Raw genomic sequence first — 178,736 nt, forward strand, 5'->3', positions numbered from 1 at the left:
GATCCCGGCCTCCCTCCTGCGCGGAGCGGGCCAGGGCAGCTACGTGATCGACCGCGTCGTCGAGGAGGGCGGGCTCGGCCACGCGGAGGTAGCTGTCGACGGTCTCGTCGCCGCGGGGCGACCAGGAGATCACGAGCAGGCCGCCCTCCTCGACGACGCGGTCGATCACGTAGCTGCCCTGGCCCGCTCCGCGCAGGAGGGAGGCCGGGATCACCGTCTCGCGCTCGCCGACGGGGGCGATCACGACGCCGCGCTCGTGGAGGCGCAGCACAGCGTTGCCGCGGAAGCCGAGCCCCGGCAGCACGACGCGCTCGAGCGGCTGCTCGAAGCGGGTCGTGGCCACGTACGGGAGGTCGACGCGCTCGACCTCGGCGCCCAGCGAGGACGCGGGCACGGGCTCCGGCGCGAGGGCGGCCGAGCGGCGGCGCCGCGCGCGCCAGGAGAGCAGCATGCCGACGAAGACGAGGACGACGACCGCGGCGATGACGATCGTGATCGCGGCCCTATCCACGGGAGGCCTTCGCGGAGGCGGCGACGACCGCCGCGTCGACGAGCTCGCCGTCCAGCACGGTCGGGAAGCCCCGGTGGAGGGTGGCGACGACGCGGCCCGGCAGCTCGCGACCGAGGTACGGGGAGTTGCCGCTGCGGCCGCGCAGGTCCTCGACGGAGAAGCGGCGTCGCGCCTCCGGGTCGTAGAGCACGACGTTCGCGGCGGCCCCGACGGCGAGGCCGCGGTCGTAGCCGTCGAGCCGGCCGATGCGGGCGGGGGCGGAGGAGAGCACGCGCGCGACGTCGGACCAGCTCATCCGCCCGTCCTCGACGACGGCGGCGTGCACCACGCTCAGCGCGCTCTCGAGGCCGACCATGCCGAACGCCGCGGCGTCCCACTCGCAGTCCTTCGCCTCGACCGGGTGCGGCGCGTGGTCGGTGGCGACGATGTCGATGGTGCCGTCGGCGAGGGCCTCGCGGAGGGCGAGCACGTCCTCGTCGCGGCGCAGCGGCGGGTTCACCTTGAAGCGGGCGTCGTAGCTCGGCCCGTCCTGGCCGGCGACGGCCTGCTCGGTGAGGAGCAGGTGGTGGGGGGTGACCTCGGCGGTCACGTCGATCCCCCGGGCCTTCGCCCAGCGGATGACGTCGACCGAGCCCGCGGTCGAGACGTGGCAGACGTGCAGGCGGGAGCCCACGTGCTCGGCGAGGAGCACGTCGCGGGCGATGATCGCCTCCTCGGCCACGGCGGGCCAGCCCTGCAGGCCGAGGGCGCTGGAGACGGCGCCCTCGTTCATCTGCGCGCCCACGGTGAGCCGCGGCTCCTGCGCGTGCTGGGCGACGACTCCGTCGAACGCCTTGACGTACTCGAGAGCGCGGCGCATCAGCAGCGCGTCCGAGACGCACTTCCCGTCGTCCGAGAAGACCCGCACGGCCGCGCGGCTGCGGGCCATCGCGCCGAGCTCGGCGAGCGACTCCCCCGCCAGACCCACGGTCACCGCGCCGATCGGGCGGACCGTCGCGTAGCCGGCGTCCTCGCCCAGGCTCTGCACCTGCTCGACCACGCCCGCGGTGTCCTGCACCGGCGAGGTGTTCGCCATCGCGAAGACGGCGGTGAAGCCTCCGGCGGCCGCAGCTCGCGTGCCGGTGAGGATCGTCTCGCTCTGCTCGAACCCCGGCTCGCGCAGGTGGGTGTGCAGGTCGACCAGGCCGGGCAGCGCCAGCAGGCCGTCGGCGTCGATCACGCGGGCCCCGCGCGAGTCGAGGTCGGCGCCGATCTCGACGATCACGCCCCCGTCGATCAGCAGGTCGGCGGTCGACTCGTCGGCGAGCGTCGCTCCCGAGATCAGGATCCGCTCCGGCGCCGTGCTCTGAAGCGGCTGGGCAGTGCTCATCAGTGGACCTCCCGTTCGCCGGACAGCAGCAGGTAGAGCGCGGCCATCCGGACGGACACTCCGTTCGTGACCTGTTCGAGCACCGTGGAGCGGCTCGAATCGGCGGCCGCCGAGGAGATCTCGACGCCCCTGTTCATGGGTCCGGGGTGCATGACGATGGTATCGGGACCCAGCCGGGCGAGCCGCTCGTCGTCGAGGCCCCAGATCCGCGCGTACTCCCGGCCGTTGGGGAAGAACCCGCTCGACATCCGCTCGAGCTGGATGCGCAGGAGCATCACGACGTCGGGGAGCCCGGTGTCGATCGCCTCGTCCAGATCGAAGCGGATGGTCGCGGGCCAGTCGCGCGTGTCGACCGGCACGAGGGTCGGCGGTGCGACCAGCGTCACCTCGGCGCCCAGCGCCGTCAGCAGCCAGACGTTCGAGCGCGCCACCCGCGAGTGCAGGACGTCGCCCACGATCGTGACCGCGACGCCGTCGAGGCTCTTGCCGCGGGACGCGGAGGCGCCGTGCAGGCGCCGGCGGATGGTGAACGCATCCAGGAGCGCCTGGGTCGGGTGCTCGTGGGTCCCGTCGCCGGCGTTGAGGATCGACGCGTCGATCCAGCCGCTCGCCGCCAGAACCGCGGGGGCTCCGGAGGCGCTGTGGCGGATGACCACGCCGTCGGCGCCCATCGCGGCGAGCGTCTGCGCGGTGTCCTTCAGGCTCTCGCCCTTGGAGACGCTGGAGCCCTTCGCGCTGAAGTTGATGACGTCGGCCGAGAGCCGCTTCGCCGCCGCCTCGAACGAGATCCGCGTGCGGGTGGAGTCCTCGAAGAAGAGATTGACCACGGTCTTCCCGCGCAGGGTCGGCAGCTTCTTGACCTCGCGGTTCTGCACGTCCGCCATGTCCTCGGCGATGTCGAGGAGTGCGATCGCGCTCGCGCGGTCGAGGTCCCGGGTCGAGAGCAGGTGCTTCACGGAGCCGTCTCCTCGCCGGTGGCCTGCGACTCGATCGCGACCAGGTCCTCACCATCCGTCTCGACGAGCCGGACGTTGATCCGCTCGCTCAGGCTGCTCGGCAGGTTCTTGCCGACGAAGTCCGCCCGGATCGGGAGCTCGCGGTGTCCGCGGTCGACCAGCGCGGCCAGCCGCACGGCTCGCGGACGGCCGATGTCGCTGAGGGCGTCCAGGGCGGCGCGGATGGTGCGGCCCGAGAAGAGGACGTCGTCGACGAGGACCACGGTTCGGCCGTCGATGCTCGCGGGGACGGCGGTGCGCGCGGGGGTGCGGACCGGGTGCCGGGAGAGGTCGTCGCGGTACATCGTCACGTCGAGGGAGCCGGCGAAGACGGGGGGCCCGTCCGGCTCGATCCGCGCGATCGTCTCGGCGATGCGCCTCGCGAGGGCGACGCCGCGCGTCGGGATGCCGAGGACGACCAGCGACTCGGGGCCGCGGTTCGACTCGAGGATCTCGTGGGCGATGCGCGTGAGCGCTCGCGTGATGTCAGCGCCGTTGAGCACGATTCGTGCCGTCACACCGACCTCCTTCCCCGCCTCACAGGACGGCTGTTAAAGGAAAAGCCGTGACGAGTATAGGGGCCGTCGCGCGGCCCGCCGGACGGGCAGCCCGGGAACGACCTCGGCCCGCCCGATCACGGGGATCCGGCGGGCCGAGCAGGTCTCCGGGGCGGGTCAGGCCGTCGTGCGGGACTCCGCGACGGAGGCGAGGAGCCCGTTGATGAAGCCCGCCGAGTCGTCGGTCGACAGCGACGTGGCGGCCTCGACGGCCTCCGAGATGGCGACGCCGTCGGGCACCGCGTCGTTGTGCAGGATCTCCCACACCCCGATCCGGAGGATCGCGCGGTCGACCAGCGGCATGCGCGAGAGTGTCCAGCCCTGGGCGAGCCGGGCGATCAGCTCGTCGATCTCGTCAGCGTGGTCGATGACCCCGTCGACGATCTCGCGGGCGTAGAGCCACGAGGCCTCACGGGCCGGCTCGTTCGCCGCTCGCTCGGCCTCGGCGCGCAGCGACTGGGCGAAGCTGATCTGCCGGACGTCGGCGTTGTAGAGGATGTCGAGGGCGCGCTTGCGCGCCTTCGTGCGAGCACTCACGGGAGGCCCGGCTCAGCTGACGCGGCCGAGGTAGTCGCCCGTGCGGGTGTCGACCTTGACCTTCGTGCCCTGCTCGAGGAAGAGCGGGACCTGGATCTGGTAGCCGGTCTCGACCGTCGCGGGCTTGGTGCCGCCGGTCGAGCGGTCGCCCTGGAGGCCCGGCTCCGTGTACGTGATCTCGAGGACGACCGAGGCGGGGAGGTCGATGTAGAGCGGGTCGCCGTCGTGCAGGGCGAGGGTCACGTTCTGGTTCTCGAGCATGAAGTTCGCCGCGTCGCCGACGACCGCCTCGGGGACGGTGATCTGGTCGTAGTCGCTGGTGTCCATGAACACGAAGTCCGCGCCGTCGCGGTAGAGGTACTGGAAGTCGCGGCGGTCGACGTTGGCCGTGTCGATCTTGGCGCCCGCGTTGAAGGTCTTGTCGACGACCTTGCCCGTGAGGACGTTCTTCATCTTGGTGCGGACGAAGGCGCCGCCCTTGCCCGGCTTGACGTGCTGGAAGTCGATGACGTTCCAGAGCTGGCCGTCGATGCTGAGGACGGTGCCGTTCTTGATGTCGGTGGTAGAGGCCATGCGAAGGGGGATCCGTTTCAGTGGAAGTCTGCGCCGGCGAGCCCGGTACGCGGGCGCGGCGATATCGGCCGGTCCGGCTGACCCGTCGAGTGTAGTCGACGCGGCCCCGTCGGCAGAGGAGTCTGGACGCCGCGTGCGAATCGCCCCAACGGCGCCGCCCGGGCTCAGCCGAGTCGGACCTACGATCCGATCTCCTGGTACGCCGCGAACAGCAGCGACGTCTCCGGCCCCTGCAGGATGCTCGGGCGGGCGATGTCGTCGAGGACCACGAAGCGGAGCATGCCCGCACGGGTCTTCTTGTCGCGCTGCATCGCGGCGAGGAGCGTCTCCCACCGTCCGAGCGGGTAGCTCGTCGGCAGGGTCAGCGACTCGAGGACCCGGCGCTGGCGGTCCACGACCGCGTCGCTGAGCGATCCGGTCAGGCGCGAGAGCTCGGCCGCGAACATCATCCCGACGGAGACGGCCGCGCCGTGGCGCCACTGGTAGCGCTCGGCGTGCTCGACCGCGTGCCCGAGGGTGTGCCCGTAGTTCAGGATCTCGCGCAGGCCCTTCTCGGTGAAGTCCTCGCCGACGACCCGCGCCTTGATCCCGATCGACAGTTCGACCAGGCTGCGGAACTCCTCCGACGTCGGGTCCGTGGCCAGGTCGATGTCGGACTCGATGATGTCGAGGATGCGCGGCTCGGCGATCATCCCGTACTTCACGATCTCGCCGAAGCCGGCCAGGATCTCGTTGCGCGGGAGGCTGGTCAGCACGTCGAGGTCGGCGACGACCGCCCGCGGCGCGTGGAAGGCGCCGACGAGGTTCTTGCCCTCGGCCGTGTTGATGCCGGTCTTCCCCCCGACGGCCGCGTCGACCATCCCGAGCACGGTGGTCGGCACCTGCACCAGGTCGACCCCGCGGAGCCAGGTGGCGGCGACGAAGCCGGCCAGGTCGGTGATCGCGCCGCCGCCGAAGCCGACGACCACATCCGTGCGGGTGAAGTCCGACTGCCCCATCACCTGCCAGCAGAAGGCCGCCACCTCCACGCGCTTCGCGGCCTCGGCGTCCGGGACCTCGGCGAGCAGCACCTCGTAGCGCTCGAGCAGGCTCTCGCGGATCTCGGCGGCGAGGACCGCGAGGGTCGGCGGGTGCACGATGAGCACCTTCGCGGCCCGGGGGCCGATCGCGTCGGCGAGGCCGTCGAGGAGTCCGCGCCCGACGTGGATGTCGTAGCCGTTCTCTCCGGCGACGGGGATGGCGGTGGTGCCGTCGTTCATGACTGTCTTCCGCTCGGGCGGCTCGTGGCCGCCGGGTCCGATGGTGCAGGGGTGGCGGAGGGGCGCTGCGCGCGCACCCACTCCGCGATCTCGGCGGCGATCAGGGTGATCGGCCGCCGGGAGGTGTCGACCACGGTGTCCGCGAGGGACTCGTAGACCGGGCGCCGCTCGTCGAAGATGCGGACCCAGTCGCCGACCCCGCCGCGCACCAGCGGGCGGGAGCCGGAGCCGAGCCGGTCGCGGACGGCCTCGGCCGTGGTGGTGAGGAGCACGACGGGCACGTCCGCGAGGTCGGCGCGCGTCGCGGGATCGAGCACCGCTCCCCCGCCGAGGCTCAGCACCACGTCGCGACGGACGGCGCGCTCGACGACACGGCGCTCCTCCCGGCGGAAGGCCGGCTCGCCGTGGGCGTCGAAGTAGGGGGCGATCGGGCCGTGGGTGCGCACGAACTCCGCGTCGGAGTCGACGAACCCGGCGCTCAGCGCCTTCGCGACCCGCTTGCCGATCGTCGTCTTGCCGGCGCCCATCGGGCCGATCAGGACGAGGCGGGCGCGGGCCGCGCCGATATCGTGACCCGCCATCAGCGGGCCGCCGAGGACGCGGCCATCAGGCGAGCCCGAGACCCGGGTCGCTCGCGGCGGCCGTGCGGAGCTCGTCGGGGATGGCGGCGAGGTAGCCCTGCAGGTTGCGGCGGGTCTCGGTGACGCTGTCGCCGCCGAACTTCTCGAGCACGGCGTTCGCGAGCACCAGGGCGACCATCGCCTCCGCGACGACACCGGACGCCGGCACCGCGCAGACGTCGGAGCGCTGGTGGTGAGCGCCGGCTGCCTCGCCGGTGGCGACGTCGACGGTGCGCAGCGCGTGCGGCACGGTCGCGATCGGCTTCATGCCGGCGCGGACCCGCAGCACGGTCCCCGTGCTCATCCCGCCCTCGGTGCCGCCGGCCCGGTCGCTGGACCGGGAGATGCCGGCGGCGGACTGGAAGAGCTCGTCGTGCGCCTCCGAGCCGCGGCGGGTGGTGGTGAGGAAGCCGTCGCCGACCTCGACGCCCTTGATCGCCTGGATCCCCATCAGGGCCGCCGCGAGCTGGGAGTCGAGACGACGGTCCCAGTGCACGTAGGACCCGAGTCCGGGCGGGAGACCGTACGCGAGGACCTCGACCACGCCGCCGAGAGTGTCGCCGTCGTCGTGGGCGCGGTCCACCTCGGCGACCATGAGGGCGCTGGTCGCGGCGTCGTGGCAGCGCAGCGGATCCGCGTCCAGGGCGGCGACGTCGGCCGGGCCGGGCAGCGGCGAGCCCTCGGGCACGCGGACCGGCCCGATGGCGAGGGTGTGGCTGACGAGCGAGACGCCGAGCTCGCCGAGGAAGCGGCGGGCGACGGCGCCGAGGGCGACGCGGGCCGCGGTCTCGCGGGCGGAGGCGCGCTCGAGCACGTTGCGGGACTCGGGGAAGCCGTACTTCTGCATCCCGACGAGGTCGGCGTGGCCCGGGCGGGGCCGTGTGAGCGCGGCGCCGCGGCCCTTGGGCAGGCTCTCGGGGTCACGGGGCTCCGCCGACATGACGTCGACCCAGCGCGGCCACTCCGTGTTGCCGATGCGCAGGGCGATGGGGCTGCCCATCGTCGCTCCGTGCCGGACGCCGGAGGAGATCGTCAGCTCGTCCTGCTCGAAGTTCATCCGGGCTCCGCGGCCGTAGCCGAGCTTCCGGCGCGCCAGATCGGCGCGGATGTCGTCGAGGGAGACGGGGACGCCCGCCGGCAGTCCTTCGAGGACGGCGACGAGTTCGGGACCGTGGGATTCCCCGGCCGTGAGCCAACGGAGCATCCTCCGATTCTGGCACACGAGGTCAGTGCGCCGGACCCGCCGAGACGGCTCGGCGCATCGCCGCGAGCACCTCGTCCTCGCGATCGAGAGGCAGGACCGGGTCGCCGCCGACGAAGATCCGCACCTGCACGAGTGCCTGGTGGAGCAGCATCCCGAGCCCGGAGACGACCGGGGAGCCGCCCTGCTCCCAGCGCCGGGCGAGCGCGCTCGGCCACGGGGAGTACGCCACGTCGAACAGGGTCGAGCCCGCGACCGCCGCGTCGGGCACGTCGAGGCCGTCCGCCGCCCCGCCGGGGAGCGTCGAGATCACCAGTGGCGCTCCGGTGGACCAGTCGGCGAAGGAGCGGACCGAGAGCGGGACGCCGAGCGACTCCGCGAGCGGAGCGAGCTCGACGGCCCTCGACGCCGTCCGCAGGACGAGGTCGACCCGCGCCGCGCCGAGCTCGGCGGCGGCGGCCAGGGCGGAGGCGGCGGTCGCTCCCCCGCCGAGCACCTGGACGCGCTCCGCCGAGACGACGCCCGCCTCGGCGAGGGCGCGCACGATGCCCGCGACGTCGGTGTTGAACCCGCGGAGGCGGGGTGCCGGGCCGGAGCGGTCGACCAGCACGGTGTTGACCGCGCCGGTGACCCGGGCGACCGCGTCCTCCTCCGCCAGCAGCGGTCGCACCGCGTGCTTGAGCGGCATGGTCAGCGACAGTCCGTGCCAGGGCTCACCGGACACGACCTCGGAGAGGGTCACCTCCGTCGTCTCGACGGCGCGGTAGCTCCAGTCGAGTCCGAGCACCCGGTAGGCGGCCGCGTGCAGCGCGGGCGACTTCGAGTGCGCGATCGGCGCGCCGAGGACCGCGAGGCGGTACCCGGCGGCCGTCACTGGTACTCCGGGTGGTCCCGCATCCAGGCCTGCCACTGGTCGACGGCCGCGTTGTGCTCGGCGTCGGTGGTGGAGTAGACCGTCTCGCCCGTCTCGAGGTTCACCGTGACGAAGTACATCCAGGTGCCGTCCGCGGGGTGCATGACCGCGTCGATCGCCACGTCGCCCGGGTTCGAGATCGGCGCGGGCGGCAGGCCGTCGCGCTGGTAGGTGTTGTAGACGTTGCCGGCGTCGTTCCGCTCGGCGTCCGTGGTCGAGACGCGGTCGGTCGCGCCGGTGCCGTACGCCACGGTCGCGTCCGACTGCAGGCGCCACCCCTGGTCGAGGCGGTTCTGGAACACGCGCGCGACCTTGGGGAAGTCCTCGGCGACGCGGGCCTCGCGCTGCACGAGGGACGCGAACACCACGACGCGGTAGCGGTCGTCCGCCGGCACGCCGGCCTGGTCGAGCGACTGGTACATCCGGTCGACCAGGGTCTTCAGGATGTCGTGCGCCGGCGTCGACGGGTCGATGTCGTAGGTCGCGGGGAACAGGAACCCCTCGAGGCTCGTCGCCCCGGCCGGGAGCCCGAACGAGCCCCAGTCGGCGGCGGCCGCCTCGAGGTCCGTCAGCGCGACCCCGGTGCCGTCCGCGATGAGCGGCAGCGCCTCCTTGAGCGCCGTCCCCTCGGGGATGACGAAGGTGTTCGCGAGGCGCGTCGACTCGGAGTCGAGCAGCGCCGACAGTGCGGCCTTGGCGCTCATCTCGGCCTTGAGCGAGTACGCGCCGGGCTGGAAGACGGGCTCCGGGCTCTGAGCGAGGAGCAGGTCGTAGAAGGGGTCGTACGACTTGATGACCCCGTCCGAGACGAGGTTGTTGGCGATGTCGCTGCCGCCGTCGCCCTGGTGGATCGTGAACAGCACCTCGCTCGAGCCGGTGCCGGTGAAGTCGGTCGGCTCGGGCTCGGCGAACAGGCCGCGCACGGGCTCGAGGAAGATCGTCACGGCGATGGCGACGAGCGCGGCGAAGACGCCGAAGGCCAGAAGCCCGCCGATGAGCCCGCGGCGGCTGCGGCGCTTCTTCGCGCCGCCCGTCGCGGGAGCCGCGCGGCGCCGCTTCGGGCGCGCGTCCGGGTCGAACGCGGCCGCGTCGTCGCGGCCGCGGGGCTCGGGCACGTCGGGCCCGGTGAAGAGGCGGCCCAGCGGATCGTGCGCCTCAGTCGGCGCGGGCTGCTGCTCCGGAGTCGGGTCGGGCGGAGTCGGCTGCGCCTGCTCGGCGGCGCGGGCGTCGCGGCGGCTCGGGGGGACGTCGGTCACGGGGAGGTCCTTCGTTCGGTTCGAGCAGGACTCCGGCCGGGGTGCCGGCCGAGCGCTCGGAATCGATGGCGTGCTGCAGGATCACCACGGCGGCGACCTGGTCGATCACGGTTCGGGAGCCGCGGGTGGTGCGTCCGGAGCGGTGCAGGGCGCTCTGAGCGGTGACCGTCGACAGCCGCTCGTCGACGAGCCGCACCGGAGCGGTGGGCACCGCCTCGGCGAGCAGTCGAGCGAATCCGCGCGCGTCCTCCGTCGAGGCCGTCTCGGCCCCCGACAGCGACAACGGCAGTCCGACGATGATCGCCTGGGCATCGTACTCGGCGGCGAGGTGCGCGATCCGGGAGACGTCCGAGGATCCGCCGTCAGTGCCCGCCCGCGCGACCGTCTCGACGGGCACCGCGAGCAGGCCGTCGGCGTCGCAGCGGGCGACCCCGATGCGGGCGCGGCCCACATCGATGCCGAGCCGGACGCCGAACCGGCCCATTCAGCTGGTCGCTTCCTGCACCACGGCCTCGAGCGCCGCGCCGATGGCGGAGACGTCGGAGCCGCCGCCCTGGGCGAGGTCGTCCTTGCCGCCTCCGCCGCCCCCGAGGATCCCGGCGGCGCGCCTGGCGAGCGCACCCGCGCGGCGGCCCTGGTCGCGGGCGGCCTGGTTGGTGGCGACGATCACCGCGGGCTTGCCCGAGACGTCGGCGGCCAGCGCGACGACGGCCGGCTCCTGGCCGAGCCGCTCACGGACGGAGGTCACGAGGGAGCGCAGCTCGTCGGTCGATCCCGCGGTGCCGATGCTCTCGGCGACGACGGTCGTGCCGCCCACCGTGCGACGGGTCGCGGCGAGGGCGGGCACCCGGTCGGCGAGGGCCTTGGCCTCGAACGCGGCGATCCGCTTCTCGGCGGCCTTGAGGCTCGCGACGAGCTCGCCGATCCGCTCGGGCAGCTGCTCGCGCGGGGTCTTCAGCGAGGACGAGATCGTGCTGACGAGGGCGCGCTCGGCGGCGAGCTCCTGGAAGGCCTCGCGGCCCACGAGCGACTCGACGCGGCGGTTGGTCGATCCGACCGAGGACTCGCTGACCAGGCTGATCACGCCGACCTCCGACGAGCGCCCGACGTGGGTGCCCGCGCAGAGCTCGCGCGACCAGGGCCCGCCGATGTCGACCACGCGGACGACGTCGCCGTACTTCTCGCCGAAGAGGGCCATCGCGCCGAGCGCCTTCGCCTCGTCGATCGGGAGCTCGCGCGTGACCACCTCGAGGTTGTCCCGGATCGCCGTGTTGGCGATCTCCTCGATCTCGCTGCGGGTCTCGAGCGAGAGGGCCTGGTTCCACGAGAAGTCCAGGCGCAGGTAGCCCGCCTTGTTGTAGGAGCCGGACTGGTGCGCCTGCGGGCCGAGCACCTGGCGCAGCGCGGCGTGGATGAGATGGGTGCCCGAGTGCGCCTGCGTGGCGCCCCGGCGCCAGTCGCGGTCGACGACGGAGGTGGCGGCGTCGCCCACTCCGACCTCGCCGCTGGCGACCTGGACCTTGTGGCTGATGAGACCCTTGACGGGCTTCTGCACGTCGAGGACCTCGAGAGCGAAGCCGGAGCCGACGATGCGGCCGGCGTCGGCCTCCTGGCCGCCCGACTCCGCGTAGAGGCTGGTCGCCTCGAGGATCACCTCGGCGATGTCGCCCGCGACCGCCTTCGTGACGGAGTGCCCGCCGACGATGAGGCCGAGGATGCGCGTCTCGGTGTCGAGCACGTCGTAGCCGGTGAACAGCGTCTCGCCGTGGGCGCGGAAGTCGGCGTAGACCGAGAGATCGGCCAGCGCCGACTTCTTCGATTTCGCGTCGGCCTTCGCACGCGTGCGCTGCGCGGTCATGAGGGAGTCGAACGCCTCGCGGTCGACCGTCAGACCCGACTCCTCGGCGATCTCGAGGGTGAGGTCGATCGGGAACCCGAAGGTGTCGTGCAGGAGGAACGCGGTGTCGCCCGGCAGCGTCGGCGACTCGGCCTTCTTCGTCTTCAGGACCGCGAGGTCGAGGATCTCGGTGCCGGCCGCGAGGGTGCGCAGGAACGCCTCCTCCTCGCCGTAGGCGCTGGTCGAGAGGCGCTCGAACTCCGTGGACACCCCGGGGTAGGCCGACGCCATCGCGTCGCGCGAGGCGGCGAAGAGCTCGGGGAACGTCGCGGTGTCCACTCCGAGCAGGCGCATGGCGCGCACCGTGCGGCGCATCAGGCGGCGGAGGATGTAGCCGCGCCCCTCGTTGGACGGCGTCACGCCGTCCGACAGCAGCATCAGCGAGGAGCGCACGTGGTCGGCGATGACGCGCATGCGGACGTCGTCCTCGTGGACGGCTCCGTAGCGGCGGCCCGAGAGCTCGGCGGCGCGATCGAGGACCGGACGGACCTGGTCGATCTCGTACATGTTCTCGACGCCCTGCTTGAGGAAGGCGACGCGCTCGAGGCCCATGCCGGTGTCGATGTTCTTGCGCGGCAGCTCGCCGAGGATGTCGAAGTCGACCTTGCTCGTGCCCTCGCCGCGGAGGTACTGCATGAAGACGAGGTTCCAGATCTCGACGTAGCGGTCGTCGTCCGTCGCCGGGCCGCCGTCGATCCCGTAGGCGGGTCCACGGTCGAAGAAGATCTCGGAGCAGGGGCCCGCGGGGCCGGGCTGGCCGGTCGACCAGTAGTTGGTGTCCTTGTCCAGGCGCTGGATGCGCTCGTCCGGCAGTCCCGCGATCGTCTTCCAGAGCGCGATCGCCTCGTCGTCGTCCTTGTAGACGGTGACCCAGAGGTCCTTCTCGTCGAAGCCCAGTCCCCCGTCGCTCTCGGCGCGGGTGAGCAGCTCCCAGGCGTAGCCGATCGCCCCCTCCTTGAAGTAGTCGCCGAAGGAGAAGTTGCCGTTCATCTGGAAGAAGGTGCCGTGACGAGGCGTCTTGCCGACCTCCTCGATGTCGTTGGTGCGGATGCACTTCTGCACGCTGGTGGCACGCGGGTAGGGCGCGGGGACCACTCCGGTGAGGTAGGGCACGAACGGCACCATGCCGGCGACGGTGAAGAGGAGGCTCGGGTCCTCGCTCACGAGGGAGGCGGAGGGGACCACGGTGTGGCCGCGGCTCCCGAAGAAGTCGAGCCAGCGGTTGCGGATGTCTGCGGTCTGCATGGGTTCCGTTACGGTTCGGTCGGTGACGACGCGGATGTCGGGCGGCGGGGCGTCAGCCCTCGCCGATGGCGGCCTTCAGTTCGGCCTCGCGCTGGTGGTAGCCCTCGGAGACGGCCTCGCCGAGCTCCTTCGCGGTGCGGTTGATGTCGGCGAAGAGCCGGGCGCCCGCCTCGGTGCGCGAGACCTGGTGGGCGACCGCGAATCCGAGGCCGATCCCGATGACGATCAGGAGGATGTTCTTCACGGGGTGTCCTTCCACAGCGGCGGGGCGGGCGCGACGGCGCGACGACCCGTTCGATTCTAGGGCGCGGGCGCGGCGCTACTTCGAGCGCGGGCGCTTCGTGCGCTTCGCGGCGGAGCGGCCGACCGCGGCTCCGGCCTTGTCGGCCGTCCGTCCGGCGACGAGCACGGCGCGGACTCCGGCGGTGAAGCCGGCGAGCTTGATGAGCGGACCGCCGACGGTCGCGGCCGTGAGAGCGACGAGCGCGTTGACGTTGCCGGTGACCTCGGCGACGTCCTTGGTGATCGTGTCCACCCGCGCGAGCTGGTGGTTGGCCTCGCGGAGGGTGGAGGCCGACTCGTCGAGGATCGGCGTCAGGCCGTCGCTGGCCTGCTTGATGGCCTCGCTCGTGCTGTCGAAGACGCGCCCGAGCTTCCAGAGCGGGACGGCGGTGATCGCCACCAGGATCGCGAACACCCCCGCGGCGATGAGCCCTGCGATGTCTCCACCGGTCACGGTGACCTCCGTTCGATGCCGCCCAGCGCGGCACTCCAGCCTACCGACGGCCCGCGAGAGGGTCGGACGCGGGGACGGGCGCTCGGCTCGGGCGCGACGGCCGGATCGGGCGCAGCGCGGGACTCTCGGAGCGCGGCGGGCACTCCGGATCGCGACCCCGGGAACGGGAAAGGCCCCGGTGCGCACACCGGGGCCTTTCTCTGCGGGGCTGGACTCAGCGGGCCGCGTAGTACTCGACGACGAGCTGCACTTCGCAGGTCACGGGGACCTCGGCGCGCTTCGGGCGGCGCAGGAGCGTCGCCTGCAGCTTGTCGATCTCGACCTCGAGGTAGCCCGGGGTCTTGGGGAGGACGTCGACGTGTCCACCGGCGGCGGCGACCTGGAAGGGCTCGGTGCCCTCGGAGCGGGTCTTGACGTGGATGACCTGGCCCGGCTTCACGCGGAAGGAGGGGCGGTCGACCGTCTTGCCGTCCACCATGATGTGGCGGTGGGTGACGAACTGGCGGGCCTGCGCGGTGGTACGGGCGAAGCCCGAGCGCAGGACGAGGGCGTCGAGGCGCATCTCGAGGAGCTCGACCAGGTTCTCACCGGTCAGGCCCTGGGTGCGGCGCGCCTCCTGGAAGGCGATGCGGAGCTGCTTCTCGCGGATGCCGTACTGGGCGCGCAGACGCTGCTTCTCACGCAGGCGGACCGCGTAGTCGGAGTCGGCCTTGCGCTTCGAGCGGCCGTGCTCGCCGGGCGCGTAGGGACGCTTCTCGAGGTAGCGGGCGGCCTTCGGGGTCAGGGGGATGCCGAGGGCGCGCGAGAGGCGCGTCTTCGAGCGGGTACGGGACGTGGTCGACACAGTGGTCCTTCCAAGGTCTGAGAGGTTCGGTCGCAGCTCTCGACCGCCGGCTCCGGGAGGAGGGCGGACGCCGCGGTCGTGTCCTCCGCGGGTGCGGGGGAAGGGTGACCGCAGTGGCGGGCTGCGCGATTCAGAGGGATGCGCTGCTCCGCTCGGCTACAGAGCGGTGGGCAACCTCGCAAGACTATCAGGCCACGGCCTCCCGTGCGGGTCGCGCGAGCTCGCGGTCGGCGCGGTCAGCCCCGGTCGCCGCGGATGATGCGCAGGAGCTTCGCCAGTCGTGCGGAGACGTCGCGCTCGTTGCCGTGCTCGGTGGGCCGGTAGTACCGCGCGCCCTGGAGCGGGTCCGGGAGGTACTGCTGCTCGAGGACGCCGAGGTCGGCGTCGTGCGGGTACCGGTAGCCCTTCCCGTGGCCGAGCTTCTTGGCGCCGGGGTAGTGCGCGTCGCGCAGGTGCGCCGGCACCCGGCCCGCGCGGCCAGCGCGCACGTCCGCGATGGCCGCGTCGATGGCGGAGTAGGACGCGTTCGACTTCGGGGCGGTCGCCAGGTGCACGACCGCCTGGGCGAGCGGGATGCGCCCCTCCGGCATGCCGATGAACTGCACGGCGTCGGCCGCGGCGATCGCGACGACGAGCGCCTGCGGGTCGGCCATGCCGATGTCCTCGGACGCGGAGACGATGATGCGGCGGGCGATGAACCGCGGATCCTCCCCCGCCTCGATCATCCGGGCCAGGTAGTGCAGCGCCGCGTCGACGTCCGAGCCCCGGATGGACTTGATGAAGGCGCTGATGACGTCGTAGTGCTCGTCGCCGTTGCGGTCGTAGCGCAGCAGGGCTCGGTCGACGGCGCGCGCGACGACCTCGGTCGTGATCACGGGGAGCGCGGGCTCCTCGGCGGCGGCCTCGACGGGAGCGCCCTCGTCGTCCTCGTCCTCCTCGTCCGGGTCCTCCGCGGCGGCGGCGCGGGCGGCCCGGTCGGCCTCGCGGGCCTCCGAGCGGGCGGAGGTGGCGGCGGCCTCGAGCGCGGTCAGCGCCCGCCGGGCGTCTCCGGAGGCGAGCCGCACGATGCTCGCCCGGGCCTCCTCCTCCAGCGTCACCGAGTCGCGCAGACCCCGCTCGTCGTGCAGGGCGCGGTCGACCAGGACGCCCAGGTCGTCGTCGCTGAGCGGCTCGAGGGTCAGCAGGAGCGAGCGCGAGAGCAGCGGCGCGATCACCGAGAACGAGGGGTTCTCGGTCGTGGCCGCGATGAGGATGACCCACCCGTTCTCGACCCCGGGCAGCAGTGCGTCCTGCTGCGCCTTGGTGAAGCGGTGGATCTCGTCGAGGAAGAGCACGGTGGACGTGCCGTAGAGGTCGCGGGTGGAGAGCGCCTCCTCCATCACCTGCCGCACGTCCTTCACGCCCGCCGTGACGGCGGAGAGCTCGACGAAGCGGCGGCCGCTGGAGTGGGCCACCGCCTGCGCGAGCGTGGTCTTGCCCGTGCCGGGAGGGCCCCAGAGGATCACGGACACCGCTCCCCGCTCCCCCGTCGTGTCGGCGGCGAGGGCGACCAGGGGCGAGCCGGGCGTCAGGAGGTGGCGCTGGCCGGCGACCTCCTCGAGGCTGCGCGGCCGCATCCGCACGGCGAGCGGAGTCGCCCCGGAGCGGAGTCCGGCCTGCTGCATGGTCATGCCCCCAGCGTAACGACGGCCTCCGACAGAGCCCCGGCCCGACTGCCCGGCGCGACGGAGCGGCGTTTGTCGCGCCTCCGGCGGTTCTCGTAGGCTCGACGCGGCCTGCGTGCGCGGGCCGCCGCGCCGAAGCCGCGCGGACGAGGACGTCGGAGGAACACGTGGCCCAGGGCAAGTCGAACGACCGCGAGGCGCGCACCCGGCTCCGGGCCTACCAGGCCCGTCAGAGCCTCCACCGCTCGAGGCAGAAGCGGCGCGTGCGCGACAACGTGATCGCGGCGATCGCCGCCGTCGTCGTGATCGGGCTCGCGGTCGTCGCCCAGATCCTCTACTTCTCCGGCGGCCCCGGCACCCCGGTCGCCGAGCCGACCTCCTCCTCCTCCGCGACCCCGACGCCCGAGGCGACGGGGGCGAACACCGGCGACGTCCCCTCCTCCGACATCGCCGAGGGCCGCGACTGGACGGGCACGCTCACGATCGGCGAGGACCCGCTGGGCATCACGCTCGCCGGCGCCGCTGCCCCGCAGGCGGTGTCCTCCTTCATCTCGCTGACGCAGTCCGGCTTCTACGACGGCGTCTCCTGCCACCGCCTCACCACGGAGGGCCTCTACGTCCTCCAGTGCGGCGACCCGGACGGCGACGGCACCGGCGGCCCCGGCTACAGCTACGGTCCCGTCGAGAACGCGCCCGAGGACGGCGTCTACCCGGCCGGGACCATCGCGATGGCCCGCCAGGGCGGCAACGGCTACAGCCAGGGAAGCCAGTTCTTCGTCGTCTACCAGGACACGACCCTGCCCGCCGACGCGGCCGGCGGGTACACCGTGCTCGGGCAGGTCACCTCGGGACTCGACGCCCTCGTCAGCGACGTCGTGTCGAAGGGCACGGCCGACGGATCGGGTGACGGCGCCCCCGCCGAGCCCGTGACCATCACCTCCGTCTCCGTCCAGTAGCCGCACCCGCGGCGTCGTCACGGTCCGCCCGCGCGGGGAGTGCAATAGGCTTGTCGTCACTGCCCGTTCGCGGCCGAGCGCGGTCTTCGGCCCTCCGGCCGTCGAGCCCCACCGGCCGACGACGCGACGGGCACCGAGAAGCACGACATCGAACAGCAAGGTGAGGCTCCGAGCGATGAGTGACCAGCAGCCGTGGGGACGGGTCGGCGACGACGGGACGGTCTACGTCCGCGTCGGCGACGGGGAGCGAGAGGTCGGCCAGTACCCCGATGCGACTCCCGAGGAGGCGCTCGCCTACTACGAGCGCAAGTACACGGAGCTCGCCGGGCAGGTCTCCCTGCTCGAGCAGCGCGCCAAGCGGGGCGCGCCCGCCGGAGACGTCGCCCGCACGGTGCAGTCGCTGTCCGCGGCCATCGCGCAGGCGAACGCCGTCGGCGACCTCGAGTCGCTGCAGACCCGGGTCGACGCGCTGAGCGGCTCCGTCGAGGATCTGACCGAGCAGCAGGCGGCCGAGTCGAAGGCCGCGCTGTCCGAGGCCCTCGCCCACCGCGAGGCCATCGTCGCCGAGGCCGAGGCCCTGGCGGCGGTCGACCCGGCGAAGACGCAGTGGAAGCAGGCCAGCGCCGCGATCGACGACCTCTTCGCCCGCTGGCAGAACCACCAGCAGCAGGGCCCGCGCCTTCCCAAGAACGACGCGAACGAGCTGTGGCGCCGGTTCCGCGGAGCGCGCACCACGATCGAGCAGAACCGCAAGGCGTTCTTCGCCGACCTCGACTCCGCGCACCGCGAGGCCAAGCAGGCCAAGCAGGCGCTCATCGACCAGGCCGAGGCGCTGGTGCCGCAGGGCGCCGACGCCATCCCGGACTACCGCGCGCTCCTGGAGCGCTGGCGGGTCGCAGGCCGCGCAGGCAAGCGGTTCGACGACGCGCTCTGGGCGCGCTTCAAGGCCGCCGGCGACGCGATCTACGGCGCCAAGGCCGAGATCGTCGCGCAGGAGAGCGTCGAGTACACCGAGAACCTCGACCTCAAGCTCGCCCTCCTCGAGGAGGCGGAGCCGCTCCTGCAGGAGCAGGACCGCGAGAAGGCCAAGCGGGTGCTGCTCTCGATCCAGGAGCGCTGGGACGCCGTCGGCCGCGTGCCGCGCGAGCAGGTGCGCACCGTCGAGGACCGCCTCCGCAAGGTCGAGGCGCACGTCCGCAAGCTCGACGAGGAGCACTGGAACCGCAGCAACCCGGAGCGCAAGGCCCGCTCCGAGGGTCTCGCCTCGCAGCTGACCGCCGCGATCCAGAAGCTCCAGGACGAGCTCGACGAGGCGAAGGCGCGCGGCGACCGCGACGCGATCGCCCAGGCTCAGGAGGCGCTCGACGCCCGCAAGGTCTGGCTCGACGCGATCGGCTAGACCCGCGCCGGCGGATCCCTCCACAGATCCGCTCGCGACGCTCCGGAGGGGAGGCGCATCGGCCAGCATGGCCGGATGCGCCTCCCCTCCGTGCTCCTCCCCGGGCACCTCCCTCTCGCGGAGCTGTGCGCCGCCCGCCTCGACGGCGAGCTGGTCGCGCTCGACGAGGGCTTCCTCGTCGCGGACCTGCCCCTGGGGGCGTCCGAGCGGGCCGCCTCCCTGCGCTCGTTGCTCCCCCGCGGCGCCGTCGCCGATCGTCTTTCCGCGGCATGGGTGCACGGGGCGACGCACGGCCCGCCGCCGGTGCACAGCGCCTCGATCGACCGGCGGAAGCGCCGACAGGCGCCGTCGAACCCCCGCCTGCGCTGCCACGAGGTCCTGCTCGACGAGGACGACGTCGTCCTCCTCGGCGGCGCGCCGGTCACGTCGCCTGCTCGCACGCTGATCGACCTCGCCCGGACGGAGGACGCGGGCGCGATCCTCCGGGCGCTCTCTCGGAGCACCCGGACCGGCCTCGACGCCGTCCTCGCGAGGCTGGAGGAGGGCAGCGCCGTCGCCGGACGGAGGATCGTCGGACGACGGCTGCGGGCGGCGCTCGGCGAGGCGCCGCCCGGGGATCAGCCCGCGTTCACCCGGTAGACGTCGTAGACGGCGTCGATCCGGCGCACGGCGTTCAGCACGCGGTCCAGGTGGGTGGTGTCGCCCATCTCGAAGACGAACCGGCTGATCGCCAGCCGGTCGCTCGAGGTCGAGACCGTCGCCGAGAGGATGTTGACGTGGTGCTCCGAGAGCACGCGCGTCACGTCGCTCAGCAGGCCCGAGCGGTCCAGCGCCTCGACCTGGATCTGCACGAGGAAGATGCTCTTGGAGGACGGCGCCCACTCGACGTCGACGATCCGCTCCGGTTCCTTCAGCAGCTCCTGCACGTTGTGGCAGTTCGCCTGGTGCACGGAGACGCCGGCTCCCCGCGTCACGAATCCGACGATCTGATCGCCCGGAACCGGAGTGCAGCACTTCGCGAGCTTCACGAGGATGTCCGGCGCGCCCTTCACGAGGACGCCCGACTCGCTGCTCCGGCTCCGCGGCCGGGGCGAGCGCGGGAGGGTGACCTCGTTCTCGTCCGACTCCGGATCGCCCTGGATGGAGGAGACGACCTTCTCGAGCACCGACTGGGTCGAGACGTGGCCCTCGCCGACGGCCGCGTAGAGCGCCTCGACGTCGTTGTAGCGCAGCTGGCTGGCCACCTCGGTGAAGGTGTCCTGGCTCATCAGCTTCTGCAGCGGCAGGTTCTGCTTCCGCATCGCCCGGGCGATGGAGTCCTTGCCCTGCTCGATCGCCTCGTCGCGCCGCTCCTTGGTGAACCACTGCCGGATCTTGTTGCGGGCCCGGGGGCTCTGCACGAAGTGGAGCCAGTCCTGACTCGGTCCCGAGTCGGGGTTCTTCGAGGTGAAGACCTCGACCACGTCGCCCGTCGTCAGAGCCGACTCCAGCGGCACGAGGCGCCCGTTGACCTTGGCGCCCATCGTCCGATGCCCGACCTCGGTGTGCACCGCGTAGGCGAAGTCGACCGGGGTCGCACCGGTCGGCAGGCCGATCACGCGTCCCTTCGGGGTGAAGACGTAGACCTCCTTGGCGCCGATCTCGAAGCGGAGGGAGTCGAGGAACTCGTTCGGGTCTGTGGTCTCCGACTGCCAGTCCGAGAGGTGCGCGAGCCAGGCGAGGTCGGTGTCGTTCGATCCGGAGGTGGGCACCTTGCCGGTGGCCATCTGCTCCTTGTACTTCCAGTGCGCCGCGATGCCGAACTCCGCGTGCTGGTGCATCTCGTTGGTGCGGATCTGGATCTCGACCGCACGCCCCTTCGGCCCGACGACCGTCGTGTGCAGCGACTGGTAGAGGTTGAACTTCGGAGTGGCGATGTAGTCCTTGAACCGGCCCGGCATCGGCGTCCAGCGGGCGTGGATCGAGCCGAGCACGGCGTAGCAGTCGCGCACCGAGTTCACGAGGACGCGGATGCCGACCAGGTCGTAGATCTCGTCGAACTCGCGACCGCGGACGACCATCTTCTGGTAGATCGAGTAGTACTGCTTCGGCCGGCCGACGACGCGACCGCGGATCCGCCCGGCCCGCAGGTCCTCGCTGATCAGGTCGATGACGTTCTGCACGAACTCCTCGCGCTGCGGCGTCCGCCGCTTCACCAGGCTCTCGATCTCGTTGTAGATCTTGGGGTAAAGCACCGCGAAGGACAGGTCCTCGAGCTCCCACTTGATGGCCTGGATGCCGAGGCGGTGCGCCAGCGGCGCGTAGATCTCGAGGGTCTCGGTGGCCTTGCGGGCCGCGGACTCGGCGGGGACGAAGCCCCAGGTCCGCGCGTTGTGAAGGCGGTCGGCGAGCTTGATGATCAGGACGCGGATGTCCTTCGACATCGCCACGATCATCTTGCGGACGGTCTCGGCCTGCGCGCTGTCGCCGTACTTGACCTTGTCGAGCTTGGTGACGCCGTCGACGAGCATCGCGACCTCGTCGCCGAAGTCCGCGCGGAGCTCGTCGAGCTGGTAGTCGGTGTCCTCGACGGTGTCGTGCAGCAGCGCGGCGGCGATCGTCTTCGAGCCGATGCCGAGGTCGGCGAGGATCTGCGCGACGGCCAGCGGATGCGTGATGTAGGGCTCGCCGCTGCGGCGCTTCTGGTTCGCGTGCGCCCGCTCCGCGACCGAGTACGCGCGCTCGATGAGCGCGATGTCGCTCTTGGGGTGGTGCATCCGGACGGTGCGGACGAGGGTGTCGACAGCACCGGAGGGCTGCGCGCGCGAGAAGATCCGCGGGACCAGTCTGCGCAGGGCAGCGGTCGAGGACGTCGTCGTCGTTTCCGTCACGCGAGGATCTCCATCGCCCCATTATCGCCCGTGCGGACGGCGCCGATGACCGTTCCGCCCGGGGCGGACGGCGCCGGCGTCAGCCGATGCGTCCCGGGCGCCCCTCGCCGTCGACCACGTCGCCGCCCGCCGCGGCCCAGGCGGTCATGCCGGCGTCGACGTTGGCGACCTCGTAGCCGGCGCCGTCGAGGGCCTGCGTCACCATCGCGGAGCGGACTCCGGAGTGGCAGACCACCAGGATCGCCGTGTCGGCCGGGAGCTCGTCCTGCCGGGCGCCGATCTCCCCCATCGGGATGTGGTGGGCGGCCGGAGCATGCCCCGCCGCCCACTCGTGCGGCTCCCGGACGTCGAGCAGCCAGACCTCGTCGCGCTCGACGAGTCCGACGGCGTCGGCCGCCGTGACCTGTGCGTAGTCGGCCACGGCTCAGCCCTGCACGGCCGGCGCGGCCGGAGCGGTCGCCTTCGCCCGGGCCGACTCCACGCGCTTGTCGTGCTTGGAGATCTCGGGCTCCCGGCTGCGCAGCTGGGCGTACAGCGGCGCAGCGACGAAGATCGTCGAGTACGTGCCGACGATGATGCCGATCAGCAGGGCGAGCGAGATGTCGCGGAGCGTGCCCGCGCCGAGGACGAACGCGCCGATCACGAGGATCGCGGCCACCGGGAGGGCGGCGACGATCGAGGTGTTGATGGAGCGCACGAGAGTCTGGTTCTCGGCCAGGTTCACCGTCTCGGAGAAGGTGCGGGTCGTGCTGCCGAGCGCCTCCACGGTGTTCTCGCGGATCTTGTCGAAGACCACGACCGTGTCGTAGAGCGAGTAGCCGAGGATCGTCAGCAGTCCGATCACCGCCGCCGGCGACACCTCGGTGCCGGTGATGCCGTAGACGCCCGCCACGATCACGAGGTCGTGCAGGAGCGCGACGATCGCCGCGAGCGACATCTTCCAGGTGCGGAAGTACGCCCACATGGCCAGGGCCGCGAGGACCACGAAGATCACCAGGCCGCGCAGGGCCTGCTGGGTCACGTCGTTGCCCCACGCCGCTCCGATGAAGGAGGAGGCGACCTGGTCGGTGGGCACGTCGTAGGCCTCCGACAGGGCGTTCCGCACCGCGGTCGACTCGTCGGTCGAGAGCTGGCCGGTCTGCACGCGGATGGAGTCGTCGCCGACGATGGACACGCGCGGCACGGTCTCCGGAGCGACCGAGGTCACCGCGTCCGTCGCCGTCGCCTGCTCGAGGCTCGACGGCGAGGACACCGTGAACTGCGAGCCGCCGGTGAACTCGATGCCGAAGTTGAAGCCGCCGCGGGCGACCGTCCCGAGCAGCGTGATCAGGATCAGGGCGAGCGAGACGAGGTACCACGTGCGGCGCCGGCCGACGAAGTCGATCGATCGCGCACCGGTGTAGAGGTCGTTTCCGAACTGCGAGAAGCTGGCCATCACGCGTCCTTCCCGTTCGAGTCGTTGGAGTCGCGCAGGCCGGCCGCCTCGGCGGCCTTCCGCTCGGCGATGGTCTGGCGCTTGGCCGCCTCACGAGACGCGGAGGCGCGCTTGCCGGCGACCACCTGGTCCTGCGGACGGAAGGCGGCACGGCCGCGGTAGACGGCCCCGAGCGCCCGGGGATCCAGGCCCGACGCCTTGTGCCCCTCGGCGAAGAACGGTCTCGTGGCCATCAGCTGCAGGATCGGGTGGGTGAACAGCGCCACCACGATCAGGTCGATGATCGTCGTGATCCCGAGGGTGAGCGCGAAGCCGCGGACACTGCCGACGGCGAGGAGGAAGAGGACCACCGCGGCGAGCAGGTTCACCATGTCGGACGCGAAGATCGTGCGCAGCGCGCGCCGCCAGCCGGACTCGACGGCGGACTCGAGGCCGCGTCCGTCGCGGAGCTCGTCGCGGATGCGCTCGAAGTACACGATGAACGAGTCGGCCGTGATGCCGATCGCGACGATGAGACCCGCGACTCCTGCGAGCGAGAGGCGCAGTCCCTCCCGCCAGGACAGCAGCGTGACGACGAGGTAGGTGACGATCGCCGCGACGAGCAGCGAGGCGATCGTGACGGCTCCGAGCACGCGGTACTGCGCGATGGAGTAGACGATGACGAGGATCAGGCCGATGAGGCCGGCGAGCAGGCCGCTGGCGAGCTGGGCGGAGCCGAGCGTCGCCGAGATGCTGTCCGAGCTCTGGACCTGGAAGCCGATCGGCAGCGCGCCGTACTTGAGCTGGTCGGCGAGCGTCTTCGACGACTCCTGGGTGAAGGAGCCCGAGATCTGCGCGTTGCCGTCGGTGATGGCGGCGTTCGTCGACGGGGCCGAGATGACCCGGCCGTCGAGGACGATCGCGAACTGGTTCTGCGCACCCTGCAGCGCCACGAGGCGCGAGGTCACGTCGCCGAAGGCCTGCGTGCCCTGGTCGTCGAACGAGAGGTTGACGGCCCAGGTGCCGGTGCTGGCGCCGGAGGAGGTCGTCATCAGGCCGTTCGAGGCGTCCGAGATGTCCTCGCCGGTGATCTCCACCGGGCCGAGGACGTACTTCACCGTCCCGCTGTCGTCGCAGGTGATGAGCGGCTGGTCGGCCGGGGCGAGGTTCGGGTCCTGGCCGTTGAGGAACGCGCAGTCGAACGAGGTGTACTGGGCCTCGAGCGCCGGCGTGAGGTAGGCGAGGTCGCTCGCGTTCGTCGGCGAGGCGGTCGGCTCCGTCGCGAGCGACGGGTCGACGGGCGTCGGCGTGGGCGAGGACGTCGCGTCGCCGCCGACCGAGCTGTTGGTGGCCTGGCTCGCGACGAGGACCGGGCGGAAGTCGAGCTTCGCCGAGGCCTCGATGCGCTGGAGCGTCTCGTCGTCGGGCGTGCCCGGGATCGAGACGACGATGTTGCTCGAGCCCTGGGTCGTGATCTCGGCCTCGGAGACGCCGGACGCGTCGATGCGCTGGCGGATGATCGAGACGGCCTGCGTCAGCTGCTCCGACGAGACGGTGTCGCCGTCGTTCAGCTGCGGCTGCAGGACGATCTGCGTGCCGCCCTCGAGGTCGAGGGCGAGCTTCGGCGTCCAGGAGCCGCCGCCCCAGAGGACGGCCGCCGTGTTGAGTCCGACGAGAGCGAGGATCAGGACACCGAGCCAGCTCAGGGAGCGGCGGGCCTTCCGGACGGGGGTTGATGCGGCCACCCAGGGCTCAGCTTTCTCTTCGGTCGACGGTGATCGGCCCGGGGTCGCCCGGGCGTGGAGAAGGGCGGGCGGGCGCCGATGCGCCCGGCCCGACCAGGAGACTACTGCGCGTCGGGGCGGCGGTCGCGCTCGACCGGGTCCACCAGCGGGTCGCGGTGCGCGGAGTCGCGCTCGCCGAACTCGGGCGAGCCGGTCGCGGTCAGCGGGTCGGCCTCGTCCTCGGTGTCGACGGCGACGGCGTTCTCGCTCGGGTCGATGAGGCGGGCGATCGCCTGACGGTGGATGGTCAGCAGCGTGCCGGGGGTCGACTCGATGACGATCTTGTTCGCCTCGTCGTCGATCGACACGACGGTGCCGAAGAGGCCGGAGCCGGTCATGAGCTCCACCCCCGGCTGGAGGTTGTTCTTCATACTCTCCGCGTCGCGCTGGCGCTTCTTGTTGTTGCGGAACATGAAGATGATCATCACGGCGAGCAGCAGGACGAGCAGGATGATCGTCGGATCCATGGGTGGGCCTTCCGGAGTGGATGGGCGATCCGCCGCGCGGCCTCAGGTCGAGGCGGAGCGGATCGAGCGGCCCGTCGGGCCTAGAGAATCATAGATCATCGGGGAACAGGGGCGGCTGAGCCGCCGTCCCCCGGGGGTCGATGCCGAAGTGGCGGTAGGCGGCGGGGGTCGCCACGCGGCCGCGCGGCGTCCGGGTCAGCAATCCGATCCGCACGAGGAACGGCTCGACGACGGCCTCGACCGTCTCCGCCTCCTCCCCCACCGACACGGCGAGGGTGTTCAGGCCGACCGGCCCGCCGTCGAAGCGGGTCAGCACGATCTCCATCACCGCGCGGTCGAGCCGGTCGAGTCCGAGCGCGTCGACGTCGTAGAGCTCCAGCGCCGCGCGGACGGCGGTCACGTCGGCCCGTCCGCCGTGGACCAGGGCGAAGTCCCGCACCCGCCGGAGCAGGCGGTTGGCGATGCGCGGGGTGCCTCGGCAGCGGCCGGCGATCTCGGCGATCGCGTCCGCGTCGATGTCGAGCTCGAGCAGCCGTGCCGCCCGGGCGAGCACCTGCCGCAGCTCGTCCTCCGCGTAGAACTCGAGGTGCGCGGTGAAGCCGAAGCGGTCGCGGAGCGGATTGGGCAGCAGGCCGGAGCGGGTCGTGGCGCCGACGAGCGTGAACGGGGCGAGATCCAGCGGGACGGACGTCGCTCCCGCCCCCTTGCCGACCATGATGTCGATCCGGAAGTCCTCCATCGCGAGGTAGAGCATCTCCTCCGCGGAGCGCGCCATGCGGTGGATCTCGTCGATGAAGAGGATCTCGCCGGGCAGCAGCGAGGAGAGGACGGCGGCGAGGTCGCCCGCGTGCTGGATCGCGGGGCCGCTGGAGAGCCGCAGGGGCGAGGAGCTCTCCTCCGCCACGATCATCGCGAGGGTCGTCTTGCCGAGACCGGGCGGGCCCGCCAGGAGGATGTGGTCCGGGGTCCGGCCCTGCATGGCCGCGGCCTTGAGCAGCAGCTCGAGCTGGCCGCGCACCTTGCGCTGGCCGACGAACTCGCTGAGGTTCCTGGGCCGCAGGGCGCCCTCGAAGGCGACCTCGGCCTCCGATGCGACCTCGGCGCCCAGCACCTCGTCGCTCACGAGCGGGCCGCCGGACCGAGGCGGGCGAGGGCGAGCCGGAGCAGCGCCTGCACGTTCGCGGCGTCGGAGGCCTGCGCGTCGAGCAGGATCTCGTCGACCACATCGGCCGCGGTGCGCTCGGGCCAGCCCAGGCCGACGAGCGCCGCGAGCACGTTCTGCGCGGCGGTGGCGGCGGGACCGGAGCCGCGGGCGGCGCGCGGACGGACGGTCACCTTGCCGGCGAGCGACAGGATGATCAGCTTGGCCGTCTTCGGGCCGATGCCGCTGACCTTCCGGAACACCCCGTCGTCCTCGTCGGCGACCGCCTGCGCGATCCGGTCCGGCTCGACCGCGCCGAGCACGCCGAGCGCGGACTTCGGGCCGACGCCGGTCACGCCGATCAGCAGCTCGAAGATCTCGAGCTGCTCCTCGTCGGGGAAGCCGTAGAGGGTGAGCGAGTCCTCGCGGACGACGAGCACGGTGCTGACCGTGGTCTCGTCGCCGACGCGCATCTCGAGCGCGTGCTGCGGGGTCACGTTCACCGCGTAGCCGACGCCGTGGACGTCGAGGACGGCGAGACTCCCGCGGGCGGAGAGGACGGTGCCGCGGAGGGAGGAGATCACCGCGTCAGTCTAGATGCTCGAACAGGCGTTCGACTCGCGGCCTCGGCGGCGCGCCACGCCCGCTGCGCTGCTGTGCCGCCCGCCGCTCCGTCGGCACCGGCTCCCGCCGACCCGGAGGACCGCGCGAGAGGCGCCCGCCAGGCGTGGCAGACGGCCAGGGCGAGGGCGTCGGCCGCGTCGGCCGGCCGCGGCGGGGCGTCGAGCCGGAGGACGCGCTGGATCATCGCGGTGACCTGGCGCTTGTCCGCGGCTCCGTAGCCGGTGACGGCGGCCTTCACCTCGCTCGGCGTGTGCATCCCGACCGGGAGCCCGCGCCGGGCCGCCGCGACGAGGGCTACGCCGCTGATCTGCGCGATGCCCATCACGGTGCTGACGTTGTTCTGCGCGAAGACCCGCTCGATCGCGACGGCGTCGGGGCGGTGCTCGTCGAGCAGCGCCTCGAGCCCGTCGCCCAGGGCCAGCAGGCGGCGCTCCAGCGCGTCGTCGGGCGGTGTCCGGAGGACCGTCACGTGCACGAGGGTCGCGCGGCGGTCGCGCGAGACGTCGACGATGCCGACGCCGCAGCGGGTGAGCCCGGGGTCGATCCCGAGGACGCGCATCAGGCCGCCCTCCAGGATCGGGCCGGGCTCACCGCGTCACTCCTCGTTCTCGAGCTCGGCGCGCACCTCGGCCGTGATGTCGAGGTTGGTGTAGACGTTCTGCACGTCGTCCGAGTCCTCGAGCGCGTCGATCAGGCGGAAGACCTTGCGGGCCGTCTCGGCGTCGGCCTCGACCTGGAGGGAGGCGACGAACTCGATGTCGGCGGAGTCGTAGTCGATGCCCGCCTCCTGCAGGGCCGAGCGGGCCGGGACGAGCTCGCTCGGCTCGACGCGGACCTCGAAGCTCTCGCCGTGGTCGAGCACGTCGTCGACACCGAAGTCGAGGACCGCGCCGAGCACGTCGTCCTCGGTGACGCTCTCTCCGTGGGGCACGGAGATGACGCCCTTGCGCGCGAAGTTGTACGCGACGCTGCCCGGGTCGGCCATGGTGCCGCCGTTGCGGGTCATCGCGGTGCGGACGTCCGCCGCGGCGCGGTTCTTGTTGTCGGTGAGGCACTCGACGAGCAGGGCGATGCCGTTGGGGCCGTAGGCCTCGTACATGATCGTCGTGTAGTCGATGACCTCGCCGGTGAGGCCGGCGCCGCGCTTGATCGCGCGGTCGATGTTGTCGTTCGGCACCGAGGTCTTCTTCGCCTTCTGCACGGCGTCGACGAGCGTCGGGTTGCCGGAGAGGTCGGCGCCGCCGATCTTGGCGGCCACCTCGATGTTCTTGATCAGCTTGGCGAAGGACTTCGCGCGGCGCGAGTCCTTGATCGCCTTCTGGTGCTTGGTCGTGGCCCACTTGGAATGCCCGGACACGGTGCTCCCTCGGAAATCTCGTTGCGTGCGGCCCCCGAGGGCGCCGCTGATGGCAGGGGCCAGTCTATTCGAGAGCCGGTCCGCGCCCGTCTCGCCGGCGACGAGCCGCCCTCCCGGCGCGCCCCCGCACCGCCGAACCAGTGATCCGCGTACCAGCGGATCGCTGTAGGCGAACGCGACCCGCTCCACCCACCCAGCCACCCCCGAGAGCCGACCGCGGCGAGCCGGGCAGGGACCGGCTCGCCACAAGCACCGCCGAACCAGTGATCCGCGTACCAGCGGATCGCTGTAGGCGGACGCGACCCGCTCCACCCGCCCCGCCATCTCCGGAAGCCGACCGCGGCGAGCCGGGCAGGGACCGGCTCGCCACAAGCACCGCCGAACCAGTGATCCGCGTGCCAGCGGATCGCTGTAGGCGGACGCGACCCGCTCCACCCACCCAGCCACCCCCGAGAGCCGACCGCGGCGAGCCGGGCAGGGACCGGCTCGCTATCTGATCAGCCGCGACAGCAGCCGGTCGGCGAGGATCCTCCCGTCGGTCTGGCAGGTGGGGCAGTACTGGAGCGTGGAGTCGTGGAAGACCACCTGGCGGATCGTGTCGCCGCAGACGGGGCACGCCTCTCCTGTGCGGCCGTGGACGCGCATGCCGAGCTTCTTCTCGCGCTTGAGGTCGGCCGCGTGCAGGCCCTCGGCGCGGGCGAGCGCCTCCTCGAGTGTGTAGCGGAGGGCCGCATAGAGGCGGTCCAGCTCGTCGGCGGTGAGCGCGGCGGGCTTGAAGGGCGAAATGCGCGCCACGTGGAGGATCTCGTCGGAGTAGGCGTTGCCGATGCCGGCGATGCGGGACTGGTCGCGGAGGACGCCCTTCACCTGCGCCCTGCCCGCCGTGGCGAGGATCGCGCCGAGGATCTCCTCGGTGAACTCCGGGTCCAGCGGATCGGGACCCAGCCGGGCGACGCCCGGGACGTCGTGCGGATCGGCGACGATCGAGAGCGCGAGGCTCTTCTTGGTGCCGGCCTCCGTCACGTCGAACCCCGACCCGTCGTCGAGGACGAGCCGCGCGGCGAGCGGTCCCCGGCCGGGCTTCGCCGGCGCCGTCGGCCGCTCGGGCCGCCAGCGGACCCAGCCGGCGCGGGCGAGGTGCAGGAGGACGTGGGCTTCGCCGACTGCGATGTCGAGGAACTTGCCGTGCCGCGATACTCCGTGGACGGTCTCGCCGGACAGAGCCGACGGCGGGATGGCGACGGTCTTAAGCGCGGAGATCGCGAACACGTCGAGCCGCTTGAGGACGCGTCCGCCCAGGCGCGCGTCGAGATCGAGGGCGAGGGCCTGGACCTCGGGGAGTTCGGGCATGCGACCACCCTGGCCCGCGGGTCCCGCACCGTCCACCCCTGGCGGAGGGGACGGCAGCGGGTCAGTCGCCGAAGCGCGTCGCCGCGACCTTCCGCAGGAACAGCTCGTGGAACCGGTAGTCGCCGGTGATCTCGGGATGGAACGCCGTCCCGAGGAGGTTGCCCTGCTCGACCGCGACCACCCGCCCGTCGGCGACACTGGCGAGCGCGGTCGCCCGCTCGCCCAGCTCCTCCACGACCGGTGCGCGGATGAAGACCGCGTGCACCGGCGGATCGCCGATGGCCGGCACGTCGAGATCGGTCTCGAAGGAGTCGAGCTGGTTGCCGAACGCGTTCCTCCGGACCGACACGTCCAGGCCGCCGAAGCTGCTCTGGCCGTCGATGCGGTCGAGGACCCGGTCGGCGAGCATGATCAGCCCGGCGCAGGTCCCGTAGACGGGCATCCCCGCACTGATCGCCTCGACGACCGGCTCCGCGAGGCCGAAGAGGCGCGACAGCTTGTCCATCACCGTGGACTCGCCGCCCGGGATGACCAGCCCCGCGACGGTGGCGAGCTCCTCCGGGCGTCGCACCAGCACCACCTCGGCGCCCAGCTCGCGCAGGACGTGCGCGTGCTCGCGGAAGTCGCCCTGCAGCGCGAGGACCCCGACGCGGAGCCCCTCGAGGGACTCCCGCGTCGATCCTGCGCCGGCGAGCGGCGCGTCGGCGCTACCAGCCACGCTCGGCGAGGCGGTGCGGCGCGGGCACGTCGGCCACGTTGATGCCGACCATCGCCTCGCCCAGGCCGCGCGAGGCCTCCGCGACGACCTTCGCGTCGTCGAAGAAGGTGGTCGCCTTCACGATCGCGGCCGCGCGCTTGGCGGGCTCGCCCGACTTGAAGACGCCGGAGCCGACGAACACGCCGTCGGCGCCCAGCTGCATCATCAGCGCCGCGTCGGCCGGGGTCGCGACCCCGCCGGCGGTGAAGAGGACGACGGGGAGCTTGCCGGTCCGGGCGATCTCGTCGACCAGGTCGTAGGGGGCCTGCAGCTCCTTCGCGGCGACGTAGAGCTCGTCCTTGGTCATCGCCTTCAGGCGGTTGACCTCGCCGGAGATCGTGCGGATGTGCTTGGTCGCCTCGGAGACGTCGCCGGTGCCGGCCTCGCCCTTCGAGCGGATCATCGCTGCGCCCTCGGTGATGCGGCGCAGCGCCTCGCCCAGGTTGGTCGCTCCGCAGACGAAGGGGACGGTGAAGTTCCACTTGTCGATGTGGTTCACGTAGTCGGCGGGCGAGAGGACCTCGGACTCGTCGATGTAGTCGACGCCGAGCTCCTGCAGGATCTGCGCCTCGACGAAGTGGCCGATGCGCGCCTTCGCCATGACGGGGATCGACACGGCGGAGACGATGCCGTCGATCAGGTCGGGGTCGCTCATGCGTGCGACGCCGCCCTGCGAGCGGATGTCGGCGGGGACGCGCTCGAGCGCCATGACGGCGACCGCGCCGGCGTCCTCCGCGATGCGGGCCTGATCGGCGTCGACGACGTCCATGATGACGCCGCCCTTGAGCATCTCGGCGAGACCGCGCTTGACGCGGCTCGAGCCGAACTGCTCGGGAGCGGACGAGGACGGAGTGGTGGTGTCGGTCATGTTCGCGAGTCCTGTTCTGTGCGGCGACTTCCGCCGACGGCAGCTCCGAGTCTACGAGACGGCGCCCGCCGTCCGCGGCGCTGGACAGGGGGCCGGGCGGCGGTCTAGAGGCTCGGCCAGGCCGCCGCGAGGCTCGCTCGCACGTCGCCGAGCAGCTGCGGGAGCGCCTTCGTGCGGGCGATGATCGGGAAGAAGTTCGCGTCGGTCGCCCAGCGCGGAACCACGTGCTGGTGCAGGTGCGCGGCGATCCCCGCTCCCGCGACCGCGCCCTGGTTCATCCCGAGGTTGAAGCCGTCGTTGTTCGAGACCGAGCGGACGACGCGCATCGCCGTCTGCGTGAGCGCTCCGATCTCGGCCACTTCCTCGGGAGTGGCCTCGTCGTAGAGCGGGATGTGCCGGTACGGGCAGACCAGGAGGTGGCCGGAGTTGTACGGGAACAGGTTCAGCAGGACGTAGGCGTGCTCCCCGCGGGCGACGATGAGGGCCTCCTCGTCGCTCAGCGTCGGCGCCACGCAGAAGGGGCAGTCGTCGGCTCCGGGCTGCCCCTTCTGGATGTAGACCATCCGGTGCGGCGTCCACAGGCGCTGGAACTCGTCGGGAACCCCGGCGAGGTGCGCCGAGCCCTCCGCTCCCTCGGGCACGCAGCCGTCGCTCACGCTCAGACCTGCGCCTTCGAGGCGACGGCCTCGCGGATGCGCGCGACGGCATCGGCGACCGGGATCCCGTTCTCCTGCGTGCCGTCGCGGAACCGGAAGCTGACGGCTCCGGCGTCGCGGTCCTTCTCCCCCACGATCATCTGGAAGGGCACCTTCTGCAGCGTGGCGTTGCGGATCTTCTTCTGCATCCGGTCGCTGGAGTAGTCGATCTCGGCGCGGATGCCCGACCGCTTGAGCTCGCCGACGACCTCTTCGAGGTAGGGCAGGTACTCGTCGGCGATCGGGATGCCCACGACCTGGACCGGCGACAGCCAGACCGGGAACGCCCCGGCGTAGTGCTCGGTGAGGATCGCGAAGAAGCGCTCGATGGAGCCGAAGAGCGCGCGGTGGATCATCACGGGCCGCTTCTTCGAGCCGTCCGAGGCCGTGTACTCGAGCTCGAAGCGCTCGGGCTGGTTGAAGTCGAGCTGGATGGTCGACATCTGCCAGGTGCGGCCGATGGCGTCGCGCGCCTGCACCGAGATCTTCGGACCGTAGAACGCCGCTCCTCCCGGATCCGGAACCAGCTCGAGACCGGAGGCGACGGCGACCGCGCGCAGCGACTCGATCGCCTCCTCCCACTGCTCGGGCGCACCGACGAACTTCGGGTTGCCCTCCTCGTTCGTGGACAGCTCGAGGTAGAAGTCGTCGAGGCCGTAGTCGCGCAGCACCTGCAGCACGAACTCGAGGTTGCGGGTCAGCTCGGCCGACACGTCCTCCTGCGCGACGTAGATGTGGGCGTCGTCCTGGGTCAGGCCGCGCACGCGGGTGAGGCCCTGCAGGGTGCCGCTCTTCTCGTAGCGGTACACGGTGCCGAACTCGGCCAGGCGCAGCGGGAGCTCGCGGTAGCTGCGGCCGCGCGAGCGGAAGATCAGGTTGTGGAACGGGCAGTTCATGGGCTTGAGGTAGTAGTCCTGGCCCTGGCGGGTGACGTTGCCGTCCTCGTCCTGCAGCTCGTCGAGGTGCATCGGGGGGAACATCCCCTCGGAGTACCACTGCAGGTGCCCGCTCGTGAGGAACAGGTCGCCCTTGGTGATGTGCGGCGTGTAGACGAGCTCGTAGTCGTGGGCGAGCAGCTGCTCGCGCATGTACTGCTCGATCTCGTAGCGGATGATCCCGCCCTTGGGGTGGAAGACCGCGAGGCCGGAGCCGATCTCGTCCGGGAAGGAGAACAGGTCGAGCTCGTGGCCGAGCTTGCGGTGGTCGCGGCGCGCCGCCTCCTCGAGGCGGGCCTGGTGCTCGCGCAGCTGGTCCTTCGTGGGCCACGCGGTGCCGTAGACGCGCTGCAGCTGCGGGTTCTTCTCCGAGCCGCGCCAGTAGGCGGCAGCGTTGCGGGTCAGGGCGTAGCCGTTGCCGATCATGCGGGTGTTGGGCAGATGCGGGCCGCGGCAGAGGTCCTTCCAGACCGTCTCGCCGGAACGCGGGTCGACGTTGTCGTAGATGGTGAGCTCGGCGCCGCCGACCTCGACGCTCTCGTCCTCGGCTCCCCCGCCCTTGATCCCGATCAGTTCGAGCTTGTAGGGCTCGCCGGCGAGCTCGGCGCGCGCCTCCTCCTCGGAGACGACGCGGCGCACGAACCGCTGGCCCTGGCGGACGATGCGGTCCATCGCCTTCTCGAGCGCCTTCATCGCCTCGGGCGTGAAGGGCTCCTCGACGTCGAAGTCGTAGTAGAAGCCGTCGGTGACGGGCGGGCCGATGCCCAGCTTCGCCTCCGGGTTGATCTGCTGCACCGCCTGCGCGAGCACGTGGGCCGCGGAGTGGCGGAGGATGTTCAGCCCGTCCGGCGAGGAGATGAGCACCGGCTCGATGCGGTCGCCCGGCACGACGTCGGCGGCGAGGTCCTTGAGCTCCCCGTTGACGCGGATCGCGACCACGGCCCGGTCGGTGAAGTGCGTGAATCCCGTGCCCGCCTCGGTGACGACCGAGTGGGACTCGTTCTCTGCGGGATTCGACGGTTCGTTCGACACGTGCGGGCACTCCTCGGGCTCGGTTGACCCCTCGACTGTAGTCGGCGGCGGCCTCTACCCGAGCGCGTCGCGCACGCGGACGCCGAGCGCGCGCAGAGCGGAGGCGAGCTCGTCCCGGTCGGCGCCGGGGAGCACGAGCGAGCTGCGCTCGAGCTGGTGCAGGAGGACCTCCTCCAGGCCGGGCGGCAGGGAGTCCACGGCGAGCGCCCCCTCGAGTGCGGCGAGCACGGCGACGACGGCCACCGCGTCGCGTGCCGCGAGTCTGCGTGCGCTGATCTCCATGCGTCTCCGTCCGTGTCGTCCGACCCCGTCACCCTGCCGACAGGACGTGCCCCGGAGAGGGGCGCGGGGGCGACCGGTGCGCAATCCGTCCAGGTGGCATCCTGGTCCGATGGGTGCCGGTCCTGCGCTGCAGCGCTTCACGCGCTCCGGGGCCGACCTGGAGGAGGCGCGGCGCTTCTACTCGGACGGCTACGGCGGGTCGGGATTCCGGACGGAACCGGTCGAGCGGCCCTTCTCCTTCCGCTACGACGTCTCCGGGAGCGAGGGCGTGAGCCTGCGGACGTCGGTGTTCCGGGGCTCCGTGTCCGGGGGGCTGCGTCCGGCGGGCGAGTACGTCGTCTCGTGGTTCCTCTCCGGCACGAGCGTGGTGGACCCGGAGGGCGATCGGATCGTCCACCTGCCGGGGCGGCCGGTCGTGTTCCCCAGCGCGCGTCCGTTCGAGTTCGTCAGCCGCGACTTCCAGCAGCGGCTCGTGCACGTGGCCGCCGGCCTCCTCGAGCAGGTCGCGTCCGAGGCCGGCGACGGCGTGCCGCTGCCGCTCGTCTTCGACCACCGCTCGATCGCCTCCGCGTCGGCACTCCCGGGCTGGTGGCGGGCGGTCGACGACTTCGCGGGCGTCCTCCGGTCGGGCCGCGAGGCGACAGCGCTGCAGCTCGTGGCGGCCGAGCGCGGCGTCGCTCTGCACCTGCTCGCGACCTTCGCGCACCGGCCGGTCGTCGTTCCGGCGCAGGTGCTGCGGCCGGGGCTCGAGCACCTGCTGCGTGCCGCCGAGTTCCTGCACGCGTTCGCCGCGTCGCCCGTCACCGTGTCCGACATCGCGACAGCGGCGGGGCTCACTCCGCGGGCGCTGCAGGCCGCGTTCCGGAGGCACTTCGGCGACACTCCGCTCGGCTACCTGCGCGGCGTGCGTCTCGACCGGGCGCGCGTCGAGCTGCGCGAGGGCGCTCCGGGCGAGGAGACCGTGCGCGCCGTCTCCGCGCGCTGGGGCTTCCTCAACCAGGGCCGCTTCTCGGGGGCGTACCACCGCCGCTTCGGCGAGTACCCGGTGGAGACCCTGCGCCGCTGACGCTCAGGCGCCGGGAGCGAGATCGCGGGCGTAGCAGACCGAGTGCTCGGACCCGATGTAGGCGCCGAACGGCGGGATGGCGTGGTAGCCCTCCCGGAGGTAGAACCGCATCGCGTCGGGCTGGAGCGTCCCGGTCTCCAGCACCAGGCGCGTCGTGCCCAGAGCGGCCGCCCGCGCCTCGAGCGCGCGCAGGACGGCCGTGGCCGCTCCGGTGCCGCGGGCGGCGCGGTCGGCGAACATCCGCTTCACCTCGATCGCCCCCGGTCCGAGGACGTCGTCGTCGAGAGGCCGCAGTCCGCCGCAGGCCACCGCCGTGCCGCTCGCGTCGCGGGCGACGAGGAAGACGGGCACGTCGTCGGCCGAGGGCGGCGTGCCGGGCTCGTGGTCGTCGTTGCCGTAGCGCTCGTCGAGCTCGCACCGCTGCGCGTCGCGCAGACGCTCGGCGTCCGGGTGGGTCCACGCCACCTCGTCGATGGTCCAGCTCATGAGGGCTCCTCCCGGCCGCGCGGCGGGCACGGCCGAGGCCATTCTGCCGCGCCAGCCCCCTCCGGCCGGCCCGGTGGCAACCCCTTCCGCGCCGGACCGCAGCGGGCGTCGACTGGAGGCCCACCGACGAAAGGACTCACCGTGCTCTCCGACTCCCCCATCGGCCCCGTTCTGCTCTCCCGCGACCTCGCCGCCTCCCGCGCCTTCTACGCCGGCTCCCTGGGACTGAAGGTCCTCGAGGAGAGCGAGTCGGCGATCGCCTACTCCTGCGGCGGCACGCGGCTCACCGTCACCGCCAGCACCACGGGCTCGAAGGACGAGCAGACCAAGGCCGCCTGGCGGGTGGCCGACCTGCGCGCCGAGCTGGACGCGCTGGCGGCTCGGGGCGTGGCTCCGGAGGACTACGACAGCGACGAGCTGCGCACCGAGAACGGCGTGGCCGACCGCGGCAGCGTCTGGGCGTCCTGGATCCTCGATCCCGACGGGAACGCGCTCGGCATCGAGCAGCCCAAGAGCTGATCGGCGCCGCTCTAGACTCGCCCCATGCCCGACGACTCCGCTCCGCTGCCCGCGCCCGGGTGGTACCCGCATCCGGCCGACCTCGGCTCGGAGCTCTACTGGGACGGCGCGGCGTGGACGGACCGGTCCCGCCCGTCCTCCTCGGCGCCCGCTCCCGCCTACGGCACGCCCCCGGGCGCTCCGGAGCAGGAGCTGTACGCCTATCCGTCCGCCCCGTCCTCCGCGGCGGGCCGCAACCCCATGGCGATCGCGAGCCTCGTGCTCGGCGTCCTGAGCCTGCTGATCAATCCGCTGCTGATCCCCTCGATCCTCGCCATCGTCTTCTCGGCGAAGGGCCGGGCGGCCGCACCGCTCGTCGGAGGCGGTCGCGGGCTCGCGACGGCCGGACTCGTCACCGGGATCCTCGGTCTGGTGTCGGGCGTCTTCACCATCGTCGGCAACCTCTCGGCCGGGGTCCCCGGCCTGACCGGCTGACCGGGGTGCCGCGGCCCTCGACGCCCCGATGACCGCGCGCCGGAGCGCTCCCTGGCTCCTCGTCGTGGCGGTCGCCCTGGTCGCGCTGGTCCTGCGCGGTCCGATCGTCGCCGTCGCGCCCATCATCGACGCGGTGCGCGAGGACCTCGCGCTGTCCGCGGGCCAGGCGGGGATCCTCACCAGCATCCCCGTGCTCTGCTTCGCCCTGGCGACTCCGCTCGCCCTCCTGGTGATCCGCCGCGCGGGACCCGACGCCGCCGTGACCGTCACGGTGATCGGCGTCGCGCTCGGCACGATCGTCCGCTCGATCGGCGACGTGGGACCGGCCGTGGCGGGCACCGTCCTGATCGGCGTCTCCATCACGATCGGCAACGTCGTCCTCCCCGTCGTGATCCGGCGGGACGTCGCTCCCGAGCGCGTCGACCTCACGACGGGCGTCTACACCGCGGCCCTCAACATCGGCTCGACGATCACCTCGCTCGGCACCGCTCCGCTCGCTCTAACCCTCGGCTGGCGAGGCGCCCTGCTCGTCTGGCTCGCCCTCAACGCCCTCGCTCTGGCCGGCTGGCTCGTGGCCGTGGGGCCTCGGGCGGCCCTGCGTCCGACTCCCCGCCCGTCCCGCGCCGACCGCGCACCGGCCGCACCGGCTCCGCGGATCTTCCGCAGCGCGACCGTGCTGGCGCTCGCGCTCTGCTTCTCGAGCCAGGCGTTCTCGTACTACGGAGTGACGGCGTGGCTCCCCTCGCTGCTCGTCGACCGCAACGGCTTCTCGATCGCGACCGCGGGCGCGAGCGCCTCGGTGTTCCAGCTCGCCGCGGTCGCCGGCGCCCTCGGCGTCCCGCTCCTGGTCCGGAGGCTCGGACCCCTGGGGAGCATCGTGCTCGTCGGCCTCCTCTGGTGCACGGTGCCGGCGGGGCTGCTGCTCGCCCCGCAGCTCTGGGCGCTCTGGTGCGTGCTGGGCGGCGCGGCCCAGGGCGGAGGATTCACGGTGGTCTTCGTGCTCGTCGTGCGGCTCTCCCGCTCCGACGCCCACGCGTCGCGGCTCTCGGCCACGGTGCAGGGGATCGGCTACGCCGTGGCCGCCACCGCCCCGACCGTCATCGGGTTCGCGCACGACGCGAGCGGCGGCTGGGAGGCTCCGCTGCTGACCGTCCTCGCCGCGACCTGCTCCTTCCTCCTCTTCGGCACCCTCGCCGCTGCGCGCCAGCGCCGGGCCTGACCCGCGACACGACCGGCTACGCCGTCAAGGGGGCCGTCCGACGACTGTCGGCCCCGTAGCGTGTCCGCATGGCCGAGCAGAGCACGACCCGCGAGAAGACAGCGCCCGATCCCGACGATTCCCGGAAGCCCGACGACGTCACCGACATCACCAAGCGCTCCTGGTTCTACGTCCTCAAGAAGACGGCCCGCGAGTTCGGCGCGGACCAGTGCACCGACCTCGCCGCCGCGCTCACCTACTACGCCGTGCTCGCGCTCTTCCCCGCCCTGCTCGCGATCGTGTCGGTGCTGGGGCTCTTCGGCCAGGCGCAGGCCACCACTGATCTGGTGCTCGACCTGATCGGGAACCTCGCGTCGAGCGAGGTCGTCGACCTGCTGCGCGACCCGATCCAGGCGCTGACCAGCTCCTCCGCCGCGGGTCTCGCCTTCGTGACCGGTGTCGTCGGAGCGATCTGGTCCGCCTCCGGCTACGTCGGCGCCTTCGGCCGCGCGATGAACCGCGTCTACCAGATCGACGAGGGGCGCCCCTTCTGGAAGCTCCGCCCGACGATGCTCGGCGTGACCGTGGTGACGGTCGTCCTGATCGTGATCGCGGCGCTCATCCTCGTGCTCAGCGGACCGGTCGCGACCGCCGTCGGCGACGTCGTGGGCCTCGGCCCCGCCGCCCTCACCGTGTGGAACATCGCGAAATGGCCGGTGCTCGTGGTCATCGCGATCGTGATCGTCGCGACCCTGTACTACTGGGCGCCCAACATCCGCCAGCCGAAGTTCCGCTGGATCAGCATCGGATCGATCGTCGCCCTGGCGATCTGGCTGATCGCCTCGACCGGCTTCGCGTTCTACGTGGCCAACTTCTCCAACTACAACAAGACCTACGGCTCGCTCGGCGCGGTGATCGTCTTCCTCCTCTGGATCTGGATCACCAACATCGCCCTGCTCTTCGGCGCGGAGTTCGACGCCGAGCTCGAGCGCGGACGCGAGCTGCAGGCGGGCATCGAGGCGGAGGAGACCATCCAGCTCCCCCCGCGCGACACCGCCGCGAGCGACAAGAAGGCGGCCGTGCACGAGAAGGACGTCCGCGACGGACGCTGGCTGCGCCTGGCGAGCGAGAACCGCAGCGACGAGGGCGCGGCCCAGGACGACGAGGCCGCGAAGAAGAAATGACTCAGGACTCGGACGACCAGAGCGCGCGGTAGTAGGCCGCGCGCTCGTCGTCCGGATCCGCTCCGTACTCCGCGAGGAGCAGCGGGGTGTGGCCGGGGCCGTAGTTCCAGCCGAGGCTGACCGCGGCGACCGCCAGATCCGCCCAGCGGTCGCCCACGCCCAGGTCGCCGACGTCGACCGTGCCGCTCCAGCGTCCGTCGTCGTCGACCAGCGTGTTCGGAGCGCACGCGTCGCCGTGCACCACGACGGGGTCCACGAGCTCCGGAGCCGCGCCGAGCGCCGACGGCCGGCGCGCGAACCAGGAGTCGCCGCGCAGCTCCTCGGGCACCGCGTCGACGGGGAGCGCGTGGACCGCCCGCAGGCCGGCCGCGATCGCGCGGACGGCCTCCTCCGGCCGGGCTGTCCACTTCGGATCGACGGCGCTCTGCCCGGGCAGCGGTGCGGTGAGGAGCCACTGCCCCTCCTCGTCCTCGCCCGCCTCCAGGATCCGGGGCGCGTCGATCCGCCCCTCCAGCCAGCGCAGACGCGCGATCTCGCGACGGAGGTCGACGCCCGTGGACCGGGGATTCCACTTCAGGTACCCGGCGTCCACGCGGAAGGTCAGCCCATCGAGCTCGTTGCGCCAGACGAGCGCCGGATCGGTGCCGCCGTTCAGGCGCCTCGCTGGCGACGGGATCCGGACGCCCTCGAGCGAGGACTGCCGTGCGAGGTCGGGACCGCTCATGCCCTGAGGGTAGGCGCTTCGATCCTGAGAGGATCCGCATGCCGCGGACCCGCGCCACCCGCCTCCTCCGAGCAGAGCGCCTTTACCCTGACGGGCGTGCCGGAGCAGCCGCCCGGCGCGATCCGGTGACGAGGGAGCCCCCGTGACGCAGAGCGACGACGACCGCGGGCACGCGCAGCCCGACTTCTCGAAGGAGCAGGAGGGCTACCGTCCCGGGCTCAAGCCCCGGCAGCTGCAGATGATCGCCATCGGCGGCGCGATCGGCACCGGCCTCTTCCTCGGCGCGGGCGGGCGACTCGCCACCGCCGGTCCCTCGCTCGTCGTCGTGTACGCGGTCTGCGGCGTCTTCGCCTACCTGATCCTCCGCGCGCTCGGCGAGCTGGTCCTGCACCGGCCGAGCTCGGGCTCCTTCATCTCCTACGCCCGCGAGTTCCTGGGCGAGAAGGCCGCCTTCGTCGCCGGATGGATGTACTTCCTGAACTGGGCGATGACCGCGATCGCCGACGTCACCGCGGTGGCCCTGTACGTGAAGTACTGGTCGCTCTTCTCCTCCGTGCCCCAGTGGCTCCTCGCACTCATCGCCCTGGTCGTCGTGCTCTCGCTGAACCTCGTCTCGGTCAAGGTCTTCGGGGAGCTGGAGTTCTGGTTCGCGCTCATCAAGGTCACGGCGCTGGTGGTCTTCCTGGTGATCGGCGTCGTCGTGCTCGCCGCGGGCTGGCCGCTGCAGTCCGGCGGCGTCTCCGTGGACCCCGGGATCAGCCTCTGGAACGACAACGGCGGCATCCTGCCCGGCGGCCTGATCGCCAGCGTCCTGGTCGTCCAGGGCGTGGTGTTCGCCTACTCCGGAGTCGAGCTTGTCGGCACAGCGGCGGGCGAGACCGCGGAGCCGGCGAAGGTCATCCCGCGCGCCATCAACTCGGTCATCCTGCGCATCGCCGTCTTCTACGTCGGCTCGGTGCTGCTGCTGACGCTGCTGCTGCCCTACACGGCCTACTCGAAGGGCGAGAGCCCGTTCGTCACGTTCTTCAGCTCGCTGGGCGACGGCTCCTCGGGCGAGATCGCCGGATCGATCATGAACTTCGTCGTGCTGACGGCCGCGCTCTCCAGCATCAACGCCGGGCTCTACTCGACCGGCCGCATCCTCCGCTCCATGGCGCTCAACGGCTCCGCCCCCGCCTTCACCGGCCGGATGAACAAGCAGGGCGTCCCCTACGGCGGCATCCTGCTCACGGCGAGCATCACCCTGATCGGGATCGTGCTGAACCTCTTCGTGCCGTCCGAGGCCTTCGAGATCGTCCTCAACGTCTCGGCGCTGGGCATCGTCACGGGCTGGGGCATGATCGTCCTCTGCCAGATGCAGCTGCAGCGCTGGGCGGCCCAGGGGCGCCTGGAGCGCCCGTCCTTCCGGATGCCCGGCGCCCCGGTGACCTCGTGGCTCACCCTGGCGTTCCTGGTGATCGTGGTGGTCCTCATCGCCGTCGACTTCCCGACCGGCACCTGGACCGTGGGGATCGTCGCGGTGGTCGGCGTGCCCGCCCTGATCGTGGGCTGGCACGTCGCGAAGCCGCGCATCCTGGCGATCGCGTCCGCCCGTGACGGCTTCACCGGCGCCCACCCCGTGATCGCCGCCCGTCCGGCCTCCGAGGCCAAGCGCGACGGGAACGAGCGGCGCCGCGAGTAGGGCGGGTCAGCGCCGGCAAAGGTAGCGCAGGAGCAGCGTGTCGCCGGCGCTGAGCACGTGCGCCAGGTGCTGCGGGCGCGGTCCGGGGACGTCGCCGCGGGCGAGCCTCCCGGAGTCGCCTGCCTCGAGCGTCGGAGCGACGGTCAGGCAGAGCTCGTCGACGGCGTCCGCGGCGAGCAGGGTCCCGAGCAGCGACGGACCGCCCTCGCAGTGGATCCTGCCGAGCCCCCGCTCCGCGAGCTGCGCCCGCATCCGCGTCGCGTCGAGCTCTGCGTCGCCGCAGACGAGCACATCGGCGACCTCGGCGAGCTCCGCGCGGCGGCGGGCCGGCGAGGAGCCGGTGGTCACGACGATCGGGCGCACCGGCGCCTCGGTGAAGATCCGCGAGGCGGGATCGAGGTCGAGCGACCCCGAGACGATCGCGAAGACGGGCTGCGGGGCGCGCCCGGTGCCGAGCCGCGCCCGCACGGACTCGTCGCTCAGCACCATCGGACCGTAGCCCTCGGTCCGCACCGTGCCGGCCGCGACGAGCACGACGTCGGCGAGCCGGCGGAGCAGGTCGAACACGCGCAGGTCCGCCGCTCCCCCGAGATCGCCCGAGACGCCGTCGCGGGTGACCGCTCCGTCGACGCTCGCGACGAAGTTGACCCGGAGCCACTGCTCGCCCGCCCCGTCCGCGTAGAGGGCCAGCAGAGCCTCGTCGGACAGGTCCTGCCCGGCCGGCGACAGGCCGTCGATGCGGGCGCTCACGCCGCCGGCTCCACGTTGTGGCGAAGGAAGACGGGCGCTCGCCAGCCCAGCACCGCCTCCGTCATCCGCACGGCGTCCACCGCCTGGCGCACGTCGTGCATGCGCACGATCCGCGCACCGTTCAGGATGCAGATCACCGCGGCGGCGAGGGAGCCCTCGAGCCGCTCCCCCTGCGGCCGGTCCAGCGCCTCGCCGATGAAGTCCTTGTTGGACACCGCGGCGAGCACCGGGAAGCCGAGCGCGGCCACCTCGCCCAGCCGGCGGGTGAGCTCGAGCGTGTGCAGGGTGTTCTTGTTCAGGTCGTGACCCGGATCGACGATGATCCTCCCGGCAGGCACTCCACCCGAGAGCGCGCGATCGACGCGGCTCCGCAGATGGTCGACCACGGTCGCCACGACGTCGTCGTACTCGGGTCTCTCCGGCTCGCTGCGGGGGGCGCCCACGCTGTGGGTGATGACGAGCTGGGCGGAGGAGGAGGCGACGACCTCGAGCATCCGGGGGTCGTGCAGCCCGCTCGTGTCGTTGATGACGGAGGCGCCCGCGGCGATGCTCGCGCGCGCGACCTCGGCGCTCGTCGTGTCCACCGAGACGACCACGTCGCTCCGCTCCGCGATGCCCGCCACGACGGGGACGACCCGGTCGAGCTCCTCCTGGAGCGTGACGGCGGGGCCGCGGCCGAACGGCACTCCGCCGATGTCGACCCAGTCGGCGCCGAGCTCCGCGGCGCGCACGGCGGCCGCGATGGCGCTGTCCAGGGCGAAGGTGGAGCCCTTGTCGTAGAAGGAGTCGGGCGTGCGGTTCACGACCGCCATCACGGCCACCTGCCGCTCGAAGTCGAACTCTCGTCCGCCGATGTGCCGCGTGGTCATGGGCGCGTCCCTCCCGCTCGGAGCGCCGGGAGAAGGCCGGCGCCGCTCACCCTAGACGAGCGGAGTCGGCGGAGGCTGGAGCGGGCCGCCCTCGAGCAGCGCCTGGAAGAGGACGTGGTCCTGCCACTCCCCGGCGATCCGCAGGTAGCGCCGCGCGACGCCGATCCGCTCGAAGCCGTTGCGCTGCAGCACGGTCTGCGATCCGACGTTGTGGAGGAGCGTCCCGGCCTGCACGCGGTGCAGCCCCAGATCCTCCCGCGCGGTGCGCAGGACGGCTCCGACCGCGCGGGTCATCACGCCGCGGCCCTGCAGACCGCTGTCGAGCCAGTAGCCGAGATCGCCGCTGTCGAAGGCGCCGCGGACGATGTTCGCGAGAGTCAGCCGACCGACGATCACGCCGCCCGCGTCGAGGACGAGCGGGAGGACGCTGCCGGCCCGGTGCGCGGCGAGCGCGTCCGCGACGGCGTCGGTCTGGCCCCCCGCCTCGAAGAAGCGGGTCGAGCGCGTCGGCTCCCAGGGCGCGAGGTGCCGGCGGTTGCGCCGGTATGCGGCGGCGAGGGCCGGTCCGTCGTCCCGCGAGACGAGCCGCAGGAGGGTGCCCTGGTCGTCGACGGGGATCGGGGCGGGCATCCTGCGAGGGTAGCGCCGGAGCCGGGAACGACAGAACCCCCGGCCAGGGGCCGGGGGTTCTCGTGGTGGGCGATACTGGGATCGAACCAGTGACCTCTTCCGTGTCAGGGAAGCGCGCTACCGCTGCGCCAATCGCCCGTTGCTCCGTGCGGAGCGCCTCGTTCGGTGAACGATCGAGGTGGATACGGGATTCGAACCCGTGTATACGGCTTTGCAGGCCGCTGCCTCGCCTCTCGGCCAATCCACCGTGTACGGGATTCGGTGTCGGCGGCCCGAGGGCCGACCAGGTGGGAGGCACCCGAGGGTGCCGTCCCGATGACGCCGGTCCGAGGACCGGTGTTCGAGCGGATGACGAGATTCGAACTCGCGACCCTCACCTTGGCAAGGTGATGCGCTACCGCTGCGCCACATCCGCATGTAGGTCGTACTGGTGTTGCCGTTTTTCGTGTCGTGCTGTCTTGCTGTCTGTCCGGCGCTTTCGCTGCCCGGCTCGACCTAGAAGAATGTATACGACAGCGGCGCCGGAATCCAAATCGAGCGGACGCCGATCCCGCCGCTCGGAGTCCGATCCGCGTCTTTCCGCGCGAAACCGGCTCGTCGCCGTCCGTTCACCCGGGCGTGGCGGGCGTCGGCGGTGCATCCGGGCCCCGCGGATCCGCTACGATCGTCTCTCGGGTCGTCCAGCACGTCCCCCTGGGCGATTGGCGCAGTTGGTAGCGCGCTTCCTTCACACGGAAGAGGTCATCGGTTCGAGTCCGGTATCGCCCACCCTCACCCCCGGTCTGTGCTCACGCACTCGGCCGGGGGTTCTCTCGTCCCGCCGCGGCCGTCCTCCGGCCTCGCAGCGCCCAGTCGAAGGAGCCGACCCGCGATGATGGGCCGCTCGCACGCCGTCTCCGGTGCGCTCGCCTGGGCCGTCGCCGCCTCCGTGCCCGCCGTCGCCGGGCCCGTCGGCCTCGCGGGTCTCCCGCTCGACCTCCGGCTGGTCGGCCTCGGAGTCGCCGCCGGCTGGGCCCTGGTGCCCGACGCGGACCACGCGAGCGCGACCGTCTCCCGCTCGGCGCCGGGCGCCTCCCTGCTCACCGCGACCGCGGGCCGGATCAGCGGAGGGCACCGGCACGGGATGCACTCGCTGCTCGCGGTCGCCGTCGTCTGGTACCTGGTGCCGGTGCTCACGGCGCTGCGCTTCCCGGTGCCGATCGTCGGCCCCGTCGCCGTGGCCGCCGTGCTCACGCTGCCCGCCCTCGCGTTCGCCGCGAAGGCCGTCCGGGCCGCCCCCTCCTGGCGCATCGCCTGGGCCGGGGCGACGGTCGTCACGGTCCTGCTCGTCGCGCTCGCCGACGGCACCTGGGCGTGGCTCCGGGTCGCCGCGACGCTGGGCTACCTCGTGCACGTGGCCGGCGACGCCCTCACGACCGGCGGGATCAACTGGCTGTGGCCGCTGCGCGTGCGCCTGCCGCGGCGCCTGCGCCGGACACCGCTGCGCCACGTCTGGACCACCGGAGGCTACGCCGCGCTGCCCGTCCTGGGCTCCTCCGGGTCCTGGCGCGAGACGGTCCTCTACTGGCTCATGTCCGCGGCGACGATCGTGCTCACCGCCTCGATGATCACGGCCGAGCTGCGGTAGCCCGGGGCGCCCTCCTCAGAAGACCTTCCCCGGGTTCATGATCCCCAGCGGGTCGAACACGGCCTTGATCCCGCGCTGGAGCGCCAGCGAGTCCTCGCCCAGCTCCTCCGCCAGCCAGCGCTGCTTGAGCAGTCCCACGCCGTGCTCGCCCGTGAGCGTGCCGCCGAGGGCCAGGGCCGTGCGGAAGAGCTCCGCGGCGGCGTCCCAGACGTCCTCCCCCACGGGTCCGTCCCCCGCGGGCAGCACGAAGTTCGGGTGGAGGTTCCCGTCCCCCGCGTGGGCGACGGTGGGGATGCTGAGCCCCGTCCGCTCCTCGATGCCGCGGATCGCCGCGAACATCGCCGGCAGCGCGGAGCGGGGCACGCAGACGTCCTCGATCAGCACGCGGCCCTCCGCCTCGAGCGCCGGGTGGAAGGCCCGGCGGACGGCCAGCAGAGCCTCACCCTCGGCCGGGTCCTCGGTCGCCTCGGCGGCGCCCCCGGAGGCGGTCACGATCTCGAGGACGCGCTGCGACTCCTCCGCCGCTCCTCCGCCGTCCGTCTGGACGAGGAGGTAGGCGGCACCGCGGTCCAGCATCGCTCCGGTGTAGCGCGAGATCGCGGCGAGCGCCGCCTCGTCCATCAGCTCCATCACCGCGGGACGGAGCCGCGCGGCGGTGATCGCGGCGGAGGCGGCGGCCGCGGCGACGACGCTCGGGAAGTACGCGCCGACCGTGACCACGCGCCCGGTCGGGATCGGGCGGAGCTTCACGGTGGCCTCCACGATGACGCCCAGCGTCCCCTCGGAGCCGGTCAGGAGCGCGGTGAGGTCGTACCCGGTGACTCCCTTCACGCTGCGGCGGCCGGTGCGGAGCAGTCGCCCGTCGGGGAGGACGACCGTCAACCCGAGCACCGCCTCCCGGGTCACGCCGTACTTGGCGCACAGCAGCCCCCCGGCGTTCGTCGAGATGTTGCCGCCGATGCTCGAGATCGCGCGGCTCGCGGGGTCGGGCGAGAACACGAGGCCGTGCGGAGCGACAGCGTCCGACAGCGCCTGATTGATGACCCCGGGCTCGACGACCGCGAGCTCGTCCTCGAGCGACACCTCGAGGATGCGGTCCATCGCGGCGGTCGAGAGGACGAGCGCTCCCTCGCTCGCCACTCCCCCGGCAGCGAGGCCCGTTCCCGCTCCGCGCGGCACGACCGGGAGCCGGTGCTCCGTCGCTATGCGCAGCGCCGCCTGCACGTCCTCGACCGAGCGGGCAGCGACGAGCGCGAGCGCGCGACCCGGTGCGGAGAAGCCCGACTTGTCGGTGTGCACGGCCTCGAACCCGGGGCCCTCGGTCAGGACCGCGTCTCCGAGCGCGTCGCGCAGCTGTCGGAGGATCTCGTGGTCGTGCATGGTTCACTCCGTGCGGTCGCGGGCGGGTCCTGCCGATCCTTCCACGGGCGCGGGGCAGGATGGCGGGATGACCGGAGAGACGCGATGGCCGCGGTGACAAGCGCGGGGATCCTGCTGCACCGCGAGGGCCCCTCCGGCACCGAGGTGTTCCTCGGGCGGATGGGCGGCCCCTTCTGGACCCGGCGCCCCCGCGCGTGGACGATCCCGAAGGGCGTGCACACGGGCGACGAGACGCCGTTGGACGCCGCGCGCCGCGAGTTCGAGGAGGAGACCGGCGCTCCTCCGCCCGTCGGGGAGCTGACCCTCCTCGGCGCGTTCCGGCAGAGCGCGGCCAAGACCGTCACGGTCTTCGCCGGGCGCGGACACGCGGACACCGCCTTCGTCGCGAGCAACACCTTCGAGCTGGAGTGGCCGCGGGGCTCCGGCGTGCTGCGCAGCTTCCCCGAGCTGGAGGACGCCCGGTGGCACCCGCTCGACGAGGCCCGCTCGCTGGTGGTGGCCGGGCAGGTCGCCGCCCTCGACGCGCTGGCCGAACTGCTGGCGGATCCGGACGGCGGGGACCGGGCCGGCACCGCCCCCTAGTCCGCGGTCGCGTAGACCCGCAGGCCCAGCGGCACGATCCGCACCACGGCCTCGTCGAATCCGTCGCGGGAGCCGTCGAAGCGCTCGGTCTCGCCGTCGTGCGCCCACTCGGGGTCGTCCCCCGCGGGTCGGCGCGCGCCGACGGTGATCTCCGGCGTCGAGAACGACTCCACCACCGGTGCCCGCCAGCCGGGCACACGGCCGACCACCGGGGTCGCCGTACGGCCGAGCAGGAGCGAGAACGCTCCCCGGGTGCGAGGAGTCCGTCCTGAGTGCAGGATGCGCACGTCGAGGTGGCCGTCGTCGAGCCGACGCCGGGCGAGCGGGGCGGCCGTGCGCGGGTGCTCCTGGTTCACCCCGACGAAGTACGACCAGACGAGCTGCGTGCGCCCGTCGCGCCGGAGCTCGAACGGATCGGTGCGCCGCACGACCGAGAGGGCCGCGATCACGGCGGCGAGCGGCTTCCCGATCCGCTTCTCGCGCTTCTCGCGGGCCGCGACGAACTCCGGGTAGACGCCGATCGAGACCGTGTTGAGCACCGTGACCGGGTCTCCCCCGTCCGCGACGACCTCGGCCACGTCGACGTCGCGGCGCTCGCCGATCGTCGCCGCGTCGAGCGCGTCCTGGACGGTGAGCAGCCCCAGCGCCTTCGCGAAGTGGTTCATGGTCCCGCCCGGCAGCACGAGCAGCGTCATCCCCTCGGCGCGGGCGAGAGCGGCACCGACCGACATGGTCCCGTCCCCGCCGTAGATCCCGAGCACCCGGGGCGGAGAGTCCCCCGAGCGCGCCTCGCGCACCACGTCGGCGAGGTCCTCCCCCTCGGTCAGCCGGTGCACGCGCGCCTTCGGGAACCGGGCTCGGACCAGCGGCTCGGGATCGGGGCGGTGCGAGTCCCGGCCCGCGCCGGGGTTGAGGACCACGAGGAGGGCGGCGCCGTCCCCCAGCGGGCTGCGGTCGACGGGGGGCCGGGTCGCGCGCTCCGAGACGGGCACGTGGCGCGGCTCGGCCGGCAGGACGGCTCGGCCGACGACCGCGACCGCCGCGCCGAGCGCCGCGCCGCCGAGGACGTCCGAGAGCCAGTGGACGCCGACGTGCAGGCGGGAGAAGGCCACGGCGGCGGCGAGCGGGGCGACCGCCGCCCCCACTCGGGGCGACTCGAGCGCGACCCCGGCGGCGAAGGCAGCGGCGCTCGCCGCGTGCCCCGAGGGGAAGGACGCCGACGTCGGCACCGTCGCCAGGCGCCGGCCGACCGGGACGTCGACGAGGAGCGGCCGGTCGCCGCCGAACACGCGCTTGCCGACCAGGTTCGCGAGCGCGCTGGCCGCGGCGAGCGAGGCGGTCCCCCGCAGAGCCTCGCGGGGACGGCCCGCCAGGAGCAGCAGGACGCCGACGCCGGCCCAGAGGACTCCGTGGTCCGCGGCCCGGGAGAGCCCCACGAGCGCCCCGTCGACGACGGGCGACGGGCGACGGGCGTTCAGCCGCCGGGCCGCACGAGCGTCCGCCCGGCGCACGACGCGCGGGACGGTGACGAGTCGGCGGAGCAGGACAGACGGGGGTCGGGTTCCGCGGAGGGCCATGCGCTCAGCGTAGGAGGAGGCGCCTCCGCGGTCCCTGGACCGGTCGACGGCGCGCTACACCTCGCCGAAGCCCGACTCGACCAGATCGCCGAGCCGGCCGACCGCCTCGTGGGCCTGCGGCCCCGACGCCGAGAGGACGACCTCGTCCCCGCGGTCGAGCCCCAGCGACATCACGCCGAGCAGGCTCGTGGCGTCCTTGCCGTTCGCGTCGATCCGGGCGTCGAAGGTGGCGGCGAGCGTGACGAAGTCGGCCGCGGGACGGGCGTGCAGGCCGTTCGGGTTGATGAGGCGGACGCGGCGCTGCACGCGCTCGTCACCGGGCGAGGCCTCCTCGGCGGGAGCAGCGAGCGCCTCGCCCCGGGCCGACTCCGCGGCGGCGAGCACCTCGTCCAGCGATGCCCCCGTGCCCGCGGCGACGGCGGCCGCGACCGCCCCCTCCACCAGCGGGGCGTCGGCGATCCGGACCCGGGCGCGCGCGTCGTCGTCGAGGAACTCGACCGCGGTCTCCGCCGTCATGATCGCCGAGCCGAGGTCGCAGAGGACGACGACCCCCTCGCCGGAGTCCGCTTCCGCCAGGGCCGCCGTGATGCGGTCGAAGCTGGTGCCGATGCCGCCGTCGTCCGTCCCGCCCGCGGCGACCAGCGCGACCGAGGCCGCCATCTGCTCCGCGAGCTCGACCAGCCCCTCCGCCAGCTGCGCGCTGTGCGAGACCAGGACCAGCCCGACGCTCACGCCGCCGCCTCGGCTGCTGCGCGGAGCAGGAGAACGGTCGACACGCTGCCGGGATCACGGTGCCCGATGGCGCGCTCGCCGAGGTAGCTGGCGCGTCCCTTGCGGGCGACCAGCGGGTCCGTCGACTCCGCTCCGCTCTGCGCCGCCTCCGCCGCCGCGGCGAGGACGTCGGCCGGAGCCGCTCCCTCCTCGGCGGCGGCCGCGGCCGCGTCGACCGCCGGCGTCCATGCGTCCACCATCGTCTTGTCGCCCACCTCGGCCTTGCCGCGGAGCACGATGCCGTCCCTCGCCGCGGCCAGGAGCGCTGCGACGTCCGCGCCCTCGAGCGCGACCTCGCCCGCGACCGCGGCGGAGGCCTTCAGGAACGCCGTGCCGAACAGCGGGCCCGAGGCGCCGCCGACGGTGGAGATGAGCGTCGTCGCGACCAGCTTGAGCACGTCCGCCGGGACCCCCTGCTCCGGCGCCGCGTCCAGCTTCGCGACCACGGCCTGGAAGCCGCGGTCCATGTTCTCGCCGTGGTCCCCGTCGCCGATCGCCCGGTCGAGCGTGATCAGCTCGACCCGGTGCTCCGCGATCGACTCGGCGGCGCGGCGGATCCACGCCGTCGCCCACGCCGCGTCGAGCCCGGCTCCCTGTGCGTCCTGCATGGTCGTCTCCTCCTCGTGGGCCGCTCCTGCGGCTGTCGTTCCGGTCATGGTGTGCGCGCGGGCGCTCAGCGTCCCCACCGCAGCGCCGCGGTCTGCACCGGGGAGTCCCACAGCTCGGTCAGGGCGTCGTCGAGCTTGAGGACGGTGAGCGAGAAGCCCTGCATCTCGAGCGACGTCGTGTAGTTGCCGACGAGGCTGCGTGCGACGGTGATCCCCTTCTCGGCCAGCGCCTCGGCTGCGCGGCGGTAGGCGAGGTACAGCTCGATCTGCGGCGTGCCGCCCATGCCGTTCACCAGGAGCAGCACCTCGTCCCCGGAGGAGAACGGCAGGTCCTCCAGGATCGGGCCGAGGATCCGGTCGACGATGCGGTCGGCCGGCTCCAGCGCGATCTTCTCCCGGCCGGGCTCGCCGTGGATGCCGATGCCGATCTCGATCTCGTCCTCGCCCAGCTCGAAGCTCGGCTCGCCCGCGTGCGGGACGATGCACGGCGTGAGGGCGACGCCCATCGAGCGCACGTTGGCGATCACCGTCTCGGCGATCGTCGCGACCTCGTCGAGGGAGTCGCCCCGCTCGGCCGCCGCGCCCGCGATCCGCTCGACCAGCACGGTGCCGGCCACGCCGCGGCGGCCCGCGGTGTAGAGCGAGTCCTTCACCGCGACGTCGTCGTCGACGATCACGCTGCGCACCTCGATCCCCTCGGCGCCGGCGAGGTCGGCCGCGGTCTCGAAGTTCAGGACGTCGCCCGTGTAGTTCTTCACGATGTGCAGCACACCCGCGCCGCCGTCGACGGCCTGCGTGGCCGCGACGATCGGATCGGGCGTGGGCGAGGTGAAGACGGGACCGGGGACGGCGGCGTCCAGCATCCCGAATCCGACGAAGCCCGCGTGCAGCGGCTCGTGCCCGCTGCCGCCACCGCTGACGATGCCCACCTTGCCCGAGCGGGGCGCGTCGGCCCGCACCACGAACAGGGGATCCGACACCACCCGGACCAGGTCGGCGTGCGCCAGGCCGAAGCCGGCCACCGACTCCGTGACGACGTTCTTCGGGTCGTTGATGAGCTTCTTCATCGAGGTCTCCTCCAGGATCGGGCCACCACTCGGGCGTCCCGTGACCTGCGGGCGATCCGGCGCGTGGTGGATCGCCGCCCGCACCGTCGCGGACAGCATCCCCACGTTACGCCCTGCGCTCGCGCCTACGGCAGCGGGACGACGGCGCGCTGCGTCTCGCGGACCCACTCCTCGAGCTTGGCCGTGGCGGCCCCGGAGTCGACGGCCTCCGCCGCGCGGTCCATCGACGTCCGCAGGCGCTCCAGGACGGGCGTGCGCACCAGGTCCGGGTCGCGCGCCAGGTCGAACGCCGCGAGGCCTGCGGCCGCGTTCAGAAGGACGATGTCGCGGACGGGGCCGCCGTCTCCCGCGAGCACCGAGCGCACCACGCTCGCGTTGTAGGCGGCGTCGCGGCCGCGCAGGTCGTCGATCCGCGCGCGGGGCAGGCCCAGGTCGCGCGGGTCGAGGTCGTGCTCGACCACGGAGCCGCGCGACACCTCCCAGATGTGGCTGTGACCCGTGGTCGTGAGCTCGTCGAGGCCGTCGTCCCCGCGGAACACCAGAGCCGTCGCCCCGCGCGTCCGGAACACGCCGACGACCAGCGGCACCCGGTCGAGGTGCGCCACTCCAACCGCCGAGGCCTCGGGACGCGCCGGATTGCAGAGCGGGCCGAGGAAGTTGAACACCGTCGGCACGCCCAGCTCGGCGCGCACCGGACCGGCGTGCCGGAAGCCGGGGTGGAAGAGGGACGCGAAGACGAAGGCGATCCCCGTCCGCCGGAACACCTCGGCCACCCGCTCGGGAGAGAGGGAGAGGTCGACCCCGAGTGCCGCGAGCACGTCGGAGGAGCCGGAGGAGGAGGACGCGGCCTTGTTCCCGTGCTTCACGACGGGCGTGCCGGCGGCGGCCGCGATGATCGACGCGGTGGAGGAGATGTTGACGGTCCCGAAGCGGTCCCCGCCCGTCCCGACGATGTCCAGGGCCATCGGGTCCACGTCCAGCGGCACCGCGTGGTCGAGGATCGCGTCGCGGAAGCCGACGATCTCGTCGACGGTCTCGCCCTTCGCCCGGAGGGCCACCAGCAGTCCGGCGAGCTGCGCCGGAGTCGCCGCGCCCTCCATCACCTGCTCCATGGCCCACGTCGCCTCGGAGACGCTCAGATCGGAGGACTCGAGGAGTGCGCTGAGAACGTGCGGCCAGGACAGGGTTTCCGACATGGCTCCCAGATTATGCGACGAGGATCGCCTCCCGGCTAGTGCGACTTCCCTCCCCTGCCATCGGCCATAATGGTCTGTGTGACGAGCACCTCTCTCTCCCCCACGGCCACCGCGCCCGTAGTGAACCGACCCAACCCGGTCGCGGTCGGAACGATCGTCTGGCTGGGCAGCGAGGTCATGTTCTTCGCGGGCCTGTTCGCGATCTACTTCACCCTGCGGAGCACCTCCCCCGAGCTCTGGGGCGCCGAGACCCAGATCCTCAACGTCCCCTACGCGGGCGTGAACACGGTGATCCTCGTGGCCTCGTCGTTCAGCTGCCAGTTCGGCGTGTTCGCCGCCGAGCGCCTGCAGCCGCGCGCGACGGGCCTCAGCCCGTTCAAGTGGGGCATGGTCGAGTGGTTCTTCCTCACCTACGCCCTGGGCGCGGTCTTCGTCTCCGGCCAGGTGCTCGAGTACGCGACCCTCGTCTCCGAGGGCGTCACGCTCTCCAGCAACGCCTACGGCTCCGCCTTCTACCTGACGACCGGCTTCCACGCCCTGCACGTCACCGGCGGCCTCATCGCGTTCCTCCTCGTCATCGGCCGCGGCTTCGCGGTCAAGAACTTCGGCCACAAGGAGGCGACGAGCGCCATCGTCGTCTCGTACTACTGGCACTTCGTCGACGTCGTCTGGGTCGGCCTGTTCGCCGTCATCTACTTCCTCAAGTGACGCGCCCGCCGATGCCCCACTCCACTCCCGACCCCCGCAGGAAGGACGCCTCGATGGCCTCCCCGAAGACGAAGAGCCGAGCCAAGAAGGGTCGCCGCCACCCGCTCGCCACCCTGGCCCTGATCGCCATCGGCCTCGGGCTCACCGGCGGGACCTACGCCGCGGTCGGCGTCGCGACGTCCGCCTCGGCGGAGACGTCGTCCACCAGCCAGCAGACGATCGACGAGGGCTCGAAGCTCTTCGCCGCGAACTGCGCCACCTGCCACGGCCTCGACGCCGCGGGCACCGACAACGCTCCCTCCCTCATCGGAGTGGGCGCGGCGTCGGTCGACTTCCAGGTCGGCACCGGCCGCATGCCGATGCAGATGCACGGCCCCCAGGCGCTCGAGAAGCCGGTGCAGTTCACCGACGAGCAGGTCGGCGAGCTCGCCGCCTACGTCGCGTCGCTGGCCCCCGGCCCCGCGATCCCCGAGGGCGAGGTCCTCGACGGACAGGGCGACGCGGCGAACGGCGCCGAGCTGTTCCGCATCAACTGCGCCATGTGCCACAACGTCGCCGGAGCCGGCGGCGCGCTCACCGAGGGCAAGTTCGCTCCCCCGCTGGGCGGCGTGACCGAGGCGCACATCTACGAGGCGATGGTCACCGGCCCGCAGAACATGCCGGTCTTCAACGACCTGAACATCTCGCCCGAGGACAAGCGCGACATCATCTCGTACCTCAAGTACATCGAGGCCAACCCGTCCCCGGGCGGATTCGCGCTCGGCTCCCTCGGGCCGGTCGCAGAGGGCCTGTTCCTCTGGATCTTCGGCCTCGGCGCGATCGTGGCCCTGACGGTGTGGATCACCGCCCGATCCAACTAGACGACTGCAGCGCCCTGACGGGCGCGACTGACCCACGGCACCGACTGGTGCCGACACGGCGTGAAAAGGAGAACCATGGCAGAGCACGATGAGGGTGGCACGGACCTCGCCACCTCGTCGGCCACCGGGCACGGAACGGCTCCGGCCGGCACCGCGGTCGTGACGCGGGACCGCGTCCAGGACCCGGGCCTCCCGCCGCACCGCCCCCGGATGACCGACCTCGACCCCAAGGTCGAGAAGCGTGCCGAGCGCACGGTGTACACGCTCTTCTACCTCTCCTTCGCGGGCTCGATCTTCGCGGTCGCCGCCTACATGGCGTTCCCGATCACCGAGGACGTCGCGTCGGTCCGGCTGAACACGCTGTTCATCGGCCTGGGCATGTCCCTCGCGCTCCTGGGCATCGGCATCGCCGCCGTCCACTGGGGCAAGCAGCTGATGTCGGACCACGAGGGCATCGACATCCGCCACCCCGTCCGCAGCGCGGAGCCCACCCGCGCCCGTGCGCTCGAGATCTTCGACCAGTCCGACAAGGAGTCCGGCTTCGGCCGCCGCTCCCTCGTCCGGAACAGCCTGATCGCCTCCCTCGTCGTGTTCCCCCTGCCCGCCGTGATCCTGTTCCGGGGCCTCGGCCCGCAGGACCAGAACCCCGTCGCCCTCCTCAAGACCACCCTGTGGGAAGAGGGCACGAGGCTCACCCTGGACCCGTCGGGAGCGCCGATCCTCGCATCGGACGTCACCCTCGGATCCGCCTTCCACGTCATCCCCGAGGGCCTCAACGACGCCGAGGGCAAGCTGGAGGAGAAGGCCAAGGCCGCCGTCCTCCTGATGCGCCTGAAGCCGGAGGACCTCATCGTCAGTGAGGGTCGCGAGACCTGGAACTACGACGGAATCGTCGCCTACTCCAAGATCTGCACGCACGTCGGCTGCCCTGTGGCGCTGTACGAGCAGCAGACCCACCACCTGCTGTGCCCGTGCCACCAGTCGCAATTCGACATCACGCGCGAGGCCGCCGTCATCTTCGGCCCGGCGAAGCGTCCGCTTCCGCAGCTCCCCATCACCGTCGACGCCGAGGGTTACCTGGTCGCCAGAAGCGACTTCACGGAGCCCGTCGGACCGTCCTTCTGGGAGCGATGACTCACATGTCCACCACCACCCCCTCACGCCCCTCCAGCTCCCCCGCGGAGCCCGAGGACGGCGTCATCCTCGGATCCGGCAAGTTCCAGAAGGGGTACGTCGGAGCGGCGTCGAACTACATCGACGAGCGCACGAGCATCTCCGCGGTCGTCAAGGAGTTCGGTCGCAAGATCTTCCCCGACCACTGGTCCTTCCTCCTCGGCGAGGTCGCGCTCTACAGCTTCGTCATCATCCTGCTGTCGGGCACCTTCCTCACCTTCTTCTTCCAGGCCTCGATGGTCGAGACGCACTACGAGGGCAGCTACCTGCCCCTCAAGGGCATCGAGATGTCGGCGGCGATGTCGTCCTCGCTCGACATCTCCTTCGACATCCGCGGCGGCCTGCTGATGCGGCAGATCCACCACTGGGCGGCACTGCTGTTCGTGGCCTCGATCGGCCTGCACATGCTGCGTATCTTCTTCACCGGTGCGTTCCGCAAGCCCCGCGAACTCAACTGGGTCATCGGCTTCGTCCTCTTCATCCTCGCGATGGCCGAGGGCTTCACCGGCTACTCGCTCCCCGACGACCTGCTCTCGGGCAACGGCCTCCGCATCATCGACGGCATGGTCAAGGGCATCCCGATCGTCGGCACCTGGATCTCGTTCCTGCTCTTCGGCGGCGAGTTCCCGGGCACCGACATCGTCGGCCGCCTCTACACGCTGCACATCCTGCTGCTGCCGGCGCTGGTGCTCGCATTCATCGCCCTGCACCTCGTGTTCGTGGTCGTCCACAAGCACACCCAGTTCCCCGGTGCGGGCAAGACCGAGCAGAACGTCGTCGGCTACCCGGTGCTGCCGGTCTACGCCGCGAAGGCCGGTGGATTCTTCTTCATCGTCTTCGGCGTCGTCGTCCTCATCGCCTCGCTGTTCACGATCAACCCGATCTGGAACTACGGCCCGTACGACCCCTCGCCCGTCTCCGCGGGAACCCAGCCCGACTGGTACATCGGCTTCGCCGACGGCGCCCTGCGCCTCGTCCCGCCGGGACTCGAGTGGGCCATCCCGGGCATCGGAACCCTGTCGTTCAACATCCTGATCCCGCTCGTCGGTCTCGGACTGTTCATCGCCGTGGTCATGCTCTACCCGTTCCTCGAGGCGTGGATCACCGGTGACAAGCGCGAGCACCACCTGCTCGATCGCCCGCGCAACGCCGCGACCCGCACCGCGATCGGCGCCGCCGGAGTCAGCTTCTACGCCGTCCTCTGGGCCGCCGCCTCGTCCGACCTCATCGCGACGCACTTCCACCTCACGATGGAGGGCGTGATCCACAGCCTGCAGTTCCTGCTCATCGCGGGTCCGTTCATCGCGTACTTCATCACCAAGCGCATCTGCCTGGCGCTGCAGAAGAAGGACCGCGAGATCGCGCTGCACGGCTTCGAGTCGGGCCGCATCGTCCGCCTCCCCGGCGGCGAGTTCATCGAGGTGCACCAGCAGCTCGACGAGTACGAGCGCTGGAAGCTCGTCGGTCAGGACGAGTACGAGCCCCTGATGATCCGTCCGGACTCGCGTGGCCGCATCACCGCCCCGCAGCGCGTCCGCGCCGGCCTCTCCCGCTGGTTCTTCGAGGACCGGATCACCCCCGTCACCCAGAAGGAGCTCGAGAGCTCGCACAGCGAGCACTGATCCTCCCCCCGAAGGGCCCGGACGTTCATTCGTCCGGGCCCTTCGTCGTTCCTGCAGCGGGGCAGCGCCTGTCCTCCGGCGCGGTGGAGGTCGGCGGTGGACCGAGAGCCGGTGAGACCGGATCACAGCGCCTCGACGGCGACAAGCCGGCAGGAACGTGGGGCGATACTCCGGACCTCGAGACCTCCGCTCCTTGAATCACGAGACGCCGTCTCACCGCCGAGCTGGAGACGTCCGCCGCCATCCGATCATGGAGTGAGCCAGCCCCTCTGCGTGCTCGCAGTGTGGTCGTCCGGTGAGGTCCCCGGTCCCCGTACACGTCGAGACGCTCCGGATCGGTTCGAGGGTACCCATTCCCAGCAGGCCTATCAGGACTGCCCTCCCCCACTCACGGTCGAACCCTCTGTGATCGGCGACGGCGACGCTCGCCGGTGAGACCGAGGAGGCGACCTCCGACATCGACGACCGTCGCTGCAGCGGCGTCTCAGGCTCCCTGTCCTCGCGCCGACCGGCACGACCGGCTAGCCGTACCGAGGAGCTCCGAGAGCCGCAGGGGCGCGCGCGGTTCCGCCGGGGTGCGGGCTCCGCTGGGTTCGGAACGGTGTGCAGACGTCCGCAGGGCGGCGCAGGCGCCAGAACAGGCGCAGCAGGCCCACTACAGCCGCAGGCGCAGCAGTATCCGCGATCCGTAGCGCGCCACCGCCGTCGGCACACCCATAGGCGCACAGGAGAGCCGCCACAGGCGTAGCCCGCTCACCCCTGACCGGAGCAGGAGCCGTCGCAGCGCAGCCCCGTAGGGGTGATGACGCGGGCCGACGCTCCTGCTCGGCGCCGCCCGCTGCACTGCCCTGCGAGCTTCCACGTCGCGGGCCGTCGGGAGGTGCCCAGACGAGTTCCTCCGCGCAGGACGCCTCGGTGTCCCGCCAGCAGGACACCGCGAGAGATCCAGCTCACCTCCTCATCCCTCACTGAGCGATCCCGGCCCTCACCGGGAGGCCCCGGCCTTCACCGGGAGGCCCCGGCCCTCACCGGGAGGTCCCGGCTCTCACCGGGAGGCTCGATCCGCCACCGATCGGCGAATGACGCCCCTGCACGCAGCCGAACGGCCGAGCCGACCGGGCCCCGACCGCGCATCGCTTCCTCCTGGATAAGCGAAAAGGCCGGGTGCACGGAGCCGAAGCCCTCGTGCACCCGGCCCTCGGCCGTGCGATGCGCCCTAGCGGGCGAAGTACCCGCGGTAGTACTCGTACACCCAGCCGGCGATGGCGACTAGGAAGAGTCCGACGGCGATGTAGGTGATCCAGAACCCCACGGCCAGGCCGAGGAATCCGAGGGCCGCGGAACCGCCCAGGATCAGCGGCCACCAGCTCCACGGGCTGAAGAAGCCCAGCTCGGGGTCTCCGTCATCGATGTCCGCATCGAGGCGGTCCTCGGGGAGCTCGGCACCCTGCGCCTTGTGGACGCGGCCGACGTAGAACGCGATGAACGCGCCCAGCACGGCCGAGAGGCCGATGCCGACGGTGCCGACCCACTCCACCTGGCCCGTGTCGAGCAGCGACCACACGATGTACGTGATGTCGGCGAGGAGGAAGAAGCCCGCGAGGAGCCAGAAGAGATTGACGTTGGCGCGCATGGCCCTACTTCACCGTGCCTTCGGACTTGTCGTACGTGGGGGCGTCCGGAGCGTCCTTCGCCGGACCGATTCCGACGGGGATGCCGGCCTCGGGGTGGTTGAGGTCGAACGCCGGGGCCTCGCTGCGGATGCGCGGGATCGAGGTGAAGTTGTGGCGGGGCGGCGGGCACGAGGTGGCCCACTCGAGCGACCGGGAGAAGCCCCACGGGTCGTTCACCGTCACCTTGGGCGCCTTGCGGGCCGTGATGTACACGTTCAGGAAGAACGGGATCAGCGACACCGCGAGGATCATCGCTCCGACCGTCGACACCTGGTTCATCCAGGTGAAGCCGTCCTCGGGCAGGTAGCTGGCGTAGCGGCGCGGCATGCCGACGACGCCCAGCCAGTGCTGGATGAGGAAGGTGGTGTGGAAGCCGATGAACAGCAGCCAGAAGTGCCACTTGCCCAGCGTCTCGTTCAGCATCTTGCCGGTCCACTTGGGCCACCAGAAGTAGAAGCCCGAGAACATCGCGAAGACGACGGTTCCGAACACGACGTAGTGGAAGTGCGCCACCACGAAGTACGAGTCCGAGACGTGGAAGTCGAGCGGGGGCGACGCGAGGATCACGCCGGTGAGTCCACCGAAGGTGAAGGTGATCAGGAAGCCGATCGCCCAGATCATCGGGGTCTCGAAGGTCACCGATCCGCGCCACATGGTGCCGACCCAGTTGAAGATCTTCACGCCGGTCGGAACCGCGATGAGCATGGTCATCAGCGAGAAGAACGGCAGCAGGACCGATCCGGTGACGTACATGTGGTGCGCCCACACCGTCACGGAGAGGGCGGCGATCGCGATGGTCGCGTAGATCAGCGTCTTGTAGCCGAAGATCGGCTTGCGGCTGAAGACCGGGAATACCTCGGACACGATGCCGAAGAACGGCAGCGCGATGATGTACACCTCGGGGTGGCCGAAGAACCAGAACAGGTGCTGCCAGAGCAGGACACCGCCGTTGGCCGCATCGTAGATGTGGGCGTCGAACACCCGGTCGGCGCCGAGGGCGAACATCGCGGCGGCGAGCACCGGGAACGCGAGCAGCACGAGGATCGACGTCACCAGGATGTTCCAGGTGAAGATCGGCATCCGGAACATCGTCATGCCGGGGGCGCGCATCGTGATGATCGTCGTGATGAAGTTCACCGCGCCGAGGATCGTGCCGAAGCCCGAGAGCGCGAGGCCGAAGACCCAGAGATTGCCGCCGAGCCCTGGTGAGAACGTCGTGCTCGACAGTGGCGCGTACGCGAACCAGCCGAAGGACGCCGCACCCTGCGGGGTGACGAATCCGGCGACCGCGATGAGCGAGCCGAAGCTGTAGAGCCAGTACGCGAAGGCGTTGAGGCGGGGGAACGCGACGTCGGGGGCGCCGATCTGCAGCGGCATCAGGACGTTGGCGAACCCGGCGAAGAGCGGCGTCGCGAACATCAGCAGCATGATCGTGCCGTGCATCGTGAACAGCTGGTTGTACTGCTCGCGCGTCTCGACCACGTTCAGGCCGGGCTCGAACAGCTGGGCGCGGATGACGAGTGCCATCACGCCGGCGATGCAGAAGTAGATGAACGACGTGATCAGGTACATGTACCCGATGACCTTGTGGTCGGTCGACGTCATCCAGCGGACGAGGACGTTCGCCTTGCGCTGGACCGGCGGAGTGCCGGCGGTGCGCGTCGGGCGGGGTGCCGTGGCGGTGCTCATGCTCCCTTACTCCTCGTTCTCGCGGGCCGGCGCGCCGGTTCCGGGAAGGTTCGAATTGCGGTTGTACTCGGCTCCGAGCTGGCCGGTCTGGCCCGCGTCGCGCAGCGACTGGATGTAGTCGTCGTACTCGCCCTGCGAGACGACCTTGACGTTGAAGAGCATCGCGGAGTGGTACTCGCCGCAGAGCTCGGCGCACTTGCCGGCGTAGGTCCCCTCCTTGAGCGGCGTGACGTACATGTAGTTCGTCTTGCCGGGGATCATGTCCTTCTTGTAGAGGAAGTCGACGACCCAGAAGGAGTGGATCACGTCGCGCGCGTCGAGCTGGATCTTGATCTTCTGTCCGACGGGCAGGTAGAGCGTGGGGATCTCGGACTCGACGAGCGAGCCGGCGGCGTCCCCGCCCTCCTGGTACTGGCCCTGGATGCCGGCGGAGTAGACGTCCTCGTCGACGTAGTTGAAGTCCCACGCCCACTGCTTGCCGTACACCTGGATGGTCTCGTCCGGGTCGTCGTAGGGCTGCTCGATCGCGGCCTGGTCGCGCGCGGTGAAGGCGAAGAAGCCGATCACGAGGATCAGCGGCACGATCGTGTAGAAGATCTCGATCGGCATGTTGTAGCGCAGCTGGACCGGCAGGCCGGTCTGCCCCTTGCGACGGCGGTAGACGACCACCGCCCAGATGGTGAGACCCCACGTGACGACGCCGACGGCGAGCAGGACGATCCAGGAGGTGACCCAGAGTCCGATGACGCGGTCGACGTGGTTCGTCGTGCCGGGTTCAGTGGGGAGCCAGCCCTGGAGCTGCTCTTGCGTGCAGCCCGCGAGGACGAGGGCGAGGGCTCCTGCGACGGGGGCAGCGACCCATCTGCGGATTCGGCGATTGAAGCGCACCGGTGACCTTTCGGAAGACTGGGGACCAGTTCACACGAAACTGTATTAGACCGGCTCCAGCCTACCCTTCCGCTCCGGCGGCCCGGTGCACGACGACCCGCTCTTGACGTCCCGGCCGAGTGGTGCAGTCATGACGAACGGCGCCCGACGGGCCACCGGAGTGGACTGTCGGACGCCGTTCGGAGGCGCTGCGGCCCGGGGCCGCGCGGCGTCAGTGGAAGCTGTCGCCGCAGGCGCAGCTGCCGCCCGCGTTGGGGTTGTCGATGGTGAAGCCCTGCTTCTGGATGGTGTCCTCGAAGTCGATCGAGGCGCCGTCGAGGTAGGGGACGCTCATCTTGTCGACGACGAGGCCGACGCCCTCGAACTCCACCGCGGCGTCGCCGTCGAGGGTGCGCTCGTCGAAGTAGAGCTGGTAGATGAGGCCGGAGCAGCCGCCGGGCTGCACGGCGACGCGCAGGCGCAGGTCGTCGCGGCCCTCCTGCTCGAGCAGGCTCTTGACCTTGGCGGCGGCGGTCGGGGTCATCGAGACGCCGTGGGCCGCGCTGGGCGGGGTGGCGAGGGGGGTCGCCGTCTGGTCGGTCAGTGTGTCTGACATGTCACTCCTCAGGGGACGGGCGGAACGGTCGTCGTGCCTTCCGGGATTCTACGGCTGCAACCCGGGTGGTCACCCGGGTATTCCACGACCGGTGGTCAGTCGCGGTGAGCGGCGGCGCGAAGCAGGAACAGCGCCTCGGTCTGCGCGGCGCGCTTGAAGACGCCCAGGTGCAGCGACTCGTTGGGGCTGTGCGCGCGCGAGTCGGGGTCCTCGACACCGGTGACGAGGATCTGAGCCTCGGGGAACTCGCGCACGAGGTCGGCGATGAACGGGATGCTCCCGCCGATCCCGGTCTCGAGGGGCTCGCGTCCCCACGCGTCCGCCATCGCGCCCTTCACCAGGTCCACGGCCCAGCCGGTCGCGTCGACCAGGAAGGGGCTGCCGGTGTCGACGTCCTCGATCGCGAGCTGAGCGCCGAACGGGGAATTCGCCCGCAGGTGGCTCTCGATGGCGGCGAAGGCCTCCTCCGCGTCCTGGCCGAGGGCGATGCGGGCGCTGATCTTCACGCGCACGGACGGGACCAGGGTGTTGGAGGCGTCGACGACGCTGGGCGCGTCGATCCCGGTGACCGTGACGGCCGGCTTCGACCACAGGCGCGAGAGGATCGCGCCGGTGCCGATCGGCGAGACCCCGTCGAGCAGCCCGGAGTCGCGGCGGAGGTCCTCCTCGGTCGTCTCGGGCACCGCTCCGTCGTGCTCGGTGAGGCCGGCGACGGCGACCGAGCCGTCCTCGTTCCAGAGCGTCGCGAGCAGGCGGACCGCCGCAAGCATCGCGTCCGGGACCGCTCCGCCGAGCATGCCCGAGTGCGAGGCGTGCGCGAGAGTGCTGACGGTGAGGGTGAAGGTGACGTTGCCGCGCAGGCCCACCGTCAGCGCGGGGGTGTCGACGTCCCAGTTGTCGCTGTCGGCGACGATGATCGCATCCGCGCGGAGGGCGTCGTGGTGCTCGCGGAGGAAGGTGGGGAACGAGCGCGACCCGAACTCCTCCTCCCCCTCGATGAAGAGGACGAGCCCGAGGTCGTGGTCCTCGCCCGCGACCTCGCGGAGTGCGCGCACCGCGGCGAGGTGGGACACGACTCCCGCCTTGTCGTCGGCGGCACCGCGCCCGTACAGGCGGTCGCCGCGCACGGTCGGCTCGAACGGAGGCGTCTCCCACGCCGACTCGGCGCCCTGCGGCTGAACGTCGTGGTGGGCGTAGAGGAGGACGGTCGGCGCTCCGTTGCGGGCGGCGCGGGTGGCCAGGACGGCAGGCTGGCCGAGCACGTCGGTGCCGTCGATCGTGGCGCTGTGGATCGCGACGTCGTCGAAGACGCCCGTCTCGCGCGCGAGCTCGGCGATCGCCTCGGCGCTGGCGGCCACGCGGGTGGCGTCGAAGCCGTCCCACGAGACGGACGGGATCCGCACGAGCTGCCCGAGCTGGGCGAGCGAGCGCGGCAGATCGTCGCGGACGGCGGCGAGGACGGCCTCCTCGTCGGAGGAGAGTGCGGGCGGAGTCGGAGCGTCGTGAGCCATGGAGGTAATCTTAAGAGACCCCCGATTCCAAGGACGTTCCCCGTGGCCAAGCACCCGATCGCAACCGACACGCCCGACGACGCCGGCTCGCCCGGCTCCGGGAAGGGCCGGCCGACGCCGACCCGGCGCGAGCAGGAGCTGGCCCGCAAGCGTCCGCTGGTCGTCACCGACCGCAAGCAGGCCGCCCGCGACGCCCGCGAGAAGGCCGCCGTGTCACGCGAGCAGGCCCGCATCGGCCTGGCCGCCGGTGACCAGCGCTACCTGCCGCTGCGCGACAAGGGTCCTCAGCGCAAGTTCGTGCGCGACTGGGTCGACGCGCGCTTCAGCCTCGGCGAGTTCCTCATCCCGGTGATGGTCGTCGTCCTGCTGCTGAGCTTCTTCCCGCAGCCGGAGCTGCAGTACGCGACGCTCGTCATCCTCTGGGTGTTCTTCCTCCTCGCGGTGATCGACTGCATCCTCCTCGGCATGCGGATGCGCCGGAAGCTCGCCGAGCGCTACGGCGCCGACAAGGTCGAGAAGGGCATCCGCTGGTACGCCGCGATGCGCGCCCTCCAGCTGCGCGTCATGCGACTGCCGAAGCCCCAGGTCAAGCGCCGCGCCTTCCCCGAGTAGTCGGACGGCGGACCACGAAGGGCCCCTGCGGTCGCGCCTCGCGCGGCTCCGGGGGCCCTTCGTGGTGCACGGCGGGTCAGGAGGCGCGGGCCAGTCCCCGGTTGATGTCCCGAGCCCACAGGGGCCCGCGGTAGATGAAGGCGGTGTAGCCCTGGACGAGGGTGGCGCCCGCGTCGAGGCGCTCGCGCACGTCCTCGGCCGTCTCGACTCCTCCGACGGAGATCACGCAGAAGGCCGCGGGGACGACGCCGCGGATCACGCGGAGCACCTCGAGCGAGCGCGCGGCCAGCGGGGCACCGGAGAGGCCGCCGGCGCCGGCCGCCTCGACCACGGCGCGGTCGGTCGAGAGGCCCTCCCGGGAGAGTGTGGTGTTGGTCGCGATGATCCCGTCCAGACCCAGGCGGACGGCGAGCTCGGCGACCCGGCCGACCTCGTCGTCGGAGAGGTCCGGGGCGATCTTGACCAGCAGGGGCGTCGTGTCGGCGGCGTCCTTGACGGCCGCGAGGAGCGGCTCGAGGCGGTCGATCTCCTGCAGGCCGCGGAGCCCGGGGGTGTTCGGCGAGCTGACGTTCACGACGAGGTAGTCGGCGAGCGGCGCGAGCAGGCGCGTGCTGATCAGGTAGTCCTCGATCGCGTCGTCCACCTCGACCACCCGGCTCTTGCCGATGTTCACGCCGATCACGGGGCGGCGGCGCGCGCTGCGCAGCCGGATCAGCCGTTGCGCCGCGGCCTCGGCGCCGTGATTGTTGAAGCCCATCCTGTTGACGACGGCGCGGTCCGCGATCAGCCGGAAGAGGCGCGGCCGGTCGTTGCCCGGCTGCGCCCGAGCGGTCAGGGTCCCGACCTCGACGTGTCCGAAGCCGAGCGCGCCGAAGCCCAGGACCGCGGTGGCGTCCTTGTCGAAGCCGGCCGCGACGCCGAACGGGGTCTCGAAGCGGAGGCCGAGCGTCTCGACCGCGGGCGTTCCGCGCGGGACGGTGGTCCGGCGCAGGACCGGAGCGAGGGCTCCGAGGGCCCGGATCACCGGGAAGCTCAGGTGGTGCGCCCGCTCCGGGTCGAGGCGGCGCAGGACGGTGCGGAACAGGAGCGGGTACACCCGGGCCTCAGATCTCGTCGGCGCTGTGGGGCACGGAGGTGCGCTCGGCGCGGAGCAGGGTGATCGCAGACTCGAAGTCGTCCAGCGAGTCGAACGCCTGGTAGACGCTCGCGAAGCGGAGGTAGGCGACCTCGTCGAGCTCGCGCAGCGGCGGCAGGATGGCGAGGCCGATGTCGTTCGCGTCGATCTGCGACGCGCCCGTGGAGCGGATGCTCTCCTCCACCCGCTGCGCGAGGACGGCGAGATCGGTGTCGGTGACGGGCCGGCCCTGGCAGGCCTTCCGGACGCCGCTGACGATCTTCTCGCGGCTGAACGGCTCCACGACTCCGCTGCGCTTGATCACGACGAGGCTCGCGGTCTCGGTCGTCGAGAAGCGCCGGCCGCACGACGGGCACTGCCGGCGGCGGCGGATCGAGAGGCCGTCGTCGCTCGTGCGCGAGTCGATCACTCGGGAGTCGGGGTGCCGGCAGAAGGGGCAGAACATCGAGGGCCTCTCGGTCTCAGGCGAAGCGGGCGTCGACGGCGTCGCCGTGGGCGGGCAGCGCCTCGGCGTCGCTGAGAGCGCGGATGTGCGGGGCGACGCGCTCGAGCGCACCGCGGTCGTACGAGATCAGCTGCTGCGGCCGGAGGAAGGTGTAGGCGCCGAGCCCGGAGGAGAAGCGCGCCTGCCCGAGGGTCGGGAGCACGTGGTTGGAGCCGGCGAGGTAGTCGCCCAGGCTCACCGGGGTGGTCGGACCGAGGAAGATCGCGCCGGCGTCGTGGATCCGCTCGGCCGTCGCGACGGGGTCGGCCGTGTGCAGCTCGAGGTGCTCGGGGCCGTAGGCGTCGCTGAACGCGCAGGCGAGCTCGAGGTCGTCGACGATCACGAGCGCGGACTGCGGGCCGTCGAGTGCGATGGCCACGCGCTCCGCGTGGTGGGTGGCAGCGGCCTGGGCGGCGACCTCGCGCTCGACGGCGGCGGCGAGCTCGGCGCTGTCGGTGACCAGGACCGCGGAGGCGGCCTCGTCGTGCTCGGCCTGGCTGACCAGGTCGGCGGCGACAAGGCGCGGGTCGGCGGAGTCGTCGGCGATCACGAGGATCTCGGTCGGGCCCGCCTCGGAGTCGATGCCGACCTGGCCGAGCACCTGGCGCTTCGCGGTGGTGACCCAGACGTTGCCCGGCCCGGTGATGATGCTGACGGGATCCAGCCCGATCGAGTCGACGCCGTAGGCCAGTGCGGCGACGGCTCCGGCGCCCCCGACCGCGTAGACCTCGTCGATGCCGAGCAGAGCGGCCGCCGCGAGGATCGTGGGGTGGACGGAGCCGCCGAACGCCTTCTGCGGCGGCGAGACCAGGGCGATGGAGGCGACTCCGGCGGCCTGCGCGGGCACGGCGTTCATGACGACGCTCGACGGGTAGACCGCCTTGCCGCCGGGGACGTACAGCCCGGCGCGGGCGACGGGCTGCCAGCGCTGGGTGACCGTGGCGCCGTCGTCGAGCTCGGTGGTGCGGGGCGGGGGGATCTGTGCGGCGCTGGCGCGGCGGACGCGCGCGATCGCCTCCTCGAGTGCGCTGCGGATGGCCGGGTCGAGGCGGTCGAGCGCCTCGGCGATCTGCTCGGCGGGCACGCGGAGGTGCGGGGGGCGCACGCCGTCCAGCCGCTCCGCCTGGTCGAGGAGCGCCTCCGCGCCGCGTTCTCGGACGTCGGCGATCAGCTCGGCGACGACGGGCCCGACGGAGGCGGACGTGCCCGGATTGCGGGGCACGAGGGCGAGGAGCTCGGCGGAGGAGGGACGACGGCCGCGGAGGTCGAGAGTCTGGATCATGGCCGCCCCAGTCTACGCGCCGCCCTCCCCCGCTCCCTCGCCGCGCGCTCCCCCGCCCGAACCCCGTCCCGCCCGGCCCTCGCCCGGTCTCGATCCGCCGCTCCGCGGCTACTCGACCAGCATCTACGGGCGCTCGCCCGGTCTCGATACGCCGCCGCGCGGCTACTCGACCACCAGGAGGACACCGGCGGCCGCAGGCTCGCCCTCCGATCCGCCACCCTCTCGCCGCACCCTCCGAGGCGAACCGGCGATCCGCGTGTCAGCGGATCGTCGTAGCCGGACGCACGACGCTCTCACGAACCCGGCCACCCTCCCCAGCCGACCGCGCCGAGCCGGTCGGGGACCGGCTCGGAATTCAATACAGACAGTTCGGCCCCAGCAGGCTCTTCAGCTCGCCGAAGAGGTCCGGGGTGATGCGCACGGGGAACGGCACCTCGAACACGCGGGCCGTGTCGCCCTTGATGAGCTTCAGGCGCACCTCGGTCTGGCCGGAGTGGCGGATGAGCACGTCGCTGAGCTGCGAGACCGTGTCGGTGGTCGCGCGCGACTCGGGCATCGAGACGGTGAGCGGTCCCGAGTCGCCGTCCTGGCTCATCTCGGGGGCGAACAGGCTGAACGCGTGCAGATTCATCCCGTCGTCGCGCATGCTGACGCGGCCTCTGACGACGACGATGGAGTCGTTCGTGAGCGCCGGGGCGAACTCCTGGTACGCCTTCCCCATGAACATGCAGGTGATCTCGCCGCCGAAGTCCTCGACCTGGATCATCCCGTACTGGTTGCCGGAGGCCTTGGCCATGCGGTGCTGGACGCTCGTGACGAGGCCCGCGACGACCACGGTCTCGCCGTCGGCGATCGTCTCCGAGATCAGCAGGTCGGCGATCGTGGTGCTGTAGTGCTTGGCGAGCTCGGTCTCGAGTCCGGCGAGCGGATGGTCGGACACGTAGAGCCCGAGCATGTCGCGCTCAAAGGCGAGCTTGTCGCGCTTGGCCCATTCGGGCCGCTCGGGCACCTGGATCGCGGCCTGCGGCTCGTCCCAGAGGCTGTCGAAGTCGAAGCCGACCTGGCCGTTCGCCTCGTTGCGCTTCTCCCCCACCGCCGCCTCGACGGCGTCCTCGTGCACCTCGACCAGGGCGCGGCGGGTCGAGCCGAGCGAGTCGAAGGCGCCGGCCTTGATGAGCGACTCGATGGTGCGCTTGTTGGTCACCTGCAGCGGCACCTTGCGGAGGAAGTCGTGGAACGTCTCGAAGCGCCCCTTCTCCTCGCGGGCGGCCCGGATGCCCTCGACGACGTTCATGCCGACGTTGCGGACGGCGCCGAGGCCGAAGCGGATGTCGGTGCCGACTGCGGTGAAGAAGCCGATCGACTCGTTGACGTCCGGCGGGAGCACCTTGATCCCCATCCGCCGGCACTCGTTGAGGTAGGCGGCCATCTTGTCCTTGGAGTCGCCGACGCTGGTGAGCAGCGCGGCCATGTACTCCGCGGGGTAGTGCGCCTTGAGGTACGCCGTCCAGTAGGAGACGACGCCGTACGCCGCCGAGTGCGCCTTGTTGAAGGCGTAGTCGGAGAAGGGCAGCAGGATGTCCCAGAGGGTCTTGACGGCCTCCATCGAGTAGCCGTTGGCGATCATGCCGCCCGAGAAGCCCTCGAACTGCTTGTCCAGCTCGGACTTCTTCTTCTTGCCCATCGCGCGCCGCAGCAGGTCGGCCTGCGCGAGCGTGAAGCCCGCTAGCTTCTGCGCGATCGACATGACCTGCTCCTGGTACACGATCAGGCCGTAGGTCCCTCCGAGCACCTCCGAGAGCGGCTCCTCGAGCTCCGGGTGGATCGGGGTGATCTCCTGCACGCCGTTCTTCCGCAGCGCGTAGTTGGTGTGGGAGTCGGCGCCCATCGGGCCCGGCCGGTAGAGCGCGAGGACTGCGGAGATGTCCTCGAAGTTGTCGGGCTTCATCAGTCGGAGAAGGCCGCGCATCGGGCCGCCGTCGAGCTGGAACACGCCGAGCGTGTCGCCGCGGGCGAGGAGGTCGTAGGCGGCCTGGTCGTCGAGCTCGAGGTCCTCGAGCACGAGGTCCTGTCCGCGGTTGGCGCGGATGTTGTCGAGGGCGTCGTCGATGATCGTGAGGTTCCGCAGCCCCAGGAAGTCCATCTTGATCAGCCCGAGCGACTCGCACGCGGGGTAGTCGAACTGCGTGACGATCTGGCCGTCCTGCTCCCGCTTCATGATCGGGATGATGTCCAGCAGCGGATCGCTGGACATGATGACGCCGGCCGCGTGCACGCCCCACTGGCGCTTGAGGTTCTCGAGCCCGAGCGCGGTGTCGAAGACCAGCTTGGCCTGCGGGTCCTCGGCGATGACGTTGCGCACGTCGAGCGCTTCCTTGTAGCGCGCGTGGGCGGGGTCGTTGATGCCGCTGAGCGGGATGTCCTTGCCCATGATCGCGGGCGGCATGGCCTTCGTCAGCTTCTCGCCCATCCCGAACGGGAAGCCGAGGACGCGCGAGGCGTCCTTGAGAGCCTGCTTCGCCTTGATGGTGCCGTAGGTGACGATCTGCGCGACGCGCTCGTCGCCGTACTTCTCGGTGACGTAGCGGATGACCTCGCCGCGGCGACGGTCGTCGAAGTCGACGTCGAAGTCGGGCATGGACACGCGGTCGGGGTTGAGGAAGCGCTCGAAGATCAGGCCGTGGCGCAGCGGATCGAGGTCGGTGATCTTCATCGCGTAGGCCGCCATCGAGCCGGCACCGGAGCCGCGGCCGGGACCGACCCGGATCCCGTTGCGCTTGGACCAGTTGATGAAGTCGGCGACGACGAGGAAGTAGCCGGGGAAGCCCATCTGCAGGATGACGCGGGTCTCGTAGTCCGCCCGGTCGCGCACTTCCTGGGAGATGCCGTCCGGGTAGCGCTCGCGCAGTCCGGCCTCGACCTCCTTCACGAACCAGGTGTCCTCGGTCTCGCCCTCCGGCACCGGGAAGCGCGGCATGTAGTTCGCCGAGGTGTCGAACTGGACGTCGCAGCGCTCCGCGATGAGGAGCGTGTTGTCGCAGGCCTCGGGGTGGTCGCGGAAGACCTGGCGCATCTCGCGCGGCGACTTGAGGTAGAACTCGTCCGCGTCGAACTTGAAGCGCTTGGGGTCGTCGAGGGTGGTCCCGGACTGCACGCAGAGCAGCGCCGCGTGCGAGGTCGCGTCGTGCGCGTGCGTGTAGTGCAGGTCGTTGGTGGCGACCAGCGGGAGGTCGAGGTCCTTCGCGAGCCGGATGACGTCGCCGATCACCCGCCGCTCGATGTCGAGGCCGTGATCCATGATCTCGGCGAAGAAGTTCTCCTTGCCGAAGATGTCGCGGTAGTCGGCGGCCGCCTGGCGGGCCTCCTTGTACTGGCCGAGGCGCAGGCGCGTCTGGACCTCGCCGCTCGGGCAGCCCGTGGTGCCGATCAGGCCCTCGGAGTACTGCGAGAGGATCTCGCGGTCCATGCGCGGCTTGAAGTAGTAGCCCTCGATCGACGCGCGCGAGGAGAGGCGGAAGAGGTTGTGCATGCCCGTCGTGGTCGAGCTGAGCAGCGTCATGTGGGTGTACGCGCCGGAGCCGGACACGTCGTCCCCTCCGCCGTCACCCCAGCGGATGCGGGTCTTGTCGGAGCGGTGCGTCCCCGGGGTGAGGTAGGCCTCGGTGCCGATGATCGGCTTGATCCCCGCCGCCGTCGCGGTGCGCCAGAAGTCGAAGGCGCCGAACACGTTCCCGTGGTCGGTCACGGCGATGGCCGGCATGCCCTCCTCGACCGCCGCGTCGATCAGCGGCTTCACCCGCGCTGCACCGTCGAGCATCGAGTACTCGCTGTGCACGTGGAGGTGGACGAAGGAATCGTTACTCGGCAAGGATGCGCCTCCGGCGGACTGCGGGCAGGGGAGGGATGGCCGGCGACCCGGGAGGGCCCGTGGACACGGCGGGAAGAAGTCTAACCGCGCCGGACGCGGGTCCGGCCGGGAGAGCGCGGATCACTCCCCGCGCAGCACCTCGAGGGCGTGCACCAGGTCGTCGGGGTAGGACGCCTCGAACTGCACCCACTCCCCCGAGCCCGGGTGGGTGAAGCCGAGCCGGACCGCGTCGAGCCACTGGCGGGTGAGGCCGAGCCGCTTCGAGAGGGTCGGATCGGCGCCGTACATGGCGTCGCCGACGCACGGGTGGCGCTGGGCGGCCATGTGCACGCGGATCTGGTGGGTGCGGCCGGTCTCGAGGTGGATCTCGAGGAGGGAGGCGAACGGGAAGGCCTCGATCGTCTCGTAGTGGGTCACCGAGGGCTTGCCGTCGGCGCGGACCGCGAACTTCCAGTCCGAGGACGGGTGGCGGCCGAGCGGGGCGTCGATCGTCCCGGCGAGCGGGTCGGGGTGGCCCTGCACGACCGCGTGGTAGACCTTCTCGACCGTGCGGTCGTGGAACGCGCGCTTGAGGTGCGTGTAGGCGCGCTCGGACTTCGCGACGACCATGAGGCCGCTCGTGCCGGCGTCGAGCCGGTGCACGATGCCCGCGCGCTCGGCCGCACCGGAGGTCGACACGGTGAAGCCCGCGGCGGCGAGGGCGCCGAGCACCGTCGGTCCCTCCCAGCCCACGGCGGGGTGCGCGGCCACTCCGACGGGCTTGTCGATCACCACGATGTCGTCGTCGTCGTGCACGATGCCGAGGCCGGGGACCGCCATCGGCACGATCCGCGGCTCCTCGCGCGGGCTCCACTCGACGCTCAGCCAGGTGCCGGCGCGCACGCGGTCGCTCTTGTCGAGGACCCGTCCGTCGGCGCTCACTCCGCCCGCCTCGGCGACCTCGGCCGCGAAGGTGCGCGAGAAGCCGAGCAGCTTCGCGACGGCCGCGTCCACGCGGAGGCCGTCGAGCCCGTCCGGGACCGGCAGCTCTCGGGACTGCGCCATCAGCGTCCGCCGGGGCGGTCGGCGTCGCGGGCCGCCTCCTCGACGGAGGAGGCCGCTGCGGGGGCGCCCGCTCCGGGGGCGGCGGGAGCGCCGTCCTCGGAGACGACCTGCTCCTGCTCGTCGCGGCCCGCGCGCTCGCGGGTGCCGTCGAGGCCGACACCCCGCACGCTCAGGAGGACGAACAGCGCCATCGCCGTGCAGATCGCGATGTCGGCGACGTTGTAGATCGCCGGGAGCAGCCACGGCGTGAAGAGGAAGTCGACGACGTGTCCGAGCCCGAAGGAGGGCTCTCGGAACACCCGGTCGAAGAGGTTGCCGAGGGTGCCGCCGAGCAGCAGGCCGAAGAAGACGCCCCACGCGGTGGAGCGGATCCGGCGCGAGAACCAGATCACGGCGACGACGACGCACGCCGCGATGATCGAGAAGATCCAGGTCGACCCGCTCGCGAGGGAGAAGGCGGCACCCGGGTTCTTCACGTAGTGCAGGATCAGGACGTCGCCGAGGACGTGGACGTCCTCGCCCAGGGTCAGGTTCGTCGTGACCAGGAACTTCGCGGTCTGATCGATCGCGAAGACCGCGAGCGCGACGAGGCCGAGGGTGACGAGCACCCTCGGCCTGACGTCCGCTGCGGCGGGACTACGCCCCAAAGCCCGACAGCGAGGACTCCGTCGACGCCGGCTGGGTGTCGAGGTCGCGGAGCTGGCCCTCGATGTAGCTCTTCAGCTTCTGGCGGTACTCGCGCTCGAAGGTGCGGAGCTCGTCGATGCGGTGCTCGACCGTCGCGCGCTCCTCCTCGAGCTTCGCGACCTGCTGGCGCTGCTTGGCCTCGGCCTCGGCGACGATGCGGGCGGCCGTGGCACGGCCCTCGGCGACGAGAGCGTCGCGCTTCTCGGCACCCTCGCGCACGTGCTCCTCGTGGAGGCGGCGGGCGAGCTGCAGGAGTCCGCTGGAGCTCTCGGCCTCGTCGACCGGAGCCGACTGCGAGGAGCTGACGGGAGCGACGACCGGTGCGGGAGCCGGGGTGGGCTCGGGCTCGGGCTGCGGCTCCGGCTCGGGTGCCTCGTCGACCACCGGGGCGGGAGCAGGAGTGCTCTCGCGCGGGGCGTCGGAGACTCGGGCGTCCGAGGGGCGGCTGTCGCCGGAGGAGAGGCGCTGACGAAGCTCCTCGTTCTCCTGGTTCAGGCGGCGGAGCTCCACGACGACCTCGTCGAGGAAGTCGTCGACCTCGTCCTGGTCGTATCCCTCACGGAACTTGGTCGGCTGGAACCGCTTGTTGACAACGTCTTCGGGAGTGAGCGCCATGGCTTTCCACCTTCGATTTCAAGTAGGTACACGTTTAACAACGCGCGACTAAAGCTAGCAACTTCAGGCGCACGGCGCAGTGCTGACACCGCGGGGAACGTCCGGACGTGCCAACGATACAGGGACGGTCAGGCGCGCTGGAGCCACGTGGCGATGTACATGCCCACGATGACGCAGAGCATGGTGAGGCTCCAGCCGAAATCGAGCGCGATCGGACCGATCGAGACCGGCTTGATCAGGCGTCGGAAGAAGCCGATCGGCGGGTCCGTGACGGTGTAGACGCCCTCCGCGGCGACGAGGCCGGCACCGCGGGGGCGCCAGTCGCGTCGGATCACGCGGACGAGGTCGAGCACGAACCGCGCCCACATCGCGAAGAAGTAGAGCAGCAGCACGAAGTACAGGACGCTCCCGAGGAGCGAGACGACGGAGGTCACCGGGGGCCAGGGCTCCCCGGGATCAGGACTTCGCGAAGAACGACGCGTCGGCGTCGCTCTCGGCGGAGGCGGAGTCGCCGGCGACGGTGATGTGCGACGGCGAGAGCAGGAAGACCTTGCTCGTCACGCGCTCGATGCGGCCGTAGAGGCCCTGCGAGAGTCCGCTCGCGAAGTCGATGAGGCGGCGGGCGTCCGCATCGCTCATCTGCGAGAGGTTGATGATCACGGGGATGCCGTCGCGGAAGTTCTCCGCGATGACCTGCGCGTCGCGGTACTGCTTCGGGTGGACGGTGAGGATCTCGTTCATCTCGGCGGGTGCCGTCGCCTTCGGGGTCTGGGGGGTGGGCTTGCGGAGCGGGGTGACCGTCGCGCGGGGCTGCTGCACCGGCTCGACGGGAGGGACGGGCTGCACCGGGGAGACCGGTGCGCGGTGGGCCGTCGCCGGGGCCGCCTCGACGGGCTCTGCGCGCTCGTACTCGACCTCTTCGTCGGCGAGTCCGAGGTAGACCATCGTCTTCTTCAGCGGGTTGGCCATGGGGTGTCCTCCGTGTCGTGTGTGCTCCCACAGGTGGGTCACCACGAGGTTAGGTGCGGGCGGGGCGTTCTCCGGTGATTGCCGATCCGATTCGCAGGTGTGTCGCACCCTCCGCGATCGCCTCGGCGAAGTCGTTCGACATGCCCGCCGAGATCGCCGTGGCGGAGGGCTCGACGGCGCGCACGCGGTCGGAGATCGACCGGAGCCGGGCGAAAGCCGGACGGGGCTCCTCGTCCAGCGGAGCGACCGCCATCACGCCGCGCAGCGTGAGGCCGGGCGCCCCGGCGAGAGCCTCGGCGAGGGGCTCGACGTCGGCGGGCGACGCTCCCCCGCGGTCGGGATCCTCGGTGAGGTTGACCTGCAGGAACACGTCGAGCGGCTCCTCCCCCGCCTCCAGCAGCGGGACGAGCGCGAGCCGGTCGACGGAGTGGACCGCGTCGGCGTAGCGGCGCACCTGGCGCGCCTTCTTGCTCTGGAGCTGCCCGATGAAGTGCCAGCGCGCAGCGGTCCCCGCCAGCTCGGCCGACTTCTCCTGCGCCTCCTGGTGCCGGTTCTCGCCGAAGTCGACGACGCCCAGCTCGAGGAGGTCGCGGAGCAGCGACACGGGGTGGAACTTGGTCACCACGATGGTCGTGACCGAGGACGCCTCGCGACCGGCCGAGCGGGTCGCGTCGGCGACCCGCTCGGAGACCTCGGCCCAGCGCGCGGCCAGCTCCGGATCCGGCACGACTACTTGAGGAAGTCGGGGATGTCCAGGTCGCTGTCGTCGTCGTCGAAGGACGGGTCGGCGACAGGGGCCGGGGCGGCGACGGGGGTGCTCGACCAGATCGAGCCGGCCGCAGGGGCGGCGGCGGGAGCCGGGACGGGCTCGGCGGCCGACTCGCTCGCCGAGCTCTGCTGCTGGCGCGGCTGGGCGATCGCGGCCTGAGCGGTCCCGCCCGGCTCTCCGCCGTCGAAGCCCGCGGCGATGACGGTGACGCGCACCTCGTCGCCGAGCGTGTCGTCGATCACGGCACCGAAGATGATGTTCGCCTCGGCGTGCACCGCCTCCTGGACGAGGCGCGCCGCGTCGTTGATCTCGAAGATCCCGAGGTTCGAGCCGCCCTGGATCGAGAGGAGCACGCCGTGCGCGCCGTCGATGCTGGCCTCGAGCAGCGGTGAGGCGACGGCCAGCTCGGCCGCCTTGATCGCGCGATCGGCGCCGCGCGACGAGCCGATGCCCATCAGCGCCGAGCCCGCGCCCTGCATGACCGACTTCACGTCGGCGAAGTCGAGGTTGATCAGGCCGGGCGTGGTGATCAGGTCGGTGATGCCCTGGACGCCGGCGAGGAGCACCTGGTCGGCTGTCGCGAAGGCCTCGAGCATCGAGATGCCGCGGTCGCTGATCTCGAGCAGGCGGTCGTTCGGAACGACGATGAGCGTGTCGACCTCGTTCTTCAGCGTCGCGACGCCGGCCTCGGCCTGCGTCTGCCGACGGCGTCCCTCGAACCCGAAGGGCTTGGTCACGACGCCGATGGTGAGGGCGCCGATCGACTTGGCGATCCGCGCGACGACGGGCGCGCCGCCGGTGCCGGTACCGCCGCCCTCGCCCGCGGTGACGAAGACCATGTCGGCCCCCGCGAGGACCTCCTCGATCTCCTCGGCGTGGTCCTCGGCGGCGCGGCGGCCGACCTCGGGGTCGGCGCCGGCGCCGAGTCCGCGGGTCAGCTCGCGGCCCACGTCGAGCTTGACGTCGGCGTCGCTGAGCAGGAGCGCCTGGGCGTCCGTGTTGATCGCGATGAATTCGACACCGCGCAGGCCGAGCTCGATCATGCGGTTGACGGCGTTGACGCCGCCACCGCCGATGCCGACGACCTTGATCACGGCGAGGTAGTTCTGGTTTGAAGTCACGTCTCCGGCCTCCGGGCTGAACCTTAAACCTGTAGTTGAGGCTTAAAGTTATGCTGAGTATGCATTTGGGGTTCGGCTCCGACGGTAGGCGGAGTCCGGTCGCGCTCCCAGCAGACACGCCCGCAACGCTCGAAAGAACGCGCGGATCCGCCGCCGGTCAGGGCCGGGGCGCCACGACGGCGGCCTGGGGCGAGGACACGTCGTAGGTGCCGACGACGGCGGGGTCGGTCGCGGCCATCAGCTTCTCGAGCACGACGGCCTTGAGCGCCGACTCGTCCGACCCGCCCCAGACGACTTCCGTGCCGTTCTGCAGGGTGAGCGAGACGTCGTCGCCGGTCGTGGCCGTGGCGGCCGTCACCTGCGGAGCGAGCGATGCGGGCAGGGAGCGCAGCACCCGCGCGGTCGCGCGGAAGCCGGCTCCCGAGGCGTCGCCGGACGCGGTGGTGAGGACCGGGTAGCCGGGCTGCGCCGAGTCCGCCGTCTCGATGACGACTCCGGCCGCGTCCACGAGCTCGAAGCGGCCCCCCGCCGCGATCACGCCGAGGGGCGTGCGCTCGACGATCGACACCACGAGGGTGCTCGGCGGCCGGGTCTGCACCGAGTAGCTCTGGATGAGCGGGGACGCGCCCAGCACGCGGCCGACCTCGTCCCGGTCCACCAGGGTGAGCGGGACGCCGAGCTGGTCGTCGAGCTCGCTCTGCAGGGCGGCGGCGTCGACGCGCTGGGTGCCCGAGATCTCGATCGTGCGCACGGCCATGAGCGGCGAGAAGGCCGCGACTCCGACGATCAGGGCGAGGGCGACGAGCGACCCGGCTACGACCAGGGCGATCAGGCGGCGCCGACGCGCGCGCTTCGTGAAGCGGCGGACCTCCCCCCGCTCGTAGCGCCTCCGCTCGCGGGCGGCCCAGGAGACGGCCCGGTTCTCGGCACCGGGCAGGCGCAGGCCCGAGAGGGTGCGGCGGACCGCGCCCGCGCGCCACGGAGTGCGCTCGGCCGGCTCCGGGTCCACGCGGATCGCGGTGACGATCCGGATCGGCTCGGTGTCCGGCTCCGGCTCGCCGCCGCGCGCGGGGACGCTCCGACCGGGCGCCGGAGGGCGTCCGCCGTCGGGCCGCTTCACGGCCGCTCCCCCGCTTCGGGCGCGAGGACCGCGGTCATCGTGCGACCGGCGCGGCCTCGCTCGCGCCGAGCGACTCGAGCACCTGCGGGATGATCCGGTAGACGTCGCCGCAGCCGAGGGTGATGACGAAGTCGCCCTCGCGCGCGATGCCGGCCGTGAGGCGGGCCGCCTCCGCCCAGTCCGGGACGAACGAGACGTGCGACGGGTCGGCGAACTTCTCGCTGACCAGCGCTCCGGTCACTCCGGGCTCCGGATCCTCGCGCGCCCCGTAGACGTCGAGGACGATCGTCTCGTCGGCGTAGCGCTCGAGCGTCTCGGCGAACTCGCGGGCGAAGAGGCGGGTGCGGCTGTAGAGGTGCGGCTGGTGCACGGCGATGATGCGGCCCTCGCCGACCACGGTGCGCGCGGCGGAGAGGGCGGCGGCCACCTCGGTGGGGTGGTGGGCGTAGTCGTCGTAGACGCTGACTCCGCGGACCGCTCCGTGCAGCTCGAAGCGGCGCTCCGTGCCTCCGAACGCCGACACGGCCTCGAGCGAGGCGGCCGGATCGAAGCCCAGGCCCACCAGCACTGCGAACGCGCCGGCCGCGTTGATCGCGTTGTGCCGGCCGGGGATGCGGAGGCGGGCCGAGTAGCGCCTGCCCTCGTACTCGACCGAGAAGCCGACGGGGCCGACGAGGTCGAGGTCGACGACGCGGACGTGCGCCCCCTCGGCCTCGCCGAAGGTCAGCACCCGTCCGCCGACCAGCTGCTCGGTGACGCGGACGGCGCCGGGGTCGTCGGAGGAGATGACGACGAGCTCGCTCGCGGAGGAGGCGAAGGTGACGAAGGCCTCCTCGAACGCCTCCAGCGATCCGTAGTGGTCGAGGTGGTCCGGGTCGACGTTCGTGATGAGGGCGACCGCGGTGTCGTAGAGGAGGAAGCTGCCGTCCGACTCGTCGGCCTCGACGACGAAGACCTCGCCGGAGCCGGCGGCGGAGGAGGTGCCGAGGCTCTCGATGATGCCGCCGTTGACGAAGCTGGGGTCGGCGTCGACGCCGAGCAGGCCGGTGACGATCATGCCGGTCGACGTGGTCTTGCCGTGCGCTCCGGCCACCGCGACCAGGCGCCTGCCGCGCACCAGCCAGGCGAGGGCCTGCGAGCGGTGCAGCACGGGCAGGCCGCGCTCCTTCGCGAGCAGGTACTCGGGATTGTCGGGCCACAGGGCGGAGGTGACGACGACCGCCTCGGCGTCCCCGAGGTTCGCCGCGTCGTGGCCGATGGCGACCGGGACGCCGAGCTCCCGCAGCTGCTCGATGGGGTGGGACTCGCGGACGTCGGACCCGGTGACCCGGTGCCCGGCGTGGTGGAACAGCCGGGCGATCCCGCTCATCCCGGAGCCGCCGATGCCGATGAAGTGGACCGAGCCGAGCTCGTCGGGGACGGTGATGCCGAGGTCGGGCTTGATCACGGGGCTCTCGCTTTCGAGTGGGTCGCGGCGGGCGGGAGGGGCCTCCCGCGGTGCGCCGGATCAGTGTAGACGGTGGGCGGGAGTGCTCTCCCGAGCCGCGCGGAGCGGGCTCAGCGCGGAGCGGAGAGGGTCGACTCGATCAGGTCGACGAGCCGCCCGGAGCCGTCGCGGACTCCCACGCGGGCAGCCCGGCGCGCCATCTCGTCGCGACGGGCGGTGTCGCCCAGGAGCGGTACGAGCTCCCGCTGGACCCAGCCGGGGAGGAAGGCGGCGTCCTCGACGAGGACCGCTCCCCCGGCGTTGACGACGCCGCGCGCGTTGTAGCGCTGCTCGCCGTTGCCGACCGGGTACGGGACGTAGACCGCGGGCAGGCCGAGGGCTGTCAGCTCGCTGACGGTCGCCGCCCCCGCGCGGGAGACGGCCACGTCCGCGGCGGACAGCGCGAGGTCCATCCGGTCGCAGTAGGCGAGGAGGTGGTAGCCGGCCACCCCCGGGTCCGTGATCTCGGCACGGTCGCCCGTGATGTGGAGGACCTGGAAGCCGGTGGCGACGAGATCCCGGGCGGCGGCGTGCACCGTCGCGTTGATCCGTCGAGCGCCGAGGGAGCCGCCGGTCACCAGGAGGGTCTGCCGGGACGGGTCGAGGCCCAGCGCCGCCATCGCCTCGTCGCGGCGCGCGGCCCGGTCGAGCTCGGCGATCTCGCGGCGCAGCGGCATGCCGACCACCCGCGCGTGCGGCAGGGGCGTGCCCTCGAAGGCCACGCCGACCGAGCGGGTCGCGCGCGCGCCGAGGCGGTTGGCGAGCCCGGGGCGCGCGTTGGCCTCGTGGACGGTGAAGGGGACGCCGGCGCGGCGGGCCGCCAGGTAGGCGGGTGCTGCCGCGTACCCTCCGAAGCCGACCACCGCGTCGATCCGCCGGTCGCGGATCGTCCGGACGATGCCGGCGATGGTCGCGCGGAAGGCTCCGGGGAACCGCAGCGCCGCCGCGTTCGGGCGGCGCGGGAACGGCAGCCGCGGGATCACCGAGAGCTCGTAGCCGCGGAGGGGGACGAGGCGCGCCTCGAGCCCCTCGGCGGTGCCGAGCACGAGCACTTCGTCGCGCGGGTTCCGCCTGCGGATCTCGTCGGCCGTCGCGAGCAGCGGATTGACGTGGCCGGCGGTGCCGCCGCCGGCGAGCAGGTAGCGGGTCACTCCGCCGCCGCCTTCCTGCGGCGCAGCACGCCAGCGCCGGGCAGGGGCGCGGTCTGGGTGCGGGCGAAGGAGAGGACGACGCCGATGGCGAGGAGCGAGCTGAGCAGGGCGGTGCCTCCGGAGGAGATCAGCGGCAGCGGGACCCCCAGCACCGGGAGCACCCCCAGGACGACGCCGATGTTGACGAACGCCTGGCCGATCAGCCAGACCATGATCGCGCCGGTGCTGATCCGCACGAACGGATCGGAGGACGCGTGGATGACGCGGAAGAAGGCGACCGCGAGGACCACGAACAGCGCCAGGACGACGATCGCTCCGATCAGCCCGAGCTCCTCGCCGATGATGGCGAAGATGTAGTCGTTGTCCGCGGCGGGCAGCCAGGACCACTTGGCCTTGGAGTTGCCGAGGCCCACGCCGAAGATCCCGCCGGAGGCCATCGCCCAGGTGCCGTGCACCGGCTGCCAGCACGAGTTCTGGTACTCCTCGACGTTGGAGCAGTCGCCGAGGAAGGACATGATCCGGGTGAGGCGGTTGTCGCTGGAGACGGCGAACAGCACCGCTCCGATCGCGCCGACCACCACGATCGGCACGAGGACCTTCATCTGGACGTTAGCGTAGAAGAGTGCGGCGAGGACGATGCCCGCCATGATCACGACCGTGCCCAGGTCGCCTCCGATGAGGACCAGTCCGATCGCCGCGCCGCCGACGATCAGGACGGGGATGAGCGCGTCCTTCCAGTCCTTCGGCGACCGGTAGCGGCGGGCGAGCAGGAGCCCCAGCCAGAGGGCGAGCGCGAGCTTGATGATCTCGGAGGGCTGCATGCTGAAGGCGCCGAGGCGGATCCAGTTGCGGTTCCCGCCGACGGAGTCGCCGAGCGGTGTGAAGAGCACGAGGCACTGGAGGACGCAGCCGGCGATGAGCAAGATCGGCGTCACGCGCTTCCACACGCCGAGGGGCAGCCGCGAGACCACCAGCATCATCGGGATCCCGAGGAGGGCGAACCCGCCCTGGCGCAGGAAGCCCCCGAAGGAGTCGTCGCTCGACACGTAGGAGGTGACCGACGAGGAGGAGAGCACCATCGTCAGTCCGAACAGCACCAGGAAGAGCGTGGTTCCGAAGAGGAGGTAGAAGTTCGGCGAGTGGGAGGCGAAGACCTTCGAGAGGACGATCCGCGCGGAGCGGGCCCCACTCCGGTCCTTCCCGCGCGGCTCAGTGCGCGAGCGGCCCGCGGGGCGGCTCGTCGTCGGAGCGGTCATCGGCTCCCCCTCCCAGGTGTGTCGCCACGGCGGCCGCGAAGGAGCGGCCCCGAGCCGCGTAGTCGAGGAACTGGTCCATCGAGGCCGCGGCGGGTGCGAGCAGGACGACGTCCCCCGAGCGGGCGAGCGTCGCGGCCGCCTCGACGGCCGCCTGCATCACCGCACCAGTGTCGTCCGGCACCGCCTCGCTCACGGGGAGGGCGGGCGCGTGTCGTCGGAATGCCGCGAGCAGCGCCGAGCGGTCGGCGCCGATCACCACGGCGCCCCGCAGGCGGCCGACGTGCGCGGCCACGAGGGCGTCCACGTCGACGCCCTTGAGCAGGCCGCCGACGACCCAGACGACCGACGGGTACGCGCGCAGCGAGGCGTCGGCGGCGTGCGGGTTCGTGGCCTTGGAGTCGTTCACCCAGGTCACCCCGTCGTGCTCGGCGACGACCTGGATGCGGTGGGCGTCGAGCTCGAAGGACGCCAGCGCGGTGCGGACGGCCGTGACCTCGATCCCGCACGCTCGGGAGAGCGCTGCCGCGGCGAGCACGTTCTGGACGATGTGCGGAGCGGCGAGGTTCCGAGCGGCGAGCTCGTCCACGGTGGTGATCTCGAGGGCACTGGTGCGGCGGTCCTCGAGGAAGGCGCGGTCGCAGAGGATGCCGTCGACGATCCCGAAGTCGCTCGGGCCGGGCACGCCGAGGCCGAACCCGATCGCCCGGGCGCCCTCCACCACCTCGGCGTCGAGCACCATCTGCTCGGTCGCCGCGTCGGCGCGGTTGTACACGCAGGCGACGCGGGTGCCGGCGTAGACCTTGCCCTTGGCTGCGCGGTAGGCGTCGAACGAACCGTGCCAGTCGAGGTGGTCGTCGGCGATGTTGAGGCACACGCTCGCGATCGGCTCGATCGCGCCCAGGTAGTGCAGCTGGTAGCTCGAGAGCTCCACGACGAGGACGTCGAAGCCCTGCGGGTCGCGGACCGCGTCGAGCACGGGCACGCCGATGTTGCCGCAGGGGGCGGCGCGGAGGCCGCCGGCCACGAGCATCGTCGCCGTGAGCTGGACGGTCGTGGTCTTCCCGTTGGTGCCGGTGACGGCCACCCATTCCGCCGGAGTGCCGTCGGCGCGCACGACCTTGTCACGGACGCGCCAGGCGAGCTCGACGTCGCCCCACACGGGGATCCCGGACTCCGCCGCCCACACGAGGATCGGGTGCGTCGGCCGGAAGCCGGGCGACACCACGACCAGCTCCGGTGCGAACGCGTGCAGCTCCTCCGGAGCGGAGTCGAGGCGGTCGGCCCGGTGCAGGCGGGCGCCGATCACCTCGAGCAGGCGCTCGCGCTCCTCGTCGGCGCGGTCGGCGAGGACCAGCACCTCGGAGCCGAGCTCGGTCAGGGTGTCGGCCACCGAGAACCCGGTGACGCCCAGGCCCAGCACGGCGACGCGCAGGCCGCGCCAGTCCGAGTGCCAGCTGCGGAGGGAGTCGGGACGGGCGGGATCGGTCATGCCAGCGACAGCCATTCCAGGTAGAAGAGCCCGACTCCGGCGGCGACGAAGATGCCGGCGATGATCCAGAACCGGACCACGACGGTGATCTCGGCCCAGCCCTTGAGCTCGAAGTGGTGGTGGAGCGGGCTCATCAGGAAGATGCGCTTGCCCCGGGTCAGCTTGAAGTAGATCCGCTGGAGGATGACCGAGCCGGTCACGATGACGAACAGGCCGCCGATGAGGATGACCAGCAGCTCGGTGCGGGTGAGGATCGCCAGGGCCGCGAGCGCGCCGCCGAGGCCGAGCGAGCCGGTGTCGCCCATGAAGATCTGCGCCGGCGAGGTGTTCCACCAGAGGAAGCCCACCAGGGCACCGGAGACGGCCGCCGCGATGATGGCCAGGTCGAACGGGTCGCTCACCTGGTAGCACTTGTCGACGACCTCGGGGTTGAGGTGCTGGTCGAAGCACCACTGGTTCGACTGCCAGAACCCGATGATGACGTAGGAGCCGATCGCGAGGATCGAGGACCCGGTCGCGAGTCCGTCGAGCCCGTCGGCGACGTTCACGCCGTTCGACGTGCTGGTGACGATGATGCAGATCCACAGCACGAACAGGCCGATGCCGATCCAGCCGAGGGAGGCGAAGTCGAACGGCAGGTCGCGGATGAACGAGATCGAGGTGGACGCGGGGGTGAGCCCGTTGGAGTCGCGGACCATGATCGCGATCACCGCGAAGGCCGCGGCGACGATGACCTGGCCGGCGATCTTCGCCCAGCCGCCGAGGCCGAGGCTGCGCTGGTTGCGGGTCTTCAGGAAGTCGTCGACGAAGCCGACGAGTCCGAGCCCGACCATCATGAAGAGCACCAGCAGGGCCGACGGCGCGATCGCCCGGTTGCCGAACAGCATCCCGAGGAAGTAGCCGACCACGGTGCCGATGATGATGACGATGCCGCCCATCGTCGCCGTGCCGTGCTTGACGTGGTGCGACTTCGGTCCGTCCTCGCGGATGAACTGGCCCCACTGCAGGCGGTGGAAGAGGCGGATGAACAGGGGCGTCATCAGGAGCGTGAAGGCTCCCGAGAACGCGCCGGACAGGAGGAGTGCCCTCATCGGTGACGCTCCCCGAGACGGTCGGCGAGGAAGCGCAGCCCCGCGGAGTTGGACGACTTGACCAGCACGGTGTCGCCGGGTCGCAGGTAGTCCTCGAGGAGGTCGAACGCCTCGTCGGAGGTCTCCGCGAAGACGGACTCGCCGCTCCACGACCCCTCGCGCTCGGCCGCGACGTGGATCCGGCGGGCGCCTCGGCCCACCACCACGATCTGGGAGATGTTGAGGCGCACGGCCAGCAGGCCCACGCGCTCGTGCTCCTCGTCGGCCCACTCGCCGAGCTCGCTCATCTCTCCCAGGACGGCGACGGTGCGCCCCCCGGGCTTCGCGATCTGGGCGAGGGTGCGCAGGGCGGCCGCGGTGGAGTCGGGACTCGCGTTGTACGCGTCGTTGATGATGCGGACGTCCTCGCCGCCCAGGACCTCCATGCGGCCGCGCTCGGCGAGGGTGACGGTCGCGAGAGCCTCGACGATCGCGGGCAGCGCCACTCCGACAGAGAGCGCGGCGGCGGTCGCCGCGAGGGCGTTCATCACGTGGTGCTCGCCGAGGACGCGCAGCAGGAGCTCGGCGCGAGCGGCCTCGCGGCCCTCCCCCGCCGAGACCTCGATGGCGAAGCGGGTGCCGTCGGCGGTCGCGTCGATATCGACGGCGCGGACGTCCGCGCTCTCGCCGCGGCCGAACCAGAGGACCCGGGCGGCGGTGCGGCCCGCCATCGAGGCGACCCGGCCATCGTCGGCGTTCAGCACGGCGACGTCGTCGGCGGTGAGGTCGGCGACCATCTCTGTCTTGGCCTCGAGCGTGCGCTCGATCCCGCCGAACTCGCCGGCGTGCGCGAGGCCCACGGCGAGGACGACGCCGACGTCGGGCCTGGCCATCCGGACGAGGCGGCGGATCTCGCCGACCGCGCTCGCGCCCATCTCGGCGACGAGGAAGCGCGTCGACTCGGACACCTGGAGCATCGTGATCGGCGCGCCGACCTCGTTGTTGAAGGATCCGCGCGGAGCGACCGTCTCTCCGACCCGCTCGAGGACGGTGCGGAGGAGGTTCTTGGTCGTCGTCTTGCCGTTCGAGCCGGTGACGCCGATGACGGTGAGCCCGCCCTTCGCGCGGACGCGCCGGACGACCTCGGTCGCCAGCGCTCCGAGCGCCTCGACGGAGTCGTCGACGAGGACCTGCGGCACGTCGAGGTCGAGCGGGCGCTCCACGATGAGGAGCGCGGCACCGCGCTCGAGAGCGGCGGGAGCGAAGAGGTGGCCGTCGGTGTGCTCGCCGCGCTTGGCGACGAAGATCCCGCCGGGCGCGATCTCGCGGGAGTCGGTCTCGGTCGCTCCGTCGATCACGGTGGCGGCCGTGGCGGACGAGCCGGCCAGGTGGAGGCGTCCGGAGACGGCCTCGGCGATCTCGGTGAGGGTGAGGGCGATCATCTACAGCCAGCCCGCCTCGCGCAGCGCGTGACGGACGTCGTCTCTGGCCGAATACGGCATGTGCACTCCTGCGATCTCCTGGTGGTCCTCGTGGCCGGGCCCGGCGTAGAGGATCGAGTCCCCTTCGCGCGCGAGGGCGACGGCGGCGCGCACGGCGGCGCGCGGGTCGGCGATCTCGTGGATCTCCCGGTCGGGCACGGCGGCCCGGGCGCCCTGGAGGAGCGCGGCGCGGATGGCGGCCGGATCCTCCCAGCGCGGGTGGAAGTCGGTGACGACAACGACGTCGGCGAGGCGGGCGGCGATGGCGCCCATGTCGCTCCGCTTGGTCGTGTCGCGGTCCCCGTCCGCCCCGAACACCATGAACAGGCGGCCGGGCGTGATGGTCCGCAGCGCCTCGAGCGCGTTCTGGAACGCGTCGGGGGTGTGGCCGTAGTCGACGTAGACGCGCGGTCCGCGCTCCCCCGAGACGAGCTCCGCGCGGCCCGGGATGTAGACGTCGAGACGACTGTCCTCGAGCGCGTGCGCGACGGCGTCCAGGTCGAAGCCCGACTCCACCAGCATCACGATCGCCAGCGCGGCGTTGGACGCCATGTACCAGCCGATCAGCGAGACGGTGACGACGACGGAGCGGTTCTCGGGCCCCTCCAGGCGGAAGGTGGTGCTGTCGGGCGTCGCGTCCAGCACCGTCATCGACCAGTCGGCGGGCGTCGTCGGGGCGACTCCGACGACCGGAGAGCCGGCGAGCGTCGCGACGGGGATGCGGCTGCGCTCGGCGAGCTCGCGCCCCCAGGCGCTGTCGACCGTGACGACGCCGCGGCGTGCGCGCTCCGGCTCGAAGAGGTCGGCCTTGGCCTCGAAGTACTCGCGCAGATCGGAGTAGTCGTCGAGGTGGTCGTGGCTGAGGTTCGTGAAGCCGACGACGTCGAAGACGAGGCCGTCGATCCGGTGCCGCGTGAGCGCCTGCGCCGACACCTCGATGGAGACCGCGCGGACGGCGGACTCGCGCATCCGAGCGAGCAGGCCGTGCAGCTCGCTCGCCTCGGGAGTGGTCAGCGAGCTGACCACGGCGACGTCGCCGATCCGGCGCTCGGCGGTGGAGCTGAGGCCGGAGACGACTCCGAGCCGGCGCAGCAGCGCGTCGAGGATGTAGACGACGCTCGTCTTGCCGTTGGTCCCCGTCACGCCGAAGAGCGTCGGGACGTCCTCGCGGGTGCGGTGGATCCACGCGGCGACGTCGCCGAGGGCGGCCCGCGGGTCGGGGGTCACCAGCACGGGCAGGCCGCTGTCGGCGGCGAGCTCCGCTCCGGCCGGGTCGGTCAGCACGGCGACGGCTCCGGACGCCGCGGCGGCCGACGCGAAGGCCGCGCCATGGGCACGGCGTCCTGCGACACCGACGTAGAGGTCCCCGGACTCGACCTGGTTCGAGTCCAGCGTGACTCCGCTCACCTCGACGCCCTCGAGGCCGCGGACCGGGCCGAGGGAGAACTCGGCCACGAGCTGCGAGAGGCTCCGCGGCACGGGGTGCTCGGGGCGGAGGGAGGACTGCGGGCGAGGGTCGTGCACTGCCCGCTCTTTCTCTCGTTCTGGTGCGTGGATCGTGGTCCCGGCGGGGCTCACCACGTCGTCGGGTACTCGACGGGCGGCACCGTGGACGGCTCCACCCGGTTGGTCTTGAGCACCTGGGTCATGACCTGCTGGAAGACGGGAGCCGTCGCCTGGGACGTGTTCATCTTAACCGGATCGGCGATGGTGACCGTCACGACGTACTCCGGGTCCTCCGCCGGCGCGAGCCCGGCGAGCGAGACGGTGTAGCTCTTCGAGTAGCCGCCCTTGCCGTCGGGCTGCTGCGCGGTACCGGTCTTGGTGGCGATGTTGTAGCCGTCGACGTGGATGTCGTTCGCCAGCCAGCCCTCGTTGTAGTGCGTCTGCAGCATGTCGACGACCTGCTTCGCGGCCGAGCTCGACACCACCTGGGTGCCCGTCGCATCGGGGACGTCCACGACGGAGCCGTCGGCCGTGGTGCAGCCGTCGATCAGCTGCGACGGGAGCCGCACTCCGCCGTTGCCGAGCGTCTGGTAGATGCTCGCGACCTGCACCGCGGTCGCCGAGACGCCCTGGCCGAACATCGTCGTGTAGTTCGTCTGGTTGTCCCAGTCCTGGTAGTCGGCGAGCAGGCCGCCCTCCTCGCCGGGGAAGCCGCTCGTGGTGGGCGTGCCGAGACCGAACTTCTGCAGGTAGTCGTAGCGGGTCTGGGCCGACAGGCGGGAGCCGAGCATCGAGATGCCGACGTTCGACGAGTCCTTGAGGATGCCGGTCAGCGTGTAGTTCGTCGGGGTGTGCGCGAAGTCGTCGCTGAACGAGGCGCCGTCCTTCTCGAAGGAGTCCGGGACGACGACCTGGGTCGTCGGGCCCGCCTGGCCCTGGTCGATCAGCATCGCGGCCGTCATCGGCTTGAAGGTCGAGCCCGGCTCGAACGGCGCGCGGAACGCGCGCGAGCTGCGGTCGGCGGAGGCGCTCGCCTCGACGTTGTTGGGGTCGACGGTCGGCGTCTCGGCCACGGCGAGCAGCTTGCCGGTCTTGACCTCCTGCACCACGACGATCCCGTAGCTGCCGCCGACCTCGGCGACGCGCTGCGAGAGGACCTGCTGGGAGTAGTACTGGAGGTCGGAGTCGATGGTGAGCTTCAGCGTCCCGCCGTCGACGGCCGGGGTCTCCGAGACGGTGCTGCCCGGGATCCGGACGTAGTCGGCGCTGCGCTCGTAGCTCTCGGACCCGTTCTGCCCCGCGAGGCAGGTGTTCTCCGCGTACTCCATGCCCTCCTGGGCCGCTCCGTCCGCCCCGACGTAGCCGACGAGGTTGCCGGCCACCGCGCCGTTGGGGTAGCTGCGTCCCTGCTGGGTCTCGAAGTAGGTCCACGGGATGTCGAGCGCGACAAGCTTCTGGTAGGCCTCGAGGTCGAGCCCCTCCGAGAGGATCAGGTAGTTGGCCTTGGCGTCCTTCGCGAGCGCGGCGTCCACCGCTCCGGTGATCTGCTCGACCGACTGCCCGGTGATCGCGCCGATCTCGGAGGCGGCCTGCTGCACGCTGACCATGACCTTCTGGTCCTCGCCCAGCTCGCGCGGGAACTCGGCCACGTTCTTCGGCGAGGTGGTCAGCCGGTAGCGCGTGGTGGTGTCCGCGAGCACCGTCCCGGAGCGGTCCACGATGGGGCCGCGCTGACCGTAGGTGACGACGCTGTTCGACTGGTTCTGGGCGGCCGCATCGGTGAGCTCGTTCGCCCGCACGATCTGGATGTCCACCAGCTTGCCGATGAAGAGTCCGACGACGGCGACGATGATGACGAACGTGACGGCCGTGCGGCGTCTGCTCGAGCGGTGGTGTCTCACTGCGGCGGTGTCCTTCTTGCTCCGGGCGGGCGGGCCGCCGTTCGTCGGGTCCGGATGGTCGTCGTGCGCCCCGCGGGGCGGGTGCCCGCACGGAGGCGGTCCGCGACGCCGTGCGTCAGTGCGTGATGGGCGCGGGCAGCTCGCCCTGCAACGGTACGGCCGCACCGTCGACAGCCGGGGAGGACGCGCTCGCGCCGGGCTGGAGAGCCGGGACGAGGGCGTTGGGCACGAGCGGCGCGGAGGCGGTGCCCGCGACTTCGCTCGACGCGGCGGAGGAGGGGTCGCCCAGCACGGCGCCGTCCGAGAGGCGGAGGTAGACCGGCGCGGTGTTGGCGACCATGCCCAGGCCCTGAGCGGCGGTGGCGAGGTTCTGCGGCGAGCTCAGCGTGTCGACGGCGTCCTGCTTCTCCGCGTTGCTGCGGGTGAGCGACTTCTGCTCGGTCTGCAGCGCCGAGATCTGGTAGGCCCCCTGCGAGAGGCCGACGCTCACCAGGAGCTGGACGACGATGATCGCGAAGAGGCCGGCGACGGCGACGATCCCGTAGACGAGCTTCGGGCGCGACTGCGCCTGACCGGCCGGGACGGCCTCGATGCGGGGGCGGGGCGCCTCCTCCTCGGGGCGTGCTCGGCGGGCGGTGTCGATGACGGCGGGGTCGATGACGGCGGTGGCGCTCATGCGGTGCTCCTGATCCTCTCGGCCGCGCGCAGACGCACGGGTGTCGCTCGGGGGTTGCGGGCCTTCTCGTCGTCGGAGGCGAGCTCGGCTCCGCGGATGACGAGTCGGAACTCGGGTCGGTGCTCCGGCAGCTCCATCGGGAGGCCGGCCGGGGCGGTGGAGGAGGACGCGGCCTGGAGCGCGCGCTTGACGATCCGGTCCTCGAGCGACTGGTACGCCTCGACGACGATCCGCCCGCCCTCGTTGATCCGGCCCAGCGCGGCGGGGATCGCCCGCTCGAGGACGGACAGCTCCTGGTTGACCTCGATCCGCAGCGCCTGGAAGACGCGCTTGGCGGGGTGGCCGTTCCGCTGGATCGCGACCGGGGTCGCCGCCTGGATGATCTCGACGAGACGGCCGGAGCGCTCCAGCGGAGCCTCGCGACGGGCCTCCACGATCTTCTTGGCGTAGCGCGCGGCGAGGCGCTCCTCGCCGTACTCGTGGAAGATGCGGCGCAGGGCGGTCTCGTCGTAGTCGGCGATGATGCTCGCCGCCGTGAGCGGGGCGGTCGAGTCCATCCGCATGTCGAGCGGCGCGTCCTTGGAGTAGGAGAACCCGCGCTCGGTCTCGTCGAGCTGGAGCGAGGAGACGCCGAGGTCGAAGAGCGCTCCGTCGATCGTGTCGATGCCCAGCTCGTCGAGCACGTCGGGCAGCTCGTCGTAGACGGCGTGCACGAGGTCGATCCTGGAGGCGTGGGCGGAGAGCCGCTCCCCCGCGAGCTGCAGCGCCTCCGGGTCGCGGTCCAGGCCCACGAGGTGCAGGCCGGGGAAGCGCTCGAGCAGCGCGAGCGAGTGCCCGCCCATGCCGAGCGTCGCGTCGACGACGACCGCCCCGTCGCGCTCCAGCGCCGGAGCGAGGAGCTCGACGCAGCGCTCGAGCAGCACCGGGAGGTGCCGCTCCTCGGTCGGGCGCGGAGCGCCCTTCGGAGTGTTCTCTGCCATGGCGGTCCCGCCGTTCCCGTTCCTGTCGTCCGATCCCCATCCACCTCGCGTCCGGACACCGGGGAAGGTGCGTCCGGGCGCCGAGTGGCTGGGAGTCGCGCGACAGGACCTAGAACAGGCCGGGGATCACCTCCTCCTGGGTGTCGGAGAACACGGACTCCTGCTCCTGCAGGTAGGTCTCCCAGGCGCCCTGCGCCCAGATCTCGGCGCGGTTGCCCGCTCCGATGACGGTGAGGTCGCGGTCGAGGCCGGCGTAGGCGCGCAGCGGAGCCGGGAGGGTCACGCGGTTCTGCTTGTCCGGCGTCTCGGCGCTCGCGCCCGAGAGGAACACCCGGAGGAAGTCCCGCGCCTGCTTGCTGGTCACCGGCGCCTGCCGGATCTTCTCGTGCATCACCTCGAACTCGGCCTGGCTGAACACGTACAGGCACCGCTCCTGGCCGCGCGTGACGACGACTCCGGAGGAGAGCTCGTCGCGGAACTTGGCGGGGAGGATCACGCGGCCCTTCTCGTCGAGCTTGGGGGAATAGGTGCCGAGGAACACGGACTGCCCCCCACTTCTTCCGGCCAAGGATGGTGTGTCCTCCACAGTACTCCACTTCCCCCCACTCACAACCCCGGCGCGGCGCGGGGCGCGCCGGAGAGGCCCCGGTCATCCGCGTGTTTCCGCGGAATCGCGACAGTGGGGCGAAGTGGAGGGGGAATGCCGCGGGAGGGAGGCCGCGGGCACGAAAAAAGGGCCGATCCGTGAGGATCGACCCTGTGGTGGAGCGGAGGGGAGGCTAGCCGCGCCCGTCTCCGCGGTTGTCCCACCTGTCGTTCAGACGGTCCATGAAGCCGGACCCCTGGCGGTTGCCCGAGCGGGGCTTCGACGGACGGCCGACGTCGGGCAGGCCGGGCTCGGAGGAGCCGCCGGCGGCCGGGCGCATGGCCACGATCACGCCGCCGAGCATGAAGGCGAACCCGAGGATGCCGACGAGGGGCTGGCGCACGACCACGCCCGCGACGAGCACGGCGAGACCGAGGATGCCGAGGAGGATGCCGAGCACGAGGGCCCGGTAGTTGGTGCCGCCGCGTCCCTTGCCGACCGCCGCCACGAAATCGGCGTCGTTCTGGTAGAGGTTCCGCTCCATCTCATCGAGGAGCCGTTGCTCGTGTTCCGAAAGCGGCATCGTGACCCCTTCAGGGTGCGGCGTCGACCCTTTCGGGGATCGGCACCGGAATAGGCGGCGTCTGGGCTCGACCGGTCGGGCGGCGCTTCAGTGTAGACCGAGCCCGACGCAGGCACCAGGCACCTTCGGTGCATAGGCTGGTCGGGTGAACCACAGCTCTCGACTGGTCGATCGCGTCCAGCTCCGAATCGATGAATTCCTCACCGGGCGCACGCCAATTCTGCGCTCCATAGGAGAGGACGTCTCCGCCCTCGGCGACCTTTCGCGGGACTTTCTCAGCGGGGGCAAGCGGTTCCGCGCGCGCTTCTGCGAGGCGGGCTGGAACGCCGTGTCGAGCACCTCGAGCGAGGCCCATCCGAGCGGCTCCGATCCGATCGCGAGGGTGGGCGCCGGCCTGGAGCTGTTCCACGCCGCCGCTCTCGTCCACGACGACGTGATCGACAACTCCGACACCCGCCGCGGCGCTCCCGCGGCGCACCGGCGCTTCTCCTCCTTCCACGCCGACGGCGGCTGGACCGGCGACCGCGACGAGTTCGGCCGCTCCTCCGCGATCCTCCTCGGCGACCTCCTCCTGGTCTGGTCGGACGAGATCTTCGCCGCGGCGGAGTGGTCGCTCGGGGATCGAGTCGCGGCCGAGCGCGCGCGCGCCGAGTTCAACCTGATGCGCACCGAGGTCACGCTGGGCCAGTACCTCGACATCCTCGAGGAGAGCGCGTGGGTGCAGCACCCCGAGCACGAGCACCTGCAGCGGGCGGAGCGGGTGGTGGTCTACAAGAGCGCGAAGTACAGCATCGAGGCGCCGCTGGTGATCGGCGGCTCCCTCGCCGGCGGCGACGACGCTCAGCTGGACGCCCTGCGCCGCTTCGGGCTCCCGGTCGGGATCGCCTTCCAGCTGCGCGACGACGTCCTCGGAGTCTTCGGCGACCCGGCGGTGACGGGAAAGCCGGCCGGCGACGATCTGCGGGAGGGCAAGCGCACCGTGCTGCTCGGCCTCGCCCGCGGCGCGTGCTCGCCGGGCGAGCGGGCCGAGCTCGACGCGGTCGTGGGCCGGAACGACGCCGACGCGGCGTCCATCGCGCGGGCGCAGGAGATCATCGCGGGCAGCGGCGCCCTCGAGCGGCTCGAGGAGCGCATCGACCAGGAGGTGGCCGCGGCGATCGCGGTCCTCCCCGACGCGCCGCTCCGCACGGAGGGCGTGGCGGAGCTGCGCGAGCTGGCCGCCCAGGTCACGGTCCGCACCTCCTAGGAGCGGACCGGCGGGATCAGGCCAGGGCCTGGGCGACCCGCCGGACCTCGGCCTTGCGGCCGGCGCGGAGGGCGACGATCGGGCTCGTGCCCAGGCTCTCCTCGACCGTCAGCATCCAGTCGACCGCCTCGTCGTCGGTGAAGCCGGAGTCGGCGAGCAGGATCGCGGTGCCGCGGATCTCGCTCATCGGCTCCCCGTCGCGGAGGAAGAGGGCGGGGACCTTCAGCACGCCGTCGCGGCGGGTGCCGAGCAGGTGGCGCTCCTCGAGGAGGCGGCGGACCCGGCCGGCGCCGAGCCCGGTCAGCTCCACGAGGTCGGGGACGGTCAGCCACTCGAGCTCGGAATCGGTCGAGGTGGCGGGGGAAGCGGACGAGTCGGTCACGCGTCAAGACTGCCACGAGCCCGGAGGGCCGCCAACTGCGGGCGCCCCGGAGAAGGAGTCGGGCCCGTCCTGCGCCGCCCGGGCGTCGCTCACCGGTTCCCCCGGGGGTCTTGCCTAGACTCGTCGCGTGACCACCAGCCAGCTCGACCCTCTCCTCGGCCGTCTCGTCGACGGCCGGTACGAGGTGCGCTCGAGGATCGCCCGCGGCGGCATGGCGACGGTCTACCTCGCGCACGATCAGCGCCTCGAGCGCCGCGTGGCGATGAAGGTCATGCACGGCCACCTCTCCGACGACGCGACGTTCAAGAACCGCTTCGTCCAGGAGGCGCGCTCCGCCGCCCGTCTCGCCCACCCGAACGTGGTCAGCGTCTTCGACCAGGGCCAGGACTCGGACATGGCCTACCTGGTGATGGAGTACCTCCCCGGGATCACCCTGCGCGACCTGCTCAAGGAGCGCGGCCGGCTGACCGCCCAGCAGGTCGTCGACATCATGCACTCCGTGCTCTCGGGTCTCGCCGCCGCGCACCGCGCCGGGATCCTCCACCGCGACCTCAAGCCCGAGAACGTGCTCCTCGCCGACGACGGCCGGATCAAGATCGGCGACTTCGGCCTCGCGCGCGCCGCCTCCGCCAACACCGCCTCCGGTCAGGCCCTCCTCGGCACGATCGCCTACCTCTCCCCCGAGCTGGTCACGCGGGGCACCGCCGACACCCGCAGCGACATCTACGCCATCGGGATCATGATCTACGAGATGCTCACCGGAGAGCAGCCCTTCACGGGCGAGCAGCCGATGCAGATCGCGTACCAGCACGCGAACGACTCCGTCCCGTACCCCAGCGCGACGGTCGCCTCCGTCCCCACCTCGCTCGACGAGCTCGTCCTCTGGGCGACCGAGCGCGACCCGGACATGCGGCCCCGCGACGCCGGTGTCATGCTCGCGCAGCTGCTCGAGGCCGAGCGGCTCATGGGCATCACACCGAGCGACCGCCGCGGCGACACGCAGGCGGTCACCCCGCTCCCGGCGCCCGTCGCCGATCCGGCGCCCGCGACGGCCGTCTTCGATCCGGCGGAGCCCGGGCAGACCTCGGTCTTCGACCCGGCGCCGGCGCCCGGAGCGGTACTCGTGGTCGACGAGGACGACGACACCGTCGCCCGGCTCGCGAGCAGGCGCCGCGTCCGACGGCGTCGCGGCGTCCTGCTCACGGTGGTCGTGCTCCTCCTGGCGCTCATCGGCGGCGGGACGGCCTGGTGGTTCGGCGAGGGACCCGGCGCGATCGTGTCGATCCCGGACGTCGTCAGCCAGTCGCAGCAGGACGCGACGGCCCAGCTGCAGGCGCAGGGCTTCGAGGTGCAGCCGCAGGAGACGCCCGACCTCACCGTGCCCGCGGGGACGGTGGTGAGCTCCGATCCGCCCGGCGGGCTGGGGGTGCACAAGGGCTCCGTCATCACGCTGACCGTCTCGAGCGGGCCGCGCCAGCTGCCGGTCCCGTCTCTTGCCGGCCTCTCGGAGGCCGACGCTGCCGCCGCGGTGACGGGCGGCTCCTTCACCGTCGGCGACGTCTCGAAGATCTTCGACGCCGACGTCGACGCCGGTGTGGTCGTCTCCGCCTCGCTGCCGGACGGATCGGCGCTGCCCGAGACGATGTCCGAGACCAGCACCATCGCGATGGTGGTGAGCCTCGGACCGATCCCGAACGTCGTCGGCCTCTCGATCGACGACGCGACGGCGAAGGCGGAGGCGGCCGGTCTCGCCCTCGACCGCAGCGGCGAGGACTGGAGCGACACCGTGGCCGCGGGCGTCGTCCTCACGCAGGCGAACCCGGAGGCGCCCGCCGTGACCGGCGACACCGTCTCGGTCGTCGTGTCGAAGGGGCCCGAGCCCGTCGCCGTGCCGAACGTCGTGGGGATGAACCGCGACGAGGCGAAGGCGGCCCTCGAGGCGGCGGACCTGTCGTGGAGCTACTCCCTGACGACGCTCGGCCCGCTGATCGACGCGGCGCCGAACGAGCTGACCAAGGTCACGAACCAGTCCAACAAGGCCGGCGATCTCGTGCAGCGCGGCACGACGATCCAGCTGTCGATCACCATCACGACCTGACGCCGCCGGTCGAGCCCTCAACGAGGACTCGACCGGCGGTCGGGGTCGGATCAGATCGCGCGGCCCCGGAGCTCCTCCGCCACGAGGAACGCGAGCTCGAGCGACTGCATGTGGTTGAGGCGCGGGTCGCAGACCGACTCGTACCGGGTGGCGAGCGTCGCCTCGTCGATGTGCTCCGAGCCGCCGAGGCACTCGGTGACGTCGTCGCCCGTGAGCTCGACGTGGATGCCGCCCGGGTGCGTCCCCGCGGCGCGGTGCGCCTCGAAGAAGCCCTTGACCTCGTCGACCACGTCGTCGAAGCGACGGGTCTTGTAGCCGGTCGGCGTCGTCAGCCCGTTGCCGTGCATCGGATCGGTCACCCACAGCGGCAGGGCGTCGCTCCGCTTGACGGCCTCGAGCAGCGGCGGGAGGGCGTCGCGGATCCTCCCGGCACCCATGCGGGTGATGAAGGTGAGGCGACCGGGCTCCCGCTCGGGGTCGAGCTTGTCGATCAGCTCGAGCATCGTCTCGGGCGTGGTCGACGGGCCGAGCTTCACGCCGATCGGGTTGCGCACCCGCGACAGGAAGTCGACGTGCGCGCCGTCGAGCTCGCGGGTGCGCTCGCCGATCCAGATGAAGTGGCTGGAGGTGTTGTACGGCGTGCCGGTCCGCGAGTCGATGCGCGTCATGGGGCGCTCGTAGTCCATCAGCAGGCCCTCGTGGCCGGTGTAGAACTCGGTGCGCTTCATGCCCTCGAAGTCGGCCCCGCACGCCACCATGAACTTGACCGCGCGGTCGATCTCGCGGGCCAGCTGCTCGTAGCGCTGGTTCTGCGGGTTCTCGGTGAAGCCCTTGTTCCAGTAGTGGACGAGGCGCAGGTCGGCGAATCCGCCCTGCGTGAAGGCGCGGATGAGGTTCAGCGTCGAGGCGGCGGTGTGGTAGCCCTGCACGATGCGACGCGGGTCCGCGGCGCGCGACTCCGGGGTGAAGTCGTAGCCGTTGACGATGTCGCCGCGGTAGGCGGGCAGGGTCACGTCGCCGCGGGTCTCGAGGTCGCTCGAGCGCGGCTTCGCGAACTGGCCGGCCATCCGGCCCATCTTGATGACGGGCATGCTCGCGCCGTAGGTCAGGACGACGGCCATCTGCAGCACGGTCTTGACGCGGTTGCGGATCTGCTCGGCGGTCGCTCCGGCGAAGGTCTCGGCGCAGTCGCCGCCCTGCAGGAGGAACGCCTCGCCGCGGGCCGCGGCTCCGAGACGCTCGCGCAGCTGGTCCACCTCGCCGGCGAACACCAGCGGAGGGAGCGCGGCCACCTCGGCGGACGCCGCTCGCACGGCCTCCGCATCGGGCCACTGCGGCTGCTGCTTGATCTCGAGCTCGCGCCAATAGTCCAGGCCGGCGACCACGGAGGGGGCGGCGAGGACGTACGGTTCGTTCGGATCGATGACCACGAGGGTGTTCCCGGTTCTGACGGGCGCCAGCGGCGCGCGGAGGGCCGCCGTCCGGACGGACGGCAGCGGTTGACGAGCTTATAGCCTGGCAGGGCGCTCGGCCGGGAGGGGCCCCCGGCGTCGAGCGGGCGCTCAGCGGGTGAGGGCCGCGCGCTTCTCCTTGACCGAGGTCGCGTAGACGTCGAGGTACTCCTGGCCACTCAGGGCGAGGAGCTCGTACATGATCTCGTCGGTGATCGAGCGGAGGATGAACCGGTCGCCCTCCATGCCCTCGAAGCGGCTGAAGTCGAGCGGCTCCCCGAAGACGATGCCGATGCGGCCCAGCTTCGGCAGGCGCTTGCCGATGGGCATGATGCGCGCGGTGTCGATCATGGCGACCGGGATGACGGGCACGCGGGCCTCGAGGACCATGCGCGCGACACCGGTGCGGCCGCGGTACATGCGGCCGTCGGGGCTGCGCGTGCCCTCGGGATAGATGCCCAGGGCGTGGCCGCCCGCGAGGACGCGGAGGCCCGTGTTGAGCGAGGCCTCCGACGCCTTGCCACCGGAGCGGTCGATGGGCAGCATCCCCGTGGCGGTGAAGAACGTCCGCGTCGCCCAGCCCTTGAGGCCCTTGCCGGTGAAGTAGTCGCTCTTGGCGAGGAAGACCATGTTCCGCTCGATCACCAGCGGGAGGATCACGGAGTCGATGAAGGAGAGGTGGTTGCTCGCGAGGATCACGCCGCCGTTCTGCGGCACCTTGTCGGCGCCGACCACCCACGGCCGGAAGATCGTCTTCAGGAGCGGGCCCGCGACAATGTGCTTCATGAACCAGTAGAACATCGGGCTCCTCGGCGGTGCGGCGGATCGGGCGCGGCGGGTGCCGCTAGAGGGAGCTCGCGTGCAGGCGCGCCAGGTCGGCGGCCCCCACGACTCCGGCGTCATTGACGAGCTCCGCGATGCGGAACTCGGGCTCGGGGTGGTAGCCCCGGGCGGGGAGGTTGTCGAGGTAGGCCTGGCGGATGGGGTCCAGCAGGAGGTCGCCCGCCTGCGCCACTCCGCCGCCGATGACGAACATCTGCGGGTCGAGGACGGCGCTCAGGCTGGCCGCCGCCTCGCCCAGCCAGTGGCCGAGCTGTCGCAGCGCCGCGAGGGCGCCGAGGTCGCCGGCGGTGATCAGCTCGGAGATGAGGTGGCCGTTCAGCTCGCCGCCGTTGCGGGCGCGGGCGTCGGCGATGCCCTGGCCGATCCCGCCCGCGTCGGCCAGCTCGCCGGCGAAGCGCTGGAGCGCGCGGCCCGAGCCGTACTGCTCGATGCAGCCGCGGGCGCCGCAGCCGCAGGGCAGGCCTCCGGGGACGACGCGCATGTGCCCGATCTCGGCCGCGGCGCCGAAGCCGCCGCGCAGGAGCCGGTCGTTGATGACGATCGCGCCACCCACTCCGGTGCCGATGGTGAGCATCAGCATGTCGCTGACGAGGCGGCCCGAGCCGTAGCGGAACTCGGCCCAGCCGGCGGCGTTCGCATCGTTCTCGATGATGATCGGCAGGTCGATGCGGGCCGAGAGCTTCTCGCGGAAGGGCTCGTTGCGCCAGTTGATGTTCGGGGCGTAGTAGACGATCGACTGCGAGGCGTCGATGAAGCCGGCGGCGGCGACTCCGACCGCGGAGACGTCTCCCGGGAGCAGGCCGGAGCGCAGATGCTCGACCATCTCGACCACGACGTCGACGATCAGCTCGGGGTGCCCGGCAGGAGTGGGCCGACGGTCCTCGCGGAGGATCCCCCCGAACTCGTCGACCAGGGCTCCGGCGATCTTCGTGCCGCCGATGTCGATCCCGATCGCGTGCACGCGAACCGCCTTCCCGTCGCCACCGGCGCGGCAGCGTCGGCGGGCCGCCCTGAGCGGCGGCCAGGACGAGTGTAGTGACCGCGAGCGCTCCGATGCGGCTCAGCGGCGAGACCCGGCGACGCGTGTCGGCCCTCCTCGCGGAGCCACCCCTGGATCGTTACCCTGAACGGATCCACAGCTTGCGCCGCGCCGGTAGGGTGGAGACGACGTTCATTCAGGTACCGAAGGAGTTGCCGTGGACCAGTTCGATTCCCCCCTGGTGGTTCCGGCCGATCCCCAGGCCAACACGACCGCCCTCCTGCTGGACCGCGTCCGCGAGACACCCGATCGCCCGCTCTTCGCGCTGCCCGACGGCGACGGCTGGCGCGATGTGACGGCGCAGGAGTTCCTCGACCAGGTCACGGCCCTCGCGAAGGGCTTCGTCGCCGCCGGCCTCGAGCCGGGCGAGAAGGTCGGGCTGATCTGCAAGACGCGCTACGAGTGGACGCTGATCGACTTCGCCGTCTGGTTCGCCGGCGGGATCCTCGTCCCGGTGTACGAGACCTCCTCCCCCGCGCAGGTGCAGTGGAACCTCGCCGACTCCGGCGCGCACGCCGTGATCGTCGAGACTCCCGAGCACTTCGCCCGCTTCGACGAGATCCGCGCCGACCTTCCCGAGGTCCGACTCGCCTGGCAGATCGGGCTGGGCGATCTGGACAAGCTCGTCGCGCGCGGCGTCGACGTGCCGGACGCCGAGATCGAGCGCCGCCGCTCGCTGGCGACCGGCACCGACATCGCGACGATCATCTACACCTCCGGCTCCACCGGCCGCCCCAAGGGCTGCATCATCCGGCACTCGAACTTCGTCGAGCTCAGCCGCAACTCGGCGGTCGCCCTGACGGAGCTGATCCACCAGCCCGGCGCGTCGACGCTGCTGTTCATCACCACGGCGCACGTGTTCGCCCGCTTCATCGCGATCCTCTGCGTGCACGGCGGGGTGAAGGTGGGGCACCAGGCCGACACCAGGCAGCTGCTCCCCTCGCTCGCGTCCTTCAAGCCGACGTTCCTCCTGGCCGTGCCGCGCGTGTTCGAGAAGGTCTACAACTCCGCCGAGCAGAAGGCCGAGGCCGGGGGGAAGGGGAAGATCTTCCGCCGCGCGGCCGACGTCGCCGTCGCCCACTCGATGGCGCTCGAGGCGGGCTCGGTGCCGCTCGCGCTGAAGCTGCAGTTCCTCCTCTTCGACCGGCTCGTCTACTCGAAGCTGCGCACCGCCATGGGCGGGAACGTCCGCTTCGCGGTGTCCGGCTCGGCGCCGCTGGGGGACCGGCTCGGGCACTTCTTCCACAGCCTCGGCATCAAGATCCTCGAGGGCTACGGCCTCACGGAGACGACGGCGCCCGCCACGGTCAACCGCACCGAGCGGTTCAAGATCGGCTCGGTGGGCCCGGCGATGCCCGGGGTCTCGATCCGGATCGCGGGCGACGGCGAGATCCAGGTGCGCGGGATCGACGTCTTCGGCGGCTACTGGAACAACGAGGCGGCGACGGCCGAGTCCTTCGACGGCGAGTGGTTCCGCACGGGCGACCTCGGAACCCTGGACGAGGACGGGTACCTGCGCGTCACCGGGCGGAAGAAGGAGATCATCGTCACCGCCGGCGGCAAGAACGTCGCTCCGGCGGCGCTGGAGGATCCGATCCGCGCGAACCCGCTGGTCGGCCAGGTCGTCGTCGTCGGCGACCAGCGCCCGTTCATCGCCGCACTGGTCACGCTCGACTCCGAGATGCTGCCGACGTGGCTCGCGAACAACGGGCAGGACAAGGGTCTCTCACTCGAGGACGCGGCCGTGAACCCGGTCGTTCTGGCCGAGGTGCAGCGGGCCGTCGACGCGGCGAACGAGCGCGTGTCCCGTGCAGAGTCGATCCGGAAGTTCGTGATCCTCCCGACCGAGTTCACGGAGGCGAGCGGTCACCTGACTCCGAAGATGAGCATCAAGCGCAACGTCATCCTCGCCGACTTCGCCGACACCATCGCCGCCGTCTACTCCGCCGCCCCCGCCACCGAGGGCATCTCCCTCCGCTGACCCCGCGCTCTCCCCGCGTCACCAGCAGGCCGTCCCGATCGCAGCCGCCTCCGGGACAGCGCGCCCAGCTCTATCCCGTCGGCGGAACGCCCGACGCTCTCCTCGACGCGCCCCTGTCGCGGTGCCGACCGCGCCGGGCCGGGCAGGGACCGGCTCCCCCTCAACACAGCCGTATCCGGAAAAGCGCGTCCCAGCGCTTTCCCGTCGGCGGAACGCACGACGCTCGACGGAACGCGCCCACCTCGAAAGGCCGACCGCGCGGAGCCGGGCAAGGACCGGCTCCCCTCGACACAGCCGTATCCGGTGAAGCGCGTGCCAGCGCTTCACCGTCGGTGGAACGCACGACGCTCCACGGAACGCGCCCACCTCGAGCGGCCGACTGCGCGGAGCCGGGCAAGGACTGGCTCCCCCTCAACACAGCCGTATCCGGAAAAGCGCGTCCCAGCGCTTTCCCGTCGGCGGAACGCACGACGCTCCACGGAACGCCCCCACCTCGCTGAGCCGACCGCGCCGGGCCGGGCAGGGACCGCCCCCCCTCGACACAGCCGTATCCGGGAAAGCGCGTCCCAGCGCTTTCCCGTCGGCGGAACGCACGACGCTCCACCGAACGCGCCCACCTCGAAAAGCCGACCGCGCCGAGCCGGGCAAGGACCGGCTCGGAATCCGACTCAGAACCAGTCGGATTCCCGGACGGCCTTCATGGCGGCGCGGCGGTCGTCCTGGGAGAGGCGGTCGAGGTAGAGGCGTCCGTCGAGGTGGTCGCATTCGTGCTGGAGGGCCTGGGCCATGAGGCCGTCGCCTTCGAGGACGATCTCGTTGCCGTCGAGGTCGGTGCCGCGGACCTTCGCGTGCGGGTAGCGGATCGCGGGGTACCAGAGGTTCGGGACGGAGAGGCAGCCCTCGTCGACCGGTCGCGGGTCTCCGCTGAGCTCGATGATCTCGGGGTTGAGGATGTAGCCGATGACGCCGTCGACGTTGTAGCTGAAGGCGCGGAGGTTGACGCCGATCTGGGGGGCTGCGACGCCGGCGCGTCCGGGCGGGCGGACGCTGTCGACGAGGTCCTCGACGAGGCCGCGGACGCCGGCGTCGACCGTCTCGATGGTCGTGGACGGGGTCTTCAGCACCGGGTCCCCGAAGATGCGGATCTGGCGTTCGGTCATGTGGTGCGCTCCCTCAGGGCCTCCTCCGCGCTCAGGAGGGCGTTCTCGACGACTTCGCTCGCTGCGGGGTGCGGCCAGTACTGGCTGCGGGCGAGTCCGCGGATGCCGGTGCCGGCGCTGGCGGCCTGGACGAGCGGCTGAATGAGGATACTGGCCTGCGGCCCGATGATGTGCGCGCCGAGGAGGGCGCCGTCGAGTCCGACGACCAGGAGGCAGGCGCTGGAGTCGTCCTCGAGCGCCCAGCCGAAGGCGGTGGAGCCGTACTCCTGGGTGACGGTGACGACGTCCAGGCCCTGGTCCCGCGCTTCGGCCGCGGTGAGCCCGAAGTGGGCGATCTGCGGGTGGGCGAAGATCGCGCCGGGCACCGGCGAGAGGGTGTCGGAGAGCATCTCGCCCGGGTGCAGGAGGTTGTGCGCCACGAGGCGCGCCTCGTGGTTGGCGACGTGCTTGAGCTGCCAGCGGGACGACACGTCGCCGAGGGCGAAGAGGCCGGGCACGGGGCGTCCGCCGGAGAGGACGCGCTGCTCGGGGTCGACGCTGATCCGGCCGTCCTCGTGCAGATCGATCCCGACGGAGGCGGCGGCGACCGTGTCGCTGTTGGGGTCGCGGCCGAGGGCGACGAGGAGCAGGTCGGTCTCGACCGTCGTGCCGTCGCTGAGGGCGACGCGGAGCCCGTCAGGGCGGGCGTCGACGCTCTCGGCGCTCACTCCGGTGAGCACCGTGTACCGCTCGGCGGCGATCCCGGTGAACCGGCGCGAGACGTCCTCGTCGAGGGCGCGGAGGAGGCGGTCGCCGCGGACGGCGACGGTCACGGCCGTGCCGAAGGAGGAGAAGACGTGGGCGAACTCGACGGCTACCGCGCCGCCGCCGAGGATCAGCATCCGCTCGGGGAGCTCGTCGAGCCGCATGACGGAGGAGGAGTCCTGGATGCGGGGGTCCGGCTCGTACGCGGCGAGGAGCGGCCTGGGCCGCGAGCCGGCGGCCACGACCACCTGCGGCGCACTGATGCGGGCACCGCTGGCGCTGACGAGGACGTGCGGGCGGTCGCCGTCTCCGAGCGACTCGAAGCCGAAGCTCTCGCGGAGGACGGTCACGTTCGGGGAGCGCTGATCGCGGTACTCGAAACCGCCCTCGCTGATCGCGTCGATCCGGCCGAACACCCGGTCGCGCACCTCGGCCCACTCGGGGCGGCGGAGGCGGGAGTGGACGCCGATCGGGCCGCCCTGGTCGACGTCGGTGACCACGTCGGCGACGTGGACGAACATCTTGGTCGGGATGCAGCCGGCGTTGAGGCAGGTGCCGCCGAACCACTCCCCGTCGTCGAGGATCGCGACCCGCAGGCCGTCGAACTCCGGACCGACGATCGAGTTGCCGGAGCCGGCCCCGACGACGATCAGGTCGAAGGCGTCGGTGGACGCGTCGGGCCCGTCGGTGCGGTCCTGGTGCGCGGCGGACGCCGCCCCGGAAGCCCGGGGCTCAGACACGTCGGACCGGCATGCCCTCGACCACGAGCGCGGCGAGCAGGCGCGCGGCGTCCTTCGTGCCCTCGCGCAGCTGCTCCCACTTCACCACGGAGCCGGCGGCGAGCACCGGGTCGTAGGGGATCCGGACGATGTCGCGGACGCGGGAGCGGAAGTGCGACTCGATCTCCTCCAGCTTCACCAGGCTCGTGCCCTGCGTCGCCGTGTTGAGCGCGACGACCGCGTTGCGCACCAGGGCGCCGTAGCCGTTCGCGTCCAGCCAGGTGAGGGTCTCGGAGGCCAGGCGGGCCTCGTCGACGCTGCCGCCCGAGACGATCACCACCGTGTCGGCGCGCTGCAGCGTGGGCCGCATCACCGAGTGCACGATGCCCGTGCCGCAGTCGGTGAGCATGATCGAGTAGAAGCGCTCGACCAGGTCGGCGACCACGTTGTAGTCGTCCTCGTCGAAGGCCTCGGAGAGCTGCGGGTCGGTGTCGGAGGCGAGGACGTCGAGGCGGGTCTCGTCGCGGGAGACCATCGTCGAGAACTCGGTGAACCCGGTCACGCCGGCCGCGCGGTTCACGACGTCGCGGACGGTCGCCCGCGTCTGCTTGGGGACGCGCTCGGCCAGGGTGCCGCGGTCGGGGTTCGCGTCGACCGCGATGATGCGGTCCTCGCGCGCGTCGGCGAGGGCCATGCCCAGGAGCGTCGTGACCGTGGTCTTGCCGACGCCGCCCTTGCGGGTCATGACCGGGACGAAGCGGGTGCCGCCCTCGAACTGCCGGCCGATCCGCTCGTCCATCGCCTTCCACGCCTTCACCTTCGCGGAGTCGCCGAGGTTGACCGTGTGGAAGGTCAGGCCGTAGAGGAAGCGGTGCCAGCCGCCCGTGGGAGCGGGACGGGTCTTGCGGTTGACCTCCAGGAGCCTGTCCGGGGTGAGCATCGACGCCGACTCGGGGACGGCGGCGCTCGGCGCGGACGGGGCGGGAGCGGCGCTCGAGGACTCGGCGCGGAGGCGGTCGCGGCGCGTGGGGACGGCGGCGGGCTCCCCCGCGGACTCGGACGCCGCGGGCTTCTCGGCGGACTCCGCTCGGGCGGGGATCCCCGCCGAGACCGGTCCGTTCGCGCCGGACGGGTGAGCGGGAGCCGGTGAGGGGGTCGGAGCAGGACTCGGCTCCGGGGGCGCGAGAGCGTGCGAGCGCGAGGGCGGCAGGCCGAGGCGGCCGACGTCGATCGCGTCCTCGTCCTCGACCGGAGCGGGGGCGGTGGAGCGGCGCCGCGGGCCGGGCGGGGTGATCCGCACGCCGTCGGGCAGGAGGGTCGGAGCGGTGTCGCTCGCTCGCGGGGAGTACTGACCCGATTCCCGAGCCGCGTCCATGGCGGTCCGCGGCGTGGGACCGGTGCCGGTGTCGGGCTGTTCGTCGTTGCGCTCATCCATGCGAACGAGCCTCCTTCCGCTCAGGACGAGTGTACCGGCGGGCCCGGATCGCGCCGGGCGGCTTGGTCGGAGCGCGCTCCGACTGCTAGTGCGGCCCGCTTCCGGAGGCGGCGCGGACGGCGCGTGCAGCGAACGGTTAGGTTCTGCCGCCCGGAGGAACGTAAAGTAGTCAGCCATGCATGTACTCAGCGTGAGCTCCCTCAAGGGCGGCGTCGGCAAGACCACGGTGACGCTCGGCCTTGCATCCGCGGCGTTCTCGAAGGGCCTGCGAACGCTGGTCGTCGACCTCGATCCCCAGTCCGACGTGTCGACCGGAATGGACATCAACGTCGCCGGCCACCTCAACATCGCCGACGTCCTGACGTCGCCGAAGGAGAAGATCGTCCGCTCGGCGATCGCCCCCTCCGGCTGGACCAAGGAGCACCACGGCACGATCGACGTGCTGATCGGCAGCCCCTCCGCGATCAACTTCGACGGGCCGCACCCCAGCATCCGCGACATCTGGAAGCTCGAGGAGGCCCTCGCGAGCGTCGAGGCCGACTACGACCTCGTGCTGATCGACTGCGCCCCCTCGCTCAACGCCCTGACCCGCACGGCCTGGGCCGCGAGCGACCGCGTCGCCGTCGTCACGGAGCCGGGCCTGTTCTCGGTGGCCGCCGCCGACCGGGCGCTCCGGGCGATCGAGGAGATCCGCCGCGGACTCAGCCCGCGCCTCCAGCCGCTGGGCATCATCGTCAACCGCGCCCGCGTCCAGTCGCTGGAGCACCAGTTCCGGATCAAGGAGCTGCGCGACATGTTCGGACCGCTCGTGCTCAGCCCGCAGCTCCCGGAGCGCACCTCCCTCCAGCAGGCGCAGGGCGCGGCGAAGCCCGTGCACGTCTGGCCCGGGGAGAGCGCTCAGGAGATGGCGCACAACTTCGACCTGCTGCTCGACCGCGTGATCCGCACCGGTCGCATCGGCGAGCAGGTCCCCGCCGCGACCTAGGGCCGGCGGGTCCGCCGGACTCCTCCGGCTCGAGGTCTCGGGACGCGGGCGATGCTCGGTGCCCGAGGAGTGCCAGGGACGGCGCCGGCGGACGCTCGGCGTCGGAGTTCAGCGCGGGCTCTCGATGCGCGGGCGGAGCCCATCGTCGGATCCGCAGGGCGGGACACGGACGGAGCCCGTCATCGGACCCGCATGCTAGCGGGCGTGATCGGCGGGGAGCTCGCGTCCGGCGGACGGATCACGCGGGCGGGGCCCGCCATTCGACCAGCTCGGTGAGACTCGGGTGCCGCCCGTTGCCCGCTCAGCACGGCTGCAGGCAGGTCCGCTCCTGATCAGCTGAGCGCGCGGAGGAGACCCCGGAGTCCCCGGGGCCGCGGCCGACCCGCGAGGGGTGGGCGGTCAGCCGACGCGGCGGGAGGCGCGGCGCTGGGCGAGCTCGTCGCCCGGGTCGACCGACTGATGGTCGAGCTCGACGAGGCTCGACTCGACTTCGCGGAGGACCTTGCCGACGGCGATGCCGAAGACGCCCTGGCCGCGGCTGAGCAGGTCGATGACCTCGTCGTTCGAGGTGCAGAGGTAGACGCTCGCGCCGTCGCTCATCAGGGTCGTCTGCGCGAGGTCGTCGACCCCGGACTCGCGGAGCTGGTTGACCGCCGTGCGGATCTGCTGGAGCGAGATCCCGGTGTCGAGCAGGCGCTTGACCAGCTTCAGCACGAGGATGTCGCGGAAGCCGTAGAGGCGCTGCGTTCCGGAGCCGGACGCGCCGCGCACGGTGGGCTCGACGAGCTCGGTCCGCGCCCAGTAGTCGAGCTGCCGGTAGGTGATCCCCGCGGCGCGCGCCGCGACGGCCCCGCGGTAGCCCGCGTCGGCGTCGAGCTCGGGCAGTCCGTCGGTGAACAGGACGAGGTCGCGCTGGCCGCTGACGTCGCGGCTGACTTCTCTCATCCCTGTGCCTCTCGGATCCGGACGCCGGATCCTCCGAACGCGCTCCCTACCGTACCGACCGGCGCAGGCCGAGTAAACGACATCGGCCTCGGCGCCGCGGCGTGTCGCACGGGCCGCCCGACGGCCGGCGGCGCGGCCCTCACGAGCGGGCGATCCGCGAGAGGGCGCTGCGCACCATCGCCCCGCGGATCGTGCCCAGCTGGGTCGCGAGCCCCACCGCGTTCTCGGCAGCGCCGGCGGAGCCGGACGCCTCTCCGCGGCGGGCGCTGGAGGCGACGACGCTCTCGATGAGCGACATCTCGCGCTCGACGGCGACGCGGAGCGGTCGGAGATGGCGGGGCTCGATACCGGATCGGCCGAGGTCGACGAGCGCCTTGAGCGTCGTCACGGCCTCGTCCCCGAACACGTCGCCGCCCCGCACGAGCCCGGCGGCGATGGCCTCCTGGACGAGAGCGGGCGTGGCACCGGACTCGGCCGCGAGGCCCTCGCGGGTCAACCGCGTGGCGGGGCCGAGGAGCGAGGCGCTCGGACCCCCGACACCGGCCGGCAGGGCGGGCTCGCGTCCGGCGTCGATGTCGTCGAGGTATCCGCGGATGACCTTGAGGGGGAGGTAGTGGTCGCGCTGCAGAGCGAGGATCATCCGGAGCCGCTCGACGTCGGAGCCCGAGAACTTGCGGTAGCCGGAGTCGGTGCGGGCCGGCGAGACGAGCCCCTGCTCCTCGAGGAAGCGCAGCTTGGACGGGGTGACGTCCGGGAACTCACTGGTCAGCCTGGCCAGCACCTGCCCGATGCTCAGCAGAGCGGCGGAGCCGGTGGGGAGGGCGCGCGCGGAGGAGCGGCCCACGGCTCACGCGTCCGGAGCGGCGACGAGGTCGGCGCGGGACGCGTAGAAGGTGAGTCGGAACTTGCCGACCTGCACCTCGGAGCCGTCGGTGAGGATCGCGGACTCGATCCGGACCCCGTCGAAGTAGGTGCCGTTCAGGGAGCCGAGGTCGTGGACCTCGAACGCCGTGCCGCGGCGGACGAACTCGGCGTGCCGGCGCGAGACCGTGACGTCGTCGAGGAAGATGCCCGCGTCGGGGTGACGGCCGACCGTCGTGGAGTCGGTGTCGAGGAGGAAGCGGGCGCCGGTGTTCGGTCCGCGGCGCACGACCAGCAGCGCGGATCCCGAGGGCAGAGCCCCGACGGCCTCGGCCTCCTCGCGGGACGCGCGGTTGTCGAGAGCGGCGAACTGGGCGCCGATGTCGTCGGTGAACGTCAGAGTCGTCTCCGTCGACGGCTCACCGGGAACGGAATTGTGCTGGGCGGATGATGCTCCACCGACGGGCTCGACCAAGACGTACCTCCTATCAGGTCAGCGTATCCGAATCGTGACCCTCGTCGGACCCCTGAGCACCTGTGCGGACCCCCAGGACGAGGTCCCGTGTCTGGACGGCGTAGACGATCCCGGCCCACCAGTAGAGGAACGCGCCCCACAGCGCGAAGGCCCAGGCGATGGGGAGCGAGGCGGGCGCGAGGGCCGGGAACGCCTGCCCCAGCATGATCAGCGGGAGCGCGTAGAAGAGGCAGAAGGTCGCGAATTTCCCCAGGTGGTGCACGGGAAGCGGTCCGTAGCCGTTGTTCGCCAGGACGACCGCCAGGACCACGAGCATCAGGTCGCGGGCGAGCAGCACGGCGACCAGCCACCAGGGCACCAGTCCGCGGGCCGCGAGGCCCAGGACGGTGGCGAAGATGTAGAGGCGGTCGGCGGCCGGATCGAGGACGCGGCCGAGGCGCGTCATCTGGTCGAAGCGGCGCGCGATCCAGCCGTCGAGGTAGTCGGTGAGGCTCGAGACGACGAGGGTCAGGAGCGCGAGCGCGTCCTCGCCGAGGACCACGAGCACGAGGAACACCGGCACCAGCGCGAGACGCACCATGCTGAGGACGTTCGGGACCGTCCAGATCCGGTCCTCACCGGTGCGCGCCATGCGCCCAGCCTAGGCGGGGCGCACGGCGGCGTGGTCAGCGCTTGTCGCGCCAGACCCGCTCGAACGGCAGGCGCCAGGCGTGCGGCGCGATCAGCTGGTGGATCGCGTTCGGCCCCCAGGAGCCGGGCGCGTAGAGACGGACGGGCGGCGGATCCTGCAGGAGGGGCGCGGAGACCTCCCAGAGCCGCTCGATGCCCTCCGCGGTGGTGAACAGCGTGTGGTCTCCGCGCATCGCGTCGAGGATCAGGCGCTCGTAGGCCTCGAGCGCGTCGCCCGCGCGGTCGGTCTCCTGGAGCGCGAACTGCATGCTCAGCTTGTCGAGCCGCATGCCGGGACCGGGGCGCTTCCCGTAGAACGAGAGCGAGACCTTCGAGGCGTCCGCCAGGTCGAAGGTGAGGTGGTCCGGGCCGTGGGCACCGACTCCGGAGCCCTGCGGGAACATGCTCTTCGGGGGCTCGCGGAACGCGATCGAGATGATGCGCTGACCCTCGGCCATCCGCTTGCCGGTGCGGAGGTAGAACGGCACTCCCGCCCAGCGCCAGTTGTCGATCTCGCACTTCAGCGCGACGAAGGTGTCGGTCTCGGAGTCGGCGGCGACGCCCGGCTCGTCGCGGTAGCCGATGTACTGGCCGCGCACCACGTTCTCGGGGTTCAGCGGACGCATCGAGCGGAAGACCTTGTTCTTCTCCTCGCTGATGGCCTGGGGCTCCAGCGCGGTCGGCGGCTCCATCGCCATGAACGCCAGCACCTGGAAGAGGTGGGTGACGACCATGTCCTTGTACGCGCCGGTGGACTCGTAGAACTCGGCGCGACGGTCGAGCGTGAGGCGCTCGGGGATGTCGATCTGGACGTGATCGATGAAGTTGCGGTTCCAGATGGGCTCGAAGAGGCCGTTGGCGAAGCGGAAGGCGAGGATGTTCTGCGCCGGCTCCTTGCCGAGGAAGTGGTCGATTCGGAAGATCTGCTCCTCGCTGAAGGTCTCGTGTAGCTCCGCATTGAGGACGACCGCGCTCTCGAGGTCGACGCCGAACGGCTTCTCCATGATGATCCGCGAGCGCTCGACCAGCCCGGCCTCGGCGAGCATCCGCACGACGGAGAGAGCTGCCCTGGGCGGGACGCTGAGGTAGTGCAGCCGGCTCACGTCCGGGCCGAGGACCGCCTCGGCGTCGGTCACGGCGGCGGCCAGCGCGGCCGGACCGGCGGACTGCGGGACGTAGCGGAGCTTGGACGCGAACTCGTCCCACTGCGCCGGCGTCAGGGAGCGGCTCCCGAACTCGTCGTAGGCCAGCTTCGCGAAGGCGCGGAACGAGGCGTCGTCGTGCTCCTCGAGCGAGGTACCGACGATCTGCAGGTCCGGTGCGAGGGAGGAGAGCGCGAGGTGGGCCATCCCCGGGATGAGCTTGCGCCGGGCCAGGTCGCCGACGGCGCCGAACAGCACGACGACATGGGGTGCCGCCTGCTCGGTCTGGACGGCGGGAGCGGGGGGTGCGGTTGTCACGGTCACCCCTCGATCATTCCAGTTCGGATCGTGACGCAGGCGTCATGTGCTCGATACGCACCGCCGCTAAGGTCTCTCCCGTGCATCCGTTCTCCGACGCGTCCGCCGCGACCGCAGCACCCGCCTCCGCCACCGCCCCCTCCTCCGCCGACGGGACGACCGCGCCTCCGCTCGACGAGAGGATCCGCGCCGACGTCCACCTGCTGGGCGAGCTGCTCGGCCAGGTGCTCCGCGAGTCGGGCGAGCCCTCCCTCTACGAGGACGTGGAGCGCCTGCGCGCGCTCACGATCAGCGCCTACGACAGCGGCGACGCCGCCGGGACCGCGGAGGCGGAGGAGTTCGTCGCCTCGCTCACGCTCGAGCGCGCCGAGGAGGTCGCCCGGGCGTTCACCTGCTACTTCCACCTCGTCAACGTGGCGGAGGAGTTCCACCGCGTCCGCGTGCTGCGCCGGCGCGAGGCCGACGCCGGCGCGCAGTCGCCCGAGGACTCGATCCTCGCCTCGATGCGCCGGCTGACCGGGGAGCTCGGGGAGGACGAGGCGTTCGCGCGCCTGTCCCGACTGGAGTTCCGCCCGGTCCTCACGGCGCACCCGACCGAGGCGCGCCGCCGCGCAGTGGCCTCGACCATCCGCCGCATCAGCGACCTGCTCGAGCAGCGCGACGACCCGCGCATGGGCGGCGTCGTGCTGGTGGAGATCCGCCGCAAGCTGCTGGCCGAGGTCGACACGCTGTGGCGCACCGCTCCGCTGCGCGAGTCCAAGCCCACTCCCCTCGACGAGGTGCGCACCGCGATGAGCGTCTTCGACGAGTCGCTGTTCTCGGTGCTCCCCCGCGTCTACCGCCGCCTCGACGACGCTCTGCTCGGCGAGGGCTCGGGCACCCGGGCTCCGGTCGCACCGGCCTTCGTCCGCCTGGGCACCTGGATCGGCGGCGACCGCGACGGCAATCCCTTCGTCACCGCCGAGACGACCCTCGCTGCGGTGGACATCGCCTCCGAGCACGTCCTCATGGGCCTCGAGCGGGTCGCCCGCCGCGTGGGCCGCGCGCTGACCCTCGACGCGTCGACCACTCCCCCGTCGGCCGCCGTCGAGGCGCTCTGGGCCTCCTGCGTCGAGCGGGCTCCCGAGCTCGCCGCCGACATCGCCGAGCGCTCGCCCAACGAGGCGCACCGCCGCGTCCTGCTCTTCGCGGCCGAGCGCCTGGCCGCGACCCGGTCCGAGGGGCCGCTGGCCTACTCCGCCGCCGCCGAGCTGCTGGCCGAGCTGCGCACCCTCCAGGAGTCCCTGGTCGAGGCCGAGGACGTCCGCGCCGCCTACGGCGACCTCCAGGACTTCGTCTGGCAGCTCGAGACCTTCGGCTTCCACCTCGCCGAGATCGAGGTGCGCCAGCACTCGAAGGTGCACCGCGAGACGATCGCCGCGATCCGCGCCGGCGAGGAGCTCGACGAGCGCGGCCTCGAGGTCCTGTCGGTGTTCCGGGCGATCGCGAAGGTCCAGGAGCGCTTCGGCACCGACGCGGCGAGGCGGTACATCGTCTCCTTCACGCAGTCGGCCGACGACCTGCGGACGGTCTTCGAACTGGCCGAGGCGGCGACCGACGGCAAGCCGCCGATCATCGACGCGGTCCCGCTCTTCGAGACCTTCGCCGACCTCGACGCCTCGACCGACATCCTCGCCGAGATGATCCGCCTCCCCCAGGTGCAGGCGCGCCTCGCGGCCACCGGCAACCGGCTCGAGGTGATGCTCGGCTACTCCGACTCGTCGAAGGACGTCGGACCGGTCTCGGCGACGCTCGCGCTCTACGACGCGCAGGCGCGCATCGCGCAGTGGGCGGCCGACGAGGGCATCGTGCTCACGCTGTTCCACGGGCGCGGCGGAGCGCTCGGCCGCGGCGGCGGGCCGGCCAACCGGGCCGTCCTCGCGCAGCCGCCCGGATCGGTGGACGGCCGCTTCAAGCTGACGGAGCAGGGCGAGGTCATCTTCGCCCGCTACGGCAACCCGGACATCGCCACCCGGCACATCGAGCAGGTGGCGGGAGCGACGCTGCTCGCCTCCTCCCCCGCTGTCGGCGAGCGCAACGCGGGCGCCGCGGAGCGCTTCGCCGAGGTGGCGGCGACGATGGACCGCGAGTCGCGCCGCCGCTTCTTCGAGCTCGTGAAGGCCGACGGCTTCGCGCCGTGGTTCGCCCGGGTCACCCCGCAGGAGGAGGTGGGCCTGCTCGCCCTCGGCTCGCGTCCGGCCCGCCGCGGCCTCTCCGTCGAGTCGCTCGAGGACCTGCGAGCGATCCCGTGGGTCTTCGCCTGGACCCAGGCCCGCGTCAACCTGACCGGCTGGTTCGGGCTGGGCAGCGCGCTCGAGGCCGTCGGCGACCTCGACCTGCTCCGCGAGGCCTACGCCTCCTGGCCGCTGTTCACGACGATGGTCGACAACGTCGAGATGTCGCTCGCGAAGACCGACGAGGGCATCGCCCGCCGCTACCTCGCCCTCGACTCCCGCGACGACCTCGCCGGACTCGTGCTCGACGAGATGGCGCTCACCCGCCGGTGGGTGCTCTCGATCACCGGCGAGGAGAGCCTGCTCACGGGCCACCGCGTGCTCGGCCGTGCCGTGCGCCTGCGCACCCCGTACGTCAACGCGCTCTCGCTCCTGCAGCTGCGCGCACTGAAGGCGCTCCGCACCGACCCGGGCGGATCCGGGACGGAGCAGAACCAGCGGCTGCTCCTGCTCGCGGTCAACGGAGTCGCGGCAGGTCTGCAGAACACCGGCTGATCCCGGCTCGGAACGACGGAACCCCCGGCGGCCTCACGGCTGCCGGGGGTTCTCGTGCGTCTGCGGGCGCCTCCCGCCTGCGGAGCGGGTCGAGGCGCCGGGCGGATCAGGCCTGCGGGGCGACGCCGGCCTCCTGAGCGGCCTTCGCCTCCTCGTACTGACGGCGCACCTCGACCATGTCGAGGCCGCGGACCTGCTCGATCAGGTTGTCGAGCGCGGGGGCGGGCAGGGCGCCGGGCTGAGCCATCAGCGGGATCCCGTCGCGGTACACCACGAGGGTGGGGATGGAGGAGATGCCGTAGCTCGCGGCGAGCTGCTGCTGGTCCTCCGTGTCGACCTTCGCGAAGGTGATGTCGGCGTTCTTCTCGCTCGTGGCCTCGAAGACCGGAGCGAACTGCTTGCACGGGCCGCACCAGTCGGCCCAGAAGTCGATGAGGACGATGCCGTCGGCGATCGTCTGGTCGTGGGAGTCGAGGGTCATCGCAGTCGTAGCCATGGGGGATGCAACCGGGTGCCCCCGCGGCCTATTCCCGGGCGGGATCGAGGAGGTCGAGCAGCGACCTCGGACCGACCACGGCGGCCCCGAGCGCCTCGACGCGGGCGGCCAGTCCACGGTCGGCCGTCACGACGACCGCGGTCTCGAGCGCGCCGACCAGCTCGACGATCGCGTCGTCGCCCGAGCCGTCGGCCGCGTGGACCGTCAGCCGCTCCGTGAGAGCGCCCGCCTCCGGACGGGCGGCGCGCGCCACTCCCTCGAGCACCACGGCGATGCGCGGCCAGACCGTGTCGGCGTCGATCCCCAGGAGACGGCCGGGGACGCCGGCCTCCGCGAGGCGGGCCAGGGAGGCGAGGAGGCGCTCCGCGGCGCCGGCGCGGTCGCGCCACCAGCCGTCGGGGCGTGAGCCGACCACGTTGGCGGCGTCCACGACGAGCACCGGGATCGAGGAGCCGAGCGCGCGCAGGCCCGGCCAGGCCGCTCCGAAGCCCGGGTGCAGCGGCAGGGAGTCGACCTCGTCGGGGGCGACCCAGCGCAGCTCGGTGCTCTCGGCGTCGCTGATGCGGGGAGTGAAGTGCTCGCGGGACTCGGCCAGGACTGTGGAGTAGCTCCACGGTCCGATCACGACGACGCTGGAGAGCACGGGCAGGATCAGGTCGGCGGGGACGCCCGCCTCCTCCTCCGACTCCCGGAGGGCCGCCTCGAAGGCCGTCTCCTCGGGGTGACGGGCGCCGCCGGGCAGCCCCCAGGTGTCTCCGAAGTGGCTCCAGCTGACGCGGTGCTGGAGCAGGACGCGTCCCGACGGATCGCGCAGGAGGAGGCCGGCGGCGCCGAAGCGCCCCCAGAAGCGGCGTCCGTCGCTTATCTCGACCCAGCCGTCGCCGAGCGACGCGTCGAAGGGGTGGCGCGGGAGCACGGCGTCCGCGCCGGGGTCCTCGCTGGTCATGCCCTCCAGCCTCCCACACCGCGCCCGCCGCGCCCGACCCCGACGGGCTGGCAGAATCGGACGATGCGCCGCTCGAGACCTCTCCGCCTCGCGACGCTCGCCTGGCTCGCGCTGATCGCCCTGATCACGCTGACGCCCGCGCCCTACCCGGCCGGGGAGCCCAACGCGCTGATCCGCGGGATCATCGCGTTCCTCGCCTCCACGCCGCTCACCGGCTGGTTCGACTTCGACGTGGCGGAGTTCACCGCGAACGTGCTGCTCTTCGTGCCGCTCGGTGCGCTGATCGCCGCGCAGCTGCCGGCGGGTCGCCGCCTGTGGGCCGCCGCCATCGGGCTCGCCGTGTCGGCGGCCGTCGAGACAGCGCAGCTGCTGTGGCTGCCGACCCGCGTCTCCGACGTGCAGGACCTCGTCTCGAACGGCAGCGGCTCCCTGATCGGCGCCCTGCTGACGATCGCGCTGCTCCGCTTCTCCCCCCGCCGCCGCTCCCGGAAGGACCGCACCGCCCATGCCCGCTGAGACCCTCGTCGTCCTCGACCGACCCTCCCTCGACGCCGAGGCGCACTCGCCGGGAGGACCCGCGCACCGCATCGATCCGAGCGGGCGTGGCGATCTGGACGTCACCGACCTCGGCTTCACCCGCGGCGACGGCGTGTTCGAGACGATCAACCTGGTCGACGGACGGCTGCAGGCGCTCGACGCGCACCTGGACCGCTTCGAGCGCTCGGCCCGGATGCTCGACCTGCCCCGGCCGGACCGGCCCGCCTGGCTCGAGGCGATCGGAGCGGCGGTGGCCGCGCACCCGCCCGTCGCCGAGGCGATGGTGAAGACGATCCTGACCCGCGGCGTCGAGGGCGGCGGGCGGCCCACCGGCGTCGTCTTCGTCCAGACCAGCCCGGACTTCGGCCCGGCCCGCCGCGACGGCGTGCGCGTGGTGCTCCTGGACCGCGGGCTGCGCTCGGACGTGCAGTCGACGTCCCCCTGGCTGCTCGCCGGCGCGAAGACGCTCTCGTACGCGGTGAACCGTGCGGCCGCGCGGGAGGCCGCCCGGCGCGGTGCCGACGACGCCCTGTTCGTGTCGAGCGACGGCTACCTGCTCGAGGGGCCGACCTCGAACCTCGTGCTACTGACGGGCGGGGAGCTCGTGACTCCTCCGCCGAGCCTCGGGCTGCTGCCCGGCACCACGCAGGCCGACCTGTTCGCGCTCGCGCCGGGCCTCGGCCTCGGGACGGCGGTGCGTCCGCTGCGCTCGGGCGATCTGGAGGCGGCGGACGCGGCGTGGCTGGTCTCGAGCGCGCGCAACGCCGCTCCCGTCCGCGCCGTCGACGGGACCGACCGCCGCGTCGACGCCGACCTCTCGGCCCGGATCAACGCCGCGCTGCTCGCCCGCTGAGCGTCCGACCCTCCTCCGTGGGACGCCCCGCGCCGAGCGCGGACGGCGTCCCGGAGGAGAGAGGGCTCAGGAGAGGCCGTCGACGTCCGCGGGGCCGCGGCTGATCAGTCCGCCGCGGACGTGCTCGACGGTGGGGTCGAGCTGGACCGGATCGCGCTCGTCCGCCGCCTCGTCGTTGATCACGGCCGAGACGATGCCGCGCCAGTCGGTGCCCTCGGCCACGGCCTCCTCGGAGCCGACGCGGCGTGTGACGAACACGGCCTTCGACTCCTCGCCCGCGTGCGAGATGACGGCGAGGACGCCGACGGTGCGACCGCCCGGGTGCTCGATCCGCCACTCCTCGTGCCCGGACGGGACGAGCGAGAACTCCAGGCCCGCGTGCGGGAAGCCGGTGGGGCGCAGCTCGGACGGGGATCCGCTCTGCGGAGGCGCGCCGCGGGTGGGGACCCCGGCGCCCTCGCCGCTCGTCGTGCTCATGCCGACGTCGCCGCGGGTTCCGCCGGCTCCGGAGCTGTCGTTCGCCGCGACCATGCGGTCGTCGCCGCTCCGCAGCGCGTCGTCCGCTCCGGTGTAGATGCTGTCGTCTCGGTTCATGGGAACCTCCTTGTCGGCGGCCAGTGTAGGACCGCGGGGTGGGTGGCGAGCGGGCGCCGTTCGTAGACTGGGTGGATGCAGATCCCGGTGACCGGTGCCGTGCGGGTGGACGCGTGGCTCTGGGCGGTGCGCATCTACAAGACGCGCTCCGCCGCGACGACCGCGGCCCGGGCCGGCCACATCCGCGTCAACGGCGAGCGGGCCAAGGCGGCGCAGACCGTGCGGGTGGGCGATGAGGTCCGCGCCCGGATCGGCGGCTTCGACCGGGAGCTGATCGTCCGCGGACTCGTGGTCAAGCGGGTCGGTGCGCCGGTGGCCGCCGAATGCATGGAGGACCGGACGCCCCCGCCGCCACCCCGGGAGTCCGCGCCGGGCGTGATCGTCCGTGACCGCGGAGCGGGCCGCCCGACGAAGCGCGACCGGCGCGACATCGAGCGCCTCCGCGGATTCTGACCGCGCGACCCGGCAGCGGCCTCACGGGGCGAGCGCGCGCAGGCGCTCCAGGAGCCCCTCCGCCGCCTCGTCGAGGAACCGCTGCTGCAGCTCGTCGCCGACCTGGACGAGGGCGATGTCGGTGAAGCCCGCCTCGATGTAGGGCACGAAGCTCTGGGCGAGCTCGTCGAGGTCGGGGCCGCAGGCGATCTGCTCGGCGACGTCCTCCGGGCGCACGAACTGGCTCGCTCCGGCGAAGCCGGCGGGGGTCGGCAGATCGGAGTTGACCGCCCAGCCGCCGGCGAACCAGCGGAACTGCTCGTGGGCCAGCGCCACTCCCTGCTCCTTGTCCGGCGCCCAGCAGATCGGGATCTGGCCGATCGTGCGCGAGGGGGCGGCGTCCGCACCGCGGACCGCGGTCCACTGCGAGATCAGCTCGGCGTCGGGCTCGGTCGTGATGAGGTGGTCGCCGATCGGCGCGAAGCGGGCGATCGACTTCTCCCCCGAGACCGCCAGGCCGATCTCGACCGGCTTGTCCGGCAGGTCCCAGATGCGGGCGGAGTCGACGCGGAAGTACTCGCCCTCCCAGGTCACCAGCTCGCCGGTGTGCAGCTCGCGGATGAGGTGGACGGCCTCCTCGAGCATGTCCTGGCGCACGGCGACCGAGGGCCAGCCCTCGCCGACGACGTGCTCGTTGAGGTTCTCGCCCGAGCCGAGGCCGAGCGTGAAGCGGTCGTCGGAGAGGATCGCGAGCGTCGCGGCCTTCTGCGCGACCACGGCCGGGTGGTAGCGGATGGTCGGCGCGGTGACGTAGGTCGTGAGGTCGATGGTCGACGTGGCCTGCGCGACCGCTCCGAGCAGCGTCCAGGCGTAGGAGGCGTGCCCCTGCTCGGTCAGCCACGGCGAGTAGTGGTCGCTCGAGACCGCGAACTCGAAGCCGAGCCTCTCAGCGTCGACCGCGTAGCCCACCAGCTGCTTGGGTCCGCTCTGCTCGGTCATCAGGGTGTATCCGAATCGCACCATCGTCCGTCCTCGTTCCGCTCGTCGTGGATGCCCGGGGGCACGTCCCATGGTGGGCGGGGCGCCGGATGCGCGCTAACCCCTTGCCCCGGTCGCGAGCGGCGGCTAGCGCGGCGTCAGACGAAGCGGATGCGGTTCTGCACCCGGGTGCGGACCTCGAACGACTCGCCGTACCCGCCGAGCCGCGGGTCGTCCGTGCCGGAGCGCAGCAGCTGCGGCAGCAGCGAGCGGCGGATGACGACGGCGCCCTGGTGCCTGCCGCGCTCGACCTGCTCGAACGGCTGCTCCAGCGCGTCGTCCGGCACGACCACGACGCTCGTCGAGAACCGGACGCCCAGCTCGCGGCCGAGACGGCGCGCGGCCTTCGCGAGCGAGGCGATCGGCTTCTCGTCCTCGGCGATCCCGGGGCCCTCGAGCTCGCCCTTCTTCAAGCGGACCGGGTCGCCCCAGTCGGCGGAGGTCAGCGCGAGCAGGCCGGCCGGCCCGAGCACGAGGTGGTCGATCTTGAGCCCGCCGTCACCGACCGCGACGTCGTTCCAGATCGTGTAGGCGATGCCGAGCGCGCCGACGAGCGCGGCCGTCGCCTCCTCGGCCTGAGCCTTCGCGAGCCAGGAGCGGATCTCGCGAGGAGCGGAGCGGACGATCGCCGGGTCGAAGGGGTCCTCGGTCTCGACGCCGCGGCCGAGCCACTCGCGCACCAGGCGCAGGTAGTACTCGCGCGCCGCGCCTCCCGGGTGACCGTAGGAGCGGGCGCGCACGGCCGAGGCGGTCTGCGGGCGCGGCGAGCCGGTGTACGGCGACTGCGGGGAGGACCTCCCGGGGGCGGGAGCGCCTCGGTCGTAGTCGCCGCGGGCGGAGGCGCTGCCGATCCGTTCCCAGGCGAGCTGCACCGCGTGGAACGACGCGGCGTCGCCTCCCGTGTCCGGATGGGTCTCGCGGAGGCGGAGCCGGTACGCCCGGCGGAGCTCGTCGTCGGACGCGGTGGCGGCGACGCCCAGCACCTCGTAGGGGGTGCGGGCGGCGTGGCTGTCGGGCATGTGCTTCCGGGAGGGTCGGGGCGGGGGGTTCCGAGTGTATCGACGCGGGCCGGGCGCCCGGTGGGAGCGCGCACCGCGTCGGCTCGGAACGCGCCGAGCGCCCAGCGGGGGAACGGGCGCCCGGCGGGGGTCAGTGCGCGAGCAGCTCGCGCACCCGCGGGATGACCTGCGTGCCGTAGAGCTCGATGTTGCGCATGATCGCCGGGTGCGGCAACGTCCCGGCGCTGTACTTGAGGTCGAAGCGGTCGATGCCCAGGGCCTCGACCGTTCGCGCGATCTTCCGGGCGACCGTCTCGGGCGAGCCGAGGTGGATGGCGCCGTCGGGGCCGGCCTCCTCCTCGAAGCGCTCGCGGGTCATCGGGGACCAGCCGCGCTCGCGGCCGATGGCGTCCATCATCGCCTTGTGGTGCGGGAAGTACAGCTCGCGCGCCTCCTCGTCGGTGTCGGCGACGAAGCCGGGCGAGTGCACGGCGACCGGGAGGCGGGGCTGCTCGAGCTGGTCGAGCGCGCGGCCGAAGAGGTCGACGTAGGGGCGGAAGCGGGCCGGCGAGCCGCCGATGATCGCCAGGACGAGCGGGAAGCCGTACCGGGCGGCGCGGACGACCGACTCGGGGCTGCCGCCGACGCCGATCCAGGTGCGGAGGGTGCCGTTGTCGAGGGTCGGGTAGACGCTCTGCTCGGTGAGCGCGGGGCGGGTCGTGCCCTGCCAGGTGACTGGGCCGCCCTGGATCAGGGCGTGGAAGAGGTCGAGCTTCTCCTCGAAGAGGACCTCGTACTGCGCGAGGTCGTAGCCGAAGAGCGGGAAGGACTCGGTGAAGGAGCCGCGGCCGAGGATGACCTCGGCCCGGCCGCCGGAGAGTCCGTCGAGGGTGGCGAAGCGCTGGTAGACGCGCACCGGGTCGTCCGAGGAGAGGACCGTCACGGCGGAGCCGAGGTGGATGCGCTCGGTGCGGGCCGCGATGGCGGCGAGCACGACATCCGGTGCGCTCACGGCGAAGTCGGCGCGGTGGTGCTCGCCGATCCCGAAGAAGTCGATGCCGACCCGGTCGGCCAGGACTCCCTCCTCGACCACGTCGCGGAGGACCTGGCCGTGCGGCAGCGGGGCGCCGTCGGGGCCGGCGGTGACGTCGCCGAACGTGTCGACGCCGAACTTGACTTCATGCATACTCATGGACTTCTGCAACCTCCGGGGGTCGACGGCTATTCCTGCGGGCGGGGCCCGACGTCCCCGGGCAGGAGCGCGTCGGAAGAGACGATCCCCGCCTCGAGCGCCGGCTCGCGGTAGGCGCGCCCGAGCGAGGCGACGGTGTCGTGCGCGTTCAGGCCGCTCGGGTTCGGCAGCACCCAGAGCGGCGCGCCCGCCACGTCCTCCTCCTGCCTGCCCTGCACCGCCCTGCGGCGTCCGAACGCGATCCGGTAGGCGGTGATGCCGACGACCGCGACGGCCCGGGGCCGCACCCGCTCCACGGTGGCGACCAGCCGCTGAGCGCCCTCGCGCAGCTCCTCCGCGGTCAGCTCGTCGGCGCGGGCGGTCGCCCGGGAGGCGAGATTGGTGATGCCGACGCCGCGGGAGACGAGCTCCGCGCGGTCCGCGGCGCTCATCCCCTCGGACACGCGCGGCGCGCGCTCGAGGATCCCGGCCGCGACGAGCGCCGGGTAGAAGCGGTTGCCGGGGTGGGCGAAGTGCGCGCCGGTGGCGGCGGTCCACAGTCCCGGGTTGATGCCGACGAAGAGGAGCCGGACGTCGTCGCCCAGCAGGTCCTCGACAGTGCGGTCCTGGAACGCTGCGAGCTCGGCGCGGGTGAACGGCATGCGACTATCCTGCCGCGGCGCAAGTCCTCTCGGCACGGGGTCGCCGGTGCCAGCATGGAGGCATGACGAACGCATCCCAGGACCACCCGATCCAGCACGGCAGCGACGACGCGCAGCTCGACGAGAAGCTGCGCGGCGTGCTGCTGCAGGTCGCCGGCGACGCCGAGCTGCGACCGGAGGAGGACGTCGAGACCCTGCTGCGCCAGCGCCTGCGCGACACGCGGATCTCGATCTCGGACGAGGCGATCCCGGGGCTCGCCAAGCGCATCCCCGGCCTCATGCAGCGCGGGGGCGGCGACGTGAACCCCGGGGCGCACTAGCCCCGAGGGACGGACGCGGGCCGAGCGGCCGCTCGGACCCGCGCCTGCCCGCGCTACTCGGGGACCGCCGGGCCCTTGCGGTGGTGGTCGAACACCAGGCTCGTGCGCGTCGAGGCCACCGCCGGGTTCGCCGAGAGGTTCGAGAACACGAAGTCCCGCACGTCGCTGGAGTCGCGGACCGCGACGTGGATGATGAAGTCCTCCGAGCCGCCGAGGAAGAACACCTGCACCACCTCGGGCAGCGCGCGGATCTCCTCCGCGAAGCGCGTGATCGCCTGGCGCTGGCCGACGCGGATGCTGACGCTGATCAGCGCCTGCAGGGTCAGGCCGAGCGCCGCCGGGTCGAGCTCGGCGGTGAAGCCGGTGATGACGCCGCGCTCGACGAGGCCCCGGACGCGTGCGACGCAGGTCGACGGGGCGATGCCGGCGCGCTCGGCGAGCCGGCTGTTGGGCGTCCGCGCGTCGGCGCGGAGGAGGCGCACCAGGGTCCGATCGACCGGATCCAGGTCGTCGAGGTCGTGCAGATCCTTCGGTGGCATGCGCCCGCTCCCCCACTCCGCCGACGAACCTTCGGCCCGTGCGGTGACTTCCGACCGATCCTGCGGAGTTCCTCCGCTCCGGGCACGATCTTCGCACGATGGGGGCAGAGCCGGTGCAGGATCGGCGCCCACCGCCCGCCCCGCGGGCCGCAGCGAAGGAGCCGCCGTGCGCGTCGGGATCCCCACCGAGATCAAGAACAACGAGAACCGGGTCGCCGCCACTCCGGCCGGCGTCCACGAGCTGGTGCGCCGCGGCCACGAGGTCCTCGTCGAGGCCGGCGCGGGCCTGGGCTCGCGCGTGTCGGACGACGACTTCCGCCGCGCCGGCGCCCTCGTCGTCGACGGGCCCGACGAGGTCTGGGGCGAGTCCGAGCTGGTCCTCAAGGTCAAGGAGCCGATCGAGGCCGAGTACCCGCGGATGCGCCGCGACCAGGTGCTCTTCACCTACCTCCACCTCGCCGCCTCCCGCCCGTGCACCGACGCGCTGCTCGCGGCGGGGACGACCTCCATCGCCTACGAGACGGTCCAGCTGGACGACCGGCGGCTGCCGCTGCTCTCGCCGATGAGCGAGGTCGCCGGGCGCCTGTCGATCACGGTCGGCGCCTACCACCTCATGAGTGCCGTCGGCGGACGGGGCACGCTGCTCGGCGGGGTCCCCGGCACTCCGAAGGCGAGGGTCGTCGTGATCGGCGGCGGCACGGCCGGCGAGCACGCCGCGGCGAACGCCCTCGGCATGGGGGCCGACGTCACGATCGTCGACCTCTCGCTCCCCCGCCTCGCGCAGCTCGAGAACCGCTTCCAGGGCGCGATCCAGACCCGCGCCTCCTCGGCCTACGAGATCGCCGCGCAGCTGGCCGACGCCGACCTCGTGATCGGATCCGTCCTCATCCCGGGCGCCAAGGCGCCCAAGCTGGTGACCGACGAGATGGTCGCCACGATGAAGCCGGGCTCGGTGCTGGTCGACATCGCGATCGACCAGGGCGGCTGCTTCGAGGGCTCGCGTCCGACCACGCACGACGACCCGGTGTTCCCCGTGCACCGGAGCGTCTACTACTGCGTCGCGAACATGCCCGGCGCCGTCCCCGAGACCTCGACCCGCGCGCTCACCAACGCGACGCTCCCCTACGCGCTCGCGCTGGCCGACCGCGGGTGGCGGGCCGCCCTGGCCGCCGACCCGGCGCTCGCCCGCGGCCTGAGCACCCACGACGGCCGGGTGACGAACACCGCCGTCGCCGCGGCCTTCGACCTCCCGGCCGTGCCGGTGGAGTCGCTGCTGCTCTAGGCGCCCGCGGGCGCGAGGCCGAGCCCCCCGAGGATCTCGGCGATCTCCTCCTCCGGAGCGCCGCCCACGTCGACCGTGACGTGGAGCTCGTCGTCGCCGAGGGGCTCGAGCGCCTCGAACTGCGAGTCGAGCAGCGTGGTCGGCATGAAGTGGCCGACCCGCGAGGCGAGCCGCCCGGCGATACGGTCCCTCGATCCCGCGAGGTGCGCGAAGACGAGGTCGTCGCGGCGCAGGACGTCGCGGTAGCGGCGGCGCAGGGCAGAGCAGGTCACGACGACCGAGCCGCCCGCGGCGATCCGCTGGTCCACCACGCGGGCGATCTCGGCCAGCCAGGGCGCCCGGTCCTCGTCGGTCAGCGGGATGCCGGCGTGCATCTTGTCGACATTCGCCTGCGGGTGCAGGTCGTCCCCCTCGAGGAACTCCCAGCCCAGTCGGCGCGCCAGGAGCGACGCGACGGTCGACTTGCCGCTGCCGGAGACGCCCATGACGACGACGACGCGGACGGGGACGGTGGGAAGAGCGGTCATCAGATACCTCCTACGAAGAGACCGATCAGGAGGACCCCGGCGAGCCCGGTCACCGAGACCAGGCACTCCATCACGGTCCAGGTCTTGAGCGTCTGGCCGATGCTGAGCCCGAGGTACTCCTTCACCAGCCAGAACCCGGCGTCGTTGACGTGCGACAGGAACACCGAGCCGGCGCCGATCGCGAGCACCATGAGGGCGACCATCGGCCCGTCCATGGTCTCGGTCAGCGGCTGGAGGATCCCTGCGGCGGTCACGGTGGCGACGGTCGCGGAGCCGGTGGCGACGCGGATCACGACGGCCACGAGCCAGGCGAGCAGCAGCGCCGAGGCGCCGCTCCCCTCCGCGAGCTGGGCGACCACCCCGCCGATCCCGGTGTCGACGAGGACCTGCTTGAAACCGCCGCCCGCGCCGACGATGAGCAGGATGCCCGCGATCGGCGGCAGCGAGCTCGAGAGCGAGGCCTGCAGCTCGGTGCGGTTCATCCGGCCGCCGCGGCCGAGCAGGACCAGACCGGCCAGGAGCGCGATCCCCAGCGCGATGGTCGGCGTGCCGAGGAAGTCGAGGGCGCCCTTCCAGGCGTCCGTGGAGCCCGGGGCCGCGATGTCGGCGATCGCCTTGCCCAGCATCAGCACGACCGGCAGCAGGATGCTCGCGACCGCGGCGGCGAAGCCCGGGCGGTGCTCGCGCGTCTCGCCCGCGCCCTCGCCGAAGAGCGGCGGCGTCTCCACCGGCGCCCAGCGGGCGGCGACCCGGCCGAAGAGCGGGCCGGCGACGACGACGGTGGGGACCGCGACCAGGACGCCGAACGCGAGGGTCACGCCGAGGTTCGCGCCGAGTGCGTCGATCGCGACCAGCGGTCCGGGGTGGGGCGGGACGAGGCCGTGCATCACCGAGAGGCCGGCGAGCGTCGGGATCGCCACCTTCATCAGCGGCAGACCGCTCCGGCGGGCGACCAGGATCACGACCGGGATCAGCAGCACGAGCCCGACCTCGAAGAACATCGGCAGCCCGATCAGCGCGCCGACGAAGCCCATCATCCAGGGCAGCGCGCGAGTGCTCGAGCGGGCGATGAGGGTGTCCACGATGCGGTCCGCGCCGCCCGAGTCGGCGAGGAGCTTGCCGTACATCGCGCCGAGGCCGATGAGGATGCCGACGCCGCCCATGGTGTTGCCGAACCCCAGCGCGAAGCTGGCGACCGCGTCCGCCGCCGCCAGCCCCGCGATCAGGCCCGTCGTCAGCGCTCCGATCAGCAGGGAGACGAAGGGGTGCAGCTTCAGCCAGGTGATCAGCACGACGATCACGGCGATGCCGACGACGGCGGCGAGGATCAGCTGCGCCTGCCCGGCGGTGGTGGCGGGGGCGTCCCCGGCGGCGGCGCGGAGGGCGGGGAGGAGGGTCGGTGTCATGAGCGTCCTTGGTCGAGCCGACGGCCAGCGGCCGGCTTTTGTCCGACATAACCTGCGTGTGTCCCGATCATGCCCGAAGATCGGCCGGGGCGCGACTCCGGCGATGGCAGGATGACCGCATGCCCGCGCCGACGCCCTCGCTGCACCACTCGGTGCTGGACGAGCTCGGTTCGCAGATCGTGCGCGGCGAGCTCGCGCCGGGCACCACCTTCAGCGCCGACGAGCGTGCGGAGCGGCGCGGGGTCTCTCGCTCGGTGATGCGGGAGGCCGTGCGCGTCCTCGAGACGCTCGGGCTCGTGACGTCCCGCCGCCGCGCGGGGACGCGGGTCCAGCCTCCGGAGTGCTGGAACGCCCTGGACACGCGGGTCGTCGCGTGGGGACTGGACGGCCCGGACCGGCGGCGCCAGCTGCACCAGCTCAGCGAGCTCCGGCTCGGGGTGGAGCCGCTCGCCGCCCGGCTCGCCGCGGCGAACGCGACCGAGGAGCAACGGCGGGCGCTCACGGAGGCGGGCGACGCCCTCTCCACCCACTCCCGCGCAGCCGACCAGTCCGCCTACCTCGCCGCCGACACCGCCTTCCACCGCTCCCTCCTGGCCGCGTCCGGCAACCGGATGCTCGCGCAGCTGGGCGATCTGGTCGCCGAGGTCCTCGCCGGCCGCACCCGCAATGCGCTCATGCCGCGCGAGGCCGACTCCACCGCGGTGCGGCTGCACCGGGCGGTGGCCGCCGCCGTCGCCTCGGGCGACGCGGACGCTGCGGAGGCCGCGATGCGGGCGATCGTCGAGGAGTCGGACCGGGCGGTGCAGGAGAGCTGACGGGGTTGCACGCCCGCAGCGCCGCGCGCACAGTGGAGCGCATGGTCGAGGGATACACGTCCGCGCAAGTGCGGGCCGCCGAGGCTCCGCACCTGGCCCGGCGGGAGCCGCTGATGCAGCGCGCCGCCGACGGCCTCGCCCGCGAGCTGCGTCTCGTGCTCGCCGGGCGCTCCGACCGCTCCCGTCCGGCCTCGGTGCTCGTCCTGGTCGGTCCGGGCGACAACGGCGGTGACGCGCTCTACGCGGCCGCCGAGCTCTCCTCCTCCGGAACCGACGTCGTCCTCGTCCTCACGGCCGAGCGGGTGCACCGCCGGGGCCTCGCCGTGGCGCTCGACGAGGGCTGCGGGCAGGTGCCGGCCGACGACGCGCCCGGCCTCGCCGCGGCGGTGGCGCGGGCGGACGTCCTGGTCGACGGGATCCTCGGCATCGGAGCGACGAAGCCCGCGCTGCGGGGGCGGCCGCGCGTCGTCGTCGAGGCGGTGCTCGACGCGCTGGAGCGGCGGGCCGAGCGCCCGGTGGTCGTCGCGGTCGACCTGCCGAGCGGAATCCATCCCGACGACGGGTCGGTCCCCGATCCCACCGTGCTGCGCGCCGATGTGACGGTCGCCTTCGGCGCGATCAAGGCCGGTCTGCTGCTGCCTCCGGGCGACTCCTACGCGGGCCGTCTGCGCCTGGTCGACATCGGCCTCGGCCCGGACCTGGCCGGAGTGGAGCCCGCGGTCCGCGAGTGAGCGAGCGGCTCAGGAGGGAGCGAGGAGGTGCGCCTTCTCGGGGTGCTGCTCGAACCACTGCCCGACGTACCAGCACATCGGCACGACGCTCCGCCCGCCGGCGGCCTCGATGTCGGCGACGGCGAAGGAGACCAGCTCCCCGGCGAGCCCGCGGCCTCGGAAGGGCGGGGTCGTGAAGGAGCGGACGAGGGAGACGCTGCCGGGCGCCTCGCGGTAGTCGAGGACGCCCACCAAGGCGCCGTCGAGGTGGAGCTCGTAGCGCGACGCGTCGTCCGCCCGGCGGAAGTCCTTGGCCATGCCTCCAGAGTAGGACGGCCCGGACGGATCAGGCCTCGTCGCCGAGCATCTCGCCGTCGACGTAGAGCCAGCGACCGTCCTCGCGCAGGAAGCGGCTGCGCTCGTGCACGAGGCCGGGGCCGGCGGGCGAGCGGTAGGAGGCGCGGAACTCGACCAGGCCCTCCTCGTCGCCCTCCCCGCCGAACGAGGTGTCGACGATCTGGAGCCGGCGCCACTGCACGTCGGGATCGAGGTCGATGCGGCGCGGCCGGGTCGAGGGGTGCCAGCTCGCGAGCAGGTAGGGAGCGCTGCCGAGGACGTTCGCGCTGTAGCGGCTGCGCATCAGGCGCTCCGCCGTCGGCGAGGGCTCCTCGCCGAGGTGGGCGGGGCGGCAGCAGTCGGCGTAGTGGCGGCGGCTTCCGCAGGGGCAGGAGTCGGCGGGATGCATCCGGCCAGTGTGGCAGGCGATGCGGCGCCCCCGGTCCGGCGCGGCTCCGGCGAGCGCCGCGACTCCCCGGGCCGTCCAGGTGTGCATCCCCTCCACATCCGCTCCGCCGCCTTGAGGGTGCCGCCGGATCCCGGCAACGTGGCCCCCTCATCGACCACGGACGGAAGGAACGACCCGATGCTCACGCTCACCGACAACGCCAGCACCGTCGTCAAGACCATCACCGGGCAGACCGAGACCCCCGTCGAGGGAGGCCTGCGCATCAGCGGCACCGATCTCGACGCCCGCAACTTCGCTGTCGCGGTCGCCGCGGCCCCCGAGACGACGGACGCCGTCGTGGAGCAGGACGGAGCGCGCGTGTTCCTCGACGTCGCCGCCTGCGTCGCTCTCGGCGACAAGGTCCTCGACGCGCAGGTGGACGAGGGCGGCTCCATCAGCTTCGGGATCGCTCCCCAGGACTGACCCCGTCGACATCGGAGGCCGCCCCCACCGCAGTGCGGGAGGGCGGCCTCCGTCGTCCCAGGATCAGGAGAGGATGTCGCGGGTGGTGAAGCGGCCGATCGCGAGCGACCCGAACACGGCGACGTAGGCGAGCTGGAGCAGCGCGTTCTCGCCGAAGGAGCTCCACGCGATCGGGTCGCGCAGGAGGTCGGCGAAGTCGAACCACCGGTCGGTCAGCAGGAACGGGTGGAGGGCGTCCAGCTGCGAGAGCGAGCCGACGATCTGCGCCGCGATGGAGACGACGACGGTGGCCGCCATGGCGCCGACCGGCACATCGGTCAGCGTCGAGATGAAGAGGCCGATCGCCGAGAGCCCGACCAGCGAGAGCGCCGCGTACACGGCGATCGCCAGGGCCCGGCCGATCGCGTCGCCGAGCGGGACGGTGCTGCCGGAGAGCAGCGTCACCGGTCCCGCCGGGAAGAGTGCCAGGCCGATCAGGATCCCGACCACCATGACGGTGAGTGCTGCGGCGAGGCAGAAGGCGAGGGAGGCGGCGAACTTCACCGCGAGCAGCCGCACGCGGCCGACGGGGCTGACCAGCAGGTAGCGCAGCGTCCCGAGCGAGGCCTCGCCCGCGATCGCGTCGCCGGCAACGACCCCGACCGTGAGCGGGAGGAACAGCGGGACGGCGACCGTGATGGCCGCGAAGCCGGTGAAGAGGCCGTTGCCGGCGATCGCGCCCACGAAAGAGGGCCCGCCTCCGTCCCCGCCCGAGAGCCGCACTGCGACGGCGAGCAGGATCGGGATGGCGGCCAGGGCCGCGAGCAGCGCCCAGGTGCGGCGCCGGCGGAAGAGCAGGGCGAGCTCGGAGGCGAGCAGGGACCCGATCCCTGCGCGGCGGACGGTCGCGTCAGCGCTCGACATCGAAGCCCTCCCCGGTCAGCTCGACGAAGCGCTCCTCGAGCGAGGGGCGGCGGACGGCGAACCCGCGGACGCGGACGTCGGCCCGCACGAGGTCGGCGACCAGCGCCTCGGCCGCGAGCCCGGGCGGCAGAGCGGCGACGACCAGCGGCGGATCGGCGGGGTGCGGGCCCGGCGCGGTGCGCGGCTCCAGACCCCGGGTGTGCAGGGCCACGATCGCGCGCTCGCGGTCGGGCGTCAGCAGCTCGACCGAGGCGGCGTCCCCGCGCAGCTCGTCCAGCCCGCCCTGGGCGACGAGGCGCCCTGTGCGCATGACGGCGGCGTGGGTGCAGAGCTGCTCGATCTCGGCGAGGAGGTGGCTGGAGACGAGGACGGTCGTGCCGTCCTGGTTCAGTCCGCGCACAAGGGCGCGGACCTCGCGGGTGCCCTGCGGGTCGAGGCCGTTCGTGGGCTCGTCCAGCACGATCAGGTCGCGCGGCGAGAGGAGGGCGACCGCGATGCCGAGCCGCTGCTTCATGCCCAGGGAGTAGGAGCCGACCTTCTTGCGCGCCGCGGCCGAGAGGCCGACGCGGGCGAGGGCCTCCTTCGCGCGGGCGTCGCGGGTGCGGGACGAGGTGCCCGCCTCCGCGGCGTCGAAGCGCCGGAGGTTGGCCGCTCCGGAGAGGAACGGGTAGAAGCCCGGCCCCTCGACCAGCGCCCCCACTCGGGGCAGGACCTCGGCCGCGCGCCGGGGCATGGCCTGCCCGAGGACGGTGATGCTGCCCGCGGTCGGCGCGGCGAGGGCGAGCAGCATCCGGATCGTCGTGGTCTTGCCCGAGCCGTTCGGGCCGAGGAAGCCGAAGACGGCGCCGCGGGGAACGGCGAGGTCGAGACCGGAGACCGCCTCCTGGCGCCCGAAGCGTTTGGTGAGGCCCCGCGTCTCGACTGCGAGCTCGCCCGCCGTCACCGAGCGGAGGCCGCGTCGCGGAGCGTCTCGGCCGGGACCGCGCCGGCGAGGACGCGTCCGTCGTCGGTGACGAGGACGGTCAGCAGGGCGGAGGAGAGGATGCGGCCGCCGTCGACCGGCGTGGTGACAGCGTCGAGCGAGGAGAGCGCGTCGGCGTCACCGGCGGGCAGCTCGACGACGCTCGTCCAGCCGGAGCCCGTGGTGACGACGTCGGAGTGCTCGGCCGTGCCCGCGGCGGGCGCGTCGGAGGCGTCCGCCGCGTCGTCGACCGGAGCGGCCTGCTCCGTCACCTCGGCGCCGGCCGGGGGCGTGAAGGAGAAGAGGGACGCGTCGGGTGTCGAGAAGTCGATGCTCGTGTACGCGACGCTGAACGAGGGCGCGGTGCCCCCGCGGGCGGTCACGGCTACCCCGAGCGGGAGGCCCGTCTCGCCGTCGACCGAGACGGTCACGGAGCCCACGAGGGTGCCGCCGTCGCGGGGCGTGAGCACGAGCTCGTACGCGTCGCGCCCGGCGACGCTGACGTCCGAGCCGACCGCGACTGTGGTCGTCGGGTCGATCGCGGCGAGCAGCTGCTCGGCGGCGGACGACGGCGTGACGACCTGAGCGCCCGGCGAGGCCTCGGGGGCTCCGCCCGCGGGAGGCACGAGGTGGGTGGCGGTGTTCGCGCTCGAGTCGTAGATCCAGACTCCGTCGGTCGTCGAGGCGACGACGTCGCGCTCGGCCAGCCGGTCGAGCACCTGGAGGCGCGCGCCCTTCTCGGCGTCGACGTACACGCGCGCCTGGTGCGAGCCCGTGGCGAGCTCGACGACGGAGTCGGCGGGGTCGGCGGACGCCGAGCCGGCGGAGCCGCCGAGCGCCGAGAGGTCGGGCAGGCCGAGGTCCGAGGTCTGCTGGATCTCGCCGGAGAACGCCGTGGCGTCGCTCTCGGCGACGAAGGCGAGGAGGTCGGCGGCGGACTTCTCGGGGAGGTCCCCCGCGGCGCTCGCCGAGAGGGGGAGGGCGACGGCCGCGGCGACGACGACCGCGGGGACGACGGCGACGGGCGTCCAGCGCTTCCAGTCAATGCTCATGCCGGGAACGCTACGCCTCGAACCTCCGCGGCGGGCCCGGAACGTCCCGGTCCACAGCCTTCCGGAAGGGGGTGCGGTCGGAGACCGCGGCCGGGATGATCAGGGCATGGACCTCCCGTTCGCGCTCCCCCTCGCCCCGATGCTCGCCAAGGCCGTTCCGGCGGTGCCGGAGCAGACCGCAGTCGAGGGCGGATACTCCTACGAGCCGAAGTGGGACGGGTTCCGCGCGATCGTCTCGGTCTCCGGCGGCGAGTGCGAGATCGGGAGCCGCGGCTCCAAGCCGCTGACCCGGTACTTCCCCGAGCTCGTCGAGGCCTTCCTCCGGCTGCTCCCCGACGGCTGCGTGCTCGACGGCGAGATCGTCCTGGCGACCGGCGAGCCGGGAGCGCAGCGGCTCGACTGGGACCTGCTCTCGCAGCGCATCCATCCGGCCGCGAGCCGCGTGAGGATGCTGGCGGAGACCACCCCGGCGATGCTCGTCGCCTTCGACCTGCTCGCCGTGGACGGGCGCAGCATGCTCGAGGAGCCGTACTCGGCGCGGCGGGAGGCGCTCGCCGCGGTGATGGCCGGCGTCCCGCATCCGCTGCACCTCGGCCGCGCCACCGACGACGAGGCCCTGGCGCGCGACTGGCTGGAGCGCTTCGAGGGCGCAGGACTGGACGGCGTCGTGGCGAAGCCCCTGGCCGCGCCCTACTCCCCCGGGAAGCGCGCCGTGCTCAAGGTCAAGCACCACCGCACGGCCGACGTGATCGCGATCGGGTACCGCGAGCACGCCTCCAAGCCGGGCGTGGGCTCGATCCTGCTCGGCCTGCACGGCGACGACGGAGAGGTCCGCCAGGTCGGCGGGGCCTCGGCCTTCAGCGACGAGCGTCGCGTGCAGCTGCTGGAGGAGCTCGCGCCCGCGGTCGAGCGCGACGCGGAGGGAGCACCGGTGCGCGGCGAGGGCGAGCGGAGCCGGTTCTCGAGCGGCCGCGACACCTCCTTCGTGCGCCTGCGTCCCGAGCTCGTGCTCGAGGTCCGCTACGACCAGCGCGAGGGCGACCGCTTCCGGCACACCGTGCAGTTCGAGCGCTGGCGCCCTGACCGCGACGCCGCCTCCTGCACCATGGAGCAGCTGGAGCAGCCGACCGCGTACGACCTCGGCGACGTCCTCGGCTAGGCCTTCTTCGCGCGGCTGGGCTGCACGCGGGGCGGCTCGCCCGGCATCTTGGGGAAGTCGGGCGGGAACGGCAGCTCGCCGAGGCCGGCGGCGACATCGCGCTCCCACCAGCCGAGCAGGGCGTCGAGGTGACCGGGGGCGTCGTGCATCCGGGCCCACGGATCACCGCGCTCGGCGAGGCGCGCCGGGACCGTGCGGATCGTGAAGGCCCGCGGGTCGACGCCGTCGAGCTCGTCCCAGTCCAGCGGAGTGGAGACGGGAGCGTGCGCGAGCGGCCGCGGGCTGTAGGCACCGGCGATCGTGCGGTCGCGGTTGGCCTGGTTGAAGTCGACGAAGATCCGCTCGCCGCGCTCCTCCTTCCACCACGCCGTCGTGACCTGCTCGGGCATCCGCCGCTCCAGCTCGCGCGCCGCGGCGATCACCGCGTGGCGGACGTCGAGGAACTCGTGCTCGGCGACGATCGGCGCGAAGACGTGCAGGCCGCGGTTGCCGGACGTCTTCACGAACGGGTCGAGGCCGGCCTCCCGCAGGACCTCCCGCAGCGCGTGCGCGGCGACGACCGCGTCGGCGACGTCGGTGCCGGGCTGCGGGTCGAGGTCGATCCGGAGCTGGTCGGGCAGGTCGGGCGCATCGGCGCGGGACGCCCACGGGTGGAAGACGACGGTGTTCATCTGCGCCGCCCAGACGGCGGCCGCGGGCTCGTCGATCACGAGCTGCGGATGCACCCGCCCGCTCGGGTACGTCACCGGGACCGACCGGACGTACTCGGGCGCGCCCTTGGGCGGATTCTTCGAGAAGAACTGCTCGCCCTCGATCCCGGAGGAGAAGCGCTGCAGCGAGACGGGGCGGCCGCCGTTCGCCGCGACGAACGGCTCGCCGACGGCGATCAGGTACTCCGCGACCTCGCGCTTGGTGATGCCCGGCTCCGGGAACAGCACGCGCTCGGGGCTCGAGATCCGCACCTCCCGGTCGCCGTGCGGTCCGGGGACGGTGAGGACGACGGCGTCGCTGCTGGGCATCTGCTGAGGCTAGCCCGCGGCGCCGCCCGGCGACAGGGGTCCGCCGGGGCGCCGCCGCAGCCGGATCGGGCCCTTCGCCCGCGAGGGGTCGACGACCTGTCCGCCCTGCACGATGTCGATCTCGCCCCGGTCGACCAGGCGGCGCGCGGCCCGGCGCACGGGCTCCATCAGCGGCCGCCACTCCTCGCCGCCGACCCGGCGCGCGACCTCGGACGGGCACGCCGTCGACGACGCCGCTCGCGCGAGCAGGACGGTGCGGATCTCCTCCTCGAGGCGCGCCTCCTCCGGTCCGACTCCGCGACGGCGGCAGGCGTCCGAGCAGTAGCGGACGTCCTCCCAGTCGCGCGCCCACTTCGCGCGCCACTCGATCTCGCGACCGCAGGAGGCGCAGGTCTTGCTCTCGGGATGCGCGGTGGACGTGCGCTGACGGTGGGCCATGCCCTCGAGTCTGCGCGCAGACCGCGGCCGCAGCGACGGGTTGCGCTGAGGGCGAGCGACGGGTGCGCGGACGCCGGCGCCGACGACGCGCACCCGATCCGGCGTGATCGGGAACAGGGAGCGGCGGATCGGCGTTCCCCGAGGTGGCGGCGTCATACTCCGCAATGGGGCGGCCCTCCCCCGGCCTGTGCGCCAGTCTGGAGGAGCCGTGCTGCGGCGCGACGGCGGGCCACCACCCCGTGCCGCACCCTCGATCGATCAGGAGTCTCCGATGAGCCGCGAGAACCTCGCCACCACCCCGGACCGCGAGCCGGAGCACCGCGCCTTCGCCGGACTATCCCCGGAGGACTTCAAGCTCGCGTTCCGCAACCACGCCGCCGGAGTCGCGCTGATCACCGCCGACCCGGGCACCGGCCCGGTCGCCCTGACCGCGACCTCCGTCTTCTCGGTGAGCGCCGAGCCGCCGCTGTTCGTCTTCTCGCTCTCGTCCGCCTCGTCCAGCTCTCCGGCCATCCAGGCGTCCGAGACGCTGGTCGTGCACCTGCTCGGGGCGGAGCAGCTCGACCTGGCGCGTCTGGGCTCGACCAGCGGCATCGACCGCTTCGCCGACACGTCGCTCTGGTCGCGGCTGCCCACGGGCGAGCCGTTCTTCCCGGGTGCCGCCGCCTGGATCCGCGGCACGGTGATCAACCGCATGGAGGCGGGATCGTCCACGATCGTCGCCGTGCACGCCCTCGAGGCCCACGTACCCGAGGACTCCGAGACCACGGCGCCGCTCGTCTACCACAACCGCACCTGGCACCACCTCGGCGAGCACTCCCGCCTCAGCTGAGCTCCGCGGGCGCTCCGGAGCAGGCGGTTCAGGCCTCCGGGCCGGTCGCCACCGTCCGGCCCGGCGTGCTCGACCACTGCGACCAGGAGCCCGGGTAGAGCGCCGGCGCGAAGCCCGCGAGCGTGAGCGCGACGACGTCGACCGCGGCCGAGACGCCGCTACCGCAGTACACGCCGACGGGGGCGTGCTCCCGCACGCCGAGCGCCTCGAATCCGGCGCGCAGGTCGGAGGCGGGCCGGAACCGCCCCTCGGAGTCGAGCGCCGCGGACGCGGGAGCGTTCCGAGCGCCGGGGATGTGGCCCGCCCGCGGGTCGATCGGCTCGACCTCGCCGCGGTACCGCTCAGGGGCGCGGGCGTCGAGCAGGACGCCCGCCGAGGGCAGCGCCGCCGCCTCGTCGATGTCCAGCACCGGGAGCCGACCGTAGGCCAGCTCGACGTCGCCCCGCTCGCGAGGGACGCCGCCCGTCTCGAGCTCCCGCCCTGAGCGGATCCAGCCGGCGAGCGACCCGTCGAGCAGGCGGACGTCCTCCACTCCTGTCGCCCGCAGCAGCCACCAGGCCCGCGCGGCCGGGACGCTCTGCGCGTCGTCGTACACGACGACGGACCGGCCCCGGCTGAGCCCCCAGCCGCGCGCCGCCTCCTGCAGCACCTCGATCGGAGGCAGCGGGTGGCGCCCCTCCTCCGGCTCGCCGTGGGCGGCCAGCTCGTGATCGAGGTCGACGTGCACCGCGCCGGGCAGGTGACCCGCGAGGTACTCCGGGCGGCCGTCGGGCCGGTCGAGACGCCATCGCACGTCGAGGACGAGCGGCGGCTCGGTGGAGGCCATGAGCTCGGCGAGCTCGTCGGGGGTGACCAGCAGGCTCTCGCGGCTGGAGGGGGTCGTCGGGGTCATGGCGTCCTTCCGATCCGCGTCGTCGGCGGAGTCCTGCCCCAGCATGCCGGGTCGCCCGGCGGCGCGGGAGCGGCCGGTGCACCGACCGGCCACGACCGCCACAGAGGAGGAAAGGAGAGACTCGGAACTCCCGCCCTCTCGATGGGCACGGGTCAGTTCCGGCGGGGTGCGCCTGGAAGATCCTGACAGGGGACGCCGTCCCCGTCCCCATCCAGGTTGCCGGCGTTGGCGTAGGTCTGGAACCAGGCGTTCGCTTCTGCCCAGTTCGAGAATGACCGGCACGTCCTGATCGGCCCATTCGGTCGCGGACCCGGCGCCGGCGCCGCGGCCTGCGCGCTCGCCCAGAGTGCGCGGCCCTGCGGCGAGTAGATCACCAGATTGCCGTCGTTCTGCATGACCATCCGGGAGCCCGGGCTGCCCGCCGTGCCGGACTGCCAGCGCGCTCCGCCGGAGCCCGCGTAGACCACGGCGTTGCCGTCGGACTGCATCTCGAGCCGGTTGCCGCCTCCGGACGTGCCGGCCGCCCAGCGGGCCGAGCCGCGCGAGTACACGACGAGGTTGCCGTCGCCCTGCATGACCGCCTCGCTCCCTCCGTCGGAGGAGTGCAGCAGCTGTCCGGACGCGAGCCGGCTCCCGGAGGAGAGGGTGTCCCGGACGGCGGGCGCGGGCGGCGCCGGAGGGGTGTCGCTCGCCCACAGCGCGCGGCCCGAGGCGGAGTAGACGACCAGGTTGCCGTCGTTCTGCATCTGCAGGCGGGATCCCGGGTTGCCCGCCGTACCCGAGGCCCACAGGGGTCGGCCCGAGGCGGAGGTGACCACGGCGTTGCCGTCCGACTGCATCGAGAGCGTCTCGCCCTCGCCCTGGGTGCCGGCGCCCCAGCGGACGTCCCCCCGCGAGTAGACCGCGAGATTGCCGTCGCCCTGCAGGGAGGCGCGCGACCGGCCGTCCGGCGAGGTGAGCTGCTGTCCCCGGCTGAGCCGCGAGCCGGAGGAGAGGACGTCGCGGATCTCAGGCGCGCGCGAGGTCGAGCTCGCCCAGAGCGGCCGTCCGGAGGCGGCGGTGATCACCAGGTTGCCGTCGTTCTGCATCCGCATCCGCGCGCCCGGGTTCCCGGGCGTTCCCGCCTGCCAGCGCACGCCGGACCCGGGGGCCGAGACCACCGCGTTCCCGTCGGTCTGCATCGCGAGGCGGTTGCCCGCTCCGGAGGTGACGGAGCTCCAGCGCGGCGATCCGTCCACGGAGACGACGAGATTGCCGTCGCTCTGCATCGCGGCGCGCGAGCGGCCGTCCGAGGCGGTCAGCTGCTGTCCCGGAGCGAGCTCGCGCCCGCTGTCGAGGACGTCGGCGATCGGCTCCGGCTCGGGCGCCTGCTCGTCGGCCGAGGACCAGGCCGTGTCCCCGTTCGGGCGGACGAGCACGAGCTGCCCGTCGTCCTGGATGAGGGCGAGCGCGCCGGTCTCTCCCGCGGTCCCGGACGCCCAGACGGGCGTGCCGGAGCCGGTCACGACGACGAGGTTGCCGTCCTCCTGCATCCGCACCGTGGTCGCTCCGGTGCCCTGGGTCCTGGTGCTCCAGACGGGGCGGCGCCCGGCGTCGTAGATCACGGCGTTGCCGTCCGCCTGCATCTCGAAGCTCGCGGAGTCTCCGTTCGAGAAGATGCGCTCCCCCGCGTCGAGCGAGTCGCCGCCGAGGAGAGCGTTCGTGTAGGTCTGCGATCCGCGCGCCTCTGCGGGCGGAGTCTCCCCCGGGACGAAGGCGGTCGGAGTCTCGGCGACGGCCTGCGTCGCGAGGGCGGACGGCGCCAGAGCGGCGGAACCGCCCGCGGCGAGCAGGCAGGCGAGGGCCATCGCCGCGAGGCGATGAGGAGGTCGTGGCACGGAGAGCCCTTTCGGAGGCGGCGGCGGCGGAAGCCGGGGTCGAGCGGAGCCTGGCACGCGCTCGCCACGGCCGTCCATCCGGGCCGCGCGGAACCACTCAGCCGGAGCGGGCGATCCGCGCCGGCTGCGCGGGCGCCACCTCCGGACCACGGAGCCTCCGGCCGGCTCGCGCGCCCCGGTCGGGGGCGGCGGCGATCGACGCGGATCGACGGAGGACGTGCTCCCACGGCCGGAGCGCACTCCGCGCGGGCGCCCCGGGAGGCGGCTCGGACCTCCCGCGGCACGGAGGAGGTCCCCGTTCCTCCTAAAATCGGAGGCATGTCGAAAGTGTTGAGCAGTCTGCCCGTGGGCGAGCGTGTCGGAATCGCATTCTCGGGAGGCCTCGACACATCCGTCGCCGTCGCCTGGATGCGCGAGAAGGGCGCGGTGCCCTGCACGTACACGGCCGACATCGGCCAGTACGACGAGCCCGACATCGAGAGCGTCCCGTCCCGCGCGGCCCAGTACGGCGCCGAGATCTCGCGCCTCGTCGACGCGAAGAGCGCGCTGGTCGAGGAGGGGCTCGTCGCCCTGCAGTGCGGCGCTTTCCACATCCGCTCCGGCGGCAAGACCTACTTCAACACCACCCCCCTCGGCCGCGCCGTGACCGGCACCCTCCTCGTCCGCGCCATGCGCGAGGACGGCGTCGACATCTGGGGCGACGGCTCGACCTACAAGGGCAACGACATCGAGCGGTTCTACCGCTACGGCCTGCTCGCCAACCCCCGCCTGCGCATCTACAAGCCCTGGCTCGACGTGCAGTTCGTCAACGAGCTCGGCGGCCGCACCGAGATGTCGGAGTGGCTGGTCGCCCGCGGCTTCCCCTACCGCGACGCCACCGAGAAGGCCTACTCGACCGACGCCAACATCTGGGGCGCCACCCACGAGGCCAAGCGCCTCGAGGAGCTCTCCAGCGGCCTCGAGCTCGTCGAGCCGATCATGGGGGTCGCGTCGTGGCGTGACGAGGTCGAGATCGCCTCCGAGGTCGTCTCGGTGCGCTTCGAGGCCGGCCGCCCCGTCGCGCTGAACGGCGTCGAGTTCTCGGACGCCGTCGCGCTCGTGCTCGAGGCGAACGCGATCGGCGGACGCCACGGGCTCGGCGTCTCGGACCAGATCGAGAACCGGATCATCGAGGCCAAGAGCCGCGGCATCTACGAGGCCCCCGGCATGGCGCTGCTGCACATCGCCTACGAGCGCCTGCTGAACGCGATCCACAACGAGGACACCGTCGCCCAGTACCACTCGGAGGGCCGCCGTCTCGGCCGCCTGATGTACGAGGGCCGCTGGCTCGACCCGCAGTCGCTGATGCTGCGCGAGTCCATCCAGCGCTGGGTCGGCTCGGCCGTCTCCGGGGAGGTCACCCTGCGTCTGCGCCGCGGCGACGACTACACGATCCTCGACACGACCGGCCCCGCGCTGAGCTACCACCCGGACAAGCTCTCGATGGAGCGGGTCGGCGACGCCGCCTTCGGCCCCGAGGACCGCATCGGGCAGCTCACGATGCGCAACCTCGACATCGCCGACTCCCGCTCGCGGCTCGAGCAGTACGCGGCCGCCGGCCTCGTCGGCGGTCCGACCGCCGAGCTCGTCGGCGAGCTCGAGATCGGCGAGGCCGACGCGATCACCGAGGGCGGCGGGTCCGCAGCGGCCGATGCGCTCGGACGCGCCACCGACCTGGCCTCGGAGGGTGCGGCGTTCGACGCCGGAACCGACTGACCCCGTCCGACGCCCCCGCGCGCATCCGTCCCACCGGGACGCGAGGCGCACGGGGGCGTCGTGCTGTGCGGGCCGACCCGGCGCGCCGGCTGCGAGGGCGGGCCCGGCGCGAGAGCGGTGCTCCGGCGTTCGTCGCGACGGCCGTCAGAGCGCGGAGGATCGGACGAGCGCGAGCGCGGCGTCCACGGTGGCGAGCGACTGCGCCGGATCGACGCGGGCCAGCACGAGCGCGGCCACCAGGAGCGACACGAGGACGTCCGCCTGAGCCGACGCCCACGCCTGCGCGTCGGGCCAGCGGGCCAGCGCTCCGGCGCGCAGTGCGCCCAGCAGCTCGGCCCGGTAGTCGGCGATCACCTCGCGCACGGCGTCGTCGCGCGCGATCGGCGCGCCCGCGGCGTTGAGCAGCAGGCAGCCGCTCCTCGCGGAGAGCGTGCGAGAGTCGGCGAGCGCCGCCCGCAGCCCGGTGAAGTACTCCTCGAGCGCCGTCGGCGACGCCCCTCGCGGATCGACGAGCGGGGCGAGCCGGGGCCGCACCACCTCGTCGAGGTAGCTCTGCACGGCAGCGTCGAAGAGCCCACGCTTGCTGCCGAAGGCGTGGTAGAGGCTGGAGCGGCGCAGTCCGGTCGCGGACTCCAGGTCCGGGAGGGACGCCTCCTCGAAGCCGCTCTCCCAGAAGACGGCGCGGGCGGCGCGGACGACCTGCTCGGTGTCGAAGCCCTGCGTGCGACCCACGGTGCTCCTCCTGAGGGGTGACAGCTGCGGCGCCGCACTGGCGCGGACCGCTCGCTCCAGTATATTGTGGACTGGTCGTTACACAATCGGTGCGGAGCCCTCCGCACCACGACCATCGCCTGGAGGCCCGCCGTGATCGTTCTCGGACTGGTGCTCGCCGCTCTCGCCGCGGCGCTGCACGTCTACATCTTCGTGCTCGAGTCGGTCCTCTGGACGACCTCGCGCGCCCGAACGACGTTCGGCACGACCGCCGGCGAGGCGGAGGCGACGAAGGAGATGGCCTACAACCAGGGCTTCTACAACCTCTTCCTCGCCGTCGTCACCGTGGCGGGCATCGTCGCCGTCGCGATCGGCGCCACCGCCGTCGGCGCGGCCCTCGTCTTCGCCGGCGCCGGATCGATGGTCGCCGCAGCACTCGTCCTGCTCCTCTCCGCTCCGACCAAGCGCCGCGCCGCGCTGACCCAGATGACCCCGGGTCTGCTCGCGGTGATCGCGCTCGCCGTCGGCCTCTCACTCTGATCCCCTCCGATCCACCACCACGAAAGGTCCTATGAGCACCGTCACCAGCACCCAGATCCAGCTCGTCCGCCGCCCCGACGGCTGGCCCGTCGCCGAGGACTTCCGGACCGCGACCGTCGAGTACGGCGACCCGGCCGCGGGCGAGATCCGCGTCGAGAACGCCTTCCTCTCGGTCGACCCCTACATGCGCGGCCGCATGAACGACGTGAAGAGCTACACCCCGCCCTTCGCCCTCGGCGAGACCATGACCGGCGGTGCCGTCGGCCGGGTGACCGTCTCCGACGACCCCGCGTTCCCCGTCGGCAGCGCGGTCCTGCACCAGCTCGGCTGGCGCGACGTCGTGCAGGCCGAGTCGTCGCAGTTCCGCGTCGTCCCCGAGATCCCCGGAGTGCCGCTCTCGCTCCGCCTCGGCATCCTCGGGATGACCGGACTCACCGCGTACGTCGGGCTCACCGCCATCGCGGGCATGAAGGAGGGCGACACCGTCTTCGTCTCGGGCGCCGCGGGAGCCGTCGGCTCGGCCGCCGGTCAGATCGCGCGCCTCCTCGGAGCCGAGCGGGTCGTCGGATCCGCGGGCTCGGCCGAGAAGGTCGCCCTGCTCACCGAGAAGTACGGCTACGACGCCGCCTTCGACTACCACTCCGGCCCGGTCCGCGAGCAGCTGGCCGAGGCCGCGCCCGACGGGATCGACGTGTACTTCGACAACGTCGGCGGCGACCACCTCGAAGCGGCCCTCGACGCCTTCCGCGACGGCGGCCGCGCGGCGCTCTGCGGAGCGATCGCCGGCTACAACAGCACCGAGAAGACACCCGGCCCCGACAACATGGCGAACATCATCACCCGCGGTCTCACGCTGCGCGGATTCACGCTGTCCGGCTACCTCGACCACTCGCCGGAGTTCAACCGGCTGATGGCCGGCTGGTTCGCCGACGGAGAGATCGCCTACGACGAGACCGTCGTCAACGGCATCGACCACGCCGTGGACGCGTTCCTCTCGATGATGCGCGGCGGCAACACCGGGAAGATGGTCGTCCGCGTCTAGCGCCGACCCCGGTGCGGCGGGCGCGAGGAGGGGCACCTCCGGACGCCCGCCGCATCCGTCCTCCGCCTCCCTGACCGGGACCTCCGAGAATGCTCGCGGATCCGCGGGGCCGATCGGTCCGGGCGGTGGCAGACTGCGGACATGAGCACGTTCTCGCACCGGACCGGCGCCTCCGCGCTGGCAGCAGCAGCACTCGTCCTCGTCCTCACCGGCTGCGCGGGCAGCGGCGGAGCCCCGTCCGCGCGGACGCCGCTCCCGACACCGACCGCGACCGCGACCCCGACGTCTTCGCCGACTCCCGCTCCGACGCCGACTCCCACCGTGACCGTGACGGTCACGGCGACCCCCGAGCCCTCGTCGACCGGTTCTCCCGCCGCGGATCCGGCGGCGGCGCGCTGCACGGGCTCCGACCTGACGATGGAGTACCGCCCCGACCCCGACGCGTCGGGTGCCGGGAACAGCGCCTTCGACCTCGTGCTCACCAGCACCTCCTCCTCCGACTGCGCTCTCGCGGGCATCCCCGGCGTCTACGCGACCGACGCCGACGGGAACCGGATCAGCGCGGTCGCCGACGCGTCCGGCCCGAACCCCGACGCTCCCGTGATCCTCGTCCCGGGCGCCCGGGCGGACGTCCGGGTCGCCTGGCACTCCCCCGGCGCCTACGGCTGCACGGTCGGGACCTCCGCGTACCTCGTCGCCGAGGTCCTCGACGCCCCGGACGGCGCGGTCCGCGCCCCCGCCGAGCTCCAGGTGTGCACCGACGGCACCGTGATGATGGACGCCTCCGCCTACACGCTGCTCTGAGCCCTCCCCGAGCGCGCACACCTTCCGCGCGGCCCGCTCACCGGGCGCGACCCCTTGACCGGGCGCGGCGCAGCCGGGACCCTCGCACTACACGTCCCCACCCCACCCCGGAGGTCACCATGAAGGTCGGCTCACTCGTTCTCCGTCTCGCCGTCGGCGGGCTCTTCGTCGGACACGGTCTGCAGAAGCTGCGGGGCTCGTTCGACGGCCCCGGCCTCGACGGCACCGAGCAGATGATGTCGAGCCTGGAGATGCACCCGGCCCGGCGCAACGCCGTCGCCGCAGCGGTGACCGAGACGGCCGGAGGCGCCGCTCTCGCTCTCGGCGCCGCGACTCCGCTCGCCGCCGCCGGACTCGTCGCCACGATGGTCACCGCCGTGCGCAAGGTGCACTGGAGCAACGGCCTGTGGAACGCGGGCGGCGGGTGGGAGTACAACGCCGTCCTCGTCGCGGCGACGGCCGCGATCGTCGCGGACGGCCCCGGCGCGCTCTCGTTCGACGCCCTGTTCGGCAAGCGCAAGTGGGGAGCCGGCTGGGCGCTGTTCGCCCTGATCGGCGGAGCGGCTGCGTCGACCGCCCTGATCGAGGCCGGGCGACGCGCCGCGCCGGTCGGAGCGGGCACCTCCGGCTCCGACGACGGCGAGTCGGACGACGACGGCGCCGACTCGACCGCCTCGTAGCCCCGCTCCCCGCACTGTGCGGGCGCGGTAGCGTCGGAGGCGTGACCGAGACACGCGCCTCCGACCCCGATCGCCCCGAGACCGACGCGCTCGCCCTCTGGCTCGCGGCGGTCGAGCGCCTCGACGCTCAGGACGACCCGGACGGCGTCGTCGAGCGGATGCGCGTCCTCGCAGCCCGCTATCCGGGACACGACGGAGTCGCCGCTTTCGAGCTGGGCGGCGCCCTCGACAGCGCGGGACACGAGGCGGAGGCGGCGGTCGAGTACGAGCGCGCCCTCGCAGCCGGCCTGGATGACGAGCGGCGGGCGCGGTTGACGATCCAGTACGCCTCGACACTCCGGAACCTCGGCCGCACCGATGAGGCGATCGACCTCCTCGCCGGCGCCGCCGCGCACCCCGCGGTGGGCTCCGCGCGGGAGGTGTTCTTCGCGCTCGCCCTGCACAGCGCCGGGCGCGTCGACGAGGCCCTGCGGATCGCGCTGGAGGCGCTGGCTCCGGGGCTCCCCCGGTACCAGCGCTCCGTCCGCGCCTACGCCGCCGCCCTCACCGACCCCGAGCAGTAGCGCGGAGGCTCGGCGCGGCGAGCGCCGAACCTCCATGGGCGCCGACTCAGTCCTCGAGCAGGATCGCGTCGATCTGCCCCATCGCCTGGCGGAGTCCGTCCTCCATGCCCATCTGGACCATCTGCTCGAGCTGCTCGACCGACTCGAAACGGCTGCTGAGGACCATCCGCGTGCGCCCCGGCTCGATCTCGTCGAGGGTGACCGTGGCCCGGGTGATCCCCAGCGCGTCGACCGGGTCGCCCCGCTCGTCGGCGAAGCCGTCCTCGAACTCGAACCGCGTCGGCTCCTCCACCCGGGTCACGCGCCACCAGCCGCGCGCCTGCTCGCCGTCCGGTCCCGTCATGACGTAGGCGCTCCGTCCGCCCTCGACCGGCTCGTGCCGCTCGAAGGTCGCCGGCCAGGTCGGCGGCCCCCACCAGCGCTCGAGGCGGCGCGGATCCGTCCAGAGGAGCCAGACGCGCTCGATCCCCGCGTCGAACTCGGCGGTCACGGTCAGGGTCAGTTCCTCGATGTCCTTCACGGACTGCAGCACGCTCATCGCGCCTCTCCCTCCAGCAGATCCCGCGCGCCGGTCGGCTCGCGGGTGTCACTCCTCGTCGAGGAGGTCCGACATGCGGTCGATCCTCCCCGCCCACAGCTGCTCGTAGGCGTCGAGCAGGCGCGACGCCCGCCGCACTGCGGCGACCTCGCCCTGCACCAGCTGCTCCCGCCCCCTCCTCCGCTTGCGGACGAGTGCCGCCCGCTCGAGGACGGCCACGTGCTTCTGCACCGCCGCGAACGACATCTCGTAGCGCGCCGCGAGTGCGGAGACGGACTGCTCGCCGACCAGCACCCGGGCGACGATGTCGCGGCGGGTGCTGTCGGCCAGCGCCCGGAAGAGCAGGTCGATGTCGGCGTCCATTCGTACAACCATGTGGTTGCACATTAGGGCCGTCCCCTCCCCCGCGCAAGAGCATCCGTCTCCGGGCGAGCGCACCGGCCCGCGCCCGACCTCAGGCGCTCGCGGCATCGAGGGCCTCGGCAGCGGCCGCGAGCACCCAGTCCGGCAGGGGGCGGGCCGCGAACAGCGAGGCGTAGAGCCGGGCCATCGAGTCGTCGGGGTCGAGCCGCAGCGCCTCGTCGAGGTGGAGCCCCGCGAGGCTCGAGACTCCCCTCGCCCACCAGCACCACGCGAGAACGGTGAGCACGGAGGAGCGCGCCTCCTCCGGCGCCAGCGCGGCGGCGCGGGCGAGGAGCCCGGTCGCCCGCGCCAGACGGCCGCGCTCCGGAGCACGCCCGCTGCCGAGCAGCAGGGCCGACAGCTCGAGGTCGTGGTCGTCGTCCGTTCCGGCGCGGGCGTCGCCCACCGCGCCGGGCGGCACTCCCACTCCTGCCTGCGGGCTCCGCGCGATCTGCACGGTCACCCGGTCGCGGAGGGGCGGCGACTGCAGGGTCCGCACGATCAGTCCTTCGCGGCGGACGTCCCGCGGTCCGCTGAGCCAGCGCTCGACGAGCCGTTCCGTGTCGCCGACCAGGGGCGGCCGGCGGAGCACCTCCGCGACGAGCGCGCGATCCTCCTCGGCGACCGGCGGCAGCACGGAGAGCGCGTCGATGTCCAGTGGCTCGTCGGCCACCGCTCGGGCGAGGACGCCGGTCTCGCTCCGCTCGATCTCGAGGAGCGGACGTGGCCTGCGGCACTCCTCGGCGTCCGTGTAGCGCCCCCACCCGTCGGCGGCGATGCAGGCCACGGCGATGATGTCCAGGCGCGTGCGCTCCAGGCGCCGGAGCACCGCGTGGCCGAGGTCGAGATGCGGGATCCCCCGCTCCTCGGCGTAGCCCGCACGGGTGCAGACCACCACCAGCACACCGGTGGCCCGCGGCATCGTCTCCATCATGGCCGCGCAGCCGCCCGCCAGCGCCTCCGCCTCCATCCCGCGCAGCGTCTCCGGGAGCGGGATCCGGAAGCCGCCTCCGGCGCGCGTGCCGAGGAACGGCACCACCACGACGGACTCCTCCGGACGGATGCCGATGATGGAGGGGACGGCCGCCAGGAGGTCCTGGATCGCGCTCGCCCGCAGGACTTCGGGATCGCGGCGGCGGGACGGAGGAGCAGGGGTTCGCTGTGTGAATGTCATGTCCGACACCCTGCTCGCGTCGCCGGCGGCGCGAGATCCCGCCGGCCCGGACCGGGGAGAACCGGAGCGGATCGGCGCCTGTGGAGGAGCGCCCGGGGCCGGCGGCTCAGCCGGCCGCGGGAGCCCGCAGCACCTTCGCCATCGGCCGTCCCTTCGCGATCTCGTCGATCAGCTTGTCGAGGTACCGGATGCGCTGCATCAGCGGATCCTCGATCGTCTCGACCCGCACGCCGCAGATCACCCCCGTGATCGCCGAGGCCTGCGGAGGCAGGCGCGCCGCCGCGAAGAACTCCTCGAAGGTCGTCCTGCTCTCGAGGTGCCGGGCCAGCTCCTCGTCCGAGAAGCCGGTGAGCCAGCGGACCGCCTCGTCGACCTCCTCCCTCGTCCGGCCCTTGCGCTCCGCCTTCGCCACGTAGAGGGGGTGCACGTCGGCGAACGCCACGGAGAAGATCCTGCTCATGGCCGGGAAGCGTACTCGCGCGACGCCCGGCGCGGCAGAGGCGCCCGCCCCGCTATCCTCCCCAGTGGCCCTCGCGCCTCCACCCCGCAGCCCACAGAGAGAACCACCGTGAGCCTCCTCCGCACCAAGTCCGTCGAGCAGTCGATCGCCGACACCGATGAGCCCGAGTACAAGCTCAAGAAGTCGCTGACCGCGCTCGATCTCACGGTCTTCGGCGTCGGAGTCGTCATCGGCGCCGGCATCTTTACCCTCACCGGCCGCGCCGCCCATGACATCGCCGGACCGGCGATCGTCCTGAGCTTCGTCGTCGCCGCCTTCGCCTGCGCCCTCGCGGCCATGTGCTACGCCGAGTTCGCCTCCACGGTCCCGGTGTCGGGCTCCGCCTACACCTTCTCCTACGCCTCCCTCGGCGAGCTCTTCGCCTGGATCATCGGCTGGGACCTGATCCTCGAGCTGTTCCTCGGAGCGAGCGTGGTCGCGCAGGGGTGGAGCGCGTACCTCGGGTCGCTGCTGCAGCAGCTGGGAGTGACCCTCCCGCCGGCGCTCACCTACGGCGGCGTGGTCGACGTGCCGGCGATCCTGCTCGTCCTCGTGCTCGGCGCGCTGATGACCTTCGGGATCAAGGAATCGCTGCGCGTCAACCTGGTGCTCGTCGCGATCAAGCTGTTCATCGTCCTGTTCGTCATCATCGCGGGCCTGCAGTTCGTCAACACCGCCAATTACACGCCGTTCGTCCCCGCCGCCGAGCCCTCGCAGTCCGCGTCCGGTCTGACCCAGCCGCTGCTCCAGTTCCTCTCGGGCATCGAGCCGGCCACGTTCGGGGTCGGCGGCATCATCGCCGGCGCCTCCCTGGTGTTCTTCGCCTACATCGGGTTCGACGTCGTCGCGACGACCGCGGAGGAGACCCGCCGCCCCCAGCGCGACCTGCCCATCGGCATCATCGCCTCGCTGATCATCTGCACGGTCCTGTACTGCGCCGTCGCCCTCGTCGTGACCGGCATGGTCCCCTACCGCGAGCTCGACCCGTCGGCCGCGCTCGCCAACGCGTTCGCCTACCACGGGCAGACCTGGATGGCGACGGTCATCTCGGCCGGCGCCGTCGCCGGTCTGACCACCGTCGTGCTGACGCTGCTGATCGGAGCGACACGCATCATCTTCGCGATGGCGCGCGACGGACTCCTCCCCCGGCGCCTGGCCACCGTCCACCCGCGCCTGCGCACGCCGTGGTTCACCTCCGTGGTCGTGACCATCGTCGTCGCGCTGCTCGCCGGGCTCACTCCGATCGGCGTGCTCGAGGAGATGGTCAACATCGGCACGCTCTCGGCGTTCGTGCTGGTCTCGGTCGGCGTCGTGGTGCTGCGCCGCAAGCGGCCCGACCTGAAGCGCGGCTTCCGGGTCCCGCTGAACCCGTGGCTCCCGCTGCTCTCGGCCCTGATCTGCACCTACCTGATGCTCAACCTCTCGATCGAGACCTGGCTGCGCTTCCTGATCTGGCTGGCCGTGGGCTTCGCGATCTACTTCGCCTACTCGCGCAGCCACGCGAAGATCGGCGAGCAGCCCTAGGGGGCCAGGCCCACCTTCGGCCTGGCCCAGGAGCGTCCGCGCGTGTCCTTGAGGATGTCGTACTCCACCTCGACGTGCGGCTCGATCGCGCTGTACTTGTCGTTCGGGGCACCGATCACGAGCTGGAAGCCGAGACCGCGCCACGCACCGATCGCCCGCTTGGTGAAGTGGGCGTCGGCCTTGATCAGCGCCTCGTCCATGAAGACCGGGGCGTACCGGGGACGGTCGGCTCCCGCGTCGCCGAGCTGGTAGCGCAGCGCTGCTCCGACGATGAAGGCGATCAGCTCCTGCGACTCCCCGCCGGACTTCTCGCCGATGTGGTCGTACAGCGCCACGTGCGCTCGGGTGACGGCGTCCACGCGCTCGGCGCTGACCCGGACGTGGTTGCGGACGTCGACGAGGTCGCCGAAGTCGGGCGCGGTGCGCCGCAGCCGCTGGATGAGCCGGGACATCCGCCGGTAGACCTGCTCGCGCTCCTCCTCCGCGGACACGGCCTGGATCTGCGCGCGCACCTCGCGGAGCTCGCGGCGGAAGCGACGGCGCACCTCCGACTGGTTCTCGCGCGTCGTGATCTGCAGGCGGTGGCCGTCGTTGTAGAACGGCAGGTCCTGCATGATCACGTTGATCGGCTCGATCCGCTCGCGGATCTCCCGCAGCGAGCGGCCGAGCGTGGAGTCGAAGCTCGTGAGGTCGTTGCCGGAGAGCGTGAGCAGGCTGTCGCGCCACTCGGTCTCGAGCCGGTGCAGGCCGCTGGTCTCGAGGGCGTCGAGCAGCCGCTCGAAGTCGCCCGCGGACGCCTCGGGGTCCGCGAGCAGGTTGGGGTTCGGCCAGCGGTCGAGGAAGCCGGCCATGATCCGGCCGGCGCTCTCGCGCTGCTGCTCGTGCGCCTCGGCCGCGGAGCGGCGGTCCTCCGCCAGTCGCTGCGCTGCCGTGGCGAGCGCTGCGTCGAAGCGGACCAGGACGTCCGAGGCGCTGCCGGACGCCGCGGCCTCGGTCAGCGTGAACCGGGCGTCGAGGAAGGCGCGCTGGTCGTCGTCGAGCTCGCGTCCTGCCTGCTCCGCCGCATCGAGAACCGCCTGGCTCGCGTCGACGTCGTCGACCACGACGGCCCACTCCGCCTCGATCCGCTCGCGTTCCACACCGGCGCGCGCGATCTCCTGGCGGAGGCGCTCGAGGCGGCCGCGCAGCCCGTCGATCTGCTCCTGCAGGCCGGCGAGCTCGGGGTTCGCCTCCGCCGCCTCGGCGCCGACCGCCTCCCAGCGCTCCTGCTCGGCGAGCAGCGACTCGACGTCGACCGTCTCCCAGCTCACCAGCGCGAGGCGGGCGTGGCGCGTCATCCGGTCGTCGAGCGCATCGAGGGCCTCCTCCGCCGCCGACGCCGCCGAGACGGCCGCCGCGCTGCGGGCCCGGGCCGCCTCGACCAGGGCGTTCAGCTCGCGGAGTCGACGGGAGTTGGAGAAGCCGAGGACGTTCGCGGCGCCGTGGCCGCCGTGCGCACCGCGCTGCCCCTGCGAGAGCTGACCGGTGAGGGTCAGGGCGAGCCGGTGGCGCCCGAGCTCCGCAGCGCTGTCGACGCACACGTAGCCGAAGCGGTCCTCGAGCCGGTTTTGCAGCCAGCCGGTGAAGGCAGTGGCGCGGTAGTCGAGGCGCCCGGGGAGCGTCTGCGGGTCGAGGCCCCGCACCTCCTCGAGCCCGGTCTCCACGCCCTCGTAGCGGAGCCGGACCGGGAGCCGGAGGGAGTCGATGGCGCGGCGGAAGCGGTCGAGGTGGGCGGAGTCGATCATCAGCGTCGTCGCGAAGCCGCCGAGGGCGAGCGTGAACGCCTCGCGCCAGGGCTCGAACTCGGCACGCACCTCGACCAGCTCGCCGACGAAGGGCAGGTCGTCGGCGGTGAGGCCGGCTGCCTCCGCGATCCGCTCGCGCGCCTCGTGCAGAGGCCGGGGGATGCTGTCCCGACGGTCCGAGGCCGAGCGCTGCTCCGCCTCGAGCTCGGCGAGCTCGCGCGCCGCGGCCTTCCGCTCGGCGACCGCGTCCGACCAGGCCGCACGGGTGCTGCGCTTGGCGTCGGCCGCGCTCGCCGCCCGGGCGAGCACCGCCTCGAACCGCTCGCGGGTGGTCTCCGGCTCGCCGAGAGCGCGCAGGTCCTCCTCGAGCCGGGCGCGGTTCTCGCGCGCCGCTCCCAGCCGCCGCTCCACCTCGCGGAGCTCGCGCTGGGCCGTCTCGAGGCGGTCGCCGCCGGAGGCCCGCAGCACCTCGGCGAGCCCGTCCCGCTCCGACTCCGCCGCCTCGGCGAGCGCCCGCTTCTCGCGGAGCACGGCGTCGACGGCGCGGGTGCGCTCGCGCAGCTCGACCTCGACGTCGCGCAGCAGGCCGAGGCGCTGCTCAGCGCGCCACAGGGCCGCCGGCGACACCGGGGCATCGAACTCCCCGAGCGCGTCGATGAGGCGCACGCGCTCCGCGGACGCGGCGATGCGCAGGCGCAGGCCCCGCAACGGCTCGAGTGCCGCGACCTGCTGGCGCGCGGTGAGCATCCGCTGCCGCGTGCTCTCGAGCTCGTCGAAGTGGGCGACGACCGCGTCGGCGGAGGCCAGGGTCTCGGGCTCCTCGAGCACGAGCCGCTTGTAGAGGTCGTCGACGGTCGTGATCTGCTGACCGGCCTGGATGCGGGCGAGCAGGCTCATCGCCTTCGATCCGGCTCCCGCCGCTCCGATGCCGAGCACCGCGTGCAGACGCGCCGAGAACTCGCGGTCGGTGCCGAGCGGATCCAGCCCCGCCGCGCGCAGCGACGCGTCGGAGAAGCGGTGCGCCGCCGCCCGGTCGAGCGCGGCGAGGTCGACCGGGCCCTCGGCGCTCGCGCGGATCCGCACGGTCTCCTCGAGCACCCGGGAGCCGGCCGGGACATACCAGGCGCGGACCGCGCTGAAGCGCGAGCCGTCGTGGTCGACCCAGGTCATCGCGACGGCGGTCCAGGTGTCGACTCCGTCGCCGCGCAGGACGCGCATGGTCGTGCCCTCGTCCGTGCGCGACTCGTCGAGCTTGCCGCGCGCGTAGGAGAGGATGTTGCGCTGGTCCTCGCCGCGCGGACGGCCCGTCACTCCGCCGTTCGAGGCGCCGTTGAACGGCGTGGTGTGCGGCATCATCAGGGCGATGTAGGCGTCCATCAGCGTGGACTTGCCGGAGCCGGAGCCGCCGCAGAGCAGTGTGGCCCCCGGCGAGAAGCGGACCCGGTGCGCGCCGTCGTAGCCGCCCCAGTTGACCAGCTGCAGGTCCTCGGCGAGCCACTGCTGACCGCGGGAGGCGGCGGGGATCAGGCCGAAGAGGGTGTCGAGCATCGTCATCGGGGGTCGTCCTCCGGGTCGGGGGTGTCGTCGTCGGTCGGCTCGTCGTCCAGCGGCTCGTCGTCGGCCGGCTCGTCGTCCGCGACATCGGTCCCGGGCAGGACGCCGTCCGTGGGCGGGTCCGCGTCCTCGTCGAGGCCGTCGTCCTCGAGCGCGTCGTCGTCCGCCTGCTCCGGATCGTCCGAGCCGGGCTCCTCGGCGGGCGCCGCTTCTGCGACCACCGAGGAAGCGTCTTCGCCCGCCCGCCCGCGCAGCCAGTCGCTCAGCTCCCGCAGCTTCGGCGCGCTCAGCACGATCTCCACGATCGGGCTGATCCGGTACCGCCCTGCGGACTCCTCGTCGACGATGCCGTCGCGCCCGAGCCGCTCCAGCGCCTTGCGGACCATGCGCTGCCGGCGGGCTGTGTCGCGCTCGGCGTCCGCGAAGTAGCTGAGCACCGTCTGCTCGACCTCCTCGACGTCCACGCGCGCCGACGCCTCGCCGGCCGCCGACTCCCGCTGATGGACCGTGCGCAGGTGCACCAGCACCAGCGTCTCGGCGCGGGTGTAGGGGAGGTCGCGCAGCAGCACCGGCATCTCCACCTCGTCGGAGCGCACCTGCTGCTTGTAGGCGACCCCGCGCTCGTGGTCGACGACGAGCCGCACGAACAGGTCGTTCAGCCGCGACTCGATCAGCTGCCGGTGCTCCTGGAACACGGCCCACTGCTCGCGGTGGCGGTCGGCGAGGAGGAAGCGGCGCTGCAGCACGTGCACGAGCACCCGGCGCACCTCGGTGTCGAGGACGCCGCGGTCGCCGGGGAAGAGCTCGTCGGGGTCCTCCTCCATCGACACGGGCGCGATGAACGGATCGGCGGCGGTCCCGTCGGTCGCCAGGGTGTCACTCATCGTCGGTCTCCTCCTCGGTGCGGGCGGTCACGGATCCGAAGGCGAAGCGGCGCACGGTCCCGTCGGGTCGGCGCGTGCTCACGACGGAGTAGCCCTCGCGGTCGACGAGGCCCGTCCGGTGCGCGATCTCGAGCAGCCCGAGCAGGTCGACGGGCCGTCGCGTGTCCTCCGGAGCCGCGCTGAACGCGTCCGCCAGATCGAACTCGTCGCCGAGCTCCGCCACGTAGGCCTCCAGCTCCGCGTAGCGGGGACCGCCCCAGGCCCGGCTGTCGTCGCCGACGAACTCGGCGTCGCCGTCGTCTCCGGCCAGGGGCGCCGGCCCGCCGGCCGGACGCACGTCTCCCAGGGTCTGGCGCAGGTGGCCGATCCCGGCGACGGGCAGGTGCCGCAGCGGCGCGACCGGCGCGTCCGGCGAGATCCCGCCCGTCCACTCCTGGAGCCCCGCCATCACGTCGCGCAGCAGCTCGTCCACCTGGCGGTCGCGAGCCGGGTCGTGGGTGCGGACCTGGCCCGTGATGACGTGGGACGCGCGGCGCTGCGCGGTCAGGACCTCCTGCACGCCCAGCTCCACCCGGCGGCCGATCGCGGCCAGCTCCGCGCGCTGGGCGGGGTCCATCAGGCGGGAGAACGGCTGCACGAGCACGGTGTGCAGCTGATCGGCGAGCGCGTCGATCCGCTCGGGGTCGCCCAGGAGGCGGAGGGCTCCGGCGAACGCACGGCCCTCGCTGGTGGCCTGCATCACGTGCTGACCTCGCTCGAGGTACTCCCGCAGCACCTCGCCGGTCGGGCGGACGTCGCGGCGCAGGTCCGCGACCACGTCGCGCTGCATCGCCTTGATCGACTCCGCCACCCGCGCGAAGTCGGCCGGCAGCTCGCGGGCGAGGTGCACCACGTTCTCGGCCTCCTCCAGGAGCTGCTCGTCGTCGGCCGGCTCGAGACCGGCGCCCTCCTCGAGTGCGGCGATCTCGGCGTCCAGGCGCGCCCGCTCCTCGCGGAGCCGCGAGAGGCGGGCCTCCGGGTCGGGATCGACGTCCGCGGCCAGCCGCTCGACCGCCTCCAGCAGGGTGCGCACCCGCGAGTTCGAGACGCGCGTGCGTCCACCTCCGGTGCGCCCGGTGATCTCGAGGGCGCTCACGGCGTGGGCGCTCAGCCGGTAGACCTCGGCCTCGCCCTCGATCTGCGGCACGAGCCAGCCGACGCGGACCCAGTAGCGGCACACCTCGCGCGCCGTGCCGCTCGGCAGAGCGCGCTCGCCCTCGTCGTACCCGGCCGAGCGCAGCTCCTCGAGCAGCTCCCCCACCTCGGCGTGCGCGTCGGCGACCGCCACGGCCTGCCGGTCGACGGTGAACACGAGCGACAGGGCGGCGACGACGAACGGGGCGTACCGGCCGTGGAGGAGATCCAGGGTCGGCGTCCGGAAGGCGCCGAGGGAGCGCAGGTAGGCGGCCTCGGCGCGGGAGTTCGACATCGCCCTCAAGGATAGGCGGCGGGTCGGGCGCCCGAGGACGGCCGCGCCTGGGCCGCAATCCGACCAGCGCCTTCAGGCGCCGTCGGGGCGGAAGCCTTTGTAGAGCGTGAGCGCGAGGGCGGTGCGGTCGCGGAGGCCGAGCTTGCGCAGCAGCGCCGAGACGTGGTTCTTCACGGTGCCCTCGGCGAGCACGAGGGCGGCCGCGATCTCCCTGTTGTTCCGCCCTTCGGCCACCAGCTCGGCGACCACCCGCTCGCTCCGCGTGAGCAGCGTCAGCGGGCTCTCGCCGGTGCGACCCGGCTGGACGGCCGGCCGGGCGACGCGCGGATCGATCACCATCCCGCCGGCGATCACCGCGTCGAGGGCCACGACGAGACCCTCCACCGAGGTGTCCTTCAGGAGGAATCCGGAAGCGCCGGCCGAGAGGGCCGCCTGCACGAGCGCGTCGTCGTCGAAGGTCGTCAGAAGGAGGACGGGCAGACGCGGATGGAGCTGCGCACACTCGGCGGCGAGCTCCACGCCGCCCATGACCGGCATCCGCGCGTCGGTGACGACGACGTCCACCTCCGTCGTGCGCAGAATGTGCAGAGCAGCCTGTCCGTTCTCGGCCTGGGCCGAGACCACGACACCCTCGACCGTCGAGAGGAGCATGACCAGCCCACGGCGGATCATCTGCTGGTCCTCCACCAGCAGCACTCGCCTCGGTGTCGTCTCCGTCACGAGGCGCGGCTCTCCCGTTTCCCGTCGGCGCCTCCGAGAGGGATCGAGAGGCGCAGGAGGAACCGGTCGCCGATGCGCCGCGCCGTCAACCGACCTCCGCGAGCCGTCGCGCGATCGTCGAGGCCGCGCAGCCCGAACCCCAGCACAGGCTCGCCGTCGCTGATCCCGTTGCTCCTTCCCGCGCCGATGTCGCTGAGCAGCGAGAGCTCGAGCCGGACGTCGTCCGTCTCGATATCGATGCGGACTCTGCGGGCAGCGCCGTGCCGCAGAGCGTTCGTCAGCCCTTCCTGCACGCCTCGGTAGACGACGAGCGCGGTCTCATCGTCGCTGGTGAGCACACGGTCCGACGCCTCGTCGCCGACCACATCCACGGTCACGCCCGTACCGCGGAAGGACTCCGCGATCAACTCCAGCGCAGCCAGGCCGCGGGCGCCCGCGTCCCGGAAGGGACTGAGCGCTCGTACCCACATCCGCATGTCCGCGAGAGCCTCGCTCGACGTGGATCGGGCGGTGCGGACCTCGGCCCACGCCTGCTCGGCATCGGTGGAGCGCAGGCGATCAGCGAGCTCGAGACTCATCGAGACGAGGGTCAGCTTGTACCCGAGGCCGTCGTGGAGCTCGCGTGCGCTCCGGGCGCGCTCGTCCGACAGCAGCAGCTCCTTCTCCGTCTCGGAGGCGCGATGCAACCGCCTGATCACACGCTGGTCGGCGGATCGCTCGCTCTCGAAGCCGCGAAGAGAGAGTCCCAGGGCGATCCCGAAGCACATCAGCACGGCCACGGGCACCACGTTGAGCAGACCGTCGAGCACTCCGGAGAGCAGCGCCCTCCCCGAGCCGACGGCGCCCCCGACATGGAGGGCCAGTCCGACGGAGGCGATCCAGATCATCGCGTGCGCCCCTGCGCGGAGCGAGACGTCGACCACCGCGAACGCCACGACGAGGAGGAGGACCGGGATCGTGAAATCGAGCCGGCCGAAGACGACGACCGGCGTCGCCGCGACGATGGACACCGTCGTCACGGCGACCCCGTGTCCCGCTCGGATCAGTCGGGGCCGGACGGCCCAGAGCCCGGCGATCACAGGCACCAGCGCGAGCCATGTGACCGCGACCGCTGCACCCGTGCCTCTCTGCGCGGAGTCCACGACGCCCAGGATCCCTGCCAGGACGAGGCAGCACAGGGCGATCGCCTGAAGTGCGATGACGGTCCTGTCCACGGTGCTCGACAGGGACGGCGCGACCGCGACCCGCTCGTGTCCTGCCGCTGACGGCGCAGAGATCTCCGCCGCCGTCTCCGGAGTTGAGCCCATGTCGACAACTGTAGCTCCGACTCCGGGATGCCGACCCGTGACCGCAGTCACGCCCTCACCGTGACTCCGGTCATCCTCATCCGTGACTTCGGCGGGAGGTGGTCGACTGCGGACCTTCCTAGCCTCGAAGTCAGCGCCGGGAGCCGCATCCCGCACCGCGAGACAAGTCGGACAGGAAAGGGAAGCGATGCCGCTCGACCTCGAATATCTCCGGTACTGCCGCCCGGGCAACCCGTTCTACGCGGTCGCCGAGGAGGGGGACGACATCGATGGCGACGCCTTCGACGTCGCGTCCTTCGCTCCGGAGGACTGGCAGGTGAGGGAGTCGCGGCCGTGGCGGAACTGGATGCCGGACGGTTGCCTCCTCCCTCGTCAGGGATGGAAGCTCCACCTCTCGTCGACACTCGATGACGCGGAGAAGGTCCTCGCCGCTGCTGCACGCTACTGCTTCGCCTCCCGACTGCCTTTCAAGCATCTCTCGACCACCTCTCACCTTCTGATGCAGAACGGCAAGTACGCCGATCGAGCGGGAGCTGGGAAGTTCATCACCGTGTATCCCGGTTCGGACGACGAGTTCGCCCGAGCGCTGGAGGACCTCGACGTCCGTCTTCGCGGGTTCAGAGGCCCGTACGTACTGTCCGACCGGCGGTGGAAGTCCGGGCCTGTGCACTTCCGTTACGGCGCCTTCGTCCCGTCCGAGACGGAGAGCGGCTTCGTCTCGACGGTGCTCGACCCGGACGGGAACGAGGTGGAGGACGTCCGGCGGCCGACGTTCACACCTCCCCCGTGGGCTTCACTACCGGAGTCCGTCACTGTCGGGGCGGAGAACGAGGAAGAGGTCGCCTTCGGCTTCACGATGCTCTCAGCGCTGCACTTCTCGAACGGTGGTGGTGTCTATCTCGCTGAAGCGACGACCGACGAATTCGTGCCGATCGGGACGATCGTGGTCCTCAAGGAGGCGCGCCCGCACGCCGGGTTGGACGCCGACGGAGTCGACGCCGTGACTCGCCTGGCTCATGAGGAGGAGGTGCTCGTCGATCTGCAGTCCCTGGACTGCGTACCCGTCTTCTACGGATCCTTCACGGCCTGGGAGCACCGATACCTGGTCATGGAGCACATCGAGGGGAACGATTTGAAGCGCGAATGGATGACGAGGACTCCGCTGCTCCGACCAGCACCGTGGCGCGTCGGTGACCCTGCATACACCTCCTGGCTGACCACGACCGTCGCTCGCCTCGACGTTGCTCTCGCCTCCGTGCACCGCGCAGGATGGCTGCTCGGCGACATCCACCCGAAGAACGTCATCATGCGGAACGGCACGCACCCGTGCTTCCTCGACTTCGAGTTCGCGCATCGAATGGATCCGGAGTGACGTTGTCGCCAGGGAGCGCCCGGCTACGAGCCCCTGGAAGGCCTGAAGGGGACGGAAGCGGACGAGTGGTCGCTCGGCATCCTCGAACTCGATCTCCTCTTCCCCCAAGCGACGATCGCCGACCAGGGCAACGTCGCGAAGATCGAGCAGCTCCTCCGAGCAGCCGCAGACGATCTCGCGGTTCCGCCCGCCGTGCTGCGGTCGATCAGGACCTCCACCCTCGACGTACTCCCCGCCTCCGGTCAGAGGTCGATCGACGAAGACGTCGGTCGACTCGCCGCCCTCTCGGACGACCAGCTGCGCGGCCAGATCGCCCGCGGTGTCGCATCGGTGCTTCAGTGGACGGACGACTCGCCGGTCGTTCCCGGAGACATCCCTGTCCTCGCCCGCGACAGCGCGGACCACCGTGCCGGATTCCCCTACGGCGCGGCTGGAGTCGTCGCTGTCTTAGGACGATCCGGAGATGTCGACCTCGAGGCCGCCGATCACTGGCTCGCCGCTCACGTGGCCCAGGTGCGGTCGCGTGGTCTCTGCGGACGCGAGGGAATTCGCTACGCGGCTCGCCAGGCAGGACTCGCGCGCACACTCGAGGTCCTCGACCGCAGGCCCTCGGCCGCCCCTTCAGGTCCGACGCTGTGGTCGGGGTGGGCCGGTGCAGGGCTCGCCGAGCTCGCAGACGGAGGGGACCCGTCGGAGGCGGCCCACCATCTCACCACGCTGCTCGATGAGGACGTCCGAGGAGCCTCCGTCGGCCTCCGGCACGGATGGTCTGCGGCCGCGATCCTGTTCGCCCGACTCCACGAAGCCACTGGCGACGACTTGTACATCACGCTCGCGATACGAGCCGTCGACGCCGATCTGGCGCGCTGTGCGATCACCCGGAACAACACTCTCGAGTTCGATGAGGGATGGAGGACTCTTCCTTACCTGGGGATCGGCTCGACCGGGCCCGGCCTGGCGATCCTGGAGCTGCGGCGGGTCACGGGCGAGGAGCTCTTCGCCGATCCCCTCGCGTCCATCGACGCCGCCGCGTCCTACCAGCAGTGCGCGCAGGCCTCACTCGCCCACGGTCTGTCCGGATTCCTCGTCTACCTCCGCCGCCGCGTACTGCACCGCCCGAGCGCGGAACTCGAGGAGGTCCTCCGCTCGCACGTCCGGTCGCTGCGCCTGCACGCCGTGCTCGACGACACCGGCGTCTTCTTCCGCGGCAACCAGAACCTCCGACTCTCGTCGGACTACCTGACCGGCTCGCTCGGAGTGCTCGCAGCGCTCGACGAGCTCGAGACCGGACGCTCCGCCCTGCCGTTCGGACTCTGACCGAGTCGGCCCGAGACGAGGAGAGGAGGTGATCACATGAACCGGATCCTCGATTTCCAGACCCTCGAAGGTGAGGCCGACGCGCACGACGCCGCGCGCGTCAGCACCTTCAGCGTCATCTCGCCGTGCCCGGGCTGGCCCAGCTCGATCACGTGGGGCAACTGCTGATAGTCGCTACCGGGCGCCCGCGATCCAGCATGACGTGGATCGCGGGCGTCTCACGAGTAAGACGTCCCCACCTTCGTCGAGGAGAAACGCTCATGATCCCCACCCTCCAGGCTCGAGCCGTCGAGCAGGTCATCACCGTAGGCCGGCAGCGGACGACCGTCCTGCGGGGCTGCGACATCGATCTGGAAGGGGGCGGGCTCACCGCTGTCGTCGGCCGCTCCGGCTCCGGCAAGTCCTCTCTCCTGATGTGCCTCAGCGGACTGGACCGGCCGACGTCCGGCGTCGTCGAGGTCAACGGCCGGGACGTGAACAGGCTGTCAGCGGCCGATCGCGCTCGCATGCTCCGCGCCCAGATCGGGTTCGTGTTCCAGCAGTACAACCTCGTGCCCTTCCTCGATGTCGAGGAGAACATCGCGCTCCCCTTCAGGCTCGACCGATCACCCGTGCCGCACGACCTGATCGGTGGACTCGTGGAATCGTTCGGCCTGCGCGACCGGCGCCGTGCGCCGGCGCGAACGCTCTCGGGAGGTGAGCAGCAGAGGACCGCTCTCTGCCGCGCCCTTGCACGGCGGCCCGGCATCGTCTTCGCCGACGAGCCGACCGGCGCCCTCGACTCGCAGAGCTCGCGGGTCGTCCTGTCGACTCTGAGGACGATGGCGGACGAGGGCCAGATGATCGTGATGGTCACGCACGATCTCGACGCCGCAGCCCTCGCGGACACGGTCGTGGTGATGCACGATGGTCGGACCGTGCGGACGACCGGACGCTGCACCAGCCATGAGCTGCTGAGCATCCTCGAAGAGGCCGGGGCCTGACTCGTGTCCCGTTACGTCGTACGCCTGTTCGCCGACGAGTGGCGCCGATGGTCTCCCGCGATCGCTGTGGTCGCCCTGATGGCGACGCTGATCGGGTTGTGCGTTCAGCAGTTCGCCTGGACCGGCGACCCCGCATTCACCGCCGCTGTCACGGAGGCCGGCGTCGCGCTCGGGGAGTTCCGGATCCTCTCGATCACGATCTACACTGTCGTGGCGCTCGTCGGCTGGGTCGCCCTGACGATCGTCGGCCGAGCGAGCGTTCTGGCCACAGGACGCACGCACGCGCTCTGGCTCCTGCTGGGCGCCTCCCGAGCCCAGGTGTTCGTCGTCACTCTCCTCGTGCTCGGCATCGCGAGTCTCCTCGGCGCCGGCATCGGAGCGCTCCTCTCGACACTGCTGGCGTTCTGGGCGGTTCCCGCATTCAACGGTGCCGTCTCGTCCGAGGTCGATCTTCCGAGCTTCTCGCTCGCGCCCTGGGCTCCGGTGGTCACGCTGGCGCTCGGCACGCTCACCGCTCTGGCGGGCGGAGTCCTGCCCGCGCGCCGCGCCGCCCGCACGCCGCCGAGCGCCGCGCTGCGTGAAGTCGGGAGCGGTCGACCGGGTACGGCGATGCGCGCGGTGCGGATCGGCTGCGGCATCGCCCTCCTCCTCATCGCCTCCGGCCTTGTCACGGCATCCGCCTCTGCTCGAGAACTCGGAGCGACCGGACCGGCGCCGATGTTCAACCTGGCCGTCGACGTAGGAGGCAGCGTCCTCGTGGCCGTCTACCTCCTCTGCCCGGAGGTGATCGCGCTCGTCTTCCGGGCTCTGCACGCGCTCTCCGCCCGATCGGGTCTCGTCGTCGCGGCTCTCGGAATCCGCGCGGCAGCAGCCCGGGTGCAGGTCAGCACCGCCACGATCGCGCCGCTCACGGCAGGGCTGGGGGCGATCGCCGTGCTCCTGTGCGCGGTGGAGTCCGTCGTCGCCATGACGACGGCGGTCCGGCCCGGGACCCGCGCCGATCTCACCGATGTTCTGACGATCGTCGCAGTCGTAGCCGTGTCGATGCTCGCCACCAGCGCCACTGTCGTCGCTCTCTCTGCGCAGAACCGCGAGCGCGAGATCGCCCTGCTCCAGGCAGCGGGCCTGCAGCGCCGACAGATCATCGGGCTCGTCGTCTCCGAGAGCCTCGCGATGTCCCTCGCCGCTTCCACAGCAGCTGCCGCACCCGTCGCCGCCACCGGCGCGGTCTGCTGGCTCGTCAGTCGCGCAGCACTGGGCGAAGGGGTAGTGATCTGGCCGGTCCCGAGCGTCGTTCTCGGCCTCATCGGCTCGTGGATCGTGCTCTCGCTGATCCTCCTGATTCCCGCGCAGGCTCGGCTTCGCCGTCCCCCTGGACCGAGGTTGCGTGAGCAGGGTGTCTGACGTGATCACGGGTCGCGACGCACTGCCGCCTCGGGTTTCTGCGATCGCCGGACGGCTGCGACATCTCGCAGCTCTGCAGCCGTCGAGCGCAGCCGCGGAGCCGACAGGCCCCCGGCAGGTGCTCCTCCGGGATCCCGACGGGCGCCCCGTGCAGCACACCCTCGTCATCGCACCGCAGGAGTCTCTGGTGCTCTCGCCGGGCGCCGCCGCTTTCGCACTTGTGAGCGATCAGGACGGTGATGAGCATCACCGCATCCGCGTTTGCCGTCGCGACCAGGAGCGGAGCCGTCGAGATCGTTCAGGACGAGCGCCCCGTCTCTCCGCGCATCCGATCGTTCTCGGACGGATTCCTCTGGATAAGGCGGAACGACGCGGGTCGGCCCTGGCAGGCGGTCTGGTGGCATCGCAGCCTGACGACTCCCCACGTGCTGCTCGAAGAGCCCGATCAGGCTCGGAGGCTCGATCTGCGCAGCGTCGCCGGGGCGATCGCCGTACTCGCATCGAGAGGGGCGCGCGACTCCCGGTACTGGGTGCTGACCGGAGAGGAGAGCAGTCCCCCGACGTGCCGTCGCCTCGACCTCGGCACGGAGAACGCGGATGTCTCCGCCTGCAGGGGCGGCCTCGCGGTCCTGTATCGACGGCACGGAGTCGTCCGGATGACCGGCTCGACGCGTCCTCTCGAGGTTCCCGTTCCGAAGGCCCTTCAGGCGGAGCACCTGCAGGAGGCCCAGGGTGAGCTCTTCGTACTCGGTCGGTCGTCCGGCAGGAGAGTGGTGTGGCTGCCCGGCGGCGGGGCAGACGCGCTCTGGCTCGCGCCGGCGGCCGGGACCCTTGTTCCCGCCGTCGATCCGATCACCCGCCACCCGATCATGCTCGTCTCCTCCCCTGCTCACCGCGCCCACTGCGTCACCCCTGTACCGGGTAAGGCACTCGCCACCGAGGTCACAGAACGGATGAAGGTCACGTCACTCACTGCGCCGAGCCGGGACGGCACCCTCGTCCCGCTCACCCTGATGACTCCTGACGGCGCCGACAGCTCTCCCGTCGTCGTCCACGTCTACGGCGCCTACGGCATCAGCCTCGAGGGGCCGTTCGATCCCTTCACGGACGACCTCCTCGCGCGCGGAGCCGCGATCGCCTACTGCCATGTCCGCGGGGGCGGAGAGAACGGCCCGGAGTGGCATCGGCAGGCGACCGGCCTCGGCCGCGAGCGCCCGATCGAGGACCTCCTCGCCTGCCTGGCGTTGCTTCGTGAGCTTCCAGGGATCGACTCGCACCGGCTCCTTCTCACCGCGGCGAGCGCGGGCGCGCTGGTCGCTGCGACGGTCTGCCTCCGTCGCCCCGCAGAACTCCGTGGCCTCCACCTCGTGCATCCCTTCCTCGATCCCGTCGGCGCGCTCGATGATCGCTCCGCAGCCGCGGCGGCGTCCGACCGTGAGGAGTTCGGTGACCCTGACTGGATCCTCGCGAGCGGGCTCTCTCCACTCGCGACGATCGCCACAATGGTGGGGCGGAGCCGACCGCTTCCGCGCGCGTGGATTCGAGCCGGTCTCCGCGATGCCCGAGTCGACGCGTCGGCGATCGCGGAATTCGCAAGCGCCTACCGGGCAGTGGCTGAGCGCGACGATCCCGCGCACGTCGTCCTCCGTGCGACCTCGGGCGGTCACCTCAGCGGACTGACGCCCGAGGAGTCCCACCAGGAGAACGTCCTCGCTCACGGCTGGACGCTCGACCTCCTCGGCCTGGCCTGACCCGTCGAGCGCAAGGACGAGGGCGATCGTTCCGGCGGGAGCCGATCTCGTCCAGGCGAGAACTGCCCTACGGCGTCACTGGCCGGCACCCGACACCCCGCCCGCCGAGCCGTGCGGCATCGCCACGCACCGCCACAACGAGAACCCGGTGACCGCGGAGGCGTGCTCTCCCGACTCCGTCGCCGCCGGCCCCCACTCCTGCAGCTGTGTGCATCCGTCCGCCACCACGGCCTTCCGCACCGACTCGGTCGGTGGCGCCGAGTTCTTCAGAACCAGCAGAGGCGTGCGTCCTGCCGCGATCATCCCGGCGACGTCCTGCTCGGTGAACACCCGCGCCTGGCCGGAGTAGCCGCCGTCGGTGAGCACGCTCGCGCCGGTCGCCGTGATGATCGGCGCCGAGATCGCCCAGGAGTCGGTGAGGAACAGGGGCGCTCCGTCCACCCCGCCGCCGGCGGCACGAGCAGCGGCGACCAGTGCGGTCTCGTCGGCGGTCATCGAGTCGTGCCCGCCGACCGCGTCCGGCGACGAGACCGCGAACGGAGCCGAGGTCTCGGCCCTCTGCGGGAAGCGCAGGCCGACGAGCGCGTCCCCGCCCGACCCGTCGAGGGACGCGTCGAGCACCTGGAGGCTGAACGCGATCGGCCCTGCCAGGATCACGACGGCCGCTGCGAGCGCGATCGAACGATGCCGGGCCGCGCCTCTGCTCGCCGCCGCACCGCCCCTACTCCACCGGGCCGCCACCGCGACCACGACGAGCCCTGCTCCGGCGAGCGCCGCGAGCGGCAGGCCCAGCACCGACGGCAGCTGCCCGCCCACGGCGAGCGCCGCGCTCCACGCCGTCTGCCCGACCAGGAGGAGCGGCAGCACCAGCCGCGCGCCGACCCGGGGCGACGCGAGCAGCCGCACCCCCTCCGCCCAGCCCAGCGCGGCGAGGAGCGCCAGCTGCACGCCGATCGCCGCGACGTACGCCATGTGCGGCACCGTCGCCACCGAGAGCACGCCCGCCGCTGTCACCAGCCACACCGCGAGGCAGACCAGGAGGGCGAAGGCACCGCGGGCACCTCCCCGCCTCCCCCGCCGCGGCCACCAGCGCACGGCGCCGAGCACCAGCCCGGCGAGCGCCGCGGGATACAGCCAGCCGACCTGCGTCGCGTACTGCGCCAGCAGCAGCTTGGCCGGCGAAGACCCCGCTGCTCCGCCCATCGTCGCCACGTGGGCGGAAGCGACGACGGCGCCGGGCACCGCTCCCGGGATCAGCCGGTCGAGCCCGTTGAACCCGAACACCATCGCGAAGACGTCGTTCCCCGTCGACCCGTCGATGTAGGGCCGGTCCCCTGCCGGCACCGCCTGCATCGCGACCATCCACGCCACCGAGGCGCCCACCGCGACGGCCAGGAGCCCGCCCGCACAGGCGAGCGCTCGGCGCCACCCGCGCACCCCGACGAGAGTCGCCACCACGAGCGCCGGCAGGACGAACCAGGCCTGCATCATCTTCGCCTGGAAGCCGATCCCGATGGACAGCCCGGTCATCACCAGCGGCCACCACCGCTCCGTCAGCACCGCGCGCTGCCACCACACCAGCGCCACGGCGAGTGCCGCCGTGAGCAGCCCGTCCTCCATCGGGTGCCCGAACATCGACACGAGGATCGGCGTGCTCGCCGCCGCTGCCGCCGCGACCAGCCCGAGCCCCCGGCCGCCCCACCGGAGCCCGACGACCGAGCACGCCGCGACCGTGATCAGCCCCTCGATCAGCTGCGGCAGCGCGATCGACGACGTCGACATGCCGAACAGCCGGATGCTCAGCGCCTGCGGCACCGCGAACCCCGCCAGCTTGTCCAGCGTCACCGTGGCGGCGGGATCGAAGGCTCCGAACGCCAGCGCGTGCCACGACTCCGACATCGACCGTGCCGCCGCCTCGTAGAAGACGGCGTCTCCGCCCCGGGCGAGATTCCAGCCGGTGAGGGCCGTCGAACCGCACAGGATCGCGAGGAGGGTGAGCCGCGCCCACCAGGGTTCGCGCCACCAGCGGGCGAGCGGAGCGGAGTGGGTCACGTCCTCCGACGCTAGGGAGCCGGCCTGCCGCCGCCCTTGCGGGCGGTCGGGGAGACGCCGTGCATGCCGCTCCGGCCTCTCAGTCCGGACGCCGCCGGCACGGCCGACGACCAGGAAGGGTGCCGCGCCGCCCCGGTCACCCTCTAGAGTGCGGACATGCCCCGCTCCATGGCCGACCTCTCCTTCCGCCGCGCCCAGTGGGAGCAGCGCTACGCACCGCACGTGGCTCCCGTGAACCGCTGGGTCGACGAGCTGCGGAACCCCTACGGACGCGGCTGGCTGCCCTACGTCGCGCCCCTGCACGGCGGAGTGGAGGCGCGCGTCCTCAGCGTCCTCCGCGATCCCGGCCCCGCCACTCAGGACGGCATCGGAAGCGGCTTCCTCTGCACCGAGAACGACGACCCGACGGCCGAGCTCATGGCCGGGCTGATGGACGAGGTGGGGCTCGCCCCCGTCGACCTGCTGCCGTGGAACGCCTACCCCTGGTACATCAACCAGGCGCCGAACGCCGAGCAGCTCGACGCCGGCGTCGAGACCGTCCTGCATCTGCTCGCGCTCGCCCCCGACGTCGAGGTGGTCCTCCTGCAGGGCGGCGACGCCGATCACGGCTGGCGGCGCCTCCTCAGGCGGCACCCGGCGATCGAGCGCGAGCGCGGCCTCACGGTGATCCGCACCTTCCACCCGTCGCGACAGGCGCTCTGGGCACGGGATCCCGCCGAGCGGGAGGCGCGCTCCGCCCGACGTCGCGAGGCCTTCGCCGAGGTCGCCGCAGCGCTCCGGTGAGCGGCCCGCAGCATCACGACGAGGCCCGGAAACGACGGAAGCCCTGACGACGACCAGTGGTCTCATCAGGGCTTTCCGTCGGGCTGACAGGATTTGAACCTGCGACCCCTTGACCCCCAGTCAAGTGCGCTACCAAGCTGCGCCACAGCCCGTGGCAGACCGGGCCGAGGCCCGGGCAACTCGACTACCTTAGCGGATGCCGACGCCGGAAGTGAAAACGAGCGGGCCCCGTAGACTCGCTGCGCGGAACGCGTCGGCACGGGTCGACGCGCCGTCGGCAGCTCGGGAGGCGTCAGCAGTGGATGCGCGGCAGAAGCGATCACAGGTGGCCCTGCACCGGGCGATCGTCGAACTCGCGACCGGCCGCGACGTCGCCACCCTCACCGTCTCCGAGATCACCGATCTCGCCGGCGTGAACCGCTCCACCTTCTACGCCCACGCCTCGTCCGCCGCGGAGCTGCTCTGCGCCGCCCTGCAGGACGAGCTCGACGCGATCCGGGAGGGCTACCTCCAGCAGCTCCGGAGCGGTGCCGCGACCGACGCGAGCATCCGCGAGGGCACCTCCCGCGTCCTCGGCCACCTGGACGGCCACCGCGACCTCTACCTCCGCGCCTTCGACGCCCCCGGCGGGGACTCGGGCCTCCGCGCGATGCTGGCAGGGCACTTCCGCACCGCGGTCTCCGCGACGCTCGACACGGGGATCCTCGACGTCCCGGCCGCGGACGCACCGCTCGGCTTCCTCGAGGACGCGACGGCCTCGTTCCTCGCGGCGGGCTCCGTCGGCCTGATGGAGCAGTGGCTCCGTCTGCCCGCGCCCCGCGATCCCGGCAGCTACCTCGCCGCCTACCGACGGCTCCTGCCGCCGTGGTGGCCCTTCGCCACCGGCGACTGACCGGCCTCCCGGCCCTGCCGACGCCCGCTCGGAGAGACGACCGCCCGGTTCGAGGGACGCCGCTGGGCCTCCGGCAGCGCCGCGCCGCCCGTCACTCCCGCTCGAGACGAGTGCGATCTGCTCGACCGAGACGCACCGGAGCGGCATCCGTCCCCGCGACTCGACGACCGTTCCTCCCGGAGACGCGGACGGCCCGCGGGAGGAGCTCCCACGGGCCGGACACGGTGCGGCTGCGCTCAGCGCGCGCGCTTCTCGCGGACGCGCATGTTGACGTTCACCGGCGACCCCTGGAAGCCGTAGATCTCGCGCAGGCGGCGCGCGATGTAGCGGCGGTAGCCCGGGTCGAGGAACCCGGTCGTGAAGAGGACGAATGTCGGCGGGCGCGACGAGGCCTGCGTGCCGAAGAGCACGCGGGGCTGCTTGCCTCCGCGGAGGGGGTGCGGGTGCGCCGCGGTGAGCTCGGCGAGGAACGCGTTGAACTTGCCCGTCGGGATGCGCGTGTCCCACGACTCGAGGGCGAGCTCGAGCGCCGGCACGAGCTTCTCGAGGTGGCGGCCGGTGCGGGCCGAGATGTTGACGCGGGGCGCCCACGCCACGTGGGCGAGGTCGGTCTCGATCTCGCGCTCGAGGTAGCGGCGGCGCTCGTCGTCGAGGAGGTCCCACTTGTTGAAGGCGAGCACGAGCGCCCGGCCCGACTCCAGCACCAGGTCGATGATGCGGACGTCCTGCTCCGAGATCGGCTGCGAGACGTCGAGGACGACGACGGCGACCTCGGCCTTCTCGAGCGCCGTCGAGGTGCGCAGCGACGCGTAGAAGTCGGCGCCCTGCTGGAGGTGCACGCGGCGGCGGATGCCCGCGGTGTCGACGAAGCGCCAGACCTTGCCGGCGATCTCGACCTGCTCGTCGACCGGGTCGCGCGTGGTGCCGGCGAGCTCGTTGACGACGACCCGCTCCTCCCCCGCGGCCTTGTTGAGCAGGCTGGACTTGCCGACGTTCGGGCGGCCGAGGATCGCGACGCGGCGCGGTCCGCCGACCTCGCGCTTGGCGACGGCCGACTCCAGAGGCAGCTTCTCGAGCACCGCGTCGAGCAGGTCGGCGACGCCGCGGCCGTGGACGGCCGAGACGGGGCGGGGCTCGCCCAGGCCGAGCGACCACAGCGAGGCGGCGTTCGGCTCCTGGCGGGCGTCGTCCACCTTGTTGGCGGCGAGGAAGACCGGCTTCTTCGTCTTGCGCAGCAGCTTCACGACGTGCTCGTCGGTCGCGGTCGCGCCGACGTTCGCGTCGACGACGAAGATGACGGCGTCGGCGAGGTCGATGGCGATCTCGGCCTGCATGGCGACGGAGGCGTCGATGCCGCGGGCGTCGGGCTCCCAGCCGCCGGTGTCGACGATGGTGAACGCCCTGTCGATCCACTCCGCCTTGTAGGACACGCGGTCGCGCGTGACGCCCGGGGTGTCCTCGACGACGGCCTCGCGGCGGCCGAGGATGCGGTTCACCAGCGCGGACTTGCCGACGTTGGGGCGGCCCACGATCGCCACGACCGGGAGGGCGGGGAGGTAGCGGACCTCGTCCGAGTCCTCCCCGGCGAACTCGAGGAGGTCGAGGTCCTCCTCGTCGAGGTCGTAGTCCTCGAGTCCGCTGCGGAGCGCCTGCGCGCGTGAGGAGGCGAGCTGCTCGTCGAGGTCGCCGAGGCGCTCGACGAGGTCGTCGTCTCCGAAGTTCAGCTCGTCGTCACCGACGTGCGTGTCCTGTGCCATGACCGGCCCTTGCTCTCGAAGTTCGGACCTCGGCGACGACCGCGTCGACGGTCTGCTCGAAGTCGAGATGAGTGGAGTCGAGAAGAGTGACTCCTTCTGCGGCGTTCATGAAGTCGACCACCTGCGAGTCGGCGCGGTCCCTCGACCGCAGCGCCTGACCCGTCGCCTCGGCGGATTCCGTGGTGACCTCGCGCGAACGCCTGGCCATTCTAGCCTCTTCGCTCGCCGTCAGCAGGATCCGGACCGGAGCGGTCGGTGCGACGACCGTCGTGATGTCGCGGCCCTCGACGACGATGCCCTCCCGACGCGTCTCGCCGATGATCCTCCGGAACAGCAGTGTGATCCTCCGACGGACCTCGGGGACCTTCGCCACGGCCGAGACGCGCGCGGTCACCCGGGGCTCGCGGATGGCGGTGGTCACCTCGGTCGGACCGACCCACACCGAGTACGACTCGGGGTCGGTGCCGATGGAGTAGTCGAAGCCGTCGAGCGCGTCGACGATCGCGTCCTGGTCCTCGAAGTCGAGGCCGCGGTCGAGCCCGTGCCAGGCGAGCGCGCGGTAGGCCGCTCCCGTGTCGAGGAACTCGAAGTCGAGGCGGCGGGCGGCAGCCCTCGACACGCTGGACTTGCCGCTGCCGGCCGGGCCGTCGATGGCGACCACGACGGACTCGCCGAAGTCGCCCTGCTCGGCGGCCTCGGAGCGCGCCTCGCGCTCGGGAGCCGCGCCCCCGTCCTCCGGGATGCTCTGCTGTGCCCGGCGGGCGGGCGTCATCCTGTTCAGGCCGCCCTCCTGCCTGTTCTGCTCGGTGCTCATCCGGCGATCCTCCAGCCGCGTATGGTCAGTTCTTCGGTCAGCGGCGCGACCGCCTCGGGCACGACCGAGATCTCGGCGAGACCCACTCGACGCCCCTGCGCGTGCTCGAGGCGCACGTCCTCGAGGTTGACGCCCGCCTCGCCGATCTCCACCAGGAGCCGCGCGAGGGTTCCGGGAGAGTCGTCGACGAGGACGATCAGGGTCGAGAAGCGCTGGTCCTGGCCGTGCTTGCCGGGCAGGCGCGCCACTCCGGCGTTGCCCGCGGCGAGGTGCTCGGCGAGCACGCGGCGCGAGCCGGGCGCCTCGAGGTCGCGAAGCGCGTCGGCCACCGCGGCGACGTCGTCGCGGAAGGCGTCGAGCACCGCGACGACGTGCTCGCGGTTCGCGGCCAGGATCTGCATCCAGAGCTCGGGGGCCGAGGCCGCCAGGCGCGAGACGTCGCGGACGCCCTGCCCGGCGAGGCGGAGCGCCGCGTTCGGGGCGTCGAGGAGGCGCTGGCCGAGCAGTGACGAGATCACCTGCGGGGCGTGCGAGACGAGGCCGACCGAGAGGTCGTGCTCCTCCGGGTCCATCTCGACGATGGTGCCGCCGAGGTCGAGAGCGAGGCCCTCCACCCTTGCGAGCGCGTCGGGCGAGGTCTCGCCGTCGCGGCAGATCACCCAGGGTCTGCCGACGAAGAGGTCTCCCCGCGCGGCGACCGGTCCGCCGCGCTCGCGGCCGGCCATCGGGTGCGAGCCGATGTAGCGGGCGAGGTCGACGCCGCGGGAGCGCAGCTCGCGCAGCGGCTGGGTCTTGACGCTCGCCACGTCGGTGACGACGGCTCCGGGGTGCGCCGCGAGCTCGCGCTCGACGACGCTCGCGGTGACGTCAGGGGGGACGCAGACGACGACGACGGAGGGCCGGTCGTCGGCGGAGGCGGCGCGGCCGGCCCCGTAGTCGATGGCGAGGGAGAGGCTCGCGGGCGAGGCGTCGTCGAGGACGACGTCGATCCCGCGGGAGGCGAGGCCGAGGCCGATGGAGGCGCCGAGCAGTCCGGAGCCGACCACCCGCACCGTCCCGGTCGTCCGCATCGCGGGCGGCGCGGGGTGCAGGAGCTCGTTCACCCCGACAGCCTAGCGATCGGCGCGGCGCTGCTTGTCGGCGCCGGACCGGCGCGGAGGACCGTCGCTCCGCCCGCCGCCGGCGGAGGAGCCGCCGCGATCGGACGACCGTCCGGACGATCCGCCGCGATCCGAGGATCGCCCGGCCGAGCCGCGCTCCGCCGGGGCGACGCGCTCGCCGCTGTCAGGCCGGGGCCGCCGCGCACCCGCGCTCGCCTTCTTCGAGGGGACCGCGGGAGCGGCCGCCACCGCCTCGCCGCCCTGCCGCGCGATCGTGAGCAGCGCGCCCAGCTCCTCCCGGGTCAGGTCGCGCAGATCGCCCGAGCGCAGGGTGCCCAGGTGCAGCGGCCCGAACTGGCGCCGGACGAGCTCGATCACCGGGTGGCCGACCGCCGCCATCATCCGGCGGACGACCCGATTGCGACCGGAGTGCAGGGTGATCTCGACGAGCGAGGCGTTCGAGCGGCCCTCCGGCCGGCCGAGGAGACGCGCCTTGTCGGCGGCCACCGGTCCGTCGTCGAGCTCGATCCCGGAGGTCAGCGTCGCGATCGTCTGCGGGAGGACCTGCCCGTGCACCTTCGCGATGTAGGTCTTCGTCACTCCGAACGACGGGTGCGCGAGGACGTGGGCGAGCTCGCCGTCGTTGGTCAGCACCAGCAGTCCTGAGGTCTCGGCGTCGAGGCGCCCGACGTTGAACAGCCGCTCCTCGAAGTTCTTCGTGTAGAGGCTGAGGTCGGTGCGTCCGTTCTCGTCCGCCAGCGAGCTGACGACGCCGATCGGCTTGTTGAGCATCACGTAGCGGCGCGAGGTGTCCAGCTGCACCGCGACCCCGTCCACCTCGATCCGGTCGGTCGCCGGGTCGATGCGGCGGCCGAGCTCGTCCGCCACCTCGCCGTTGACGCGGATCCGCCGCGCCACGATCATCTCCTCGACCACTCGTCGGGAGGCGACCCCCGCTGCCGCGAGGACCTTCTGCAGTCGTTCGCCGTCGGGGCCGCTGTCAGGCGCGCTCATCGAATCCGTCTCTTCCGTCGCTCAGTAGGGGGGAGATCTTCGGCAGCTCGTCGAGCGAGGTGAGGCCGAGGTGCACGAGCAGCTGCTCGGTGGTGCCGTAGAGGACCGCGCCCGTCTCGGGGTCGTGGCCGACCTCCGCGATGAGGCCGCGGCCGAGGAGGGTGCGCGCGACGGAGTCGACGTTGACCGCGCGGATCTGCGCGACCTGACCGCGCGAGACCGGCTGCTTGTAGGCGATCACGGCGAGCGTCTCGAGCGCCGCCTGCGAGAGCCGCGTCGGGTTCTGCGTCAGGACGAAGTCCTTGACCACCGGGTCGTACTCGCGGCGCACGTAGATCCGCCAGCCGGCACCGACCTCGCGCAGCTCGAAGCCCCGGCGGATCGCCCCGTCGGCGCCGTCGTAGTCGGCGACCAGGCGCTCGATCGACTGGCGGACCACGGCGATCGGCCTCGACAGCGCGGTCGCGAGGGAGGCGAGCGGCTGCGGCTCGTCCGCGACCATCAGGATCGCCTCGATCGCCCGGTCGATCTCGAACGCGACGGTCCCGGGGCCGGCGTCAGGAGTCATAGTCGGCTCCGAGCGCGGCGAGGCTCGCATCGCTCCACTGCTCGGCGACCCAGCGCAGCGTGAGCTCGCCGAGCGGCTCCGGCTGGTCGAACGAGATCGCGGCGTGCCGGTAGAGCTCGAGCACGGCCAGGAAGCGCGCGACGATCACGCCTTTCTCGTCGGCGTCTGCAATCAGCTCGCCGAAGGTGGCCCTCCCGCGGGCGCGCAGCATCGCCACGACGTGGGCGGCCTGCTCCCGGATGCTGATCTGCGGGGCGTGAAGGTGGTCCAGGCCCACCGTCGGCAGGTCGCGCGGAGCGAGGGCGACGGTCGCGAGGGCGGCGAAGTCGGCGGGCGACAGGGTCCAGACGAGCTCCGGCTTCGCGGACCGGTACTCCTCCTCCAGAGGCACGTCGCGCACGTGGCGGGCGGTCTCGATCGCGATCCGCTCGGCGAACCACGACGACACCTGCTTGAAGGCCCGGTACTGCAGGAGCCGGGCGAACAGCAGGTCTCGCGCCTCCAGCAGCGCCGCGTCCTCCGCGTCCACGAGCTCGCCCTGGGGCAGGAGTCCGGCGATCTTCAGGTCGAGGAGCGTCGCGGCGACGACGAGGAACTCCGACGCGCGGTCCAGCCCCTCGAGCGAGTCGATCCCGTGCAGGTACGAGAGGAACTCGTCCGTCACGGCGCTCAGCGCGATCTCGGTGATGTCGACCTGCTGCTTCGCGATGAGGCTCAGCAGGAGGTCGAACGGACCCTCGAAGTTGGTCAGCGCGAGGTGGAACCCGGTGGGAGCGGCGCGCTCCTCGAGGAGGACCTCAGGCGACCGCGCCACGCGAGATCAGCTCCCTGGCGAGCTTGCGGTACGCCTTCGCGGCGTTGTGCTCGGGCGCGAACTGGGTGATCGGGACGCCGGACACGCTGGCGTCCGGGAACTTCACCGTGCGGCCGATCACCGTCTCGAGCACGCTGTCGCCGAAGGCGTCGACCACCCGGTCGAGCACCTCACGCGAGTGCAGGGTGCGGGAGTCGTACATCGTGGGCAGGATGCCGTCGAGCTCGATCACCGGGTTGAGCCGGTCGCGGACCTTGTCGATCGTCTCGATCAGCAGGGCGACGCCGCGCAGCGCGAAGAACTCGCACTCGAGCGGGATGAGCACGCCGTGGCTCGCGGTGAGCGCGTTGACCGTGAGCAGGCCCAGCGAGGGCTGGCAGTCGATCAGGATGACGTCGTAGTCCGCGCTCACCTTGCGGAGCACCCGGGCGAGGATCTGCTCGCGCGCGACCTCGTTGACGAGGTGGACCTCGGCGGCGGAGAGGTCGATGTTGGCCGGGATGACGTCCAGGCCCGGCACGCGGGTCCTCCGGATCGCCTCGGCCGGGTCCTTCACGGTGCCGAGGAGCAGGTCGTAGATCGTGATGGCGTCGTAGGTGGTGACCCCGAGGCCGGCCGAGAGGGCGCCCTGCGGGTCGAAGTCGATGGCCAGCACGCGGCGGCCGTACTCGGCGAGGGTCGCGCCCAGGTTGATGGTCGTCGTCGTCTTGCCGACGCCGCCCTTCTGGTTGCAGAGCGAGATGATCCGGGCGGGGCCGTGACCGGCGAGCTCCACCGGCAGCGGGAAGTCGCGCAGGGGGCGGCCGGTCGGGCCGAGCGTCGGGGCTTCGAGACCGGTGAGCTCGGCCTTGTCGTCCGTCTTGCGTGTCACCTGCGTCGTCCTCGCTTCCGTGGCGGCGTGCGCTCCCGCGCGGCCTCCGACGAGTGTACCGGCGCCCCGCTCCTCGGCCGCCGCGCCCCGCCGCGCGGGGCCGCGGCTCTAGCGCCGCGCTCGCGGGTGCGCGGACGTGTAGACGTCCCGGAGCGTGTCCGCCGTCACCAGTGTGTAGATCTGCGTCGTCGCCACCGAGGCGTGCCCGAGGAGCTCCTGCACCACGCGGACGTCGGCGCCGCCCGCGAGCAGGTGGGTCGCGAAGGAGTGCCGGAAGGTGTGCGGCGAGATCTCCCGGTCCAGCCCGGCCTTCTCGGCGACGGCGCGGATGACCAGCCAGGCGCTCTGCCGCGACAGGCGGCTCCCGCGGACCCCCAGGAAGAGCGCCGGCGTCGCGCGCCCCCTCCGCGAGAGCTCGGGCCGCGCACGCACGAGGTACTCGTCGACCGCCTCGCGGGCGAAGCGGCCGAGCGGCACCATCCGCTGCTTGGACCCCTTGCCCGTCAGCCGCACCACCTCCGCGGCGACTACGTCGTCGACGTTCAGGTCCACCGCCTCCGAGATGCGCGCGCCCGTCGCGTAGAGCAGCTCCAGCAGGGCCCGGTCCCGCAGGTCCGCGAGCTCCTCGCCGCGCGCCGCGTCGAGCAGTGCCGCCATCTGCTCGACCGTGACCGCCTTCGGCAGGGTCATCGGGATCTTCGGCGGCACCACGTCCCGGGCAACGTCGTCCGAGACGACCCCCTCCTCGAGGGCGAAACGGTGCAGCCCTCGGACGCTCGAGAGGATCCGTGCGCGCGAGCTCGCCGCGAGCGGCCGCTCCGGGCGTGCGGCCAGCCAGGAGGAGAACTCCCCCACGTCGACCCGTCCGAGCTGCGCCAGATCGACGGTCCCGCGCTCCTCGAGCCAGCCGAGGTAGAGCTCCAGGTCGCGCCGGTAGGCCGCGAGCGTGTGCGCCGAGAGCCCGCGCTCCACGCTCGCCTGCCGGAGGTACGCCTCGGCGCAGGCGCGGGGGCTCACCCCCGGGGGTGGCGGACCCGCGGGTGGCGCGTCCACGGCGAGGACGCGTCGCCCAGCCCGTCCCAGTCGCGCGAGCGGAACGCGTGCGCCGCGAGCACCGCGATCGTCAGCGAGGGGTTCTGCACCCGGCGGGCGAGGACCGCCTCGACCGCCTCGTCCAGCGGCACCCACCGCAGCTCCATGTCCGCCTCCTCCGCCTCGCGGTCGAAGGCGGAGCCGGTGGACGAGAGCCCGCGGGCCAGGTAGATCCGGATGACCTCGTCGCTGCCACCCGGCGAGGTGGCGAACTCCGAGAGCAGGTCCCAGCGCTCGGCCTGCAGGTCCGTCTCCTCGCCCAGCTCCCGCTGAGCGGCGACCAGGGGATCCTCGCCCTCGACGTCGAGCAGGCCGGCCGGGATCTCCCACTCGCGGGTGCGGACAGGGTGCCGGTACTGCTTGATCAGGGCGACGCGGTCCTCGTCGTCGAGGGCCAGCACGGCGACGGCTCCCGTGTGATCGAGGAACTCCCGGCGCAGCTCGCCGCCGCCGTAGCGGAACGTCTCGGCGCGGACGCCCCAGACCATCCCGTCGAAGACGCGCTCACTGGTCAGGACCTCCGGCTCGACGAGCTCGTCCGACAGCGGCTCACTCATCGGCGCCCGCCTCCGATGCCGGGAAGAGGCGCGAGGCCTCCTGGCGCTCGAGGGCGGCGGTCACGAGGCCGCGGAAGAGCGGGTGCGCGGCGTTCGGGCGCGAGCGGAGCTCCGGGTGCGCCTGCGTGCCCACGTAGTAGGGGTGCTTCTCGCGGGGCAGCTCGACGTACTCCACGAGGTGGCCGTCGGGCGAGAGGCCCGAGAACCAGAGCCCCGCCTCGGCGATCCGGTCGCGGTAGCGGTTGTTGACCTCGTAGCGGTGACGGTGGCGCTCGGCAGCCTCAGGTGCGCCGTACACCTCGGCGACGATCGAGCCCTCGGCGAGCTCGGCCGTGTAGAGGCCGAGGCGCATCGTGCCGCCCATGTCCCCGGACGCGAGGATCTCGACCTGCTCGGCCATCGTCGCGATGACGGGGAACTCCGTCTCCGGGTCGAACTCCGACGACGAGGCCCCCTCGAGGCCGGCCTCGTTGCGGGCGTACTCGATGACCATGCACTGCAGGCCGAGGCAGAGCCCGAGGGTCGGTATCCCGTTCTCCCGCGCGAAGCGCAGCGCGCCGAGCTTGCCCTCGATGCCGCGGATGCCGAAGCCGCCGGGCACGCAGATGCCGTCGAGCTCGGAGAGCGCCTTGGCCGCAGCCTCGGGGTCCTCGAGCCCGTCGGAGGCGATCCAGCGGATGGCGACCTTCGTCTGCTGCGCGAAGCCGCCGGCTCGCAGAGCCTCCGTCACCGAGAGGTAGGCGTCGGGCAGGTCGATGTACTTCCCGACCAGGCCGATGGTGACCTCGTGCTTGGGCTCGTGCACGGCCTCGAGCAGTCGCGACCAGCCGTCCCAGACGACCTCGCCGGCCGGGAGGCCCAGCTGGTCGATGATGTAGGCGTCGAGGCCCTGCTCGTTGAGCATCTGCGGGATCTCGTAGATCGACGCGACGTCCTTGGCGTTGACCACGGCCTGCTCGTCGACGTCGCACATCAGCGCGATCTTGCGCTTGTTCGACTCCGACACGGGCCGGTCGCTCCGCAGCACCAGCGCGTCCGGCTGGATGCCGATCGAGCGCAGCGCCGCGACGGAGTGCTGGGTGGGCTTGGTCTTCTGCTCGCCGGAGGCGCCCATGAAGGGCACCAGCGAGACGTGCACGAAGAAGACGTTGCGGCGGCCGAGCTCGTGGCGGACCTGGCGGGCCGACTCGATGAACGGCTGGCTCTCGATGTCGCCGACGGTGCCGCCGATCTCGGTGATGATGACGTCCGGCTGCGGGTCGTCCTCCGACTGGAGGCGCATGCGCCGCTTGATCTCGTCCGTGATGTGCGGGATGACCTGGACCGTGTCACCGAGGTACTCGCCGGCGCGCTCCCGCGCGATGACCCGCGAGTAGATCTGGCCGGTTGTGACGTTCGCGGCCTGGTTCAGGTTGATGTCGAGGAAGCGCTCGTAGTGGCCGATGTCGAGATCGGTCTCGGCGCCGTCGTCGGTCACGAAGACCTCGCCGTGCTGGAACGGGTTCATCGTCCCCGGGTCCACGTTGAGGTACGGGTCGAGCTTCTGCATGACGACGCGCAGCCCGCGCGCGGTCAGCAGGTTGCCCAGGCTCGCGGCCGTGAGTCCCTTGCCGAGCGAGGAGACGACACCGCCGGTGACGAAGATGTGCTTCGTGATCTTCGAGGGGGCGTCCTGCCCGGCCGTCGAAGCGCTCCGGGTCGAGGACCCGGAGGAGCCCTCGGGATCCGAGGGAGAAGAAGAGGAAAGGCCCGCGTTCGTAAAGTCCACCACGGGGTTCCACCGTAACAGCAGAACGGCGGCGGCGGACCGCCCGGGACGGATCGATGTCGTCCCGGGCCGCTCGCGATCAGCCCCGCCGACTCGATTCGAGGAGCTCCCGCGCATGAGCGAGAGCGTTGGCGGAGTCGGTGAGCCCCGAGAGCAGGCGCGCCATCTCGGACACCCGCTCCTCGGAGTCGAGCTGCGTCACGGCGCTCGAGGTCACCGCGCCGTCCGAGCCCTTCTCGACGCGGAGGTGGTTCGTGGCGAATGCGGCGACCTGCGCGAGGTGGGTCACCACGATGACCTGCGACGTCTCGGCGAGCCGCGCGAGCCGTCGGCCGATCTCGATCGCCGCCGCTCCGCCGACCCCTGCGTCGACCTCGTCGAAGACGAACGTCGGCACGGGGTCGTTGGCGGCGACCACGACCTCGATCGCGAGCATCACCCGCGAGAGCTCGCCTCCCGAGGCTCCGCGGGCGAGGGGCCGGGGTGCGGCCCCGGTGTGCGGCTGGAGCAGCATCTCGACGGAGTCGCGCCCGTGGACGCTCGGCTCCCCCGCGGCCGTCACCTTCACGTGCAGGCGCGCATCCGCCATGGCCAGCGCGGTGAGCTCGTCGCTGACCCGCTCCCCCAGCTCGGCGGCCGCCGCGGTCCGCAGCTCGGTCAGCCGGGTCGCGAGGCGGTCGACGAGGTCCGCGTCGGCCGCGGTGTCGGCCTCGAGAGCCGCGATCCTCTCGTCGTCGCCGTCGAGCTCGAGCAGGCGGAGTCCGGAGGAGTCCTCCAGGTCGAGCACGTCGTCCAGGGTCGGTCCGTAGGTGCGGGCGAGCAGGGACAGCTCCGCCCGCCGGTTCTCGATCAGCTCCAGGTCGTGCGCGCCGTCGAGGTCGAGCTCCGCCAGGTAGGAGGAGAGCCCGCCGGCGGCGTCGACGAGGAGCACCGCCGCCTCGCCGAGCGTCTGGACCGTCGGCTGCAGGGCGGCGTCGTGCTCGGCCGCCCGCTCCAGCACGCGCCGCGCCGTCTCGAGGAGCCCGAGCGCGTCCCGCCCGTCCAGCTCCTCGGACGAGATCGCCTCGCGGGCCTCGCCGGCGGCGAGCCGGAGCTGCTCGATGCTCCCGAGCCGGGCGGACTGCGCCGCGAGCTCGACGTCCTCCCCGCGCTGGGGGGCGACCACCTCGATCTCGGCGAGGGCGGAGCGGAGCCGTTCGGCTTCGCGGGCGCGCGTCTCCCGGGCCTCGGTGAGCGAATCGAGCTCCTCCCGGTTGACCCGCCAGCGCTCGAAGGCGCTCGCGTAGTCGCGGAGGGCGTCGGCGAGACCGGGTCCGCCGAACCGGTCGAGCGCCTCACGCTGCGCCGCGGCGGAGCGGAGGCGGATCTGGTCCGACTGCCCGTGCACGACGACCAGCTGATCGGCGAGCTCGCTCAGCACGCTGACCGGTGCGCTCCGGCCGCCGACGACGGCTCGCCCGCGTCCCTCCGCCGAGACCGAGCGCGCGAGGAGCAGCTCCGGGCCGTCGAGATCGCCGCCGGCGTCGTGGACGCGCTCGGCGACCGGGCCCTCCTCGGGGACCAGCCAGCGCCCCGACACCCAGGCCTGCTTCGCTCCCGAGCGCACCGCGGACGCGTCCGAGCGCGCGCCCAGCACGAGGCCGAGCGCCGTGACCACCATCGTCTTGCCGGCGCCGGTCTCGCCGGTGACCGCGGTGAAGCCCGGTCCGAGCGGGAGCGTCGCCTCGGCGATCACTCCGAGGTCGCGGATCTGCAGCTCTTCGAGCATCGGGCCTTACTCCGTCTCCGCCGACCCCCGCCATCCGCGGATGGGGAGACCGAACTTCTGCACGAGTCGATCGGTGAAGGGGGCGTCGTGCAGGCGCGCGAAGCGCACGGGCACGGGCGAGCGCCGGTAGACGACGCGCGCTCCCGGCGGCAGCTCGTAGGCGCGCCGGCCGTCGGCCCAGAGGACGCCGACGCCGTCGGTCCTCTCCTTGACCTCGACGGCGAGGCTCGACGACGGGCCCACGACGAGGGGCCGCGCGAAGAGGGCATGGGCACTGAGCGGAACGAGGAGCATCGCCTCGACGGTCGGCCACACGACGGGGCCGCCCCCGGAGAAGGCGTAAGCGGTGGAACCGGTCGGAGTGGACACGACGATGCCGTCGCAGCCGAAGCTCGACAGCGGACGTCCGTCGACGCCCACCATGACCTCGAGCATCCGCTCGCGGCTGCCCTTCTCGACGGTCGCCTCGTTGAGCGCCCAGGTCTCGTAGACGACGGCCTCGTCGATCTTGACGCGCACCTGCAGGGTCATCCGCTCCTCGACCGCGTAGTCGCCGTCGAGCGCACGGGCGACGGCGTCGTCGAGATCGTCCCGCTCGCTCTCCGCGAGGAACCCGACGTGGCCGAGGTTCACGCCGAGCAGAGGGGCCGTCCCGGACCGGACGATCTCCGCTGCGCGGAGGATGGTCCCGTCCCCGCCGAGCACGAACACGAGCTCGATGGACTCGAGCGGGACGTCGGACCCGAGCACGGCGACGTCGCTCAGATCCGGAGCGACCGCGACGATGTCGCCCTTGTCGTCGGCGCAGAGGACGGGGTGGGCGCCGGAGTTCCGGAGGCGCTCGACGACGAGGACCGCCGCATCGAGGGAGTCCGTCCGTCCGGTATGGGCGACGACGAGGATGTTGCGCTCGTCACGAGGGGACTGCATCGAGGGTGTGTCCTTCTGGTCGGTCGACAGCGGCGGACACGATCGCGTCATCCGGTGGTGAGCGCGGTGACCGCGTCCCTCCATTCTGTCGGAATCGTTCCGCGGTCGCGGTGGAGGTGCGCCAGATACTCGCGATTCCCAGCGCCCCCCGGGAGTGGCGACTCGGCCAGCCCGACGACGCCGAGCCCCAGGTCCCACGCCGACCACAGGACGTCCGAGAGGGCCTCGCGACGCAGCTCCGGATCCCGGACGATCCCCTCCCGCACTCCCAAGCGGCCGACCTCGAACTGCGGCTTCACCAGCACCACGAAGTCGGCGAGCGGATCCACGGAGGCGGCGACGGGAGGCAGAACCATCCGCAGGGAGATGAAGGACACGTCGGACACGACCAGGTCCGGGACGATCTCGGTCCTGGCGGCTTCGGCGAGCCGGGCGGCCGTGAGATCCCGCGCATTGAACCCCTCCACCACGTGGACGCGATCGTCGGACCGGATCCGGGGAGCGAGCTGCGCGTGCCCGACGTCGAGGGCGATCACCGAGGCGGCGCCGCGCTCGAGCAGGACCTGCGAGAACCCGCCCGTCGACGCCCCGACGTCGAGAGCGTTCCGGCCGGCGACTCGCACCGTCGCGAAGGTGTCGAGGGCGGCGAGCAGCTTGTGGGCGGCCCGGCTGACGTAGTGGTCGAGGCCGGCGACCGCGACGTCCTGATCGTCGCGGACGCGGATCGAGGGCTTCAGTGCAGGGACGCCGTCCACCGTCACCAGACCGTCGGCGATCATCCGAGCGGCATGGGTGCGGGACCGGGCGATGCCCCGTTCGGCGAGAGCCGAGTCGAGTCGCGAGTCTTCGGTCATCGGTCGCGGTCGGCGTTCTCGAGTCGGATGCGCAGCTGCTCCTGCAGCTGGACGTATCCGGCTGCCCTCTTGTCGAGCGCAGTCTGCTCGATCCGGAGGAGCTCGTCTGACAGGACGTGTTCCTCCACGACGTCGAAGCCGTTCTGGAGCGGCCTCGATTCCGGAGAGGGCGTCGGGTCGTGCTGAGTCATCGCTGCTCCTCGTTCCGGAGTCGGGCGACGACGGTCATCGTCGCTCCGGCCGGCCCTGTTCGTCCTCGAACAGAGACCGACCGGTTAAACAGCGATGGCCACCCATTTCTGGGTGGCCATCGTGAATGGTGTCCGGCGGTGTCCTACTCTCCCACAGGGTCCCCCCTGCAGTACCATCGGC

General features: G+C 72.3%; 172 protein-coding genes, 5 tRNA genes and 2 pseudogenes. 47 read left to right on the top strand and 132 right to left on the bottom strand.

Translation table 11 applies throughout. The annotated features are described in order from the left end of the window. The 17 genes and pseudogenes from C5C57_RS06805 to C5C57_RS06885 all read right to left on the bottom strand — a co-directional run. The coding region (locus tag C5C57_RS06805; protein WP_104297455.1) for a hypothetical protein at window positions 1-511 on the bottom strand (511 nt) is incomplete at its 3' end. Next, window positions 504-1,880, bottom strand: coding sequence for a dihydroorotase (locus C5C57_RS06810; protein ID WP_104224748.1), 1,377 nt, complete (start codon window positions 1,878-1,880; stop codon window positions 504-506). The genes C5C57_RS06805 and C5C57_RS06810, both read right to left, overlap by 8 nt. Further along, window positions 1,880-2,836, bottom strand: coding sequence for an aspartate carbamoyltransferase catalytic subunit (locus tag C5C57_RS06815; RefSeq protein ID WP_104224749.1), 957 nt, complete (start codon window positions 2,834-2,836; stop codon window positions 1,880-1,882). The genes C5C57_RS06810 and C5C57_RS06815 overlap by 1 nt, the downstream gene beginning before the upstream one ends. Then, window positions 2,833-3,393 carry a bifunctional pyr operon transcriptional regulator/uracil phosphoribosyltransferase PyrR gene (pyrR, locus tag C5C57_RS06820; RefSeq protein ID WP_104224750.1) on the bottom strand — a complete coding sequence of 187 codons (561 nt, stop codon included), beginning with the start codon at window positions 3,391-3,393 and terminating at the stop codon, window positions 2,833-2,835. The genes C5C57_RS06815 and pyrR overlap by 4 nt, the downstream gene beginning before the upstream one ends. Window positions 3,394-3,549: 156 nt before the next feature. Next, on the bottom strand, window positions 3,550-3,969 hold the full coding sequence (gene nusB, locus C5C57_RS06825) for a transcription antitermination factor NusB (protein WP_104224751.1): 420 nt from the start codon (window positions 3,967-3,969) through the stop codon (window positions 3,550-3,552). 12 nt (window positions 3,970-3,981) lie between these two features. Continuing rightward, window positions 3,982-4,542 carry an elongation factor P gene (gene efp / locus C5C57_RS06830; RefSeq protein WP_068210208.1) on the bottom strand — a complete coding sequence of 187 codons (561 nt, stop codon included), beginning with the start codon at window positions 4,540-4,542 and terminating at the stop codon, window positions 3,982-3,984. A gap of 179 nt (window positions 4,543-4,721) precedes the next feature. Then, on the bottom strand, window positions 4,722-5,801 hold the full coding sequence (gene aroB / locus C5C57_RS06835) for a 3-dehydroquinate synthase (RefSeq protein WP_104224752.1): 1,080 nt from the start codon (window positions 5,799-5,801) through the stop codon (window positions 4,722-4,724). Next, window positions 5,798-6,382 (bottom strand): shikimate kinase, encoded by a 585-nt coding sequence (locus C5C57_RS06840; protein ID WP_104246779.1) that lies wholly within the window; start codon window positions 6,380-6,382, stop codon window positions 5,798-5,800. The genes aroB and C5C57_RS06840 overlap by 4 nt, the downstream gene beginning before the upstream one ends. 25 nt (window positions 6,383-6,407) lie before the next feature. Next, window positions 6,408-7,625, bottom strand: a complete 1,218-nt coding sequence (gene aroC / locus C5C57_RS06845) for a chorismate synthase (protein WP_104246778.1) — start codon at window positions 7,623-7,625, stop codon at window positions 6,408-6,410. A gap of 22 nt (window positions 7,626-7,647) precedes the next feature. Further along, window positions 7,648-8,496, bottom strand: a complete 849-nt coding sequence (locus tag C5C57_RS06850; protein WP_258072022.1) for a shikimate dehydrogenase — start codon at window positions 8,494-8,496, stop codon at window positions 7,648-7,650. Further along, entirely contained in the window at window positions 8,493-9,791 is a 1,299-nt protein-coding gene (gene mltG, locus C5C57_RS06855; protein WP_181027103.1) for an endolytic transglycosylase MltG, read from the bottom strand. Before mltG ends, C5C57_RS06850 begins: the two co-directional genes overlap by 4 nt. A gap of 7 nt (window positions 9,792-9,798) precedes the next feature. Beyond that, window positions 9,799-10,275: pseudogene (gene ruvX, locus C5C57_RS06860) on the bottom strand (Holliday junction resolvase RuvX); the annotation flags it as partial. Further along, the gene (alaS, locus tag C5C57_RS06865) at window positions 10,276-12,933 is read right to left on the bottom strand and encodes an alanine--tRNA ligase (protein ID WP_104297456.1); all 2,658 of its coding nucleotides are present in this window, start codon (window positions 12,931-12,933) and stop codon (window positions 10,276-10,278) included. Between the two features lie 52 nt (window positions 12,934-12,985). Beyond that, on the bottom strand, window positions 12,986-13,177 hold the full coding sequence (locus C5C57_RS06870) for a hypothetical protein (protein WP_104225329.1): 192 nt from the start codon (window positions 13,175-13,177) through the stop codon (window positions 12,986-12,988). A gap of 75 nt (window positions 13,178-13,252) precedes the next feature. Further along, window positions 13,253-13,669: a DUF948 domain-containing protein gene (locus C5C57_RS06875; RefSeq protein ID WP_104224759.1), complete on the bottom strand. Its 417-nt coding sequence runs from the start codon at window positions 13,667-13,669 to the stop codon at window positions 13,253-13,255. A 214-nt stretch (window positions 13,670-13,883) separates the two neighbouring features. Then, on the bottom strand, window positions 13,884-14,513 hold the full coding sequence (gene rpsD / locus C5C57_RS06880; protein WP_068210518.1) for a 30S ribosomal protein S4: 630 nt from the start codon (window positions 14,511-14,513) through the stop codon (window positions 13,884-13,886). A 236-nt stretch (window positions 14,514-14,749) separates the two neighbouring features. After that, a complete protein-coding gene (locus C5C57_RS06885; protein WP_104246774.1) occupies window positions 14,750-16,183 on the bottom strand; it encodes a replication-associated recombination protein A in 1,434 nt (477 codons plus the stop codon). Between the two features lie 161 nt (window positions 16,184-16,344). On the opposite strand from C5C57_RS06885, the gene C5C57_RS06890 reads away from it, so the two are divergent. The 3 genes from C5C57_RS06890 to C5C57_RS06900 all read left to right on the top strand — a co-directional run bounded on the left by C5C57_RS06890 (window position 16,345) and on the right by C5C57_RS06900 (window position 19,171). Further along, window positions 16,345-17,133, top strand: a complete 789-nt coding sequence (locus C5C57_RS06890; protein ID WP_104233313.1) for a peptidylprolyl isomerase — start codon at window positions 16,345-16,347, stop codon at window positions 17,131-17,133. Between the two features lie 175 nt (window positions 17,134-17,308). Next, a complete protein-coding gene (locus C5C57_RS06895) occupies window positions 17,309-18,532 on the top strand; it encodes a DUF349 domain-containing protein (RefSeq protein ID WP_104233314.1) in 1,224 nt (407 codons plus the stop codon). 75 nt (window positions 18,533-18,607) lie between these two features. Beyond that, entirely contained in the window at window positions 18,608-19,171 is a 564-nt protein-coding gene (locus C5C57_RS06900) for a type IV toxin-antitoxin system AbiEi family antitoxin (protein WP_104225333.1), read from the top strand. On the opposite strand, the gene C5C57_RS06905 is transcribed toward C5C57_RS06900, so the two are convergent. The 15 genes from C5C57_RS06905 to C5C57_RS06975 all read right to left on the bottom strand — a co-directional run bounded on the left by C5C57_RS06905 (window position 19,150) and on the right by C5C57_RS06975 (window position 34,108). After that, window positions 19,150-21,402, bottom strand: coding sequence for a bifunctional (p)ppGpp synthetase/guanosine-3',5'-bis(diphosphate) 3'-pyrophosphohydrolase (locus tag C5C57_RS06905; RefSeq protein ID WP_104225334.1), 2,253 nt, complete (start codon window positions 21,400-21,402; stop codon window positions 19,150-19,152). The genes C5C57_RS06900 and C5C57_RS06905 overlap by 22 nt on opposite strands. A gap of 79 nt (window positions 21,403-21,481) precedes the next feature. Next, window positions 21,482-21,823: a rhodanese-like domain-containing protein gene (locus C5C57_RS06910; protein WP_104224765.1), complete on the bottom strand. Its 342-nt coding sequence runs from the start codon at window positions 21,821-21,823 to the stop codon at window positions 21,482-21,484. Between the two features lie 3 nt (window positions 21,824-21,826). Next, window positions 21,827-22,837, bottom strand: a complete 1,011-nt coding sequence (gene secF, locus C5C57_RS06915) for a protein translocase subunit SecF (protein ID WP_104233316.1) — start codon at window positions 22,835-22,837, stop codon at window positions 21,827-21,829. Then, entirely contained in the window at window positions 22,837-24,561 is a 1,725-nt protein-coding gene (gene secD, locus C5C57_RS06920; protein ID WP_104246772.1) for a protein translocase subunit SecD, read from the bottom strand. The genes secF and secD overlap by 1 nt, the downstream gene beginning before the upstream one ends. 101 nt (window positions 24,562-24,662) lie before the next feature. Beyond that, window positions 24,663-25,067: a preprotein translocase subunit YajC gene (gene yajC / locus C5C57_RS06925; protein ID WP_104224768.1), complete on the bottom strand. Its 405-nt coding sequence runs from the start codon at window positions 25,065-25,067 to the stop codon at window positions 24,663-24,665. Window positions 25,068-25,155: 88 nt separating this feature from the next. After that, entirely contained in the window at window positions 25,156-26,190 is a 1,035-nt protein-coding gene (gene ruvB / locus C5C57_RS06930) for a Holliday junction branch migration DNA helicase RuvB (RefSeq protein WP_104224769.1), read from the bottom strand. Then, window positions 26,187-26,792 carry a Holliday junction branch migration protein RuvA gene (ruvA, locus tag C5C57_RS06935; protein ID WP_104225337.1) on the bottom strand — a complete coding sequence of 202 codons (606 nt, stop codon included), beginning with the start codon at window positions 26,790-26,792 and terminating at the stop codon, window positions 26,187-26,189. Before ruvA ends, ruvB begins: the two co-directional genes overlap by 4 nt. After that, window positions 26,789-27,391, bottom strand: coding sequence for a crossover junction endodeoxyribonuclease RuvC (gene ruvC / locus C5C57_RS06940; RefSeq protein ID WP_104246771.1), 603 nt, complete (start codon window positions 27,389-27,391; stop codon window positions 26,789-26,791). The genes ruvA and ruvC overlap by 4 nt, the downstream gene beginning before the upstream one ends. Window positions 27,392-27,427: 36 nt before the next feature. After that, window positions 27,428-28,189, bottom strand: coding sequence for a YebC/PmpR family DNA-binding transcriptional regulator (locus C5C57_RS06945; RefSeq protein ID WP_104224772.1), 762 nt, complete (start codon window positions 28,187-28,189; stop codon window positions 27,428-27,430). 489 nt (window positions 28,190-28,678) lie between these two features. Beyond that, complete coding sequence (locus tag C5C57_RS06950; protein WP_104246770.1) at window positions 28,679-29,539, bottom strand: Fpg/Nei family DNA glycosylase; 861 nt, start codon at window positions 29,537-29,539, stop codon at window positions 28,679-28,681. Between the two features lie 61 nt (window positions 29,540-29,600). Next, window positions 29,601-30,173 carry a pyridoxal 5'-phosphate synthase glutaminase subunit PdxT gene (gene pdxT, locus C5C57_RS06955; RefSeq protein WP_244229657.1) on the bottom strand — a complete coding sequence of 191 codons (573 nt, stop codon included), beginning with the start codon at window positions 30,171-30,173 and terminating at the stop codon, window positions 29,601-29,603. A 73-nt stretch (window positions 30,174-30,246) separates the two neighbouring features. Next, window positions 30,247-31,164: a pyridoxal 5'-phosphate synthase lyase subunit PdxS gene (pdxS, locus tag C5C57_RS06960; RefSeq protein WP_104246768.1), complete on the bottom strand. Its 918-nt coding sequence runs from the start codon at window positions 31,162-31,164 to the stop codon at window positions 30,247-30,249. Between the two features lie 104 nt (window positions 31,165-31,268). Beyond that, window positions 31,269-31,820, bottom strand: coding sequence for an HIT domain-containing protein (locus tag C5C57_RS06965; RefSeq protein WP_244230646.1), 552 nt, complete (start codon window positions 31,818-31,820; stop codon window positions 31,269-31,271). 2 nt (window positions 31,821-31,822) lie between these two features. Next, window positions 31,823-33,733 carry a threonine--tRNA ligase gene (gene thrS, locus C5C57_RS06970; RefSeq protein WP_258072025.1) on the bottom strand — a complete coding sequence of 637 codons (1,911 nt, stop codon included), beginning with the start codon at window positions 33,731-33,733 and terminating at the stop codon, window positions 31,823-31,825. Window positions 33,734-33,880: 147 nt separating this feature from the next. Further along, complete coding sequence (locus C5C57_RS06975; RefSeq protein ID WP_104225342.1) at window positions 33,881-34,108, bottom strand: hypothetical protein; 228 nt, start codon at window positions 34,106-34,108, stop codon at window positions 33,881-33,883. Window positions 34,109-34,217: 109 nt separating this feature from the next. Between C5C57_RS06975 and C5C57_RS06980 the strand changes: the two genes are divergently transcribed. Beyond that, window positions 34,218-35,174: an AraC family transcriptional regulator gene (locus C5C57_RS06980; protein ID WP_104327523.1), complete on the top strand. Its 957-nt coding sequence runs from the start codon at window positions 34,218-34,220 to the stop codon at window positions 35,172-35,174. Between the two features lie 3 nt (window positions 35,175-35,177). On the opposite strand, the gene C5C57_RS06985 is transcribed toward C5C57_RS06980, so the two are convergent. Beyond that, window positions 35,178-35,660 (bottom strand): GNAT family N-acetyltransferase, encoded by a 483-nt coding sequence (locus C5C57_RS06985; RefSeq protein ID WP_104225442.1) that lies wholly within the window; start codon window positions 35,658-35,660, stop codon window positions 35,178-35,180. 141 nt (window positions 35,661-35,801) lie between these two features. Between C5C57_RS06985 and C5C57_RS18055 the strand changes: the two genes are divergently transcribed. From C5C57_RS18055 to C5C57_RS07005, 4 genes are all read left to right on the top strand, one after another. After that, the gene (locus C5C57_RS18055; RefSeq protein WP_104246766.1) at window positions 35,802-36,179 is read left to right on the top strand and encodes a VOC family protein; all 378 of its coding nucleotides are present in this window, start codon (window positions 35,802-35,804) and stop codon (window positions 36,177-36,179) included. 24 nt (window positions 36,180-36,203) lie between these two features. Next, window positions 36,204-36,653 (top strand): DUF2510 domain-containing protein, encoded by a 450-nt coding sequence (locus C5C57_RS06995; protein ID WP_104224633.1) that lies wholly within the window; start codon window positions 36,204-36,206, stop codon window positions 36,651-36,653. A gap of 28 nt (window positions 36,654-36,681) precedes the next feature. After that, the gene (locus C5C57_RS07000; protein ID WP_104246765.1) at window positions 36,682-37,872 is read left to right on the top strand and encodes a CynX/NimT family MFS transporter; all 1,191 of its coding nucleotides are present in this window, start codon (window positions 36,682-36,684) and stop codon (window positions 37,870-37,872) included. A 68-nt stretch (window positions 37,873-37,940) separates the two neighbouring features. Beyond that, window positions 37,941-39,035, top strand: coding sequence for a YihY/virulence factor BrkB family protein (locus tag C5C57_RS07005; protein ID WP_104225345.1), 1,095 nt, complete (start codon window positions 37,941-37,943; stop codon window positions 39,033-39,035). A 1-nt stretch (window position 39,036) separates the two neighbouring features. On the opposite strand, the gene C5C57_RS07010 is transcribed toward C5C57_RS07005, so the two are convergent. Next, a complete protein-coding gene (locus tag C5C57_RS07010; RefSeq protein ID WP_104246764.1) occupies window positions 39,037-39,759 on the bottom strand; it encodes an aminoglycoside 3'-phosphotransferase in 723 nt (240 codons plus the stop codon). Window positions 39,760-39,901: 142 nt separating this feature from the next. On the opposite strand from C5C57_RS07010, the gene C5C57_RS07015 reads away from it, so the two are divergent. After that, the gene (locus C5C57_RS07015; protein ID WP_258072024.1) at window positions 39,902-41,440 is read left to right on the top strand and encodes an amino acid permease; all 1,539 of its coding nucleotides are present in this window, start codon (window positions 39,902-39,904) and stop codon (window positions 41,438-41,440) included. A gap of 6 nt (window positions 41,441-41,446) precedes the next feature. Here the strand turns inward: C5C57_RS07015 and C5C57_RS07020 are convergent, their stop codons facing one another. From C5C57_RS07020 to C5C57_RS07045, 6 genes are all read right to left on the bottom strand, one after another. Next, window positions 41,447-42,190: a pyrimidine reductase family protein gene (locus tag C5C57_RS07020; protein WP_104246763.1), complete on the bottom strand. Its 744-nt coding sequence runs from the start codon at window positions 42,188-42,190 to the stop codon at window positions 41,447-41,449. Next, complete coding sequence (gene folP / locus C5C57_RS07025) at window positions 42,187-43,059, bottom strand: dihydropteroate synthase (protein ID WP_104246762.1); 873 nt, start codon at window positions 43,057-43,059, stop codon at window positions 42,187-42,189. Before folP ends, C5C57_RS07020 begins: the two co-directional genes overlap by 4 nt. A 51-nt stretch (window positions 43,060-43,110) precedes the next feature. Then, entirely contained in the window at window positions 43,111-43,689 is a 579-nt protein-coding gene (locus C5C57_RS07030) for a GNAT family N-acetyltransferase (protein WP_104225349.1), read from the bottom strand. A 63-nt stretch (window positions 43,690-43,752) separates the two neighbouring features. Continuing rightward, a tRNA-Val gene (locus C5C57_RS07035) sits at window positions 43,753-43,827 on the bottom strand. A 38-nt stretch (window positions 43,828-43,865) separates the two neighbouring features. Further along, window positions 43,866-43,936, bottom strand: a tRNA-Cys gene (locus tag C5C57_RS07040). A gap of 96 nt (window positions 43,937-44,032) precedes the next feature. Beyond that, window positions 44,033-44,104, bottom strand: a tRNA-Gly gene (locus C5C57_RS07045). 280 nt (window positions 44,105-44,384) lie between these two features. Between C5C57_RS07045 and C5C57_RS07050 the strand changes: the two genes are divergently transcribed. Further along, window positions 44,385-44,457, top strand: a tRNA-Val gene (locus tag C5C57_RS07050). Between the two features lie 103 nt (window positions 44,458-44,560). Further along, window positions 44,561-45,316, top strand: a complete 756-nt coding sequence (locus tag C5C57_RS07055; protein WP_104246761.1) for a metal-dependent hydrolase — start codon at window positions 44,561-44,563, stop codon at window positions 45,314-45,316. A 15-nt stretch (window positions 45,317-45,331) separates the two neighbouring features. On the opposite strand, the gene C5C57_RS07060 is transcribed toward C5C57_RS07055, so the two are convergent. Continuing rightward, window positions 45,332-46,696 carry an FAD-binding oxidoreductase gene (locus C5C57_RS07060; RefSeq protein WP_104246760.1) on the bottom strand — a complete coding sequence of 455 codons (1,365 nt, stop codon included), beginning with the start codon at window positions 46,694-46,696 and terminating at the stop codon, window positions 45,332-45,334. An 84-nt stretch (window positions 46,697-46,780) separates the two neighbouring features. Between C5C57_RS07060 and C5C57_RS07065 the strand changes: the two genes are divergently transcribed. Then, window positions 46,781-47,278, top strand: a complete 498-nt coding sequence (locus C5C57_RS07065) for an NUDIX domain-containing protein (RefSeq protein ID WP_104246759.1) — start codon at window positions 46,781-46,783, stop codon at window positions 47,276-47,278. On the opposite strand, the gene C5C57_RS07070 is transcribed toward C5C57_RS07065, so the two are convergent. From C5C57_RS07070 to trpD, 5 genes are all read right to left on the bottom strand, one after another. Continuing rightward, window positions 47,275-48,855 carry a bifunctional phosphatase PAP2/diacylglycerol kinase family protein gene (locus C5C57_RS07070; protein ID WP_104239316.1) on the bottom strand — a complete coding sequence of 527 codons (1,581 nt, stop codon included), beginning with the start codon at window positions 48,853-48,855 and terminating at the stop codon, window positions 47,275-47,277. The genes C5C57_RS07065 and C5C57_RS07070 overlap by 4 nt on opposite strands. A 54-nt stretch (window positions 48,856-48,909) precedes the next feature. Beyond that, entirely contained in the window at window positions 48,910-49,587 is a 678-nt protein-coding gene (gene dhaM / locus C5C57_RS07075; RefSeq protein ID WP_104225354.1) for a dihydroxyacetone kinase phosphoryl donor subunit DhaM, read from the bottom strand. Further along, on the bottom strand, window positions 49,584-50,234 hold the full coding sequence (gene dhaL, locus C5C57_RS07080) for a dihydroxyacetone kinase subunit DhaL (RefSeq protein WP_104246842.1): 651 nt from the start codon (window positions 50,232-50,234) through the stop codon (window positions 49,584-49,586). Before dhaL ends, dhaM begins: the two co-directional genes overlap by 4 nt. A 65-nt stretch (window positions 50,235-50,299) precedes the next feature. Then, a complete protein-coding gene (dhaK, locus tag C5C57_RS07085) occupies window positions 50,300-51,301 on the bottom strand; it encodes a dihydroxyacetone kinase subunit DhaK (RefSeq protein WP_104224645.1) in 1,002 nt (333 codons plus the stop codon). 125 nt (window positions 51,302-51,426) lie between these two features. After that, complete coding sequence (trpD, locus tag C5C57_RS07090) at window positions 51,427-52,497, bottom strand: anthranilate phosphoribosyltransferase (RefSeq protein ID WP_104246758.1); 1,071 nt, start codon at window positions 52,495-52,497, stop codon at window positions 51,427-51,429. A gap of 69 nt (window positions 52,498-52,566) precedes the next feature. Here trpD and C5C57_RS07095 point away from each other — a divergent pair, with 69 nt between their 5' ends. The 4 genes from C5C57_RS07095 (at window position 52,567) to C5C57_RS07110 (ending at window position 56,860) form a co-directional block, all read left to right on the top strand. Next, a complete protein-coding gene (locus C5C57_RS07095; RefSeq protein ID WP_104224647.1) occupies window positions 52,567-53,205 on the top strand; it encodes a heme-copper oxidase subunit III in 639 nt (212 codons plus the stop codon). 53 nt (window positions 53,206-53,258) lie between these two features. Continuing rightward, window positions 53,259-54,065, top strand: a complete 807-nt coding sequence (locus C5C57_RS07100) for a c-type cytochrome (RefSeq protein WP_104224648.1) — start codon at window positions 53,259-53,261, stop codon at window positions 54,063-54,065. 75 nt (window positions 54,066-54,140) lie between these two features. After that, window positions 54,141-55,199 carry a ubiquinol-cytochrome c reductase iron-sulfur subunit gene (locus C5C57_RS07105; RefSeq protein ID WP_104225358.1) on the top strand — a complete coding sequence of 353 codons (1,059 nt, stop codon included), beginning with the start codon at window positions 54,141-54,143 and terminating at the stop codon, window positions 55,197-55,199. Between the two features lie 5 nt (window positions 55,200-55,204). After that, window positions 55,205-56,860 (top strand): ubiquinol-cytochrome c reductase cytochrome b subunit, encoded by a 1,656-nt coding sequence (locus C5C57_RS07110; protein ID WP_104224650.1) that lies wholly within the window; start codon window positions 55,205-55,207, stop codon window positions 56,858-56,860. Between the two features lie 1,216 nt (window positions 56,861-58,076). Here C5C57_RS07110 and C5C57_RS07120 read toward each other — a convergent pair. The 5 genes from C5C57_RS07120 to C5C57_RS07140 all read right to left on the bottom strand — a co-directional run bounded on the left by C5C57_RS07120 (window position 58,077) and on the right by C5C57_RS07140 (window position 63,216). After that, complete coding sequence (locus tag C5C57_RS07120; RefSeq protein ID WP_104224651.1) at window positions 58,077-58,493, bottom strand: cytochrome c oxidase subunit 4; 417 nt, start codon at window positions 58,491-58,493, stop codon at window positions 58,077-58,079. Window positions 58,494-58,497: 4 nt separating this feature from the next. Continuing rightward, complete coding sequence (gene ctaD, locus C5C57_RS07125; RefSeq protein WP_104224652.1) at window positions 58,498-60,222, bottom strand: cytochrome c oxidase subunit I; 1,725 nt, start codon at window positions 60,220-60,222, stop codon at window positions 58,498-58,500. Between the two features lie 6 nt (window positions 60,223-60,228). Next, window positions 60,229-61,110 (bottom strand): cytochrome c oxidase subunit II, encoded by an 882-nt coding sequence (coxB, locus tag C5C57_RS07130; RefSeq protein WP_104224653.1) that lies wholly within the window; start codon window positions 61,108-61,110, stop codon window positions 60,229-60,231. 211 nt (window positions 61,111-61,321) lie between these two features. After that, window positions 61,322-61,705, bottom strand: a complete 384-nt coding sequence (gene erpA, locus C5C57_RS07135; protein WP_104224654.1) for an iron-sulfur cluster insertion protein ErpA — start codon at window positions 61,703-61,705, stop codon at window positions 61,322-61,324. 95 nt (window positions 61,706-61,800) lie between these two features. Then, the gene (locus tag C5C57_RS07140) at window positions 61,801-63,216 is read right to left on the bottom strand and encodes a dipeptidase (protein ID WP_104297457.1); all 1,416 of its coding nucleotides are present in this window, start codon (window positions 63,214-63,216) and stop codon (window positions 61,801-61,803) included. Between the two features lie 42 nt (window positions 63,217-63,258). On the opposite strand from C5C57_RS07140, the gene C5C57_RS07145 reads away from it, so the two are divergent. Further along, entirely contained in the window at window positions 63,259-63,828 is a 570-nt protein-coding gene (locus tag C5C57_RS07145) for a DUF3043 domain-containing protein (RefSeq protein WP_181027102.1), read from the top strand. Window positions 63,829-63,904: 76 nt separating this feature from the next. Here C5C57_RS07145 and C5C57_RS07150 read toward each other — a convergent pair whose 3' ends face one another. The 24 genes from C5C57_RS07150 to C5C57_RS07265 form a co-directional block, all read right to left on the bottom strand. Further along, window positions 63,905-64,924 (bottom strand): quinone-dependent dihydroorotate dehydrogenase, encoded by a 1,020-nt coding sequence (locus tag C5C57_RS07150; RefSeq protein ID WP_104224656.1) that lies wholly within the window; start codon window positions 64,922-64,924, stop codon window positions 63,905-63,907. A 7-nt stretch (window positions 64,925-64,931) separates the two neighbouring features. After that, window positions 64,932-65,408, bottom strand: coding sequence for a transcriptional regulator NrdR (nrdR, locus tag C5C57_RS07155; protein WP_104224657.1), 477 nt, complete (start codon window positions 65,406-65,408; stop codon window positions 64,932-64,934). A 16-nt stretch (window positions 65,409-65,424) separates the two neighbouring features. After that, window positions 65,425-66,729, bottom strand: a complete 1,305-nt coding sequence (gene hisD, locus C5C57_RS07160) for a histidinol dehydrogenase (RefSeq protein ID WP_104246755.1) — start codon at window positions 66,727-66,729, stop codon at window positions 65,425-65,427. 355 nt (window positions 66,730-67,084) lie between these two features. After that, window positions 67,085-70,546, bottom strand: coding sequence for a DNA polymerase III subunit alpha (gene dnaE / locus C5C57_RS07165; RefSeq protein ID WP_244229655.1), 3,462 nt, complete (start codon window positions 70,544-70,546; stop codon window positions 67,085-67,087). A 171-nt stretch (window positions 70,547-70,717) separates the two neighbouring features. Next, on the bottom strand, window positions 70,718-71,641 hold the full coding sequence (locus tag C5C57_RS07170; RefSeq protein ID WP_104261660.1) for an RluA family pseudouridine synthase: 924 nt from the start codon (window positions 71,639-71,641) through the stop codon (window positions 70,718-70,720). Continuing rightward, a complete protein-coding gene (gene lspA, locus C5C57_RS07175) occupies window positions 71,641-72,249 on the bottom strand; it encodes a signal peptidase II (protein ID WP_104247140.1) in 609 nt (202 codons plus the stop codon). Before lspA ends, C5C57_RS07170 begins: the two co-directional genes overlap by 1 nt. Window positions 72,250-72,277: 28 nt before the next feature. Then, on the bottom strand, window positions 72,278-72,943 hold the full coding sequence (locus C5C57_RS07180) for a DivIVA domain-containing protein (RefSeq protein WP_104222600.1): 666 nt from the start codon (window positions 72,941-72,943) through the stop codon (window positions 72,278-72,280). A gap of 128 nt (window positions 72,944-73,071) precedes the next feature. Continuing rightward, on the bottom strand, window positions 73,072-73,377 hold the full coding sequence (locus tag C5C57_RS07185) for a YggT family protein (protein WP_258059242.1): 306 nt from the start codon (window positions 73,375-73,377) through the stop codon (window positions 73,072-73,074). Between the two features lie 22 nt (window positions 73,378-73,399). Then, on the bottom strand, window positions 73,400-73,912 hold the full coding sequence (locus tag C5C57_RS07190) for a cell division protein SepF (protein WP_104222599.1): 513 nt from the start codon (window positions 73,910-73,912) through the stop codon (window positions 73,400-73,402). Window positions 73,913-73,961: 49 nt separating this feature from the next. Next, the gene (locus tag C5C57_RS07195; protein ID WP_104222598.1) at window positions 73,962-74,639 is read right to left on the bottom strand and encodes a YggS family pyridoxal phosphate-dependent enzyme; all 678 of its coding nucleotides are present in this window, start codon (window positions 74,637-74,639) and stop codon (window positions 73,962-73,964) included. 2 nt (window positions 74,640-74,641) lie between these two features. Further along, window positions 74,642-75,802: a cell division protein FtsZ gene (gene ftsZ / locus C5C57_RS07200; RefSeq protein WP_104222597.1), complete on the bottom strand. Its 1,161-nt coding sequence runs from the start codon at window positions 75,800-75,802 to the stop codon at window positions 74,642-74,644. A 157-nt stretch (window positions 75,803-75,959) separates the two neighbouring features. Further along, window positions 75,960-76,922: a cell division protein FtsQ/DivIB gene (locus tag C5C57_RS07205; RefSeq protein WP_104247141.1), complete on the bottom strand. Its 963-nt coding sequence runs from the start codon at window positions 76,920-76,922 to the stop codon at window positions 75,960-75,962. Between the two features lie 34 nt (window positions 76,923-76,956). Beyond that, entirely contained in the window at window positions 76,957-78,369 is a 1,413-nt protein-coding gene (gene murC, locus C5C57_RS07210; RefSeq protein ID WP_104247142.1) for a UDP-N-acetylmuramate--L-alanine ligase, read from the bottom strand. Between the two features lie 110 nt (window positions 78,370-78,479). Further along, window positions 78,480-79,559 (bottom strand): undecaprenyldiphospho-muramoylpentapeptide beta-N-acetylglucosaminyltransferase, encoded by a 1,080-nt coding sequence (gene murG, locus C5C57_RS07215; RefSeq protein WP_104247143.1) that lies wholly within the window; start codon window positions 79,557-79,559, stop codon window positions 78,480-78,482. After that, window positions 79,556-80,815, bottom strand: coding sequence for a putative lipid II flippase FtsW (gene ftsW / locus C5C57_RS07220; protein WP_104222593.1), 1,260 nt, complete (start codon window positions 80,813-80,815; stop codon window positions 79,556-79,558). The genes murG and ftsW overlap by 4 nt, the downstream gene beginning before the upstream one ends. Next, window positions 80,769-82,319, bottom strand: coding sequence for a UDP-N-acetylmuramoyl-L-alanine--D-glutamate ligase (murD, locus tag C5C57_RS07225; RefSeq protein ID WP_258065530.1), 1,551 nt, complete (start codon window positions 82,317-82,319; stop codon window positions 80,769-80,771). Before murD ends, ftsW begins: the two co-directional genes overlap by 47 nt. Continuing rightward, a complete protein-coding gene (gene mraY, locus C5C57_RS07230; RefSeq protein ID WP_104222591.1) occupies window positions 82,301-83,395 on the bottom strand; it encodes a phospho-N-acetylmuramoyl-pentapeptide-transferase in 1,095 nt (364 codons plus the stop codon). Before mraY ends, murD begins: the two co-directional genes overlap by 19 nt. Continuing rightward, window positions 83,392-84,816, bottom strand: coding sequence for a UDP-N-acetylmuramoyl-tripeptide--D-alanyl-D-alanine ligase (gene murF, locus C5C57_RS07235; RefSeq protein WP_104247145.1), 1,425 nt, complete (start codon window positions 84,814-84,816; stop codon window positions 83,392-83,394). The genes mraY and murF overlap by 4 nt, the downstream gene beginning before the upstream one ends. Continuing rightward, the gene (locus C5C57_RS07240) at window positions 84,817-86,379 is read right to left on the bottom strand and encodes a Mur ligase family protein (RefSeq protein ID WP_104238697.1); all 1,563 of its coding nucleotides are present in this window, start codon (window positions 86,377-86,379) and stop codon (window positions 84,817-84,819) included. A 50-nt stretch (window positions 86,380-86,429) separates the two neighbouring features. Then, window positions 86,430-88,202 (bottom strand): penicillin-binding protein 2, encoded by a 1,773-nt coding sequence (locus tag C5C57_RS07245; protein WP_244229623.1) that lies wholly within the window; start codon window positions 88,200-88,202, stop codon window positions 86,430-86,432. Between the two features lie 115 nt (window positions 88,203-88,317). Next, window positions 88,318-88,878, bottom strand: coding sequence for a hypothetical protein (locus C5C57_RS07250; protein WP_104222588.1), 561 nt, complete (start codon window positions 88,876-88,878; stop codon window positions 88,318-88,320). Next, a complete protein-coding gene (gene rsmH, locus C5C57_RS07255; RefSeq protein WP_104247146.1) occupies window positions 88,875-89,858 on the bottom strand; it encodes a 16S rRNA (cytosine(1402)-N(4))-methyltransferase RsmH in 984 nt (327 codons plus the stop codon). Before rsmH ends, C5C57_RS07250 begins: the two co-directional genes overlap by 4 nt. Window positions 89,859-89,967: 109 nt before the next feature. After that, entirely contained in the window at window positions 89,968-90,399 is a 432-nt protein-coding gene (mraZ, locus tag C5C57_RS07260; RefSeq protein ID WP_104222586.1) for a division/cell wall cluster transcriptional repressor MraZ, read from the bottom strand. Window positions 90,400-90,637: 238 nt separating this feature from the next. Next, window positions 90,638-91,027 carry a DUF3040 domain-containing protein gene (locus C5C57_RS07265; RefSeq protein ID WP_104233350.1) on the bottom strand — a complete coding sequence of 130 codons (390 nt, stop codon included), beginning with the start codon at window positions 91,025-91,027 and terminating at the stop codon, window positions 90,638-90,640. Between the two features lie 145 nt (window positions 91,028-91,172). Between C5C57_RS07265 and C5C57_RS07270 the strand changes: the two genes are divergently transcribed. Beyond that, window positions 91,173-92,273 carry a polyprenyl synthetase family protein gene (locus C5C57_RS07270; protein ID WP_104238695.1) on the top strand — a complete coding sequence of 367 codons (1,101 nt, stop codon included), beginning with the start codon at window positions 91,173-91,175 and terminating at the stop codon, window positions 92,271-92,273. A gap of 16 nt (window positions 92,274-92,289) precedes the next feature. Here C5C57_RS07270 and C5C57_RS07275 read toward each other — a convergent pair whose 3' ends face one another. Further along, on the bottom strand, window positions 92,290-92,655 hold the full coding sequence (locus C5C57_RS07275; protein ID WP_104222583.1) for an Rv2175c family DNA-binding protein: 366 nt from the start codon (window positions 92,653-92,655) through the stop codon (window positions 92,290-92,292). A gap of 127 nt (window positions 92,656-92,782) precedes the next feature. Here C5C57_RS07275 and pknB point away from each other — a divergent pair, with 127 nt between their 5' ends. Next, window positions 92,783-94,753 carry a Stk1 family PASTA domain-containing Ser/Thr kinase gene (pknB, locus tag C5C57_RS07280; RefSeq protein ID WP_104247147.1) on the top strand — a complete coding sequence of 657 codons (1,971 nt, stop codon included), beginning with the start codon at window positions 92,783-92,785 and terminating at the stop codon, window positions 94,751-94,753. A gap of 50 nt (window positions 94,754-94,803) precedes the next feature. Here pknB and C5C57_RS07285 read toward each other — a convergent pair whose 3' ends face one another. The 3 genes from C5C57_RS07285 to C5C57_RS07295 form a co-directional block, all read right to left on the bottom strand. Next, entirely contained in the window at window positions 94,804-96,138 is a 1,335-nt protein-coding gene (locus C5C57_RS07285) for a class II 3-deoxy-7-phosphoheptulonate synthase (protein ID WP_104222617.1), read from the bottom strand. A gap of 177 nt (window positions 96,139-96,315) precedes the next feature. Next, a complete protein-coding gene (locus tag C5C57_RS07290) occupies window positions 96,316-97,005 on the bottom strand; it encodes a 1-acyl-sn-glycerol-3-phosphate acyltransferase (RefSeq protein WP_104222581.1) in 690 nt (229 codons plus the stop codon). Window positions 97,006-97,048: 43 nt separating this feature from the next. Then, window positions 97,049-98,008: an ROK family glucokinase gene (locus C5C57_RS07295; RefSeq protein ID WP_104222580.1), complete on the bottom strand. Its 960-nt coding sequence runs from the start codon at window positions 98,006-98,008 to the stop codon at window positions 97,049-97,051. 235 nt (window positions 98,009-98,243) lie between these two features. Here C5C57_RS07295 and C5C57_RS07300 point away from each other — a divergent pair, with 235 nt between their 5' ends. Next, window positions 98,244-100,067, top strand: coding sequence for a long-chain fatty acid--CoA ligase (locus tag C5C57_RS07300; protein ID WP_104247148.1), 1,824 nt, complete (start codon window positions 98,244-98,246; stop codon window positions 100,065-100,067). A gap of 668 nt (window positions 100,068-100,735) precedes the next feature. Here the strand turns inward: C5C57_RS07300 and def are convergent. The 3 genes from def to C5C57_RS07315 are packed head-to-tail and all read right to left on the bottom strand — an operon-like array spanning window position 100,736 to window position 104,125. After that, window positions 100,736-101,227, bottom strand: a complete 492-nt coding sequence (def, locus tag C5C57_RS07305; protein ID WP_104225378.1) for a peptide deformylase — start codon at window positions 101,225-101,227, stop codon at window positions 100,736-100,738. After that, entirely contained in the window at window positions 101,224-102,711 is a 1,488-nt protein-coding gene (locus tag C5C57_RS07310) for a mycothione reductase (RefSeq protein ID WP_104247149.1), read from the bottom strand. Before C5C57_RS07310 ends, def begins: the two co-directional genes overlap by 4 nt. Continuing rightward, on the bottom strand, window positions 102,704-104,125 hold the full coding sequence (locus tag C5C57_RS07315) for a MinD/ParA family protein (RefSeq protein WP_258063289.1): 1,422 nt from the start codon (window positions 104,123-104,125) through the stop codon (window positions 102,704-102,706). Before C5C57_RS07315 ends, C5C57_RS07310 begins: the two co-directional genes overlap by 8 nt. 175 nt (window positions 104,126-104,300) lie before the next feature. Here C5C57_RS07315 and C5C57_RS07320 point away from each other — a divergent pair, with 175 nt between their 5' ends. After that, window positions 104,301-105,110, top strand: coding sequence for a ParA family protein (locus C5C57_RS07320; protein ID WP_104222576.1), 810 nt, complete (start codon window positions 104,301-104,303; stop codon window positions 105,108-105,110). A gap of 399 nt (window positions 105,111-105,509) precedes the next feature. Here the strand turns inward: C5C57_RS07320 and C5C57_RS07325 are convergent, their stop codons facing one another. The 5 genes from C5C57_RS07325 to zwf form a co-directional block, all read right to left on the bottom strand. Next, window positions 105,510-106,055 (bottom strand): MerR family transcriptional regulator, encoded by a 546-nt coding sequence (locus tag C5C57_RS07325; protein ID WP_104222575.1) that lies wholly within the window; start codon window positions 106,053-106,055, stop codon window positions 105,510-105,512. A 139-nt stretch (window positions 106,056-106,194) separates the two neighbouring features. Continuing rightward, a complete protein-coding gene (locus C5C57_RS07330) occupies window positions 106,195-106,899 on the bottom strand; it encodes a MerR family transcriptional regulator (RefSeq protein ID WP_104222574.1) in 705 nt (234 codons plus the stop codon). Between the two features lie 3 nt (window positions 106,900-106,902). Next, the gene (locus C5C57_RS07335) at window positions 106,903-107,391 is read right to left on the bottom strand and encodes an FHA domain-containing protein (protein ID WP_104297458.1); all 489 of its coding nucleotides are present in this window, start codon (window positions 107,389-107,391) and stop codon (window positions 106,903-106,905) included. A gap of 13 nt (window positions 107,392-107,404) precedes the next feature. Next, window positions 107,405-108,022, bottom strand: a complete 618-nt coding sequence (locus C5C57_RS07340) for a CDP-alcohol phosphatidyltransferase family protein (protein ID WP_104222572.1) — start codon at window positions 108,020-108,022, stop codon at window positions 107,405-107,407. 34 nt (window positions 108,023-108,056) lie between these two features. After that, the gene (gene zwf, locus C5C57_RS07345; RefSeq protein ID WP_104225448.1) at window positions 108,057-109,520 is read right to left on the bottom strand and encodes a glucose-6-phosphate dehydrogenase; all 1,464 of its coding nucleotides are present in this window, start codon (window positions 109,518-109,520) and stop codon (window positions 108,057-108,059) included. A 44-nt stretch (window positions 109,521-109,564) separates the two neighbouring features. Between zwf and C5C57_RS07350 the strand changes: the two genes are divergently transcribed. Next, window positions 109,565-112,288, top strand: coding sequence for a phosphoenolpyruvate carboxylase (locus C5C57_RS07350; protein WP_104222571.1), 2,724 nt, complete (start codon window positions 109,565-109,567; stop codon window positions 112,286-112,288). Window positions 112,289-112,394: 106 nt separating this feature from the next. Here C5C57_RS07350 and trxA read toward each other — a convergent pair whose 3' ends face one another. Continuing rightward, the gene (gene trxA, locus C5C57_RS07355) at window positions 112,395-112,784 is read right to left on the bottom strand and encodes a thioredoxin (protein WP_104222570.1); all 390 of its coding nucleotides are present in this window, start codon (window positions 112,782-112,784) and stop codon (window positions 112,395-112,397) included. 28 nt (window positions 112,785-112,812) lie between these two features. Next, window positions 112,813-113,730, bottom strand: a complete 918-nt coding sequence (locus tag C5C57_RS07360) for an NUDIX domain-containing protein (RefSeq protein ID WP_104247150.1) — start codon at window positions 113,728-113,730, stop codon at window positions 112,813-112,815. Between the two features lie 63 nt (window positions 113,731-113,793). On the opposite strand from C5C57_RS07360, the gene C5C57_RS07365 reads away from it, so the two are divergent. Together C5C57_RS07365 and C5C57_RS07370 are read left to right on the top strand one after the other, a co-directional pair. Continuing rightward, window positions 113,794-114,246 (top strand): VanZ family protein, encoded by a 453-nt coding sequence (locus C5C57_RS07365; protein ID WP_104225384.1) that lies wholly within the window; start codon window positions 113,794-113,796, stop codon window positions 114,244-114,246. Beyond that, on the top strand, window positions 114,236-115,120 hold the full coding sequence (locus C5C57_RS07370) for an aminotransferase class IV (protein ID WP_104247151.1): 885 nt from the start codon (window positions 114,236-114,238) through the stop codon (window positions 115,118-115,120). The genes C5C57_RS07365 and C5C57_RS07370 overlap by 11 nt, the downstream gene beginning before the upstream one ends. Window positions 115,121-115,186: 66 nt before the next feature. Here C5C57_RS07370 and C5C57_RS07375 read toward each other — a convergent pair whose 3' ends face one another. Next, the gene (locus tag C5C57_RS07375) at window positions 115,187-115,714 is read right to left on the bottom strand and encodes a hypothetical protein (protein WP_104297459.1); all 528 of its coding nucleotides are present in this window, start codon (window positions 115,712-115,714) and stop codon (window positions 115,187-115,189) included. Window positions 115,715-115,789: 75 nt separating this feature from the next. Between C5C57_RS07375 and C5C57_RS07380 the strand changes: the two genes are divergently transcribed. Continuing rightward, complete coding sequence (locus tag C5C57_RS07380; protein ID WP_181027140.1) at window positions 115,790-116,167, top strand: RNA-binding S4 domain-containing protein; 378 nt, start codon at window positions 115,790-115,792, stop codon at window positions 116,165-116,167. A gap of 21 nt (window positions 116,168-116,188) precedes the next feature. Here the strand turns inward: C5C57_RS07380 and C5C57_RS07385 are convergent, their stop codons facing one another. The 4 genes from C5C57_RS07385 to C5C57_RS07400 form a co-directional block, all read right to left on the bottom strand. Next, on the bottom strand, window positions 116,189-117,169 hold the full coding sequence (locus C5C57_RS07385; RefSeq protein ID WP_104247153.1) for a TIGR03557 family F420-dependent LLM class oxidoreductase: 981 nt from the start codon (window positions 117,167-117,169) through the stop codon (window positions 116,189-116,191). A 113-nt stretch (window positions 117,170-117,282) separates the two neighbouring features. Further along, entirely contained in the window at window positions 117,283-118,203 is a 921-nt protein-coding gene (locus C5C57_RS07390; protein ID WP_104247154.1) for a DnaJ domain-containing protein, read from the bottom strand. 130 nt (window positions 118,204-118,333) lie between these two features. After that, window positions 118,334-119,368, bottom strand: a complete 1,035-nt coding sequence (locus tag C5C57_RS07395; protein ID WP_104225389.1) for an LLM class flavin-dependent oxidoreductase — start codon at window positions 119,366-119,368, stop codon at window positions 118,334-118,336. 35 nt (window positions 119,369-119,403) lie between these two features. Further along, complete coding sequence (locus C5C57_RS07400) at window positions 119,404-120,015, bottom strand: mismatch-specific DNA-glycosylase (protein WP_104222562.1); 612 nt, start codon at window positions 120,013-120,015, stop codon at window positions 119,404-119,406. 62 nt (window positions 120,016-120,077) lie between these two features. Here C5C57_RS07400 and C5C57_RS07405 point away from each other — a divergent pair, with 62 nt between their 5' ends. After that, window positions 120,078-120,335 carry a hypothetical protein gene (locus C5C57_RS07405; RefSeq protein ID WP_104222561.1) on the top strand — a complete coding sequence of 86 codons (258 nt, stop codon included), beginning with the start codon at window positions 120,078-120,080 and terminating at the stop codon, window positions 120,333-120,335. A gap of 53 nt (window positions 120,336-120,388) precedes the next feature. On the opposite strand, the gene C5C57_RS07410 is transcribed toward C5C57_RS07405, so the two are convergent. Next, a complete protein-coding gene (locus C5C57_RS07410; RefSeq protein ID WP_104247155.1) occupies window positions 120,389-120,874 on the bottom strand; it encodes an Lrp/AsnC family transcriptional regulator in 486 nt (161 codons plus the stop codon). 166 nt (window positions 120,875-121,040) lie between these two features. On the opposite strand from C5C57_RS07410, the gene ald reads away from it, so the two are divergent. Continuing rightward, entirely contained in the window at window positions 121,041-122,156 is a 1,116-nt protein-coding gene (gene ald / locus C5C57_RS07415) for an alanine dehydrogenase (protein WP_104247156.1), read from the top strand. Here ald and C5C57_RS07420 read toward each other — a convergent pair. Both C5C57_RS07420 and C5C57_RS07425 read right to left on the bottom strand, forming a co-directional pair. Beyond that, window positions 122,153-122,683 (bottom strand): gluconokinase, encoded by a 531-nt coding sequence (locus C5C57_RS07420; protein ID WP_104247157.1) that lies wholly within the window; start codon window positions 122,681-122,683, stop codon window positions 122,153-122,155. The two genes, ald and C5C57_RS07420, sit on opposite strands and share 4 nt — an antisense overlap. Then, window positions 122,683-124,089, bottom strand: coding sequence for a GntP family permease (locus tag C5C57_RS07425; RefSeq protein ID WP_104297460.1), 1,407 nt, complete (start codon window positions 124,087-124,089; stop codon window positions 122,683-122,685). Before C5C57_RS07425 ends, C5C57_RS07420 begins: the two co-directional genes overlap by 1 nt. A gap of 119 nt (window positions 124,090-124,208) precedes the next feature. On the opposite strand from C5C57_RS07425, the gene C5C57_RS07430 reads away from it, so the two are divergent. Further along, a complete protein-coding gene (locus C5C57_RS07430; RefSeq protein ID WP_104225394.1) occupies window positions 124,209-124,904 on the top strand; it encodes a FadR/GntR family transcriptional regulator in 696 nt (231 codons plus the stop codon). A gap of 41 nt (window positions 124,905-124,945) precedes the next feature. Next, window positions 124,946-125,635: an NAD(P)H-hydrate epimerase gene (locus tag C5C57_RS07435; protein WP_104247159.1), complete on the top strand. Its 690-nt coding sequence runs from the start codon at window positions 124,946-124,948 to the stop codon at window positions 125,633-125,635. 9 nt (window positions 125,636-125,644) lie between these two features. On the opposite strand, the gene C5C57_RS07440 is transcribed toward C5C57_RS07435, so the two are convergent. Beyond that, a complete protein-coding gene (locus C5C57_RS07440; protein ID WP_104225396.1) occupies window positions 125,645-125,932 on the bottom strand; it encodes a GNAT family N-acetyltransferase in 288 nt (95 codons plus the stop codon). Between the two features lie 28 nt (window positions 125,933-125,960). Then, window positions 125,961-126,359 (bottom strand): YchJ family protein, encoded by a 399-nt coding sequence (locus tag C5C57_RS07445; protein ID WP_104225449.1) that lies wholly within the window; start codon window positions 126,357-126,359, stop codon window positions 125,961-125,963. 177 nt (window positions 126,360-126,536) lie between these two features. On the opposite strand from C5C57_RS07445, the gene C5C57_RS07450 reads away from it, so the two are divergent. Beyond that, complete coding sequence (locus tag C5C57_RS07450) at window positions 126,537-126,821, top strand: hypothetical protein (RefSeq protein WP_104247160.1); 285 nt, start codon at window positions 126,537-126,539, stop codon at window positions 126,819-126,821. 63 nt (window positions 126,822-126,884) lie between these two features. On the opposite strand, the gene C5C57_RS07455 is transcribed toward C5C57_RS07450, so the two are convergent. From C5C57_RS07455 to C5C57_RS07465, 3 genes are read right to left on the bottom strand one after another with little or no spacing between them, the layout of a single operon-like run. After that, window positions 126,885-127,724 carry an ABC transporter permease gene (locus C5C57_RS07455; protein ID WP_104247161.1) on the bottom strand — a complete coding sequence of 280 codons (840 nt, stop codon included), beginning with the start codon at window positions 127,722-127,724 and terminating at the stop codon, window positions 126,885-126,887. Continuing rightward, window positions 127,711-128,667 (bottom strand): ABC transporter ATP-binding protein, encoded by a 957-nt coding sequence (locus C5C57_RS07460; RefSeq protein WP_104247162.1) that lies wholly within the window; start codon window positions 128,665-128,667, stop codon window positions 127,711-127,713. The genes C5C57_RS07455 and C5C57_RS07460 overlap by 14 nt, the downstream gene beginning before the upstream one ends. Continuing rightward, window positions 128,664-129,737: a DUF2092 domain-containing protein gene (locus C5C57_RS07465; RefSeq protein ID WP_104247163.1), complete on the bottom strand. Its 1,074-nt coding sequence runs from the start codon at window positions 129,735-129,737 to the stop codon at window positions 128,664-128,666. The genes C5C57_RS07460 and C5C57_RS07465 overlap by 4 nt, the downstream gene beginning before the upstream one ends. Before the next feature lie 106 nt (window positions 129,738-129,843). Between C5C57_RS07465 and C5C57_RS07470 the strand changes: the two genes are divergently transcribed. Beyond that, on the top strand, window positions 129,844-130,896 hold the full coding sequence (locus tag C5C57_RS07470) for an ATP-dependent DNA ligase (protein ID WP_104247164.1): 1,053 nt from the start codon (window positions 129,844-129,846) through the stop codon (window positions 130,894-130,896). Here the strand turns inward: C5C57_RS07470 and ligD are convergent. Together ligD and C5C57_RS07480 are read right to left on the bottom strand one after the other, a co-directional pair. Next, window positions 130,893-131,915: a non-homologous end-joining DNA ligase gene (ligD, locus tag C5C57_RS07475; RefSeq protein WP_181027141.1), complete on the bottom strand. Its 1,023-nt coding sequence runs from the start codon at window positions 131,913-131,915 to the stop codon at window positions 130,893-130,895. The genes C5C57_RS07470 and ligD overlap by 4 nt on opposite strands. Before the next feature lie 9 nt (window positions 131,916-131,924). Beyond that, window positions 131,925-132,353, bottom strand: coding sequence for a DUF2256 and DUF3253 domain-containing protein (locus C5C57_RS07480; protein ID WP_104233370.1), 429 nt, complete (start codon window positions 132,351-132,353; stop codon window positions 131,925-131,927). A 271-nt stretch (window positions 132,354-132,624) separates the two neighbouring features. Between C5C57_RS07480 and C5C57_RS07485 the strand changes: the two genes are divergently transcribed. Beyond that, the gene (locus C5C57_RS07485) at window positions 132,625-133,185 is read left to right on the top strand and encodes a flavin reductase family protein (protein WP_104222547.1); all 561 of its coding nucleotides are present in this window, start codon (window positions 132,625-132,627) and stop codon (window positions 133,183-133,185) included. Window positions 133,186-133,213: 28 nt separating this feature from the next. Here the strand turns inward: C5C57_RS07485 and C5C57_RS07490 are convergent, their stop codons facing one another. Both C5C57_RS07490 and C5C57_RS07495 read right to left on the bottom strand, forming a co-directional pair. Beyond that, window positions 133,214-134,077, bottom strand: a complete 864-nt coding sequence (locus C5C57_RS07490; RefSeq protein WP_104247184.1) for a sulfurtransferase — start codon at window positions 134,075-134,077, stop codon at window positions 133,214-133,216. A gap of 152 nt (window positions 134,078-134,229) precedes the next feature. Beyond that, window positions 134,230-135,924 (bottom strand): hypothetical protein, encoded by a 1,695-nt coding sequence (locus tag C5C57_RS07495; protein ID WP_181069114.1) that lies wholly within the window; start codon window positions 135,922-135,924, stop codon window positions 134,230-134,232. Window positions 135,925-136,272: 348 nt separating this feature from the next. Between C5C57_RS07495 and argG the strand changes: the two genes are divergently transcribed. Next, window positions 136,273-137,709 carry an argininosuccinate synthase gene (gene argG / locus C5C57_RS07500; RefSeq protein WP_104222545.1) on the top strand — a complete coding sequence of 479 codons (1,437 nt, stop codon included), beginning with the start codon at window positions 136,273-136,275 and terminating at the stop codon, window positions 137,707-137,709. A gap of 144 nt (window positions 137,710-137,853) precedes the next feature. Here argG and C5C57_RS07505 read toward each other — a convergent pair whose 3' ends face one another. Beyond that, window positions 137,854-138,441, bottom strand: coding sequence for a TetR/AcrR family transcriptional regulator (locus C5C57_RS07505; RefSeq protein WP_104273307.1), 588 nt, complete (start codon window positions 138,439-138,441; stop codon window positions 137,854-137,856). A gap of 132 nt (window positions 138,442-138,573) precedes the next feature. Here C5C57_RS07505 and C5C57_RS07510 point away from each other — a divergent pair, with 132 nt between their 5' ends. The 5 genes from C5C57_RS07510 (at window position 138,574) to C5C57_RS07535 (ending at window position 142,049) form a co-directional block, all read left to right on the top strand. Next, on the top strand, window positions 138,574-138,960 hold the full coding sequence (locus C5C57_RS07510; protein WP_104261131.1) for a DUF1304 domain-containing protein: 387 nt from the start codon (window positions 138,574-138,576) through the stop codon (window positions 138,958-138,960). 31 nt (window positions 138,961-138,991) lie between these two features. Next, window positions 138,992-140,002, top strand: a complete 1,011-nt coding sequence (locus C5C57_RS07515; RefSeq protein WP_104297462.1) for an NADP-dependent oxidoreductase — start codon at window positions 138,992-138,994, stop codon at window positions 140,000-140,002. A 141-nt stretch (window positions 140,003-140,143) separates the two neighbouring features. After that, window positions 140,144-140,806 (top strand): DUF4232 domain-containing protein, encoded by a 663-nt coding sequence (locus tag C5C57_RS18060; RefSeq protein WP_181069116.1) that lies wholly within the window; start codon window positions 140,144-140,146, stop codon window positions 140,804-140,806. A gap of 119 nt (window positions 140,807-140,925) precedes the next feature. Next, window positions 140,926-141,486: a DoxX family protein gene (locus C5C57_RS07530; RefSeq protein ID WP_104273310.1), complete on the top strand. Its 561-nt coding sequence runs from the start codon at window positions 140,926-140,928 to the stop codon at window positions 141,484-141,486. 41 nt (window positions 141,487-141,527) lie between these two features. Beyond that, entirely contained in the window at window positions 141,528-142,049 is a 522-nt protein-coding gene (locus C5C57_RS07535; RefSeq protein ID WP_258067720.1) for a tetratricopeptide repeat protein, read from the top strand. 46 nt (window positions 142,050-142,095) lie between these two features. On the opposite strand, the gene C5C57_RS07540 is transcribed toward C5C57_RS07535, so the two are convergent. From C5C57_RS07540 to C5C57_RS07555, 4 genes are all read right to left on the bottom strand, one after another. Further along, window positions 142,096-142,587: an SRPBCC domain-containing protein gene (locus tag C5C57_RS07540; RefSeq protein WP_104273311.1), complete on the bottom strand. Its 492-nt coding sequence runs from the start codon at window positions 142,585-142,587 to the stop codon at window positions 142,096-142,098. Between the two features lie 48 nt (window positions 142,588-142,635). After that, window positions 142,636-142,962, bottom strand: a complete 327-nt coding sequence (locus C5C57_RS07545) for a metalloregulator ArsR/SmtB family transcription factor (protein ID WP_104222609.1) — start codon at window positions 142,960-142,962, stop codon at window positions 142,636-142,638. 79 nt (window positions 142,963-143,041) lie between these two features. Continuing rightward, window positions 143,042-144,163 (bottom strand): DUF4192 family protein, encoded by a 1,122-nt coding sequence (locus C5C57_RS07550; RefSeq protein ID WP_104315584.1) that lies wholly within the window; start codon window positions 144,161-144,163, stop codon window positions 143,042-143,044. Between the two features lie 106 nt (window positions 144,164-144,269). Then, a complete protein-coding gene (locus C5C57_RS07555; RefSeq protein WP_104225408.1) occupies window positions 144,270-144,623 on the bottom strand; it encodes a DUF2200 domain-containing protein in 354 nt (117 codons plus the stop codon). Between the two features lie 108 nt (window positions 144,624-144,731). Between C5C57_RS07555 and C5C57_RS07560 the strand changes: the two genes are divergently transcribed. Further along, on the top strand, window positions 144,732-146,186 hold the full coding sequence (locus tag C5C57_RS07560) for an amino acid permease (RefSeq protein ID WP_104222535.1): 1,455 nt from the start codon (window positions 144,732-144,734) through the stop codon (window positions 146,184-146,186). Here C5C57_RS07560 and C5C57_RS07565 read toward each other — a convergent pair. From C5C57_RS07565 to C5C57_RS07585, 5 genes are all read right to left on the bottom strand, one after another. After that, complete coding sequence (locus C5C57_RS07565; RefSeq protein ID WP_104297463.1) at window positions 146,183-149,524, bottom strand: ATP-binding protein; 3,342 nt, start codon at window positions 149,522-149,524, stop codon at window positions 146,183-146,185. The two genes, C5C57_RS07560 and C5C57_RS07565, sit on opposite strands and share 4 nt — an antisense overlap. Beyond that, window positions 149,521-150,408 (bottom strand): DUF4194 domain-containing protein, encoded by an 888-nt coding sequence (locus C5C57_RS07570; RefSeq protein ID WP_104297464.1) that lies wholly within the window; start codon window positions 150,406-150,408, stop codon window positions 149,521-149,523. The genes C5C57_RS07565 and C5C57_RS07570 overlap by 4 nt, the downstream gene beginning before the upstream one ends. Beyond that, complete coding sequence (locus C5C57_RS07575; protein WP_104247174.1) at window positions 150,401-151,876, bottom strand: DUF3375 domain-containing protein; 1,476 nt, start codon at window positions 151,874-151,876, stop codon at window positions 150,401-150,403. Before C5C57_RS07575 ends, C5C57_RS07570 begins: the two co-directional genes overlap by 8 nt. Before the next feature lie 72 nt (window positions 151,877-151,948). After that, window positions 151,949-152,596 (bottom strand): response regulator transcription factor, encoded by a 648-nt coding sequence (locus C5C57_RS07580; protein ID WP_258063688.1) that lies wholly within the window; start codon window positions 152,594-152,596, stop codon window positions 151,949-151,951. Beyond that, a complete protein-coding gene (locus tag C5C57_RS07585) occupies window positions 152,593-153,903 on the bottom strand; it encodes a sensor histidine kinase (protein ID WP_146082389.1) in 1,311 nt (436 codons plus the stop codon). Before C5C57_RS07585 ends, C5C57_RS07580 begins: the two co-directional genes overlap by 4 nt. Before the next feature lie 187 nt (window positions 153,904-154,090). Between C5C57_RS07585 and C5C57_RS07590 the strand changes: the two genes are divergently transcribed. The 6 genes from C5C57_RS07590 to C5C57_RS07610 all read left to right on the top strand — a co-directional run bounded on the left by C5C57_RS07590 (window position 154,091) and on the right by C5C57_RS07610 (window position 160,730). Next, window positions 154,091-155,275: a phosphotransferase gene (locus C5C57_RS07590; RefSeq protein ID WP_104297466.1), complete on the top strand. Its 1,185-nt coding sequence runs from the start codon at window positions 154,091-154,093 to the stop codon at window positions 155,273-155,275. A 192-nt stretch (window positions 155,276-155,467) separates the two neighbouring features. Next, window positions 155,468-156,592, top strand: coding sequence for a lanthionine synthetase C family protein (locus C5C57_RS07595; protein WP_104297467.1), 1,125 nt, complete (start codon window positions 155,468-155,470; stop codon window positions 156,590-156,592). A gap of 36 nt (window positions 156,593-156,628) precedes the next feature. Continuing rightward, window positions 156,629-156,760 (top strand): hypothetical protein, encoded by a 132-nt coding sequence (locus C5C57_RS18430; RefSeq protein ID WP_258059251.1) that lies wholly within the window; start codon window positions 156,629-156,631, stop codon window positions 156,758-156,760. A 92-nt stretch (window positions 156,761-156,852) separates the two neighbouring features. Continuing rightward, window positions 156,853-157,575: an ABC transporter ATP-binding protein gene (locus C5C57_RS07600; RefSeq protein ID WP_104225415.1), complete on the top strand. Its 723-nt coding sequence runs from the start codon at window positions 156,853-156,855 to the stop codon at window positions 157,573-157,575. A 3-nt stretch (window positions 157,576-157,578) separates the two neighbouring features. Continuing rightward, window positions 157,579-158,979, top strand: a complete 1,401-nt coding sequence (locus C5C57_RS07605) for an FtsX-like permease family protein (protein WP_104297468.1) — start codon at window positions 157,579-157,581, stop codon at window positions 158,977-158,979. Window positions 158,980-159,218: 239 nt separating this feature from the next. Then, window positions 159,219-160,730 carry a prolyl oligopeptidase family serine peptidase gene (locus C5C57_RS07610; RefSeq protein WP_104297469.1) on the top strand — a complete coding sequence of 504 codons (1,512 nt, stop codon included), beginning with the start codon at window positions 159,219-159,221 and terminating at the stop codon, window positions 160,728-160,730. Window positions 160,731-160,805: 75 nt separating this feature from the next. On the opposite strand, the gene C5C57_RS07615 is transcribed toward C5C57_RS07610, so the two are convergent. Continuing rightward, window positions 160,806-162,782 (bottom strand): glycosyltransferase family 39 protein, encoded by a 1,977-nt coding sequence (locus C5C57_RS07615; RefSeq protein WP_104247178.1) that lies wholly within the window; start codon window positions 162,780-162,782, stop codon window positions 160,806-160,808. Window positions 162,783-162,938: 156 nt separating this feature from the next. Between C5C57_RS07615 and C5C57_RS18435 the strand changes: the two genes are divergently transcribed. Continuing rightward, on the top strand, window positions 162,939-163,565 hold the full coding sequence (locus C5C57_RS18435) for a uracil-DNA glycosylase (protein WP_104247179.1): 627 nt from the start codon (window positions 162,939-162,941) through the stop codon (window positions 163,563-163,565). Window positions 163,566-163,643: 78 nt separating this feature from the next. Here the strand turns inward: C5C57_RS18435 and C5C57_RS07625 are convergent. Further along, window positions 163,644-163,717 (bottom strand) — tRNA-Pro (locus tag C5C57_RS07625). 146 nt (window positions 163,718-163,863) lie between these two features. On the opposite strand from C5C57_RS07625, the gene C5C57_RS07630 reads away from it, so the two are divergent. Further along, the gene (locus tag C5C57_RS07630) at window positions 163,864-164,457 is read left to right on the top strand and encodes a TetR/AcrR family transcriptional regulator (protein ID WP_181069118.1); all 594 of its coding nucleotides are present in this window, start codon (window positions 163,864-163,866) and stop codon (window positions 164,455-164,457) included. A 236-nt stretch (window positions 164,458-164,693) separates the two neighbouring features. Here the strand turns inward: C5C57_RS07630 and der are convergent, their stop codons facing one another. The 14 genes and pseudogenes from der to C5C57_RS07700 all read right to left on the bottom strand — a co-directional run bounded on the left by der (window position 164,694) and on the right by C5C57_RS07700 (window position 178,555). Continuing rightward, entirely contained in the window at window positions 164,694-166,214 is a 1,521-nt protein-coding gene (der, locus tag C5C57_RS07635; RefSeq protein WP_104222506.1) for a ribosome biogenesis GTPase Der, read from the bottom strand. Next, on the bottom strand, window positions 166,189-167,028 hold the full coding sequence (gene cmk, locus C5C57_RS07640; RefSeq protein ID WP_258072039.1) for a (d)CMP kinase: 840 nt from the start codon (window positions 167,026-167,028) through the stop codon (window positions 166,189-166,191). Before cmk ends, der begins: the two co-directional genes overlap by 26 nt. Then, complete coding sequence (locus tag C5C57_RS07645) at window positions 167,025-168,098, bottom strand: prephenate dehydrogenase (protein ID WP_104297475.1); 1,074 nt, start codon at window positions 168,096-168,098, stop codon at window positions 167,025-167,027. Before C5C57_RS07645 ends, cmk begins: the two co-directional genes overlap by 4 nt. Window positions 168,099-168,371: 273 nt before the next feature. After that, window positions 168,372-169,142, bottom strand: a pseudogene (locus tag C5C57_RS07650) (pseudouridine synthase); the annotation flags it as partial. Beyond that, window positions 169,129-169,710: an SMC-Scp complex subunit ScpB gene (gene scpB, locus C5C57_RS07655; protein ID WP_104238575.1), complete on the bottom strand. Its 582-nt coding sequence runs from the start codon at window positions 169,708-169,710 to the stop codon at window positions 169,129-169,131. The gene scpB and the pseudogene C5C57_RS07650, both read right to left, overlap by 14 nt. Further along, window positions 169,700-170,524, bottom strand: coding sequence for a ScpA family protein (locus C5C57_RS07660; protein ID WP_104297470.1), 825 nt, complete (start codon window positions 170,522-170,524; stop codon window positions 169,700-169,702). Before C5C57_RS07660 ends, scpB begins: the two co-directional genes overlap by 11 nt. Continuing rightward, window positions 170,508-171,395 carry a ParA family protein gene (locus C5C57_RS07665; protein ID WP_104297471.1) on the bottom strand — a complete coding sequence of 296 codons (888 nt, stop codon included), beginning with the start codon at window positions 171,393-171,395 and terminating at the stop codon, window positions 170,508-170,510. The genes C5C57_RS07660 and C5C57_RS07665 overlap by 17 nt, the downstream gene beginning before the upstream one ends. Window positions 171,396-171,503: 108 nt before the next feature. Continuing rightward, complete coding sequence (gene xerD / locus C5C57_RS07670) at window positions 171,504-172,412, bottom strand: site-specific tyrosine recombinase XerD (RefSeq protein ID WP_104297472.1); 909 nt, start codon at window positions 172,410-172,412, stop codon at window positions 171,504-171,506. Beyond that, window positions 172,409-173,044, bottom strand: coding sequence for an NUDIX hydrolase (locus C5C57_RS07675; protein WP_104233392.1), 636 nt, complete (start codon window positions 173,042-173,044; stop codon window positions 172,409-172,411). Before C5C57_RS07675 ends, xerD begins: the two co-directional genes overlap by 4 nt. After that, on the bottom strand, window positions 173,037-174,701 hold the full coding sequence (locus tag C5C57_RS07680) for a CTP synthase (protein ID WP_104222604.1): 1,665 nt from the start codon (window positions 174,699-174,701) through the stop codon (window positions 173,037-173,039). Before C5C57_RS07680 ends, C5C57_RS07675 begins: the two co-directional genes overlap by 8 nt. Before the next feature lie 190 nt (window positions 174,702-174,891). Next, a complete protein-coding gene (gene recN, locus C5C57_RS07685) occupies window positions 174,892-176,580 on the bottom strand; it encodes a DNA repair protein RecN (RefSeq protein WP_104297473.1) in 1,689 nt (562 codons plus the stop codon). 6 nt (window positions 176,581-176,586) lie between these two features. Continuing rightward, complete coding sequence (locus C5C57_RS07690) at window positions 176,587-177,510, bottom strand: NAD kinase (protein ID WP_104297474.1); 924 nt, start codon at window positions 177,508-177,510, stop codon at window positions 176,587-176,589. Window positions 177,511-177,557: 47 nt separating this feature from the next. Next, window positions 177,558-178,364, bottom strand: a complete 807-nt coding sequence (locus C5C57_RS07695) for a TlyA family RNA methyltransferase (protein ID WP_104222497.1) — start codon at window positions 178,362-178,364, stop codon at window positions 177,558-177,560. Further along, complete coding sequence (locus C5C57_RS07700; RefSeq protein WP_104261116.1) at window positions 178,361-178,555, bottom strand: hypothetical protein; 195 nt, start codon at window positions 178,553-178,555, stop codon at window positions 178,361-178,363. Before C5C57_RS07700 ends, C5C57_RS07695 begins: the two co-directional genes overlap by 4 nt. Window positions 178,556-178,736: the final 181 nt, after the last annotated feature.

The organism is Rathayibacter sp. AY1C5 (assembly GCF_002931705.1).
Taxonomy (GTDB): domain Bacteria; phylum Actinomycetota; class Actinomycetes; order Actinomycetales; family Microbacteriaceae; genus Rathayibacter.

Bases quoted from the DNA above. Each gene is read 5' to 3' on its own strand.
- C5C57_RS06975 (WP_104225342.1), bottom strand. From the start codon at position 34,108: ATGGAGATCAGCGCACGCAGACTCGCGGCACGCGACGCGGTGGCCGTC.
- C5C57_RS06900 (WP_104225333.1), top strand. From the start codon at position 18,608: ATGCGCCTCCCCTCCGTGCTCCTCCCCGGGCACCTCCCTCTCGCGGAG.
- ruvC (WP_104246771.1), bottom strand. From the start codon at position 27,391: ATGCGCGTCCTCGGGATCGACCCCGGGCTCACCCGCTGCGGCGTCGGC.
- C5C57_RS07005 (WP_104225345.1), top strand. From the start codon at position 37,941: ATGGCCGAGCAGAGCACGACCCGCGAGAAGACAGCGCCCGATCCCGAC.
- C5C57_RS07120 (WP_104224651.1), bottom strand. From the start codon at position 58,493: ATGCGCGCCAACGTCAATCTCTTCTGGCTCCTCGCGGGCTTCTTCCTC.
- C5C57_RS07375 (WP_104297459.1), bottom strand. From the start codon at position 115,714: ATGAACCGAGACGACAGCATCTACACCGGAGCGGACGACGCGCTGCGG.
- C5C57_RS07585 (WP_146082389.1), bottom strand. From the start codon at position 153,903: ATGGGCTCAACTCCGGAGACGGCGGCGGAGATCTCTGCGCCGTCAGCG.
- C5C57_RS07610 (WP_104297469.1), top strand. From the start codon at position 159,219: ATGAGCATCACCGCATCCGCGTTTGCCGTCGCGACCAGGAGCGGAGCC.
- C5C57_RS07600 (WP_104225415.1), top strand. From the start codon at position 156,853: ATGATCCCCACCCTCCAGGCTCGAGCCGTCGAGCAGGTCATCACCGTA.
- C5C57_RS07170 (WP_104261660.1), bottom strand. From the start codon at position 71,641: ATGGCGCAGTCCCGAGAGCTGCCGGTCCCGGACGGGCTCGACGGCCTC.
- C5C57_RS07410 (WP_104247155.1), bottom strand. From the start codon at position 120,874: ATGCCACCGAAGGATCTGCACGACCTCGACGACCTGGATCCGGTCGAT.
- C5C57_RS06895 (WP_104233314.1), top strand. From the start codon at position 17,309: ATGAGTGACCAGCAGCCGTGGGGACGGGTCGGCGACGACGGGACGGTC.
- aroC (WP_104246778.1), bottom strand. From the start codon at position 7,625: ATGCTCCGTTGGCTCACGGCCGGGGAATCCCACGGTCCCGAACTCGTC.
- yajC (WP_104224768.1), bottom strand. From the start codon at position 25,067: ATGGATCCGACGATCATCCTGCTCGTCCTGCTGCTCGCCGTGATGATC.
- alaS (WP_104297456.1), bottom strand. From the start codon at position 12,933: ATGCAGACCGCAGACATCCGCAACCGCTGGCTCGACTTCTTCGGGAGC.
- trpD (WP_104246758.1), bottom strand. From the start codon at position 52,497: ATGTCGGAAACCCTGTCCTGGCCGCACGTTCTCAGCGCACTCCTCGAG.
- C5C57_RS07695 (WP_104222497.1), bottom strand. From the start codon at position 178,364: ATGACCGAAGACTCGCGACTCGACTCGGCTCTCGCCGAACGGGGCATC.
- C5C57_RS06840 (WP_104246779.1), bottom strand. From the start codon at position 6,382: ATGGCGGGTCACGATATCGGCGCGGCCCGCGCCCGCCTCGTCCTGATC.
- mraY (WP_104222591.1), bottom strand. From the start codon at position 83,395: ATGAGGGCACTCCTCCTGTCCGGCGCGTTCTCGGGAGCCTTCACGCTC.
- folP (WP_104246762.1), bottom strand. From the start codon at position 43,059: ATGACCACGCGGCACATCGGCGGACGAGAGTTCGACTTCGAGCGGCAG.
- C5C57_RS07065 (WP_104246759.1), top strand. From the start codon at position 46,781: ATGGCCGCGGTGACAAGCGCGGGGATCCTGCTGCACCGCGAGGGCCCC.
- C5C57_RS07455 (WP_104247161.1), bottom strand. From the start codon at position 127,724: ATGTCGAGCGCTGACGCGACCGTCCGCCGCGCAGGGATCGGGTCCCTG.
- C5C57_RS07540 (WP_104273311.1), bottom strand. From the start codon at position 142,587: ATGAGCGTGCTGCAGTCCGTGAAGGACATCGAGGAACTGACCCTGACC.
- ctaD (WP_104224652.1), bottom strand. From the start codon at position 60,222: ATGAGCACCGCCACGGCACCCCGCCCGACGCGCACCGCCGGCACTCCG.
- C5C57_RS07325 (WP_104222575.1), bottom strand. From the start codon at position 106,055: ATGAGAGAAGTCAGCCGCGACGTCAGCGGCCAGCGCGACCTCGTCCTG.
- C5C57_RS07105 (WP_104225358.1), top strand. From the start codon at position 54,141: ATGGCAGAGCACGATGAGGGTGGCACGGACCTCGCCACCTCGTCGGCC.
- ftsW (WP_104222593.1), bottom strand. From the start codon at position 80,815: ATGACCGCTCCGACGACGAGCCGCCCCGCGGGCCGCTCGCGCACTGAG.
- C5C57_RS07400 (WP_104222562.1), bottom strand. From the start codon at position 120,015: ATGCCGTTCACCCGCGCCGAGCTCGCAGCGTTCCAGGACCGCACTGTC.
- C5C57_RS07545 (WP_104222609.1), bottom strand. From the start codon at position 142,962: ATGGTTGTACGAATGGACGCCGACATCGACCTGCTCTTCCGGGCGCTG.
- C5C57_RS07055 (WP_104246761.1), top strand. From the start codon at position 44,561: ATGATGGGCCGCTCGCACGCCGTCTCCGGTGCGCTCGCCTGGGCCGTC.
- aroB (WP_104224752.1), bottom strand. From the start codon at position 5,801: ATGAACGACGGCACCACCGCCATCCCCGTCGCCGGAGAGAACGGCTAC.
- C5C57_RS07060 (WP_104246760.1), bottom strand. From the start codon at position 46,696: ATGCACGACCACGAGATCCTCCGACAGCTGCGCGACGCGCTCGGAGAC.
- C5C57_RS07370 (WP_104247151.1), top strand. From the start codon at position 114,236: ATGCCCGCTGAGACCCTCGTCGTCCTCGACCGACCCTCCCTCGACGCC.
- C5C57_RS18430 (WP_258059251.1), top strand. From the start codon at position 156,629: ATGAACCGGATCCTCGATTTCCAGACCCTCGAAGGTGAGGCCGACGCG.
- C5C57_RS07070 (WP_104239316.1), bottom strand. From the start codon at position 48,855: ATGGCCCTCCGCGGAACCCGACCCCCGTCTGTCCTGCTCCGCCGACTC.
- C5C57_RS07425 (WP_104297460.1), bottom strand. From the start codon at position 124,089: ATGACACCGACCCTCCTCCCCGCCCTCCGCGCCGCCGCCGGGGACGCC.
- C5C57_RS07645 (WP_104297475.1), bottom strand. From the start codon at position 168,098: ATGCGGACGACCGGGACGGTGCGGGTGGTCGGCTCCGGACTGCTCGGC.
- rsmH (WP_104247146.1), bottom strand. From the start codon at position 89,858: ATGGCAGAGAACACTCCGAAGGGCGCTCCGCGCCCGACCGAGGAGCGG.
- dhaL (WP_104246842.1), bottom strand. From the start codon at position 50,234: ATGCAGGACGCACAGGGAGCCGGGCTCGACGCGGCGTGGGCGACGGCG.
- C5C57_RS07445 (WP_104225449.1), bottom strand. From the start codon at position 126,359: ATGCATCCCGCCGACTCCTGCCCCTGCGGAAGCCGCCGCCACTACGCC.
- C5C57_RS07030 (WP_104225349.1), bottom strand. From the start codon at position 43,689: ATGCCCGCCCCGATCCCCGTCGACGACCAGGGCACCCTCCTGCGGCTC.
- C5C57_RS18435 (WP_104247179.1), top strand. From the start codon at position 162,939: ATGCCCCGCTCCATGGCCGACCTCTCCTTCCGCCGCGCCCAGTGGGAG.
- scpB (WP_104238575.1), bottom strand. From the start codon at position 169,710: ATGACTCCTGACGCCGGCCCCGGGACCGTCGCGTTCGAGATCGACCGG.
- C5C57_RS07450 (WP_104247160.1), top strand. From the start codon at position 126,537: ATGCTCACGCTCACCGACAACGCCAGCACCGTCGTCAAGACCATCACC.
- secF (WP_104233316.1), bottom strand. From the start codon at position 22,837: ATGGCCAGCTTCTCGCAGTTCGGAAACGACCTCTACACCGGTGCGCGA.
- C5C57_RS06950 (WP_104246770.1), bottom strand. From the start codon at position 29,539: ATGCCCGAACTCCCCGAGGTCCAGGCCCTCGCCCTCGATCTCGACGCG.
- C5C57_RS07700 (WP_104261116.1), bottom strand. From the start codon at position 178,555: ATGACTCAGCACGACCCGACGCCCTCTCCGGAATCGAGGCCGCTCCAG.
- dnaE (WP_244229655.1), bottom strand. From the start codon at position 70,546: ATGCTCGACGGTGCAGCGCGGGTGAAGCCGCTGATCGACGCGGCGGTC.
- C5C57_RS07465 (WP_104247163.1), bottom strand. From the start codon at position 129,737: ATGAGCATTGACTGGAAGCGCTGGACGCCCGTCGCCGTCGTCCCCGCG.
- C5C57_RS07675 (WP_104233392.1), bottom strand. From the start codon at position 173,044: ATGAGTGAGCCGCTGTCGGACGAGCTCGTCGAGCCGGAGGTCCTGACC.
- C5C57_RS07350 (WP_104222571.1), top strand. From the start codon at position 109,565: ATGTGCTCGATACGCACCGCCGCTAAGGTCTCTCCCGTGCATCCGTTC.
- C5C57_RS07485 (WP_104222547.1), top strand. From the start codon at position 132,625: ATGAGCCGCGAGAACCTCGCCACCACCCCGGACCGCGAGCCGGAGCAC.
- cmk (WP_258072039.1), bottom strand. From the start codon at position 167,028: ATGAGCACCGAGCAGAACAGGCAGGAGGGCGGCCTGAACAGGATGACG.
- C5C57_RS06885 (WP_104246774.1), bottom strand. From the start codon at position 16,183: ATGACCATGCAGCAGGCCGGACTCCGCTCCGGGGCGACTCCGCTCGCC.
- C5C57_RS06980 (WP_104327523.1), top strand. From the start codon at position 34,218: ATGGGTGCCGGTCCTGCGCTGCAGCGCTTCACGCGCTCCGGGGCCGAC.
- trxA (WP_104222570.1), bottom strand. From the start codon at position 112,784: ATGGCTACGACTGCGATGACCCTCGACTCCCACGACCAGACGATCGCC.
- murD (WP_258065530.1), bottom strand. From the start codon at position 82,319: ATGGCTGTCGCTGGCATGACCGATCCCGCCCGTCCCGACTCCCTCCGC.
- C5C57_RS06810 (WP_104224748.1), bottom strand. From the start codon at position 1,880: ATGAGCACTGCCCAGCCGCTTCAGAGCACGGCGCCGGAGCGGATCCTG.
- C5C57_RS07190 (WP_104222599.1), bottom strand. From the start codon at position 73,912: ATGGCCAACCCGCTGAAGAAGACGATGGTCTACCTCGGACTCGCCGAC.
- C5C57_RS07365 (WP_104225384.1), top strand. From the start codon at position 113,794: ATGCGCCGCTCGAGACCTCTCCGCCTCGCGACGCTCGCCTGGCTCGCG.
- C5C57_RS07575 (WP_104247174.1), bottom strand. From the start codon at position 151,876: ATGTCGAACTCCCGCGCCGAGGCCGCCTACCTGCGCTCCCTCGGCGCC.
- C5C57_RS07315 (WP_258063289.1), bottom strand. From the start codon at position 104,125: ATGGATGAGCGCAACGACGAACAGCCCGACACCGGCACCGGTCCCACG.
- C5C57_RS07590 (WP_104297466.1), top strand. From the start codon at position 154,091: ATGCCGCTCGACCTCGAATATCTCCGGTACTGCCGCCCGGGCAACCCG.
- hisD (WP_104246755.1), bottom strand. From the start codon at position 66,729: ATGATCCAGACTCTCGACCTCCGCGGCCGTCGTCCCTCCTCCGCCGAG.
- efp (WP_068210208.1), bottom strand. From the start codon at position 4,542: ATGGCCTCTACCACCGACATCAAGAACGGCACCGTCCTCAGCATCGAC.
- C5C57_RS07570 (WP_104297464.1), bottom strand. From the start codon at position 150,408: ATGAGTGACACCCTGGCGACCGACGGGACCGCCGCCGATCCGTTCATC.
- argG (WP_104222545.1), top strand. From the start codon at position 136,273: ATGTCGAAAGTGTTGAGCAGTCTGCCCGTGGGCGAGCGTGTCGGAATC.
- C5C57_RS07250 (WP_104222588.1), bottom strand. From the start codon at position 88,878: ATGAGCGCCACCGCCGTCATCGACCCCGCCGTCATCGACACCGCCCGC.
- C5C57_RS07430 (WP_104225394.1), top strand. From the start codon at position 124,209: ATGCCCGCGCCGACGCCCTCGCTGCACCACTCGGTGCTGGACGAGCTC.
- C5C57_RS07550 (WP_104315584.1), bottom strand. From the start codon at position 144,163: ATGACATTCACACAGCGAACCCCTGCTCCTCCGTCCCGCCGCCGCGAT.
- C5C57_RS07265 (WP_104233350.1), bottom strand. From the start codon at position 91,027: ATGCCGCTTTCGGAACACGAGCAACGGCTCCTCGATGAGATGGAGCGG.
- C5C57_RS07420 (WP_104247157.1), bottom strand. From the start codon at position 122,683: ATGACCGCTCTTCCCACCGTCCCCGTCCGCGTCGTCGTCGTCATGGGC.
- C5C57_RS07360 (WP_104247150.1), bottom strand. From the start codon at position 113,730: ATGACCAGCGAGGACCCCGGCGCGGACGCCGTGCTCCCGCGCCACCCC.
- C5C57_RS07395 (WP_104225389.1), bottom strand. From the start codon at position 119,368: ATGCATGAAGTCAAGTTCGGCGTCGACACGTTCGGCGACGTCACCGCC.
- recN (WP_104297473.1), bottom strand. From the start codon at position 176,580: ATGCTCGAAGAGCTGCAGATCCGCGACCTCGGAGTGATCGCCGAGGCG.
- C5C57_RS07380 (WP_181027140.1), top strand. From the start codon at position 115,790: ATGCAGATCCCGGTGACCGGTGCCGTGCGGGTGGACGCGTGGCTCTGG.
- C5C57_RS07320 (WP_104222576.1), top strand. From the start codon at position 104,301: ATGCATGTACTCAGCGTGAGCTCCCTCAAGGGCGGCGTCGGCAAGACC.
- C5C57_RS07385 (WP_104247153.1), bottom strand. From the start codon at position 117,169: ATGGTGCGATTCGGATACACCCTGATGACCGAGCAGAGCGGACCCAAG.
- C5C57_RS07515 (WP_104297462.1), top strand. From the start codon at position 138,992: ATGAGCACCGTCACCAGCACCCAGATCCAGCTCGTCCGCCGCCCCGAC.
- C5C57_RS07495 (WP_181069114.1), bottom strand. From the start codon at position 135,924: ATGGCCCTCGCCTGCCTGCTCGCCGCGGGCGGTTCCGCCGCTCTGGCG.
- C5C57_RS07095 (WP_104224647.1), top strand. From the start codon at position 52,567: ATGGTCTGTGTGACGAGCACCTCTCTCTCCCCCACGGCCACCGCGCCC.
- erpA (WP_104224654.1), bottom strand. From the start codon at position 61,705: ATGTCAGACACACTGACCGACCAGACGGCGACCCCCCTCGCCACCCCG.
- C5C57_RS07405 (WP_104222561.1), top strand. From the start codon at position 120,078: ATGACGAACGCATCCCAGGACCACCCGATCCAGCACGGCAGCGACGAC.
- C5C57_RS07690 (WP_104297474.1), bottom strand. From the start codon at position 177,510: ATGCAGTCCCCTCGTGACGAGCGCAACATCCTCGTCGTCGCCCATACC.
- C5C57_RS07010 (WP_104246764.1), bottom strand. From the start codon at position 39,759: ATGAGCGGTCCCGACCTCGCACGGCAGTCCTCGCTCGAGGGCGTCCGG.
- murF (WP_104247145.1), bottom strand. From the start codon at position 84,816: ATGATCGCCCTCACCCTCACCGAGATCGCCGAGGCCGTCTCCGGACGC.
- C5C57_RS07340 (WP_104222572.1), bottom strand. From the start codon at position 108,022: ATGGCGCGCACCGGTGAGGACCGGATCTGGACGGTCCCGAACGTCCTC.
- C5C57_RS06995 (WP_104224633.1), top strand. From the start codon at position 36,204: ATGCCCGACGACTCCGCTCCGCTGCCCGCGCCCGGGTGGTACCCGCAT.
- C5C57_RS07435 (WP_104247159.1), top strand. From the start codon at position 124,946: ATGGTCGAGGGATACACGTCCGCGCAAGTGCGGGCCGCCGAGGCTCCG.
- C5C57_RS07480 (WP_104233370.1), bottom strand. From the start codon at position 132,353: ATGGCCCACCGTCAGCGCACGTCCACCGCGCATCCCGAGAGCAAGACC.
- C5C57_RS07100 (WP_104224648.1), top strand. From the start codon at position 53,259: ATGGCCTCCCCGAAGACGAAGAGCCGAGCCAAGAAGGGTCGCCGCCAC.
- C5C57_RS07390 (WP_104247154.1), bottom strand. From the start codon at position 118,203: ATGCCCGACAGCCACGCCGCCCGCACCCCCTACGAGGTGCTGGGCGTC.
- ligD (WP_181027141.1), bottom strand. From the start codon at position 131,915: ATGCCCAGCAGCGACGCCGTCGTCCTCACCGTCCCCGGACCGCACGGC.
- C5C57_RS07530 (WP_104273310.1), top strand. From the start codon at position 140,926: ATGAAGGTCGGCTCACTCGTTCTCCGTCTCGCCGTCGGCGGGCTCTTC.
- C5C57_RS07110 (WP_104224650.1), top strand. From the start codon at position 55,205: ATGTCCACCACCACCCCCTCACGCCCCTCCAGCTCCCCCGCGGAGCCC.
- C5C57_RS07555 (WP_104225408.1), bottom strand. From the start codon at position 144,623: ATGAGCAGGATCTTCTCCGTGGCGTTCGCCGACGTGCACCCCCTCTAC.
- C5C57_RS07470 (WP_104247164.1), top strand. From the start codon at position 129,844: ATGGACCTCCCGTTCGCGCTCCCCCTCGCCCCGATGCTCGCCAAGGCC.
- C5C57_RS06985 (WP_104225442.1), bottom strand. From the start codon at position 35,660: ATGAGCTGGACCATCGACGAGGTGGCGTGGACCCACCCGGACGCCGAG.
- def (WP_104225378.1), bottom strand. From the start codon at position 101,227: ATGACCGAACGCCAGATCCGCATCTTCGGGGACCCGGTGCTGAAGACC.
- C5C57_RS07000 (WP_104246765.1), top strand. From the start codon at position 36,682: ATGACCGCGCGCCGGAGCGCTCCCTGGCTCCTCGTCGTGGCGGTCGCC.
- C5C57_RS18060 (WP_181069116.1), top strand. From the start codon at position 140,144: ATGAGCACGTTCTCGCACCGGACCGGCGCCTCCGCGCTGGCAGCAGCA.
- C5C57_RS07490 (WP_104247184.1), bottom strand. From the start codon at position 134,077: ATGACCCCGACGACCCCCTCCAGCCGCGAGAGCCTGCTGGTCACCCCC.
- C5C57_RS07140 (WP_104297457.1), bottom strand. From the start codon at position 63,216: ATGGCTCACGACGCTCCGACTCCGCCCGCACTCTCCTCCGACGAGGAG.
- C5C57_RS07290 (WP_104222581.1), bottom strand. From the start codon at position 97,005: ATGTTCTACTGGTTCATGAAGCACATTGTCGCGGGCCCGCTCCTGAAG.
- nrdR (WP_104224657.1), bottom strand. From the start codon at position 65,408: ATGTTCTGCCCCTTCTGCCGGCACCCCGACTCCCGAGTGATCGACTCG.
- C5C57_RS07565 (WP_104297463.1), bottom strand. From the start codon at position 149,524: ATGACGATGCTCGACACCCTCTTCGGCCTGATCCCCGCCGCCTCCCGC.
- der (WP_104222506.1), bottom strand. From the start codon at position 166,214: ATGGCACAGGACACGCACGTCGGTGACGACGAGCTGAACTTCGGAGAC.
- C5C57_RS07180 (WP_104222600.1), bottom strand. From the start codon at position 72,943: ATGGCGCTCACTCCCGAAGACGTTGTCAACAAGCGGTTCCAGCCGACC.
- C5C57_RS07440 (WP_104225396.1), bottom strand. From the start codon at position 125,932: ATGGCCAAGGACTTCCGCCGGGCGGACGACGCGTCGCGCTACGAGCTC.
- dhaK (WP_104224645.1), bottom strand. From the start codon at position 51,301: ATGAAGAAGCTCATCAACGACCCGAAGAACGTCGTCACGGAGTCGGTG.
- pdxS (WP_104246768.1), bottom strand. From the start codon at position 31,164: ATGACCGACACCACCACTCCGTCCTCGTCCGCTCCCGAGCAGTTCGGC.